Source organism: Streptomyces erythrochromogenes (genome assembly GCF_036170895.1).
GTDB classification, from domain to species: Bacteria; Actinomycetota; Actinomycetes; order Streptomycetales; family Streptomycetaceae; genus Streptomyces; species Streptomyces erythrochromogenes.
The window spans coordinates 2,443,797-2,674,482 of sequence record NZ_CP108036.1 but is presented as its reverse complement, the minus strand read 5'-3'; the positions used below and the strand labels follow the sequence as shown (position 1 = coordinate 2,674,482).

The window sequence follows — 230,686 nt, the reverse complement described above, 5'->3', positions numbered from 1 at the left end:
TGGCAGTAGTAAGCGCAGTGACTGACAGTCGCTGCCGGACATCCGCGGGTGCGATTCCCTCACGACCCACACCGCTTCGGTCGGTCACTCAGTGTGGAGGACCATCCATCATGGCAAAGGCGCTTCTCGGTTACGTCGGCGGTTCCGACCCGCGACTCCTCGCCGAGATGCGACGGCTTCAGCAGCGCGTCCAGGACCTCGAGTCCGAGCTCGTACGGATTCAGTCCGAAAATGACGCGCTGAACGCGGCCGCCGCTCAGCACGACGGAGACTCGCTGCTGGACAGCATCGACATCGACGTACCCCAGGCGGAGCCTGCGCTCACCTGATCCGCGCTCACTCGTCGCTCGAATCCAGCCCCGCATGATCTGCAAGGGACGCTCCGGCGTCCCTTCTTTCTTTGGACTCCGCATCAGGGACCACAGGGCCAGGTGGGGGGCCCGATGCCTTTGACGTCAGTCGTGCCCTGCACCTTCATGGGTGAAACCGAACGTGAAAGGTAGAGTCCGGCGGCGTGCACCTCAAGTCCCTGACCCTGCGTGGCTTCAAGTCCTTCGCCTCCGCCACCACCCTGCGCTTCGAACCCGGCATCACCTGCGTCGTGGGTCCGAACGGCTCGGGCAAGTCCAACGTCGTCGACGCGCTGTCCTGGGTCATGGGCGAACAAGGGGCCAAGTCCCTGCGGGGCGGGAAGATGGAGGACGTCATCTTCGCCGGGACCACCGGCCGTCCGCCGCTCGGGCGCGCCGAGGTCTCCCTGACGATCGACAACTCCGACGGCGCGCTGCCCATCGACTACGCCGAAGTCACCATCACCCGGATCATGTTCCGCGGCGGCAGCAGCGAGTACCAGATCAACGGTGACACCTGCCGTCTGCTCGACATCCAGGAGCTGCTCTCCGACTCCGGCATCGGCCGCGAGATGCACGTCATCGTCGGGCAGGGCCAGCTGGACTCCGTCCTGCACGCCGACCCCATGGGCCGCCGCGCCTTCATCGAGGAGGCGGCCGGCGTACTGAAGCACCGCAAGCGCAAGGAGAAGGCGCTGCGGAAGCTCGACGCGATGCAGGCCAACCTCGCCCGCGTACAGGACCTCGGCGACGAGCTGCGCAGACAGCTCAAGCCCCTGGGGCGCCAGGCGGCCGTCGCCCGGCGGGCGGCCGTGATCCAGGCCGACCTGCGCGACGCGCGGCTGCGCCTGCTCGCCGACGACCTGGTCGCCCTGCGGCGCGCGCTCGACGCGGAGATCGCGGACGAGGCCGCCCTCAAGGAGCGCAAGGAGGCCGCCGAGGCCCAGCTCGCGGGAGCGCTGCGGCGCGAGGCCGAGTTGGAGGAGGCGGTGCGGGAACTCACCCCGAGGCTCCAGCGGGCACAGCAGACCTGGTACGACCTGTCGCAGCTCGCCGAACGGGTACGGGGCACCGCGTCCCTGGCGGACGCGCGGGTCAAGAGCGCCACGGCGCCCGTCGAGGAGGAGCGCAGGGGACGCGACCCCGAGGACATGGAGCGGGAGGCCGAGCGGATCCGCGAGCAGGAGGCGGAGCTGATGGCCGCCCTGGAGGCGGCCTCGCGGGCCCTGGAGGACACCACCGGGCACCGCGCGGAGCTGGAGCGGGAGCTGGCCGAGGAGGAACGCCGGCTGCGGGACGCCGCGCGGGCCATCGCCGACCGGCGAGAGGGGCTGGCCCGGCTGACCGGGCGGCTCGGCGCCGCCCGCTCCCGGGCCGGGGCGGCCCAGGCCGAGATCGACCGGCTCGCCCTGGCGCGGGACGAGGCGCAGAGCCGGGCCGAGGACGCGCAGGCGGAGTACGAGGCGCTGGCGGAGGAGGTCGGCGGGCTCGACGACCCGTCGGCGGAGGCGGACCACGAGGCGGCGCGGGCACAGCTGGGGGAGGCCGAGGCCGCGCTCGGCGCCGCGCGGGAGGCGCTGGCGACGGCGGAGCGCTCGCGGGCGGCGGTGTCGGCCCGCCGGGACGCGCTGGCGCTGGGGCTGCGCCGCAAGGACGGTACGGGGGCGCTGCTCGCGGCCCGCGAGAGGCTGGCCGGTGTGCTCGGGCCGGCGGCGGAGCGGCTGTCGGTGACCCCCGGCTACGAAGCCGCCGTGGCCGCTGCGCTCGGCTCGGCGGCGGACGCGCTGGCGGTGGCCTCCCCGTCGGCGGCGGCCGGGGCGATCCGCCACCTGCGCGACGCGGACGCGGGCCGCGCCACGCTCCTGATCGCCCCGCCGACCGCCCTCCCGGGCGGGGGCGCGGGCCGTGGGGCACCCCTGCCGGGCCAGGGCTCCGGACCGGACGCCGCATCCGAGGACCACGCCCCGGACGCGGGCGCATCGGCTGCGCTGCCGGGTCGGGGTGCGGCGCCCGGGCCCGCGGCTCCAGCCGCCGACACCCTCCCCGGTGCGGGCAGCGCGGCACGCCTGCCGGGTCGGGGTTCCGAGCTCGGAGCTGCTCCGGCCCACCCGGCGGCGGGGCCGGTGTCCGCGCCGGACGCCGCCGCCGAGGGGCCTTCGGCGGACGCGGGCGGATCGGCTGCGGCGGACGAGGCGCAGCCGGGCCCGGGGAGTTCTGCGTCCGCGGCCGTGGCCGCGCCGGATGCTTTCCCGACCGCCCGGATCGCGTACCGAGGGGGATCGGCGGCCCTGGCGGGCGAAGCCCTCGCCGGCCGGACCGCGGCATCGGTGCCTGTCGTGGATCCCGCCCGCCCGGCTCGGAGCGGGCCCGGCGCCGTTGCGGTGGGTGCGGGCCTGGCCGCCGGGAGCGCGGGGTCCGCAGCTGCTGCCTCGGCCGGGCCGGGTGAGGCCTCGGGAACCGTCCCCCGACCGGCCGCCGGACCGGACGGGCCGGTGCCCCTCGTGGCGCTGGTGTCCGGGGACGAGGAGGTGCGGCGGGCGTTGGCCTGGGTGCTGCGCGACCACGTCGTCGTCGGCACGCTCGACGAGGCCGAGGCGCTCGTCGCGCAGCGCCCCGACGCCGTGGCCGTGACCGTCGAGGGCGACGTCCTCGGTGCGCACCTCGCGCAGGGCGGATCCGCCGGGGCGCCCAGCCTGATCGAGGTGCAGGCTGCCGTCGACGAGGCCGCGGCGGAGCTGACCCGGTTGGGCGTGCGGTGCGAGGAGCTCGCCGCCGTGCAGGTCGCCGCGCAGTCCCGGCGGCAGGACGCGGCCGCCCTGGTGGAGGAGCTCGCCGAACGGCGGCGCGCCGCGGAGCAGGCCCGGGCCGGGGTCGCCCAGCAGCTCGGACGGCTCGCCGGGCAGGCGAAGGGCGCCGCCGGCGAGGCGGAGCGCGGCGCGGCCGCCGCGGCCAAGGCCCAGGACGCCCTGGAACAGGCGCTGGCCGAGGTCGAGGAGTGCGCGGAGCGGCTCGCCGTCGCAGAGGAGATGCCGGTGGAGGAGGAGCCGGACAGCTCCCGCCGGGACCGGCTCGCGGCCGACGGGGCCAACGCCCGCCAGACCGAGATGGAGGCCCGGCTCCAGCTGCGCACCCACGAGGAGCGGGTCAAGGGGCTGGCCGGACGGGCCGATTCCCTCGACCGGGCGGCCCGGGCGGAACGCGAGGCCCGGACCCGTGCCGAACGCCGCCGCGCGCGCCGGCGCCACGAGGCGGACGTGGCGAGCGCGGTGGCCGACGGGGCCCGCCAGCTCCTCGCCCATGTGGAGGTCTCCCTCCGCAGGGCCGACGAGGAGCGCGCCCTGGCCGAGCGGGCCAAGGGGCTGCGCGAGCGCGAGCTCGCCGACGCGCGCACGGCCGGCCGCGACCTGAAGGGCGAGCTCGACAAGCTGACCGATTCCGTTCACCGCGGCGAGGTGCTCGGTGCCGAGCAGCGGTTGCGCATCGAGGCCCTGGAGGCCAAGGCGCTGGAGGAGTTCGGCATGGAGCCCCGCGCGCTCGTCGCCGAGTACGGCCCGGACCAGCCGGTGCCCCCGTCCCCGCCGGCCGACGGCGAGGAGCTCCCGCAGGACCCCGAGCACCCCCGAAACCGGCCGGGGGCCTTCGTCCGGGCGCAGCAGGAGAAGCGGTTCAAGGCGGCCGAACGGGCGTACCAGCAGCTCGGCAAGGTCAATCCGCTGGCCCTGGAGGAGTTCGCGGCGCTGGAAGAGCGCCACAAGTTCCTCAGCGAGCAGCTGGAGGATCTCCGCAAGACCCGAGCCGATCTCCTTCAAGTGGTGAAGGAGGTCGACGAGCGCGTCGAGCAGGTGTTCACCGAGGCCTACCGGGACACGGCCCGTGAATTCGAGGGGGTGTTCTCGCGCTTGTTCCCGGGCGGCGAGGGCAGGTTGGTCCTGACCGACCCGGACAACATGCTGACAACCGGGGTGGACGTGGAGGCCCGCCCCCCGGGCAAGAAGGTCAAGCGCCTGTCGTTGCTCTCCGGCGGCGAGCGCTCCCTGACGGCCGTGGCACTGCTGGTGTCGATCTTCAAGGCGCGCCCCAGCCCGTTCTACGTGATGGACGAGGTCGAGGCCGCGCTCGACGACACCAACCTGCAGCGGCTCATCCGGATCATGGAGGAACTCCAGGAGAGTTCACAGCTGATCGTGATCACCCACCAAAAGCGGACGATGGAGGTCGCGGACGCGCTCTACGGCGTCTCCATGCAGGGCGACGGGGTCTCCAAGGTCATCAGCCAGCGGCTGCGCTGACGAGCATTTAGTTCAAGAAGTGAATTCATGGGGACCGCTCTGTGCTTCACGGGAAGTTCATCCCGGGTATTGACTTCAGAAACTGAACGCATAGGCTCGCTCCGCTGTCCCCCGCCTTCGGGTGGTGCCCGATCTTGAACTGTGCGCCACTGTAAGGACGGACGAAACCCCCACGGAGCACACCTTGACCAGCAGCACTGCGCAGAGCCCGGCGTCCGGCGGCGGGTCCTCGCCCCGTCCCGACCACCTCGGCCACGTCATCTTCATCACCGCGGCCGCTGCCATGGGCGGCTTCCTCTTCGGGTACGACAGCTCCGTCATCAACGGCGCCGTCGTCGCGATCCGCGAGCGCTTCGACGTGGGCCCGGAGGCGCTCGCCCAGGTGATCGCCGCCGCGCTGATCGGCTGCGCCATCGGCGCCGCCACCGCGGGGCGGCTCGCTGACCGGATCGGCCGAATCCGGTGCATGCAGATCGCGGCCGTCCTCTTCACCGCCAGCGCCATCGGTTCGGCCCTGCCGTTCGCCCTCTGGGACCTCGCCATGTGGCGCGTGATCGGCGGCTTCGGCATCGGCATGGCCTCGGTCATCGGCCCCGCCTACATCGCAGAGGTCTCCCCGCCCGCCTATCGAGGCCGGCTCGCCTCCTTCCAGCAGGCCGCCATCGTCATCGGCATCGCCGTCTCCCAGCTCGTCAACTGGGGCATCCTCAACCTCGCGGACGGCGACCAGCGCGGCGAGATCGGCGGCCTGGAGGCCTGGCAGTGGATGCTGGGCGTCATGGTCGTCCCGGCCGTGCTCTACGGGCTGCTCTCCTTCGTCATCCCGGAGTCCCCGCGCTTCCTGGTCTCCGTCGGCCGTACCGACGAGGCCAAGAAGGTGCTGGCCGAGGTCGAGGGTTCCAAGATCGACCTGGACGGGCGCGTCCGCGAGATCGAGCACGCGATGCACTCCGAGCACAAGTCCACCTTCAAGGACCTGCTCGGCGGCCGCTTCGCCTTCCTGCCCATCGTCTGGATCGGCATCGGCCTCTCGGTCTTCCAGCAGCTCGTCGGCATCAACGTGATCTTCTACTACAGCTCCTCGCTGTGGCAGTCCGTCGGCATCGACCCGAGCAGCTCGTTCCTCTACTCCTTCACCACGTCGATCATCAACATCATCGGTACCGTGATCGCGATGATCTTCGTCGACCGGATCGGTCGCAAGCCGCTCGCCCTCATCGGCTCGGCGGGCATGGCCGTCTCCCTCGGCCTGTGCGCGTGGGCGTTCTCCTTCACCTCCGGCACCGGCGACGACATCACCATGCCCGACGCGCAGGCCACGGTGGCCCTGGTCGCCGCGCACGCCTTCGTGCTCTTCTTCGCCCTGTCCTGGGGCGTGGTGGTCTGGGTGCTGCTCGGCGAGATGTTCCCCAACCGCATCCGTGCCGCGGCGCTCGGCGTCGCCGCCTCGGCCCAGTGGATCGCCAACTGGGTCATCACCGTCTCGTTCCCGTCCCTCGCGGACTGGAGCCTGTCCGGCGCGTACGTGATCTACACCGTCTTCGCACTGCTCTCGATCCCGTTCGTCCTCAAGTGGGTGCCGGAGACCAAGGGCAAGGCGCTGGAGGAGATGGGGTAACCATCCCCGCCACCACCCCTTCTCCTCGGTACTGCCCCGGCTCAGCCCTTGAGCCGGGGCAGTACCTGTTCGCACAGCAGGTGCAGGCTGCGCCAGCCCTCGTCCAGCGGCATACCGCCGCACAGCGGGTGCAGCACCAGGTTCCCCGCCTCACCCGCGCCCCGGCCGTACGCGACCGCCTCGTCCGGGGTCAGGACCCGGTAGACGCCCTCCGCGCGCAGCTCCGCCACCGAGCGCGCGGACGACCGTACGGCGCTGCGGATGTCCTTGGACTGCCAGGACGCGTACATGCCCGCCTCGTGCAGGAAGTGCTCGCCGTGCTCGGCCCACACGCGGTCCGGGTCCTCGGCGATGTGCAGCAGCGGGGTCTCGGCCGCCGGCATCATGCAGAAGCCCTCCGTGCCGTACTCCGCCAGCCGTGCCGTGTAGTACGCCTCCAGCTCCGGCAGGTGCGCGCTGGGGAAGAAGGGCAGCCCGAGGCGGGCGGCGCGCCGCGCGGCGGCCTGCGAGCTGCCGCCCACCAGGAGCAGCGGGTGCGGCCGGGTGAAGGGCGCCGGGGTGACCCGTACCGTGCGGCCGCGGAACTCGAACGGCTCGCCGGTCCACGCCTTCAGCAGGGTCTCCAGCAGCTCGTCCTGGAGCCGGCCGCGCCGGCCCCACTCCACGCCGTGCTGCTCGTACTCCTCGGGCCGGTAGCCGATCCCGGCGACGGTGACCAGGCGCCCGCCGCTCAGCAGGTCGAGGACGGCGATGTCCTCGGCGACCTTCAGCGGGTCGTAGAGCGGGCCGATGATCGCCGAGACGGTGACCGCGATCCGGCGGGTCGCGCCGAAGACCGCGCCCGCGAAGGCGAAGGGGGAGGGCAGCCAGTTGTTGTCCGTGCCGTGGTGCTCCTCGGTCTGGACGGTGTCGATCCCGCGGTCGTCCGCGTAGCGGGCCATCTCCAGGGCCGCCTTGTAGCGGGCGGAGAGTGACTCGGGGGTGCCGTCGGGGTCGACGAGATTGAACCGGGCCACGGTGATGGGCATGGAGAAGTCCCCCTTCGCCGGATGGGGTGGGCTGGCGAAGGGGGACGTTAGCTGACGTGGCGTCAGTTGGACAGGGATCCGGCGAGCTCGGGCTCCTGCTCCGGCGCGGGGTCCGGACCGGCGGGCGCCGTGCGGGGCAGTACGGCGTACAGCGCGCCGGAGGTCACGATGCCGGCCACCCAGCCGAGGCCGTTCTGCCCGATCCAGGTGGTGGCGAGCGGCCCGCTGAACCAGTCCACCTTGGTGAACAGCAGACCCACCACCAGGGCGATCGCCCACGCCGTCATGGCCTGCCAGGCAAAGCCGCCCTTGTACCAGTAGGCACTGGTCCGCGTGGTGTCCAGCAGCGCGGGCCCGTCGTAGTCCGTGCGCCGCAGCATGTCCACGCCGAAGACGCCGATCCACGCCGAGAAGGCCACGGCCAGCAGGGTCAGGAAGGAGATGAACGAGCCGAAGAAGCTGGTCGCGACCACCATCAGCAGGAAGCCGAAGACCAGGCTGATGACCGCGTTGACGCTGACCGCCCAGGCACGCGGAACCTTGATGCCGAGGGTCTGCGCGGTGAAGCCGGCCGAGTACATGGACATCGAGTTGATCAGCAGCATGCCGACGAGCGCGATCAGCAGGTACGGGACCGCGATCCAGGTGGGCAGCAGCTCGCCGATGAAGGACACCGGGTCCTGGGCGGTGGCCAGGTCCGGGGTGCCGACGGCCATGACCGCGCCCATCAGGACCATCGGGAGCACGACGATGCCGGCGCCGCCGATCGTCGCGCCGACCATGCCCTTGGAGGAGGCGGTGCGCGGCAGGTAGCGGGTGAAGTCGGGGCCCGAGGGCACCCAGCTGATGCCGCCGGCCGCGATGGTGCCGATGCCCGCGACCATCATCGCGGTGGAGCCGGCCGGCTTGCCGAAGACGGCCGACCAGTCCGTGGTGAAGAGCAGGTAGCCGAGGACGAGCACGCTGAAGGCGCCGAAGAGGTACGTGGACCACTTCGAGCACGCCCGCAGGGCGCTGATGCCGAGGCCCGAGACCACGAAGGTGCAGCCCACGAAGAACAGCAGGGTGACCACGATGAGGGTGGTGTTGCTCTTGATCCCGAAGAGCAGGTCCAGCACGGTCAGCACGGCGTAGGCGCCGCTGACCGCGTTGATGGTCTCCCAGCCCCAGCGGGCCACCCAGATCAGGGAGCCGGGGAAGAGGTTGCCGCGCTGCCCGAAGACGGCCCGCGAGAGGGCCATGCCGGGAGCCCCGCCGCGCTTGCCCGCGATCGATATCAGGCCGACGATCCCGTACGACACGACCGGTGCGGCCACGGCGACGACGAGCACCTGCCAGATGTTGAGCTTGTTGAAGATCACCAAACCGGCGCCCATGGTCAGCAGCAGCACGCTGATGTTGGCGGCGACCCAGGTGGGGACCAGTTCGCGGACCCGGCCGCCGCGCTCGCCGTCCGGGACGGGCTCCAGGCCGCGGGTCTCTATCGCGGTTTCGTTTCCGCCGTCGGCGGGCTCGGCAGGCATGCGTCTGCTCCCTGGGAGGTGTGAGAGGAAGTCGCCCATCATCGTAGATGTGCCGCTAAAACAACAAACAGAGGCTTACGTCCCGGTCCGAACGCCCGGGTTCCCGGCTCCCAGGTGGCCGTGGCCGATACTGGTGGGGTTATGGACATCCTCATCCTTGCTGTAGTCATCGCCCTGGTCGCGGTCGGCGCGATCAGCGGGCTCGTGGTCAGCAGCCGCAAGAAGAAGCAGCTGCCGCCCCCGGCACCGCCGAGCACGCCGACCATCACTGCCCCGCCTGCCGAGCCGCAGGTGGGGGAGGACGCCGTAGAGACGGCGGAAGAGCCGCGCCGCACGATCGAGGAGGTCGGACTCCCGGAGGCCGAGGCTCCCGTCGAGGCGCCGGCAGCCGAGCCGGAGGTTCCGGCGGCGCCCGAGATCGAGGTGCCCGAGCCCACCGCCGGCCGCCTGGTCCGGCTGCGCGCCCGCCTCGCCCGGTCGCAGAACTCCCTCGGCAAGGGGCTGCTCACGCTGCTCTCGCGCGAGCACCTCGACGAGGACACCTGGGAGGAGATCGAGGAGACCCTCCTCGTCGCCGACGTAGGCGTCGTGCCCACCCAGGAGCTCGTCGAGCGGCTCCGCTCGCGGGTCAAGGTCCTCGGCACCCGCACCCCGGCGGACCTGCGCGCCCTGCTCAAGGAAGAGCTGCTGACCCTGGTCGGCACCGACTTCGACCGCGCCGTGAAGACGGAGAGCGGCGAGGACACCCCCGGTGTGATCATGGTCGTCGGCGTCAACGGCACCGGCAAGACCACCACCACCGGCAAGCTGGCCCGGGTGCTCGTCGCCGACGGCCGCAGCGTGGTGCTCGGCGCGGCCGACACCTTCCGCGCCGCCGCCGCGGACCAGCTGCAGACCTGGGGCGACCGCGTAGGCGCCCGTACCGTGCGCGGCCCCGAGGGCGGCGACCCGGCGTCGATCGCCTACGACGCGGTCAAGGAGGGCATCGCCGAGGGCGCCGACGTCGTGCTCATCGACACCGCCGGCCGGCTGCACACCAAGACCGGCCTCATGGACGAGCTCGGCAAGGTCAAGCGCGTCGTGGAGAAGCACGGCCCGCTGGACGAGATCCTGCTGGTCCTGGACGCCACCACCGGGCAGAACGGCCTGACCCAGGCGCGCGTCTTCGCCGAGGTCGTGGACATCACCGGCATCGTGCTGACCAAGCTCGACGGCACCGCCAAGGGCGGCATCGTCGTCGCTGTCCAGCGCGAGCTGGGCGTCCCGGTCAAGCTCGTCGGTCTGGGCGAGGGCGCGGACGACCTGGCGCCGTTCGAGCCCGAGGCCTTCGTGGACGCCCTGATCGGCGACTGAGCACGGCTCCCGCGCACATACCGGTGCCCCCGCCTTCCGTGAGGAACGCGGGGGCACCGGTGCGTACGGGACCCCTCAGCGGCGGAACCGGTGACAGATGTACGCCAGGGTCCCCAGCAGCAGCCGCGCCTGCGGCGGGCCGCCGGCCGAGTCGAGGGCGGGCGGGCGCAGCCAGCACACCTGGCCGAGCCCGGCCCGGTCGGAGGGCGGGGCCGTCACGAAAGCCCCCGGGCCCAGGGCGCGCAGGTCCAGGTCGGCGTCGTCCCAGCCCATCCGGTACAGCAGCTGCGGCAGCTCCGCCGCCGCACCGGGGGCCACGAAGAACTGCGCCCGGCCGTCCGCGGTGACGATGACCGGGCCGAGCGGCAGGCCCATCCGCTCCAGCCGCACCAGCGCGCGCCGCCCCGCCTCCTCGGAGACCTCGATGACGTCGAAGGCGCGGCCCACCGGTAGCAGGACCGCGGCGCCGGGGTAGTCCCCCCAGGCCTCGGTGACCTCGTCCAGCGTGGCGCCGGCCGGGACGGTGGGCGCGAAGGCCAGCGGATGCGCTCCGGGCAGGGCGCACCGGCCGTCACCGCAGGAGCAGTCGCGGGAGGGCGCCGCGGCGCGCGCCCCGGGGACCACGTCCCAGCCCCACAGCCCGGTGTACTCCGCCACCGTCGTGCACTCCGAGGTCCGGCCGCGGCGCCGGGTACCGGAACGGAACTCCTTGGTGCCGCGGCTGCCGCCGATCGTGAAGCCCATGCCCATGCCCATGCCCCCTCCAACGGGTCGGACGCGCCGGTGGTTACGACGCCTGTGGTGAGGACGCCGGCGGAGCCCGCCGCCGGGGGAGTGCCCGACACTGCCCGCCCGGCGCACTCCTCGCCGCGCGCGCCCCGAGCGCACTCCAGTCCAACCGGTCCGTTTCACCTTCGTGTCAAGTGAATCGCGCCTGGCCGGTGGCGAGTTCATTCGAAGGGGTGGCGAATGGTGGCGTTTCTGGAAACGACCTCGCCGCAGGGGTGATCGTAGGATTACTTTCGGTACACGAACCCTGAGGCGGGCCCCGTGCGTGGGTATGCCGGAGGCAATGCGTGAAGGACCTGTGAAGGTCCGTGGTGGCGCTCGGCGTCCCGGCCAGGGTTTCGTAAGGAAGAGGCTGAGCGGATGGGGGCGTTCCAGTGAGCGGCAATGGCGCAAGCGGAACGATGGACGATGCTGCTGCGCGCAACGAACAGCTGACGTCGTGGTTCGTCCGCAGCGGATGGTCGAAGGGCGAGCTCGCCCGGCAGGTCAACCGCAGGGCCCGGCAGATGGGCGCCCACCACATCAGCACGGACACCTCCCGGGTGCGCCGCTGGCTGGACGGCGAACAGCCCCGCGAGCCCGTTCCGCGCATCCTGTCCGAGCTGTTCTCCGAGCGCTTCGGATCTGTCGTCGCCATCGAACAGCTCGGCCTGCGCACCGCCCACCAGACCCCCTCCGTCTCCGGGGTCGACCTGCCCTGGGCCGGCCCGCAGACCGTCGAACTGCTCGGCGAGTTCTCCCGCAGCGACCTGATGCTGGCCCGCCGCGGCTTCCTCGGGACCTCCCTCGCGCTCTCCGCCGGCCCCGCCCTCATCGAGCCCATGCAGCGCTGGCTCGTCCCGGCCCCGGCCGCCGACCCGGGACCGCGCGGGGCGGGGCCGACGGGGGCCCTCGGCGGCCACCGCCCGCCCCGGCTCTCCGAACCGGAGCTCGACCTCCTCGACGCCACCACCGTCATGTTCCGCCAGTGGGACGCCCAGTGCGGCGGGGGCCTGCGCCGCAAGGCCGTCGTGGGGCAGCTCCACGAGGTCACCGACCTGCTCCAGGAGAACCACCCCGCCCCGGTCATGAAGCGGCTCTTCAAGGTCGCCGCGGAACTGGCCGAACTGGCCGGCTGGATGAGCTACGACATCGGCCTGCACCCCACCGCGCAGAAGTACTTCGTCCTCGCGCTGCATGCCGCCAAGGAGGCCGGGGACAAGCCGCTCGGCTCGTACATCCTCTCCGGGATGAGCCGCCAGATGATCCACCTGGGCCGGCCCGAGGACGCCCTCGAACTCATCCACCTCGCGCAGTACGGCAGCCGCGACTGCGCCGGCCCGCGCACCCAGGCCATGCTGTATGCGATGGAGGCCCGCGCCTACGCCAACATGGGCCAGCCCAGCCGCTGCAAGCGGGCCGTGCGGATGGCCGAGGACACCTTCGGCGACGTCGGCTTCGCGGGCGAGCCGGAACCCGACTGGATCCGCTTCTTCTCCGAGGCCGAGCTCAACGGCGAGAACTCCCACTCGTACCGGGACCTGGCCTATGTCGCCGGCCGCAGCCCCATGTACGCCTCCCTCGCCGAACCCGTCATGGAACGGGCCGTCGAGCTCTTCGAGAAGGACCAGGAGCACCAGCGCTCCTACGCCCTCAACCTCATCGGCATGGCCACCGTCCACCTGCTCCAGCGCGAGCCCGAGCAGGCCGCCACCCTCGTCGACCGGGCCCTCGACGTGGCGGGAAAGGTGCGCTCCGAACGGGTGAACACCCGCCTCCGCAAGACCGTCGACAGCGCCGCCCGTGAATACGGCGACGTCGCCGAGGTGGTCCGGCTCACCGACCACCTCGCCTCACGGCTCCCCGAAGCCGCGGAGGCCGTCTGACGGCCCCGGCGGCCACCCCCAGGCTCCGGCCGCGGCAGTCACCCCGTGAAGCCCGATCAGGCTCCCCCAGCCAGGACGTCCGGGTCACTGCCGCGGCCGGTTCCCCCTTTGCGCCTGAACCGGCGCCGCTCTCGCGGAGGGGGTCGCTCGCCGTCGTGGTCGCCCAATTGATGGTTGCCGTGTTCATCGCCGCGTAACAGCACGGACCTCTTCGTCACGGCCGCGAAACATCGGGCGGCGCCGCCGGAAACCGGCCTGCGCGAATCTCATGGCCAATAACCGGCCAGTTCCTTCTGCCGCCGCTCAGGTTTTCACGATCGCCCGCACGCGAACGTACCGACGACGAGGAGACGCCGATGGCATCAGCCATCACGACCCTCGCTGCAGACGCCCCGACGCTGTCTGCCGCGAACACCGGGTTCATGCTCATCTGCTCCGCCCTGGTCATGCTGATGACCCCGGGACTCGCCTTCTTCTACGGAGGCATGGTCCGCGTCAAGAGCAGTCTCAACATGCTGATGATGAGCTTCATCAGCCTCGGGATCGTCACGATCCTCTGGGTCCTCTACGGCTTCAGCCTCGCCTTCGGCACCGACTCCGGCTCCCTCATCGGCTGGAACTCCGACTACGTGGGCCTGAGCGGCATCGGGATCACCGAGCTCTGGGACGGCTACACCATCCCGGTCTACGTCTTCGCCGTCTTCCAGCTGATGTTCGCCGTCATCACCCCGGCCCTGATCAGCGGCGCCCTCGCCGACCGCGTGAAGTTCAGCGCCTGGATCCTGTTCACCGCGCTCTGGGTCACCGTCGTCTACTTCCCCGTCGCCCACTGGGTCTGGGGCGCAGGCGGCTGGCTCTTCGAGATGGGCGTCATCGACTTCGCCGGCGGCACCGCCGTCCACATCAACGCGGGCGCCGCCGCCCTCGGAGTGATCCTGGTCATCGGCAAGCGCGTCGGCTTCAAGAAGGACCCGATGCGCCCGCACAGCCTCCCCCTCGTGATGCTGGGCGCCGGTCTCCTCTGGTTCGGCTGGTTCGGATTCAACGCGGGCTCCTGGCTCGGCAACGACGACGGCGTCGGCGCGGTCATGTTCGTCAACACGCAGGTCGCCACCGCCGCCGCCATGCTGGCCTGGCTCGCCTACGAGAAGCTGCGCCACGGCTCCTTCACCACCCTCGGCGCCGCCTCCGGCGCGGTCGCCGGCCTCGTCGCCATCACCCCCGCGGGCGGTGCCGTCAGCCCGCTCGGCGCGATCGCCGTCGGCGCCATCGCCGGTGTGCTGTGCGCCATGGCGGTGGGCCTCAAGTACAAGTTCGGCTACGACGACTCCCTCGACGTCGTCGGCGTCCACCTCGTCGGCGGTGTCGCCGGCTCCCTGCTCGTCGGCCTCTTCGCCACCGGCGGGGTCCAGTCCGACGTCGCCGGCCTCTTCTACGGCGGCGGCCTGGAGCAGCTCGGCAAGCAGGCCGTCGGGGTCTTCTCCGTCCTCGCCTACTCTCTGGTGGCATCCGCAGTGCTCGCCTTCCTCCTCGACAAGACCATCGGGATGCGGGTCTCCGAGGACGACGAGGTCGCCGGCATCGACCAGATCGAACACGCCGAGACCGCATACGACTTCAGCGGAGCCGGTGGCGGAGCCGCCGCGCGGAGCACCGCCGCCCCCACCCCCTCCGCCGCGAGCAAGAAGGTTGACGCATGAAGCTGATCACCGCGATCGTCAAGCCGCACAAGCTGGACGAGATCAAGGAAGCACTCCAGGCCTTCGGAGTGCAGGGCCTCACGGTCAGCGAGGCCAGCGGCTACGGTCGCCAGCGCGGCCACACCGAGGTCTACCGGGGCGCCGAGTACCAGGTCGACCTCGTCCCCAAGATCCGCATCGAGGTGCTGGTCGAGGACTCCGACGCCGAAGAGCTCATCCGGGTCGTCGTCAGCGCGGCGTCCACCGGCAAGATCGGCGACGGCAAGGTGTGGAGCGTCCCCGTGGACTCGGTCGTCCGGGTCCGCACCGGCGAGCGCGGCGCTGACGCGCTCTAGCGACGGGAGCTCCCGGGTGACGAGCGTCGAAGACACCACCGACCACACGGCCGACTCGGGACCCAGCGGATACGCCGCGGCCCGGCTGCGACTCCTCCAGGAGGAGTCGCGGTCCGGGCCCTCGCGGCGTTCCGCCCTGGCCGGGCTGACCGACGAATGGCTGAACGCCCTGTTCACCACCGCCGCACGGGAGACGGGCGTCCGAGGCGCCACCCTCGTGGCCGTCGGCGGCTACGGCAGGGCCGAACTCTCCCCCCGCAGCGACCTCGACCTCCTGCTGCTGCACGACGGCAAGGCCGAGCCCCGGGCGCTCGGCGCGCTGGCCGACCGCCTCTGGTACCCGGTCTGGGACCTCGGCGTCGCCCTCGACCACTCGGTGCGCACCCCCGGCGAGGCCCGCAGGACGGCCGCCGAGGACCTGAAGGTCCACCTGGGCCTGCTGGACGCCCGGACGGTCGCGGGCGACGCCGGGCTCCTCGCCGGCCTGCGGACCTCCGTACTGGCCGACTGGCGCAACCAGGCGCCGAAACGGCTCCCGGAGCTGCACTCCCTGTGCCGCGAGCGGGCCGAGCGGGCCGGGGAACTCCGCTTCCTGCTCGAACCCGACCTCAAGGAGGCCCGCGGCGGCCTCCGGGACGCCACCGCACTGCGCGCGGTCGCCGCCTCCTGGCTGGCGGACGCCCCGCGCGAGGGCCTCGCCGAAGCCCGGCGCCGGCTCCTGGACGCGCGCGACGCCCTCCACCTGGTCACCGGCCGGGCCACCGACCGGCTCTCGCTCCAGGAGCAGGACCAGGTCGCCGCGCAGCTCGGACTGCTCGACGCCGACGCCCTGCTGCGCGAGGTGTACGAGGCCGCGCGCGTGGTCGCGTACGCCGGAGACGTGACCTGGCGCGAGGTCGGGCGGGTCCTGCGGGCCCGCGCCGCCCGGCCCCGGCTGCGCGGGCTGCTGGGCGGCCGCGGCGCCCCCGCCGCCGCCCGGGCACCCCTGGCCGAAGGCGTCGTGGAGTCCGACGGGGAGGCCGTCCTGGCCCTGGCCGCCCGCCCGGACCGCGACGCCGTCCTGGCCCTGCGGCTGGCCGCGGCGGCCGCGCAGGCAGGGCTCCCCGTGTCGCCGCACGCCGTACGCCGGCTCGCGCAGCAGGGGAAGGCGCTGCCGGTGCCCTGGCCGGCCGAGGCCCGGGAACAGCTGCTCACGCTCCTGGGCGCGGGGGAGCCGACCGTGGCCGTCTGGGAGGCCATGGAGGCGGAAGGGCTGATCACCCGGCTGCTCCCCGACTGGGAGCGCGTGCGCTGCCGCCCGCAGCGCAACCCCGTCCACACCTGGACGGTGGACCGGCACCTGATCGAGACGGCCGTGCGGGCCGCGGCCCTCACCCGCCGGGTGGGCCGCCCCGACCTGCTGCTGATGGCCGCGCTCCTGCACGACATCGGCAAGGGCTGGCCAGGCGACCACTCGGTGGCCGGGGAGACCATCGCCCGGGACGTCGCCGCACGCGTGGGCTTCGACGCCCGGGACGTCGCCGTGCTGGGCGCGCTCGTACGGCACCACCTGCTGCTGATCGACACCGCGACCCGGCGCGACCTGGACGACCCGGCCACCGTCCGCTCGGTCGCCGAGGCCGTCGGGTCGGTGGGCACGCTGGAGATACTGCACGCCCTGACCGAGGCGGACGCCCTGGCCACCGGGCCGGCCGCGTGGAGCACCTGGCGCGGCTCGCTCGTGGCGGACCTCGTCGCGCGCGTCGCCGCCGTGCTGCGCGGCGCGGCCCCCGCCGAGCGGGAACCGGAGATCCCCAGCGCCGAGCAGGAACGCCTGGCGGTGGAGGCCCTGCGCACCCGCGAGCCGGTGCTGGCGCTCCACGCCCGCCAGGAGGAGGACGCGGTCGGCGTGGAACTCGTGGTGGCGGTGCCCGACCAGCCGGGGGTCCTCCCCGCCGCGGCCGGGGTGCTGGCCCTGCACCGGCTCACCGTACGGGCCGCGGACCTGCGCTCCGTGGAGCTGCCGGACCGCCTCGGCGAGGTCCTGGTGCTGCGGTGGCGGGTGGCGGCCGAGTACGGGGCGCTGCCCGAGGCCGCCCGGCTGCGCACCGACCTGGTGCGCGCCCTGGACGGCTCGCTGGACGTCCCGGCGAAGCTGGCCGACCGCGAGGCGGCCTACCCGCGCCGGCGCGGGGTCGTCCCGCCGCCGCCCCGGGTCACCGTCGTCCCGGACGTCTCCTCGCTGGCCACGGTGCTGGAGGTGCGGGCGCCCGACGCCGTCGGCCTGCTGCACCGGATCGGCCGGGCCCTGGAGTCGGCGGGCGTCAGGGTGCGCAGCGCCCACGTCTCCACGCTGGGCGCCAACGCGGTGGACACGCTGTACGTGACCACCCCCGAGGGCAAGCCGCTGGATCCCGCGCAGGCGACCGCCCTGGCGGCCTCGGTGGCGGCCGCCCTGTCGTGACGCGGCGGGGGTCCGCAATACCTCCCGGACCCCCGCCGTACGAGGGAAACCCGCCCGCCGGGCCGGACGGACGGCGCGGGCGGATACCCTGGGGGACGACCACAACGCCCCCGACCCGAGGAATCGCGACCACCGTGTTCGATACGCTCTCCGACCGCTTGGCGAATACCTTCAAGGGCCTGCGCGGCAAAGGCCGGCTGTCCGAGGCTGACATCGACGCAGCGGCCCGGGAAATCCGTATCGCCCTCCTCGAAGCCGACGTCGCCCTCCCGGTCGTCCGCTCCTTCATCGCGAACGTCAAGGAACGCGCGCGCGGCGAAGAGGTCAGCAAGGCCCTGAACCCGGGCCAGCAGGTCCTGAAGATCGTCAACGACGAGCTCGTCACCATCCTGGGCGGCGAGACCCGGCGGCTGCGCTTCGCCAAGACCGCCCCCACCGTGATCATGCTCGCCGGCCTCCAGGGTGCCGGTAAGACCACCCTCGCCGGAAAGCTCGGCCTCTGGCTGAAGGGGCAGGGCCACACCCCGCTCCTCGTCGCGTGCGACCTCCAGCGCCCGAACGCCGTCAACCAGCTCTCCGTCGTCGCCGACCGCGCGGGCGTGGCCTTCTACGGCCCCCAGCCGGGCAACGGCGTCGGCGACCCGGTCCAGGTCGCGAAGGACTCCGTCGAGTACGCGCGCACCAAGCAGTTCGACATCGTCATCGTCGACACCGCCGGCCGCCTCGGCATCGACGCCGAGCTGATGCAGCAGGCCGCGGACATCCGCGACGCCGTCAGCCCCGACGAGATCCTCTTCGTCGTCGACGCCATGATCGGCCAGGACGCGGTCAACACCGCCGAGGCCTTCCGCGACGGCGTCGGCTTCGACGGCGTGGTGCTCTCCAAGCTCGACGGCGACGCCCGAGGCGGTGCCGCGCTCTCCATCGCGCACGTCACCGGCAAGCAGATCATGTTCGCCTCGAACGGCGAGAAGCTCGACGAGTTCGACGCCTTCCACCCCGACCGCATGGCGGGCCGGATCCTCGACATGGGTGACATGCTCACCCTCATCGAGCAGGCCGAGAAGACCTTCTCGCAGGCCGAGGCCGAGAAGATGGCGGCCAAGCTCGCCAAGGGCCCCAAGGAGTTCACGCTCGACGACTTCCTGGCCCAGATGGAGCAGGTCCGCAAGATGGGCTCCATCTCCAAGCTGCTCGGCATGCTGCCCGGCATGGGGCAGATCAAGGACCAGATCAACAACATCGACGAGCGCGACGTCGACCGCACCGCCGCGATCATCAAGTCGATGACCCCGGCCGAGCGCCAGGACCCGACGATCATCAACGGCTCGCGCCGCGCCCGTATCGCCAAGGGCTCCGGCACCGAGGTCAGCGCCGTCAAGTCGCTGGTCGAGCGGTTCTTCGACGCCCGCAAGATGATGTCGCGCATGGCCCAGGGCGGCGGCATGCCCGGCATGCCGGGCATCCCCGGGATGGGCGGCGGCCCCGGCCGGCAGAAGAAGCAGGTCAAGCAGGCCAAGGGCAAGCGCAAGAGCGGCAACCCCATGAAGCGCAAGGAAGAGGAGGCCGCCGCCGCGGCCCGCCGCGAGCAGGGCCCGCAGGCGATCGACCCGGCGGCCGCGTCCAACCCGTTCGGCCTTCCCGCCGGCGGTCAGGACGGTCAGGACTTCGACCTTCCGGACGAGTTCAAGAAGTTCATGAAGTAGTAGGCGCAGCAGTACGCGGTCAGCCGCGACGAGGGCCCCGACCAGGGTGCGAGCAGCAGCTCGCACGGTCGGGGCCCTTCCGTCTCCACCCGGGCGGGAGGGCGATTCGTCCCTTATCGTCGGCCGGGAGGATGGACGGCAGAAGGAGGCGCCCCGTGCCCAGCCCCACCCCCGTACCTCCCCGGGACCGGGCCGACACGCCCTGGCGCTCGGAGGGCGCACCGGCCGCCCCACCCCCCAGGAAGCGGATGCCGGGCGGCTGGCGGGGTCTGATCCTCGCCGCCCTGATCGTCTTCCTGGTCGCCAACCTCGTGCTGTCCTTCTTCAACGAGGGCGATGAGCCGACGATCTCGTACACCGAGTTCAGCAAGCAGGTCGCGAACGGCAACGTCTCCAAGATCTACTCCAAGGGCGACGCGATCCAGGGCGAGCTCAAGGCCGGGCAGCCGCTGCCCGACGGCGGCAAGGGGGACTACACCAAGTTCGTCACGCAGCGCCCGGCCTTCGCCGACGACGCGCTGTGGGCCGAGCTCACCAAGCAGAACGTCAACGTGACCGCCTCCCCGGTCGTCGTGCAGCGCAGCTTCCTCGCCAACCTGCTGCTCTCCCTCGCCCCGATGCTCCTGCTGGTCCTGCTGTGGGTCGTCATCGCCCGCCGGATGGGCGGGGCGGCGGGCGCCGGCATGGGGGCGCTGGGACGCAAGGCGCCGCCCCGGCCGGTGGAGCTGCAGGCGGGAGCCGAGCGCACCACCTTCGAGGACGTCGCCGGCATCGACGAGGTCGAGGGAGAGCTGGGCGACGTCGTCGACTTCCTCAAGAACCCGCAGCAGTACCGCAGGATGGGCGCCCGCATGCCCGGCGGGGTCCTGCTGTCCGGCCCGCCCGGCACCGGCAAGACCCTGCTCGCGCGGGCGGTCGCGGGCGAGGCCGGGGTGCCGTTCTTCTCCGCCTCCGCCTCCGAGTTCATCGAGATGATCGTCGGGGTCGGAGCCTCCCGGGTGCGGGAACTGTTCGCCGAGGCGCGCAAGGTGGCCCCCGCCATCATCTTCATCGACGAGATCGACACCATCGGCCGGGCGCGCGGCGGCGGCGCCGGCATGGGCGGCCACGACGAACGCGAACAGACCCTGAACCAGATCCTCACCGAGATGGACGGCTTCTCCGGCTCCGAGGGCGTGGTCGTCCTCGCCGCCACCAACCGCGCGGACGTGCTGGACCCGGCGCTGATCCGCCCCGGCCGCTTCGACCGGATGGTGGTCGTCCCCCCGCCCGACCGGGTCGGACGCGAGGCCATCCTGCGCATCCACACCCGCGACATCCCGCTCGCCGAGGACGTCGACCTGCGCCAGGTCGCCCGTACCACCCCCGGCATGACCGGGGCCGAGCTCGCCAACCTCGCCAACGAGGCCGCGCTGCTCGCCGTCAAACGGCAGCAGACGCAGGTCACCCAGTCCGACCTGTCGGACGCCCTGGAGAAGGTGCAACTGGGCGCCGAGCGGCCGCTGGTCATGCCGGAGGAGGAGCGTCGGCGCACCGCCTACCACGAGAGCGGCCACGCCCTGCTGGGCATGCTCCAGCCGGGAGCCGACCCCGTACGCAAGATCACGATCGTGCCCCGCGGGCGCGCCCTCGGCGTCACCCTCTCGACCCCGGACGCGGACCGGTACGCGTACACCGAGCAGTACCTGCGCGGACGCATCATCGGCGCGCTCGGCGGCATGGCGGCCGAGCAGGTCGTCTACGAAGTCATCACCACGGGCGCGGAGAACGACCTGGAACAGGTCACCAACATCGTCCGCGGCATGGTCGGCCGCTGGGGCATGAGCGAGCGGATCGGCCGGCTGACCGCGATCCCCGCCGACGGGCAGAGCCCCTACGGCCTGTCCGCCGCGCCCGCCACGCTCGACGCGGTGGACCACGAGATGCGCCGGATCGTGGACGAGTGCTACGTGGAGGCCTGCCGCCTGCTGCGCGAGCACCGGCCGCAACTGGACGACCTGGCGCAGGCCCTCCTCGCCAACGAGACCCTCGACGAACCGGCCGCCTACGCCGCCGCGGGCATCCCCCGGCTGACGAAGGCCCACGGCACGGACTGACGGCCGGCCGTTACGCCACCCGGGCGATCACGTACCGGAAGATGTTCGGCAGCCACACGGCGCCGTCGGATCGCTCGAACGGGTGAAGCGCCTCGGCGAGCTCCTTCTCCGCGAGCGCGGCATCGGACGCGCCGTCGTAGAGCCCGGTCGACAGCAGCCCGCGCACCGCGCTGTCCACGTCCGCGTAGCCGAAGGGGCAGAACACCCGCCCCGACCCGTCCGGCCGCAGCCCCGCCCGCTCCACGACCGCGTCCAGGTCCCCGGGAGCCGGGCCGCCGCCCAGCACCGAGGGCACCGTGCAGCGCTCGGCGGGACCCCAGTCGGCCAGCACCACGGCGCCGCCGCGTCTGACGGCCGGCAGGGCCGAGGCCAGGGCCGCCGGAGCGGGGGAGAAGGCCAGCAGGGCGTCGTAGGGGCGGGGCGCCGAGGACGCCGGCGGCGGCGCCGCCAGCACTTCCAGCAGCCGCTCACGGGCCAGCGCCCGCCGGGCCGGATCCGCCTCCACGCCCGTGGCCACGGCTCCCCTCGCGGCCGCCAGCAGCAGGGCCAGGCCGGCCCCGCAGTCGAGGCCCAGCAGCCGGTCACCCGGCCCGACCTCCAGCCGGTCGTAGACCGCCTCGTACAGCGGTACCAGCATCCGTTCCTGGATCTCCGCCCAGTCCCGGGCGACGAGCGTCGCGGTCGGCGTCGGTGTCATCGAAAGAGCGCTCCTGATTCCTTGTCGCCCCCCAGCCCCCGTTGCCAGAGAACTCCCCATTCGCCCCCGCGTCCAGAGGAGCGCGGCACCCGATTCACGCATCCTGTGCCGGGCGCCGTACGATTCGCGGCATGGCAAAGGCACCCGTTCTCACCCCGCAGGCGGAGGATTTCCCCCGCTGGTACCAGGATCTGATCAACAAGGCCGAGCTGGCCGACAACGGTCCGGTCCGCGGCACCATGGTCATCCGACCGTACGGCTACGGCCTGTGGGAGCGGATGCAGCAGGAGATGGACGCCCGCATCAAGGACCAGGGCGCCCAGAACGCGTACTTCCCCCTCTTCATCCCGCAGTCGTACCTGACGAAGGAAGCCGAGCACGTCGAGGGCTTCGCCCCCGAGCTCGCGGTCGTCACGCACGGCGGCGGCAAGGAGCTGGAGGAGCCGGTCGTCGTCCGGCCCACGTCCGAGACGATCATCAACGACTACTTCTCCAAGTGGGTCCAGAGCTACCGGGACCTGCCCCTGCTGATCAACCAGTGGGCCAACGTGGTCCGCTGGGAGATGCGCCCCCGCGTCTTCCTCCGCACGAGCGAATTCCTCTGGCAGGAGGGCCACACGGCCCACGCCACCTACGAGGACGCCCGCGAGTACGCCGCCCGCATCCACCGTGACGTCTACGGCGACTTCATGACGAACGTGCTCGGCATCGACGTCGTGCTCGGCCGCAAGACCGCCAAGGAGCGCTTCGCCGGCGCCATCAACACCCTCACCCTCGAGGGCATGATGGGCGACGGCAAGGCCCTGCAGATGGGCACCAGCCACGAGCTCGGCACCAACTTCGCCAAGGCCTTCAACACCCAGTACCTGTCGAAGGAAGGCAAGCAGGAACTCGTCTGGCAGACCTCGTGGGGCGTCTCGACCCGCATGGTCGGCGGTCTGATCATGTCCCACGGCGACGACAACGGCCTGCGCGTGCCGCCGCGTCTGGCCCACGTCCAGGTCGTCGTCATGGCGATCAAGGGCGACGAGGCCGTGGCCAAGGTCCGTGAGCTGGGCGACCGGCTGAAGGCCGCCGGCATCCGCGTGCACGTCGACGACCGCGTCGACACCCCCTTCGGCCGCCGCGCCGTGGACTGGGAGCTCAAGGGCGTGCCGGTCCGCATCGAGATCGGCCCCCGCGACCTGGAGGCCGGGACCGCGATGCTGGCCCGCCGGATCCCGGGCGGGAAGACCCCGGTGCAGATCGACGCGCTCGTCGACCTGCTGCCCAAGGTGCTGGACGAGGACCAGGCGCAGCTGCTGCGCGAGTCCCGCGAGCGCCGCGAGGCCCGTACGTCCGACGTCGCGACCATCGAGGAGGCCGCCGAGGCCGCCGTCGCCGGCGGCTGGGCGCGGATCCCGTGGGCCGACCTCGGTCCGGAGGGCGAGGCGAAGCTGGCCGAGCAGGCCGTCTCCGTGCGCTGCCTGGTGGCCGAGGACGGGTCCGTTCCGGATGCCGACGACGCTCCCGGTACCCTCGCGATCGTGGCGCGCTCGTACTGATCTCGCCGCCGAAGGCTTCCGGGCCCCGGCGTGCGGCTGGTGCCGCGCGCCGGGGCCGGTGCTTTTTGGTCGACGTTACGTACCGACTCCTCCTGAGTTCGGCGCACCCGTCCTCGTCGGGACGCATGAGGCTGAACTGACTGGTACGTGCAAAAAATTTGGAATGGCCCGGAATCGGAACACCCGGGCACCTCGGCTCGTTGTCACGACGTGAGCACGACACCACCTGTTCTCGCCGCAGAGCTGGCGCAGGCGTGGGCCGACATTCAGCGGTACCACCCCGAGCTGCCCGACCTTGCCGCGCCCGAGTCCCTGATCGGAGAGTCCTCGTCCGCCTGCGGCGCCGAGCTCTCCTTCGAGCGACTGCTGCACGAGGCAGTCCACGGCATCGCGGCCGCCCGCGGTGTCCGCGACACCTCGCGCGCAGGCCGCTACCACAACCGCAGATTCCTCGCGATCGCCGAGGAGATGGGGCTGGACCACTCCGACGAGCCGCACGCCAGCAGCGGCTTCTCGCTGGTCACCCTCAATCCCGAGGCGAAGCGGCGCTACCGTCCCACCATGGAGCGGCTGCAGCGCGCGCTGAAGGCGCACACGGCCGCCACCGCCGCCGACACCAAGCGCAGCTTCCGCGGGCCGGCCGCCCGGCACGGCTCCTCGGGCGGCGGCGTGCGCGTCAAGGCGGTCTGCGACTGCGGGCGCAACGTACGGGTCGTCCCCTCCGTGCTCGCCCAGGCGCCGATCGTGTGCGGGGGCTGCATGAAGCCCTTCCGCATCCCCGAAGTCGCCATCGCGGCGGCCTCCTGACGCTGCGGGCGGCCGGCGCGCGGCGCCGGGCGTGACGTGCGGGCTCGTCCGACCGGAGCGATCCTCCCCGTCGGCCGAGCGCGCCGCAGGCGTATGGCACAATGGCTAGCTGTACTCGACAGTCGCATAGGACCCCTCTCTCCTCCGGCTGACGCGTCCATCGGGCACCCGAGTACCGCAACCCCACGTGGCATCTCATGTGCCCAACCACGTCAAGTTCAGGAGACACCACTCCAGTGGCAGTCAAGATCAAGCTCAAGCGCCTCGGTAAGATCCGCTCTCCCCACTACCGCATCGTCGTCGCCGACGCCCGCACCCGTCGGGACGGCCGCGCGATCGAGGAGATCGGCATCTACCAGCCGACCTACAACCCCTCGCGCATCGAGGTCAACGGCGAGCGCGCCCAGTACTGGCTCTCCGTCGGCGCCCAGCCGACCGAGGCCGTTCTCGCCATCCTGAAGCTCACCGGTGACTGGCAGGCGCACAAGGGCCTTCCGGCCCCCGCGCCGCTGCTGCAGCCGGCCACGAAGGAAGACAAGCGTCGCTCCTTCGACGAGTTCGCCAAGGCCCTCGAGGGCATCGGCGAGGGCAAGGGCGAGGCCATCACGCAGAAGAAGAAGGCCGACAAGAAGGCGGACGAGGCTGACGCCGCCGCCGAGTCGACCGAGGCCTGAGCATGCTCGAGGAGGCTCTTGAGCACCTCGTAAAGGGCATTGTGGACAACCCCGACGAAGTGCAGGTCGCCTCGCGCAACCTGCGCCGCGGGCAGGTGCTCGAGGTCCGGGTCCACCCCGACGACCTCGGCAAGGTGATCGGCCGCAACGGCCGCACCGCACGTGCTCTGCGCACCGTCGTGGGCGCCATCGGCGGCCGGGGGATCCGCGTCGACCTCGTCGACGTGGACCAGGTCCGCTGAGCAGTTGAATCACCGGCACGGGCCGGGGAGGGCATACGTGCCCGCCCCGGCCCGTCGTCGTCTGAACAGGAGAGGCACAGACAGTGGAGCTGGTAGTCGCGCGGATCGGCCGCGCCCACGGCATCAAGGGTGAGGTCACCGTCGAGGTGCGCACGGACGAGCCGGAACTGCGGCTCAGCCCCGGCGCCGTGCTGCGCACCGAACCGGCTTCGGCTGGCCCGCTGACCATCGAGACGGGCCGGGTGCACAGCGGCCGGCTGATGCTGCGCTTCGCCGGCGTCAAGGACCGCACCGGCGCGGAGGGACTCCGCAACATCCTCCTCATCGCCGACGTGGACCCGGCGGAGCTGCCCGAGGAGGAGGACGAGTACTACGACCACCAGCTGATGGACCTGGACGTGGTGCTCGAGGACGGCACCGAGATCGGCCGGATCACCGAGATCTCCCACCTGCCCTCGCAGGACCTCTTCATCGTCGAGCGCCCCGACGGCACCGAGGTGATGATCCCCTTCGTCGAGGAGATCGTCGCCGAGATCGACCTGGAGGAGCAGCGCTGCGTCATCACCCCGCCGCCCGGGCTGATCGACGACCGCGCCGAAGTCGCCTCCGCCCGTGACGCCGAGGCCGCGAACTCCGAGGGCGACGCCTGATGCGGCTCGACGTCGTCACGATCTTCCCCGAGTACCTGGAACCGCTGAACGTCTCGCTCGTCGGCAAGGCGCGCGCCCGCGGCCAGCTCGACGTGCACGTCCACGACCTGCGGGACTGGACCCACGACCGGCACAACACGGTCGACGACACCCCGTACGGCGGCGGCCCCGGCATGGTCATGAAGACCGAGCCGTGGGGCGAGGCGCTGGACGAGGCGCTGGCCGACGGCTACGAGGCGGGCGCGCACGGCCCCGTCATGGTGGTCCCCACGCCCAGCGGCCGTCCGTTCACCCAGGAGCTGGCCGTCGAGCTCTCCGGACGGCCGTGGCTGATCTTCACGCCCGCCCGCTACGAGGGCATCGACCGCCGCGTCATGGACGAGTACGCCACGCGCATGCCGGTGTACGAGGTCTCCATCGGCGACTACGTCCTGGCCGGCGGCGAGGCGGCCGTCCTGGTCGTCACCGAGGCCGTGGCGCGGCTGCTGCCCGGGGTGCTCGGCAACGCCGAGTCGCACCGGGACGACTCCTTCGCGCCCGGCGAGATGGCGAACCTGCTGGAGGGTCCCGTCTACACCAAGCCGCCGGTGTGGCGCGGCCGGGACATCCCCGACGTGCTGCTCAGCGGCCACCACGGCAAGATCGCCCGGTGGCGCCGGGACGAGGCCTTCCGCCGGACCGCGAGCAACCGCCCCGACCTGATCGAGCGCTGCGAGGCTTCGGCCTTCGACAAGAAGGACCGCGAGATGCTCTCGATCCTCGGCTGGCACCCGTCGCCGGACGGCCGATTTTGGCGCAGGCCGCAGGCCGTGGAAGAATAGGCGGCTGCTGTGTGCTCGCCGGACGCCCCTGCCACAGGGGGACCGTCGGCCGCCGAGCGGCACGGCTCCCGAATTCTCTACGGAAACCCGCACTGGCGACCTGTGGCGTCATGCGAAGAAAGCAGACGAAGAACATGTCTCACCTGCTCGATGGCGTCAACGCCGCCGCGCTCCGCTCGGACGTCCCGGCCTTCCGCCCGGGTGACACGATCAACGTGCACGTCCGCGTGATCGAGGGCAACCGCTCCCGTATCCAGCAGTTCAAGGGTGTCGTCATCCGCCGCCAGGGCGCCGGTGTCTCCGAGACCTTCACCGTTCGCAAGGTCTCCTTCAGCGTCGGTGTGGAGCGTACTTTCCCGGTCCACTCCCCGATCTTCGAGAAGATCGAGCTCGTCACCCGCGGTGACGTGCGCCGTGCGAAGCTGTACTACCTCCGTGAGCTCCGCGGCAAGGCTGCGAAGATCAAGGAGAAGCGCGACAAGTAAGGTCGTCTCCGGTGTCCGGCGGCGGCCGGATAGGCTCGCCCCCGATGGACACCGAAGCACCTCACACGCAGCGCGGTCACTCTTCCCCCCGCGAGGGGCGAGGGTGGCCGCGTTCTGCGTTCTCCCGGACGGCCCCCGGGGCACCCCCCGAGGGATCCGACGCGGACCGGTCCTCCGGGCGGCAGTTCACCTGGCGCCGGGCGGGGGCGCTCGGTGTGATCTGCACGGTCTTCCTGCTGCTGCTCAGCAATTTCGTCGTCCAGCCCTTCCTGATCCCGAGCCACTCCATGGAGCCGACGTTCCGGGTGGGGGACCGGGTCCTGGTCAACAAGCTGGCGTACCGTTTCGGCGATCAGCCGCGCCGCGGGGACCTGGTGGTCTTCGACGGAACGGGCTCCTTCGTACGGGAACGCGCGGGCGGCGGCCCGGTCGGCGACCTGGTGCACGGCGCCGCCTCGGCGCTCGGGCTCGCGGAGCCCTCCGACACCGACTTCGTGAAGCGGGTGGTGGGCGTGGGTGGTGACGACGTGGTCTGTTGCGACGCCGGCGGACGGGTGTCGGTCAACGGCGTGCCGCTGGACGAGCCGTACCTGTATCCCGGGGACGCCCCCTCGAAGGTGCCCTTCCGGATCGTCGTGCCGCTGGGGACCCTGTGGGTGGTGGGCGATCATCGTTCCCAGTCCCGGGACTCACGGGACCACCTCGGGGAACCGGGCGGGGGGATGGTGCCGGTGGAGAAGGTGATCGGGCGGGCCGACTGGATCGGCTGGCCGGTTTCGCGCTGGGGCGCCGTCGGCGGCGGCCATGGGTAGCCGGGGACGGCCGAGGGGCCGCCGGGATCGGGAGCCCGGACCGGAGCCGCGCGCGAGGACGCGGAGCCGACCGGACTGGCTCGATGACGAGCCCGAGCCGGAGCCGCGCGGAAGGCCGCGGGGCCGACGCGCGCCCGAGCGGGCGCCGGAGCCGGAGCCGGTCGTGGAGGTGGGCGGCCGGGCCGAACGGCGCCGGCTGGCCCGCAGGGTCAAGCGCCGCCGCCGCACGCGCCGGGCGGGCGAACTGCCGCTGCTCGTGGTGGTGGCGCTGTGCATAGCCCTGCTCCTCAAGACCTTCCTGGTGCAGGCCTTCTTCATTCCGTCGGGTTCGATGGAGCAGACCATCCGGATCGGCGACCGGGTCCTCGTGGACAAGCTGACCCCGTGGTTCGGCTCCAAGGTCGAGCGCGGCGACATCGTCGTGTTCAAGGACCCCGGTGGCTGGCTCAAGGGCGAGGCGGCCCGGCCCGCCCCGGACCCCGTCGTGATCAAGCAGATCAAGCAGACCCTGACCTTCATCGGCCTGCTGCCCTCGTCCGACGAACAGGACCTGATCAAGCGAGTCATCGGCGTCGGCGGCGACACCGTCAAGTGCTGCGACGCCCGGGGCCGGGTCACGGTCAACGGCTCGCCGCTCGACGAGCCGTACGTCAAGCCGGGCAACACCCCCTCGGACATCCCCTTCGAGGTGCAGGTGCCCGCCGGAAGGCTCTTCGTCATGGGCGACCACCGAGCGAATTCGGCCGATTCCCGCTTCCATCTCGACGAGGCCTTCGAGGGCACCATCGACGAGAACGGGGTCGTGGGGGAGGCCGTGGTGATCGCCTGGCCCTTCGGACACTGGACCCGTCTGGAGCAGCCCGCGACCTTCCGCATGGTGCCCGATCAGGCACGCCGCGAGGGACGCGGCCGCAGGCGACGCCGTACGGGCACGCCGTTCGCATAGTGTGTCCTCGGTCTCCCGAGCCTTAGGGAACTCCCGCTCGTTAAGGGAGGGGAGGGCCCGTGTCCGGTTCGGCGCGGGCGGCGAACGTGAGTGAGGAGTGGATGTGGGGGACGTGGCGGTAGGCGCACGGTCCGGACGCGACGAGGGCGAGGAGCGGCCGGACGACGCCGTCGCGCACGAGACCGAGGAGGACGGCGCGCTGGAGAAGCCGCACCGCTCCTTCTGGAAGGAGCTCCCGCTCCTCATCGGCATCGCGCTGCTGCTGGCCCTGCTGATCAAGACCTTCCTGGTCCAGGCGTTCTCGATCCCCTCCGACTCGATGCAGGACACCCTGCAGCGCGGGGACCGGGTGCTGGTCGACAAGCTGACGCCGTGGTTCGGCTCCGAGCCGGAGCGCGGCGAGGTCGTGGTCTTCCACGACCCGGCGAACTGGCTCTCGGGCGAGCCCACGCCGGAGCCGAACATCGCCCAGAAGGCCCTCAGCTGGATCGGCCTGATGCCGTCCGCCGAGGAGAAGGACCTGATCAAGCGGACCATCGCCATCGGCGGTGACACGGTCGAATGCAAGAAGGGGGGACCGGTCGTCGTCAACGGCAAGGCGCTCGACGAGCCGTACATCTACCCCGGCAACACCGCTTGCGACGACGCCCCGTTCGGCCCGCTCAAGGTGCCCGAGGGCAAGATCTGGGTGATGGGCGACCACCGGCAGAACTCCCAGGACTCCCGCTACCACATGCAGGACTCCACCGGGGGCTTCGTGCCGGTCGACAAGGTCGTCGGGCGGGCCGTCGTGATCGCGTGGCCGGTCACCCGCTGGTCCACCCTGCCGATCCCGGACACCTTCGACCAGCCGGGCATCGGCAACCAGGCCGCTGCCACCGCGCTGGGCCTCGGGGCCGCCGGACTGGCGCCCGTCGGGCTCGGCCCGGCCGCGCTGGGGCTCGCCGGAGCGGTCCCGCTCGTGATGTGGCGCCGCCGGAAGCTGACCAGCGGTCGTACCGACGGGTAGGGTGCCGCCCAGGTCGACGATCCCGATGTGGGGGCGCTGGAATGGGCGGAACAGAAGCGATACGCAGGGGCAAGGATGGCCGCGGCGGTCTCGGCAACGTGTTGTCGGGCATCGTCGTGGCCATCGGCTTTGCGCTCTTCCTCGGCGGCTTCGTGTGGGGGGCGCTCGTCTACCAGCCCTACACGGTCCCGACCGACTCGATGATGCCGACCGTGCGCCCGGGCGACCGGGTGCTGGCACAGCGCATCGACGGCGGTGAGGTGCGCCGCGGGGACGTGGTCATCTTTACTGATTCCATGTGGAGCGATCTGCCCATGGTCAAGCGGGTCGTCGGCATCGGCGGCGACACCGTGAAGTGCTGCGGCGCCGACGGCGAGCTGACCGTGAACGGCAGCCCGCTGGACGAGCCCTACGCCGACACCAGCCGGCCGGACTCGGGCCTCGCCATGCCGCCCGGGCAGGCCCCGCCCCCCGGGACCCCCTTCGAGGTGACGGTCCCCGAGGGGAACCTCTTCCTGCTGGGCGACCGGCGCGCCGCCTCGCTGGACTCGCGGGCCCACCTCCAGGAGGCCGGGCAGGGCACGGTGTCCCGGTCTGCCGTCAGCGCCCGCGTCGACGCCCTGGCCTGGCCGTCCGTGGCGATGCTGGAGCGCCCGAAGACGTACGCGGCCCTGCCCGGCGGGACCTCCGGGCACGGGCCGCTGCGGCTCCAGGTTGCGGCCGTGGCCGTCGGAGCTGCCCTGGTGGTGCTGGGGGCCGCGTACGGGCCGCTCGTGCGGATCCTGGGGCGCGGGCGGCGGGAGCGGGCCGGTGTCGCCTGAACCGGCGGTCGACCGCGGCCCCCGACAGGTGTCCCGGGTGGTCCTGCTGGACCCGGCGGACCGGATCCTGCTGCTGCACGGCTTCGAACCGGCCGACCCCTCGGACGAGTGGTGGTTCACCCCGGGCGGCGGACTCGAGGGCACGGAGACCCGGGAGCAGGCCGCGCTGCGCGAGCTGGCGGAGGAGACCGGGATCACCGAGGTGGAGCTGGGGCCGGTGCTGTGGCACCGCTACTGCTCCTTCCCCTTCGACGGCCGGCGCTGGGAGCAGGACGAGTGGTACTTCCTGGCCCGGACCAGCCAGACCACGACCTGGATGGGCGGTCTGACCGAGCTGGAGCGGCGCAGCGTCACCGGAGCCAGGTGGTGGACCTCCGAGGAACTTCTCGCAGCACGTGAGACGGTGTACCCGACCAGACTCGCCGGGCTGCTCCGCACGCTGCTCGACGAGGGTCCTCCGGGTGCGCCGGTGGTCCTGGCCCCGGAAATCGTTTAGGGGCGCACGGCGCTGGCGCACAATAGGGGGACGCACGGCTGAAGGGGAACATGCCATGAGTGCCGAGGACCTCGAAAAGTACGAGACCGAGATGGAGCTGAAGCTCTATCGGGAGTACCGCGACGTCGTCGGGCTGTTCAAGTATGTGATCGAGACCGAACGCCGTTTCTACCTCACCAACGACTACGAGATGCAGGTGCACTCGGTTCAGGGCGAGGTGTTCTTCGAGGTCTCGATGGCCGATGCCTGGGTCTGGGACATGTACCGGCCGGCCCGCTTCGTGAAGCAGGTCCGGGTGCTGACCTTCAAGGACGTGAACATCGAGGAGCTCAACAAGAGCGACCTCGAACTGCCCGGGAGCTGAGCCGCCTCACCCGGGAGGGTGACGGGTCCGTCCACAGCGGCCGGGTTTTCCACCAAGATCCACGAGGTGGGCGGGGACGCGGGACCGTCGGTGCCGGAGGTGGTGCCCGATGGACGCGAAGAGCGCGGCACGGCAGGCGATGGGGCGGTACGGCGAGGAGCTCGCGGCACGACGGCTGATCGAGGCCGGGATGACCGTGATCGCACGGAACTGGCGGTGCCGCGGCGGGGAGATCGACATCGTCGCGCGCGACGGGGACGCCCTCGTCGTGTGCGAGGTCAAGACCCGGCGCACGGGTGGCTTCGAGCATCCGATGGCCGCCGTGCGGACCGCGAAGGCGGACCGGCTGCGGAGGCTCGCCGGGCGGTGGCTCGCCGACCACGGCGGACCACCGCCGGGCGGGGTCCGCATCGACCTCGTCGGAGTCCTGCTGCCGCGGCGCGGCGCGCCCCTGGTGGAACACGTCAGGGGGGTGGCGTGATGGGGTTCGCGCGGGCCTGCTCCGTGGCCCTGGTCGGCGTCGACGGCGTGGTGGTCGAGGTCCAGGCCGACCTTGAGCCCGGAGTCGCGGCCTTCACCCTGGTGGGGCTGCCGGACAAGACCCTCGTCGAGAGCCGGGACCGGGTGCGTGCGGCCGTGGTCAACTCCGGAGCGGCCTGGCCGCAGAAGAAGCTCACGGTCGGGCTGAGCCCGGCCTCCGTGCCGAAGTCCGGCGCCGGATTCGACCTGGCCGTCGCGGCGGCCGTGCTCGGGGCGGCCGAGGTGGTCGACCCGGCGGTCATCGCCGACCTCGTGCTGATCGGCGAGCTGGGGCTGGACGGGCGCGTGCGCCCGGTCCGGGGCATCCTGCCGGCCGTCCTCGCCGCGGCCGAGGCCGGCTACCGGCAGGTGGTCGTGCCGCAGCAGTGCGCCGCCGAGGCCGCGCTGGTGCCGGACGTCTCGGTGCTCGGCGTGCGCAGCCTGCGCCAGCTGATCGCCGTCCTGACCGACGGGGAGGTGCCCGAGGAGGATCACGGGGACCCGCCGGGCCGCCCGGACCCGATGCTGGCCGGACTGCTCGTCCCCGGGGCGGGCCTGGGCACCGGGCTCGCCCCGGGCCGCCCCGGCGGGGACTGCGCAGACTTCCCCGACCTCGCCGATGTGACGGGGCAGCACACGGCCCGCCGCGCCCTCGAAGTGGCGGCCGCCGGAGGGCACCACCTTTTCCTGAGCGGGCCGCCCGGGGCCGGCAAGACCATGCTGGCCGAGCGGCTGCCCTGGATCCTGCCGCCGCTCACCCGACAGGACTCCGTGGAGGTCACGGCGGTCCACTCGGTCGCGGGAATCCTGCCGCCCGGCGAGCCGCTCGTCTCGCGGCCGCCGTACTGCGCCCCGCACCACTCGGCGACCATGCAGTCCCTGGTGGGCGGCGGGACCGGGGTGCCCCGGCCCGGAGCGGTCTCCCTCGCCCACCGCGGGGTGCTCTTTCTGGACGAGGCCGCGGAGTTCCACAGCCGGGCGCTGGACGCGCTGCGCCAGCCCCTCGAATCGGGGCACGTGGTCATCGCCCGCGCGGCCGGAGTGGTACGCCTGCCCGCCAGGTTCCTGATGGTGCTCGCCGCGAATCCCTGCCCGTGCGGGCGGCACACCCTGCACGGGGCGGGATGCGAATGCCCGCCCTCGGTGGTCCGGCGTTACCAGGCCCGGCTGTCGGGGCCGTTGCTCGACCGGGTCGACCTGAGGGTGGAGGTCGAGCCCGTGACGCGCAGCGACCTGCTGGGGCAGGGGGGTCGGGGGGAGTCCAGCGAGGTGGTCGCCGACCGGGTGAGGGAGGCCCGGGAACGTGCCGCGGGCCGACTCACCGGCACCCCTTGGCGGCTCAACTCGGAAGTTTCGGGACAGGAGTTGAGGACCCGTTGGCAGGCGGCCCCGGGGGCACTGGCGCAGGCCGAGCGGGAGCTGGAGCGGGGGCTGCTCACCGCGCGCGGGCTGGACCGGGTCCTGCGGGTCGCCTGGACCGTCGCCGACCTGCGGGGGCGGGACCGCCCCGAGGCCCTCGACGTGGCCGTGGCGCTGGAGCTGCGGACCGGCATCGCCCGCGGGGCCATGTCATTGACGGGGGCCGGGACATGACCGGCGCGGGGGAGGAGGAACTGCTGGCCCGGGCGGCCCTGACACGGGTCCTGGAGCCCGGTGACGCGCACGGCGGGCGCTGGATCCGGGAGCACGGTGCCACGGGGCTGCTCCGGCTGCTGACCGGCCCGGAGGCGGAGCGGCAGTCTCCGCCCGGGGTGGGACCGGAGCGGCTCGCCGCGTACCGCAGACGCGCGGCGCTGGCCGACCCCCGTCGGGACCTGGAGCTCGCCGCCGGCGCGGGAGTCCGGTTCGTGTTCCCGGGTTCGGCGGAGTGGCCGACGCAGCTGGACGACCTCGGGGACGAACGCCCCGTCGGGCTCTGGCTGCGGGGCCGGCCGAACCTGCGTACCTGGGCGCTGCGTTCGGTCGCCGTGGTCGGGGCCAGGGCCTGCACTCCGTACGGCGCGCACATGGCGCAGACGCTGGCCGCCGGTCTCGCCGAACGGGGCTGGGTCGTCGTCTCCGGTGCGGCCTTCGGCATCGACGGCGCCGCCCATCGCGGGGCCCTCGCCTCCGGCGGCGCGACTGCGGCGGTGCTCGCCTGCGGGGTGGACGTCGCCTATCCCCGCGGGCACGCCGGGCTGCTCGGCCGGATCGCCGGCCAGGGTCTGGTCGTTGGGGAGTTGCCGCCCGGCAGCCATCCGACGCCCAGCCGCTTCGTCCTGCGCAACCGGGTCATCGCCGCCCTCACCCGCGGCACCGTCGTCGTGGAGGCCGCCCACCGCAGCGGCTCCCTGGTGACCGCCCGGCGGGCCCAGCGGCTCGGGCGGTTCACGATGGGCGTCCCCGGGCCCGCCACCAGCGGACTCTCGACAGGCGTGCACGAACTGCTGAGGGGAGGCGAGGCCCAGCTGGTCACCGACGCCGCAGAGGTGGTCGAACTCGTCGGCCGCATGGGGGAGCTGGCGCCCGAGCGGCGCGGCCCGGTGCTCGCCCGGGACCTGCTGGACCGGGACACGGCCCGCGTGCTCGAAGCCCTACCGGCCGGGCGCCCGGTGACCGCGGCCGAGCTGGCACTTGCCGCCGGCATCGGCACCGATGAAGTCATCGGCAGACTGTACGAACTTCACTCTCTGGGGTTCGTCGAACGGCAGGGCGACGGCTGGCAGTTGAGCGGAGGTACGGCTGGAGAGGGCATGCAAACCCGGGTTCCCCGGCGAGGCGGTCGTTGACCTGGGGACTTCCGGTGAAAGAGTGAAACCGATGAGAGACGCGGTCCTCCCGGTGGCAGTCGCCGGGACCGTGCGCGAGGCGCCGGTCCCGGGTCGCCCGCGCGAGCCGGGACGCCCCTCGGCCCCCGCGCCATCCCGTACTCTTCGCGCACCGCGACACTTCCGTCACGCTACGCTCCCAAGGAATCCGGCTCCGGCAAAGGCGACGCATGCCCCAGCACACCTCAGGGTCCGACCGCGCTGCGGTGCCCCCCGCTGCCCGCGGCAGCGTGCGGGCCACCGCGCCCTCGTCCCTGGAGGCGCTGTGGCGCTCGTACAAGGACTCGGGTGACGAACGGCTGCGGGAGCAGCTGATCCTGCACTACTCGCCCCTGGTGAAGTACGTGGCCGGACGCGTCAGCGTGGGCCTGCCGCCCAATGTGGAGCAGGCCGACTTCGTCTCCTCCGGGGTCTTCGGGCTGATCGACGCCATCGAGAAGTTCGACATCGACCGCTCGATCAAGTTCGAGACGTACGCGATCACCCGGATCCGCGGCGCCATGATCGACGAACTGCGGGCGCTGGACTGGATCCCCCGCTCGGTCCGGCAGAAGGCCCGGGCCGTGGAGCGGGCCTACGCCACGCTGGAGGCCCAGCTGCGGCGCACCCCGACGGAGAGCGAGGTCGCCGGGGAGATGGGGATCGGTGTGGAGGACCTCCACACCGTCTTCAGCCAGTTGTCGCTGGCGAACGTGGTCGCCCTGGAGGAGCTGCTGCACGTCGGCGGGGAGGGCGGCGACCGCCTCTCGCTGATGGACACCCTGGAGGACCATGCCGCCGACAACCCGGTGGAGGTGGCGGAGGACCGCGAACTGCGGCGCCTGCTGGCACGGGCCATCAACACGCTGCCCGAACGGGAGAAGACCGTGGTGACCCTGTACTACTACGAGGGACTCACCCTGGCCGAGATCGGCAACGTGCTGGGCGTCACCGAGAGCCGGGTCAGCCAGATCCACACCAAGTCCGTGCTGCAACTGCGCGCAAAGTTGGCAGATGTGGGGCGGTGAGCTTGCGGTACCTCCGTAGAGTGGATGTGTGCCCAGGATTCGAGCGGCCTCCGTGGCCGAGCACCGGTCGATGCAGCGCGGCGCCCTCTTGGACGCCGCGCGTTCCCTGCTGTCCGAAGGCGGTACGGAGGCGCTGACCTTCCCCGCCCTGGCGGAGCGGACCGGACTCGCCCGGTCCTCCGTGTACGAGTACTTCCGCTCCCGCGCGGCCGTGGTCGAAGAGCTGTGCGCCGTGGACTTCCCCGTGTGGGCCGCCGAGATCGAGGCGGCGATGGAACGGGCGGATGCGCCGGAGGCGAAGGTCGAGGCCTACGTGCGCAGCCAGCTGGCCCTGGTGGGGGACCGTCGGCACCGGGCGGTCGTGGCGATCTCGGCCAGCGAGCTGGACGCCGGAGCCCGGGAGAAGATCCGCGCCGCGCACGGCGGGCTGATCGCGATGATCGTCGAGGCGCTGGCCGCCCTCGGGCAGGACCAGCCGAGGCTGGCCGCGATGCTGCTCCAGGGGGTCGTGGACGCGGCCGTGCGCCGCATCGAGCTCGGCGCCGCGGAGGATCCCGAGGTCATCACGGAGACGGCCCTGGCCATCGCCCTGCGGGGGGTCCGGGGCTGAGCCCCGCCGCGGGCGGCGGACACCCCCGCCTCACCTGGCGCCCGCTGCCGCCGTCGGGACCGTGCCCGGATCCGTGCCGGGCCCCGGCAGCAGGCGCGGGGTGGGCCGGGCCAGGAGCGTCAGCGGGTTGAGGTACGCCTCCCCCGACAGCAGGCCCCAGTGCAGGCACGGCTCCGGACAGTGGGACCCCTCCGTGAGCACCGCGACCACCTGCCCCGCCGTGACCTCCTCACCCTCCGCGACCAGCGGCCGGACCGGTTCGTACGTCGTGCGCAGACCGTTCGGCAGGGCGAGCGAGAGGACCCCGCGGCCCGCGACCGGCCCGGCGTGGTGGACCCGGCCGGCGGCGACCGCCCGTAGCTCCGCGCCCACCGGCGCGGCCAGGTCCACCCCGCGGTGGCCGGCCGCGTACGGGGTCGGGGGCGGTTCCCACCAGCGCACCACCGACAGCGGCGGGGGCAGCGGGCGGACCGCAGCCGGGACGGCCGACTGGGACAGGGACAGGGCCAGGAGCAGGCTGAGCAGCAGTGTCGTCATGCACCGCAGCGTCCCGCGGTCCCCCGCGGCGGCGGGCCGGGCTGTGGACGGTCCGGGCACTGTGGACAACGGCGTCACCCGGCATACCGCCGGGTCCCGTACACTTCTTGTGGCGATCCGGGTCACCGGGTCGACTTCGCACGCCCCGGCACCAGCCCGAAACGGCCAGGTGACAGCGTCTCTCGGTCCCCTTCATGGGGGCAGGGCGCGGTGGGGCGTCAGGAACCAAACCGAGAAACCAAGGAGATGGCCATGGCCGTCGTCACGATGCGGGAGCTGCTGGAAAGCGGCGTCCACTTCGGTCACCAGACCCGTCGTTGGAACCCGAAGATGAAGCGCTTCATCTTCACGGAGCGCAACGGCATCTACATCATCGACCTGCTGCAGTCGCTGTCGTACATCGACCGCGCCTACGAGTTCGTGAAGGAGACCGTCGCGCACGGTGGCTCCATCATGTTCGTCGGTACCAAGAAGCAGGCCCAGGAGGCCATCGCCGAGCAGGCGACGCGCGTTGGTATGCCGTACGTCAACCAGCGCTGGCTGGGTGGCATGCTCACCAACTTCTCCACCGTCTACAAGCGCCTCCAGCGTCTGAAGGAGCTTGAGGCGATCGACTTCGAGGACGTCGCCGCCTCGGGTCTCACCAAGAAGGAGCTCCTGGTCCTCTCCCGCGAGAAGGCCAAGCTGGAGAAGACCCTCGGTGGTATCCGCGAGATGTCGAAGGTTCCCAGCGCCGTCTGGATCGTCGACACCAAGAAGGAGCACATCGCCGTCGGTGAGGCGCGCAAGCTGCACATCCCGGTCGTCGCGATCCTCGACACCAACTGCGACCCCGACGAGGTCGACTACAAGATCCCGGGCAACGACGACGCGATCCGTTCCGTCACCCTGCTCACCCGCGTGATCGCCGACGCCGTCGCCGAGGGCCTCATCGCCCGCTCCGGCGCTGCGACCGGCGACTCGAAGCCGGGCGAGAAGGCCGCCGCCGAGCCGCTCGCCGAGTGGGAGCGCGACCTGCTCGAGGGTGACAAGAAGGCTGACGAGGCCCCGGCCGCCGACGCCGCCGCCGAGGCTGCTCCGGCCGCCGAGGCCGCCGAGGCCCCGGCCGCGGAGGCTCCGGCCGCCGACGCCGAGCAGGCCTGACCCACTGAGAGCGTCCGGCGTTCACGCGCCGGGCACTCACAGCACGGACGATGACGGCGGGGGAGCCGCGCCACGAGCGCGGCGCCTCCGCCGTTCACCCGTAGATCTACGACTTCGAGAGAGAATCACAGACTCATGGCGAACTACACCGCCGCTGACGTCAAGAAGCTCCGCGAGCTCACCGGCGCCGGCATGCTGGACTGCAAGAACGCGCTCGTGGACGCCGACGGTGACGTCGACAAGGCCCAGGAAGCCCTCCGCATCAAGGGTCAGAAGGGCGTCGCCAAGCGCGAGGGCCGTTCTGCCGAGAACGGTGCCGTCGTCTCCCTCATCGCCGACGACAACACCTCCGGTGTCATCGTCGAGCTGAAGTGCGAGACCGACTTCGTCGCCAAGGGCGAGAAGTTCCTGGCCGTCGCCAACCAGCTGGCCGCGCACGTCGCCGCCACCTCCCCGGCCGACATCGAGGCGCTGCTCGCGTCCGAGATCGAGCCCGGCAAGACCGTCACCGCTTTCGTCGACGAGGCCAACGCCAACCTCGGCGAGAAGATCGTCCTGGACCGCTTCGCGCAGTTCACCGGCGGCTACGTGACCGCGTACATGCACCGCACGATGCCCGACCTGCCGTTCCAGATCGGCGTCCTGGTCGAGCTCGACAAGGAGAACGCCGAGGTCGCCCGCGGCGTCGCGCAGCACATCGCCGCGTTCGCGCCGCAGTGGCTGTCCGCCGAGGACGTCCCGGCCGACAAGGTCGAGTCCGAGCGCCGCATCGCCGAAGAGGTCACCCGCGCGGAGGGCAAGCCCGAGGCTGCCATCGCGAAGATCGTCGAGGGTCGCGTCAACGGCTTCTTCAAGGACGCCACGCTGCTCGGCCAGGCCTACGCCCTGGACAACAAGAAGTCCGTCCAGAAGGTTCTGGACGAGGCCGGTGTCACCCTGAAGCGCTTCACCCGCATCAAGGTCGGCATCTGAGTCCGTCCGTACGCGACGGACACCGGACCCCGGTAGGGTCTGAAGCAGTCGTCCGCGCTTGCGCGAGGCGACCGCAGATCTGACGAGGAGGCCATTGCCGTAGAGGGAACCGCAAGGACCCACCGGCAATGGCCTTCTTCGTATGTGCACGAGGAGATCTCCATGAATCAGGGCGTGGACCCCCACACCGCTTCCGACAACAAGAGCGACCAGTTCAAGAAGGGCCGCCGCTTCATGCTGAAGCTGTCGGGCGAGGCCTTCTCCGGTGGCGGAGGACTGGGTGTCGATCCCGACGTCGTCCACGCCATCGCCCGTGAGATCGCCGCGGTGGTCCGCGACGGCGCGGAGATCGCCGTCGTGATCGGCGGCGGCAACTTCTTCCGAGGCGCCGAGCTCCAGCAGCGCGGCATGGACCGGGCTCGGTCCGACTACATGGGCATGCTCGGAACGGTCATGAACTGCCTCGCGCTCCAGGACTTCCTGGAGAAGGAGGGCATCGACTCCCGCGTGCAGACCGCCATCACCATGGGCCAGGTCGCGGAGCCGTACATCCCGCTGCGCGCCGTGCGCCACCTGGAGAAGGGCCGCGTCGTCATCTTCGGCGCCGGCATGGGCATGCCCTACTTCTCCACCGACACCACGGCCGCCCAGCGCGCCCTGGAGATCGACGCCGAAGCCCTCCTCATGGGCAAGAACGGTGTCGACGGGGTCTACGACTCCGACCCGAAGAAGAACCCGGACGCGGTGAAGTTCGACGCGCTGGAGTACGGCGAGGTGCTCTCGCGCGACCTCAAGGTCGCCGACGCCACCGCGATCACCCTCTGCCGCGACAACAAGCTGCCGATCCTCGTCTTCGAGCTGCTCGCCGAGGGCAATATCGCCCGCGCCGTCAAGGGTGAGAAGATCGGCACGCTCGTCAGCGACCAGGAAACCCGGGTCTGAGCAGTTCGCTGCCGGTCCGGGTGGCCCCGACCGGCCCGCCCGCCCGCCTGAACCATCCATTCAAGACATGCAGGAGCACGTGGTGATCGAAGAAATCCTCCTCGAGGCCGAGGAGAAGATGGAGAAGGCCGTCGTCGTCGCGAAGGAGGACTTCGCCGCGATCCGCACCGGCCGTGCGCACCCGGCGATGTTCAACAAGATCGTCGCCGACTACTACGGCGCCATCACGCCCATCAACCAGCTCGCCTCCTTCGCGGTTCCCGAGCCGCGCATGGCCATCGTGACGCCGTTCGACGCGTCCGCGCTGCGCAACATCGAGCAGGCCATCCGCGACTCCGACCTCGGGGTCAACCCGAGCAACGACGGCCGCATCATCCGGGTGACCTTCCCCGAGCTGACCGGGGAGCGCCGCAAGGAGTACATCAAGGTCGCCAAGAACAAGGCCGAGGACTCCAAGGTCTCCATCCGCTCCGTCCGCCGCAAGGCCAAGGACGCCCTCGACAAGCTCGTCAAGGACAAGGAGGCGGGCGAGGACGAGGTCCGTCGCGCGGAGAAGGAGCTCGACGACACCACCGCGAAGTACGTCGCGCAGGTGGACGAGCTCCTCAAGCACAAGGAAGCCGAGCTCCTCGAAGTCTGATGAACGACTCTTCCTGGCAGCCGGAGCCGGTTCCGGCGGGTCCCGCATACGATGCGCAGGTGGGCCCGCACACTCGGCCCATGCCCATCGTGCCCGATGCCGCCGGCCGTGACTTCGACGACCGGGAAGCACGCGATCGGGGGGCCGCCTCGGACGGCGGCTCCCCCTTCCGCGCCGATACGCCGCCGCAGGAGCCCATGCCCAGCCCCCCGCCTCCGCATGCCGAGCACCCGCAGGACTCCTCCCCCCCGCCGCAGAAGAAGCGGGCGGGGCGGGACCTGCGTGCCGCGATAGGGGTGGGCGTCGGTCTCGGCGCGGTGATCTTCGCATCGCTCCTGATCGTCAAGGCGGTCTTCGTCGGCGTCATCGTCGTCGCCGTCGTCGTCGGCCTGTGGGAGCTCACCTCCCGTCTGCAGGAGAAGAAGGGCATCAAGGCCCCTCTGGTCCCGCTCGCGGTCGGTGGCGCGGCCATGGTCATCGCCGGATACGTCCGGGGGGCCGAGGGCGCCTGGGTGGCCATGGCGCTGACCGTGCTGGCCGTCCTGGTGTGGCGGATGACCGAACCGCCCGAGGACTACCTCAAGGACGTCACGGCGGGTGCCTTCGCGGCCTTCTACGTGCCCTTCCTGGCCACCTTCGTCGCGATGCTGCTCACCGCCGACGACGGGCCGCAGCGCGTGATCACCTTCCTGCTCCTGACCGTGGTCAGCGACACCGGGGCCTACGCCGTGGGCTGGCGCTTCGGGAAGACCAAGCTCGCGCCGCGCATCAGCCCCGGAAAGACCCGCGAGGGGCTGTTCGGCGCGGTGGCCTTCGCCATGGTCGCCGGCGCGCTCTGCATGGAGTTCCTGATCGACGGCGGCGCCTGGTGGCAGGGCCTGCTGCTCGGCCTCGCGGTCGCGGTCAGCGCCACCCTGGGCGACCTGGGCGAGTCGATGATCAAGAGGGACCTGGGCATCAAGGACATGGGCACCCTGCTGCCGGGGCACGGCGGCATCATGGACCGGCTGGACTCGCTCCTGCCCACTGCGCCGGTGGTGTGGCTGCTGCTGGCCGCTTTCGTCGGCACCGGCTGACCGGTCCCGGTCGGGTTATCCTGGAGGGCGCGCCGCGTGTACGCGGCGCGCCCTTTCCGTCCAGCGGCCGAGCCGCGGACCGGCCCTGCACGCGCGGGGTGACCCCCACCTCGTCGTACTGAGGAGTACCGCATGGCCCCCCGTCCCGCTCCGGGTGAGCTCACCTTCGTCGCTCCTCGCGGGGTCAAGAAGCCGCCCCGGCACCTCGCCGACATGACCCCGGCCGAGCGCCGCGAAGCGGTCGCCGCGATCGGCGAGAAGCCCTTCCGTGCCAAGCAGCTCTCCCAGCACTACTTCGCCCGCTACGCGCACGACCCGGCCGAGTGGACGGACATCCCCGCGGGCTCCCGCGAGAAGCTCCAGCAGGAGCTCCTTCCGGACCTGATGAACGTCCTCCGGCACATCAGCTGCGACGACGACACCACCCGCAAGACCCTGTGGAAGCTGCACGACGGCACGCTGGTGGAGTCCGTGCTGATGCGCTACCCCGACCGGGTCACCATGTGCATCTCCTCGCAGGCCGGCTGCGGCATGAACTGCCCGTTCTGCGCCACGGGCCAGGCGGGCCTGGACCGCAACCTCTCCACCGCCGAGATCGTGCACCAGATCGTCGACGGCATGCGCGCGCTGCGCGACGGCGAGGTCCCCGGCGGCCCCGCCCGGCTGTCGAACATCGTCTTCATGGGCATGGGCGAGCCCCTGGCCAACTACAACCGCGTCGTCGGAGCCATCCGCCGGCTCACGGACCCGGAGCCCGACGGCCTGGGCCTGTCCCAGCGCGGCATCACCGTCTCCACGGTCGGCCTGGTCCCGGCCATGCTGCGGTTCGCCGACGAGGGCTTCAAGTGCCGCCTCGCCGTCTCGCTGCACGCGCCGGACGACGAGCTGCGCGACACCCTGGTCCCGGTGAACACCCGCTGGAAGGTCCGCGAGGTCCTCGACGCCGCCTGGGAGTACGCCGAGAAGTCCGGCCGCCGGATCTCGATCGAGTACGCCCTGATCCGCGACATCAACGACCAGGCCTGGCGCGGTGACCTGCTGGGCCGGCTGCTCAAGGGCAAGCGCGTACACGTCAACCTGATCCCGCTGAACCCGACGCCCGGCTCCAAGTGGACCGCCTCGCGGCCCGAGGACGAGAAGGCCTTCGTGGAGGCCATCGCGCGGCACGGCGTGCCCGTGACCGTACGGGACACCCGGGGCCAGGAGATCGACGGCGCGTGCGGCCAGCTGGCCGCTTCGGAGCGCTAGCGTCCGGTTCTGGCCGGTCACATTCGGCCACGGGGTACCCTGTGGCCGAACCAATTGCATATTCCGACAGGGGAGCGCCACAGCGCTGAGAGTGCGGTATCCGTCATCCGCAGACCCTCTGAACCTCGCCCCGGTCATTCGGGGTAGGAAGTTCGGTCACCACTCAAGCTGTTGCGCCCTGCCCGGCGTCCGCTCCCACAGAGCGCCGGGCAGGGCCGCGTCTTCTCCTGGTCATCCCAGGAGGAATCACCAGTGAGCACCACCAAGAAGATCGCGGGCGCCGCGCTCGCGGCCGCGCTGGGCGTCACCACGCTCAGCGCCTGCGGCGGCGACGCCAAGGACAAGCCCGCGGGCACGAGCGACGCCCCCAAGTCCAAGACCGTCACGCTCGTCTCCCACGACTCCTTCAACGTGACCGAAGCGGTCCTCAAGGAGTTCGAGCAGCAGAGCGGCTACTCCGTCAAGGTGCTGAAGTCCGGTGACGCCGGCGCCGCCCTGAACCAGGAGATCCTCACCAAGGGCTCCCCGCGCGGCGACGTCTTCTTCGGCGTCGACAACACCCTGCTCTCGCGCGCCCTCGACAACGGCATCTTCACCCCGTACGAGGCCAAGGGCCTGGCCGACGTGAAGCCCGAGTACGTGCTCGACAAGGAGCACCGGGTCACCCCGATCGACTCCGGCGACATCTGTGTCAACTACGACAAGGCGTACTTCGCCGACAAGAAGATCGCCCCGCCGCAGACGCTGGACGACCTCACCAAGCCGGAGTACAAGAACCTGCTGGTGGTCGAGAACGCCGCGACCTCCTCTCCCGGCCTCGGCTTCATGCTCGCCTCCGTCGGCAAGTACGGCGAGGAGGGCTGGAAGGACTACTGGAGCAAGCTGAAGGCCAACGGCGTCGAGGTCGTCGACGGCTGGGAGCAGGCCTACAACGAGCGCTTCTCCGGCTCCGCGGGCGGCAAGAAGGCCAAGGGCGACCGCCCGCTCGTCGTCTCCTACGCCTCCAGCCCGCCGGTCGAGGTGCTGTACGGCGAGCCGCAGCCGGCCGAGGCCCCGACGGGCGTCGCCACCGGCACCTGCTTCCGCCAGATCGAGTTCGCGGGTCTGCTGAAGGGCGCGAAGAACGAGGAGGGCGGCAAGGCCCTCGTCGACTTCCTGATCAGCAAGAAGTTCCAGGAGGACATGCCCCTCCAGATGTTCGTGAATCCCGTGACCAAGGACGCCGCGCTGCCGGAGCTGTTCACCAAGCACGGTGTGGTGGTCGAGAAGCCGGAGAACGTCACTCCGGAGACCATCGCCAAGAACCGTGAGCAGTGGGTCAAGGCATGGACCGCCCTCGTCGTGAAGTAGGCGGTACGAAGGAGCCGGGCGCGGCGTCCCAGGACGCCGCCCCGGTCCCCGGACCGGGGCGGGTACCCGGACAGGGCGAGAGCGGGCGGGCCACCGCCGTCCGCCTGGCCCTGATGGCCGTCCCCCTCGTCTTCTTCGGGCTGTTCTTCGCCTACCCCGTCGCGGCGATCGTCGGCCGCGGCCTCAAGACCGACACCGGATGGCAGTTCGGCCGGATCGGCGAGGTGCTGTCCCGGCCCGACATCGCCGACGTGCTGTGGTTCACCACCTGGCAGGCGCTCGCCTCCACCGTGCTCACGCTGCTGATCGCACTCCCCGGCGCGTACGTCTTCGCGCGCTTCGAGTTCCCGGGCAAGCAGCTGCTGCGGGCGGTGGTGACCGTGCCCTTCGTGCTCCCGACCGTGGTCGTGGGCACCGCCTTCCTCGCACTGCTCGGGCGCGGCGGACTGCTGGACGAAACGGCGGGCGTCCGCCTCGACACCACCGTCTGGGCGATCCTGCTCGCACACGTCTTCTTCAACTACGCCGTCATCGTCCGCACGGTCGGCGGCCTGTGGGCGCAGCTCGACCCGCGCCAGGAGGAGGCCGCCCGGGTGCTGGGCGCCGGCCGGTTCGCCGCCTGGCGGCGGGTGACGCTGCCCGCGCTGGCCCCGGCCGTCGCCGCGGCCTCCCTGATGGTGTTCCTCTTCACCTTCAGCTCCTTCGGCGTCGTCCTCATCCTGGGCGGACCCGCCTACTCCACGCTGGAGGTGGAGGTCTACCGGCAGACCGCGCAGCTCCTTGACCTGTCGACGGCAGCCGTGCTGACGATGGTGCAGTTCGCCGCGATCGGCGCGATCCTCGCCCTGCACGCCTGGACCGTGCGCCGGCGCGAGACCGCACTGCGCCTCGTCGACCCGGGCCGCACCGCGCACCGGCCGCGCGGATGGGCGCAGCGCACCCTGCTGGGCGGGGTCCTGCTGACCATCGGGCTGCTCATCGTGGCGCCCTTGGCCGTGCTGGTCGAGCGGTCCTTCGACACCCCCGGCGGCTACGGAATCGGCTTCTACCGGGCCCTGCAGGACGCCGGCGCCGGTGGCGGGACCTTCCTGGTGCCACCGCTGGAGGCGATCTGGAACTCCCTGCAGTACGCGCTCGCCGCCACCGCGATCGCCCTGGTCATCGGGGGACTCGCGGCCGCGGCACTGACCCGGCGCGGGGGCCGCTTCGTACGCGGCTTCGACGCGATGCTGATGCTCCCGCTGGGGGTGTCCGCCGTGACAGTCGGCTTCGGATTCCTGATCACCCTGGACGAGCCGCCGCTGGACCTGCGGACCTCGTGGATCCTCGTGCCGCTGGCGCAGGCCCTGGTGGGCGTGCCCTTCGTCGTACGGACCATGCTGCCGGTCCTGCGCGCGGTGGACGGGCGGCTGCGGGAGGCCGCCGCCGTGCTCGGCGCGTCACCGCTGCGCGCCTGGCGGGAGGTGGACCTCCCACTGGTGCGGAGGGCGCTGCTGATCGCGGCCGGGTTCGCCTTCGCCGTGTCGCTGGGGGAGTTCGGCGCGACCGTCTTCATCGCGCGGCCGGACCAGCCGACCCTGCCGGTGGCCGTGGCGCGGCTGCTGGGGCGGGCCGGCGAGCTGAACTACGGGCAGGCGATGGCCCTGAGCACGATCCTGATGCTGGTGTGCGCGGTGTCCCTGCTGGTGCTGGAGCGACTGCGACCCGACAAGACCTCCGGAGAGTTCTGATGACGCTGCTTCAGCTGGAAGGGGTGTCGGTCCGCTTCGGCGAGCGCGCGGTCGTCGACTCCGTGGACCTGGCGGTGGCCGAGCACGAGACCGTGTGCGTACTGGGCCCGAGCGGCAGCGGGAAGTCCACGCTGCTGCGTGTCGTCGCCGGGCTCCAACAGGTGTCCGGGGGACGGGTGCTGCTGGACGGGGCCGACCAGGCCGCCGTACCCGTACACCGGCGGGGCGTGGGCCTGATGTTCCAGGACCACCAGCTCTTCCCGCACCGCGACGTCGGAGCGAACGTCTCCTTCGGCCTGCGGATGCGCGGCGGCGGGCACGGCCCGGGGCGCGGATCGCACGCCGGCCGGGTCGCGGAGCTGCTCGAACTCGTCGGCCTCCCCGGGTCCCAGGGCCGCGCCGTGGCCTCCCTGTCCGGCGGCGAGCAGCAGCGGGTGGCGCTGGCCCGGGCGCTGGCGCCCTCGCCGCGGCTGCTGATGCTCGACGAGCCGCTCGGGCAGCTGGACCGGGGGCTGCGGGAGCGGCTCGTGGTCGAGCTGCGGGGGCTGTTCTCGCGGCTGGGGACGACGGTCCTGGCCGTCACGCACGACCAGGGGGAGGCCTTCGCCCTGGCCGACCGGGTCGTGGTGATGCGGGACGGCCGGATCGCGCAGGCCGGGACCCCGCTGGAGGTGTGGCAGCGGCCCGCCTCGGAGTTCGTGGCGCGCTTCCTCGGCTTCGAGAACGTGGTCCCGGCGACGGTGGCGGGCTCGTTCGCCGCGACCGCATGGGGCAAGGTACCGGTCCCCGCAGGCTCCCCCGATGGGGAGCAGCGGCTGCTGGTCCGACCGGCGGGAGTCGTGCTCTGCGAGGCCGGCCTGCCCTGCGAGGTGGTGTCCCGGACCTTCCGCGGCACGCACGTCGCCCTGCTGCTGCGACCCGGGAGCGGCCCGGTACTGGAGGCGGAGTGCGGCCTGGCGGGGGCACCGGCCGTCGGCGACCGGGTCGCCGTGGCCTTCACCCCCGCCGAGGTCGTGGTCCTCCCGCCGGGGGACCGCTGAGCACTCCTCAGGCGGCCTTCGGCAGGACGCCGTCGCAGGCGATCTGCAGGTGCCGCGGGCCGCGCAGCACCGCGTTCTGACGGTACGGCGGCGGATCCTCCAGCAGGCGGGGGTTCTCCAGCCGGCGGGCCAGTTCGCTCAGCGCCAGCTGGGCCTCCTGCCGGGCCAGCGGCGCTCCGAAGCAGCTGTGGATGCCGCTGCCGAGCCCGAGGTGCTGGATGTCCTTGCGGTCCGGGTCGAAGCGGTCGGGGTTCTCGAACCGCTTGGGGTCGCGGTTCCCGGAGGCCAGGATCAGCCACAGGGACGCGCCCTTGGGGATGTTGACCCCCGCGACCTCGATGTCGGAGAGGGTGGTGCGCTGCGGCAGCAACTGCACCGGCGGCTCGTACCGCAGCAGCTCCTCCACGATCGGGACGGACAGCCCGGGGTCCTCGCGCAGCCGCTGGAGGACGTCCGGGTGGCGCAGCAGCGTCAGCATCCCGTTGGTGATCAGGTTGACCGTGGTCTCGTGGCCGGCGATCAGCAGCAGCGCGGAGGTGCTGAGCGCCTCCATCGTCGTCATCGCGCCGTCCGGGCCGTCCGCGGTCGCCAGCTGGGACAGCATGTCGTTGCCGGGGTTCTTGCGCCGCTCCTCGATCAGCCCGGCCAGGTACATGCCCAGCTCCATGCGGGCGTCCGTGGTGCCCTTGCCGCGCTGGGCGGGGTCACCGTCCGGGTCGGGGTCCAGGCTGGCGGCGAGGGTCTCCGCCCAGACGTGGAAGCGCGGTTCGTCCTCGTGGGGCACCCCGAGCAGCCGGCAGATCACCGTCACCGGGAACGGGTACGCGAACTGGTCGACCAGGTCGACCCGGTCCAGGTTCCCGCTGGTGGCGATGTTGTCGATGAGCCCGCCGACGAGGCCGTGGAGCTCGTCGCGCATGTCGTGCACCCGGTGCGGGGCGTGCGGAGGACCGAACGGCCGGTTCGTCATCCGCCGCAGGCGGTCGTGGTCCGGCGGGTCGAGCTTGAGGAAGGAGGGTGGCAGGGCCGTCCCCTCGTCGTCGGCCGACTGCCCCAGCGGATCGTCACCGGTCGACTTCAGGTTGCGTGCGTCGGAGCTGATCCGGGGGTCGTGCAGCAGGCTCTGGATCTCGTAGTACGTGCTCACGACGTACGGGCCGTTCCCATCGTGGGACACCGGGTTCTTGCGGAGCTCCTCGTACAGCGGATACGGGTCGGCCCGGTTCGCGTAGTCGATGATCTCCCGCAGGAGGGCTTGGGTCATGACGGGTCCTCGTGATCCTCGGGGGCGGTCGCGGCGCGGTCAGCGCCCGGGGGTGAAGGTCATCTTCCGGTCGGCCGGCGAGTAGCCGCTGAGGGTGATGGTCGGGCCGTGGGTCGGGACCGAGGGGTCGGGGAAGTCCGCCGGCACCGGCTTGTTCCCCTCCGGCCTGCGGTCCACCGTGGAGTACGGCGGCGGGAACGGCGCGGTGCTCTCGATCTGGTGCTCGTAGAACGGCAGCCACCGGCAGTTGTCGAAGGTGACGGCCGCGATCACCCGCCCCTGGTAGCCGTAGACGGCCGCGAACCGGCGCTCGGCCAGCGAGCCCTGGGTGATGAGGATCTCGGTGCCCATCGGCGGCACCCCGACCGACTTGATGTTCACGCCGAACTGCGAGGACCAGAAGGCCGGTACCCACAGGTGGGGACGGCGGTCCGCGCTCTCGCTGAGCATGTTGTGCGCGGCCGTGTCGGCCTGCGCGACGGCGTTGCCCCAGTGCTCCAGGGACAGGAACTGGTAGCCGAACAGCGCGTGCGGGGAACGTGCCACGTCACCCGCCACGTAGATGTCGTCGGTGACGATGCCCCGGACGTCGAAGGCCCGGCAGCCCGCGTCGCAGGCGATGCCCCGGGGGCCGGCGCCGAGTCCGGAACCGGCGAGCCACTCGGTGTTGCGCTGCGCGCCGAGGGAGACGACCACCACGTCGGCCTCGATCGTGGAGCCGTCGGACAGGTGGGCGGCGCGGACCCGGCCCGAGGGGTCGCCCTCCAGGGCGGTGACCATGACGCCGGTGCGCAGGTCGACCTCGTGCTCCCGGTGCATCTCGGCCGCCACCTCGCCGATCACCCCGCCGAGCGCGCCGACGAGCGGGGCGTCGCCCCGTTCGGCGACGGTCACGTTCAGGCCGCGTTCCCGGCAGGCGGAGGCGATCTCGGACCCGGTGAACCCGGCTCCGATGACGAGCACCCGGCGGGGGTTGTCGGCGAGGGCGCGCTGCAGTCCCTCGCCGTCGTCGCGGGTGCGCAGGACGAAGACCCCTTGGAGGGAGCCCTCCTCCTCGTTGGGCCAGGGCCGGGCGCGGACGCCGGTGGCGATCAGCAGCCGGTCGTACTCGACCTCGTCGCCGTTGCCGAGCCGGACCCGGCGGGCGGCCATGTCCAGGCCCGTCGCGGGGACTCCGAGGCGCCAGTCGGCGTCGATCACCCGGCGGCGGGGGAGCGCTGTGTGGTCCGCTACCGCGTGGCCCAGCAGGACCTGCTTGGACAGCGGGGGCCGGTCGTACGGCTCGTAGGGTTCGTCGCCGATCATCGTGAGCGAACCGGTGAACCCCTTCTCCCGCATGGTCTCGGCAGCCCGCAGACCCGCGAGCGAAGCGCCGACGATGACGATGCGGCCTTCGCGCTTGAGGTACTCCAGGGCCCCGTCGCGGGTGCGCTCACCGGTCACCGCGCGCCTCCGGAACCGGCGCCGGCCGCGGTAGCGGCCTCCTGGGACACCATGTCCGCCATGTCCTCGTCTGTGACTTCGAGGAGGATCGCGCCCACCGGGCAGGCTGCCACGGCGCGGACGACGTTCTCGTGCTGCTCGGCGGCCGCTTCCGGGTTGTACAGGAGCGACTCGTCGCCGTGCATGGCGAAGACGTCGGGAGCGAGGAAGGCGCACTGTGCGTATCCCTGGCAGCGGTTGAGGTCGACGACAAGCCTCATGACGGATCTGCCTTTCCCTCGGCTGTTGATCCCCGTCGCCCCCGGGGTACCCCCGGATCCTCCCCTTGTCCACCAGCATGCACGCGGTACCGGGAGGCCGCCTGCCGGAGCCACGGACCACCAGGTCAGGAGGGGTTCAGGGCGGGCCGGAGCCGTCCGTGGGCGCGGCCGTGCGCCGGACCCGCAGGATGTAGAGGCTGATCACCAGGGCCCACGCCGGGAACAGCAGCTCGGACCAGGGCACGCCGGCGCCCACCACGATCAGGACCAGGCCGACGAGCGTGCCCAGCATGGCCAGCGGCTTGGGGAAGACGCCGAGCATCCGCCCGATCATCGAGGTCGCGAGGACGAAGACCGCCGCCATGCGCATCGCGTACGTCGCGAGCAGGGCGTAGGCGTAGTGGCGGCCGAAGTCGGAGGGAGTCTCCTCGTTCAGCACGGTGCCCGCCGCCGCCGCGGCGGCGAACAGGGTGGCCACGAAGACGAAGCCGCTGCCGAGGAACACGGTGGCGACGAACCGGTCCTCGGCCTCGCCGGTGTGCGCGCGGAGGGCGCCCATGAACCAGAGGAAGAAGATGCCGGCGAAGGGAACGATCTGCAGGGCCAGCTGGACCGCCCAGCGGCGGTCCGGGTCGATGGTCGCGTCGGCGGCGTCACCGGCCGGAACGGAGATCCGCATCAGGACGATCGCCGCACCGAGGAGCAGGGCGAAGGCGACTCCGGCCATACCGGCCGCGCGCGGTGTCTGCAGCCGATCGGTCGTGGGCTCCATGAACCCCTCGCTCTCTCCCCCCGGTCCAGCAAGCGACAGCCGTCGCCGCGCCACCACCGGGGTCGGCCGACCGGGTGAGGGAGCGGTACGGGGCCGCCCGGGCCGGCCGGGCGGTCAGCCGACCGGCTCCGGTACGGCCGCAGGGGCCTCCTCCTCGGCGCCCTCGTGCTTGCCGTACCAGGCCACCGCCACCGCGCCGGTCACGGCCATGACGAAGCCGAGGACCGCCAGCCAGGCCAGGCCGGGGCGCGAGGCGTCGCCGAGCCAGAGCACTCCGATCGCGCCGGGGAGCACCGTCTCGCCGACGACGAGGGCCGCGGTCGCTCCGTTCACCGAGCCGATCTGCAGGGCGACGGTGTGCAGGTACATGCCGCCGATGCCGGCCAGCAGGATGGCGTAGAGGGCCGGGTCGGTGAGGAGGGCGCCGAGGTCGAACGGGTCGACGCCGTTGAGGATCCGTACGCCGACGCCGAGCGCGCCGAAGCCCAGGCCGGACAGCAGACCCGCCAGGATCGCGGCCCCGCCGCCGAGGAGGCGGACGGCCACCGTGCCGCCCACCATCAGCAGCGCGGTGATTCCCAGCAGCCACCAGTGCGTGGACATCGGCGCATGGTGGCCGCCCTCGTGGCCCGCCGCCGTCGCCAGCAGCACCAGCGCGGTGCAGACGACACCGATCGAGGCCCATTCCTTGCGGGTCAGCCGGATGCCGAGCATCTTCACGCTCAGCACGGCCGTGATGACCAGGTTGGCGCTGATCACCGTCTGGGAGAGGAAGAGCGGGAGGAGGCGGGCGGCCAGGGCGCCGAGCCCGAAGCCGACGAAGTCCAGGATCGTGCCGACGATGAACTCCCACGTCATCGCCGCCTTCGCGGTGGACGAGAGGTTGGGGCCGCCGTGGGCGGTCACCCCGGCCGCCGCCGGGTTCATCCGGGCGGCGCGGCGCGATCCGACGGCTTGCAGCACGGATCCCGTGCCGTAGCAGATGGATGCCGCGACAGCGGTCAGCAGGCCTATGAGCACCGATGGCTCCGTTCACGTCTGGCAGGTTTTGCGGTACCTCTGCCAGACGTTGGAATCGGCCCGGAAGTTGCCTCCGGAGCTCAGCTCATCGAAGCGAGTACGCCGGGGACCTCGTCCACCGAGTCGACGAGCGCGATCCGCGACTCCATCGCCCGGCCCCGGGCCAGTGCCCGCAGCAGGGGCCATGCCGGGAGGTGCTCGGTCCAGTGGGTGCGGCCGACCAGGACCATCGGCGCCGGCTCGCCCCGGGACCCGTAGTAGTTCGGCGTCGCGCTGTCGAATATCTCCTGCACGGTGCCGGCCGCGCCGGGCAGGAACACCACGCCCGCGGTGGACCGGGCCAGCAGCCCGTCCTCCCGGGTGGCGTTCGCGAAGTACTTGGCGATGTGCGCCGCGAAGGCGTTCGGCGGCTCGTGACCGTAGAACCAGGTGGGGATGCCCACCGAGTCGCCGCCGCCGGGCCAGCGGTCCCGTACGGCGAAGGCCGCGCCCGCCCAGTCGGACACCGACGGCTCGAAGGAGGGGGCCTTGGCCAGCAGTTCGAGGGCCTCGTCGAGGGCCTCGTCCGGGGCCGGCGCCAGGTAGGCGCCGAGGTTGGCGGCCTCCATCGCGCCGGGGCCGCCGCCCGTGGCCACGGTCAGCCCGGACCGTGTCAGCGCCCGGCCGAGCTCCGCGGCACCGCGGTAGTCCGCGCAGCCCCGGGACATGGCGTGGCCGCCCATCACGCCCACCACGCGGGCGGCGAGGAGGTGCTCGTCGAGGGCGTCGGAGATCGCGTCGTCGTGGACGGAGCGCAGCATCGAGGACAAGACGTCGCCGTCGGTTCCGGTCTCCTGGAACCAGGCGTACGTCTCGGCGTCCGGGGTGGCCTCGTAGCCGCCGGGCAGCCCCTCGAAGAGCTCCTCCGGCGTGTAGAGCAGGCCCCGGTACGGGTTGAAGGGCAGGTCGGGAACGGGCGGGAAGACCAGCGCGCCGTCCGCACGGACCTTCGCCGAGGCGTCGGGCTCCATCGCGCAGCCCAGGAAGACGGCCGCCGAGGTGTCGGCGGCCAGCAGCGCGAAGGTCCGCTCCAGCAGGTTGACCGACTGGATCCGGTAGCCGCTGAGCGAGCCGCGTGCCACGACCTGGTCGAATTCGGCGAGCGTCTCGATCTCGATGTCTGCGTTGACCATTCGGCCCACCCTAAGGGCTGTACGCCTCAGCGGGTCAGTGCCAGCGACGTCAGCTGTGCCACACCCCAGCTGAGGGGTACGCACACGGCCACGAGCGCGGTGGCCCGCAGACCCGCCGCCGTACGCAGGACCCTTGCGGGAGCGGCCAGATCGAGCAGGGCCTTGCGTCCGGCGGTCTCGGTCCGGCGGGTCTCCATCGCGGATGTGAGAAGGGTCGCGGCGGCGCACAGGGCCACCAGGGCGACGGCCGGCCAGGCCAGCGGACCGAGCGGTACGTGCAGCCCGCCGCGGTCCCGCAGGGCGAGGGCCGTCAGGGCCCCCGCGGCGACGGAGCACAGCACGCCCAGCGGCGGCCCGATCCGGGAGGCCTGCTCCTGGAGGGACCGCCCGGCCAGCAGCCGCAGCGCACCGGGGCGCACGGCCTGGACCAGGCTTCCGCAGGCGTAGGCCAGACCGGGTCCGGCGAGGGCGAGCCCGACCGCGGTCAGCGTCCAGCCGGCGAGGACCCCGCCGCCGTCCCGGCCGGCGTAGGCCTCGGTGGCGAACCCGCAGGCGGTCAGCGCGATGCCCCAGGGCAGGGCGGTCTGCGGAGCCAGCGGCCGGTGCGGACGCAGCGCGAGGGCGGTGGCGGCCGAGGCGGTCAGGGGTACGAGGGCCAGCAGGGTCAGGGCGGCCGCCACGGGCAGCGGCTGCTCGGCGTGCAGGAGCCGGGAGCCGGAGCCGTCGAACGGCAGGCCGGCGAGGTCCCCGCGGAGGTGGAGGAAGAGCGCCAGGGCCAGGGCACTGCCCAGGGCGCAGGCGACGGCCGTGGAGATCGCGGCGGCCAGGGCCAGGCGTACGGGTCCCAGCCCGGCGGCGTCCAACCCCTCGCGGGGCCGGGTGGCGGGGTCGGCCCGGGCGACGGCTACGGCGAAGTGGACCGTCGCGGCCAGCGGGACCAGGGCCCACAGCAGGCGAGGGAACGATCCGGCGGGCCGGGCCACGGCTCCGGCGAGTACGTACAGCAGCAGGAAGCCGGTCCCGGCGGAGGCGGCGGCGACGAGCAGCCGCCGCAGCTGGACGAGGGGCCGGGAGCCGCGGGCTAGGCGGAGAGCGAGCACGCGGCCTGGCCCTCCGGGGTGTCGGGGACCGGGGATGCGGCGGCGTTCACCGCGAGGCGGCCGTCGACCAGGTTCAGACGGCGGTCCGCGACGGCCGCGGTGGCCTCGTCGTCGGTGGCCAGCAGCACGGTGATCTCGTGGGAGCGGGCCGCGGTGGTCAGCGTCCGCAGCAGCAGGGCCCGGTCGGCCCGGTGCAGCGGGGCGGTGGGCTCGTCGGCGTAGATCACCGAGGGGACGTTGACCAGGGCTCGGGCCAGGGCGACCCGCTGGCACTCGGCGCGGGTCAGGGAGGCGGGGCGCTTGCGGGCGAAGGCGCCGATGTCGAGGCGGTCGAGCCATTCGCAGGCGGCGTGCTTGGCGCTGCGGTGGGAGGCCCCGGAGAGCAGCAGGGGCAGGGCGGCGTTCTCCCAGACCTTCAGCTCGGGCAGCAGCTGGGGTTCGCTGCCGAGCCAGCCGAAGCGGTCGCGGCGCAGCCGCTCGCGGGACAGGTCTCCCATGGTGTGCACGGGGACGCTGTTGAACCAGACCTCGCCCTCGGAGGGGCGCAGCTGCCCGGACAGACAGCGCAGCAGAGTGGTCTTGCCGCTGCCGCGCGGGCCGGTCAGGGCCACGATCTCGCCCGGGCGGACCCCGAGGGAGACACCGACGAGGGCGGGGGCTCCGTCGTGCGCGTAGTGAAGGGACCGCGCCCAGAGCACGTCGTTGTCCGGCGGGGCATTCTCCGGTGGGGCCACCATGGCGTACACCTCCGTCCGAGGGAACGAAACGGAGCCCTTCCGGTCACTGGCGCCGCAATGAGATGTAAAGAGATGAACCTCTTGGATGCCGACAGCACACGGCCCGAACCCCCGCGTTCTCACTCGAACGGAGGATCCGGGCCGTGTGTTCGGACTATTGCAGCCTCGGACTATTTACAGCCCGGTCACAGCTTGGTCCAGGCCTCGGTGAGCACCGAGCGCAGGATCCCCTCGATCTCGTCGAAGGTGCCCTGGTCCGCGGTCAGCGGCGGCGCCAGCTGGATGACCGGGTCGCCCCGGTCGTCGGCCCGGCAGTACAGGCCGTTCTCGAAGAGGGCCTTGGAGAGGAAGCCGTAGAGCACGCGCTCGGTCTCCTCGTCCGTGAAGGACTCCTTCGTGACCTTGTCCTTGACGAGCTCGATGCCGTAGAAGTAGCCGTTGCCGCGGACGTCGCCGACGATCGGCAGGTCGTGCAGCTTCTGCAGCGTCTGGAGGAAGGCGCCCTCGTTGTCCAGCACGTGCTGGTTGAGGCCTTCCTTGTCGAAGATGTCGAGGTTGGCCAGGGCCACCGCGGACGACACCGGGTGTCCGCCGAAGGTGTAGCCGTGCAGGAAGGTGTTGTCGCCCTTGTAGAACGGCTCGGCGAGGCGGTCCGAGACGATGCAGGCGCCGATCGGGGAGTAGCCCGAGGTCATGCCCTTGGCGCAGGTGATCATGTCCGGCACGTAGCCGAACTTGTCACAGGCGAACATCGTGCCGAGGCGGCCGAAGGCGCAGATCGTCTCGTCGGAGACGAGGAGCACGTCGTACTCGTCGCAGATCTCGCGGACCCGCTGGAAGTAGCCGGGCGGCGGAGGGAAGCAGCCGCCGGCGTTCTGCACCGGCTCCAGGAAGACGGCGGCGACGGTGTCGGCGCCCTCGAAGAGGATCTGCTGCTCGATCTGGTCGGCGCACCAGCGGCCGAAGGCCTCGGGGTCGTCGCCGTAGATCGGGGCGCGGTAGATGTTGGTGTTCGGCACCTTGTGCGCGCCGGGCACCAGCGGCTCGAACGGAGCCTTGAGGGCCGGCAGACCCGTGATCGACAGGGCGCCCTGCGGGGTGCCGTGGTAGGCGACCGCACGCGAGATGACCTTGTACTTGGTGGGCTTGCCCTGCAGCTTGAAGTACTGCTTGGCGAGCTTCCAGGCGGTCTCGACGGCCTCGCCGCCGCCGGTGGTGAAGAAGACCTTGTTCAGGTCGCCCGGGGCGTAGTTCGCCAGGCGCTCGGCGAGCTCGACTGCCATCGGGTGGGCGTAGGACCACACGGGGAAGAAGGCCAGCTGCTGCGCCTGCTTGTAGGCGACCTCGGCCAGCTCCTTGCGGCCGTGACCGGCGTTGACCACGAACAGTCCGGCGAGACCGTCCAGGTAGCGCTTGCCCTTGTCGTCGAAGATGTAGGTGCCCTCACCACGGACGATGGTGGGGACGGGGGAGTTCTCGTAGGACGACATGCGGGTGAAGTGCATCCACAAGTGGTCGTACGCGGTCTTGGACAGGTCCTGGGTCACGGTTATCGGGTTCCCCACATGTAGGTCTGCTTCTTCAGCTTCAGGTAAACGAAGCTTTCGGTAGACCGCACGCCGGGGAGCGTGCGGATCTTCTTGTTGATCGTTTCCAGCAGGTGGTCGTCGTCCTCGCAGACGATCTCCACCATCAGGTCGAACGAGCCGGCGGTCATCACCACGTATTCGCACTCGGCCATCGCGGTCAGCGCGTCGGCCACCGGGTCGAGGTCGCCCTCGACGTTGATGCCGACCATCGCCTGGCGCCGCAGGCCCACGGTGAGCGGGTCGGTGACGGCGACGATCTGCATGACGCCCTGGTCGAGCAGCTTCTGCACGCGTTGGCGTACGGCAGCCTCGGACAGGCCGACGGCCTTGCCGATCGATGCATAGGGACGGCGACCGTCCTCCTGCAGTTGCTCGATGATCGCCAGGGACACAGCATCGACCGAAGGGGACGGTTGTCTGTTCCTGGAATCTGCGCTTCGACTGACCACGACCTCACTGTGCACGAGGGTCGTCTGTTCCGCAAGACGGAATCGATGAAATCCGTTGTTTGAAGACTCTGATCTCACTGATTTCGTAGGTGGTGGCGTCCGGGTCTGTCGAAAGCCTCCGCCGAGGGGCTAGGCTTTGGTAAACGTCTCAATCGTTGGACATGTGATCAGGAGTGTGGCTGTAGTGACCACCGAACTGCGTCGTCTGCGCAACTACATCGGCGGGGAGTTCAAGGACGCCGCCGACGGGCGGACCACCGAGGTGGTCAACCCGGCCACCGGCGAGGTGTACGCGACCGCCCCGCTCTCGGGCCAGGCCGATGTCGATGCCGCCATGGCCGCTGCCGCGGCCGCGTTCCCGGGCTGGCGCGACACCACCCCCGCCGAGCGCCAGAAGGCGCTGCTGAAGATCGCGGACGCCTTCGAGGCGCGCGCGGACGAGCTCGTCGCCGCCGAGTCGGAGAACACCGGCAAGCCGCTGGGCCTCACGGCCAGCGAGGAGCTGCCGCCGATGGTGGACCAGATCCGCTTCTTCGCGGGTGCGGCCCGCCTGCTCGAGGGCCGCTCGGCCGGCGAGTACATGGACGGGATGACCTCGATCATCCGCCGCGAGCCGGTCGGCGTCTGTGCCCAGGTCGCGCCGTGGAACTACCCGATGATGATGGCCGTGTGGAAGTTCGCCCCGGCCATCGCCGCGGGCAACACCGTGGTGCTCAAGCCCTCGGACACCACCCCGGCCTCCACCGTGCTGATGGCGGAGATCATCGACTCGGTGCTGCCCAAGGGCGTCTTCAACGTCATCTGCGGCGACCGTGAGACCGGCAAGGCCATGGTCGAGCACTCCACCCCGGCGATGGCCTCCATCACCGGCTCGGTGCGCGCGGGCATGCAGGTCGCCGAGAGCGCCTCCAAGGACGTCAAGCGCGTCCACCTGGAGCTCGGCGGCAAGGCCCCGGTCGTCGTCTTCGAGGACGCCGACATCCCGAAGGCCGTCGAGGACATCGCGGTCGCCGGCTACTTCAACGCCGGCCAGGACTGCACCGCCGCCACCCGCGTGCTCGTGCACGAGTCGATCCACGACGAGTTCGTGGCCGCGCTCGCCAAGGCCGCCGCCGACACGAAGACCGGCGCGCCGGACGACGAGGACGTGCTGTACGGCCCGCTGAACAACCCGAACCAGCTCAAGCAGGTCGCGGGCTTCATCGAGCGCCTCCCCGCCCACGCCAAGGTCGAGGCGGGTGGCCACCAGGTCGGCGAGAAGGGCTACTTCTACGCCCCGACCGTGGTTTCCGGCCTCAAGCAGGACGACGAGATCATCCAGAACGAGGTCTTCGGCCCCGTCATCACCGTCCAGTCCTTCACGGACGAGTCCCAGGCCCTGGAGTACGCGAACGGCGTCGAGTTCGCCCTCGCCTCCTCCGTGTGGACCAAGGACCACGGCCGCGCGATGCGGATGTCCAAGAACCTCGACTTCGGCTGCGTGTGGATCAACACCCACATCCCGCTCGTCGCCGAGATGCCGCACGGCGGCTTCAAGAAGTCCGGTTACGGCAAGGACCTCTCCGCCTACGGCTTCGAGGACTACACCCGCATCAAGCACGTGATGACCTCGCTCGACGGCTGATCGGCCGCATCGATCACAGCAGGGCGTTGAAGGGGCGGGCAGTAGACAACATGTCTATTGCCCGCCCTTCGGCGTTCGCGGAGGCTGTGCCCATGCCTCAACTCGCCTTCTCCCGCCGTGCCGCGCTCGCCGGACTCGGTGCCGCGGGCCTGTCGGCCGCCCTCGCCGGATGCGGTGTTCCCCCCGCCTACGTGCCGGAGGAAGGGCGGGTGGGACCCGACCGCTCGGAGCGCGACCGCAGCATCGCCTTCTCCAACTGGCCGCTCTACATCGACACCGACGAGGAGGACGAGGAGCGCCGTCCGACTCTGGAGGCCTTCTCCGAGCGGACCGGCATCGAGGTCCGCTACACCGAGGAGATCAACGACAACGACGAGTTCTTCGGCAAGGTCAGCCCGGCCCTGATGAACCGCCAGGAGACCGGCCACGACCTGGTCGTGGTGAGCGACTGGATGGCCGCCCGCTTCGTCCATCTGGGCTGGGCCCAGGAGATGGACCGGTCGGCGCAGCCGAACGTGACCCGTCACCTGGACCCGCAGCTGCGTTCCCCCGCCTTCGACGAGGGCCGGCTGCACACCGTGCCCTGGCAGTCCGGCATCACCGGCATCGCCTACAACCGCAAGGCCCTGGGCCGGGAGATCAGATCCGTCCAGGACCTGTGGCACCTCGACCTGGCGGGCAAGGTCACGCTCTTCTCCGGGCTCGACGAATCCTTCGGCCTGCTGATGCAGGGCAACGGGGTCGACGTCACGCGCTGGACCGAATCCGACTTCCACCGGATGTGCGACCACGTCGAGAGCATGGTGAAGAAGAAGCACGTCCGCCGCTTCACCGGCAACGACTACACCTCCGATCTCAGCAGGGGCGACGTCCTCGCCTGCCAGGCCTACTCCGGCGACGCCATCCAGCTCCAGGCCGACAACCCGGACATCGAGTTCGTGGTCCCCGAGGAAGGGGGCGAACTCTGGGCCGAGAGCCTGCTCGTCCCCAACCTGGCCCGGCACAAGGCCAATGCCGAGGCCCTGGTCGACCACTACTACGACCCGGAGGTGGCCGCGGAGCTCGCCGCCTCCGTCAACTACGTCTGCCCCGTCCCGGCGGCCCGGGAGGTGCTGGCGGGCTCCGACGACAAGGAGACCGCCGAACTCGCCGAGAACCCGCTGATCTTCCCCGACGACGAGATGCGCAGGCGGCTCGCCGTGGCCCGGGACATCTCCTCGGCCGAGCGCCGCTCCCTCGCCAGGCGGTGGAACGCGATCGTCGGACTCTGATCACGGTCCGGACACGGAACTGAACATGTTCAATCCTTTGGCTGAACGCGTTCAGAAATGGGCGTAGGCTTCCTTCCATGAGCGAGAGAAGCGCCCTTGAGCGGCGGATCCGTGCCTGGTTGATCGTCTTCGTCGTCTGCCTCGTGCTCAGCGGTCTCACGGCCTTCCCCCTGGTCAGCGAGGTCCGCTGGGGCAACGCACTCGTCGACAACATATGGCTGCGACGCGTGGGCGAGGGACTGGACCGGGCCGATGCCGACTATCCCTTCCTCCTGTACGGGACCGACTGGCTCGCCTTCGCCCACCTCGTGATCGCCGTCTTCTTCTACGGCGTGTACCGCGACCCCGTCCGCAACATCTGGATCGTCGAAGCCGGCATGATCGCCTGCGTCGGAGTGATCCCCCTGGCCCTGATCTGCGGCCCGATCCGCGGCATCCCCTTCTGGTGGAGCGTCATCGACATGGCCTTCGGCGTCTTCGGGGTGATCCCCCTCCTGATCCTGCGCCGCATGATCAAACGCCTGGAGACCGCCGCTACTTCGTGAAGGCCGCCATGATGACGCCGAGGGCCACCGGGTTCATGTCCCGGCCCTTGGCGTCCGTGGCGTTCACCGAGTAGGCCAGGGTGCGAGAGAGGTCGCGGGTCGCGCCGATCGCGGAGTTGTAGCCGTGCCGCCCACCCGTCTTGCCCCAGGCCGCCGTGCCGTCCGGCAGGACGGTCCTGGACAGCCCGGCCGTCATCGCCGCCGGCTCGCCGCTCGCGAAGTCCTTCACGTCCGGCACCGTGAACATCTCCTCCAGCCGGTCCTTCGGCACCACCCGCCCGCTGAACAGGGCCACGGTGAACCGCTCCAGGTCCGCCGTCGTCGAGATGATGTCGCCCGCCGCCCACCGGTCCGAGGAGTTCCACTCGGTCACGTCACGCAGCTCGCGCGAGCCGTCCGCCTTCGGTATCGCCTGGTACCCCCGGTTGTGCGGGCCTTGGATCCTCGTCTCCGTCCGCCCCGGGAACGACGTCCGGTGCAGGCCCAGCGGCCCCAGGATCCGGGCGCCGACCGCGTCCTCGTAGCGCATGCCCGTCACCTTCTCGATCAGCACACCGAGCACCGTGTAGTTGATGTTCAGATAGTGCTGGGCCGAGCCGGGCGCGAACTCCCGCTCCTTCGCGACCGCGTTCGCCACCTGCGCCCGCGGATCGGTCACGTCGAACCGGTGCTCCCACTGCGCCTCGAAGGAGTCGCCCGGCCCGTCGGCCGCCGGAATGCCACTGGTGTGGTTGAGCAACTGCCGTACGGTGACGGCCCCGTAGCGGTCGGGGACGACGCCGGGCAGGTGGCGCCGGACCGGCCCGTCGAGATCCACCCGGCCCTCCGACGCCAGCTGGAGGACGACCGCCGCCGTGAAGACCTTGGTCACGGACCCCGCCCGGAAGCGGCCCTGCTCGACGGCATCGCGCCCCGTACGGATGTCCGCCGTCCCCGAACTGCCCTGCCAACAGCCAGCCGTGCCGCCCACCCGGACCAGTGCGGCCGTCGCGTCCTTGTGCCGCGGACCGAGCCCGGCGATCGCCGCCTCCAGCGCGGCCGCGTTCGGCGGTGTCGAAACCAGCGGCGCGATCCTCTCCGCGGCGGCGGGTGCCGGCGCCGGAGCCGGCACCGACGCGGCGTGGGCGACGGCCGGACCCGAAGCGATCCCGATGACCAGTGCGGCTGCGATCAGCGTGCGCATCTTCGCGTTCATGACGGTGTGCTCCCCCTGAGACCACTCGGAGCCCTCCGCCCCGATGACCTCAATGCTCCAGCTCACAAGGGGTTTGCGGATCACCAATGAGAGGGGTCTTCACCGGTACGACAACTCACCGGCGCGAGGGAGGCGACACGCCGTCCCCTCACTCCCCGGAGGGAGCACCCGCCGCGATCAGACCCGTCTCGTACGCGCAGATCACCGCCTGGATCCGGTCCCGCAGCCCCAGCTTCGCCAGCACGTTGCCCACATGCGACTTCACCGTGTGCTCGCTCACCACCAGCGCCGCCGCGATCTCCGCGTTCGACATCCCCCGCCCCAGGTGCAGCAGCGTCTCCCGTTCCCGCGCCGTCAGCACCTCCAGCCGCTCCGCCGGAAGCGCGGGCGCCCGCACCGTCGCCGCCGTGTACTCCTCGATCAGCCGGCGCGCCACCGAGGGCGCCAGCAGGGACTCGCCCGCCGCCACCACCCGGACCGCGTGGACCAGGTCGTCGCGCCGCACGTCCTTCAGCAGGAACCCGCTCGCCCCGGCATGCAGGGCCTCGTACACGTACTCGTCCGAGTCGAAGGTCGTCAGCATCACCGTCCGGCACGCACTGCGCGCCGAGATCGACCGGCACGCCCCGATCCCGTCCAGGACCGGCATCCGGACGTCCAGCAGCGCCACGTCCGGTGCCAGCAGCTCCACGGCCGCGACCGCCGCCGCACCGTCCCCGACCTCCGCCACCACCTCGACGTCCTCCTGGGCGTCGAGGATCATCGCGAACCCGCTGCGCACCAGCTCCTGGTCGTCGGCCACCACCACACGGATCGTCAACTCCCCACCTCCAGCGGCGAGATTACAAGGACCGCCCGCACCTCGAAGCCGAGGCCGTCGCGCCGCGGCCCGCACCGCGCCGTCCCGCCGTGGGCCGCCGCCCGCTCCCGAATGCCGATCAGCCCGTGCCCGCCGCGACCGCCGCCGCTGCTTCCGCCACCGCCAGCGCCACCGCCGCGACCGCCAGCGCCCGTCGGCCCCCGCCCGTCGTCCGTCACGGTGACCGCCAGCTCCCGGGCCCCGTGGTGCAGCCGTACGCTCACCCGCCGGGCCCGCGCGTGCTTCACCACGTTCGTCAGGGCCTCCTGCACGATCCGGTACACGGCCGTGTCCACCGCCGACGGCAGGCCCCTGACCTCGCCCGTCTCCTCGTACGCGATCTCCGGGCCGCCCCGGCGCACCCGGTCCAGCAGCGCCGGGAGCGCCGCCACCCCCGGCTGCGGCTCGCGTGGCGCCGGGCCGTCCGCCTCGCGGAGCACCCCCAGCATCGTCCGCAGCTGCGCCATCGCCTCCCGGCCCGTCTCCGAGATCGCCTCGAAGGCCGCCTCGGCCCGCTCCGGTGCCCGCCGCACCGCCACCGGCCCGGCCTCCGCCTGCACGATCATGATGCTGACGGCGTGCGAGAGGATGTCGTGCATCTCCCGCGCTATCCGGGCCCGTTCCCGGGCCACGGCCTGCTCCGCCTCGATCCGGTTGGCCCGCTCCAACTGCGCCGCCCGGTCCTCGACGGCCGCGGTGTAGGCCTGCCGGGTGTACTGGAGCCGGCCCAGCGCGTAGGCGGCGCCCGCGCAGAACAGGGTGAAGGACAGCTCCCTCGCCGTGCCCGTCTCCAGCCCCACGGACGCGGCGACGACCACCATCGAGCCCGCCCCGGCCGAAGCCCGCACCCGGCCGGGACAGTGCAGGGCCACCGTGTAGAAGGCCATCAGTCCGGCGTAGGGGAGCGGCTGCCCGGGCCCGTCCATCGTCACCCGGTAGACACCGCCGATCAGCAGGATCGCCACCAGGACCAGCACGGGCCGGCGCCGCCGCCACACCAGCGGCACCACTCCCAGCGTGGTGACCGCGTACGAGGCCCAGGTCACCGGAGGCAGCCCGGGCTCCCGCGGCAGCACGAACGGCATCGTGACGGCCAGCTGCACCAGGACGGTCAGGCCCAGGTCCACGACCCACGGGCGGGCCCCGCGCAGCCGCCGGACCCGCCGGCCCAGCGCGGGTATCACCGGCCGAACTCGGCCCGCACGGCCGTCAGCACGTCCACCCGGTTCGTGGTGATCGCGTCGACCCCCGCCGCGATGAGCCCCTTCATCGTCCGCTTGGTGTCGGCGGTCCAGGCCGACACCAACAGGCCGTCGCGGTGCAGCGCGTCGGCCAGCTCCCGGCTCACCAGCCCGAAGCGGTAGTTGAGCCAGCGCGGCGCCACCGCGTCGATCAGGACCCGCCGGGGCGGTGACAGCGTGGTCCAGGTCAGCGCGATCTCCGCGCCGGGGTCGGCGGCGCGGAGCGCCAGCATCGAGTCCGGTCCCGCGCAGTAGAACGTACGCTCGCGGGCGCCGCACTCCCGGACCAGGCCCACGACGGAGCTGACCGCCTCCGGCGTGGCGCCCGGGAGGTCGAGCATCAGCCGGCCCGCCCCGGCCGACATCAGCGCGTCGCGCAGCGTCGGAACGGCTCCCGCCGTCAGCTCCTTGAGCTGAGCCGCGGAGATCTCGTCGAGCCGCACGTCGTGGTTCCACAGCCGCTGGAGCGACGCGTCGTGGAGGAGGACCGGCACCCCGTCACGGGTCAGCCGTACGTCGACCTCGACCGCGTCCGCCCCGCGGGCGAAGGCGGAGCGGATCGAGGGCAGGGTGTTCTCACGGACACGGTAGGGATCGCCGCGGTGGCCGACGGCAGTCAGGGTGCGCATGGCCCCATTCTCGGGGGGACTTCAGCGCGCGAGCCATTGCGTCGTGTACGTGTCGATCTCCGCGTTGAGCTTCGCCTTGCCGTCCGGGTCCAGGAAGGAGGCCTCGACGGCGTTCTTGGCGAGCTGCGCGAGCCCCCGCTCGTCGAGGTCGAGGAGGCGGGCGGCCACCGCGTACTCGTTGTTGAGGTCGGAGCCGAACATCGGCGGGTCGTCGCTGTTGATGGTGACGAGCACGCCCGCCGCGACCATCTCCTTGACCGGGTGCCGGTCGAGGTCGGTCACCGCGCGGGTGGCGATGTTCGAGGTCGGGCAGACCTCCAGCGCGATGCGGTGCTCGGCGAGGTACGCGAGCAGCTCCGGGTCCTTGACGGAGCTCGTGCCGTGGCCGATGCGCTCGGCGCCCAGGTCGCGGACGGCGTCCCAGACGGTCTCCGGGCCGGTGGTCTCGCCCGCGTGCGGGACGCTGTGCAGGCCGGCGGCGCGGGCCGCGTCGAAGTACGGCTTGAACTGCGGGCGAGGGACGCCGATCTCGGGGCCGCCCAGGCCGAAGGAGACCAGGCCCTCGGGGCGCAGGTCGACGGCGAGCCGTGCGGTCTCGGCCGCGGCCTCCAGGCCGGCCTCGCCGGGGATGTCGAAGCACCAGCGCAGGATGACGCCGAGTTCCTTCTCGGCGGCCTTGCGGGCGTCCTCGATGGCCTCCATGAAGGCCTTCTCGTCGATGCCGCGGCGGGTGGAGGAGTACGGGGTGATGGTCAGCTCGGCGTATCGGATGTTCTGCCGGGCCATGTCACGGGCGACCTCGAAGGTCAGCAGCCGCACGTCCTCGGGGGTGCGCACGAGGTCGACGACCGACAGGTAGACCTCGATGAAGTGGGCGAAGTCGGTGAAGGTGAAGTAGTCGGCGAGGGCCTCGGGATCGGTGGGCACCTTCGAGTCCGGGTGCCGGGAGGCGAGCTCGGCCACGATGCGCGGGGAGGCGGAGCCGACGTGGTGGACGTGGAGTTCGGCCTTGGGCAGCCCCGCGATGAAGGGGTGCAGGTCGGTCATGGGCGTGCCTCCGGAGGGACGCGGGTCGGGCAGGTCGCCTTCATCGTAGGCACGGCCGTGACTGTCGGTCGCAGCGCTTAGCATGGCCGTACGAGAGAGGGGGGCTCCGTATGAACGACAGCAGTCCCGAGCCGCGGGATCCGTGGGCGCCGCCGGAGCGGCCGCCGGTGGACCTGGGCAAACCACAGGGGGACCGCGGCATGCCGGGCGTGTCGGGCCCGCCGTCCGTGCACGACCAGCCGACGCTCGCCGGGATGCCGGGCGAGCAGACGGCCCCCGCCGCGCCGGGCCCCGCCGCGGCCCCGCCGCCGGCGGCCGGTCCGGCCTCGGCGGTGTACGGCTATCCGGCGGCCCAGCCCGGCTACGGGTACCCCGGCGACGCGGGGTACCCCGGGTATCCCGGGTACCCCGCCCAGCAGGGATACCCGTTCCCCGGCGCGTACCAGCCGTACGGGCGCCGGCCCAGCAACGGCTTCGGCGTCACCGCGCTCGTCCTCGGCATCCTCGCGGTCGTCGGCTGCATCACCAGCTTCATAGCGGTCGCGCTCGGGATCGGGGCCGTCGTCTTCGGCGCCCTGGGCAAGGGCAAGGCCAACCGCGGCGAGGCCGACAACGGCGGGGTGGCCCTGGCCGGCATCATCCTGGGCGCGATCGGCATCGCCCTCGGCCTGCTGATGCTGTTCGCCATGTTCGCCCCGTTCCTCGACGGAGGATGGGACGACGGCCCGAACCACGAGAGCCCGTATTCGGACTCACGGCTTCACGAACGGGTCTGAAGCCACGGCCAGTCGGCGTCCCGGCCGCCCTCGATCAGCGACACCATCCGGAAGGCCGCGTCCGTGAGCCCGCCGAAGGTGTGCCGGTTCGCGGAACCGGAGGGCGCGTGCCCCACCCGGTAGCCGGCCAGGTTCCAGGTGTAGACGGGCACGTCGGACGGCACGTGCTCGGTCGGATCCCCGCTGTAGCCGTACGAGGCGGCCTGCTCGTCCGTCACGATCAGCACCCGGTCGTGGTCCCGGTAGTGCTTCTTCACGGCCTCGGCCGTGTAGGTGCCGCCGAGGTCCCCGAACCGTTCGAGCACCTTCAGCACGGACTCGCCCCGGGTGTGGGGGACCTCCTGGCTGGTCGTGCCGAACTGCACGAGGTCGGCGTGCTCGGCCCGCAGCGCCAGGGCCGCCCCGAAGACGGCCGCGGCGTCGGCCCGGTTGAGCCGGGAGCGGTCCGACAGCCGGGACCACATGGACCCGGACCGGTCGACGAGGACCAGCGTGCGGCCGGGCAGCGCCGGTACGTTGGCCAGCGAGTGGCCGAGCGCCTGCTCCAGCGGGTACGCCCAGCGCAGCGAGGGCGCGTGCTGGTAGGCGGCCAGGTAGCGGAAGGGGAACTGCCGCGACCGGGCGACGACCTCCGGGTCGGAGATCTTCGCGGCGACCTGCGCGGCCACCGCGTCCGAGACCCCGGCCTCGTCGAAGTTGCACAGGTTGCGCAGCAGCGCCATCGCGCCCATGGACGGGATGACCGCCTCCCAGGCGGCCGCGTCCAGCGGCCCCTGCAGCCAGCCGGCCAGCGCCTCCCAGGTCATGCCCGCCGCCGCGAGCCGCTCCGCCCCGTCCGGGGCGACGACGACGCCGCGCCGCTCGGAGACCGGCAGCTCCATCAGCGCCCGGTGCGCGGCGAGGGTGCGGTTGCCCGCCGGTACCTGCGCGCTCTGGGGGTTGTGCCTGCGGTCCAGGGCGTAGCGGAACAGCTCGCCCTGCCACGGCTTGTCCGGGTCGGGGGAGGCGTGCACGAGGTTGAGGACGTCGCCGAAGCGGTAGGCCTTGGAGTCGGTGTCGTACTTCAGCAGCGAGGTGCCGGAGTAGAGCCGGCGCACGGCGTCGGCGATCCCGCGCTTTACGGGCTTGGGCACGGCCCGCCCGTACGCGGCCGTCCAGTAGGCGAGCAGTTCACCGGGCTCGTCGGCGCGCCGCAGCACGGAGTCCACGACCAGGCGGTTCGAAGGGCCGTCGGTGACGCCCGCGTCGAGCCGTGCCTTCACGTACTCCGCGGCGCCGACGAGCGAGGCGGTGCGCATGTTCGCGTCTCCGCGCAGCCAGCCCAGCAGGCCGGCCGTCCACGCGGGATCCTCGACGGCGAGGGTGCGCACGAGCGCGGTGAAGCGGTCGTCGCGCGCCTGACCGCCCTCGTAAGCGGTGCGCTGCGTCACGAAGTTGGCGACGGCCAGCAGGAACAGTTCGGAGCGCGGATCGCGCAGGCGGCCCGGGCCGCCCTCGGCGGTGCGGGCGGCTCCTGTGGAGCGCACCGGCGAAGTGGGCGCGGCGGGCGCCGGCTTGACGAGCGCGCGCAGGTTGAAGCGAGCCATGAGAATCCCCCCGAATTCGATGGAAGCGGGGGAGGCACCCGGTGGGGGATGGCCGAGATCGGGAGTCGGCGGCGGACTTTATGCCCGGCGAGCTTTCTCACTGCTCCACCGGCCCGTTCCCTCGCGGGTGACGAGCCGGGTGGGATTCGAACCCACGACCTCCGGGTTGGCAGAAGTAGCCGTCGCCTGCGCACCGGGCATCCCCCACGCGGGCCTCCCGAGATCAAGGTGGCGGCGGCCTGGGTTTCTTTGCAAAAGAAGGAGCCGCTGCCCGCGCACCGGGAGGTGCGTGACGTAGGTGTCCAGAGGACAAGGTCGGCGAAACCACGTGGTGCTCTACCAACTGAGCTACACCGGCCCGAAAGCCGGTGACGGGACTCGAACCCGCGGCCGCCCGATTTGGAGTCGAAGTAGGTCTCGCCTTCGCACCTGGACAAGGAACACGTTAGGCGGCGGTCTTCAGGCTCCGCCAGTCAATTACGGCCGAGCCCGGCGCGGACCCTCGCCGCCGTCGGCAGCGCCGGCGCTCGGTCAGGCGGCGCTTTCGCGCAGCTGCCTGCGGGCCTCCATCAGGGCGAAACCCAGCAGGTTCAGCCCGCGCCAGCGGGCGGGGTCCAGGGCGCGCTCGTCGTCGGCCGCCAGTCCGATGCCCCAGATCCGGTCCATCGGGCTCGCCTCCACCAGCACGCGCTCCCCGGTGCCGAGCAGGTAGGCGCGCAGCGCCGGGTCGGAGCCGAACTTGTGCACGCTGCCCGCCACGACCAGGGCGAACCGCTCCCGCTCCCACGTCGCGTTGTCGAAGCCGCGCACGAGCCGACCGACCTTCTTAGCCTCGGCCGGGCTCTTCGCCTCCACCGCGGCGCGCTCGGCCTCGGGGTCCCCGAACAGCCGGGCCTTGCCGGCCATCATCCAGTGCTCGGCCGTGGCATAGCGGACGTCACCGACAGTGAAGGCGGACGGCCACCACTGGCTCAGGCAGCTCGGACCGAGCCTGCCGTCCGGCTGCGGTCGGTGCCCCCAGAACGGCAGGTACTTCATCCGCTCACCGCGGCTGACCTGCTTGATCAGGTCGTCGATCATCTCCATGCACGCGAGTCTGACACCCGCCACTGACACTTCGTACGGGATTTCCGGCGTGCCTCGACACATGGTCGACCGATTCCGTCGCGTAATCAAAAGGCAACAACGGAATCACTTGGCCGAGGGCATCACCTCTGCCAGGATCGGCACTCAATTCGAGCTGTAGCTCGAACTGTAGCTACGGAGAGCGTGAGAGCGTGATGGGCAACCGCTTCCAGGTCAAGGACCGCTTCGCAGACGGCGCGCAGTACATCGACGGACAGCTCCGGGTCGGGACCTCCGGACGGTCACACACCGTGGTCGACCCGGCCACCGGCGAGGAGGTCCTGACCTACGAGCTGGCGAGCACCGCGGACGTCGACGAGGCCGTCGCCGCCGCCAAACGCGCCTTCCCGGCCTGGTCCGGCGCCACCCCCGGCGAGCGTTCGGACGCCCTGCACCGGCTGGCCGCGGTACTGGCCGAGCAGGCCGAGGACTTCGCGTACGCCGAGTCCCTCCAGTGCGGCAAGCCGATCAAGCTGTCGACCGAGTTCGACGTGCCGGGGACCATCGACAACACCGCGTTCTTCGCGGGCGCCGCCCGGCACCTCCAGGGGCAGGCCGCCGCCGAGTACTCGGGCGACCACACCTCGTACGTGCGCCGCGAGGCGATCGGCGTGGTCGGCTCCATCGCCCCCTGGAACTATCCGCTCCAGATGGCCGCCTGGAAGATCCTCCCGGCGATCGCGGCGGGCAACACCATCGTGCTCAAGCCCGCCGAGCTCACCCCGCTGACCTCCCTGATGTTCGCCCAGGCGGCCAAGGACGCGGGCCTGCCCGACGGCGTGATCAACATCGTGACCGGCGCCGGCCGCGACGCGGGCGAGCACCTGGTGGGCCACCCCGACGTGGTGATGACCTCCTTCACCGGCTCCACGGCCGTCGGCAAGCGGGTCGCGGAGATCGCCACCGCCACCGTGAAGCGCCTGCACCTGGAGCTCGGCGGCAAGGCCCCCTTCCTCGTCTTCGACGACGCCGACCTGGAGGCCGCCGCGCACGGCGCCGTCGCCGCCTCCCTGATCAACACCGGCCAGGACTGCACCGCCGCCACCCGCGCCTACGTCCAGCGCCCCCTGCACGACGCCTTCGTCGCCCGGGTCGCCGAGCTGATGGAGACCGTCCGCCTCGGCGACCCCTTCGCGCCCGGCACCGACCTGGGCCCGCTGGTATCGCACGCCCAGCGCGACCGCGTCGCCGGCTTCGTCGAGCGCGCCCGCGGCTACGCCACCGTCGTCACCGGCGGCGAGGTCCCGGGCGGCGAGCTCGCCGACGGCGCGTACTACCGGCCCACCCTCATCAGCGGGGCCGCCCAGGACAGCGAGGTGGTCCAGTCGGAGATCTTCGGCCCCGTCCTCGTGGTCCTGCCCTTCGACAGCGACGACGAGGGCATCGCGCTGGCCAACGACACCCCGTACGGACTCGCCGCCTCCGCCTGGAGCCGCGACGTCTACCGGGCGGGCCGTGCCACCCGCGAGATCAAGGCGGGCTGCGTGTGGGTCAACGACCACATTCCGATCATCAGCGAGATGCCCCACGGGGGCTACAAGGCCAGCGGCTTCGGAAAGGACATGTCCGCCTACTCCTTCGAGGAGTACACGCAGGTCAAGCACGTGATGTACGACAACACCGCGGTGCCCGCGAAGGACTGGCACCGCACGATCTTCGGGGACCGATAGCCGACCACCGCCCGACCAGCGGTACACCTCCCGAAAGGCCACAGCGCATGGAGCAGTTCGAGCCCGACCGCCTCTCCGCGGCGCAATTCGCCGCGATGCGGCGCAGCCTCACCAGCGGGCGCGGCGCCCTCACCCGCCGCTCGCTGCTGCGCGCCTCCGGAGTCGGAGCGCTCACCCTCGGAGGCCTGTCCACCCTCGCCGGGTGCGGAATCCCGCCCGCCAAGCGCGAGGGCGGCGCGGCCGCGGCCTCCGACGACCACTCGGACCGCGAGAAGGAGATCAACTTCTCCAACTGGACCGAGTACATGGACACCAGCGAGGACGAGAAGTCCCGTCCCACGCTGGAGGAGTTCGCCAAGCGGACCGGGATCAAGGTCAAGTACACCGAGGACATCAACGACAACGTCGAGTTCTTCGGCAAGATCAAACCGCAGCTCGCGGCCGGCCAGGACACCGGCCGCGACCTGATCGTCGTCACCGACTGGCTCGCCGCGCGCATCATCCGCCTCGGCTGGGCCCAGAAGCTCGACCCCTCGCACCTGCCGCACGCCTACGCCAACCTGTCCCCGCAGTTCCGCAGCCCCGACTGGGACCCGGGCCGCGCGTACAGCTACCCCTGGACCGGCATCTCCACCGTCATCGCCTACAACGAGAAGGCGACGGACGGCAAGAAGGTCGACTCCGTCACCCAGATGCTCGACGACCCCTCCCTCAAGGGCCGGGTCGGCTTCCTGACGGAGATGCGCGACAGCGTCGGCATGACCATGCTCGACCAGGGCAAGAACCCCTCCTCCTTCACGGACGCGGACTTCGACGAGGCGATAGGCCGGCTCCAGAAGGGCGTGGACAAGAACCAGATCCGGCGCTTCACGGGCAACGACTACACCTCCGACCTCGACAAGGGCGACCTCGCGGCCTGCCTCGCCTGGGCGGGCGACGTCATCCAGCTCCAGGCCGGCAACCCGGACATCAAGTTCGCCATCCCCGCCGCCGGCTACATCACCTCCAGCGACAACCTGCTGGTCCCCGTCAAGGCCCGGCACAAGGCCAACGCGGAGCGGCTCATCGACTACTACTACGAGCTTCCGGTCGCCGCGCAGCTCGCCGCGTACATCAGCTACGTGTGCCCCGTCGAGGGCGTGGGCGACGAGCTCGCCAAGATCGATCCCGAGCTCGCGGAGAACACCCTGATCGTCCCGGACAAGGCGATGACCGCCAAGTCCCACGCCTTCCGCTCCCTCACCGGCGAGGAAGAGACGGCGTACGAGGAGAAGTTCGCCAAGCTCATCGGCGCCTAGGCGGTGTCCGCCCGCCGCGTCGCCCGCCGCACCGGCGGCCGCCCCGCGGCGATCTTCTCCCCTTGACCTCTTCGGCCACCCAACCCCGGGACCCCTCCATGACTGACAAGACCGAAGGCGGCGACGTCCGCCTCTCCGGGATCAGCAAGCACTACGGCACCTTCACCGCCGTGCACCCGCTGGACCTCACCGTTCCCCAGGGCTCCTTCTTCGCCCTGCTCGGCGCCTCCGGCTGCGGCAAGACCACCACCCTGCGCATGATCGCGGGACTGGAGGAGCCCTCCACCGGCACGGTCCACCTCGGTGACCGCGAGGTCACCGACCTGCCGCCCTACAAGCGCCCGGTCAACACGGTCTTCCAGAGCTACGCGCTCTTCCCGCACCTGAGCATCTTCGAGAACATCGCCTTCGGCCTGCGCCGCCGCGGCATCAAGTCGGTCAAGAAGCAGGTCGACGAGATGCTGGAGCTGGTCCAGCTCGGCCAGTTCGCCCAGCGCAAGCCGCACCAGCTCTCCGGCGGCCAGCAGCAGCGCGTCGCCGTCGCCCGCGCCCTGATCAACCACCCGCAGGTGCTGCTCCTCGACGAGCCCCTGGGCGCCCTCGACCTCAAGCTGCGCCGCCAGATGCAGCTGGAGCTCAAGCGGATCCAGACCGAGGTCGGCATCACCTTCGTGCACGTCACGCACGACCAGGAGGAGGCCATGACCATGGCCGACACGGTCGCCGTGATGAACGGCGGCCGCGTCGAGCAGCTGGGCGCGCCCGCCGAGCTCTACGAGAACCCGCGGACCACCTTCGTCGCCAACTTCCTCGGCACCTCCAACCTCATCGAGGCCTCCGTGGAGTCCGCCGGATCCGACGTCGTCGTCTCGGCCTCCGGCACCACCCTGCGGCTGCCCGCCGCCCGATGTTCGACCACCCCCCGCGCCGGCGGAAAGCTGCTGGTCGGCGTGCGTCCGGAGAAGGTGTCCCTGGTCCCGGCCGAGGAGGAGAACGCCATCGCGACGGGCCGGAACAAGATCACCGGCCGCATAGCCGCCTCCTCCTTCATCGGAGTCTCCACGCAGTTCGTCGTCGACAGCCCCGTCTGCCCCGAGCTCGAGGTCTACGTCCAGAACATCGAGCGCGACGGCCGGCTGGTCCCGGGCGCCGAGGTGGTCCTGCACTGGAACCCGGAGCACACCTTCGGCCTCGACGCCGACCAGGACATCGACGCGGGCATCGAGACGGTCGAGGAGAGCGCGTGACCGCCACCGCCGCGCCGCCCCAGGCGCCCGCCCCCGCCGGACCCCCGGTCCACAAGCCGTCCGTGCGCAAGCGGCTGGTCCCGTACTGGCTGCTGCTCCCCGGCATCCTGTGGCTGCTGGTCTTCTTCGTGCTGCCGATGGTCTACCAGGCCTCCACCTCGGTGCAGACCGGCTCCCTCGAAGAGGGCTTCGAGGTCACCTGGCACTTCCGGACGTACTGGGACGCCTTCACCGAGTACCTGCCGCAGTTCCTGCGCTCCCTGCTGTACGCCGGCACCGCCACCGCGCTGTGCCTGCTGCTCGGGTACCCGCTGGCCTACCTGATCGCCTTCAAGGCGGGCCGCTGGCGCAACCTGCTCCTGGTGCTGGTCATCGCCCCGTTCTTCACCAGCTTCCTGATCCGCACGCTGGCCTGGAAGACGATCCTGGCCGACGGCGGACCGGTGGTCGCCGGCCTCAACGCGATCGGCTTCCTCGACGTCACCAGCTGGCTCGGCATGACCGAGGGGGACCGGGTGCTGGCCACGCCGCTCGCGGTCGTCTGCGGCCTGACGTACAACTTTCTCCCCTTCATGATCCTGCCGCTGTACTCCTCGCTGGAGCGCATCGACACCCGCCTCCACGAGGCGGCCGGGGACCTGTACGCCCGCCCCTCCACGGTCTTCCGGAAGGTCACCTTCCCGCTCTCCATGCCGGGCGTGGTCTCCGGGACCCTGCTCACCTTCATCCCGGCGAGCGGCGACTACGTGAACGCCGAGCTGCTCGGCTCCACGGACACCCGGATGATCGGCAACGTCATCCAGTCGCAGTACCTGCGGATCCTCGACTACCCGACGGCGGCCGCGCTGTCCTTCATTCTCATGGCGATCGTGCTGATCATGGTCACCATCTACATCCGCCGAGCGGGGACGGAGGACCTGGTCTGATGCGCACTCCCCTCGCCTGGCTGCGGCGCAATCTGGTCGTGATCGCGGGCCTCGGCACGCTCGCGTACATGATCCTGCCGAACGTCGTCGTCACCGTCTTCTCCTTCAACAACCCCTCCGGGCGCTTCAACTACGCCTGGCAGGAGTTCTCGCTCGACGCGTGGAAGGACCCCTGCGGCGTCGCCGACATGTGCGGCTCCCTCGGCCTCTCGCTCCAGATCGCCCTGTGGTCGACGCTCGCGGCGACCGCCCTGGGCACGGCGATAGCCTTCGCGCTGGTGCGCTACCGGTTCCGGGCGCGCGGCGCGGTCAACTCGCTGATCTTCCTGCCCATGGCCATGCCCGAGATCGTGATGGCGGCCTCGCTGCTGGCGCTCTTCCTCAACATGGGCATCCAGCTGGGCTTCTGGACGATCCTGATCGCCCACATCATGTTCTGCCTCAGCTTCGTCGTCGCCGCCGTCAAGGCCCGCGTCCTGTCCATGGACCCGCGGCTGGAGGAGGCCGCCCGGGACCTCTACGCCGGCCCGGTGCAGACCTTCGTACGGGTCACGCTGCCGATCGCGGCACCCGGTATCGCGGCGGGCGCGCTGCTCTCCTTCGCGCTCTCCTTCGACGACTTCATCATCACCAACTTCAACTCGGGCAACACCGTCACCTTCCCCATGTTCGTGTGGGGATCGGCGCAGCGCGGTACGCCCGTGCAGATCAACGTCATCGGCACGGCGATGTTCGTCATCGCGGTGCTGGTGGTCCTCGCCGGCCAGATGGTCGGCAACCGCCGCAAGAAGGCACAACCGAAGTAATCAGTTCCGTAGGGAGTTGGAAGCCATGGCCCCAGTCGCCATGCGTAGTGTTGCGAAATCCCTTTCCGAAGCGAAGCCGGTCTCGTACTGGCTGGACGACCCCGGCAAGCCCGCCCCGCAGCCGGCGCTCACCTCCGACGAGCGCTGCGACCTGCTGGTGATCGGCGGCGGCTACAGCGGCCTGTGGACCGCGCTGCTCGCCAAGGAGCGCGACCCCGGGCGGGACGTCGTACTGATCGAGAGCAAGGAGGCGGGCTGGGCCGCCTCCGGCCGCAACGGCGGCTTCTGCGCCGCCTCCCTCACCCACGGCCTGGGCAACGGCATCGCCCGCTGGCCCGGTGAGCTGGCGAAGCTGGAGGAGCTGGGCGCCCGCAACCTCGACGCCATCGAGGAGGCCGTCGCCCGCTACGGCATCGACTGCGACTTCGAGCGGACCGGCGAGATCGACGTCGCCACCGAACCGCACCAGGTCGAGGAACTGCGCGAACTCCACGAGGAGGCGCTCCGCCTGGGCCTGGCCGACGGCTCCGAATGGCTCGACCGCGATGCCGTGCGCGCCGAGGTCGACTCCCCGACCTTCCTCGCCGGCCTCTGGGACCGCGACGGCGTCGCCATGCTCAACCCGGCGAAGCTGGCCTGGGGCCTCAAGCAGGCGTGCCTGGACCTCGGGGTGCGCATCTACGAGAACACCCGCGGCCTGAAGCTCGCCCCGGCGGGGCGCGGGATGACCGTGCAGACCCCCTACGGCACGATCCTCGCCCGCCGGGTCGCCCTGGGCACCAACATCTTCCCGTCGCTGGTCCGGCGGATCCGCCCCTTCACCGTCCCGGTCTACGACTACGCCCTGATGAGCGAGCCGCTGGACGAGGCGCAGCTGGCCGCGATCGGCTGGAAGAACCGGCAGGGCCTGGGCGACAGCGCCAACCAGTTCCACTACTTCCGGATCACCAAGGACCACCGGATCCTGTGGGGCGGCTACGACGCGATCTACCCCTACCGCGGCAAGCTCGACTCCGAGTACGACCACCGCCCCGAGACCTACCTCCGGCTCGCCGAGCACTTCTTCACGGCGTTCCCCCAGCTGGAGGGGCTGAAGTTCAGCCACGCGTGGGGCGGTGCGATCGACACCTGCTCGCGCTTCTCCGCCTTCTTCGGAACGGCGCACTCCGGCAAGGTGGCGTACGCGGCCGGCTACACCGGCCTCGGGGTGGGTGCCACCCGCTTCGGCGCGGACGTGATGCTCGACCTGCTCGACGGGCTCTCCACCGAGCGCACGCAGCTGAAGATGGTGAAGTCCAAGCCGATGCCGTTCCCGCCCGAGCCGTTCGCCTGGACCGGGATCGCGCTCACCAAGTGGTCGCTGGCCCGCGCGGACGCCCGGGGCGGGCACCGCAACCTGTGGCTGAAGGCGATGGACAAGCTCGGCCTCGGCTTCGACAGCTGAGCCGCCCCGCGCCCCGCGCCCGCAGCCCGGTCGCCGTGTGACCTGATTCACCACCACGGAGTAAGGGAACCCGCGTCATAGCCGGGCCCGGCCCCGCTCTCTGCGGGTGAGGACACCTCACCTACAGGGAACGGAGGCCGGGCGATGACGACCCCGGGGGAGAAGACCGCGGTGGACTGGCTGGTGTCGGCGGCGCCGGACCCCGACGCCTGCCGGCGGGCATGGGAGCACGATCCCCTCGGAGTCGCCCTGCTGCCCGCGGGACGGCTCTGGGACGTGCTGATCCTGCCGGGGGAGCTGGGGCAGGCCACCCTCGACGTGCTGGATCCGCTCGTCGGCCGGCCCGGCCCGGTGCTCGCCGACTTCGGCGCATCGCGGCTGGGCTTCTTCGTGCCGCCGGGCACCGCCTCCCACTGGGTCGGCACGGGCGTACGGGGGGCCGGGCGCGGGGCGTGGATCGTGGTCCCGTACCCGGGCCGGGCGACGGGGGGAGTGCGCTGGACGGTGCTCCCGGACGGGAAGGGGACCCTCACGGACCCGGTCCTGCTGGAGCTCGCCATGCACGAGGCGGCCGCACGGGTGGTGGTGGGGGAGGCCCGGAACCCTTGACAAGAGGATTGGTCTGGACCATGTTGGGCGCCGCTGTTCCCGTTCCGACAGCCTGGCTCCATCCCCCCATGTTCCGGAGGCAGTTGTGCGCAGAGCCTGGTCCCTCCTCACGGCCGCCGCCCTCGCGGCGGCCGGCTTCCTCGCCGCGGGCCCGCCGGCCGCGGCCGCGGACGCCGACCTCGTCCGCAACGGCGGCTTCGAAGCCGGACTCGACGGCTGGAACTGCTCGGCCGGCAGCGGCACGGCCGTCACCACCCCCGTCCACGGCGGCACCTCGGCCCTCCGCGCCACCCCGGCCGGCCAGGACAACGCCCGCTGCTCCCAGACCGTCACCGTCAAGCCCGACTCCACGTACACGCTCGGCGCCTGGGTGCAGGGCGCGTACGTCTACCTCGGCGCGAGCGGCACCGGCACCACCGACGTATCGGCCTGGACGCAGAGCCCGGGCGCCTGGAAGCAGCTGACGACCACCTTCCGCACGGGCCCGTCCACCACCTCGGTGGCCGTCTACACCCACGGCTGGTACGGCCAACCCGCCCACGTCACCGACGACGTCACCCTGGTCGGCCCCGACCCCGGCGGCCCCGGCCAGCCCCAGCCCCCGGCCGCCCCCACCGGCCTGACCGCCTCGGCGACCTCGTCCAGCTCGGTCCTGCTGTCCTGGACGGCGGTGGCGGGCGCCACCTCGTACACCGTCCACCGGGACGGCGCAGCGCCCCTGACGGTCGCCTCCGCCTCGGCCGCGGTGAGCGGCCTCGCCGCCTCCACCACCTACACCTTCCGGGTCGGCGCGGCGAACGCGGCGGGGGAGTCCCCGCAGAGCGCCCCCGTCTCCGTGACGACGGGCAGCGGCGGGGGCGGGGGCGGCGGACTCCCCGCGCACGCGCTCGTCGGCTACCTGCACACGAGCTTCGCCAACGGCTCCGGCTACGTCCGCATGGCCGACGTGCCCGCCTCCTGGGACGTCATCAACCTCGCCTTCGGCGAACCGACCTCGGTGACCTCGGGCGACATCCGCTTCCGTCTCTGCCCGGTCGCGGAATGCCCGAACGCCGAATCGCCGGCCGAGTTCAAGGCGGCCGTCAAGGCGAAGCAGGCCGTCGGCAAGAAGGTGCTGATCTCCATCGGGGGCCAGAACGGCCAGGTCCAGCTCCCCACCACCGCCGCCCGCGACACCTTCGTCTCCTCCGTCGCCAGGATCATCGACGAGTACGGGCTCGACGGCCTGGACATCGACTTCGAGGGCCACTCCCTCTCCCTGGCCACCGGCGACACGGACTTCCGCAACCCCACCACCCCGGGCATCGTCCACCTGATCTCCGCGGTGAAGGCCCTGAAGGCCCGCTACGGCCCCGGCTTCGTCCTGACCATGGCCCCGGAGACCTTCTTCGTCCAGCTGGGGTACCAGTTCTACGGCTCCGGCCCCTGGGGCGGCCAGGACCCGCGCGCCGGCGCGTACCTCCCGGTCATCCACGCCCTGCGCGACGACCTCACCCTGCTCCACGTCCAGGACTACAACTCCGGCCCGATCATGGGCCTCGACAACCAGTACCACTCCATGGGCGGCGCGGACTTCCACATCGCCATGACCGACATGCTGCTCACCGGCTTCCCGGTCGCCGGCAACACCGCCCGCGTCTTCCCGGCCCTGCGCCCCGACCAGGTCGCGATCGGACTGCCCGCCACCACCAACGCGGGCAACGGCCACACCTCGCCGGCCGAGGTGGCCAAGGCCCTGAACTGCCTGACGAAGAAGACCGACTGCGGGACCTACCAGACCCACGGCACCTGGCCCGGCCTGCGCGGCCTGATGACCTGGTCGATCAACTGGGACCGCTTCGGGGGCTGGGAGTTCAGCCGGAACTTCGACGCGTACTACGGCAGGACCGCCTGACCGCCAGCAGCAGCGGCGCACACATCAGCAGGCTGGCCAGCACGTCCAGCGGCCAGTGGAACCCCCGCAGCACCAGCCCGACGGCCGTCGCCCCCGTGAGCACGAGGGCGGCGGCCGCCGGCCACACCCGGCCCGCGTACGGCCGCAGGAGCAGGGCCGCGCCCGCGTACGCCACGAAGGCCGTCGCGGTGTGACCCGAGGGGAAATAGCCGGCGGCCCAAGGCTCCAGGGGGCCGGGGCGGGCCGTCCACTCCTTCAGCGGGACGACGAGGGCCGGCACCAGGGCCATCGCCGCCACCGCGGCCGCGGCGCCGCGGCGGTTGCCGCGCCGGACGGCGTACACGGCGGCGAGGAGCAGCACGGGCAGTGCGACCGGGACGTTCCCGAGGTCGGAGAGGGCTTCGGTGACCGCGTCGGGGACGGTGCGCACGAGGGCGCCGCTGAGCCGTGCGTCCCAGGACAGCAGCGGGCCCTGCACCAGGACCTGCCAGGTGATCAGGGCGAAGAGGAGCGCGCAGAGCGCGGAGGCGGCGAACTCGCCGAGAAGGGTGGCCGGCCGTCCCGGAACAGGGGGGATGGTTCCGGGACGGCCGCCCGGACCGGGTTGCCGCACGCCCCGGGGGGTTTGGGGCGGTCGGCCGTCCGATCGGTGAGGAGTGTGCGCGAACGCATGCCCGGTACGGCGCTGGGGAAGCCCGGTACCGGTATCGCCCCCGGTTTCCCGGGAGCGGGCTGTTTCACTCATCTGCAGAAACCGTACGGCAGCGGAAGGGGGACCGACAGCAGGAACGCGCTCCCGCCATCGGCCCCCCACAGCTTCTTCACAGCGCCCGCCCGTTACCGCCGGTACACGGGGCGTGCGCTGCGCTCGGACGTTCTAGGCGTTCGAGCAGGCGGTCGTACGACCGGGCTCAGATGTCCGTGCCGATGGCCGCGAACGCGGCCTCGATCAGGTCCAGGCCCTCGTTCAGCAGGTGCTCGCCGATGACGATCGGCGGGAGGAAGCGGAGCACGTTGCCGTAGGTGCCGCAGGTGAGGACGAGCAGGCCCTCGGCGTGGCAGGCCTTGGCGAGCGCGCCGGCCGCCTCCGGGAACGGGGTCTTGGAGACCGGGTCCTTGACCAGCTCGATCGCGATCATGGCGCCGCGGCCGCGGATGTCGCCGATGATCTCGTACTTCTCCTGCATGGCCGACAGGCGGGCCTTCATGATGGACTCGATCTTCTTCGCCTTGGCGTTGAGGTCGAGCTCCTTCATGGTCTCGATGGAGCCGAGCGCACCGGCGCACGCCACCGGGTTGCCGCCGTAGGTGCCGCCCAGGCCGCCCGCGTGGGCGGCGTCCATGATCTCGGCGCGGCCGGTCACGGCGGCGAGCGGCAGACCGCCCGCGATGCCCTTGGCGGTGGTGATCAGGTCCGGGACGATGCCCTCGTCCTCGCACGCGAACCACTGGCCGGTGCGGCAGAAGCCGGACTGGATCTCGTCGGCGACGAAGACGATGCCGTTCTTGTTGGCGAACTTCACGATCTCCGGGAGGAAGCCCTTGGCCGGCTCGATGAAGCCGCCCTCGCCGAGGACCGGCTCGATGATGATCGCGGCGACGTTCTCGGCGCCGATCTGCTTGCTGATCTGGTCGATCGCCTGGGCGGCGGCCTCGGGGCCGCAGTTCTCGGCACCGGTGGGCCAGCGGTAGCCGTAGGCGACCGGGACGCGGTAGACCTCGGGGGCGAACGGACCGAAGCCGTGCTTGTACGGCATGTTCTTCGCGGTCAGCGCCATCGTCAGGTTCGTGCGGCCGTGGTAGCCGTGGTCGAAGACGACGACGGCCTGGCGCTTGGTGTACGAACGGGCGATCTTGACGGCGTTCTCGACGGCCTCGGCGCCGGAGTTGAACAGGGCCGACTTCTTGGCGTGGTCGCCCGGGGTCAGCTCGGCGAGGGCCTCGCAGACCTCGACGTAGCCCTCGTACGGGGTGACCATGAAACAGGTGTGGGTGAAGTCGGCGAGCTGCGCGGAGGCGCGGCGCACGACGGCCTCGGCGGACGCGCCGACCGAGGTCACGGCGATGCCGGAGCCGAAGTCGATCAGCTGGTTGCCGTCGACGTCCTCGATGATGCCGCCACCCGCACGGGCCGTGAAGACGGGCAGCACGGACCCCACGCCACCGGCCACGGTCTGCAGGCGGCGGGCCTGCAGCTCCTGCGACTTGGGGCCGGGGATCGCGGTGACGATCTTGCGCTCCTGCGGGACAGCAGTCATAGAGGGCTCCTGGGGGGTGTTTTCGGACGCACTTGTGTCTTTGTCCGCAGGCTAGGCCCGGGAGCGGGGGTCCTGCATGCTCCGTTCGGTAGTGATCTCAGCGTGTCCTTGTCCGCGGCGGCCATAGGAAGGACGCGCGGAGGGTCTGCGGAGGGCACGGCGCACCGGAGTGCGGGTACGGGCCCACGAGGGGCGGCGGCCAACTACATTGAGCGACGCAGCGCAGGCACGGTCAGGGGGCAGGGGTTTCATGGACACCGACGGCACGCACGAGACGCGCCCGACCCGCGCCGGGCACATTCCGAGACCGGCCGCCCCTCCGAAGCCGTCCCACGCGCCGACGGCCGGGCCGACGCTGGGGGACTGGCTGCGTGTGCCGCGCTCCTCGGACGGGCCGGGCGTCTGGACGTACGGGCACGTGCCGCGAGCCGCCGAGGAGCCCGAGGTGACCCCCACCCGCCAGTTGGTCAGCGGGGCCCTGATCGCCCTGCTGGCAGGGCTGCTGCTGTGGTCCCTGCTGTGGAACGGCTACCTCGGCGGGTTCTGGCTCTGGCCCCTCTACATGTTCACGCCCGACTCCTGGGCAGGGACCCTGCCGTCCGTCGTGGCCTCGTACGTCTGGTACACCATCGTCGCCACCATCCTGATCGTCGGCTTCGGGCGCCTCGGCCGGTGGCCCGAGCTGCTGCGCCGGCTGCTCCGCAGCCGGGCCGTGCGGCCCCTGCACTCCGCCGAACCGGCCCGCCCGGAGCCGGGCGGCGAGGACGATCCCGTGCGGTGGCCGCAGTTGCGGGGGGCCGGGCTTTCGGAGGTGGCCGATCGGCTCGAGGGGGAGGCCGGGGGCGGGCGGATGAACGACGTGGACTACGCCCGCATCCGCCGGGCCTGGGACTCCGTGCGCGTCGACCCCTCCCGCATGCGGGCCTTCGCCGACTCCGTCCGCGACAAGGGCGCCGGGGCCTGCGTGCACCCCTCCGGGGACCGGGACCTGCCCGTGCGGGCCGCCCGGCACGACCTGCTGGCCCGGCAGGTGCTGCTCGGCACCGTCGAGGACGGCGTCCGCAACCCGTACGCCCGCCGCGGCACCTCCCTCGCGCTCGACCCCGACGTCCTCGGCACCTCCCTGCTCGCCGTCGGCCCCTCCGGCACAGGCAAGACCCAGCGCCTGGTACGGCCCGTCGTGGAGTCCCTCGCCCTCCAGGCGCTCGCCGGCCAGGCCGCCGTCGTCGCCGTCGGCGCGGCCGGGGCCCAGCTCGGGCCGGACGCCGCCTACGACGTCGTGGTCCGCATCGGCGACCCCGCCTCCGTCTACGACCTCGACCTCTACGGCGGGGCCTCCGACCCCGACGAGGCCGCGACCCTGCTCGCGGAGGCCTTCGTCGGAGACGTCCCCGGGATCGACGTACGCCGGGCCGCCACGGCCCTCGCCCAGCTCCTCGGGCCGTTCCGGACGGCGTACGGCCGCTTCCCCGCCGTGCCCGAGCTGCGCGAGCTGCTCGACCAGGTCCCGGCCGCCTTCGACGCCCTGCGCCGCGAGCTCGCCGCCGACGGCGCACAGCACGCGATGCTGCGCGAGCTCGACGCCCGCACCCGCCAGCACGGGGCGCACGGCGACCCCGGGCCGGCCCTCGCCGACCGGGTGGCCCTGCTGGACCGGCCCGCCTTCGCCGGGTTCTTCGACACCACCGGCCAGGGCCGGCCGTTCTCGCTGCGTGCCCTGGAGCACCCGATCCGGGTCCGTGTCGACCTCCCCGAACGGGGGCACGCCGACGCCTCCCGGATGCTGGCCCGGCTGCTGCTCGCCCAGTTCAACGCCGCCGCGGCCGCCCGCGCCGACCGCTCCCTCTTCGCCTTCCTCGCCTTCGACGACGCCTCGCACACCCTGACCCCCGAGACCGTGCGCGGCGTCCAGCGGCTGCGCTCGGCGCACGCGGGCGTACTGCTCACCCTGCGCTCACTGGACGACGTACCGGAGGGGCTGCGCACGCCCCTGCTCGGGGCGGTCGGCTGCCGGATGGCCTTCTCCGGGGTCACCACCTGGGACGGCAAGGCCTTCGCCGAGGCCTGGGGCACCGAGTGGGTGGAGACGCGCGACGTCACCCACCGCACGGTCTTCGCCGACCAGCCGCTGACCCGGGCGATCCACGCCTTCCGCAAGCTCGTCACCGGCAAGGCGGTCACCACGGACGCGGTGACCGTGCGGCAGGTGGAGCGGGAGCGGTGGTCCGCCTCGGACCTGGCGCACGCCGTGCCGCCGGGGCACGCCGTGCTCTCGCTCACCTCCGTGAAGGGGGAGCGGGCGGCCCCGCTGCTGGTCCGACTGGCCGGAACGGCCTGACCCGCCCCCCCGACCCGTACGAGGTGGCAGAATCGAGGGGAGTCGTTCGTACGACACGGCGAAAAGCGTCGACGGCTCCTCTGCTGCTCTTCTCCCGCCGTGTGCTCCGCCCCCGGCGGGCCGCGCACAGCCGAGTACCCCGCCGTCCCCTCCCGCTAAGGCCCCTGGTAACCGATGCCGCTGACCCTCGCCTCACTCGTCCAGCACTCGGCGCTCAAGCTCAGCGTCCGGGCGGGGGAGAGCCGCCTGGACACCCCCGTGCGCTGGGCCCACGTCAGCGAGCTCGCCGACCCCGTCCCCTATATGGAGGGCGGCGAACTGCTCCTGATCACCGCGATGAAGCTGGACGCCGACGACCCGCAGGAGATGCGCGCCTACGTACGCCGCCTCGCCGCGGCCGGAGTGGTCGGCATCGGCTTCGCGATCGGCGTCAACTACGAGGCGGTCCCCGACGCGCTCGTCGAAGCGGCGCGCACCGAGGACATGCCGCTGCTGGAGGTGCCGCGCCGGACGCCCTTCCTCGCCATCAGCAAGGCAGTCTCCGCCGCCCTCGCGGCCGACCAGTACCGGGCGGTGACCGCTGGCTTCGAGGCGCAGCGCGAACTGACCCGCGCCGCGCTCTCCGCCGACGGCCCCGCCGAGCTGCTCGCCAAGCTCGCGGCGCACGTGCACGGCTGGGCGGCGCTCTACGACACCTCCGGCGCGGTCGTCGCGGCCGCCCCCGACTGGGCCGCGCGCCGCGCCGCCCGGCTCACCCCCGACGTGGAGCGGCTGCGGGAGCGGCCCGCGCCCGCGAGCGCCGTGGTCGGAGGCTCCGAGGACCGCGTCGAGCTCCAGTCCCTGGGTACCGGCCGGCGGGCGCGGGGCGCGCTCGCCGTCGGCACCGGGGCCCCGCTGGGCACGGCCGAGCGGTACGCCGTCCACTCCGCGGTCGCGCTGCTGACGCTGACCACCGAGCGGTCGCGGTCGCTGCACGACGCCGAGTCCCGGCTGGGGGCGGCCGTGCTGCGGATGCTGCTGGCGGACGAGCCGGACCACGCCCGGGCCGTGGCCGGCGACCTGTACGGGTCCTTGCTGGACGCGCCGTTCCGGCTGGTCGTGGCCGAGCCGGCGCTGGCGGGCACGGCGCAGCCGGAGGGCCTGGCGCTGCTGGCCGACGCGGTGGAGTCCGCAGCCGCCCGCACCGGGGAGGCGCTGCTCGTGGTCCCGGAGCCCGGGCGGCTCGTGGTCCTCGCCTCCGACGCCGGCTCGGCCGTACAGGCGTGCACCGGGCACGCGGAGGCCCTGGAGGCCCGGCGCGGCCGCGACGCGGCCGGCCCGGAGCCCGACGAGCTGGTGATCGGGCTGTCCGCGCCCGCCGGGCCCGGCGGCGTCGCGGCGGCCCTCAAGCAGGCCGACCAGGCCCTCGCCGTGGCCCGTCGGCGCGGGCGCCCGATGGTGGAGCACGAGGAGATGGCGGCGGGCTCGGTCCTGCCGCTGCTGGCCGACGACGCGGTACGGGCCTTCGCGGACGGCACCCTGCGCGCGCTGCGGGAACACGACGCGACGGGACGCGGGGACCTGGTGGCCTCGCTCCAGGCCTGGCTCTCCCGCCACGGCCAGTGGGACGCGGCCGCCGCCGACCTCGGCGTGCACCGGCACACCCTGCGCTACCGGATGAAGCGGGTCGAGGAGATCCTCGGCCGCTCCCTGGAGGACCCGGACGTCCGCATGGAACTGTGGCTCGCGCTCAAGGCCACCTCCGCCCCCACCTAGGCCGGCCCGCCGGCGCGGGCGACAGTGACAAACCGGCGCGACCCCGACGGCAGGTACTACACCCCGGATAAACGCCGAATCCCCCGCGGAGTCCTACGGTGGAGGGGTCAGGACCCACCGCACACATTCGAAGGGCCGGGATTCGCATGACTTCCACCCACGCCTTCTGGCTCGCCGGCCGCCAGGCCACCGGCGAGGACAGCTTCGACGTCCACTCCCCGTGGGACGGCCGACTGGTCGCCGCCGTCAGCGTGCCCACCGACGAGCAGGTCGAAGAGGCCGTGGCCGCGGCGTACGCCGTGACGGCGGAGTTCTCCGCGACCCCCGCCCACGTACGGGCCGCCGCCCTGGACCACGTCTCCAAGCGGCTCGTCGAGCGCACCGAGGAGATCGCCCAGCTGATCTCCGCCGAGAACGGCAAGCCCATCAAGTGGGCCCGCGGTGAGGTCGGCCGTGCGGTGTCCGTGTTCCGCTTCGCCGCGGAGGAGGCCCGCCGCTTCAACGGCGGCGAGGCCCAGCGTCTGGACACCGACGCCGGCGGCGTCGGCCGTCTCGCGCTGACCCGCCGCTTCGTCAAGGGCCCGGTCCTCGGCATCGCGCCGTTCAACTTCCCGCTGAACCTGTGCGCCCACAAGGTGGCCCCGGCCATCGCCGTCGGCGCGCCGATCATCCTCAAGCCGGCCCCGGCCACGCCGCTGTCCGGCCTGATCCTGGGTGAGCTGCTCGCCGAGACCGACCTCCCGGCCGGTTCCTGGTCGGTCCTGCCGGTCGCGAACGACAAGATGCCCGCCCTGGTCAAGGACGAGCGCCTCCCCGTCATCTCCTTCACCGGCTCCGACACCGTCGGCTACGCCATCCAGCAGTCGGTGCCCCACAAGCACTGCACCCTGGAACTCGGCGGCAACGCCGCGGCCGTGGTCCTGGACGACTGGTCCTCCGACGCCGACCTCGACTGGGCCGCGACGCGCATCGCGACCTTCTCGAACTACCAGGCCGGCCAGTCCTGCATCTCCGTGCAGCGCGTGATCGCCGACGCCTCCGTCTACGACCGCCTCGTCGAGAAGGTCGTCGCGAAGGTCCAGGCGCAGGTCACCGGCGACCCGAACGACGACGCCACCGACGTCGGCCCGCTCGTCTCCGAGGCCGCCGCCCAGCGCGTCGAGTCCTGGGTCGACGAGGCCGTCTCCGCCGGCGCCAAGCTCCTCACCGGCGGCAAGCGCGAGGGTGCCTCGTACGAGCCCACCGTCCTCGCGAACGTCCCCGAAGGCGTCAAGCTCGCCACCGAGGAGGTCTTCGGCCCGGTCCTGACCCTGCTGCGGGTCGAGAACACCGACGAGGCCTTCGCCGCGGTGAACGAGTCGAAGTTCGGTCTGCAGACCGGCGTCTTCACCCGCAACGTCCAGACCGCGTTCCGCGCCCACCGCGAGCTCGAGGTCGGCGGCGTGATCATCGGCGACGCGCCGTCCTACCGCGCCGACCAGATGCCGTACGGCGGCGTCAAGCAGTCCGGTGTGGGCCGCGAGGGCGTCCGCTACGCGATGGACGACTACACGTACGAGCGAGTCCTGGTCCTGACCGGCCTCGACATCTGATCTCGTACGGCCCAAGAGCCGACGGCCGGAGCCTACTGTGCGGGGGCTCCGGCCGTCCCCCTTTTCCGGGTCCGTCCGACCCCCGGGTCCGGTCCCCGGGCCCGGCTCCCGATTCCCCCGACTGGACCGTCCCGGCTTTTCCGGTGGAGCCGGACGGGGTACGACTCACAGGTAGCACCGGCCAGTAGGCCGGTACCACCGACTCCGGCGGCGAGGTGAGTCCCCGCATGTCCGCAACACAGCCCGCACAGCCCAAGGTGACCGAGCGCGAGGCACGACAGGTCGCGGAAGCGGCCCGGGAACAGGACTGGCGCAAACCCAGTTTCGCCAAGGAACTCTTCCTGGGACGGTTCCGGCTGGACCTGATCCATCCCCATCCGCTCCCCACCGACGAGGACGTCCGCCGGGGCGAGGCCTTCCTCGCCCGGCTGCGCGAGTTCTGCGAGACCCGCATCGACGGCGCCCTCATCGAGCGCGAGGCCAAGATCCCCGACGAGACCGTCCGCGGGCTCAAGGAACTCGGCGCCCTCGGCATGAAGATCGACCCCAAGTACGGGGGCCTCGGCCTCACCCAGGTCTACTACAACAAGGCGCTCGCCCTCGTCGGCTCGGTCAGCCCGGCCATCGGTGCCCTGCTCTCCGCGCACCAGTCGATCGGTGTGCCCCAGCCCCTGAAGATGTTCGGCACACAGGCACAGAAGGACGCCTACCTGCCGCGCTGCGCCACCACCGCCATCAGCGCCTTCCTGCTCACCGAACCCGACGTGGGCTCCGACCCGGCGCGCCTGGCCACCACCGCGGTCCCGGACGGCGACGACGCCTACGTCCTCGACGGCGTGAAGCTGTGGACCACCAACGGGGTCGTCGCGGACCTGCTCGTGGTCATGGCCCGGGTGCCGAAGTCGGAGAACCACCGCGGCGGGATCACCGCCTTCGTCGTCGAGGCCGACTCGCCCGGCATCACCGTCGAGCACCGCAACGCCTTCATGGGCCTGCGCGGCCTGGAGAACGGCGTCACCCGCTTCCACCAGGTGCGGGTCCCCGCGGACCAGCGCATCGGCGCCGAGGGCGCAGGCCTCAAGATCGCCCTCACCACGCTCAACACCGGCCGGCTCTCCCTGCCCGCCATGTGCGTCGGCGCCGGCAAGTGGTGCCTGAAGATCGCCCGCGAGTGGTCCGGCGTGCGCGAGCAGTGGGGCCGGCCGGTCGCGAAGCACGAGGCGGTCGGCGCCAAGATCTCCTTCATCGCCGCCACCACCTTCGCCCTCGAAGCGGTCGTGGACCTCGCCTCCCAGATGGCCGACGAGGACCGCAACGACATCCGCATCGAGGCCGCCCTCGCCAAGCTCTACGGCTCCGAGATGGCCTGCCTGATGGCCGACGAACTCGTCCAGATCCGCGGCGGACGCGGCTTCGAGACCGCCGAGTCCCTGGCCGCCCGCGGCGAGCGCGCCGTCCCCGCCGAGCAGATGCTCCGCGACCTGCGCATCAACCGGATCTTCGAGGGCTCGACGGAGATCATGCACCTGCTGATCGCCCGCGAGGCCGTCGACGCCCACCTGTCGGTGGCCGGCGACCTCATCGACCCCGAGAAGGCACTCGGCGACAAGGCCAGGGCCGGCGCCCGCGCCGCCGGGTTCTACGCCCGCTGGCTGCCCAAACTGGCCACCGGCCCCGGCCACGTCCCCGGCACCTACCGGGCCTTCCACCCCGGCGGCCACCCCGACCTCTCCACCCACCTGCGCTACGTGGAGCGCAGCGCCCGCAAACTCGCCCGGTCCACCTTCTACGCCATGTCCCGCTGGCAGGGCCGCATGGAGACCAAGCAGGGCTTCCTCGGCCGGATCGTCGACATCGGCGCCGAGCTCTTCGCGATGAGCGCGGCCTGCGTCCGGGCCGAGCACCTGCGCGCCTCGGGCGAGCACGGCCGCGAGGCGTACCAGCTCGCCGACGCCTTCTGCGAGCAGTCCCGGCTGCGCGTCGAGGAGCTCTTCGGCCGGCTCTGGTCCAATACCGACGACCTCGACCGCAAGGTGGTCGCCGGCGTCCTGTCCGGGACCTACGCCTGGCTGGAGGAGGGAGTCCTCGACCCCTCGGGCGACGGCCCCTGGATCGCGGACGCCGCCCCCGGCCCCTCGAACCGGAAAAACGTGCACCGGCCCATCCGCTGACCTGCGATCATCGCCGCACGTCGGACAGACGTACGAGGATGAGTACGCGTGCGGACCCGGCACGCGCACGAGCACAGCACGAGGCGGACGAGAACGATGTCGACGGCCGAGCAGGACCGCACCAGCCGACGGCTGGCCTGGTGCGTGGCGCACCTGCTGCGCCACGCACCGGACCATGTCGTCGTCGACATGAGCCGCCGGCTCGACCGGCCGGCCCTGAAGTACCTCTGCAGGGACGAATGGCTGGCGGCCTCCACCGTCACCCTGCTGCTGCGCCACGGCGGCGCCGCCGACCGCGGCTACATCGCCCGCAACCCCCGCGTCGTCGGCCGGCCGCTGCCCGGCCTGCCCGGGCCCGCCCGCTACGCCCGCCGCCGCACCCCGCCCGAGCTCCTGCCCGTGCTCCGCGCCGAGCTCGGCCGGGACCCCGCCGCGCAGCCCCTCACCGCCGCCGAGCTGGCCGGCCTGCTGCGCCGGCACGGCAGGCGCGGACCGCGGGTCCCCCTGGACATCCTGGCGCTGCCCCACGAGGCCGATCCCGGGCCGCTGCTCGCCGAGCACGCCCGCAGCCCCCTGCCCGCCGGATCCGTCGAGGCCCTGCTGCTCGCCGCCGACCTGCCCCGCGAGACCGTCTGCGGGCTGCTCGCCACCGCCGCGGCGCCGGCGGACGGCCGCTCCTGGCACCGGCCCGCCGTCCGCGCCGTCCGGATGGGCCGGCTCACGCACGAGGAACTCGTCGCCCACGTCGCCCCCGCCCGCCACACCCTGCTCCTCGGCCACCTCCCCGGCCGCCGCTCCCTGCGCTGGACCCTGCCCGAGCAGGCCGGCATGCAGACCGCCGTGATGCGGGCCCTGCGCTCCCTGGGGGACGACCCCAGGCTGTGGGCGGAGCTGCTGCGGCACGCCCCCGGGCACCCCGGCCCGCTGCCCGCACTCGTGGCGGGCGTCGTCGAGGGGACCCTGCCCGCACCGGACGGCGTACAGGAGCCGGACCCCGAGCTCGCCCGGGCCGTGCGCCACCTGGCCCCGAGCGCCGCCGAGCCCTCCGGGGACGTGGAGCGCGAACTGGCCCTCGCGAGCCTCGCCGTGCCCATGGAGAGCGTCGAGGAGGACATCCGCTGGGTGCGCGACTGCCTCGACCGCGGCCTGCTCACCGGCATCGACGTGATCCGCCACAAGCTGCCGGCCTGCTGGGCCCTCGACGAGGACCACTGGCTCGGCGACGTGGACCACCCCGACCGGCACGACCACCCGGGCGCCGTCCTGGCCGCCCACGCCGAGGCGTACCGGCTGCTCACCGCCGCCCTCGGAGAGGACCCGGAGGCCTGGTGGCGCACCGCCCGCACGCTCCCCGACTTCGCCGGAACGCTCCCGCACCTCCTCCTGCGGGTCACGGAAGGGGGCTCCGTGTCGGGCCGCCCCTGACTTGCGGCAACAATGGGGGCATGAGCGACCGTCCAGCCCCCCTCGCCGACCCGCACCTCCTCTTCGACCCCGCGGCCGGCCGCCGGGACATCGTGATCCTCGGGTCCACCGGCTCCATCGGCACCCAGGCCATCGACCTCGCCCTGCGCAACCCGGACCGGTTCCGGGTCACCGCCCTGTCCGCCGCAGGCGGCCGGGTGGCGCTGCTGGCCGAGCAGGCCCGGCTGCTGCGGGTCGAGAAGGTGGCCGTCGCCCGCGAAGACGTCGTACCGGCCCTGAAAGAGGCGCTGAGCGCCCAGTTCGGCCCGGGCGAGACGCTGCCCGAGATCCTGGCCGGGCCGGACGCCGCGACCGAGCTCGCCGCCTCCGCGTGCCACACCGTCCTCAACGGCATCACCGGCTCCATCGGCCTCGCGCCGACCCTCGCCGCCCTGCGGGCGGGCCGCACTCTGGCCCTGGCCAACAAGGAGTCGCTGATCGTCGGCGGCCCGCTGGTCAAGGCCCTTGCGAAGCCCGGCCAGATCATCCCCGTGGACTCCGAGCACGCGGCGCTCTTCCAGGCGCTCGCCGCCGGTACCCGCGCCGACGTCCGCAAGCTCGTGGTGACCGCCTCCGGCGGCCCCTTCCGCGGCCGCACCCGCGCCGAGCTGGCCAAGGTCACCGTCGAGGACGCGCTCGCCCACCCCACCTGGGCCATGGGCCCGGTGATCACCGTCAACTCGGCGACGCTGGTCAACAAGGGACTCGAGGTCATCGAGGCGCACCTGCTCTACGACATCCCGTTCGAGCAGATCGAGGTCGTGGTCCACCCGCAGTCGTACGTGCACTCGATGGTGGAGTTCACCGACGGCTCCACGCTCGCCCAGGCCACCCCGCCGGACATGCGCGGCCCCATCGCGATCGGCCTGGGCTGGCCCCAGCGGGTCCCGGACGCGGCCCCCGCCTTCGACTGGACCAAGGCCTCCACCTGGGAGTTCTTCCCGCTGGACACCGAAGCCTTCCCCGCCGTGGGCATCGCCCGGCACGTGGGCGGCCTCGGCGGCACCGCCCCGGCCGTGTTCAACGCGGCGAACGAGGAGTGCGTCGAGGCGTTCCTGGCCGGTCGGCTGCCGTTCACAGCAATCATGGATACGGTCTCTGCCGTGGTCGATGAGCACGGGACACCGCAGTCGGGAACCTCCCTGACCGTCCAGGACGTCCTTGAAGCAGAGGCCTGGGCCAGGGCCCGGGCGCGGGAGATGGCGGCTCGGGCCGCCGCGGAGGCGCGCGCATGACACTTCTGATGACGGTGCTCGGAATCGTGATCTTCGCGGTCGGCCTGCTGGTCTCCATCGCGTGGCACGAGCTGGGGCACCTCTCCACGGCCAAGCTGTTCGGCATTCGGGTGCCGCAGTACATGGTGGGCTTCGGCCCGACCATCTGGTCGCGGAGGAAGGGCGAGACCGAGTACGGGATCAAGGCCATCCCCATGGGCGGCTACATCCGCATGATCGGGATGTTCCCGCCCGGCGAGGACGGCAAGGTCACCGCCCGGTCCACCTCGCCGTTCCGGTCGATGATCGAGGACGCGCGCTCGGCGGCGTACGAGGAGCTCCAGCCCGGCGACGGGACCCGGCTCTTCTACACGCGCAAGCCGTGGAAGCGCGTGATCGTGATGTTCGCCGGCCCGTTCATGAACCTGGTCCTCGCCGTGGCGATCTTCCTCACCACCCTGATGACCTTCGGGCTGAACACCCAGACCACCTCGGTCGCCACCGTCTCGGACTGCGTCATCCAGCAGAGCGAGAAGCGCGACAAGTGCCAGCCCGGCGACCCGGCCGCACCCGCCAGGGCCGCGGGCCTCAAGGCGGGCGACAAGATCGTCGCCTTCAACGGCCGCCGGGTCGACGACTGGTCCGCCCTCCAGAAGGACATCCGCGCCACCGTCGGACCCGCCACGATCACCGTCGTCCGCGCGGGCGAGCGCCTCGACCTCAAGGCGAACCTGATCGAGAACAAGGTCGCCAAGACCGACGGCAGCGGCAAGTACGTCAAGGACGAGTACGTCACCGCGGGCTTCCTCGGCTTCGCACCCGCCTCCGGCTACGTGCCGCAGTCCTTCGGACAGTCCGCCGAGCGCATGGGCGAGATGATGGAGGCCGGCGTGCAGTCGCTGGTCGCCCTGCCGTCCAAGGTCCCGGACCTGTGGAACGCGGCCTTCAACGGGGCCGAGCGCAAGCAGGACAGCCCGATGGGCGTCGTCGGCGCGGCGCGCGTCAGCGGTGAGATCTTCACCCTCGACATCCCCGCCCAGCACCAGCTGGTGTTCTTCCTGAACCTGCTGGCCGGCTTCAACCTCTCGCTGTTCCTCTTCAACATGCTGCCGCTGCTCCCGCTCGACGGCGGGCACATCGCCGGCGCCCTGTGGGAGTCGCTCCGGCGGGGCGTGGCACGGATCTTCCGCCGCCCCGACCCCGGCCCGTTCGACGTGGCGAAGCTGATGCCCGTCGCGTACGTGGTCGCGGGCCTGTTCATCTGCTTCACCCTGCTGGTGATGGTGGCCGACGTGGTGAACCCGATCAAGATCACCTAGTTTGCGGGGGGCGTACCCCAGTCGTACCGGAGCCGGGCACGGATCGTGCCCGGCTCCCTACGTTCGGGTGGCGCACCCCCTCGGATGCACGGCCCGCCCCTTGATTGGCGTAATCTCGAAGCCTGGAGCCCGCCGATCTCGGGACCTTGATCCACACCTTGGGGTTGCACAGCAGATGACTGCCATCTCTCTCGGAATGCCGGCCGTGCCGACGAAGCTTGCCGACCGCAGGGTCAGCCGCAAGATCCAGGTCGGCAAGGTGGCCGTCGGCGGCGACTCACAGATCTCCGTGCAGTCGATGACCACCACCAGGACCTCCGACATCGGGGCGACGCTCCAGCAGATCGCCGAGCTCACCGCCTCCGGCTGCGACATCGTCCGCGTGGCGTGCCCGACGCAGGACGACGCCGACGCGCTGGCCGTGATCGCCAAGAAGTCGCAGATCCCGGTCATCGCCGACATCCACTTCCAGCCGAAGTACGTGTTCGCCGCGATCGACGCGGGCTGCGCCGCGGTCCGCGTGAACCCGGGCAACATCAAGCAGTTCGACGACAAGGTCAAGGAGATCGCGAAGGCCGCGAACGAGACCCGCACGCCGATCCGCATCGGTGTGAACGCCGGCTCCCTCGACGCCCGCCTGCTGAAGAAGTACGGCAAGGCCACCCCCGAGGCGCTGGTCGAGTCCGCGCTGTGGGAGGCCTCCCTCTTCGAGGAGCACGGCTTCGGCGACATCAAGATCTCGGTCAAGCACAACGACCCGGTCGTCATGGTCAACGCCTACCGTCAGCTCGCCGCCGCCTGCGACTACCCCCTGCACCTGGGCGTCACCGAGGCCGGCCCCGCCTTCCAGGGCACCATCAAGTCCGCGGTCGCCTTCGGCGCCCTGCTCTCCGAGGGCATCGGCGACACCATCCGCGTCTCCCTCTCCGCCCCGCCGGCGGAGGAGGTCAAGGTCGGCATCCAGATCCTGGAGTCGCTGAACCTCAAGCCGCGCCGCCTGGAGATCGTCTCCTGCCCGTCCTGCGGCCGCGCCCAGGTCGACGTCTACAAGCTGGCCGAGGAGGTCACGGCGGGCCTGGAGGGCATGGAGGTCCCGCTGCGCGTGGCGGTCATGGGCTGCGTCGTCAACGGCCCCGGCGAGGCCCGTGAGGCCGACCTCGGTGTCGCCTCCGGCAACGGCAAGGGCCAGATCTTCGTGAAGGGCGAGGTCATCAAGACCGTCCCCGAGTCGAAGATCGTCGAGACCCTCATCGAAGAGGCGATGAAGATCGCGGCGCAGATGGAGGCCGACGGCGTCATGAGCGGCGAGCCGACCGTCGCCATCGGAGTCTGAGCCACCCGGCCGCCGCCGCCCGGGCCCCGGCCCCGTTCCCGCAGTTCGGGAGCGGGGCCGGGGCCTTTTCGTGACCTGCGGACGCGGCATCGTCCGGCGCTGCCGGGTACAGTGCGGAGATCAGCAGACTTGCATGGTGAGGCCCCCAGTGTTGACGCAGACCACCACCCGGGTCCTTGAGCCCAGTGATCTCGACGCCGCGCTCGACATCCTCGGACGCGAGCCGGTCGAGAACGCCTTCGTCACCTCCCGGGTCCAGGTCGCCGGACTCGACCCCTGGCGCCTGGGGGGCGAGATGTGGGGCTGGTACGCCGACGGCGAGCTCCGTTCGCTCTGCTACGCCGGGGCCAACCTCGTCCCCGTCTGCGCCGAGCCCGACGCCGTCCGGGCCTTCGCCGACCGGGCCCGCCGCACCGGCCGCCGGTGCTCCTCCATCGTCGGCCCCGCCGACGCCACCCGGCTGCTGTGGCAGCTCCTGGAGCCCAGCTGGGGCCCGGCCCGCGAGGTCCGCGCCCACCAGCCCCTCATGGTCATCGAGCGTCCGTCCACCACGGTCGAGCCGGATCCGCAGGTCCGCCGGATCCGCAAGAACGAGATGGACCTGATCATGCCCGCCTGCGTGGCCATGTTCACCGAGGAGGTCGGCGTCTCGCCGATGGCCGGCGACGGCGGCCTGCTCTACCAGGCCCGCGTCGCCGAACTCGTCGCCGGCGGCCGCTCCTTCGCCCGCGTCGAGGACGACAAGATCGTCTTCAAGGCGGAGATCGGCGCCGCCACCTCCCGCGCCTGCCAGATCCAGGGCGTCTGGGTGGCCCCCGAGTTCCGCGGCCGCGGACACTCGGAGACCGGGATGGCCGCCGTCGTCGAGTACGCGCTGCGCGACGTGGCGCCCGTGGTCAGCCTCTACGTGAACGACTTCAACACCGCCGCGCGGGCCGCGTACCGCCGGGTGGGCTTCCGCGAGGTCGGCGCGTTCATGAGCGTGCTGTTCTGAACCGGCAGGAGGCGGGGCCGCGGCATTCCGGCACACCCTTACCGCGAAGTAAGGTCACCGCATGCTGCCTTCCGGTGTCCGTATCGGCCCCCTCGACCTCGCCGCCCGGGTGGACGAAGCCCTGCGCGTGCAGGCCGTCGCCTTCGGCCTCAGCGAGGAGGAGGTCGGCATCCGGCGCTACATCGTCCAGCGCCACATGACCTGCAAGGGCGCCCGCGCCCTCGGGGCCTTCGCCGAGGACGGCGCGCTCACCGGATTCGTGTACGGGATGCCGAACGACCGCACGCACTGGTGGTCCACCATCGTCGAGCCCTACCTGCGGGCCGGCGGCCACGAGCACTGGCTCGACGGCTCCTTCGTCATCACCGAACTCCACGTACACCCCGGTTTCCAGGGCCACGGCGTCGGACGCTCCCTGATCACCACCCTCACCGACGCCGCCGCCGAGCCCCGCTCGATCCTCTCCGCCATCGACACCGAGAGCCCCGCCCGCGGCCTCTACCGGGCCCTCGGCTACGTCGACCTCGCCCGCCAGGTGCACTTCCCGAGCGCGAGCCTCCCGTACGCCGTCATGGGCGCCACACTGCCGCTGACCAGGCCCTGAAATGGGTTAACGGGCTCCGGCGGGCCCCCGGTAACCTCCCGGCATGTCCACACATCACGTACAGCGCATGTCCCGCCTCATGGCCAAGACCCTCCGCGAGGACCCGGCCGACGCCGAAACCCTCAGCCACCGGCTCCTGGTCCGCGCCGGATACGTCCGGCGCAGCTCGGCCGGGGTGTGGACGTGGCTCCCGCTCGGCAAGCGGGTCCTGGACAACGTCAGCCGCGTCGTCCGCGAGGAGATGGACGCCATCGGCGCCCAGGAGGTGCTGCTCCCGGCCCTGCTGCCCAAGGAGCCGTACGAGGTCAGCGGACGCTGGTCGGAATACGGCGACCTGCTGTTCCGGCTCAGGGACCGCAAGGGCGCGGACTACCTGCTCGGCCCCACCCACGAGGAGATCTTCACCCTGGTGGTGAAGGACCAGTGCACCTCGTACAAGGACCTGCCGGTCATGCTGTACCAGATCCAGACCAAGTACCGCGACGAGGCGCGGCCCCGGTCGGGCGTGCTGCGCGGCCGCGAGTTCCAGATGAAGGACTCGTACTCCTTCGACGTGTCCGACGAAGGACTGGAGGAGTCCTACCGGCTCCACCGCGAGGCCTACGTCCGCATCTTCGAGCGGCTGGGCCTCGACCACCGGATCGTGTCCGCGGTGTCGGGCGCGATGGGCGGCTCGGCGTCCGAGGAGTTCCTGGCCCCGGCCGAGGCGGGCGAGGACACCTTCGTGGACTGCCCCTCCTGCGACTACGCGGCCAACACGGAGGCCGTGACCTTCGCGCTGGCCCCCGTGGCCGCGGAGCACCCGCCGCTGGAGGAGGTGGACACCCCCGACACCCCGACGATCGAGACGCTCGCCGCGCACCTGGGGGTCCCCGCCTCGGCGACGCTGAAGAACCTCCTGGTGAAGGTCGACGGCGAGATCGTGGCCGTGGGCGTGCCCGGGGACCGGGAGGTGGACCTCGGCAAGCTGGGCGAGCACCTGGCCCCCGCGGTCGTCGAGCTCGTCACGGCCGAGGACTTCACGGACCGGCCCGACCTCGTCCGCGGGTACGTGGGCCCGCAGGGCCTGGAGAAGGTCCGATACCTGGCCGACCCGCGGGTCGCACCGGGCACCGCCTGGGTGACGGGCGCCAACAAGCCCGACACGCACGCCCGCAACGTGGTCTGCGGCCGCGACTTCGAGGTGGACCGGTACCTGGACGTCGTCGTCGTGGAGCCGGGCGACCCCTGCCCCTCCTGCGGGGCCGGGCTCCGCCTCGACCGCGCGATCGAGATCGGCCACATCTTCCAGCTCGGCCGCAAGTACGCGGACGCCTTCGGGCTGGACGTGCTGGGCCGCGAGGGCAAGCCGGTGCGGGTCACGATGGGCTCCTACGGCATCGGCGTCTCCCGCGCGGTGGCGGCCCTGGCCGAACAGACCGCGGACGAGCGCGGGCTGTGCTGGCCGGCGGCGGTGGCGCCGGCCGACGTCCACGTGGTGGCGGCGGGCAAGGCGGTGCCGCTGGCTCTGGCGGAGGAGGCGGCCGCGGCCCTGGCGGGCTCCGGCCTCCGGGTCCTGCTGGACGACCGCCCGGGCCTCTCCCCGGGCGTGAAGCTCACGGACGCGGAGCTGATCGGCGTGCCGTGGATCCTCGTGGCCGGCCGGCGCTCCGCGGAGTCGGTGGTCGAGCTCCAGGACCGCGCGTCCGGCACCCGCGAGGAACTCCCCCTGGCCGAGGCCCTCGCCCGTCTGACGCCGTAACCCCGGCGACGGCCGGGCTGCCGCGAATCGGCGAATCGGCGCAGCGGCGTTAGGGAGGGGCGGGGGAGGAGGCTGCGCACAGCGGCTACTCCCGCAGCCCCTTCCGCTGCTGCTCCGGCGCGGGCGCGTCCAGCATCAGCCCGTCCGCCGGCCCGCCGAGCGCGTCCGGAGCCGGGGCTGCGTCGAGCGCATCCGCATCCGCATCCGCATCCGCATCCGCGACCTCGGCCGGCCCGGGGCCTTCGGAAGCCGGGCCGGCCGGGGCCGGTTCCTCCCGCGCCGGCGCCGCCCCCGGCTGCGGGACCGCGCGTTCCAGGAAACGCAGCAGTTCCACCGGGAACGGCAGCACCAGCGTGGAGTTCTTCTCGGCGGCGACCGCGACGATCGTGTGCAGCAGGCGCAGCTGGAGGGCGGCCGGCTGTTCCGACATGACCTCCGCCGCCTCGGCCAGCTTGTGCGAGGCCTGCAGCTCCGCGTCCGCGTTGATCACGCGGGCCCGCCGTTCGCGGTCGGCCTCCGCCTGCCGGGCCATCGACCGCTTCATGGTCTCGGGCAGGGACACGTCCTTGATCTCGACCCGGTCGATCTGCACCCCCCAGCCCACCGCCGGACTGTCGATCATCAGCTCCAGGCCCTGGTTGAGCATCTCCCGGTTGGAGAGCAGGTCGTCCAGGTCGGACTTTCCGATGATCGACCTCAGCGAGGTCTGCGCCATCTGGGAGACGGCGAAGCGGTAGTCCTCCACCGCCACGATGGCGTTCGCCGGGTCGACGACCTTGAAGTACACGACCGCGTCCACCCGCACCGTGACGTTGTCCCGGGTGATGCCCTCCTGTGCGGGCACCGGCAGCGTCACGATCTGCATGTTCACCTTGCGCAGCCGGTCGATCACCGGAACGATCACCGTGAAGCCGGGAGGCCGTATCTCCTCCCGCAGCCTGCCGAAGCGGAAGACCAGGCCCCGCTCGTACTGCTTCACCACGCGGGCCGCGGCGCCCAGGTAGACGGCGGCACCCACGCCTGCGGCAAGCACCGCTGTCAGCAGTTCCTCGACCATGACGGCCCCCTGCCGGACATACCTTCCTACCTACGGTATGCCCCACTCGGTTCCGGGGCGATCAGGCCGGACACCCCCTACAGCCAGGAGGCGAACTCCAGCAGGAGTTCCGCGTCCCGGCGGCGCCCGGCGGCCAGGGCGCGGTTGCCCGACTCCACCGCCCGGAAGAGGGTCCAGCCCCGCAGCCGTTCGCGGTCCACGTCCAGCGCGTCCGCCAGCTTGTTCACCCGGCGCCGGGCGCCCGCGGCTCCCGCCGAGGAGGCCACCTGGTCCTCCAGCCGGTCCCGGACCAGCCGCGCCAGGTCGTACGCCCGCTCGCCGACCAGCGGGTCGGGTCCCACCGTCAGCCACGGCGCCCGCTCGCCCGCCAGGACCTTGCCCTGCCGGAAGTTCCCGTGCAGCAGCAGTTCCTCCGGCGGGGCCGCCACCAGCTCCTCCCGCAGCGCCAGGGCGGTGTCGGCGAGGGCCCGGGCCTCCGCCGGGGCCGCCCGCAGGGCCTGCGACTGCCGCGCGGTGCGCTCGGCCGCCGTTTCCCACCCGTGCCCGGCCGGCGGCGCCACCCACAGCCGGCGCAGCGTGCCGCTCGCCTCCAGCAGTGCCTTCGCCTCCGGCAGGGACCGCAGCGACACCTCCGCGTGCAGCCGCTCCAGCAGCAGGGCCCCGTCCTCCTCGTGGTGCCGGGTGTCGAGGACCCGTACGGCGCCGAAACCGCCCCAGTGCGCCAGCGCGGCGAGCTCCAGGTCGGGCCGGGCGTGCGGGGGCGCCAGTTTCAGAGCGGCCGGGGTCCCGTCCGCGTAGGCGACGAGGACGACCAGACTGCTGCGGCCGCCCGGGGCCTGCACCCGCTGGGCCCGTACGCCCCGCCGGGAGAGCGCGGCCTCGGTGAGCTCGGGCAACTGCCCCAGCCAGTCCGCGTCCTGCTCCGTCTCCGGCATCTCGCCGAGCGCCCGTACAAGCCGCTGCGGCGGTTCGAAAGCCATGCGTGCGTGGTCCCTTTCAGCTGGTGAGGGCTCGCTATGCGCGTTCCGTGAGCCCAGGGAAGGCTACGCCGACACCGCGCCAGCGTGCCGCGCGCACCGCTGCGGCGCTCAGCGCGTCGGCCGCCTCGCGGCGCAGCGGGCCCTCCGCCGCCCGCACCAGATCGGAGTACGCACCCGCCACCCGGTCCTCGATCACCGCGGCCAGCCGCTCGGCGTCGGCGGGGCTGCGCACCTCGAACGGCAGGGCGTAGGCGGCCTCCGAGGGCCGGGGTGCGCCGCCCAGTTCGCGCACGGTCCGGGCCAGCGCGTCGCGCCGCGCGAGGTGGCTGCCGTACCCCTCCCGGGCCTCCGTGGCACGGGCGCCGGTGGTCCGCGCGCCGATCACCCCGTATCCGTATGCGGCCGCGTGCTCGGCGGCGAGGGCCGCCTGGGCGGCCTCCAGGGCCCGGCCGGCGGGGGAGGGTTCGGGCTTCACGGCTTGGCTCCGGGGGTCGAGGTCAGCAGGTGGACGTGCACGGCGCCGCAGGCGGCCACCGAGGCCAGCATCCGGGCCAGCTCTCCCGGCGCCCCGGCCAGGTCGATGGTCCGGGCCTCGGACAGGCTCCGCTCGGCGTCGGCGAGCGCGGTCAGGGCTTCGGCGGGCTTCGCGGGCACCGGCTCGCCGCTCGCCGCGGGCGCGGCGGCCCCCGTACCGCCGGACGGCGACGCAGCGGGGGACGGCGAGCCCGACGCGGTGGGGGAGAGGGCGGCCGTGTGCGCGGCGACGGCGGCGCGCAGCGGAGCGAGCCGCGCGGCCAGGTCCGGATGGGCGGCGGCCGTGGCGTCGTAACGTTCCAGCAGCCTGGCGCTGTCACGAACGGCTGCTTCGCGCATCCGCCGTTCGAGTGAAATCGCCGGGTCGGCGTCCGCCGAGCGGCCGTCGGTGCACCCGGTCAGCAGCGCGGCGCCGGCCGCACCGGCGGCACCGGCGAGCAGGCTCCTGCGCGAAGGTCTGGAAGGCGGAGTCCAGGGCACGGCGACGTCCTCGTGGTGTGGGGCGGGGCAGGGTGTGATCACGGTACCCGGGGCCCTGGTCGCAGGGCGGACGGCAACACCCTCCGACACCGGATACCCTTTGACCTGACACACGACGGAAACCACAACAGCACACGCGGCCGAGGAGTCACCCGGATGAGCACCACCCAGAGCGACAGGCTGCGCGGACTGCTGGAGCCGCTCGTCGCCGCCAAGGGCCTGGACCTCGAAGAGATCGAGCTGTCGCGGGCGGGCAAGCGCCGGATGCTGCGGGTCATCGTGGACTCCGACGAGGGCGTGGAGCTGGACGCGTGTGCCGAGCTGAGCCGTGAGGTCTCCGACAAGCTCGACGAATCCGACGTGATGGGCGAGGACGAGTACGTCCTGGAGGTGAGCTCCCCGGGCGCCGACCGCCCGCTGACCGAGCACCGCCACTACGTACGGGCCATCGGCCGCCTCGTGAAGTTCCAGCTGTCCGCCGAGGACGCGAAGGGTGCCGGGGAACTGGTCGCCCGCATCCTCGACGTGGACGACGAGGGCATGGACCTCGAAGTACCGGGCGTGAAGGGCCGCAAGGCGACCGCCCGCCGCATCGCATTCACCGACATCGCCAAGGCGCGTGTCGAGATCGAGTTCAACCGCAAGGACAAGAAGGAAGAGGAGGCGTAGCCATGGACATCGACATGAGTGCCCTGCGGGGTCTGGTCCGGGAGAAGGAGATCTCCTTCGACCTGCTCGTCGAGGCGATCGAGTCGGCCCTCCTCATCGCGTACCACCGGACCGAGGGGAGCTTCCGCCGCGCCCGCGTCGTGCTGGACCGCACCAACGGTCACGTGGTCGTGTGGGCGACGGAAGACCCGAGGGATCTCGAAGAGGGCCAGGAGCCCAAGGAGTTCGACGACACGCCGTCGGACTTCGGCCGGATCGCCGCGACGACGGCCAAGCAGGTGATCCTCCAGCGTCTGCGCGACGCCGAGGACGACCTGACCTTCGGCGAGTTCGCCGGCCGTGAGGGCGACGTCATCACCGGCGTCGTGCAGCAGGGCAAGGACCCCAAGAACGTCCTCGTCGACATCGGCAAGCTGGAGGCCATCCTGCCGGTGCAGGAGCAGGTCCCCGGCGAGGAGTACCCGCACGGTCTGCGCCTGAAGGCGTACGTCGTGCGCGTGGCGAAGGGCGTCCGCGGCCCGTCCGTGACCCTCTCGCGCACCCACCCGAACCTGGTGAAGAAGCTGTTCTCGCTGGAGGTCCCGGAGATCGCCGACGGCAGCGTCGAGATCTCGGCGATCGCCCGTGAGGCCGGTCACCGCACCAAGATCGCCGTCCGGTCCACCCGCTCGGGCCTGAACCCCAAGGGCGCGTGCATCGGCCCGATGGGCAGCCGTGTGCGCAACGTCATGGCCGAACTGCACGGCGAGAAGATCGACATCGTCGACTGGTCGGACGACCCGGCGGAGATGGTCGCGAACGCGCTGTCACCCGCCCGGGTGAGCAGGGTCGAGGTCGTCGACTGGGACTCCCGTTCCGCCCGCGTGACCGTGCCCGACTACCAGCTGTCGCTGGCCATCGGCAAGGAGGGCCAGAACGCCCGCCTCGCCGCGCGGCTCACCGGCTGGCGCATCGACATCCGTCCCGACACCGAGGTGTCCCCGGACGCGGACCAGGACCGGGACCGGGACCGGGGCGGGGAATAAACCGGTACCGGTCGGGGCTGTCCCGACGGTAGACAGGGTCCAATCGGCCGCTGCCCAGGCAGCGGATCAAGACAACACAGCAGCCGTTCGATCTTTCCCTCGACACTTGTCGGGGGAGAGGTCGGTGCGGGGAGGTAGACTTAGGCGTGTCTGGCCGGACGCAAGCCCGCGCATGCCCCGAACGCACCTGTGTGGGGTGTCGGGAGCGAGCGGCCAAGAGCGATCTGCTGCGGATCGTGGCGATCGAGGACGAATGCGTCCCCGATCCTCGCGGTACGCTGCCCGGCCGGGGTGCGTACGTGCACCCTGCCGTGGTCTGCCTCGACCAGGCGGTCCGCCGCCGCGCGTTCCCCCGGGCCCTACGGTCCGCCGGAGCGCTCGACACGGCGAACCTGCGCAATGCCGTGGCCGGGAAAGCCGGGACCACAGCGTAAAGAAGTAGTACGGCACGGATACCCCGTGCGGTCAGGTACCTCGCGAGTTGGAAGTAGGTCGAGATTGCGATGAGCACTCGATGAGTACGCGATGAGTACGCCCATGAAGTAGCGACGGTCCGGCGTAACCCGGACCTAAAAGGAGCGAAGTGGCTAAGGTCCGGGTATACGAACTCGCCAAGGAGTTCGGGGTGGAGAGCAAGGTCGTCATGGCCAAGCTCCAAGAACTCGGTGAATTCGTCCGTTCGGCGTCCTCGACGATCGAGGCGCCGGTTGTACGCAAGTTGACTGACGCACTGCAGGGGCCCGGCGGCAACGCCGGCAAGTCCGCTGCAAAGCCCGGCGCGCCCCGCAAGGCCGCGCCCGCCAAGCCCGCAGCGCCGTCCCCGGCCGCTGCGGCACGTCCTGCTGCCCCGAAGCCCGGCGCACCGGCCCCCAAGCCGGCCGCTGCCGAGGCCCCGGCCGCAGCCCCCGTGACGCCGGCCGCCTCCGGCCCGCGTCCCGGCCCCAAGGCTCCGGCCGCCCCGAAGCCCGCTCCGGCGGCGCCCGTGGCGACCGAGTTCTCCGCGCCCCCGGCGGCTCCGGCCGCCCCGGCGCGTCCCGCCGCGGCCCCCGGCCCCCGTCCGGCGCAGCAGCGTCCGGCCGGCCCGGGTCAGGGCGGTGCCCGTCCCGGCGCCCCGCGTCCGGCCGGTGCCACCCCCGGTGCCCCGGCGCGCCCCGCAGGCACCCCCGGTGCCCAGGCACCGCGTCCGCAGGGCGCCCGTCCGGCCGGTCCCCGTCCGGGCAACAACCCGTTCACCTCTGGTGGCTCCACCGGCATGGCGCGCCCCCAGGCGCCCCGTCCGGCCGGCGCTCCGCGTCCCGGTGCCCCCGGCGCCGGCGGCGGCCAGGGTGCTCCCCGTCCGCAGGGCGGCCCCGGCGGCGCTCCGCGTCCGCAGGGTCCCGGCGGCGCCCGTCCGACCCCGGGCGGCATGCCCCGTCCGCAGGGCGGCGCCCCGCGTCCCGGTGGTGCTCCCGGCGGCAACCGTCCCAACCCGGGCATGATGCCGCAGCGTCCCGCTGCCGGTGGTCCCGGTCCCCGTCCCGGCGGCGGCCCCGGTGGCCGTGGTCCCGGTGCGGGCGGTCCCCGTCCCGGTGGCGCCGGTCGTCCCGGCGGCGGCGGCTTCGCCGGCCGTCCGGCCGGTCCCGGCTCGCGTCCCGCGGGCGGCGGCGGCTTCGGCGGTCCCCGTCCGGGTGGCGGCGGCTTCGGCGGCGGCCCGGCCGGCGCCGGTGGCGGCGGTCGTCCCGGCTTCGGTGGCCGTCCCGGCGGTCCCGGTGCCCGTGGCGGTACGCAGGGTGCCTTCGGCCGTCCCGGCGGTCCGGCCCGTCGGGGCCGCAAGTCGAAGCGTCAGAGGCGCCAGGAGTACGAGGCCATGCAGGCCCCGTCCGTCGGCGGCGTGATGCTGCCCCGCGGCAACGGCGAGACCGTTCGCCTGTCGCGCGGTGCGTCCCTCACCGACTTCGCCGAGAAGATCAACGCCAACCCGGCGTCGCTGGTCGCGGTCATGATGAACCTCGGCGAGATGGTCACTGCCACGCAGTCCGTCTCCGACGAGACCCTCCAGCTCCTCGCGGGCGAGATGAACTACCAGGTTCAGATCGTCAGCCCGGAGGAGGAGGACCGCGAGCTCCTCGAGACCTTCGACATCGAGTTCGGCGAGGACGAGGGCGGCGAGGAGTACCTGCTGCCGCGTCCGCCGGTCGTGACCGTCATGGGTCACGTCGACCACGGTAAGACCCGACTGCTCGACGCCATCCGCAAGACGAACGTCGTCGCGGGCGAGGCCGGCGGCATCACGCAGCACATCGGTGCGTACCAGGTCTCCACCGAGGTCAACGACGAAGAGCGTCGCATCACCTTCATCGACACCCCCGGTCACGAGGCGTTCACCGCCATGCGTGCCCGTGGTGCCAAGTCGACCGACATCGCGATCCTCGTGGTCGCGGCCAACGACGGCGTCATGCCGCAGACGATCGAGGCGCTCAACCACGCCAAGGCCGCCGGCGTCCCGATCGTCGTCGCGGTCAACAAGATCGACGTCGAGGGTGCGGACCCGACCAAGGTGCGCGGTCAGCTCACCGAGTTCGGTCTGGTCGCCGAGGAGTACGGCGGCGACACGATGTTCGTCGACATCTCCGCCAAGCAGGGTCTGCACATCGACTCCCTGCTCGAGGCCGTCGTCCTCACCGCCGACGCCTCGCTCGACCTGCGCGCCAACCCGGAGCAGGACGCTCAGGGTATTGCGATCGAGTCCCACCTCGACCGCGGCCGCGGTGCCGTCGCCACCGTCCTCGTCCAGCGCGGTACCCTCCGCGTCGGCGACACGATGGTCGTGGGCGACGCCTACGGCCGAGTGCGCGCCATGCTCGACGACAAGGGCAACAACGTCGAGGAAGCGGGTCCGTCGACCCCCGTCCTGGTCCTGGGTCTCACCAACGTCCCCGGCGCCGGCGACAACTTCCTCGTCGTCGACGAGGACCGCACGGCCCGCCAGATCGCCGAGAAGCGTGCTGCGCGCGAGCGCAACGCCAACTTCGCCAAGCGCGTCCGTCGCGTGTCCCTCGAGGACCTCGACTCCGTGCTCAAGGCCGGTCTGGTCCAGGAACTCAACCTCATCATCAAGGGCGACGCGTCCGGTGCGGTCGAGGCTCTCGAGTCCTCGCTGCTCCAGCTCGACGTCGGTGAAGAGGTCGACATCCGGGTCCTGCACCGCGGTGTGGGTGCGGTCACCGAGTCCGACATCGCCCTGGCGATGGGCTCCGACGCCATCGTCATCGGCTACAACGTCCGTGCTGCCGGCCGCGCCGCGCAGATGGCGGACCGCGAGGGCGTCGACGTCCGCTACTACTCGGTGATCTACCAGGCCATCGAGGAGATCGAGGCGGCCCTGAAGGGTCTCCTCAAGCCGGAGTACGAAGAGGTCGAGCTCGGTACGGCGGAGGTCCGCGAGATCTTCCGCTCGTCCAAGCTGGGCAACATCGCCGGTGTCCTCATCCGGTCCGGCGAGGTCAAGCGCAACACCAAGGCGCGCCTGCTGCGCGATGGCAAGGTCATCGCGGAGAACCTCACCATCTCCGGTCTGCGCCGCTTCAAGGACGACGTCACCGAGATCCGCGAAGGCTTCGAGGGCGGTATCAACCTCGGCTCCTTCAACGACATCAAGATCGACGACGTCATCGCGACGTACGAGATGCGCGAGAAGCCCCGCGCGTAAGCGCGAGGCGGTTCGCACCGTGTCGTAACTCGTAACACCGGGGCCGGTCGGCGGAATATCCGTCGATCGGCCCCGGCCGTTGCGTGTACGGTTCTGGTGACCCGGCCGCGCGAGCGCCGGGTGATCCTGCCGGGCGACGGCCCGGCAGGCCACCGAACCCGCACCGGCGGGATATCCGGAACTGCATGTACGTGGGGACTCTGTCCTTCGACCTGCTCCTCGGCGACGTCCACTCGCTGAAGGAGAAACGCTCCGTCGTCCGGCCCATCGTCGCCGAGCTCCAGCGAAAGTTCTCCGTGAGCGCGGCCGAGGTGGGCGACCAGGATCTGCACCGCCGGGCCCGCATAGGGGTCGCGCTGGTGAGTGGGGACGCGGGGTTCCTCTCGGACGTACTGGACCGCTGCGAGCGGCTGGTCGCGGCACGTCCGGAAGTGGAGCTGCTGTCGGTACGACGGCGCTTCCACGGTGATGAAGACTGATTGCTTGTCTGCAAGAAAAGAAGGAGACGGACCAGTGGCCGACAATGCGCGGGCGAAGAAGCTGGCGGACCTCATCCGGGAGGTGGTGGCGGAGAAGCTGCAGCGCGGTGTCAAGGACCCCCGCCTCGGTACGCACGTGACCATCACGGACACCCGGGTCACCGGCGACCTGCGGGAGGCCACGGTCTTCTACACGGTCTACGGCGACGACGAGGACCGCGCCAGTGCGGCGGCGGGCCTGGAGAGCGCCAAGGGCGTTCTGCGCTCCGCGGTGGGCCGGGCGGCGGGGACCAAGTTCACGCCCACCCTGACCTTCGTCGCGGACGCCCTCCCGGAGAACGCCAAGACCATCGAGGACCTCCTGGAGAAGGCACGCACCTCCGACGCCCAGGTGCGCGAGGTGTCCTCCGGTGCCCAGTACGCCGGCGACGCCGACCCGTACAAGAAGCCCGGCGAGGACGACGACGAGGACGCAGCCGCGGAATGAGCACCAACGCAGGTCAGACTCCCCCAGCCACCGCTGGGAGGGGCCCCCGGGACGGGCTTGTCATCGTCGACAAGCCGTCCGGCTTCACCTCGCACGACGTGGTCGCCAAGATGCGGGGGATCGCCAAGACCCGCCGCGTCGGCCACGCCGGCACGCTCGACCCGATGGCGACGGGCGTGCTGGTCCTGGGCGTGGAGAAGGCCACCAAGCTCCTGGGTCACCTCGCGCTCACGGAGAAGGAGTACCTCGGCACGATCCGCCTGGGCCAGAACACCCTGACGGACGACGCCGAGGGCGAGATCACCTCCTCCACGGACGCCACCGGGGTCACCCGGGACGCCGTGGACGCGGGCGTCGCCAAGCTGTCGGGCGACATCATGCAGGTCCCGTCCAAGGTCAGCGCCATCAAGATCAAGGGCGTCCGCTCCTACAAGCGGGCCCGCGACGGCGAGGACTTCGAGATCCCGGCCCGACCGGTGACCATCTCGTCGTTCCAGGTGTACGACATGCGGGAGGCGGAGGCCGAGGACGGCACCAAGGTCGTCGACCTCGTCGTCTCCGTCGTCTGCTCCAGCGGTACGTACATCCGCGCCCTCGCCCGCGACCTCGGCGCCGACCTCGGCGTCGGCGGGCACCTGACCGCGCTGCGCCGCACGCGGGTGGGCCCGTACAAGATCGACCGCGCGCGGACCCTGGACCAGCTCCAGGAGGAGCTGACCGTCATGCCGATCGGCGAGGCGGCCGCCGCGGCCTTCCCGCGCTGGGACCTGGACGCCCGGCGGGCCTCGCTGCTCGCCAACGGCGTGCGGATCGACATGCCGGAGGAGTACGAGGACGGCCGTACCGTCGCGGTCTTCGGGCCGCAGGGCCAGCTCCTCGGGCTCGTCGAGAGCAAGAACGGGAAGGCGAAGTCCCTCGCGGTCTTCGTCTGATCGTTGACGTGGAGCGGTGAGCGCACATGTCGTGCTGCTCACCGCTCCACGACCCCCCTCGGGTAGGTCTCTATCCACCCGGACGCCGCTATTCACCCGTCCGAGCAGGCGCTCGGAGTGAATGGAGGGAGCGTAAGGGGGCGCGTTCGCCACGTGTGCTTTTCGTGCTGATCTTCACCTGCCTACCGTCGTGAGCACGGGGCGTTGCGGGGGAGTGGTGCGGCCATGGCGGAACTCGTCAAAATCTGCGATCCGGCCGGGCGGGAGCGCGGCAGCGGGTTCGTCGCGGACGACCGCGGGACGGTCGTCACCGGTCACGAGGCCGTCGACGGCCTGACCCGGCTCGTGCTGCACGCCTCCGGGCGGACCTGGCCGGCCGAGGCGGCCGACGTGACCGAGCTGCCCGGCCTGGCGCTGGCCCTCATCCGCACGGACGGACTCGGGGTGCGGCCGCTGCCGGTGACGCAGCGCGAGGCGATCGATCCGGGGACCTACGTACGGCTGCCCGCGCGGGGCTGGCGGCAGGCGCGGGTGCTGGGGGGCGCGCAGGTCGCGTACCGGGCGGCCGGCGGGCTGTACGCGGTGCCCGCGGGGGCCGCGGTGGAGCTGGCGATCGGCACGGACGGCCGCGACGCGCTCGCGCAGGGCGGGGAGGCCTGCGGGGGGCCGGTCCTCGACGCCGCCACCGGGGCGGTCCTCGCGGTACTGGGCACCGCTCTGCGCGCGGAGCACCGCTCCGGCGGCTTCGCGGTGGCCCTGCGGGCGGCGGCCGACTCCGATCCGCAGGGCCCCCTCGCCGCGCTGCTCGCACGCAACGCGGCGACCGTGCCGGCCCGGGGCGCCGACCTGAACCTCGCCGGAGCGCTGCAACTGACCGCCTCGTGCGCCGCCCTCCCTCCGGACCGACCGGTGGAGCGACCCGGCATCGCCGCCGAACTGGAGGCCTTCGCGGCCGGGGACCGCCAGGTGCTCGGCCTCGTCGGCAACCCGGGCACCGGCCGCACGACGGAACTGGCGGCCCTGGCCGCCCGCCGGGCCCGCGGCGCCCGCCCCGCGCCGACGCTGTGGCTGCGCGGGACGGACCTCCGCGCCGACGACACTTCGCTGGCGGACGCGGCGACCCGAGCCCTGACGGCGGCATCCCGCCTCGCCGACCGGACCGCAGACGGCGTCGCCCCCCGGCCCGGGCGGACACCGCAATCCGGCCCGCACCCGACTGGGGGCGTGCCCGGAGCTGTGCCGTGGGCCGCCGCCCCGGACGGCCCGCGCCCGGGTTCCGGTGGGGACGGGCCCGGAGATGCGTCCTGGGCCGCCGCCCCCGACCTCCGGTCCGGGCGTACCCCGGAGGCGGGCCCATGCGCGGGTTCGGACCGGGCCGCCGACGGCCCGCGCACGGGTTCCGGTGGGGACGGGTGTGTGTCGGGGCTATCCCCGCAGGGCGCCGAACGCACCGCCGCCACACGGTCCGCCCCCGAGTCCCGTTCGGCGGCCGAGGAGACGCCCCGGCGCGCGCCCGGCCCCGCCGCAACCCCGCCCGACGGGTTGCCCGGTGAGCCGCTGCCCGGCTTCGGCGGGACCGTGCCGGACGGGTGGCGCGGTGAGGCGGTGCCCGGCCCGTGCGGGGCCACATCGGTCGAGGGGCGCGGCCAAGCGGTGCCCGGCTTCGGTGGAACCACGTCCGACGGGCGGCCGGGTGGGTCCGTCACGGGCTCCCGTGGGTCCGTGCCCGACGGGCGTGGCCGGGCGGAGCGCGGCTTCGGCGGGACCGTGCCGGACGGGTGGCGCGGTGAGGCGGTGCCCGGCCCGTGCGGGGCCACATCGGTCGAGGGGCGCAGTCAGGTGGTGCCCGGTCCGCGAGGGACTCCGCCCGGGGAGCGGCGCAGCCCGCAGGCCTTCGGCGCCCGCCGGTCCGCGCCCGACGGCTCGCGCGGCCGGCCGGAGCCCGCTGACCCGGCGGGAGCCGCAGCGCACCTCGCCCTCGTCGTCGCCCGCGCCGGCCGCCCCCTCCTCATCGTCCTGGACGCCCCCGAGGAGATGCCGCCGGAGCTCGCCCACCGCCTCGGACCGTGGACCGAGGCCACCACCGCCTGGCTGCGCGGCACCGGGGCCCGGCTGGTGGTCGCCGCCCGCCCCGAGTACTGGGAGCGGGCCGGCGCCCTCCACCCGCCCGAGGCGCTGCACATCCCGGCCCGCGCGGCCCCCCGGCTGCCGCCCGCCCTTCCGCTCGCGGACCTCACCGCCGCCGAGGCGGAGAGCGCCCGGGCCCGCCTCGGCATCCCCGCCGACGCCGTCCGCGAGGCCGACGCCCGGCACCCGCTCACCCTGCACCTGCTCGCCGGGATCCGCGCCGCCGGGGTCACCGCCGGCCGCCCCGGCCGCGACGAGGTCTTCGGCGCCCACCTCGACCTGCTGTGCCTGCGCATCGCGGTCCGCATCGCCGCCGGAGGCGCATCGGTGCACGGCCCCGGCGTCCGGCGGCTCGCCGCCCGCGTCGCCGGCCGCCTGCACGAGGCCGCCCGGCGCTGCCTGGGACCCGGGCAGGGCCAGCTGGACCGGGCCTCCTTCGAGGAGCTGTTCCCGTGGCGCACCGGCTGGGCCTCCGCCGTCCTCACCGAGGGGCTGCTGGTGCCCGCCGGGTCCGGCTACCGCCTCGCCCACGAGGAGCTGTCCGACTGGATCCAGGCCGGCCACCTCGACGTCCCGACGGCCCTCGGCGTCCTCGTCCACGGTCCCGCCAGGCCCGGGCGGCCCGTGCCCCGGCACCGGATCGGGCCCGTCCTGGAAGCCCTGCGCCGGCTCCCCCCGGACCGGCTCCGCGAGGAACTGACCCGGCTGGTCGACGCCCTGAACGCCTTCGCCGAAGCCCCGGCGGGGGCCGCCGACGCCGCCCGCTCCGACCGCGTCTGGTGGGCCGCCCGGCTGCTGCGCGAGACCCTGCTGCGCCTCCCCGACGCGCACCCCCACCTCCCCGTCCTGCACGCCCTCGCCGAGCACGTGGCCCGGGTCGGCCCGGGCGAGTTCGGCGGCTGGTTCTGGAACCGGGTCCGGCTGGCCGAGCCCGACCGCCTCGACCTGCTGCGCCGCCTGCTCCCCGCGGACCCCGCCGAGGCGGTCCCCGGCGACCGCTACCTCGACGCCGTGGCCCGCCGACTGGCCCGGGACCCCCGGCGGATCCAGCCGCTGCTGTGCGCCTGGTTCGCCGACGACCGGCGGCTGCGCGGCCGCCCCGGGGCCACCGTCGCCACCGCCGCGCAGGCCCTGCTGCACACCCACCGCCGCCTCGCCCCGGACGACCTCGCCGAGGCGCTCGTCACCGCCGCGCACCCCCGCGCCGACGAGCTGCTCGCCGTACTCGCCGAGGAGGAGCCCTCCGCCCTGTGCCGGGCCGTGGACCGCTGGGCACACGACGAACGCCCCTCGCGCAGGGTCGCGGCCGCCGCCTACGGTCTCGCCACCGCCCCGCACGTACGCGCCCCCGCCGACCGGGAGCTGCTGCGCCGTGCCGCCCGGGCACTGCTCGACCGTCCCGCCGACGTCACCCTGCACGGCAGCGCCCTGGCCGTCCTGCTGCGCGACCCGCAAGTGCGCGCCCGCCACCTCCCCGAAGCCCTCGCGTCCTTCCGCGACCCCGAGCCCGGCTCCCGGCTGCCCGCCGAGGCGCTGGTGGCCGTCCTGCCCGTACTGCCGGACCAGGACGAGGTGTTCGCCGCCCTGCGGGACCGCGCCGACGGGGAGGTGCTGCGCGCCCTGGCAGCGCTGAACACGCCGGGGCTGGCCCGGCGCGCGGCCGAGCTCGTACGGGAGCACCTCGCGCGCAGCCCCGGGGACGCGCCGCACGCCGCGGCGTTCGTGGACCGGCGGCTGGAGCAGGGGCCCGCCGCCGGCCCCGCGCTGCGCCGGCTCGTACTGGACCTGCTGCGGACCGCGCCGACGGGGGTGCGGGCCGAGCTCGCCGCCGTACTGGGCGCGCCGGGCGGGGAGCCCTCGTACGCGCTGCGCGGCGAGCTGGCCGGCGTACTGCTGCGCGAGGAGAGGGACCCGCGGGTGCTGGACGCGTTCCTCGGGGCGGTCGCGGCGGGTGCCGCGGCGCGTCCGGAGGACCGTACGCGGGAGCTGCTGCGCCGTACCGGGCGGCAGCTGTTGCGGGCCCCCGGCGGGCCGGCGATCTTCGAGCGGCGCACGGTGGAGCTGGCCCGGGCCCAGCCGGCCTTCGGGGCGCTCGTGGCCCGCTGGCTGGCGCAGGCGGCCACGGAGGCCGCGGCCCTGCTGGGGCCCAGCGCCCGGCAGACGGTGGAGACCCTCGGCAGGGCCGCCGCGGATGTGACATGAGGATGCGCGACGGCGGCCCGCCGGGCCCGTCCGGCCCGGATGCCGATGCGTGGCACCGGCCCCCGGCATGGCAGTCTTAGACCTGCAATCGGCAATCAGTTCAAGGACCAACCGGGTTCGGGCGAGGAGCGGTCACAGTGCAGCGGTGGCGTGGCTTGGAGGACATCCCCCAGGACTGGGGACGCAGCGTCGTCACCATCGGCTCCTACGACGGCGTGCACCGGGGACATCAGCTGATCATCGGACGGGCCGTGGCCACGGCGCGCGAGCTCGGCGTCCCGTCCGTCGTCGTCACCTTCGACCCGCACCCGAGCGAGGTCGTCCGTCCCGGCAGCCACCCGCCGATCCTGGCGCCCTACGACCGGCGCGCCGAGCTGATGGCCGGACTGGGCGTGGACGCGCTGCTGATCCTGCCGTTCACCGCCGACTTCTCGCAGCTGTCCCCGGCCGACTTCATCGTGAAGGTGCTCGTCGACAAGCTGCACGCCCTCGCCGTCATCGAGGGCCCGAACTTCCGCTTCGGCCACCGGGCCGCCGGGAACGTCGACTTCCTGCGCGAGCTGGGATCGACGTACGACTACCGGGTCGAGGTCGTGGACCTCGTGGAGCGCGGCGAGGCGGGCGGCGGCGTGCCGTTCTCCTCGACGCTGGCGCGCCGGCTGGTCGCCGAGGGCGACATGGACGGTGCGGCCGAGGTCCTGGGGCGTCCGCACCGGGTCGAGGGCGTGGTGGTGCGCGGAGCGCAGCGCGGGCGTGAACTCGGCTACCCGACGGCGAACGTGGAGACGCAGCCGCACACCGCGATCCCGGCGGACGGGGTCTACGCGGGCTGGCTGACGGCGGACGGCGAGCGGATGCCCGCGGCGATCTCGGTGGGGACGAACGTGCAGTTCGACGCGACCGAGCGGACGGTGGAGGCGTATGCGATCGACCGCGTCGGGCTCGACCTGTACGGCAAGCACGTGGCCGTCGACTTCCTCGCGTACGTGCGGGGGATGGCGAAGTTCGAGTCGCTGGACGGGCTGCTGGAGGCGATCGCCGACGACGTGAAGCGGGCGCGGGTGCTGACCGACGCGTACGACATGAAGCGCTGACGCGGGAACGGGCGAGGGCCCGTACCGTCCCGGAATCCGATGCGATCCGGGGTGGTACGGGCCCTTCCTGTTGTGCGTGCTCGGCGCGGCCGTCAGCCGAGGCGGGGGTCGCGCGGCGGCTGCTGCGGCTGCTGCGGCGGGGCGGCCGGGGGCTGCTGCCAGGGCTGGCCGGGCTGCGGCTGCTGCGGGTAGGGCTGGCCGTAGGGGCCCGGCTGCTGCGGCGGCTGCTGGTACGGGGGCCGGCCCTGGGGCTGACCGTACGGCTGGGGCGGCGGCTGCGGCTGGTGGTGCTGAGGCTGCGGCTGCTGCGGGTGGGGCTGATGCGGCTGCTGCGGTGCTCCCCAGTGGTTCTGCGGGGCCTGCTGCTGGGCCCGGAGGAAGTCCTCGGCCACGAGGGCGGAGAGGTTGAAGTACGCCTCGCGGGTCTTGGGCCGCATCATGTCGAGGTCCACCTCGGCGCCGGCCGCGAGGTGCTCGTCGAAGGGCACCACGACGACACCGCGGCAGCGGGTCTCGAAGTGCTGCACGATGTCCTCGATCTTGATCATCTTGGCCGTCTCGCGGACCCCCGAGATGACGGTGAGGGAGCGGGAGACCAGGTCCGCGTACCCGTGCGCGGAGAGCCAGTCGAGGGTGGTGCTGGCGCTGCTGGCGCCGTCCACGGACGGGGTCGAGATGATGATCAGCTGATCGGCCAGGTCCAGGACGCCGCGCATGGCGGAGTAGAGGAGGCCGGTGCCCGAGTCGGTGAGGATGATCGGGTACTGGCGGCCCAGCGTCTCGATGACGCGGCGGTAGTCCTCGTCGTTGAAGGTCGTGGAGACCGCCGGGTCCACGTCGTTGGCGATGATCTCCAGCCCGGAGGGCGCCTGCGAAGTGAAGCGGCGGATGTCCATGTACGAGTTCAGGTACGGGATCGCCTGGACCAGGTCCCGGATCGTCGCGCCCGTCTCGCGGCGGACACGGCGGCCGAGCGTGCCGGCGTCGGGGTTCGCGTCGATGGCCAGGATCTTGTCCTGGCGCTCGGTGGCGAGGGTGGCGCCCAGCGCGGTGGTGGTCGTGGTCTTGCCGACGCCGCCCTTGAGGCTGATGACGGCGATGCGGTAGCAGGACATGACCGGGGTGCGGATCAGCTCCAGCTTGCGGCGGCGCTCCGCTTCGGCCGCCTTGCCGCCGAAGCGGAACAGGCCGCCGCCGCCCGCGCCGTTGTTGTTGCTCTTGGGCTTCTGCTTGTTGCGCAGCAGCCGGTCCGAGGACAGCTCGACGGCGGCGGTGTAGCCGAGCGGCGCGCCTGCGCCGGCGGGGCCGGCCGCGTACCGCGGGTCGTGCGGCTGCGGCTGGGGTTGCGGCGGCTGCTGACCGGGGCCGACGGGCCACTGCCCGGCGGTGCGGGGGTCGTACTGCGGCTGCGGCTGCGGCTGAGGGGGCTGGGGCTGCTGCGGCGCGGGTGCGGGCGCCGGCGGCGGGAAGCCGTAGGAGCCCTGCGTCGCGAACGAGGGCGGCAGCGGCGGCAGTTCACCGGCGGGCCCCCCGACGGCGTTCTCTCCGGCGGCCGCGGGCGTCCCCCCGGCCGAGGGGGCGGGGTACGGCGGGACCTCGTCCACGGCAGCCGGCGGCACCGGGGCCGCGAACGGCGCGGGCACGGCGTCGGCCGGCTCCGGGGCGGCCTCCTCGGCCGGGGCCGAGAACGACGGGAACGGCTCCGGGGCTTCGGGCGCCGGGGGCACGGCGTCGAACGGGGAGGGCTCGGGCGGGGCCGCCGCGAAGGGCGCCGGGGCTTCGGGCACCGCAGGCGCAGCCTCGGCCGGGGCCGGGACCGGGGCCGGAGCGGAGTACGGCAGCTCGGGCGCCTGCACCGGAGCAGGGACCTCGGGCGCCGCAGGTGCGGGCTCGGCCGGAGCCGCGACCGGGGCCGGAGCCGGGTACGGCAGCTCGGGTGCCTGGATCGGTGCCCGGGCCGGTGCCGGAGCCTCGGGTGCCGCAGGTGCGGGCTCGGCCGGAGCCGCGACCGGGGCGGAGGCGGCGTGCGGCGGTTCGGGCGCCTGGATGGGTCCCGGAGCGGAGTACGGGAGTTCAGGTGCCACGATCGGCTCGGAAGCCGCGTACGGCAGCTCGGGAGCCACGATCGGCTCGGGAGCCGCGTACGGCGGCTCGGCCGCCGGGGCCGGAGCGTGCGCCGGAGGGGTCGCGTCGGCCGGGCCGGCGAGCGGGAACGGCGGAGGCGTACCCGTACCGTCGGCCGGGGTCCGCGGGGCCGGCGGAGCGATCCGCATCGTTGACGGCGACTCCAGGTCCGACGGGCGGTGCGGCTCGAAGCCGCTCCCCTCGGGAAGCCCCGGTACCTGCGCGTCCGCGGCCGGCGGCGCACTCTGCGTGTACCAGGCCGGCGGTGTGTAGTCGATGGTGAACTCGCCCGTCATCTCGGGCTCCGCGTCGGACTGATCGTCCGTCGGGACGTCCCACGTCCCGCCGCGCCTCTCGTTCCGATCGCCGCTCACTGGTCCTCCTGGTATGTCGAACACTGCTCCGGCGCCCACCCACGCCGCGCCGGCGTCCAGCCTAATCGGGGGGCGTCGCCCCTGTCCGCCGCGTCCCGTTCCACGGGGAGGGCGGGCGGCCCGCCCGGGGCGCGCGCCCCGTCAGTCGATGCGGCGTGCCGGGCCCAGCAGGCCGGTCTCCGCCTCGGTCCCCTGGGTCATCACGAACTGCCGGTCCCGCGGGGTGCACCACAGGGTCACCCCGTCGCCCAGGGTCGGCAGGGAGGCCACGGCCTGGCGCGGCAGCCGCATCAGGCGGCCGATCTGCTCCGCCTCGTCCGGGGACACCCGCTGCACGCCCACCAGCGACGCCTGCTGGAGCAACCGCGGCGCCGTCGGGCTCAGGTACGGCAGCAGGGTCAGCACCGACTGCCACGGCCCGGCCACCACGCGACCGCGCGGCGGCCGCATCCCGCAGTCGCGGACCACCAGCACCGGGCTGCCCGCGGACGCGCCCTGCGGCGGGATCCGTCCCACCTCGTGCAGGGTCACGCACTGCTGCCCGCCGCCGGCGGCCTGCGCCAGCCCGGACCACACCTGCCCGCGCCCGGTCTCCACCGCGACGCGCGCACCGGTGGCAGCCGCGCGCAGCGCCAGCACCTGCGCCGTCCACAGACCGCCGATCAGCGTCACCTCGTAGGGCGTCGGCCGGTTGATGCCGAGCACCGCCGACCGCCCCTCGGCGTCCACGCCGATGACGACCCCGTCGTCCCCGACGGGCACCGCCAGCGCATCCAGGTCCGCCGCGGGCACCACGTGCCGGACCCGCCGCGGGCCGACCAGCCCGAAACCGCCCCTCATCGCGCGCCTCCCAGCGGCAGCGAAGCCAACAGCCCCGGCACCTGTTCGCGGTCGAGCCGGACCAGCCCGGCCTTCACGCCCCGCGCGGTCCTCTCCAACTCCCGCCGTGCGGCGATCAGTTCCTCGTCGCTGCGCCCTGTCACCCGTACGTGTCCGGTCAGGGTCACGCCCTGCCGCTCCGCCGGGGCCATCGTCAGGCTGAAGTTCGTGGCGAGCGCCGGCAGGGAGGTCAGCAGCGCCACGAACTGCGGCAGCGCCGCCGCCCCGGCGCCGCCCAGCTGCGGCCAGCGGCCTATCCAGTACGTCGTGTGCCGGCGGTCGTCGCAGCGCCAGATCCGCGAGGTCTCCTCGGTGCGCCGCCCGGTGCCGGCCGACCGGCCGGCCTGGGTGATCGCCATCGGGTTCGCGCACGAGGAGGTGGCCATCGCCGCCGTCAGTTCCTGCTCGGTCAGCACGGTGGCCTTGAACCCGGCCCCGGCCAGCCGGCTCGCCAGCTGGTCCGCGGCCCGCACCACGCACCGCTGCGCGCCCGCAAGGCCGCCGCCGCGGGCGGTGACCGCCTCGGGGCACAGTTCCGGGTCGAGCTTGAGCGCGATCCACGTCAGCCGCACCGCGGGCGTGCCCGTACGGGCCTGCAGCGGCGCGTAGTTGCGCGTGGCCATCGACTGGGCCGGCAGGTGCGGGGCCGGCGCCGGCTGCGTGTGCTGCACCAGCTGCGCGGACTCCAGCCGGATGCCGTCCACTTCGAGGATGTCCCGTACGACGCCGAGCGGCAGCGGCCGCGCCGCCCGGTCGGGCCGCAGCGCGGTGACGTCCGTGTCCACCTGCACCACCGCGGTCAGGAAGGTCCCGTCGCCGATCATCCCGACCGGACGCCTGTCGCGGTCGCTGAACGTCAGGGTGCGCAGGGCCGGATCGGCCTCGACCAGCGGCGCCAGCCCCGGCTCGGTGCCCGCGGGCACGGCGAAGGACGCGGCCCTGCGGCGGCGTGCGCGCAGTGCGAGCGCACTGCCGATCCACTCCGGAAGGGAACGCTGGTGGCGGCGTACGACCGCGAGCACCACCAGCACCAGCGCGAACGCGCCGACGGGGACCAGGAGCAGGGGCTCGACCACCCACGCCACGAGCAGTCCGGCCGCCGCGACCTGGAGCAGTACGAGTTGTTGCAGTCGGAACGGACCGAAGCGGCCGGGGCTCGACTTGGGGTGCGGCGTCACCCCGCCGCGTGCGGGTGCGGGCGCGCCGGTCTGCGGCTCCGTCGCCGTGGCCATCACTCGCGCACTTCCCCTCTCACGGGCCGGACCTCACGGGTTCCGGCGCTGCGCGACACCCGTCGCGGGGCCCCGGAACCTCCCCAATCCACCCCAACAAGCCCTGATTGCCCCGGTGTGGAAGGCCCTGAGCGGCTGCCTCACCCTACCCGGACCCTGCATACCGTCCGTCAAGAGGCATAGTAGGTGCCCGGTCCGACTATCGAGGCCCGGGGACCGTACCCACCGGCCGGGCCGTGCGGGGAGAAGCAGACGGTCATGGCATCACGACGTGATGAGCTCAACGCGTACACCTTTGCGAAGCGGCGGACGGTGGCCGCGTTCCTCCAGCCCTCCGCCACGGGGACCGAGGAAGGGGCGCCCCGGCCCCTGCGCGCGGTCCTGCCGGGAGTGATCGTCGGAGCCCTCGTGCTCGCCGGGTTCGGCGCCTGGGGCATGTTCAAGCCGACCGCTCCCAAGGGCTGGGACGAGCCCGGAACGAGGGTCATCGTCGGCAAGGACTCGACGACCCGCTACGTGGTCCTGACGACGAAGGTGGGCGGCAAGGACCAGACGCGTCTGCACCCGGTGCTGAACCTCGCCTCCGCCCGACTCCTGCTGGACCCGCAGAAGTTCAAGGTGGTGCAGGTCGAGGACAAGGTCCTGGACGCGGGCAGGCCGCCGCGCGGCCCCATCATCGGCATCCCGTACGCCCCCGACCGGCTCCCCTCCAAGCCCGAGGCCGGCAAGGCCAAGCGCTGGGCGGTATGCCAGCAGCCCGGCGGCAACGGCCGCGGCGTGCAGACCGCCACCTTCGTCCTCGCGGACCGCGAGGCGTCCGTGACGGACGACGCGCGCAGGCTCACCGACACCCAGTCGCTGTACGTGGAGAGCACCGGCCCGGGCAAGGAGCGGTACCTGGTCGACGCGACCGGCACGAAGTACAGGTTCCCCGAGGGCACCCCGGCCGCCGGAACGATGACGAATGCCCTGGTCGGCACCGGAGCCACCCCGCAGCAGGTCGGCCCGGAATGGCTCGGCACCCTCAACTCCGGCGACGACCTGGCCTTCCCGCCCATCCCCGGGAAGGCCGGGGCCGGCGCCGACGTCAAGGGCCTGACCACCGCCGACAACAAGGTCGGCATGGTGCTCAAGGCCCAGACCGGCTCCGGCGCCCAGCACTACGTGGTCCTCCCCGGCAAGGTCGCACCCGTCTCCGACTTCGTCGCCTGGCTGCTGATCTCGGCGCCGGCGACCGACGGCCTCAACATGCACGGCAAGGCCCGTGAGGTCGACCTCCAGTCCCTCGACCCGGACGCCACCCCCTTCGCCGGCGACGTCAAGTGGCCGCAGAAGAAGACCGAGCGGATCAACCGGACGACGCCGCCCGCCGGCACCCAGGCGAGCGGCTCCAACAACCGCGACACCGTCTGCAACGTCCTGCGCTCGGTCGACGGCCAGGGCAACCAGACGCTGAGCACCTGGGCCGGCACCGGCTACCCCGTCGACATCACCGCCAGCGGCACGAGCGCGTACGTCACCCCCGGCTCCGGCCTGCTCTACACCCAGGTGCAGGGCAAGCAGACCACGGCCGGCGGTTCCCTCTTCCTGGTCACCGACACCGGCCTGCGGTACGCCGTCCAGGCCAACGGCGACAGCGACTCCGAGCAGTCCGAGATCGGTGCCCCCGACCAGTCCAAGGCGGGCGGGGACGGCCGCCCCGAGGCCAGCCAGGCGCAGGTCAGGCTCGGCTACGGCGGCGTCACCCCGGCCATGGTGCCCATCGCCTGGTCGGAGTTCCTCTCCAAGGGCCCCCGACTGGACACCAACTCCGCCCGCCAGCCACAGGGTTCGTGAGGAAGCCGCCGATGCCCCAGAACCGCAAGCCCCGGCGCGTGCTCCTCACGGCCGCCTTCGCCCTCGCCCTGGCCGCCGGCGGTGGTGCGGCGGGTACGACGGGGGCCGCCTCCGCGGCCTGGACCCCCCCGGCCGGGACCCCCGCGCCGCACCCTCCGTACGCGCTGCGCCTCGACGGCGCGGGGGAGTGCACCTTCCCCATGAAGAAGCAGATCGAGGACCGCCCCTGGGCCCTCCAGCGGCTCCTCCTCGACGAGCTCTGGGCGCAAACCAAGGGCAAGGACAAGAGCGGCGCGAGCGTCCGGGTGGCCGTCATCGACACCGGTGTGGACCGGGCGAACCCGCAGCTCAGCGGCGCTCTCGACGTCGGCGCGGGGAAGGACTTCGTCGACCCCAAGGGCGGTGACGGCACGACCGACACCGTCGGCCACGGCACCAAGGTCGCCGGGCTGATCGCGGCCCGCCCCCAGGCCGGAACGGGCTTCGTCGGCCTGGCCCCGGAAGCCACGATCATCCCCATCCGGCAGAACGACGGGCAGGGCAAGGGCAACGCCCTCTCCCTGAGCCAGGCGATCGACCACGCGGTCGCCAAGGGCGCCCGGGTCATCAACATCTCGCAGGACACCGACGTCCAGCTGTCCGCGGACTCCGAGCTCGGCAAGTCCGTCCAGAAGGCCGTCGCCGCCGACATCGTGGTCGTGGCCTCGGCGGGCAACGACGGCATGAGCGGCCAGAAGCGCAAGACCTATCCGGCCGCCTTCCCCGGCGTCCTCGCCGTGGGCGCCTCGGACCGCAACAACGAGCGCGCCGCCTTCTCCCAGCCCGGCGACTTCATCGGGGTCGCCGCTCCCGGAGTGGACATGGTCTCCACCGTCCCGGGCTTCGGCCAGTGCATCGACAACGGCACCAGCTTCTCCGCGCCCTACGTCGCCGGGGTCGCCGCCCTGCTGCGCGCCGAGCACGGCGACTGGTCCGCGCAGCAGATCGTCTGGCAGATCCAGAACACGGCCGAGCGTGCCGTCAACGGCCGTGACGACTACGTCGGTTGGGGGGTCATCGACCCCGTCCGCGCCCTCAGCCAGGACCAGCAGGCCCCGAAGGCCCCCGTACCGGACCCGGGCCCGCCCCCGGCGACGGCACCGCAGGCCGCACCCCTCCGGCTCACCGAAACCGCCCAGGAGCGACAGGAGCGTTACGGCACCTACGCTCTCGGTATCGGCGCCGTTCTGATCGCCGTCATCGCGGGCACGGCGACGGTCATCAGGGACGCGCACAGCCGTCGACGCCGTTTGCAGTGAACAGTCACAGTTCGTCCACGCAAGCGGCCCACCGGTGTTGGGGCCGCTCCGTGAACTGACTAGAGTGGCACCAGGCTTCACGAGTGTGATCGGGGGATCGCGTGAAGCGGAGGGGGATGGTCCGGAGCGCGTGACTCACATCCGCGCCGGACACGCCCGCCCCGCTGCGCAATCCGCCGGTGCTGCCGGCGAATTGAGAAGTGAGGAGCTTCGATGAGCACGAACACCTTCGGACTTGCAGACGATCCGGTCGTCCAGGCGAAGAACAAGATCCAGGAGACGGGAACCGCCGTCTCCAAGCAGGCCCGCGAGCTGGCCGACATCATCGCCACCGTGAGCGCCGGCTGGACCGGTGTGGGCGCCTCGGGCTTCATCACGGCCCAGACGACGCTCAACGACAGCCACGACGAGATCCGCCGGCTCCTCGGCGTCCTGCACAACGCCGTGGCGCAGACCAAGAACCTCAGCAACGCGCAGGACGAGGAGGTGCGGGCCGCGTTCAAGAACGCCGTCCAGCCGCCGTCCGGCTCCGGCCCGCGTTCGGGCCTCGACGGCATCTGATCGACGCCCCCTCATCCATTCGGCCGCAGCGAGAAGGAGAAGAACATGACGGCGAACGACGGGACCCGGGTCCGGTACGAGACCGTTCAGCAGATGGCGGACCGCATCCGGGTCGTCTCCGGGAACATCCTCAAGGACCTGGCCGAGATGGAGCAGGCCGTGAAGGTCGTCACGGACACCTGGGACGGTGAGGCGCACCAGGAGTACCTCAACCTCCAGAAGAAGTACAAGGCCAAGGCCGACACCATGCACGCGGAGCTCGAGAAGGTCGCCAAGCTCATCGAGCGCGGCAAGGACGACTACCGGGCCACCGACAAGCGGGCCTCGACCCTCTTCACCGAGGCCTACTGAGACCTGCGTCGACCCCGGGTCCCGACACGCCGAAGGGGCGCTCCCGTACGGGGAGCGCCCCTTCGGCGCGTCCTGCGGCCCCTCAGGGCTGGTGGCGGTCCAGGTCGAACTCGCCGTCCCTGGCGCCGAGCACGAAGGCCTCCCACTCGGCGGCCGTGTAGCGCAGCACCGTCTCCCGGTCCAGCGAGGAGCGCATCGCCACCGCCCCGTCGGGAAGCCGCGCGATCTCCACCCTCTCCTCGTCCGGGCTGGTCCCCGGAGGCCCTTCCCACTCCACACCGCTGATGTCGAGCGCGTACAGCTCGTCCTTCTCCTGCTGGGTGCCCATGGGCGGCCTTTCCCTCGGTGGCGCGGTCTTCCCCGCCGATTATCGGGGAGGCGCCGCCGGCCGGGACGGGTTTCCCACCGATCCGGCCGGCGCCCGACACCCCCCGGAGCTCACATGCCGCCCGGCATCCGGCCGAGCTGGACCAGCGACGTGCCCCGCCGCCGGGAGGCGAAGTAGCCCCGGCCCGGCGGCATCGGACGCGGCCGGACGGTGCCGACCAGATCGCCCTCCGCCGGATCGCCGGACAGGACGACGCCCTGCGCGCCCAGCTCCTTGATCCGCTGCATGAACGACTCGTACATCGAGCGGGACGCGCCGGCCGAGCTGCGCGCGATGATGAAGCGCACGCCCGTGTCGCGGGCGAACGGCAGGTACTCCACCAGCGGCGCCAGCGGATTGCCCTGGCTCGTGGCCACCAGGTCGAAGTCGTCGATGATGATGAACACGTCCGGGCCCGTCCACCAGCTGCGGTCGCGCAGCTGCTGCGGAGTGACGTCCGCCGGAGGCTGCCGCCGGGAGAACACCCCGCCCAGCGCCTCCATGTGCATCTGGAGGGAGCTCGCCATCGGCGCGTACTCCAGCAGGTGCTCCTCCGGCAGTGCCCCGAGCAGCGTCCGCCGGTAGTCGCCCACCACCAGGCGCGCCTGGTCCGGGGTGTACCGCTCCGCGATCTGCTTGGCGATGAGCCGCAGCAGGTTCGTCTTGCCCGACTCGCTCTCGCCGAAGACCAGCAGGAAGGGGTCGGTCTCGAAGTCGACGAACACCGGCTCCAGATCGGTCTCGTCGATGCCGATCGCGATCCCGCGCCCGGGGAACTCCCCGCCCTTGGGCAGCTGGTCGGAGTGGAGCAGCCGCGGCAGCAGCCGCACGCCCGGAGCCGCCGGCCCCGCCCAGTTCTGCCGGACCGCCTCCACGAAGGCCGCCGTGGCCTCCGACAGGTCACCGGCCTCGTGCGAGCCGTCGACCCGCGGGAGCGCGCCCAGGAAGTGAAGCTTCTCCGCCACCTGGCCGCGGCCCGGCATCCCCGTGGGGACGTTCGCCGCGACCTTCCGGTCGAACTCCGAGTCCATGGTGTCGCCGAGCCGCAGCTCCAGCCGGCTGAGCATCTGGTCCTTCAGCGCCGCCCGGACCTCCATGTACCGGCCCGCGGTGATCACCACGTGGATGCCGTAGCCCAGACCGCGCGCGGCGATGTCCGTGACGACCTGCTCCAGGACCTCGTACTCGCCGCGGAAGTTGCCCCAGCCGTCGACGATCAGGAACACGTCGCCCCACGGCTCGTGCGGCAGATCCCCCGCCGCGCGCCGGCGCCGGTAGGTGGCGATCGAGTCGATGCCGTTCGAGCGGAAGAACTCCTCGCGGCGGTTGAGGACGCCCCCCACCTCCGCGACCGTGCGCCGCACCCGCTCCGGGTCCAGACGCGAGGCGATACCGCCCACGTGCGGCAGGTCGGAGACCGCCGACAGGCTGCCACCGCCGAAGTCCAGCCCGTAGAACTGCACCTCGCGCGGGGTGTGCGTCAGCGCGAAGGAGGAGATCAGCGTCCGCATCAGCGTCGACTTGCCCGACTGGGGACCGCCGACCACCATCATGTGGCCCGCCGCGCCGGAGAAGTCCCGGTACAGCACCTCGCGCCGCTGCTCGAACGGCTTGTCGATCAGGCCGAGCGGTACGACCAGCCCGCCGGGCCGCGTGTAGCCCTCCGCGTGCAGCCCGCGCTCCGCGCTCGGCGCCAGCGCCGGAAGCAGCTGGTCCAGCGGCGGAGCCTGGTCGAGCGGCGGCAGCCACACCTGGTGCGCCGGCACCCCCTGCCCCTCCAGCCGGCTCACGATCACGTCCAGCACGGTGTCCGCGAGCGCGTCGTCCTCGCGCGCCGACTGCGCCGCCAGGTACGCCGGGTCCGGGGCCGCGTACACCACCGGCACCGGCGCCGCCGTGAACAGCGCGGGCCGCCGCTCCACCGGGAACCGCCCCACCGAGAGGTCCGGCCCGCCCGAGCGGTAGGTGCCCGACACGTACGCCGCCTTGAAGCGCACCATCTCGTCCGTACCGAACTTCAGATAGCCCGAACCGGGCACCGACGGCAGGTGGTAGGCGTCCGGCACGCCGATCGCCGTCCGAGACTCCGCCGCCGAGAAGGTCCGCAGACCGATCCGGTACGACAGGTACGTGTCCAGGCCGCGCAGCTTGCCCTCCTCCAGGCGCTGCGACGCCAGCAGCAGGTGCACGCCCAGCGACCGGCCGATGCGGCCGATCTGGATGAACATGTCGATGAAGTCGGGCTTCGCCGTCAGCAGTTCGCTGAACTCGTCGATGACCAGCACCAGCGAAGCCAGCGGCTCCAGCGGGGCGCCGGCCGCACGGGCCTTCTCGTAGTCGTGGATGTTCGCGTAGTTGCCCGCCGAACGCAGCAGCTCCTGACGGCGCTGCAGCTCGCCGCGGATCGAGTCGCCCATGCGGTCCACGAGCGTCAGGTCGTCCGCCAGGTTCGTGATGACCGCCGCGACGTGCGGCATCTGGCCCATGCCCGTGAAGGTCGCACCGCCCTTGAAGTCGGCGAGCACGAAGTTCAGCGTCTCCGAGGTGTGCGTGACCGCCAGACCCAGCACCAGCGTGCGCAGCAGCTCCGACTTGCCCGAACCGGTCGCACCCACGCACAGGCCGTGCGGGCCCATGCCCTCCTGCGCGGCCTCCTTCAGGTCCAGCATGACCGGGCCGCCGTCCTCGCCGACGCCGATCGGCACGCGCAGCCGTTCACCGGCCGACCGCGGCCGCCAGGTCCGCGCCACGTCGACCGCGGCCGCGTCGCCCAGGTTCAGCAGGTCCGTGAAGTCCAGGTTCGCCAGCAGCGGCTCGTCGTCGTCCCCGCCACCCGTGCGCAGCGGCGCCAGCTGCCGCGCGAGGGCCTCCGCCGCGGGCAGCGACAGGGTGTCCGGGACACCCTCGTACGCGACCCCGCCGCCCGACTCCAGGCGCAGCCGGCCCGGACGCACCACGACCGACAGACCACCGCGCGGCTCGTCCAGCTCGCCCGCGACCACCTCGATGATGGTGACGCCTTGCAGGCCCTCGGCCGCCGCGAACACCGAGTCCGGGGGCACCATGCCGCCGTCCAGCACCACCACCAGGTGCGGCTGGTCCAGTACGGGGGACACGTCGCGGCTGAACCGCGGCCGCCCCTCCAGCCGGGACGCCAGCATCCCCTCCAGCTCGGCGAGGTCGTCGCCGAACAGCCGCTTCGTACCGGCGCCGTCGACCTGCCCCGGGAGCTGCGTGTGCGGCAGCCACTTCGTCCAGTCCCACGCGGGCACCGCACCGGGCGCGGCCACCACGGCCACCATCAGGTCCTCGGGGGAGTGCAGCGTCGCCAGCTGCGCGACCAGCGCCCGCGCCGCGCCGCGCGCCGACTCCGGCTCCCCGGACACCGCCACGTGGTAGAAGGCGCGCATCGACACCGCCATCGGCAGCCCGTCCAGCGAGGAGTGCACCTTCAGGAAGCGCTGCATCGCACCCGCCGTCAGCGGCTCCAGCTCGTCCACCGGCGCCGTCTCGGGCGCTACCAGCGGGGTCGCCAGACGCTGTGCACCCAGCCCCAGCCGGGCCTGGCCGAAGTCCGGATCGCCGACCCGCCGCTCCCACAGCCGCGAACCGTCCGCCACCACCGACCACAACTGCTCGGGAGAGGGGTGCAGGTACAGCTGTGCGTCGCGCTGCGCCCGGGCGGTCCGCCGCACCTGACGGCGCGTCTGGGCGAGGTACTTGAGGTAGTCCCGGCGCACATCGGCCATTTGCCCCTGCGTACCGCGCCGGTAGCGCACCAGCTGCGCCACGACCATGCCCACCGTCGACGCCAGCATCAGCACACCCATGATGCGCATGAACGGGGCCGCGCCCGGCATGAAGAAGAAGACGACGGAGGAGCCCATGCCGAGCATCGGCAGGAGCTGCATCAGCATGCCCTCCTGCTGCCCGCGCGGAAGTTCGGGAGGAGCCTCCAGCCTCAGCTCCTCCGAAGGAACCTCGGGCGGCAGGGACCGCGGCGGGCGTTTGACGACGATCTGGCTCACCGGAGCATCAATCCCTCGAAAACGGACGGGACGTCGCAACCGGCGCCCCCAAGTCCCGGGCGCGCAAGGGGTATCCCCAGCGCGACGGTGATCCTACTTGCCGACTGTCTCTCATAAGCCCGGTAGGGTGTCGCGCGCAGCATGCGCATCCGCGAATCGAGCACGGGCGCGGACACCGACCGAGGGGGTCACGCAGGTGAGTACGGCCGGCACGACGGGTTTCTGCAGGGTCACCGTCGTGGCCCCCGACAGCCGCATCGACGTCGCCCTCCCCGAGGACATCGCCGTCGCAGACGTCTACCCCGAGCTGCTGCGCCTCACCGGCCAGACCCAGCCCGTCGGCGCCCCGACCGGCTTCCACCTCGTACGCCGTTCCGGGACCGTCCTCGACGGCGCCCGCACCCTCGCCGCCCAGCAGGTCCTCGACGGCGAGGTGCTCAGCCTGCGCCCCTTCGCCGAGTCCCTGCCGCCGGCCGTCTTCGACGACGTCTCCGACGCCGTCGCCTCCGCCGTCGTCCGCGACCGGCACCGCTGGAGCGACGACATGCTGCGCGGCGCGGGCCTCGCCGGCTCCGCCGTGCTGCTCGTCATGCTGGGCTTCGTCCTCTGGTACGCCGACCCCGTCCGGCACGACATGCACGGCCTGCCCGGGATCATCGCGGGCGCCGTCGGCATCCTGCTCACCGCCGTGGCCGGGGTGCGCGCCCGCGTCTACCGGGACCGCCTCTCCGCCGTCGCCCTCGGCCTCGGCGCCCTCCCGCACCTGCTGATCGCCGGATCCGGGATCATCGGCCCCGCCGTCGGCGACGGCCCCGGCCGGCTCCAGTTCCTCCTCGGCTGCGTCTGCGCCCTCGTCGCCTCCGTCGCCCTGGTCGCGCTCACCCCCAGCGGCGACGCCCCCTTCGTCGCGGCCACCTTCGTCGCCGCCACCGGCACCCTCGCCACCTTCGCCGCGATCGCCACCGAGGCCTCCGCGACCTACACCGCCGCCGTCTGCGCGCCCGTCGCGATCGGCCTCGTCGCCTTCCTGCCCGGCCTCTCCGCGCGCTTCGCCCGCCTGCCCATCGGCTACGCCGCGCCGCAGAGCGCCACCGAGGACTACGAGACCCCGGACCGCTACGAGACCGAGCCGTACGGTGACCAGGCCGGCGCGGACCAGAACGAGCAGGGCGCCCCGCTCGACGCCGAGGCGATCGCCGCCCAGGCCCGCCGCGGCCACGAGATGCTGCTCGGCCTGGTCGGCGGCTGCGCCGCGGTCGCCGTCGGCGCCGCCGCGGTCCTCGGCTTCTCCGACAACACCTGGGGCCGCCTCCTGGCCCTGGCCACCGGGCTCGCCATGCTGCTGCGCGCCCGCCTCTTCCGCTACACCTCCCAGGTGGTGTGCGCCCTGACCGCCGGACTCGCCGCCGTCGCGCTGCTGATCCTGGGCCTGTCCCTGCACCCGCCGCAGGCCCTGCTCGAAGCCCTCGCCGTGGAGCAGGACCGCAGCGGCCTGGACCTCCGTACGATCTGGCTCACCGCCGCCGTCGCCGCCGGCGCGGCCCTCCTCGCGGGAATTGCGCTTGTCATCCCCCGCAAGGGCCTGTCACCCTTCTGGGGAAGGCTGCTCGACCTCACCGAGGCGGCGGTCCTGCTCAGCCTGGTGCCCCTGGCCCTGGCCGTGCTCGACGTCTACGCCCGGGCCCGCGCTCTCACCAGCTGAGACGGGGCGGAGCGGCAGCCTGGTACGCTGTGTGACGGCCGTTTGTGTACGCGTCCCCCGGATCCCTTCGAAGGGTCTGTGGACTGCGCTCAGCGGACCCCGCCTCCCGAGTAACGGAAGCTCCCCAGAGACTCAGACCTGGGGCACTCGGTGGCAACGAAGACCTAAACGAGGAGTACGCGTGCCGCTCGACGCCGCTACGAAGAAGCAGATCATCACCGAGTTCGGTGCCAAGGAGGGCGACACCGGCTCCCCCGAGGTCCAGGTTGCGATGCTCTCCCGCCGCATCTCGGACCTGACCGAGCACCTCAAGACCCACAAGCACGACCACCACTCCCGTCGTGGTCTGCTGATCCTGGTCGGCCAGCGTCGCCGCCTGCTGCAGTACCTGGCCAAGAAGGACATCCAGCGCTTCCGTACGCTGGTCGAGCGCCTCGGCATCCGCCGCGGTGCGGCCGGCGCCAAGTAAGACGCCGTGAAGGGAGCGGTTCCCACATCCGGGGGCCGCTCCCTTTGCTGTACGTGCGGTACGGACCGGTCCCTTTGTAGTCTGGAACGGACGCACGTGTACGTCCGACGACGAGACGTGCACAACTGAAGAGGAGGAGCGCCCTCCCACGCCGCCGGTCCTCGGTAGTGGCACCCGGAATGCCCCCGAGGGCAACGAACCGGATGCTTCGATCGAAGACCGGCCCGCACGCCAGGAGCGCTTCTCCGCAACCGTCCACCGCCACACGGGCGGCGGACGGAGACGACGAAAATGGAGAAAACGCTAGTGGAGAACGAGACCCACTACGCCGAGGCCGTCATTGACAACGGTTCCTTCGGCACCCGCACCATCCGCTTCGAGACGGGCCGTCTGGCCCGCCAGGCCGCCGGCTCCGCCGTTGCCTACCTGGACGACGACACGATGGTGCTGTCCGCCACCACCGCGTCGAAGAAGCCCAAGGACCAGCTCGACTTCTTCCCCCTGACGGTGGACGTCGAGGAGCGGCAGTACGCGGCCGGCAAGATCCCCGGCTCCTTCTTCCGCCGTGAGGGCCGGCCCTCCGAGGACGCGATCCTCACCTGCCGCCTGATCGACCGCCCGCTGCGCCCGTCCTTCAAGAAGGGCCTGCGCAACGAGATCCAGGTCGTCGCCACCGTCATGGCGCTCAACCCGGACCACCTGTACGACGTCATCGCGATCAACGCCGCGTCCGCGTCCACCCAGCTCGCCGGCCTGCCCTTCTCCGGTCCGATCGGCGGCGTCCGCGTCGCGCTGATCCGCGGCCAGTGGGTGGCGTTCCCGACGCACACCGAGCTCGAGGACGCCGTCTTCGACATGGTCGTCGCGGGTCGCACCCTCGAGGACGGCGACGTCGCGATCATGATGGTCGAGGCCGAGGCCACCGAGAAGACCATCGCCCTCGTCAAGGGCGGCGCCGAGGCGCCGACCGAGGAGATCGTCGCCGCCGGTCTGGACGCCGCGAAGCCGTTCATCAAGGTCCTCTGCAAGGCCCAGGCGGACCTGGCGGCCAAGGCCGCCAAGCCCGAGGGCGAGTTCCCGGTCTTCCTGGACTACCAGGACGACGTGTACGAGGCCCTCGCGGCCGCCGTCAAGGGCGAGCTCTCCCAGGCGCTGACCATCGCGGGCAAGCAGGACCGCGAGGCCGAGCTGGACCGCGTCAAGGAGCTCGCCGCCGACAAGCTCCTCCCGGCCTTCGAAGGCCGCGAGAAGGAGATCTCGGCCGCGTACCGCAGCCTGACCAAGGCCCTGGTGCGCGAGCGCGTCATCAAGGACAAGGTCCGCATCGACGGCCGCGGGATCACGGACATCCGTACCCTCGCCGCCGAGGTCGAGGCCATCCCGCGCGTGCACGGCTCGGCGCTGTTCGAGCGTGGCGAGACCCAGATCCTGGGCGTCACCACCCTCAACATGCTCCGCATGGAGCAGCAGCTGGACACCCTCTCCCCGGTGACCCGCAAGCGCTACATGCACAACTACAACTTCCCGCCGTACTCCGTCGGCGAGACCGGCCGCGTCGGTTCGCCGAAGCGCCGCGAGATCGGCCACGGCGCGCTCGCCGAGCGCGCGATCGTGCCGGTCCTCCCGACCCGCGAGGAGTTCCCCTACGCGATCCGCCAGGTGTCCGAGGCCCTCGGCTCCAACGGTTCGACGTCCATGGGCTCGGTCTGCGCCTCCACCATGTCGCTGCTGAACGCCGGTGTGCCCCTCAAGGCCCCCGTCGCCGGTATCGCCATGGGCCTGATCTCCCAGGAGATCGACGGCAAGACGCACTACGTCGCCCTCACCGACATCCTCGGTGCGGAGGACGCCTTCGGCGACATGGACTTCAAGGTCGCCGGCACCAAGGAGTTCGTCACCGCGCTCCAGCTGGACACCAAGCTCGACGGCATCCCGGCCTCCGTCCTGGCCGCCGCCCTCAAGCAGGCCCGCGACGCCCGCCTCCACATCCTCGACGTGATGATGGAAGCGATCGACACGCCGGACGCCATGTCCCCGTTCGCCCCGCGGATCATCACCGTCAAGATCCCGGTGGACAAGATCGGTGAGGTCATCGGCCCCAAGGGCAAGATGATCAACCAGATCCAGGAGGACACCGGCGCCGAGATCACGATCGAGGACGACGGCACCATCTACATCGGTGCCTCCGACGGCCCGGCCGCCGAGGCCGCCCGCGCCACGATCAACTCGATCGCCAACCCGACCATGCCGGAGGTCGGCGAGCGCTACCTGGGTACGGTCGTCAAGACCACCACCTTCGGTGCCTTCGTCTCCCTCATGCCCGGCAAGGACGGCCTGCTGCACATCTCGCAGATCCGCAAGCTCGCCGGTGGCAAGCGCGTGGAGAACGTCGAGGACGTGCTCGCGGTCGGCACCAAGGTCCAGGTGGAGATCGCCGAGATCGACCAGCGCGGCAAGCTCTCCCTGATCCCCGTGATCGACGGCGAGGCCGCCGGTGACGACGCTGACAAGGACGACTCCGACAAGTGACGTCGCGTAGTTCCCGTGTGACGGCCCGCCCCTCCTCGGAGGGGCGGGCCGTCGCCCGTACCCAAACCCTGCTCAAGGGCAGCAACGGCATCGGCACCGTCCGCCGCACCGTCCTGCCCGGCGGACTGCGCGTCGTCACCGAGACGCTGCCCTCCGTCCGCTCCGCCACCTTCGGCATCTGGGCGCACGTCGGCTCCCGGGACGAGACGCCCACGCTGAACGGCGCCACGCACTACCTGGAGCACCTCCTCTTCAAGGGCACGCGACAGCGCAGCGCCCTCGACATCTCCTCCGCGATCGACGCGGTCGGCGGCGAGATGAACGCCTTCACGGCGAAGGAGTACACCTGCTACTACGCACGGGTGCTCGACACCGACCTGCCGCTCGCCATCGACGTGGTCTGCGACATGCTCACCGGCTCGCTGATCCGCGAGGAGGACGTCGACGCCGAGCGCGGGGTCATCCTCGAAGAGATCGCGATGACCGAGGACGACCCGGGCGACATGGTCCACGACCTGTTCGCCCAGACCATGTACGGCGACACCCCGCTGGGCCGCCCCGTCCTCGGCACGGTCGACACGATCAACGCCCTCGGCGCCGACCGGATCCGCCGCTTCTACAAGAAGCACTACGACCCAACCCACCTGGTCGTGGCCGCCGCGGGCAACGTCGACCACAACAAGGTCGTACGCCAGGTCCGCGCCGCCTTCGAGAAGGCCGGCGCCCTCACCCGCACCGACGCCGAGCCGATCGGCCCGCGCACCGGTACCCGGCGCATCCGCACCTCCGGCCGCGTCGACCTGGTGAGCCGCAAGACCGAGCAGGCCCACGTGGTCCTCGGCATGCCCGGCCTCGCCCGGACGGACGAGCGCCGCTGGGCCCTGGGCGTGCTGAACACCGCCCTCGGCGGCGGCATGTCCTCCCGCCTCTTCCAAGAGGTCCGCGAGAAGCGCGGCCTCGCCTACAGCGTGTACTCGTACACCTCGGGCTTCGCCGACACGGGCCTCTTCGGCGTGTACGCGGGCTGCCGGCCCAACCAGGTGCACGACGTGCTCCGGATCTGCCGCGACGAGCTCGACAAGGTCGCGACGGAAGGCCTCGCGGACGACGAGATCAAGCGGGCCATCGGCCAGCTCTCCGGATCCACCGTCCTCGGCCTGGAGGACACCGGCGCGCTCATGAACCGCATCGGCAAGAGCGAGCTGTGCTGGGGCGACCAGATGTCGGTCGACGACATGCTCGCCCAGATCGCCGCGGTGACCCCGGACGACGTCCGCTCGGTCGCACAGGATGTACTGGCCCAGCGGCCCTCGCTGGCGGTGGTCGGCCCGCTGAAGGAGAAGCAGGCCGCCCGCCTCGACGAGGTCGTCGCCTAGTTCCGTACGTAGGTAAGGAAGTGACTATGAGCAAGCTGCGCGTGGCAGTCCTCGGCGCCCAGGGCCGCATCGGCTCCGAGGCCGTCAAGGCGGTCGAGGCCGCGGAGGACATGGAGCTGGTCGCGGCGCTCGGCCGGGGCGACGAGCTGGAGACGCTGGCCGAGGCCGGCGCCCAGGTAGCGGTCGAGCTGACCACCCCCGCCTCGGTGATGGAGAACCTCGAGTTCCTCGTCCGCCACGGCATCCACGGCGTGGTCGGCACCACCGGCTGGACCGAGGACCGCCTCGCCCAGCTGGACGCGTGGCTCGCCGCTTCCCCGAAGACCGGTGTGCTCATCGCACCGAACTTCTCCATCGGCGCGGTCCTCACCATGAAGTTCGCCGCCCAGGCCGCCCGCTACTTCGAGTCCGTCGAGGTCGTCGAGCTGCACCACCCCAACAAGGTCGACGCCCCCTCCGGCACCGCGACCCGGACCGCGCAGCTCATCGCGGCCGCCCGCGCCGAGGCCGGCCTCGGCGCGCAGCCCGACGCCACCGCCACCGCGCTCGACGGCGCGCGCGGCGCCGACGTCGACGGCGTCCCGGTCCACGCCATCCGCCTGCGCGGCCTGCTCGCGCACCAGGAGGTACTCCTCGGCGGCGAGGGCGAAACCCTGACCATCCGTCACGACTCCCTGCACCACAGCAGCTTCATGCCGGGCATCCTGCTCGGCGCGCGCCGCGTGACGCAGACCCCGGGCCTCACGTTCGGCCTGGAAAACTTCCTCGACCTGGGCTGACCGGACTGATTCACGATGCGCGCGAAGATCACGTACTTCATCACGGCCGCCGTCCTGGTCGTCTACTTCGTCCTGGTCGGCAGCCGGGGCCTGCTGCTGATCCAGCAGGGCACCTGGCTCACCGTCACCTTCGGGGTGGCCGTGCTGATCCTGCCGCTCATCGGCATCTGGTTCCTCTGGAAGAACACGCAGTTCGTCACCAGGGCCAACCAGCTCGCCGGTGAGCTGGAGGCCGAGGGCGGACTGCCCGTGGACGAGCTGGAGCGCGACCAGTACGGCCGGATCCTGCGGGACTCGGCCGACGAGGTCTTCGCACGCCGCAAGGCCGAGACCGAGGACGCGCCGGGGGACTGGCGCAGCTGGTTCCGGCTCGCCGTCGCCTACCACGACGCCCGGGACACCCCGCGGGCGCGCAAGGCCATGCAGCGGGCGATCGCCCTGCACGACAAGAAGCCCGTACAGGTCTGACGCCTGTACGGGCCCCTCGTGGTGCGTCCCGTCGTACCCCGGGACCCGGGTGTCAGGCGGGCACGGGCCGGTACTCCTCGGCCCAGGCCTCGATCGTGTCCGCGGCCCGGTCGAAGGCCTCGGACCGCGACAGGAAGTCGGCGTTGTGGTCGGTCAGCAGCACCGGCCGCTCCTCGGCGCCCCGGGCAGCCACCGTCAGCGCCTGCCCCTGCACGGTCCTCGGCAGCCCGAGCCAGCGCACCGGCTGCTGCACCGTGCGGATCTCGGTGACCTCGTTCCACGCGATCGTCCGGGTCACGAAGAAGCCGACCCTGCGCAGACCCGTAGGGCTGACCCACACGCCGACGCGCAGCATCTGCAGCGCCGACGCGAGGACGGCGAGGGCGGCGACCAGGCAGACGCCCGCCCCGGCCCAGCCCCCGCCGGCGAAGGCGACGATCATGGTGGCCAGGAGCATGAAGGCGGACAGCAGGAGCAGCGTCGCGGAGATGGCCACGCGCCAGGGGCCGGGCCGGTAGGGCCGCCGCCAGCGGTCTTCGTCGGCGTGGGCCAGGACCTCGTCGACGTCGTCATCCGCATCGGATACGCCGTCGGCCGTCAGGAAGGGCAGGGGCACGGCTGGACCTCACTCACATGCACGTTCGGTTGGGCTGTGCCCGTGAGGCTACCGCCCCTCGGACGCGGTCGACTGCTGCGACTTCTCCGGGGCCTTGTTCGGCTGCAGCGCCGGTATGCCGAAGAGCAGTGAGCCGGCGAGCCCCGCGACCACGGTCAGTCCGACCAGACTACGGGCGGCCAACTGGGCCTTGCCCAGCCGCACGCGCGGCGGTGGAGTGACGTTGCTACGGAAACGGTCGGCCTCGGCGACGAAGGCGAACGGAACGGGTTCGCGCCGGCGAAACATGAGAGCGAATCTCCTCGGGCTCGATGCGGGTGCGTTCTGTTCTGTAGGACGTACGGGCCGCCCAATCGGTGCCGGATTTCAGGACATTCACCAAAATTCATGGCTGTGCGTCAGCTGTGCGGATGCCCCGGCGGCAGCTGAGCATGCGCGGGGACCCGCGAGGGGCGCCGTAGAGTGGGCCCGCCCCAGGACGCACGTTTGGAAGGACCCCCGGTGAGCGAGACCGCCGCTTCAGATCTGAAACCCAGCTTCCGCAGCGACGTGACGGTGGAGCTGGTGAAGCACTCCGCCGCCGACTCCGACGTGCTGTGGGCGGCCCGCGTCTCCACGGCCGGCGAGCAGTCCCTGGAAGAGCTCCAGAAGGACCCGGAGCGCTCCAAGGGCCTCATCAACTACCTGATGCGGGACCGCCACGGCAGCCCCTTCGAGCACAACTCGATGACCTTCTTCATCAGCGCCCCGATCTTCGTCTTCCGGGAGTTCATGCGTCACCGCGTGGGCTGGTCCTACAACGAGGAGTCGGGCCGCTACAGGGAGCTCGAGCCGGTCTTCTACGTCCCGGACGCCGAGCGCAAGCTCGTCCAGGAGGGCCGCCCCGGCAAGTACGTCTTCGTCGAGGGCACCCAGGCGCAGCAGGAGCTGACCGCCCGCGTCATGGAGGACTCGTACGTACAGGCGTACGAGGCGTACCAGGAGATGCTGGCCGCGGGTGTGGCCCGGGAGGTCGCCCGTTCGGTCCTGCCGGTCGGCCTCTTCTCCTCGATGTACGCCACCTGCAACGCGCGCTCGCTGATGCACTTCCTGGGCCTGCGCACGCAGCACGAGCTCGCGACGGTCCCGTCCTTCCCGCAGCGGGAGATCGAGATGGTCGGCGAGAAGATGGAGCAGCACTGGGCCACGCTCATGCCGCTGACCTACGCGGCGTACAACAGCAACGGACGCGTTGCCCCGTAAGGGCCGATACACCCGTGGCGTACAGATGTACGGAGTCAAGTCCTAAGTGTCCGTATTGCGACGTTTCGTAAACTTCATCTAGGCTGATCAAACGGACCCGGCACTGCTTGAACCCCCGAGCAGGCAGTGCCGGCGTCCAACACCCCGTTGACGTCCCCCGAGGGGACACCGCGAGCATGGCAGCGAGTAGCGTGTTACCCATGGCTCCGATCTCGACTCCGCAGACCCCCTTCGGGCGGGTCCTCACCGCCATGATCACGCCGTTTACGGCGGATGGCGCACTCGACCTCGACGGCGCGCAGCAGCTCGCCGTCCACCTGGTGGACGCAGGCAACGACGGCCTGATCATCAACGGCACCACCGGTGAGTCGCCCACCACCACCGACGCGGAGAAAAACGACCTCGTACGAGCCGTCCTCGAAGCCGTCGGAGACCGCGCCCACGTGGTCGCCGGCATCGGCACCAACGACACCCGCCACACCCTGGAGCTGGCCCGCCAGGCCGAGCGCACCGGCGCCCACGGCCTGCTCGCGGTCACCCCGTACTACAGCAAGCCGCCGCAGGAGGGCCTCTTCCGGCACTTCACGGCGATCGCCGACGCGACCGAGCTGCCGGTCATGCTGTACGACATCCCCGGCCGCAGCGGTGTCCCGATCGAGACCGAAACCCTGGTCCGGCTGGCGGAGCACCCCCGTATCGTGGCCAACAAGGACGCCAAGGGCGACCTCGGCCGCGCCAGCTGGGCGATCGCCCGCAGTGGCCTGGCCTGGTACTCCGGCGACGACATGCTGAACCTGCCGCTCCTGTCGGTCGGCGCCGTCGGTTTCGTCTCCGTCGTCGGCCACGTGGTCACCCCCGACCTGCGCGCGATGCTGGAGGCCCACCTCGCCGGCGACGTCCAGAAGGCCGCCGAGATCCACCAGAAGCTGCTGCCCGTCTACACCGGCATGTTCCGCACGCAGGGTGTGATGACCACCAAGGGCGCACTGAACCTCCAGGGCCTGCCCGCCGGCCCGCTGCGGCTCCCGCTGATCGAACTGAGCGACGAAGAGACGGCTCAGCTCAAGATCGATCTTGCCGCGGGCGGGGTACAGCTCTGACAACAGACTTCACAACTGAACAAGCACCACCGAACAAATACAGAGCAGACAACAGCAAGTGCACGAATGACATGCGCGCCACGTGCCTTCCGGGTACGTGGCGCGCGTGGTGAAGGAGACACTTTTGAGCCATCCGCATCCGGAACTCGGTCCGCCGCCGAAGCTGCCCAAGGGCGGCCTCAGGGTCACCCCCCTGGGTGGCCTCGGTGAGATCGGCCGAAACATGACCGTCTTCGAGTACGACGGCCGCCTGCTGATCGTCGACTGCGGCGTCCTGTTCCCCGAGGAGGAGCAGCCGGGCATCGACCTGATCCTGCCGGACTTCTCGTCCATCCGGGACCGCCTCGACGACATCGAGGGCATCGTCCTCACGCACGGCCACGAGGACCACATCGGCGCCGTTCCGTACCTCCTGCGGGAGAAGCCGGACATCCCGCTGATCGGCTCCAAGCTGACGCTGGCCCTCATCGAGGCCAAGCTGCAGGAGCACCGCATCCGCCCCTACACCCTCGAGGTGAAGGAGGGGGAGCGCGAGGGCCTCGGCCCCTTCGACTGCGAGTTCATCGCGGTCAACCACTCCATCCCGGACGCGCTGGCCGTCGCGATCCGTACCGGCGCCGGCCTGGTCGTCGCCACCGGCGACTTCAAGATGGACCAGCTCCCGCTGGACAAGCGCCTCACGGACCTGCACGCCTTCGCGCGCCTGAGCGAGGAGGGCATCGACCTCCTGCTGTCCGACTCGACGAACGCCGAGGTCCCGGGCTTCGTCCCGCCGGAGCGCGAGATCTCCACGGTGCTGCGGAACGTCTTCGCCAACGCCCACCACCGGATCATCGTGGCCAGCTTCGCCAGCCACGTGCACCGCATCCAGCAGATCCTCGACGCCGCCCACGAGTACGGCCGCCGGGTCGCCTTCGTCGGCCGCTCGATGGTCCGCAACATGGGCATCGCCCGCGACCTGGGCTACCTCCGCGTCCCGGCCGGTCTCGTCGTGGACGTGAAGACGCTCGACGACCTGCCGGCCGAGGAGGTCGTGCTGGTCTGCACCGGTTCGCAGGGCGAGCCGATGGCCGCGCTGTCCCGTATGGCGAACCGCGACCACCAGATCCGGATCGTCCCCGGCGACACCGTGATCCTGGCGTCGTCCCTGATCCCGGGCAACGAGAACGCGGTCTACCGCGTGATCAACGGCCTGACCCGCTGGGGCGCCAACGTCGTGCACAAGGGCAACGCCAAGGTGCACGTCTCGGGCCACGCCTCGGCCGGCGAGCTGCTGTACTTCTACAACATCTGCAAGCCGCGGAACCTGATGCCGGTCCACGGCGAATGGCGGCACCTGCGGGCCAACGCCGAGCTCGGTGCCATGACGGGCGTCCCCAAGGACCGGATCGTCATCGCCGAGGACGGCGTGGTCGTCGACCTGATCGACGGCAAGGCCCGGATCTCCGGAAAGGTGCAGGCCGGCTACGTCTACGTGGACGGCCTCTCGGTCGGCGACGTCACCGAGTCCTCGCTCAAGGACCGCCGGATCCTCGGCGACGAGGGCATCATCTCGGTCTACGTCGTGGTGGACAGCACCACCGGCAAGGTGGTCAGCGGCCCGAACATCCAGGCCCGCGGGTCCGGTATCGACGACGGGGCCTTCGGTCCGGTCGTCGCGAAGATCGAGGAAGCCATCGCCCGCGCCGCGGCCGACGGCGTCGCCGAGCCGCACCAGATCCAGCAGCTCATCCGCCGCACGATGGGCAAGTGGGTCTCGGACAGCTACCGCCGGCGCCCGATGATCCTCCCGGTCGTCGTCGAGGTCTGATCAGGCCCTCGCCGTAGCGCCGTCACCGGAGCGGGGCAACCGGATTTGCATCCGGGGGCCCCGCTCCAGTACGTTTGCGTCTCCACCCCGCAAGACACCCCGGCACACAAGTGTGTCCGGGCCGAGTCGTGCGGGCGGGTGGGAAATCAGACCCGGGGAGACCTGATAAAGTCTGGTCCGCCCGAAAGGGAAAGGCCCTCCAACGGCCACCGAATTCAAATCCGAACCGGTAACGGCAAGGAAATGGTCTGGTAAGGTTGGAGCCGCTGGAAAGGGAAACGCGAAAGCGAAAACCTGGAAAGCGCCGAGGAAGTCGGACACGAAAGAGTCTGATAGAGTCGGAAACGCAAGACAGCAGAACGAAAGCCCGGAGGAAAGCCCGCGAGGGTGAGTACAAAGGAAGCGTCCGTTCCTTGAGAACTCAACAGCGTGCCAAAAATCAACGCCAGAAGTTGATACCCCGTCCACTTCGGTGGATGAGGTTCCTTTGAAAAAGACCTGTCGGGCCTTCGGGCACTGGCAGGCAACCAAACACAGCGAGGACGTTGTGGTCAGTCGGTCTTATTCCGACCAAGACTGGCCCGCTCTTTCGTGCGTGTGCACCCGATTACGGGTAAACATTCATGGAGAGTTTGATCCTGGCTCAGGACGAACGCTGGCGGCGTGCTTAACACATGCAAGTCGAACGATGAAGCCCTTCGGGGTGGATTAGTGGCGAACGGGTGAGTAACACGTGGGCAATCTGCCCTTCACTCTGGGACAAGCCCTGGAAACGGGGTCTAATACCGGATACGACTGCGGAAGGCATCTTCTGCGGTGGAAAGCTCCGGCGGTGAAGGATGAGCCCGCGGCCTATCAGCTTGTTGGTGGGGTAATGGCCTACCAAGGCGACGACGGGTAGCCGGCCTGAGAGGGCGACCGGCCACACTGGGACTGAGACACGGCCCAGACTCCTACGGGAGGCAGCAGTGGGGAATATTGCACAATGGGCGAAAGCCTGATGCAGCGACGCCGCGTGAGGGATGACGGCCTTCGGGTTGTAAACCTCTTTCAGCAGGGAAGAAGCGAAAGTGACGGTACCTGCAGAAGAAGCGCCGGCTAACTACGTGCCAGCAGCCGCGGTAATACGTAGGGCGCAAGCGTTGTCCGGAATTATTGGGCGTAAAGAGCTCGTAGGCGGCTTGTCACGTCGGATGTGAAAGCCCGAGGCTTAACCTCGGGTCTGCATTCGATACGGGCTAGCTAGAGTGTGGTAGGGGAGATCGGAATTCCTGGTGTAGCGGTGAAATGCGCAGATATCAGGAGGAACACCGGTGGCGAAGGCGGATCTCTGGGCCATTACTGACGCTGAGGAGCGAAAGCGTGGGGAGCGAACAGGATTAGATACCCTGGTAGTCCACGCCGTAAACGTTGGGAACTAGGTGTTGGCGACATTCCACGTCGTCGGTGCCGCAGCTAACGCATTAAGTTCCCCGCCTGGGGAGTACGGCCGCAAGGCTAAAACTCAAAGGAATTGACGGGGGCCCGCACAAGCGGCGGAGCATGTGGCTTAATTCGACGCAACGCGAAGAACCTTACCAAGGCTTGACATATACCGGAAAGCATTAGAGATAGTGCCCCCCTTGTGGTCGGTATACAGGTGGTGCATGGCTGTCGTCAGCTCGTGTCGTGAGATGTTGGGTTAAGTCCCGCAACGAGCGCAACCCTTGTCCTGTGTTGCCAGCATGCCCTTCGGGGTGATGGGGACTCACAGGAGACCGCCGGGGTCAACTCGGAGGAAGGTGGGGACGACGTCAAGTCATCATGCCCCTTATGTCTTGGGCTGCACACGTGCTACAATGGCCGGTACAATGAGCTGCGATACCGTGAGGTGGAGCGAATCTCAAAAAGCCGGTCTCAGTTCGGATTGGGGTCTGCAACTCGACCCCATGAAGTCGGAGTCGCTAGTAATCGCAGATCAGCATTGCTGCGGTGAATACGTTCCCGGGCCTTGTACACACCGCCCGTCACGTCACGAAAGTCGGTAACACCCGAAGCCGGTGGCCCAACCCTTGTGGAGGGAGCTGTCGAAGGTGGGACTGGCGATTGGGACGAAGTCGTAACAAGGTAGCCGTACCGGAAGGTGCGGCTGGATCACCTCCTTTCTAAGGAGCACAGTACCGATTGCAGACAAACGTTCTGCACGGTCAGCTCATGGGTGGAACGTTGATTAGTTGGCACGGTTTCTGAAACCTCCTGTAAGTACTGCTTCGGCGTGGAACACAGTGAGAGTCGACGGGATCGTGCTTGGCACGTTGTTGGGTCCTGAAGGTACGGCCGTATGGTCATGTCTTCAGTGCCGGCCCCAGTGAACTCACTAGCTTGTCTGGTGGGGTGATGGGTGGCTGGTCGTTGTTTGAGAACTACACAGTGGACGCGAGCATCTGTGGCCAAGTTTTTAAGGGCGCACGGTGGATGCCTTGGCACCAGGAACCGATGAAGGACGTGAGAGGCCGCGATAGGCCCCGGGGAGCTGCCAACTGAGCTTTGATCCGGGGGTGTCCGAATGGGGAAACCCGGCAGTCGTCATGGGCTGTCACCCACTGCTGAACACATAGGCAGTGTGGAGGGAACGAGGGGAAGTGAAACATCTCAGTACCCTCAGGAAGAGAAAACAACCGTGATTCCGGGAGTAGTGGCGAGCGAAACCGGATGAGGCCAAACCGTATGCGTGTGATACCCGGCAGGGGTTGCGCATGCGGGGTTGTGGGAATGAGCTTGATCGGTCTGCCGGCCGGTCGGCGAGTCAGAAACCGTTGATGTAGTCGAAGGACATGCGAAAGGTCCGGCGTAGAGGGTAAGACCCCCGTAGACGAAACATCAGCGGCTTGCTTGCTCATCTCCCAAGTAGCACGGGGCCCGAGAAATCCCGTGTGAATCTGGCGGGACCACCCGCTAAGCCTAAATATTCCCTGGTGACCGATAGCGGATAGTACCGTGAGGGAATGGTGAAAAGTACCGCGGGAGCGGAGTGAAATAGTACCTGAAACCGTGTGCCTACAAGCCGTGGGAGCGTCGCTCATTGGGTTTACCCAATGGGTCGTGACTGCGTGCCTTTTGAAGAATGAGCCTGCGAGTTAGCGGTGTGTAGCGAGGTTAACCCGTGTGGGGAAGCCGTAGCGAAAGCGAGTCCGAATAGGGCGATTGAGTTGCACGCTCTAGACCCGAAGCGGAGTGATCTAGCCATGGGCAGGTTGAAGCGGAGGTAAGACTTCGTGGAGGACCGAACCCACCAGGGTTGAAAACCTGGGGGATGACCTGTGGTTAGGGGTGAAAGGCCAATCAAACTCCGTGATAGCTGGTTCTCCCCGAAATGCATTTAGGTGCAGCGTCGTGTGTTTCTTGCCGGAGGTAGAGCACTGGATAGGCGATGGGCCCTACCGGGTTACTGACCTTAGCCAAACTCCGAATGCCGGTAAGTGAGAGCACGGCAGTGAGACTGTGGGGGATAAGCTCCATGGTCGAGAGGGAAACAGCCCAGAGCATCGACTAAGGCCCCTAAGCGTACGCTAAGTGGGAAAGGATGTGGAGTCGCAGAGACAACCAGGAGGTTGGCTTAGAAGCAGCCACCCTTGAAAGAGTGCGTAATAGCTCACTGGTCAAGTGATTCCGCGCCGACAATGTAGCGGGGCTCAAGCGTACCGCCGAAGTCGTGTCATTGCAGCAATAGGGCCAACGCCCGCTGTGATGGGTAGGGGAGCGTCGTGTGCCGGGTGAAGCAGCAGCGGAAGCTAGTTGTGGACGGTTCACGAGTGAGAATGCAGGCATGAGTAGCGATACACACGTGAGAAACGTGTGCGCCGATTGACTAAGGGTTCCTGGGTCAAGCTGATCTGCCCAGGGTAAGTCGGGACCTAAGGCGAGGCCGACAGGCGTAGTCGATGGACAACCGGTTGATATTCCGGTACCCGCTTTGAAACGCCCAATATCGAATCAGGCGATGCTAAGTCCGTGAAGCCGTTCCGGACCCTTCGGGGAAAGGAAAGTGGTGGAGCCGACGAACCAGACTTGTAGTAGGTAAGCGATGGGGTGACGCAGGAAGGTAGTCCAGCCCGGGCGGTGGTTGTCCCGGGGTAAGGGTGTAGGCCGAGGGGTAGGCAAATCCGTCCCTCGTTAAGGCTGAGACCTGATGCCGAGCCGATTGTGGTGAAGTGGATGATCCTATGCTGTCGAGAAAAGCCTCTAGCGAGTTTCATGGCGGCCCGTACCCTAAACCGACTCAGGTGGTCAGGTAGAGAATACCGAGGCGTTCGGGTGAACTATGGTTAAGGAACTCGGCAAAATGCCCCCGTAACTTCGGGAGAAGGGGGGCCATCACTGGTGATCGGATTTACTCCGTGAGCTGGGGGTGGCCGCAGAGACCAGCGAGAAGCGACTGTTTACTAAAAACACAGGTCCGTGCGAAGCCGTAAGGCGATGTATACGGACTGACGCCTGCCCGGTGCTGGAACGTTAAGGGGACCGGTTAGTGCACTTTCGGGTGTGCGAAGCTGAGAACTTAAGCGCCAGTAAACGGCGGTGGTAACTATAACCATCCTAAGGTAGCGAAATTCCTTGTCGGGTAAGTTCCGACCTGCACGAATGGCGTAACGACTTCTCGACTGTCTCAACCATAGGCCCGGTGAAATTGCACTACGAGTAAAGATGCTCGTTTCGCGCAGCAGGACGGAAAGACCCCGGGACCTTTACTACAGTTTGATATTGGTGTTCGGTTCGGCTTGTGTAGGATAGGTGGGAGACTTTGAAGCATCAACGCCAGTTGGTGTGGAGTCGCCGTTGAAATACCACTCTGGTCGTGCTGGATGTCTAACCTCGGTCCGTGATCCGGATCAGGGACAGTGTCTGATGGGTAGTTTAACTGGGGCGGTTGCCTCCCAAAGGGTAACGGAGGCGCCCAAAGGTTCCCTCAGCCTGGTTGGCAATCAGGTGTTGAGTGTAAGTGCACAAGGGAGCTTGACTGTGAGACCGACGGGTCGAGCAGGGACGAAAGTCGGGACTAGTGATCCGGCGGTGGCTTGTGGAAGCGCCGTCGCTCAACGGATAAAAGGTACCCCGGGGATAACAGGCTGATCTTCCCCAAGAGTCCATATCGACGGGATGGTTTGGCACCTCGATGTCGGCTCGTCGCATCCTGGGGCTGGAGTCGGTCCCAAGGGTTGGGCTGTTCGCCCATTAAAGCGGTACGCGAGCTGGGTTTAGAACGTCGTGAGACAGTTCGGTCCCTATCCGCTGTGCGCGTAGGAATATTGAGAAGGGCTGTCCCTAGTACGAGAGGACCGGGACGGACGAACCTCTGGTGTGCCAGTTGTCCTGCCAAGGGCATGGCTGGTTGGCTACGTTCGGGAGGGATAACCGCTGAAAGCATCTAAGCGGGAAGCCTGCTTCAAGATGAGTATTCCCACCTCCTTGAGAGGGTAAGGCTCCCAGTAGACGACTGGGTTGATAGGCCAGATGTGGAAGCCCGGTAACGGGTGAAGCTGACTGGTACTAATAGGCCGAGGGCTTGTCCTCAGTTGCTCGCGTCCACTGTGTTAGTTCTGAAATAACGAACAGCTGTGATTATGCCAGCGTTCAAATTTCATAGTGTTTCGGTGGTCATAGCGTTAGGGAAACGCCCGGTTACATTCCGAACCCGGAAGCTAAGCCTTTCAGCGCCGATGGTACTGCAGGGGGGACCCTGTGGGAGAGTAGGACGCCGCCGAACAACCCGCCCTTTTAGCTCAGTCGGTAGAGCGTCTCCATGGTAAGGAGAAGGTCAACGGTTCGATTCCGTTAAAGGGCTCCAAATAGAAAGGCCCCCGCCATCAGGCGGGGGCCTTTTTGCGTTGGCGGGGTCAGTAGTAGCCCTTCGCACCGTCCAGCAGTTCACGGATCGCGTCCAGGTGGCCGGCGTGGCGGGCGGTCTCCTCGATCATGTGGAGCAGGACCCAGCGCACCGAAGCGGCGCCGGCCTTGAACTCCGTGTTCCGGCCCGTGTCGTCCAGGGAGAGCGAGGCCAGGATCTCGTTCGACACCGCGCACTGGCGGTCGTACTCCTCCAGGAGCCGCCCGAGGGGTATCCCCTCGGCCTGCATGTCCGCGTCCTTCACGTCCCCGAACTGGGGGTTGGTGTCGGAGGGCCGGTCCAGCAGCATCACCTCGAACCAGCAGTGCTCGACCCAGCGCATGTGGGAGACGAGACCCGCGGCCGTCATCAGCGGGGAGGACGGCAGAACCGGCCGGTGGGCGTCCTCGTCGGAGAGGCCCTCGCACTTCCAATGGATGATCGAGCGGTGCATGTCGAGCCAGCCCAGGAGCTGAGTGCGTTCGTCGGCGGTGTAGTCAGGGCGAGTGCGGGGAGTCGGCATGGGCGCCGAGGCTAGCCCAGACCGTCGCCGCGCGCACCGCGATTAATCGCCCGCCCGCGGGTGGGGTACCCGGAACGCCAGGATCGCCATGTCGTCCGAGGCGGGCTCCGCCGCGAACCGCTCCACCGCACGCAGGACACGTGAGGCGACCGCGCCGGCGGTCAGGCCCGTGCAGGTCGTGAGGACCTCCGTGAGGCCGTCGTCGCCCAGCATCCGGCTGCCCTCGCGCCGCTCGGTCACGCCGTCCGTGACGCACAGCAGGACGTCGCCCGGGTCGAGGGTGAGGGTCTGCTCGTACAGTTCCAGGTCCTCGATCACACCCAGCAGCGGCTGAGGTTCCGCGGCCGCGTCGACCTGGCCGTTCGGGCGCAGGCGCAGCGGGAGCGGGTGGCCCGCGCAGACGACCTTCATCAGGGCGCCGCCGTCCGGCTGCGGGTGGAGCTCGCCGTAGAGGAGCGTGAGGAAGCGGCTGCGCGCCCCCTCGTCGAGGATGGCCGCGTTGAGGCGTTCGAGGACGGCCGGGCCGCCGAGGCCCTCACGGGCCAGCAGGCGCAGCGCGTGCCGGGCCAGGCCCGTCACGGCGGCCGCCTCCGGGCCGGTGCCGCAGACGTCGCCGATGGCGAAGCCGTACGCGCCGTCGCGGATCGGGAAGACGTCGTAGAAGTCGCCGCCCACCTCGTTGCCCTCGCCGGCCGCGCGGTAGATGACCTCGACCTCCATGCCGGGGATGGCGGGGGAGCCGGGCGGCAGCAGGCTGCGCTGCAAGGAGCGGCTGATCGCGGTGCGCTCGGAGTACAGGCGGGCGTTGTCCAGCGCGAGGGCGGCCCGGCGGGAGAGGTCCTCGGCGAGTTCGAGGATCTCCTGGCGGAAGTGTTCCTCCCGGGGCTTGCCCAGGGTGAGCATCCCGATGACGCGGTTGCGGGCGAGGAGGGGCAGGACCACCGTCTCGCCGCCGACCGCCACGGTGGCTTCGGGCCACGGGCGGGCGCCGGCCTCGCGGACCGGTTCGGGCGGGCTGACCCGCGACAGCAGGGCCTTCAGGCCGTCGATGCGGTCCTCGTCCTCGTGGAGGACGTAACTGAGGTACGGGTCCGAGGACTGGTCGGCGATGGTGTAGACGGCGCACCAGGTGGCGAGGGTCGGGACGGTCATCTGGGCCATGAGGGCCAGGGTCTGGTCCCGGTCCAGGGTGCCCGCCAGCAGGTCGGAGGCCTCGACGAGGAAGGACAGAGAGCCGCGGCGCAGCCGCTCCAGTTCGCCGAGGCGGGCGGACTCCACCGCCAGGGCGATGCGGTCGGCGGCGAACTGGAGGTGGAGCGCCTCCTCGTTCGAGTAGCGGCCGGGGCTCTCGGCGGCGACGCCCAGGGAGCCGGTGAGCCGGCCCTCGACCTTGAGGGGGACGGTGACGGCGGAGCGCATGCCGGTGGCGTCCAGGAGCGGAACGGCCCCGGGGACGGCGACGAGGTCGTCGTGGACGGCGGGCATGCGGGCGGAGCCGTAGCGGTTGGTGCCGGCCTCGACGGGGACGCGGGCGAAGCGCTGGCGGGTGGAGGGCAGGCCGGTGGTGGCGCGGACCTCCAGCTCGGTCTCGTCGTCGGTGGCGAGCAGCAGGAAGGCGGCGTCGGCGTCCAGGAGGTCGCGGGCCCGCTCGACGGTGCGCTGGAGCAGGCCGTCGAGGTCGTCGGGGGCGGGCGAGCCGATGAAGACCTCGAACGGGTCGGCGGCGCGGGGCTCGGCGAAGTGGCCGCCGTCGGTGGAGGGCACCCGTACGGGGCTCTGGAGGAGGGCGCGCTCGTCGTCGTGGACGAGGAGGCAGACGGTGGACGGTTCGCCGTGGGCGTCGCGGACCCGCAGGTGCGAGGCGTAGACGGGGATGACTCGGCCGTCGGCTCCGCGGACGCCGTAGCTGCCCTCCCAGCGGGACAGGCGCAGGGCCTCGGCGATGCCGGTTCCGGTGCCCGGGGTCTGCGGCCAGGCGGCGAGCTCGGCGAGCGGGCGGCCCACCGCCTTCTCGGCGGGGTGGCCGAAGATGTGCTCGGCGTCCTCGTTCCAGGCGGAGACGGCGTCGGCCGAGTCGACCTGGAGGACGGCGACGCGGACCCGGCTGTCGGCGAGGGGGAGCATCCGGTCGGGGACGACGGGGCCCGCGGAGCGGGTACCGACCGGCCGGTCTGGCAGATCGAGGCGGAACCAGACGTGTTTGTGTGTGGCGGTGTACTCGACGCCCCAGCGGGTGGCCAGGGCCGCGCAGAGCATCAGGCCGCGGCCGTTCTCGCGGTCGGGGTCGGCGTACGGGCGCTCGCCGGGGTGCCGCAGCGGCAGTTCGCGCTCCGGATAGCGGTCGGCCACCTCGACCCGGACGCCGTCCTCGGTGCGCAGGCACAGGACCTCCGCCCTGGTTCCGGCGTGGACCACGGCATTGGTGACGAGCTCGCTGGTGAGGACCACCGCGTCGTCGACGATGTCCGCGAAGCCCCAGCCCTGCAGGGTGTCGCGGACGAACGCGCGAGCGGCGGCGACCGAGCGCCCGAGGGGATCGAAGCTGGCAGCCGCCCGTGCCGTGATCACGAATCTCCTTCGACGCGGTTGGACATCGGTTGCCAGGTTACTTACCTTCGCGGACGGCATGGTGCCGTCGTCCGGGAATCCACTCGCAGGGTACGGCGGGTGTGCGATGGTGCCGAAGTGTTATGGCCGGGTTCGGCCAGGGTGAAACACTGGGCAGGCTTGCAGAGCCGGCTTGTGATGAGTCAGGTGTCCGGTGGAACAGTGGTCGACCCTTTCGGGAGGGACACGGTGGAGTCTGGCGCAGTGGTGCGGCGTACGGGGACGCGGCCGAAGGGCGGGCGGTCCCGGCGCGGCGGCACGACAGAGGTGGATACCGCCGCTCTGAACCGGCTGCTCACGGCCCTGGTGTCGATGCGGGACGGTAACTTCCGCAAGCGGTTGACGGTGTCCGGCGAAGGCGTGATGGCGGAGATCGCCGCCGTCTACAACGAGGTCGCCGACCGCAATCTCCACCTGACCGGGGAGCTGTCCCGGGTGAGGCGGATGGTGGGCCGTGAGGGGAAGCTGAGCGAACGGCTGGAAACGGGTGCCTGCGAGGGCTCCTGGGCGGCCGCGATCGACGCCTCGAACCAGCTGGTCGACGATCTGGCCCGGCCGGTGTCCGAGGTGGGACGGGTGCTGTCGGCGGTGGCCGAGGGCGACCTGGACCAGCGCATGGACCTGCGGACGCAGGCGGCCGACGGGGCCGGGCATCCGCTGCGCGGCGAGTTCCTGAAGGTCGGCCGTACCGTGAACAACCTGGTCGACCAGCTGTCCGCGTTCACCGACGAGGTGACGCGCGTGGCGCTGGAGGTGGGTACCGAGGGCAAGCTCGGCGGCCAGGCCCAGGTGCGCGGAATGTCCGGATCCTGGAAGGACTTGACCGACTCCGTCAACACCATGGCGTACCGGCTCACCGCGCAGGTGCGTGACATCGCTCTCGTGACGACGGCGGTCGCGAAGGGCGACCTGTCGCGCAAGGTCACCGTGCACGTGGCCGGCGAGATGCTCCAGCTGAAGAACACCGTGAACACGATGGTGGACCAGCTGTCGTCCTTCTCCTCCGAGGTGACGAGGGTCGCACGCGAGGTGGGTACGGAGGGCGAGCTGGGCGGCCAGGCCAAGGTGCCCGGCGTCGCCGGCGTGTGGAAGGACCTGACCGACTCCGTCAACACGATGGCCGGGAACCTGACGGCCCAGGTGCGCGGGATCGCGCAGGTGACGACGGCGGTCGCCAACGGCGACCTGTCGCAGAAGGTGCGGGTCAGCGCGCGCGGCGAGGTCGCGCAGCTGGCCGAAACGATCAACCAGATGACGGAGACGCTGCGGACCTTCGCGGACGAGGTCACGCGCGTGGCCAGCGAGGTCGGCGCCAAGGGCCTGCTCGGCGGTCAGGCGCAGGTGCCCGGGGCGGCGGGGACGTGGAAGGACCTCACCGACTCGGTGAACACGGTCTTCCGCAACCTCACCACCCAGGTGCGGGACATCGCGCAGGTGACCACGGCGGTGGCCAACGGCGACCTGTCGCAGAAGGTCACGGTGGACGTCGCCGGCGAGATGCTGGAACTGAAGAACACCGTCAACACGATGGTCGACCAACTCCAGTCCTTCGGTGCGGAAGTGACGCGAGTGGCCCGCGAGGTCGGCGTCGAGGGAGAGCTGGGCGGTCAGGCGCAGGTGCCGGGGGCCGCCGGTACCTGGAAGGACCTCACCGACTCGGTGAACACCGCCTTCCGCAACCTCACCGGGCAGGTCCGCAACATCGCCCAGGTGACCACGGCGGTGGCCAACGGCGACCTGTCGCAGAAGGTCACGGTGGACGTCTCCGGCGAGATGCTCCAGCTGAAGAACACCGTGAACACGATGGTCGACCAGCTGTCGTCCTTCGCGGACCAGGTCACGCGGATGGCGCGGGACGTGGGTACGGAGGGCCGCCTCGGCGGCCAGGCCAGGGTCGAGGGGGTCTCGGGCACCTGGAAGGAGCTCACCGACTCCGTCAACTTCATGGCCGGGAACCTGACCTCGCAGGTGCGCCAGATCGCGCAGGTGACCACGGCGGTGGCGCGCGGCGACCTGTCGCAGAAGATCGACGTGGACGCCCGGGGCGAGATCCTGGAGCTGAAGAACACCATCAACACGATGGTCGACCAGCTCTCCGCCTTCGCGGAGCAGGTGACCCGGGTGGCCCGGGACGTCGGTACGGAGGGCCGCCTCGGCGGCCAGGCGCAGGTGCCCGGCGTGGCCGGTGTCTGGCGCGACCTGACGGACTCGGTGAACGGCATGGCCGGGAACCTGACCTCGCAGGTGCGCAACATCGCCCAGGTCGCCACGGCGGTGGCGCGCGGCGACCTGTCGCAGAAGATCGACGTGGACGCCCGGGGCGAGATCCTGGAGCTGAAGAACACCCTCAACACGATGGTCGACCAGCTCTCGAACTTCGCCGAGCAGGTGACCCGGGTGGCCCGGGAGGTGGGTACCGAGGGCATCCTCGGCGGTCAGGCCGAGGTCAAGGGTGTCTCCGGCACCTGGAAGGACCTCACCCAGTCCGTCAACTTCATGGCGAACAACCTGACCTCGCAGGTGCGCAACATCGCCGAGGTCACGACGGCGGTCGCCATGGGCGACCTCTCCAAGAAGATCACCGTCGACGCCAAGGGCGAGATCCTCGAACTCGTCACGACCGTCAACACGATGGTGGACCAGCTGTCCTCCTTCGCGGAGCAGGTGACGCGGGTGGCCCGCGAGGTGGGTACCGAGGGCATCCTCGGCGGCCAGGCCCGGGTCCGCGGGGTCACCGGCATCTGGAAGGACCTCAGCGACAACGTCAACACGATGGCCGGGAACCTGACGGCCCAGGTGCGCGGGATCGCGCAGGTCTCGGCGGCCGTCGCCAACGGCGACCTGACGAAGAAGGTCACGGTCGAGGCGCGCGGCGAGGTCGCGCAGCTCGCCGACACCGTCAACACGATGGTGAAGACCCTGTCGTCCTTCGCCGACGAGGTGACGCGGGTGGCCCGCGAGGTGGGCACGGAGGGCCGTCTCGGCGGGCAGGCGCACGTGCCGGGGGTCTCGGGGACGTGGAAGGACCTCACCGACTCGGTGAACTTCATGGCCTCCAACCTCACCGGCCAGGTGCGGCAGATCGCCATGGTCACGACCGCCATCGCCAAGGGCGACATGACCAAGAAGATCGACATCGATGCCCGGGGCGAGATCCTGGAGCTCAAGACGACCATCAACACGATGGTCGACCAGCTGTCCTCCTTCGCCGACCAGGTGACGCGGGTGGCCCGCGAGGTGGGCACCGAGGGCATCCTGGGCGGCCAGGCCCGGGTCCGGGACGTCGACGGCACCTGGCGGGACCTGACCGAGTCCGTGAACGAGATGGCCGGCAACCTCACCCGGCAGGTGCGCGCGATCGCGGCCGTGGCGACCGCGGTGACCCGCGGCGACCTCAGCCTGAAGGTCGACGTGGACGCGGCGGGCGAGATCCAGGTCCTCCAGGACAACATCAACACGATGATCGTCAACCTGCGCGACACCACCTTGGCCAACAAGGAGCAGGACTGGCTCAAGGGCAACCTGGCCCGGATCTCCGCCCTGATGCAGGGCCGCCGCGACCTCGACGACGTCGCCTCGCTGATCATGAGCGAGCTGACGCCGGTGGTCTCCGCGCAGCACGGCGCCTTCTTCCTGGCGGTGCCGGCCGGCGGCACCACCGAGATCGGGACGGAAGGGGGCGCGGACGGCTCGTACGAGCTGCGGATGCGCGGGAGCTACGCGTACGCGGGCGGGCAGATGCCCATCTCCTTCCGGCCGGGGGAGGGGCTGATCGGGGCGGTCGCCGAGGAGAAGCGGACGATCCTCGTCGAGAACACCCCGCCCGGCTACCTGAAGATCTCCTCGGGCCTGGGCGAGGCCCCGCCGGCGCACGTGATCGTGCTGCCGGTGCTCTTCGAGGGCAAGGTGCTCGGCGTCATCGAGCTGGCCTCCTTCACGCCCTTCACGCAGATCCAGAAGGACTTCCTCAGCCAGATCGCCGAGATGATCGGTACGAGCGTCAACACCATCAGCGTCAACTCCAAGACGGAGATGCTGCTGAAGCAGTCGCAGGAGATGACCGAGCAGCTGCGGGAGCGTTCCGACGAGCTGGAGAACCGGCAGAAGGCCCTCCAGGCCGCCAATGCGGAGCTGGAGGAGAAGGCCGAACTGCTGGCCCAGCAGAACCGGGACATCGAGGTGAAGAACACCGAGATCGAGGAGGCCCGGCAGGTCCTGGAGGAGCGCGCCGAGCAGCTCGCGGTCTCGATGCGCTACAAGTCCGAGTTCCTGGCGAACATGTCGCACGAGCTGCGCACCCCGCTCAACTCGCTGCTGATCCTGGCCAAGCTGCTCGCCGACAACGCGGACGAGAACCTGTCGCCGAAGCAGGTGGAGTTCGCCGAGACCATCCACGGGGCGGGTTCGGACCTGCTCCAGCTGATCAACGACATCCTCGACCTGTCGAAGGTCGAGGCCGGGAAGATGGACGTCTCGCCGACCCGGATCGCGCTGGTGCAGCTCGTGGACTACGTGGAGGCGACCTTCCGGCCGCTGACGGCGGAGAAGGGCCTGGACTTCTCGGTGCGGGTCTCCCCGGAGCTGCCGGCCACTCTGCACACCGACGAGCAGCGGCTGCTGCAGGTGCTGCGCAACCTGCTGTCGAACGCGGTGAAGTTCACCGACACCGGCGCGGTGGAGCTGGTGATCCGGCCCGCCGGCGCCGATGTGCCCACCGCGATCCGCGAGCAGCTGCTGGAGGCCGGTTCGCTGCGGGAGGCGGACGCGGACCTGATCGCCTTCTCGGTCACCGACACCGGCATCGGGATCGCGGCGAGCAAGATGCTGGTGATCTTCGAGGCCTTCAAGCAGGCGGACGGGACCACGAGCCGCAAGTACGGCGGCACCGGGCTGGGCCTGTCCATCAGCCGGGAGATCGCCCGGCTGCTGGGCGGGGAGATCCACGCGGCGAGCGAGCCGGGCCGCGGCTCCACCTTCACGCTGTACCTGCCGCTGCACCCGAGCGAGCTGCCGCCGCAGGGGTACGCGCCGCCCACGCCGGGAGGCGCCCGCGGCGAGCTGTACCGCCGGTCCCTCGACGGGGCGCGGCCCGGGCTGCCGGTGCTGCCGGCCGGGCCGACGGCCGCACCGGCGGCGGCGCAGCCCCAGCAGCCCGTGCGGTCCGCGCCGTCGGCCGCCGGAGCGGGACAGGGCGGCGGGGCCGCGCTGTTCCGCCGGCGCCGCAAGGCGCTGAGCGACCTGGAGCCGCGTACGGCGGTGCCGGGGCAGCCGAGCGCGGCGGGGGCGGAGGACGCCTGGGACACCGCGGAGGAGGAGCTTCCGACGGTGGCGCGGACGTACGACTTCCGCGGCGAGCGGGTGCTCATCGTGGATGACGACGTCCGCAACGTCTTCGCGCTCACCAGCGTGCTGGAACAGCACGGGCTGGCGGTGCTGTACGCGGAGAACGGGCGCGAGGGCATCGAGGTCCTGGAGCAGCACGACGACGTGAAGGTCGTGCTGATGGACATCATGATGCCCGAGATGGACGGGTACGCCACGACCTCGGCGATCCGGCGGATGCCGCAGTTCGCCGGCCTGCCGATCATCGCGCTGACGGCCAAGGCGATGAAGGGGGACCGGGAGAAGGCGATCGACTCCGGCGCTTCCGACTATGTGACCAAGCCGGTCGACCCGGACTACCTGTTGTCGGTCATGGAGCAGTGGATGCGGGGCAAGTGACAGGAGGGAGAGCGGAAGGGAACCGACCGCTGACACACTGTGGCCGTAGCGGTGTGGAAGGGCGGTAAACGGGGAACCTTCTGCTCTCCCACCGCGTTTCTGCTTCGTGCACAGTGACATCTTGGTGACAGGGTGTGGCGATCTCGGGACTGGGGCTACGATGACCGGCACAAGGACGGACGGCGCACGGGTGTCGTCCTCTGGGGCGGGGCCCGGCGCACAAGCCGGTGCCAGGAGCCGGGGAGGCCCCATGCCGGGGCGAGGAGGACAGGGCATGGTGCAGAAGGCCAAGATCCTCCTGGTCGACGACCGGCCGGAGAATCTGCTGGCGTTGGAGGCCATCCTCTCCGCGCTCGATCAGACACTGGTCCGGGCGTCGTCGGGGGAGGAGGCGCTCAAAGCGCTGCTCACGGACGATTTCGCGGTCATCCTGCTGGATGTGCAGATGCCGGGTATGGACGGGTTCGAGACGGCCGCGCACATCAAGCGGCGGGAACGGACCCGGGACATCCCGATCATCTTCCTCACCGCGATCAACCACGGTCCGCACCACACCTTCCGCGGTTACGCGGCGGGTGCGGTCGACTACATCTCCAAGCCCTTCGACCCGTGGGTGCTGCGGGCGAAGGTCTCCGTCTTCGTGGAGCTGTACACGAAGAACTGCCAACTGCGGGAGCAGGCCGCCCTGCTGAGGCTCCAGCTGGAGGGCGGCGGCTCGAACGGCGTGGACGCCGGCAAGGAGACGGCGGGCCTGCTGGCCGAGCTCTCCGCGCGGCTCGCGGCGGTCGAGGAGCAGGCCGAAGCGCTGACCAAGCAGCTCGGCGAGGATTCGGCCGACGCCGGGGTCGTGGCGACCGCGGCCCATCTGGAACGCAAACTCACCGGACTGCGGCGGGCGCTCGACGCCCTGGAGCCCGGCAGCGCCGGAGGGGCTCCGGCACTTCCCTCGCAGAACTGACCGCGCACGCGTCCGGCTTGGCGGAGCGTCAAAGTGCCTACCCCGGCCACGACACGAACGGGTGAAGGGGTGGGCACGCGTGTCCACCGGCGCGCGCACCGGTAACCTCGGGCCCATGGCCTCAAGTACGTCCGGCAAGGGTTCCCCGAGCGCTGCGGGCACCGCGAAGGGCCGCACCGGCCGTACGACGGCGCCCGCCAAGAAGGCGGCCCCCGCACGCAAGCCCCCGGCGAAGAAGGCCGCGGCCGCCAGGCGCGCCCCGGCCAGGAAGGCGGCGGCGAAGCCCGTGCCGTCCCCGACGAGCGGCGTGCTGCGACTGGTGCGGGCCCTGTGGCTGGGCTGCGCGCACGCGGTCGGCGCGGTCTTCCGCGGGATCGGCCAGGGGGCCAGGAACCTCGACCCCGCCCACCGCAAGGACGGCGTCGCGCTGCTGCTCCTCGCCCTCGCGCTGATCGTCGCCGCCGGTACCTGGTCGAACCTGAGCGGTCCCGTCGGGGACCTGGTGACCATGCTGATCACCGGCCTCTTCGGACGGCTGGACCTGCTCGTGCCGATACTGCTCGGCGTCATGGCGGTACGTTTCATCCGCCACCCCGAACAGACCGACGCCAACGGCCGGATCGGCATCGGGCTGTCCGCCCTCGTCATCGGCGTCCTCGGCCTGGTCCACATCGCCTGCGGAGCACCCGGCCGTGACGAGGGCACCACCGCCATGCAGAACGCCGGCGGGCTCATCGGCTGGGGCGCCTCCAAGCCGCTGATCTTCACCATGGGCGCGCCGCTGGCCGTGCCCATGCTGGTGCTGCTGACGATCTTCGGGCTGCTCGTGGTCACCGCGACCCCGGTCAACGCGATCCCGCAGCGGCTGCGCCGACTGGGCATCCGGCTCGGCATCATCGCCCCGAACGAGTACGACGAGGGCTACGGGGAGGCCGACGCAGGCCCCGCCGTCCGGCACGACCCGGACCGGTGGCGGGCCCGCTCGGGGGCCGGCGACCCCGCGGACGCCGCCGAGGAGGAGGCGCTGGCCCGGCGGCGCCGGCCGCGCAAGGCCGCAGCCCGGCCGGCGATCGACCGGGAGATGGACGCCGTCGACGTGGCCGCGGCGGCCGCCGCCGCGCTGGACGGGGCGGTCTACGGCGGAATGCCGCCCTCCCCGCTCGTCGCCGACCTCACGCAGGGGATCGCCGCCGAGCGGGACGGCGTCGAGGCCACCGCTCCGGTGCCGACCGCCCGCGGTGAGCGCTCCGCCCGGCCCGCCTCACCCGCGGCCGCCGCGGAGCCCGCCGAGCAGCCGCACGCCACCACCGCCGCTGCCTCCGGGACGCTGGCGGTGCCGGACCTGACGAAGGCCCCGCCGGAGGCCCAGCCGCTGCCGCCCCGCGCCGAGCAGCTCCAGCTGCGCGGGGACATCACGTACTCCCTGCCCTCGCTGGACCTGCTGGAGAAGGGCGGGCCCGGCAAGACCCGCAGCGCCGCCAACGACGCCGTGGTCGCCTCCCTGCGCAACGTGTTCACGGAGTTCAAGGTGGACGCCGACGTCACCGGCTTCACCCGGGGCCCGACGGTCACCCGCTACGAGGTCACCCTCGGCGCGGCCGTGAAGGTCGAGCGGATCACGGCCCTGACCAAGAACATCGCCTACGCCGTGGCCAGCCCCGACGTGCGGATCATCAGCCCGATCCCGGGCAAGTCCGCCGTCGGCATCGAGATCCCCAACACCGACCGCGAGATGGTCAACCTGGGCGACGTCCTGCGCCTCGCGGACGCGGCCGAGGACGACCACCCGATGCTGGTCGCGCTCGGCAAGGACGTCGAGGGCGGCTACGTCATGGCCAACCTCGCCAAGATGCCGCACGTGCTGGTCGCCGGAGCCACCGGCTCCGGCAAGTCCTCCTGCATCAACTGCCTGATCACCTCGATCATGGTCCGGGCCACCCCGGAGGACGTCCGGATGGTCCTCGTCGACCCCAAGCGGGTCGAGCTGACGGCGTACGAGGGCATCCCGCACCTGATCACGCCGATCATCACCAACCCCAAGCGGGCCGCCGAGGCGCTCCAGTGGGTCGTGCGCGAGATGGACCTGCGCTACGACGACCTGGCGGCCTTCGGCTACCGGCACATCGACGACTTCAACCAGGCCATCCGGGACGGGAAGATCAAACTCCCGCCGGGCAGCGAGCGGGAGCTCAGCCCCTACCCGTACCTGCTGGTGATCGTCGACGAGCTGGCCGACCTGATGATGGTGGCCCCGCGCGACGTCGAGGACTCGATCGTCCGCATCACCCAGCTGGCCCGCGCCGCCGGCATCCACCTGGTGCTCGCCACCCAGCGGCCCTCGGTGGACGTGGTCACCGGCCTGATCAAGGCGAACGTGCCCTCACGCCTCGCCTTCGCCACCTCCTCCCTCGCCGACAGCCGGGTCATCCTCGACCAGCCCGGCGCCGAGAAGCTCATCGGCAAGGGCGACGGGCTGTTCCTGCCGATGGGCGCGAACAAGCCCGTCCGCCTCCAGGGCGCCTTCGTCACCGAGGACGAGATCGCCGGGATCGTCCAGCACTGCAAGGACCAGATGGCGCCGGTCTTCCGGGACGACGTCACCGTCGGGCAGAAGCAGAAGAAGGAGATCGACGAGGACATCGGCGACGACCTGGACCTGCTGTGCCAGGCGGCGGAGCTCGTCGTCACCACGCAGTTCGGCTCCACCTCGATGCTCCAGCGCAAGCTGCGGGTGGGCTTCGCGAAGGCCGGGCGGCTCATGGACCTCATGGAGTCGCGGGGCATCGTCGGCCCGAGCGAGGGTTCGAAGGCGCGCGACGTCCTGCTGAAGGCCGACGAGCTGGACGGGGTGCTCGCGGTCATCCGCGGCGAGACGCATTCGTAGTGAAATCGCGGGCAACCGTTTCCCTTGGGCCCGCGTCAAGTTGAACGGAGGGGCGGCGCCGCGCACGACTCGCGTACGGCGTCGGGCCGCCACGCCGAAGGGGACCTCCCGTCGCCATTCGTATGGCGTAGGAAGGGCACCCTCCGGTTGCTCCACCCTTTCGTCACCCCCCTAGACTGGACTTCCAGCAGGTGGCTACACGCTCGAAAGGCGCCCTTGTGTCCATCGGCAACTCCAACTCCCCCGAAGAAGAGCGGCCTTCGACCGACGACCGGTCCGAGGACCGTCTCGTCGAACGTTCCGTCGAAGAGCCGTCCATCGGGACGGCCCTCAAGAAGGCCCGGATCGCCGCCGGGCTCACAGTCGACGAGGTCAGTTCCATCACCCGCGTGCGCATCCCGATCGTGCACGCGATCGAAGAGGACGACTTCACGCGGTGCGGCGGCGACGTCTACGCCCGCGGCCACATCCGTACGCTCGCCCGCGCCGTCCACCTCGACCCGGCACCCCTGGTCGAGAGCTACGACGCGGCCCACGGCGGCCGGCCGGCACCCACCCCCGCCGCGCCGATGTTCGAAGCCGAGCGGATCCGCCCCGAGCGGCAGCGGCCCAACTGGACCGCGGCCATGGTCGCCGCCATCGTCGCCGTGATCGGCTTCGTCGGCTTCACCGCCTTCAGCGGCGACGCCGAGAAGGAAAAGCGCCCGGTGGCGGAAGGATCCGCCTCCCCCAAGCCCGCACCCAAGCAGACCGGCGGCAAGCCGGCCGCGCAGCCCTCCCAGGTCCCGCCGGCCGCCAAGCCGGAGCCCTCGGACAGTGCCATCGCCGCCGCACCCAAGGATCTCGTCACCGTCGTCCTGACGGCCGACACGGGCGAGAGCTGGATCTCCGCGAAGGACTCCACGGGCCGGCTCCTCTTCGACGGCACCCTCGTCCAGGGCGAGTCGAAGACCTTCACGGACAAGGAGTCCGTCGACCTCGTGCTCGGCGACGCCGGGGTCGTGAAGCTCTTCGTGAACGGCAAGGAGATCAAGGACGACTTCCAGCCGGGTCAGGTGGAACGCCTCACATACACCAAGGAAGACCCCTCCCAGGGCCAGCCGCAGGCGGGCTGACCGAGGGGCCGCCCGTAGGCGGACGGCGTCAACCAAGATCCCCGGGGTGCTGCGCGCACCCCGGGGATCTTGGTGTGCGGGGACTTGCGGCTGGGGCCCGCGCCGGGACGAAGTAGTCTTGAGTCCATGCCCGAACGCCGTACCGTCGCCCTTGTCACTCTTGGCTGCGCCCGTAACGAGGTGGACTCGGAGGAGCTCGCAGGCCGCTTGGCGGCGGATGGCTGGGAGCTCGTCGAGGACGCCGCCGACGCGGACGTAGCCGTCGTCAACACCTGTGGCTTCGTCGAAGCCGCCAAGAAGGACTCCGTAGACGCCCTGCTGGAAGCCAACGATCTCAAGGATCACGGCAAGACCCAGGCCGTCGTCGCCGTCGGCTGCATGGCCGAGCGCTACGGCAAGGAGCTCGCCGAGGCCCTTCCCGAGGCCGACGGGGTCCTCGGCTTCGACGACTACGCCGACATCTCCAACCGCCTCCAGCTCATCCTCAGCGGCGGCAGTGTCGAAGCCCACACCCCGCGCGACCGCCGCCAGCTGCTGCCGATCAGCCCCGCCGCCCGCCAGTCCGCCGACGTCGCCCTCCCCGGGCACGCCCAGGCGCCCGCCGAGGAGCCCGCCGAGGCCCCCGCGGACCTGCCCGAAGGTGTCGCGCCCGCCTCCGGTCCGCGCGCCCCGCTGCGCCGCCGTCTGGACAACAGCCCGGTGGCCTCGGTCAAGCTGGCCTCCGGCTGCGACCGGCGCTGCTCGTTCTGCGCCATCCCGTCCTTCCGCGGGTCCTTCATCTCCCGCCGCCCCGCCGACGTGCTGGGCGAGACCCGCTGGCTCGCCGAGCAGGGCGTCAAGGAGATCATGCTGGTCTCCGAGAACAACACCTCGTACGGCAAGGACCTCGGCGACATCCGCCTGCTGGAGACCCTGCTGCCCGAGCTCGCCGCCGTCGACGGCATCGAGCGCGTCCGGGTCAGCTACCTCCAGCCCGCCGAGATGCGCCCGGGCCTGATCGACGTGCTGACCTCGACCCCCAAGGTCGTGCCGTACTTCGACCTGTCCTTCCAGCACTCCGCCCCCGACGTGCTGCGCGCCATGCGCCGCTTCGGTGACACCGACCGCTTCCTGGAGCTGCTGGACACCATCCGCTCCAAGGCCCCGCAGGCCGGTGTCCGCTCGAACTTCATCGTCGGCTTCCCCGGCGAGACGGAAGCCGACTTCGCCGAGCTGGAGCGTTTCCTCACCCACGCCCGCCTCGACGCGATCGGCGTCTTCGGCTACTCCGACGAGGACGGCACCGAGGCCGTCACCTACGAGAACAAGCTGGACGAGGACACGATCGCCGAGCGCCTGGCGCACATGCAGCGGCTCGCCGAGGAGCTCACCGCCCAGCGTGCGGAGGAGCGGATCGGCGAGACCCTGGAAGTGCTCGTGGAGACGGTCGTCCCGTTCGACGAGGCCGAGGAGGGCGAGGGTGCCTACGGGCGCGCCGCGCACCAGGCTCCCGAAACCGACGGCCAGGTCGTCTTCACCGACGGCACGGGCCTGGTCCCCGGGCGTATCGTCACGGCGAAGGTCGTCGGCACCCTGGGAGTGGACCTGGTGGCCGAGCCCCTGGGCCTGGACTTTGAGGAGGCGGCCGGATGACCGGTGTCCCGGCATCTGCGGCGGGCGGGACCGGCCGCCGGCCCGTACCCGGCGCGAAGCTGGGGGCCGCGGCGGTCAATCAGGCCAGCCTGTGGAACATCGCCAACATCCTGACGATGATCCGGCTCGTGCTGGTGCCGGGGTTCGTCCTGCTGCTGCTCGCCGACGGCGGCTACGACCCGGCCTGGCGGGCCTGGGCCTGGGCGGCGTTCGCCGTCGCCATGATCACGGACATCTTCGACGGGCACCTGGCCCGGACGTACAACCTGGTCACGGACTTCGGCAAGATCGCCGACCCCATCGCCGACAAGGCGATCATGGGGTCGGCGCTGATCTGCCTCTCCTGGCTGGGCGACCTCCCGTGGTGGGTGACCGGGTTGATCCTCGGACGGGAGCTCGGGATCACGCTGCTGCGCTTCTGGGTCATCCGCTACGGCGTGATTCCGGCCAGCCGCGGCGGCAAGCTGAAGACGCTGGCCCAGGGCACGGCCGTGGGCATGTACGTCCTCGCACTGACCGGTGCGCTGGCGACGATGCGCTTCTGGGTGATGGCGATCGCGGTCGTGCTGACCGTCGTCACCGGTTTGGACTACATCCGCCAGGCGATCGTGCTCCGACGCCAGGGTCTCGCCGCGGAGCGGGCCGCGCGGTGACCGATGGGGCGGGGGATGCTCCGGTGGCGCAGGGGCGCGCCGGAGCGACCGGGGGGCGCACGCTCGCCGCGTACGCGCTCCAGCTGCTCGCGGAGAGTGACCAGACGGTGGCTGTCGCGGAATCCCTGACCGGCGGCATGGTCGCTGCCGAGATCACGGCCGTCCCCGGCGCCTCCCGGTCGTTCCGCGGGTCGGTCACGGCGTACGCGACGGAGATCAAGCACCGGGTCCTGGGAGTGGACGCGGGCCTGCTGGAAGCCGAAGGCGCGGTGAACGCCCAGGTCGCGGCGGAGATGGCGGCCGGTGTGCGCCGGGTGATGGGCGCGTCGTGGGGGATCGCGACGACCGGGGTGGCCGGCCCCGACCCGCAGGACGGGCAGCCGGTGGGCACGGTTTTCGTCGCCGTGGACGGTCCGGGGGGCAGGAAAACGGTCCGTCTGAGGTTGAACGGCTCCCGCGCGGAAATTCGTAGGGAGAGTGCACGGACAGTGCTCGAGCTTCTCGCGGACGAACTCCGCGAGAATGCGCGGGGGCAGGATACGGAACAGAACGGGGGGATTTGATGTTTGCAGCCCTGAGTGAACACGACATCGCTCCCCGCACGGCCGCGGCGCGAGGCGGTACGGTGGGGCGTGAAGGATGCGGCTACACGGTCAGAGGAGGGAGCCACCGATGATTCTGCTCCGTCGCCTGCTGGGTGACGTGCTGCGTCGGCAGCGCCAGCGCCAGGGCCGTACTCTGCGCGAAGTCTCCTCGTCGGCCCGAGTTTCGCTCGGCTATCTCTCCGAGGTGGAGCGGGGGCAGAAGGAGGCATCCTCCGAGCTGCTCTCCGCGATCTGCGACGCGTTGGACGTACGGATGTCCGAGCTGATGCGCGAAGTCAGTGATGAACTGTCGCTCGCTGAGCTGGCACAGTCGGCCGCGGCAAGCGAACCGGTCACCGTACCGGTCCGTCCGATGCTCAATTCGGTCTCGATGGCTTCGGTCGCGGGCCCGGAACGGGTGACCATCAAGGCGCCTGCGGAAGCGGTGAATGTCGTAGCCGCGTGAGCGAGCACGTGCGTGTTTGAGCTTGGCCGGAGCCCCGGCCGGTGCGTGGAGCACCGGTCGGGGCTCCCGGCCGTTCTGGGTGCGGGTGCGAGGGGTGTGCGAGACGATGGGGCGGTCCGGGTCCCGGCCCCCTGGAGGTGGCAGTGCGGACGTCGCTGCGCATACCCGCGGTGTCGCGCCCACCCCTGCTGTCGGCCCTCGCCCTGACGCTGGGGGCCCTGTGGTGGTGGGCCGTGCTGCGGCTGGTACTGGCGCCCGCCGAGACGGGTGCCGTGGAGGGCGCGGTGGCGGTGGGCGGCTGGGGGCTCGGGCTGCTGCCGGTGCACTGCGTGCCGGCGCCGTTGCGCAGGGCGCGGCTGCGGGCCGGCCGGGACGCCCTTGACGGCTGCGATGCGGATCCCGGCGGAGACGGAGCCGGGGTGGCCGGAGCGGCCGGCGCGGCTACCAGGGCATCGAAACCCCGCCGTTCGGACGCAGGATCTGGCCCGTCATGAAGGACGAGGCGTCCGAGGCCAGGTAGAGCACCGCCTGGGCGATGTCCTCCGGCTCGCCGACCCGGCGCAGGGGGGACATGCGGACCATGGCCGCCTCGGTCTGTTCCTGGACCTCGGGGCTGTGGCGGCCGGTCATCGGGGTGCGGATCCAACCGGGGGCGACGGCGTTGACCCGTATGCCGTGCGGGCCTGTCTCGGTGGCGAGGGTCTTCGTGAGCTGGATGACGGCCGCCTTGGCGGCGCTGTAGCAGAGCAGGCCGGGCTGGGCGGCGTCCACGGCGCCGGAGGCCATGGTGACGATGGATCCGGGGCGGCCCGCCGCGATCATGGAGCGGGCGGCCTCCTGGCAGGTGCGCAGGACTCCCTTGAAATTGACGTCCAGGACCCGGTCGAGGTCCTCGTCGGACGTCTCCAGGACGCTGCTGGTGTGCATGATTCCGGCGATGGCGGCGGCGATGTCGAGCGGGCCGGCCGCGGAGACGGCGGCCCGGATCGAGGCCCGGTCGGTGACGTCGAGGGGGTGGACGCTGGCGCCGCCGACCCCGGCTCCGGCGGCCAGGGCGGCCGTCTCTGCCAGCCCCTGTTCGTCGCGGTCGGCGCAGTGCACGTGGGCGCCGGCCGAGGCGAGGAGGACGGCGGTGGCGCGGCCGATGCCGCTGGCGGCTCCGGTGACCAGTGCGGTGCGGCCGGTGAGGTCGTACGCGGCTGTGGGTGTGGGCATGCCGGGACGGTACGACCGGATCTGACGGGTAGTCAATCATTGCGTCCGGTCGGCAGGGTGGTCAGGGCGTGGGCCCCGGCTGGCAGCGGGGGCACCAGTAGGTGGGGCGGCCGTCCTGGGGGGCCTCGCGGACGGGCGTGCCGCAGCGCAGGCAGGGCCGGTGGGCGCGGCCGTAGACGAAGAGCTCCTGGCCGGGGCGGTGGATGCCGGTGGTGTTGCGGTGCCCGGGCCGGTCTCCGGTGTTCGCGGACAGCAGGCGGTGGGCGGCGGCGGCCAGCCGCGGCAGCTTGGCCTCGGGGAGCCCGCCGACCGGGGTCCAGGGGGTGACCTGGGCCAGGAAGCAGAGCTCGGCCTTGTAGATGTTGCCGATCCCGGCGAGGTTGCGCTGGTCGAGCAGGGCCTCGCCGAGGGGCCGCTCCGGGACGGCGAGGAGGTTGGCGGCGGCGCGGCCGGGATCCCAGTCCGGCCCGAGGATGTCGGGGCCGAGGTGCCCCACGGCGCGGTCCTCCTCGGCGGTCCGGATCAGCTCCAGGACGGGGAGGCGGTAGCCGACGGCCGTGTGCCCGGCCGTGCCGAGGAGGCAGCGGATCTCGTGGGCGGGGCCGCCGCGCCACTTCTCGCCGGCGGCGAAGACGTGCCAGGCTCCGTCCATGCGGAGGTGGCTGTGCAGGGTGAGGCCGCCTTCGAAGCGGGCGAGGAGGTGTTTGCCGCGCGGGGTGACGTCGAGGGTGACGCGGCCGGTGAGGTCCGCGGTGGCGAAGCGGGGGACGCGCAGGTCGCTGAGGGTCAGTTCACGGCCTGCGAGGACCGCGTGCAGACGGGTCGCCGCACGCCGGATGCTGTCGCCTTCGGGCATGTCCCCATTCTCGCCCGCCGCCGATGGTTCCGGGGCAGACGGGGCGCGGGGAGCGGGGCGCCCCGAGGGCGTCCCTGGGGGCGTCGCGTGCGGCGCGCGCCCGACCGTGCGCATCCGCGGCGGAACGCGATGGCGGGCTCCGCCGGGGTCGGCACCCCGCGCCGGTGGTCGCGCCGGCCGGGGCCTGCGCAACCGGCCGGAGGGGGCCGTCACGCCCTGAGCGGGAGCAGGGCGCGGGTGAGGACGGTCAGGATCTCGTCGCGGGTCGCGGGTCGCGGGTCGCGGGTCGCGGGTCGGGGGGCGTTCATCGCGTGCAGGCGGAGGCCGGTCATCAGCGGGGCCGCCGTCGCGGTGGCCGTCGGTCCGAGCAGCGGCGCCAGGGCCTCGGCAGTGGTCCGGGGGCAGGCTCGCCGCCTCCCGCAGCCCGGGCGGCGCAGGGCGGCGGCGTGCAGCCGGTACTCGACGACCATGGCGGTGCGGCCCTCGCCCGGGCAGGACATGACGCCGTCCGCCAGTGCTCCGACAGCCTCTTGCCCGGCCCAGTGGCGCACGAAGGCGGCGAAGCGTTGCGCCGCACGCTCCGGGCCGGCCCGGCTCAGCGCCTCGCGGTCGGCGAAGTGGTAGGTGGTGGAGGAGAGCGACACGTCGGCCCGCTCGGTGATGGCCCGGTGGGTCAGGGCCTCCGGCCCTCGCTCCGCGATCGGTTCCTCGGCCACCTCGGCGATGCGCTCCCGCCGGTTCGCGTCGTGTCGGCGGGTCCTGCGGGCTTTCTCGGTCACTGTGGTCAGGCTCCTTCCGGGTGCGGCTGGATGCGTAGGCGGGAGGGGAGGGCACGCATCAGCGAGAACGGAGCACCACCATGAAGATCGCAGTCCTCGGGACCGGCGCGGGCGGCCGCGCGCACGCCGCCAAGCTGCTCAGCCTCGGGCACGAGGTGTACGTCGGTACCCGTGACTCCCAGGTCACCCTGGGCCGCACCGAGCCGGACTTCATGGGCGTCGAACCCTTCGGTCAGTGGCTCGCCGACTACCCCGGCATCGAACTGCGGAACTTCGGCGACGCCGCCGCGGCCGCCGACTTCGTCATCAACGGGATCGACGGGGCCAGCGCGGTCGGCGTGCTCACCGGCATCGCCGGACACCTGGCGGGCAAGACCCTGATGGACTACGCCGTCCCGTTCGTCTACAACCCCGAGCAGGCTCACCCCTGGCCGACCCCGTGGGGCGTGATGCCCGCCCTGGACCCGGTCGACCACGACAGCCTGGGGGAGCGGATCCAGCGCGCGCTGCCGCAGGCCAAGGTGGTCAAGGCGGGCGTCACCCAGGAGCAGGAGACCGTGGTCGACCCGCGGGCCGTGGCGGGCGGCGACCACACCATGTTCATCGCGGGCGAGCACGCCGACGCGAAGGCGCAGGTCACCGAGCTGCTGCGGTCCTACGGCTGGCAGGACGTCCTCGACCTCGGCCCGTTGGTGAGCTCCCGCGGCATGGAGATGTACGCCCACATGCACAGCGCCATCCAGTTCGCGCTCGGCGGGGCCCGCTTCGGCGTCAAGGTGATGCGCTGACGCGCTGATGTGCCGACCGTGATGCCGCTGGTCACTGCCGCAGGCGCAGCCCCCGGGGCGTGGCGTGGAACCCGGCCGATTCGAGCGGGGGTCCGAGGGGTGAGGTGAGTGCGGCCTCGGCGTTGATCCGCTCCACCGTCAGCGCCGGCAGGGTGCCCGCCCGGCAGCCGGCGGCGAGGGCGGCGACCGCGGCCGTCAGCCGGGGGTCCTCCGGGCCGGGCCAGGCCAGCAGGGTCTTGCCGCCGCGCTCCAGGTACAGGGTGAGCTCCCCGTCGACCAGGACCACCAGGGAGCCCGCCTTGCGGCCCGGCTTGTGCGTGGCGCCGGCCGGGGGCTCGGGCCAGGGCAGGGCCGCGCCATAGGCGTTCGCCGGGTCGGCGGCGGCCAGCACCACCGCCGCCAGCGGGGGAGGCGTCCGCTCGGCGGCCCGGAGCCGGTCCACCGCGCCGTCCATCGCGAACTGGGCCGCGCCCAGCCCCTCGACCACATAGCCCCGACGGGCCTGGCCGCTGTCCTCGAAGGCGGACAGGACGCGGTAGACCGCGCTGAAGCCCCCCTCCACGCCCTCCGCGGCGACCGCGCCGCGGGTCACCACCCCGTGCCGGTCCAGCAGCGTGCGGGCCAGCGCGTGGGCGCGGTGGGTCGGGTCGGGCGCCGGGGACGGCAGCAGCGACCAGCGGCCGGAGACCGTGGGCGGGCCCGTACGGGACGCGGTCGCGCTGAGCGTGCCGTAGCGGCCGCGCGGGACGGTGCGCCGGGCCCGGTGGGCCGTGGAGCCCGCCGTGCGGCCCGAGCCGAGCAGCGAGCGCAGTGGGGCGAGGGTGTCGTTGGTGAGCCGGCCCGACCAGGCCAGGTCCCACACGGCCTCGGACAGGGCGATGTCCGACACCTCGGGGAACTCGGCGCGCACCGCCTGCGAGATCTGCCGGAAGAACAGGCCGTACCCGCCGGAGAGGGCCGTCAGGACCGCCTGCTGGAGCGGGCTCGGCTCCAGGGGGTGCGGCGGCGGCAGGAGCAGCGGGGCGGCGTCCGCCAGGTAGAGCGACACCCAGCCGTCCTTGCCCGGGAGGGCTCCGGCCCCCGCCCAGACCACCTCGCCGGTGGTGGTCAGCTCGTCCAGCAGGCCGGGGGAGTAGCCGGCCACCCGCGACGGCAGGATCAGCCGCTCCAGCGCGGAGGCCGGCACCGGGGCGCCCTGGAGCTGCTCGACCGCCCGGGCCAGGCCGTCGAGGCCGCGCAGGGCCCCGCCCAGGTGCTGCCACTGGGGCAGGAAGGTGGCCAGCGACGTCGGCGGGACCGGCTCCAGCTCCTGGCGCAGCGCGGCGAGGGAGCGGCGGCGGAGCCTGCGCAGCACCGTCGCGTCGCACCACTCCTGGCCGATGCCCGCCGGGTGGAACTCGCCCTGCACCACCCGCCCCGCCGCCGCGAGACGGTTCAGGGCGCCCTCGGTCACCGCCGCGCCCAGGCCGAAGGCGGCGGCCACGGCGGCCGTGGTGAACGGCCCGTGGGTGCGGGCGTACCGGGCCAGCAGATCCCCCAGCGGATCCTTGACCGGCTCGGTGAACGCCTCCGGGACCCCCACGGGCAGCGCGGTGCCCAGCGCGTCCCGCAGCCGGCCCGCGTCCTCGATCGCCGCCCAGTGTTCCGCGCCGCCGATCCGGACCCGGATGGCGCGGCGGGCGGCGGCGAGCTCGCCGGCCCAGGCCGGATCCGCCCCGCGCGCCGTCAGCTGGTCCTGCGTCAGCGGGCCCAGCAGGCGCAGCAGGTCGGCAACCGACTCGGCGTCCTTGGCCCGCCGGTCCTCGGTGAGCCATTGGAGCTCCCGCTCCAGCTCCTCCAGCACCTGCGCGTCGAGGAGCTCGCGAAGCTCCGCCTGGCCGAGCAGCTCGGCCAGCAGCCGCGAGTCCAGCGACAGCGCGGCCGCCCTGCGCTCGGCCAGCGGGGAGTCGCCCTCGTAGAGGAACTGGGCGACGTAGCCGAAGAGGAGGGAACGGGCGAACGGGGACGGCTCCGGGGTGGTGACCTCGACCAGCCGGACCCGGCGCGCCTCGATGTCGCCCATCAGCTCGGTCAGGCCGGGCACGTCGAAGACGTCCTGGAGGCATTCGCGCACGGCTTCGAGCACGATCGGGAAGGAGCCGAACTCCGACGCCACCTGGAGCAGTTGCGAGGCGCGCTGGCGCTGCTGCCACAGCGGGGTGCGGCGGCCCGGACTGCGGCGCGGCAGCAGCAGGGCGCGGGCCGCGCACTCGCGGAACCGGGAGGCGAACAGCGCGGAGCCGCCCACCTGGTCGGTGACGATCTGGTTGACGTCCCCGTGGTCGAAGGCGACGTCGGCCGCGCCCAGCGGCGCCTGCTCGTCGTCGAACTCGAAGGCGGGCGGCCCCGAGGGGTCGTGGTCCAGGAGGTCCATGGACAGCAGGTCCGCGTCCGGGAGGCGGAGCACGATGCCGTCGTCGGCGTGCATCACCTGTGCGTCCATGCCGTACTTCTCGGCGAGGCGGGCGCTCAGCGCCAGCGCCCACGGGGCGTGCACCTGCGCGCCGAACGGCGAATGGACCACGACCCGCCAGTCGCCCAGCTCGTCGCGGAACCGCTCCACCACGATGGTCCGGTCGTCCGGGACGTGGCCGCAGGCCTCGCGCTGCTCGGCGAGGTACGCCAGCACGTTCTCCGCGGCCCAGGCATCCAGGCCGGCCGCCACCAGCCGCAGCCGGGCGTCCTCCTCGGAGAGGGCGCCGAGCTCGCGCAGGAACGCGCCGACCGCGCGGCCCAGTTCCAGCGGGCGGCCGAGCTGGTCGCCCTTCCAGAACGGCAGCCTGCCCGGCACCCCGGGGGCGGGGGTGACCAGGACCCGGTCGCGGGTGATGTCCTCGATGCGCCAGGAGGTGGTGCCCAGCGTGAAGACGTCCCCGACACGGGACTCGTAGACCATCTCCTCGTCGAGCTCGCCGACCCGCCCGCCGCCCTTCTTCGGGTCCGAGCCGGCCAGGAAGACCCCGAACAGCCCGCGGTCCGGGATGGTGCCGCCGGAGGTGACCGCGAGGCGCTGGGCCCCCGGCCGGCCCGTGACCGTCCCCGCCACCCGGTCCCAGACCACGCGCGGCCGCAGCTCGGCGAACGCGTCCGACGGATAACGGCCGGCCAGCATGTCGAGCACCGCCGTGAACGCCGACTCCGGAAGCGCCGCGAACGGCGCCGCCCGCCGCACCAGCGCCAGGAGGTCGTCCAGCTGCCAGGTGTCCATCGCGACCATGGCGACCAACTGCTGCGCCAGGACGTCGAGGGGGTTGGAGGGGATGCGCAGGGACTCGATCTCCCCCGTCCGCATCCGCTCGGTGACCACGGCCGCCTGGACCAGGTCCCCCCGGTACTTGGGGAAGACCACCCCGGTGGAGACCGCGCCCACCTGGTGCCCGGCCCGGCCCACCCGCTGGAGCCCGGACGCCACCGAGGGCGGGGACTCCACCTGCACGACCAGGTCCACCGCGCCCATGTCGATGCCCAGTTCCAGGCTGGAGGTGGCGACCACGGCCGGCAGCCGGCCCGCCTTCAGGTCCTCCTCCACCAGCGCCCGCTGCTCCTTGGACACCGAGCCGTGGTGCGCCCGCGCCAGCAGCGGCGGGGCTCCCAGGGCCGCGCCCGACTGGGCCATGACGTCGGCCGGCGACGCGTGCTCGGGCAGCTTCTCGCCGACGGCCCGCTCGTACGCGATCTCGTTGAGCCGGTTGCACAGCCGCTCGGCGAGGCGGCGGGAGTTGGCGAACACGATCGTCGAGCGGTGCGCCTGCACCAGGTCCGCGATCCGCTCCTCCACATGCGGCCAGATCGACGGCCGGTCCCCGCCCTCCCGGCCCTCCGTCGCGGGGGAGCCGCCCAACTCGCCCATGTCCTGCACCGGGACGACCACCGACAGGTCGAACTCCTTCGCCGACGGCGGCTGGACGATCTCGACCTTGCCGCGCGGCGCGAGGTATCTGGCCACCTCGTCCACCGGGCGGACCGTCGCCGACAGCCCGATCCGGCGCGCCGGGCGCGGCAGCAGCTCGTCCAGCCGCTCCAGGGACACGGCGAGGTGCGCGCCGCGCTTGGTCCCGGCGACCGCGTGCACCTCGTCCACGATCACCGTCTCGATCCCGGTCAGCGCCTCGCGCGCCGCCGAGGTCAGCATCAGGAACAGCGACTCGGGGGTGGTGATGAGGATGTCCGGCGGCCGCGTGGCCAGCGCCCGCCGCTCGGCCGCCGGGGTGTCGCCGGAGCGGATCCCCACCCGGATGTCCGGCTCCGGCAGCCCGAGGCGGACGGACTCCTGCCGGATCCCGGTCAGCGGGCTGCGCAGGTTGCGCTCGACGTCGACGGCCAGGGCCTTCAGCGGTGACACGTACAGGACCCGGCAGCGCTTCTTCGACTCGGCGGGCGGCGGGGTCGAGGCGAGCCGGTCGAGGGCGGCGAGGAACGCGGCCAGGGTCTTCCCGGAGCCGGTGGGCGCCACCACCAGCACGTCCGAGCCCTCCCCGATGGCCCGCCAGGCACCCTCCTGCGCGCTCGTGGGCGTGACGAAAGCCCCCGTGAACCACGAGCGGGTCGCGGGGGAGAACGAGTCGAGCGCAGCGCCTGCCATGCCCCCATCGTGCACCCGGCCACTGACAACGCCCCGGACCTGGGCAAACGCGCGTCGGCCAGGGGCGCAGAATGGGGGGATGGGGACGGAAGACGGCCACCGGGAGTGGGCACGGCACTGGCAGTACCCGGAGCTGCCCGGGCTGGACCTGCTGCGCGCCCACTACGTACGCCACACCTTCCCGCGCCACGCGCACGACGGCTACGTCATCGCGGCCGTCACCGGCGGCATCGAGGAGGTCGGCCTCCCCGGCCACATCGTGCGCGCCGGACCGGGCAGCGTGGTCCTGATCAACCCCGAGGTGCCCCACACGGCGCGCGCCGGTGCGCCCGAGGGCTGGGCGTACGCCACCCTCTACCCCTCCAGCGCCCTGATCGCCGAGGTCGCCGCCGAGGTCGGCACCCTGCGCGGCACCCCCGGCTTCACCGCCGACATCGTCGCCGACCCGCAGGCCTCGCGCACGATCACCGAGGTGCACCGGGCCGCCGAGGCCGGGAACGCGCTGGCCGCCGACACCCTGCTGCGGGGTGTGGTCGCCCGGATGCTGACCCGGTACGCCGGACCGCTGCCCGCCCGTACGGTCCGCGGCACGGGCGGCGCCGAGGCGGCCGCGGCCCGGGCCGTACTGGAGGAGCGCCTCGCCGACCCGCCGTCGCTGGAACAGCTCGCCGCGGAGCTGGGCACGAGCCCGTTCGCCCTGCTGCGGGCCTTCCGGGAGCGGTACGGGATGCCGCCGCACACCTGGCTGACCGACGCCAGGGTCCGGCGGGCGCGCCGGCTGCTCGACGCGGGCACCCCGCCGGCGGAGGCGGCCCTGGCCGTCGGCTTCACCGACCAGCCCCACCTGAACCGGCACTTCACCCGCATCGTGGGGGTCCCACCGGGCGCGTACCGGCGGGAGCGGGCCGTCTAGGCTGCCGATCATGGACACCGGGGGAGTGCTGGCACGCTACGACGAGCAGGTACGGGGGCGGGTGCCCGCATACCCGCCGCCCGGCGCGGTGATCGAGCGAGACGGCCCCTTCGTCCGTACGCACTACGGCACCCACGGGACGGTGGAGCACGGGCCGCTGCCGCAGCCTCCCGGTGGCGGGACCGTACGCGGCAGCTGGAGGCCTTCGCCGCACGTGGCGAGCCAGTGCACTGGAAGGCGTACGGGCACGATCCCGACGGCCAGGGCGAGGCGCTCGCCGCCGCCGGCTTCACGGCCGGGCCCGAGCGGTCGCTGCTGGGGGCGGCCTTCGACCGGCTCGAACCGCCCGGGCGGGCCGGACCGCGGACGGGCGTGCACTCCCTGAACAGCGGCGGCCGCGAGAACCCGTGGTGGGAGCGGCGCGCACGCTCGCCGCGGCTTCCGGCCCGCACGCCTCGACGCTCGCCGACTTCGAGGCCGACGGCGGATGCCGGTACGGCCAACGCGACGCCGCCGTGCTGCTGGAGCGCGGCGAGGTGGTCGCCGCCGGCTGGGCGGAAGTCGCCGCGGGCACGGACTTCCTCCTGATCGGCGGCCTGACCGGGCCGCACGCGGAGTTCCCCGGGGCGTGGCGCGCCATGGTCGAGCCGCCGGAGCACTACCACCGGCACCTGCACCGTCCCGTGCCGTACTGCGTGGCCGAGGCGGCGGGAGAGCTGCGCACGGGCCTGATCGCCGCGGGATTCGCCGAGCTGAGCACCGTACGCACCTACGCGTGGGACCCGCCGGGCACGCCGCCGGCGGACAGGCCGGTCGGCCTGATCGACCCGGGGGCCGAGGACCGGCTGTGGGACCGGCTGGAGCGTGAGTTCGCCTTCGATCCGCACATCGCGAAGTTGCCCGGATTCGCCGCATCCACCCCCTGCGCCACCTGGCGGCTGAGGAGCACGCTCACCGACGAACCGGACCTGATCGTGAGGCCCGCCCTGGTGGCGAACACCCGTCCCGGCGGCCGTCTGGTCTGGCTCGACTGGCAGCACACCGGCTACACCTTCGACCCCCACCGGGTCGGCTTTCCCGGCGCACCGGACTGGCCCGGAGAGGTCTGTCCGAACGGGGACTACTACCTCTACCTCCACCCCGACCTGACGTTCGGGACCTTCGGACACCCCTGGGAGGAGACACTGACCGTCTTCGGAGCCCCGTTGCTCGCGGCCGTCGAGGGGCAGCTGACCGCGCTGCTCGGGGATCCGGTGCGGCGGCGGGACTGACACCGCGCGCAAGAACGTACAAGACCATCCGGCCCGGCCCCGCGTACTTTCGGGGTGTGGGAGAGAAGCAGCTGGTCACAGAGCCAGAGATACGAGAGACAGCGGCGTCCGGTGGGCGGCCGCGGGCCGCGGTCGTCAGGGACGCGCTCGGCGTCGGTGTCGCGGTCGGGCTGTCCGGGTTCGCCTTCGGTGTGACGGCGGCCGGAGCCGGCATCAGCACCCTCCAGGCCTGTGTGCTGAGCCTCCTCGTGTTCACCGGGGCCTCGCAGTTCGCCCTGGTCGGAGCATTGGCCGCCGGAGGCAATCCGTTCACCGCCGCCGCCGGGGCCTTCTTCCTCGGCACCCGGAACGCCTTCTACGGGCTGCGCCTGTCGGAGCTGCTCCGGCTGCCGCGCGCCGTACGGCCCCTCGCCGCGCACTGGGTGATCGACGAGACCACCGCCGTGGCGCTGGCCCAGCCCGACCGCAAGTCGGCCCGGCTCGGCTTCACCGTCACCGGGCTCACCCTCTACGTGCTGTGGAACGTCACCACCCTGCTCGGCGCGCTCGGTGCCGAGGCCATCGGCGACACCCGGGCCTGGGGACTGGATGCCGCCGGACCCGCCGTGTTCCTGGCCCTGCTCGCGCCGATGCTGAAGACGGCCACCGAGCGGGCGGTCGCCGCCCTCGCGCTCGTCCTCGGGCTGGGCTTCCTGCCCGTGCTGCCCGCCGGGGTGCCCGTGCTGATCGCGGCCCTGGCCGCCCCCGTCGTGCTGTGGATGAAGGGACGCCGCTCGTGAACGTCTGGATCGCCATCGGGCTCACCGTCGTCGGCTGCTACGCCGTGAAGTACGCGGGACTGCTCGTTCCCGCCGGGGCCCTGGAGCGGCCCCTGGTGCGCCGCCTGGCCGCGCTGCTGCCGGTCGCGCTGCTGGCCGCGCTCACGGCCCAGCAGACCTTCAGCACCGGGTCCGCGCTCGTCGTCGACGCCCGCGCCGCCGGGCTGGCCGCCGCCGGGCTCGCGCTGCTGCTGCGGGCCCCGTTCCTGGTCGTGGTCGCGGCCGCCGTCGCCGTCACCGCGGGGGTACGGGCCCTGGGCGGCTGACCCGTGCAGGCAGGCGCCCGTACGCCCGCAGGGTCAGCAGCGCCTCCAGCGTCGCGATCGGCCGCCGCTCCAGGGAACTGCCCGGCGCCCAGGCCTCGCGCCGGACCGGCCAGCCGCCGTCCTGCTGCTGCGCGTCGGCCAGGAAGTCCAGCGAGCGGCGCATCTCCTCGTCCGTGAACCAGCCGCGGGCCAGCGACTCGGGCCGCCGCGCGAAGTCGTGCGGGAACAGCTGTTCGCCAGGTGCGTAGCCCGGAGCCGGCGGGAACTCCGCCCGCCGGCGCGGATCGAGCACGGCGAGCCGCTGCTCGCGCACCAGCCGCCCCAGCCGGTCCGCGGCCGTCGCCGCGCGCGCCCGGTCGGGGACGCCGTCGAGGAAGGCCACGGCGCTCTGGACCTCGTACGGGTGCGTGCGGTGCAGGTTCTCGACCCGGTCCCAGCAGAAGTCCGTGGCCCGGAAGAGCCAGGCGTGCCAGACGCGGTTGCGGTGCAGCAGGCCGACGACCGGACCGGTGGTCAGCAGCTCGCCCGGCGCGTCGTCGTGCATCGGGTGGTACGGGGCCCCGGGGTAGTCGTGCGGGGCCGGGAAGACCACCGGAAGCGCGCCCTCCGCAGTGGAGACGCCCGTCAGGTGGCGGCAGAGCCGCTCGATGCGCTGCCCGGCGCAGCGGCCCAGGCTGTCCAGCACCCGCAGCGCGTGCGCGGTGTGCAGGGGCTGGCTCAGGGGGCCGCGCAGATCCGGATCGAGGGCGTGGCCGTAGCCGCCGTCGGGGTTGAGGTACGAACCGAGGGCGGTGTCCACCGGGTCGGCGTCCCCGCCGAGGAAGTGGAACGCGAACCGCCGCTGTTCCAGCACGCGGGCCGTGAGCCAGATGAACCGCTCGGCGCGGGCCAGGGCGGGCTGCGGGTCCGACGGGGGCCGCGGGGCGGGCGGGGCGGGCGGGGTGTGCGCGGGGGCCTGCGGGGGGCGCGGGGATCGCGGGGATGGCGCGTTCTGCGGGGAAGCTTCGTCTCCGGGCATGCGTGCAACGTAGGACGCGGTGACGCGGGGGTGCCGGGCGAACACCGTCGGTGCACTCTCCCGGGGCGGGATACTGGGGGCATGCGGTTGACGATTTTCTGGGAGCGGATGGCCGAGCACTTCGGTGCCGGCTATGCCGACTCCTTCGCGCGGGACCACGTCATGGCGGAGCTGGGTGGCCTGACCGTCCACCAGGCGCTGGATGCGGGCTGGGAGACCAAGGACGTGTGGCGCGCGGTGTGTTCGGCCATGGACGTGCCAGCCTCGCTGCGCTGACGCGCGCCGGGCCGCCGCGCGGCGCCGCGCCGTGCCGGAAGAGCGGGCGGGCAGCGCTTTTTCGCGGCACGGGCCGTCGGTGGGACAGACTTGGCGGCGTGGGAGCCACCGAAGAGACGACCGACCAGCCCGCAGCCGTCCAGGGCGCGCTGCCGCCGCCCCGGGCGGCCGACCCGGGTGCGGCCCCCGCCGCACCGGCCGCTTCCGGCCCGGAGCCGGAGCCGGAGCCGGAGCCCGACCCGGGCGCGGCGGGCACGGGGGCGGCCTGGCCCGCCGATCCCGCCTCGCCGCAGGGTCCCGCCGGCCCCGGCAGGCCACCGGTCGACGCTCCGCCGGCCGGGGGCGACGAGCGCATGCCGCGCTGGCTGCCGCGCGCGGTGGTCCTCGTACTGGGCCTCGTCGCCTGCTTCCAGCTCGGCAGCTGGGCCTTCCACCAGCTGATCGGGCTGCTCGTCAACATCCTGATCGCGTTCTTCCTCGCGCTCGCGATCGAGCCCGCGGTCGCCAGGATGGCGGCCGGCGGCATGCGCCGGGGGCTCGCCACCTTCCTGATGTTCACGGCGGTGTTCGTCGTGTCCGTGGGGTTCCTCGCGCTGCTCGGCTCCCTGCTCGCCGGACAGATCGTGGCCATGGTGGAGGGCTTCCCGGGCTACATCGACTCGGTGATCAACTTCATCAACTCCACCTTCCACACCGATCTGTCCCGGCTGGAGATCCAGGAGAGCGTGCTGCGCTCCGACTGGCTGCGCAAGTACGTGCAGAACAGCGCGTCCGGCGTGCTCGACGTGTCCGCCACGGTGCTCGGCGGGCTCTTCAAGCTGCTGACGATCGGGCTGTTCTCCTTCTACTTCGCCGCCGACGGACCGCGGCTGCGGCGCGCGCTGTGCTCCGTGCTGCCGCCCGCGAAGCAGGCCGAGGTGCTGCGCGCCTGGGAGATCGCCGTCGCCAAGACGGGCGGCTACATCTACTCCCGCGGACTGATGGCGCTGATCTCGGGTGTCGCGACCTACGTCGTGCTGGCGGTCCTCGGAGTGCCGTACGCGCCCGCGCTCGCCGTGTGGGTGGGGCTGGTCTCGCAGTTCATCCCCACCATCGGCACCTATCTCGCGGGCGCGCTGCCGGTCCTGCTCGCCTTCACCGTCAACCCCTGGTACGCGCTGTACGTCCTCGTGTTCGTCGTGGTCTACCAGCAGTTCGAGAACTACATGCTCCAGCCGAAGCTGACCTCGAAGACCGTCGACATCCATCCGGCGGTGGCCTTCGGATCGGTCATCGCGGGCACCGCCCTGCTGGGCGCGGTCGGGGCGCTGATCGCGATCCCGGCCGTCGCCACGCTGCAGGCCTTCCTCGGCGCGTACGTCAAGCGCTACGAGCTGACGCGGGACGCGGACTCCTCTACTTCCCGTCCGCGTCGCCGAGTACGGCTGCCAAGGCTTCGTTGACGGTCGCCTCGGCGGCGGCCTTGTCCAGGCCGAGGCCGCTCAGCAGGCCCTCGCCGTTCTCCAGCTCCAGGAGCGCGAGCAGGATGTGCTCGGTGCCGACGAAGTCGTGGCCCAGGCGCAGGGCCTCACGGAAGGTCAGCTCCAGGGCCTTCTTCGCCGAGGCGTCGAAGGGGACGAGGGCGGGCAGCTCGTCCTGGGCGGGCGGGAGTGCGGCGGCCGCGGCGGCCCGTACGTCGTCCGGCGAGACCTCCTGGGCGCGCAGGACGAGCCCCGCGAGGCCGTCGGCCTCGGCCACCAGGCCCAGGACCAGGTGCTCGGTGCGGATCTCGGTGTTGCCGGCGGCGCGGGCCTCGTTCTGCGCGGTCACGACCACGTTGCGGGCGCGGGGGGTGAAGCGGCCGAAGCCCGCGTTCGGGTCGAGGGCGCCGGTGCCCTCCTTGTCCGCCTTGGGGACGAAGCGCTTCTGGGCCGCCTGGCGGGTGACGCCCATGCTGCGGCCGATGTCGGTCCAGGAGGCGCCGGAGCGGCGGGCCTGGTCGACGAAGTGGCCGATGAGGTGGTCCGCGACGTCCCCGAGGGCCTCCGCGGCGACGACGGCGCCACTGAGCTGCTCCAGAGGATCGGTGTGGACCTTGTTGATGGCCTCGATCAGGTCGTCGAGGCGTACCGGATTGGTCATGCGAACGGGTTCCACCGAAGGGTTCGTCATAGGTGCAACCCTAGGTTGACAGTTGAGAGGGTGTCAACCTTGGGTTGTCAGTCGATGGCGGCCTCCCGTGCCGCCGGTGCCATGCTGGGAACACGGACTCGGAGGATGCGATGGGCTTCTACGCCGAACGGATCGTTCCGCGGATCGTCGACCTCGCGTGCGGGGCGCGGACGACCCGGCCGCTCAGGCGGCGCGTCTGCGCCGGCCTGGCCGGGGAGGTGGTCGAGATCGGTTTCGGCTCCGGCCACAACGTCCCCTTCTACCCGCCGGGCGTCACCGGCGTGGCCGCGATCGAGCCCTCCGACCTGGGGTGGAGGCTCGCCGCCGACCGCGTACGGGCCTCGCGGGTCCCGGTGCGGCGGGCCGGCCCGGACGGCCGGTCGCTGCCATTCGAGGACGGCACCTTCGACGCCGCCCTGTCCACATGGACGCTGTGCACCATCCCGGATCCCCTGGCGGCCCTGCGCGAGGTGCGGCGCGTGCTCAGGCCCGGGGGCGGCCTGCACTTCGTCGAGCACGGCCTGGCGCCGGAGGGGGACCCGCGGGTGCGCCGCGCACAGCGGCGGATCGAGCCGCTGCACAAGCGGTTCTGCGGCGGGTGCCACCTCACCCGGCCGACCGTCGAGCTGCTGACCGCCGCCGGCTTCACGGTCACGGAACTCGACGTCTTCTACCAGGAGGGCGCACCGAAGCCCTTCGCTGCGGCGTCGCTCGGCGTCGCGCTCTCGCCCGGGCCCGGCGAATGACGGCTCTGCGGGTGCTCAGTAGGTGACGGTGATCCGCCGGGCCGGTCCGTCCACGCGGATCCGCCCGCCCACGGGGATCACGAGCTGCGGGTCGGTGTGGCCGAGGTCCACGTCGAAGACCGCCATGGTGTCGGGGGCGTACTCCCGCAGCGCGCGCAGGACGGCCGCGCGCTGCTCCTCGCGGTACCGCTCCTTCCGTCCGGCGTCGAACGGGTTCTCGAACGACCAGCTCTTCGCCCTGGCCATCAGCAGCGCGGGGAACTGCCGCAGCAGGCCGCGCTCGCCCATGTTCCGGAGCATCCGGTAGACCTCTTCCGCGCGCGGCATCTCCTCGGAGGTCTCCAGGAAGAGCACGTCGCCGGCGTACGCCTCGGCGGGCAGCACCGCGCGGTCGGCCGCCATCATCCAGGCGAGGATCTCCAGGTTGCCGCCCCAGCCGGCGCCCTCGACCACGCGGTCGTCGTTGTGCCAGGTCCAGCCGTAGGAGCGTTCCATCGGCGGCTCGGACTCGAAGGTGTGCGGGTCCTCCCAGGGGAGGTTGACGTCCCCGTACTCGCCGGACCGGTTGAGCTCGTACGGGCCCGAGGTGAACAGCGCCGCCCGGAGCGAGTCGGCGGTGGCCGGGTGCATGGCGCCGGGCCGGCCGAGCTCGACCATCACCGAGGCGCCGTGGTAGCCGACGATGCCCAGGTTCCGCAGGAACAGCAGGAGGTTGGTGTTGTCGCTGTAGCCGATGAACGGCTTGGGGTTGGCGCGCAGGAGGTCGCCGTCGAGGTGGGGGAGGACGGTGATCTGGTCGTCGCCGCCGATGCTGGCGATCACCGCCTTGATGTCGGGGTCCGCGAAGGCGGCGTGGATGTCCGCGGCCCGCTCCTCGGGCGTCGCGCCCGTCCTCCGCGTGGTCGGGTACTCCACGGGCTCCAGCCCGAAGTCGTCACGCAGCCTGCGCAGCCCCAGTTCGTAGGGGAGCGGGAAGACGCCGGGCAGTCCGGCCGAGGGGGACAGGACCGCGATCCGGTCCCCCGGACGGGGCTTGGGCGGATACAGGAATTCGATCATGTGGCGATCGTATGAGCCCGCACCCGCACGCCGGTGAATTGATCGGCGGGCGGGGCGCTCACGGCGGATCCGCGGTCAGGGGGGCGCGCAGGCGGACGGCGAGGGCCGCGATGTCGTCGTCGAGGCGGCCCCTGCTGTAGCGCAGGAGGTCGCGGTGGAGGGTCGCGAGCAGTTCCTGGGGCGGTGTCGGGGGCTGTCGGCCCATCCAGGCGGCCAGTGGGAAGAACTCGCCGTCGCGGGCGCGTGCCTCGGCGATCCCGTCGGTGTAGAGCAGCAGCAGGTCGTCGGGGGCGAAGTCGAAGCTGTCGATGCTGTACCGGTCGCCGATCAGGTCCGCGAGGCTGAGCAGCGGCGACGGGGTGACCGACTCGAGGGTGCGGAGCTTGCCGCGGTTCAGGAGCAGTGGCGGGGGATGTCCGCAGTTGAGGATGTCGATGCGTCTGCCCTCGTGCGGGATCTGGACGAGCAGGGCGGTGGCGAAGCGCTCCATCGGCCCCTCGGGGGGGAAGGCGGCGTTGTAGCGGGTGCTGCTGGCGTCCAGCCGGCGCGCGACCTCGACCAGGTCCGTCTCGCCGTAGGCGGCCTCCCGGAAGGCGTTGACGATCGCCGCGGCGGCCCCCACCGCGGGCAGGCCCTTGCCGCGCACGTCGCCGATGAGCAGCCTGACCCCGTGCGGGGTGTCGACCACCTCGTAGAAGTCCCCGCCGATGCTCGCCTCCGCCGCGGCCGCGAGGTACAGGGACTCGATCTCGAGCCGGCCGAGGAGGTGGGGCATGGGGCTCAGGACCACCTGCTGCGCCGCGTCGGCGACGAGCCGTACCTGGAAGAGCGTGCGCTCCCTTTGGAGCCGTACGTGGCTCCCGTACGCGGCCGCCACGGTGACCGCGATGATCCCCGCGGCCGTCCACCACGTTCCGAGGTCCGGGAAGACGAAGCTGAGGCCGATCATCAGGATGAGGCAGACGGTCCCGAGCAGGACGGTGGGGAGCACCGGCCACATGGCGGCGGCGAGGGCCGGCGCCGCGGGCAGGAGGCGGCTGAAGGCCATCTCCGGCGGAGTGTTGTATGCCAGGCTGGCGATGACGATGGTCAGGATGACCGGCGACAGCCGCACAAGCCTTCCCGGGCCGGGGCGCCTACGAAGTCGCGGCCGTCCAGACTCGATCACACTTCATAGGATATCTACGTAATGGGGGCATAGCGCTCTGGGCGTGGCGAGCTTGACAGGGAAATCGAACATCCATTCTGATGAGTTATCCACAGCCGAACCGGTCGTGGAGGCGCATTGTCAGTGGCAGGCATTAGCGTCAATGGCGTGAAGCGATCGACTCAAGCAAACCGGGTGGAACCCATGGCAGGCACCGACCGCGAGAAGGCTCTCGACGCCGCGCTCGCACAGATTGAACGGCAATTCGGCAAGGGTGCGGTCATGCGCCTCGGGGACAAGCCGAACGACCCCATCGACGTCATCCCCACCGGGTCGACCGCGCTGGACATCGCCCTCGGTGTCGGCGGGCTGCCCCGCGGCCGCGTGGTCGAGGTGTACGGCCCGGAGTCCTCCGGCAAGACGACCCTGACCCTGCACGCCGTGGCCAACGCGCAGAAGGCCGGCGGCACCGTCGCCTTCGTGGACGCCGAGCACGCGCTCGACCCCGAGTACGCGAAGGCCCTCGGCGTCGACACCGACAACCTCATCCTGTCGCAGCCGGACACCGGTGAGCAGGCGCTGGAGATCGTGGACATGCTCGTCCGCTCCGGTGCCCTCGACCTGATCGTCATCGACTCCGTGGCGGCCCTCGTGCCGCGCGCCGAGATCGAGGGCGAGATGGGCGACTCGCACGTGGGTCTGCAGGCCCGTCTGATGAGCCAGGCGCTCCGGAAGATCACCGGTGCGCTCAACCAGTCCAAGACCACCGCGATCTTCATCAACCAGCTCCGCGAGAAGATCGGCGTGATGTTCGGCTCGCCGGAGACCACGACCGGTGGCCGCGCGCTGAAGTTCTACGCCTCGGTGCGCATCGACATCCGCCGCATCGAGACCCTGAAGGACGGCACCGAGGCGGTCGGCAACCGCACCCGCTGCAAGGTCGTGAAGAACAAGGTCGCGCCGCCGTTCAAGCAGGCCGAGTTCGACATCCTCTACGGCCAGGGCATCAGCCGCGAGGGCGGCCTGATCGACATGGGTGTGGAGCACGGCTTCATCCGCAAGGCGGGTGCCTGGTACACGTACGAGGGCGACCAGCTCGGCCAGGGCAAGGAGAACGCCCGCAACTTCCTCAAGGACAACCCGGATCTCGCGAACGAGATCGAGCGGAAGATCAAGGAGAAGCTGGGCGTGGGCGTCCGCAAGGACAGCGGCGACGAGGCGGCCGCTGCCGCTGCTGCCGCACCCGCCGATGCCGCGGCAGTGCCCGCACCGGCGTCGAAGGCCAAGACGACGGCCAAGGCCGCCGTGGCCAAGAGCTGACCCGTGCGCGAGCAGGAAGGGGGCGGCGGGAGCCGAGGAGGCCGTGAGGGCCGCCAGGAGCTGCCGCCCCAGAGCCCCGAGGAGCAGGCGCGGGCGATCTGTCTGCGCCTGCTCACGGGGAGCCCGCGCACCCGGCGGCAGCTCGCGGACGCCCTGCACAAGCGGGGCATCCCCGACGAGGTGTCGCAGGAGGTCCTCTCCCGGTACGAGGAGGTGGGCCTGATCGACGACGCGGCCTTCGCCGGAGCCTGGGTGGAGTCCCGCCACCGGGGCCGGGGCCTGGCCCGCCGGGCGCTCGCCCAGGAGCTCCGGACCAAGGGGGTGCACGCCACCCTCGTGGAGGAGGCCCTGGGACAGCTGGACTCCGACCAGGAGGAGCAGACCGCCCGAGAGCTCGTGGAGCGCAAGCTCCGCTCCACCCGGGGCCTGGAGCGCGACAAGCGGATCCGGCGCCTGGCCGGGATGCTCGCCCGCAAGGGATACCCGGAGGGCATGGCCCTGAGAGTGGTCCGCCGCGCCCTGGAGGCGGAGGGCGAGGAAGCCGATGACCTCGGATATCCGGGGGAGTGAGCCGCAGGACCCGGGGTGGGGGCAGCCCGATGCAGCACGATGGATGTCAGGGTGTGCGTCGTGGATGAACTGGTGGAGCGTGTCGACGATCAAGACCGTGTGCTGGGGGTAGTGGTCAGTCGCCGGCAGGCCGTCCAGGAGGGCTGGCTGCACCGGGTCGCTGTGACGGTGTGCCGTGATGAGCGTGGGCGGATCCTCGTTCACCGCCGGTCGGAGCAGTTGTGGCGCTTCCCCGGGCTCTACGAGGTCGTGGTCGGTGGTGCCGTGGACGTCGGTGAGTCCTATGAGCAGGCCGCTTCACGGGAGCTGGCTGAAGAGCTGGGTATTCGTGTGCTGCCGCGCCTGCTGTTCACGTTCCTCAACCGCAGCGGTTTGAGCCCTCACTGGCTCGGCGTGCACGAAGTCGTGGTGTCGGATGTGGATGCCGTGGTCCCCGACCCCGATGAGGTCGCCCGGCACAGCTGGCTGACCGAGTTGGAGCTGCGGTCGGCCCTGCTGGAGTGGTGCTTCACCCCGGACAGTCACGAAGCCATCAACCGGTACCTCACGTTCCGGACCGCGCAATCCTGACCTTGCCAGCCCTGGCTCGCTCCCTCTTCCGGGAGGCGAAGGCGGTTGAGTGCGAGGCACCCTGCCCGTACGGGCCGCCGCCGCGCTGCTCGCCGGTCCGCTGTGGCCGGCCGGCCCGAGCGGCCACCCGGCCACCGCCGACCTGCGCGGCAACGCCACCCGGACGGCCTCCGCCGTCACCCCGCTCGCGCTGCTGATCGGCATGACCTGCACCGTGTGCTCGTGGCGGCGGAGCCCGGGTCGGGTGTGCGCCGGGAGCAGCCGGCCGCCGCCGGGTGGCGCTGCGGGTCGCCCCGGTGGGGGTCGCCACGGCGAAGGGATAGGGAGTGTCCTGGCACCGTGCCCGGGGCCCGCACCGCTCAGGTGGTACGGGCCCCGGGGTGATCAGCGGTGCGGCGGCGCTGCACCGGGAACGACGGGGAGTCCGGCCGACTTCCACGCCTGGAAGCCACCGGTCAGGTCGGTCGCGCGGTGCAGGCCCAGGGCGTGCAGCGAGGCCGCGGCGAGACTGGATGCGTAGCCCTCGTTGCAGATCACCACCACCTGGAGGTCGTGGCCCGTGGCCTCGGGGGCGCGGTGGCTCCCCGTCGGGTCCAGGCGCCACTCCAACTCGTTGCGCTCGACCACCAGCGCCCCCGGGATCAGCCCGTCCCGCTCCCGCAGGGCCTGGTAGCGGATGTCCACCAGGAGGGCCCCGGCCGACGAGGCCGCGTAGGCCTCCTGGGCGTCGACGCGCCTGTATCCGGCCCGGACGCGCTCCAACAACTCGTCGATACCTACCGGGGCGCCCGGGTCCGCCTGGCCGCTCACTGCCAGTCCGCCGGACGCTCGACGTGCTCCAGGTGCAGCACGGGACCGCTGCGGCTGTACCGGCGGATCAGCGGCAGCGGCGGGTAGTAGGCGTGCACCGAGACCGCGTGCTCGTCCGGGGACTCGTTGAGGACCTCGTGCACGTGGTGACGTCCGAAGGCCCGCCCGCCGCCCGCCGCGAGCGTGCGGCTGCGGTCGACGCCGGGCGCCAGCTCCAGCGACCGCCAGCCCTCCGAGGGCAGGCGTACGGCCAGCGAGCGCTCCGTGAGCCGGCCGCGGGCGGTGGCGAACGCGCCGAGCGATTCGGCGTGGTCGTGCCAGCCGGTGCCGGTGCCCGGAGGCCAGCCGATCAGCCAGGCCTCGCTGCCGCCGGGCCCGTCGAGGCGGATCCAGGTGCGGCCCTCGGGATCGAGCGGCAGCGAGGCCGTGATCTCGGGGTCTGCCGCGGTGCGGAGGACGAAGTCGAGGAGCTCGGTGGCCGTGGGGCCCCCGGCCCGCACGGGCTCAGGGGTGTACGCGGGTGCGGGTACAGACATGGAAGGTGACCGTTCCTGGGTTCGCGGAAATGCGCGCAGGCCGGTGGGACGGCACGGGGCGCGCGGAGGAAGGGCGAATCAACAGGAAGGGCGACACACGCAGCCCGCGTAGCGGAGCAGGTCCATATGGACCCTCCGCCACAGGCGTACGTCGTTGCCGGTCATTTCGCGAGTCAACCACGCGGGCCCGCGCACGGTCAATCGATCACCACGGTCGGCGTCGGCGTCGGCGTCGTCGAGGGCGCGGGCACCCGGGACGCGGGAGCGCCGGCCCGGACGGCGTCCGCCGCCTCGTACAGCTCCGCCGGGCGGACCCCCGCGAAGGTCGCCGCCAGATGTCCGTCCGGCCGCACCAGCAGCACGGTGTGCGCCGGGGCGCCCGGGTAGCTGTCGGCGACCAGCAGGTCGGTGCGGACCGGCAGGGCGCTCACCGCGGCGGCCAGCCGGGGCATCAGCCCGGCGCCCAGCCAGTGGCGCCGGTCCCACACCCCGGTGCCCGGGGCCACCAGGACCACCAGCAGCCGGCCCTGACCCATCAGGTCGCGCAGCGGCACGGTCGCCCCGTCCGGCGCGGTGACCGGGACGTTCGCCACCGGACCGCCCGGTTCCGTGGCCGTCGGCACCTCGCGTACGGCGATGGGCGGGGCGTACGTCGGCTCCGCGCCCAGCGGCCCCCGGCCCAGGTGGCCGTCGGTGAGCAGGGACTCGGCGGAACGCGAGGCCCCGGGGAGGTAGTTGCGCAGGCCGCCTCCGGACCGCAGGGTCGGCATCGCCTGGTCGGCCGCGCGCAGCCGGGAGGCCACCGCGGTGCGCCGTTCGCCCTCATAGCTGTCGAGCAGCGCCTCGGAGGCGCCCTGGTGCCAGGCCAGGGAGAGCTTCCACGCCAGGTTCTCGGCGTCCCGGAGCCCCTCCTCCACCCCTTGGGTGCCGAGCGCGCCCAGCAGGTGCGCGGCGTCGCCGGCGAGGAAGGCCCGCCCGTCGCGCCAGCGCCGGGCCAGCCGGTGGTGCAGGGTGTGCACGCCGGTGTCGAGCAGGTCGTACGGGGGAGTCGTGCCGCCGCACCACTGCGCGAGGGTGTCGCGGATCAGGGTGACCAGCGCGTCGGGAGTCACCAGCTCGCCGCGGGCCGGGAGCAGCCAGTCCAGCCGCCAGACCCCGTCGGGCAGCGGCCGCGAGGTGACCTCGTGCGGCGCGCTGCGGTGCAGCAGGGCCTCGCCGGGCCAGGGCAGTTCGGTGCGCAGCGCGGCCACGGCGTGGCGCTCGACGGCGGTTCGGCCCGGGAAGCGGATGCCGAGCAGCTTGCGCACGGTGGAGCGGGCTCCGTCGCAGCCGACCACGTAACTCCCGCGCCACCAGGTGGTCTCGGCGCCCACGGTGTGCGCGGTGACGCCCCGATCGTCCTGTTCCAGGGAGTCCAGTCTGCTGTCCCGGACCAGCTGGACGAGGGGGTGCGCGGCGGCGGAGTCCCGCAGTCCGCGCGCCAGCGCGTGCTGTGGGACGTGCAGGGGGGCCGGTTCGTCCTCGAAGGTGATCCGGTGGGCGTCCCGGCCGCGCCGCATGGTGCGCCAGGCCGCGAAGTACGCCCCCTCGTCGCGCAGCGTCGTACAGCGCAGCCGGTGCGCCATGGCCGCGGTGTCCGCGTGCAGGACGACCGTACGGGCGGGCCGGACCTCCTCCTTGGCGGGCCGCTCGTCGAGCACGACGGAGGGCACGCCCGCGCCCGCGAGGGCGAGGGCCAGGGACAGCCCGACGGGCCCCGCGCCGACGACGATCACCGGGTCCATGGCGCGGCTCCCGATGTCCGGTATGTGATCACAGAAGGTATGCAACCCATTGGAGGTGTCTGCGTCAAGTGACACCCGAGGGCGCAACGCAGTGTGGTGCGGCGGATGAGTTCCGCCGCACCACACTGGATGCGCATTACGACTGACCGTACGTCAGACCTCAGGGGGTCGTCGGCCGGGGTGCCGTCAGGCTCCGGCCGCGGTGTTGGCCCCGGGGACCGGGTCGTCGACCTCTTCCGCGCCGAGCACCGCGCCGGTGCTCTTCTTCGATGCCCGCAGCCGCTTCTCCAGCCAGGAGGCCAGAGTGGTCAGGGCGAAGTTCACCACGATGTAGATCAGGGCGATCACGAACATGGTCGCGATGGTGTTGCTGTAGTTCGCCGCGATCTGCCGGTTCATGGAGAGCAGTTCCGCGAAGCCGAGCAGGGCGCCGCCGAGCGCGGTGTCCTTGAGGATCACGACGAGCTGGCTGACCAGGGCCGGCAGCATGGCCGTGACGGCCTGCGGCAGCAGCACGTGGGTCATGGTCTGGCCCTTGCGCAGGCCGATCGCCTTCGCGGCCTCGGCCTGTCCCTTCGGGAGGGAGAGCACGCCCGCCCGGACGATCTCGGCGATGACGGCCGAGTTGTAGAGGACCAGGCCCGTGACCACGGCCCAGAACGGCCGGGTGTCGGAGGGGACGTCCATGAGCTGGGGTGCGTACAGCGCGTTGCTGAACAGCATCAGCATCAGCACCGGGATGGCGCGGAAGAACTCCACCCACGCCCCGACCGCGGCCCGCACCCCGGCGTGGTCGGACAGCCGGCCGATGCCCAGCGCGGCACCGAGCGGGAGGGCGATCACCATGGCGAGCGCGCCGGCCTTGAGGGTCTCCATCAGGCCGGGGATCAGGTACGTGGTCCAGATCTGCCCGTCGGTGACGAAGGGGGTCCACTTGTCGGCGTCGAGCTGGCCCTTCTCGCCCATGAGGGACAGCGCCCACCACAGGACGAGCCCGAACAGGACGACGAAGATCCCGCTGTAGATCCAGTTGCGCACCTTGGCCTTGGGGCCCGGGGTGTCGTACAGCACGGAGCTCATCGCTTCACCGCCACTCGCTTGGCCACCCAGCCCAGCAGCAGGCCGGTGGGCAGGGTCAGAAGGACGAAACCGAGGGCGAAGACCGCGAAGACGGCGAAGACCGCCTGGGCCTCGTTCTCCAGCATTTCCTTCATCAGCAGCGCCGCCTCGGCCACGCCGATGGTCGCCGCCACCGTGGTGTTCTTGGTGAGCGCGATCAGTACGTTGGCGAGCGGTGCGACGACCGCCCGGAAGGCCTGGGGGAGCACGATCAGGGTGAGCACCTGGAAGAAGCTCAGCCCCAGCGCGCGGGCCGCCTCGGCCTGGCCGACGGGCACGGTGTTGATGCCGGAGCGCAAGGCCTCGCAGACGAAGGTTCCGGTGTAGGCGACCAGTCCGAGGACCGCGAGCCGGAAGCCGGTCTCCTTGAACGTTTCGCCGCCCAGGTTGATGCCGAGGGTCTGGCTCAGGCCCAGTGAGCAGCCGATGATCAGCAAGGTCAGCGGCGTGTTGCGCACCAGGTTGACGTACGCGGTGCCGAAGCCGCGGAGCAGCGGGACCGGGCTGACCCGCATCCCCGCCAGGACGGTGCCCCAGATCAGGGACCCGACCGCCGAGTAGAGGGTGAGCTGAACCGTCACCCAGAAGGCTCCGAGCACGTCGTACTGCCCGGAATCAAGAAAATCGAACACGATGCCCTGCGCTCTCCCCAGGATGGCCGGTGAGGTGCGCCGCCGCCCGCGGCAGGCGGGCGGCGACGCCCCTCACCGATGAATCAGCTGCCTTCGGTGATCTGCGGGGCAGGCTCGTTCTTGTAGTTGGCCGGGCCGAGGTTCTTGTCCACGGCCTTCTGCCAGCTGCCGTCCTCGACCATCTTCTTGAGCGCGGCGTTGATCTTGGTCTGGAGCTCCTTGTCGCCCTTCTTCAGACCGATCCCGTAGTTCTCGTTGCTCATGCTCAGGCCGACGAGCTTGAACTTGCCCTTGTTCTTCTCCTGCGCCGCGTAACCCGCCAGGATCGAGTTGTCCGTGGTCAGGGCGTCGACGGCCTTGTTCTCCAGGCCGGTGAGGCACTCGGAGTAGCCTCCCTGCTCCAGCAGGTCGGCCTCGGGGGCCAGGTTCTTCTTGACGTTCTGCGCCGAGGTGGAGCCGGTGACCGAGCAGAGCTTCTTCTTGTTCAGGTCCTCGACCTTGGTGATGCTCGTGTCGTCGGCGCGGACCAGCAGGTCCTGGTGCGCGAGGAAGTACGGGCCGGCGAAGTCGACCCGCTCCTTGCGCTTGTCGTTGATCGAGTAGGTCGCGACGATGAACTTGACGTCGCCGTTGGAGATCAGGTTCTCGCGCTCGGCGCTGACGGCCTGCTTGAACTCGATCTGGTCGGGCTGGTAGCCGAGCTCCTTGGCGACGTAGGTCGCCACGTCGACGTCGAAGCCCGTGAACTTGCCGTCCGGGGTCTTCAGGCCGAGACCGGGCTGGTCGAACTTGATACCGACGACGATCTTGTCCTTGGCGCCACCGGAGGCACCGCCGTCACTGGCGGCGTCCTTCTTGCTGCCGCCACACGCGGTCGCGGTCAGGGACAGGGCTACGGCGACGGCCGCGGCCGCAGCGGCCTTGGAGATCTTCATGGTGAACTTCCCTCGGATGAGACGTTGTTGAACGACGAGCGACGCTTACGGCGCACGCACGGCCGACAGGAACCGTTCCGGCAGTGATCCGCATACGGATGACTACCAGACGTAAACCTCAGTGGTGCAGGATCTTCGACAGGAAGTCCTTCGCCCGATCACTGCGCGGGTTGCTGAAGAACTGCTCGGGGGTGGCCTCTTCGACGATCTTTCCGTCGGCCATGAAGACGACCCGGTTCGCCGCGGAGCGGGCGAAGCCCATCTCGTGCGTGACGACGACCATGGTCATCCCCTCACGGGCGAGCTGCTGCATGACCTCCAGCACCTCGTTGATCATCTCCGGGTCGAGGGCCGAGGTGGGCTCGTCGAAGAGCATCACCTTCGGCTCCATCGCCAGAGCCCGGGCGATCGCCACGCGCTGCTGCTGGCCGCCGGAGAGCTGCGCCGGGTACTTGTCGGCCTGTGTGCCGACGCCCACCCGCTCCAGCAGGGACACCGCCTTCGCGTGGGCCGTGGCCTGGTCGATCCCGCGGACCTTGAGCTGGCCCAGCATGACGTTCTCCAGCACCGTCTTGTGCGCGAAGAGGTTGAACGACTGGAACACCATGCCGACGTCGGCACGCAGACGGGCGAGCTCCTTGCCCTCGGAGGGCAGCTCCTTGCCGTCGAGCGTGATGGTGCCCGAGTCGATGGTCTCCAGACGGTTGATGGTCCGGCACAGCGTGGACTTGCCCGATCCCGAAGGACCGATCACCACGACCACCTCGCCGCGGGCAATGCTCAGATCGATGTCCTGAAGCACGTGCAGCGCGCCGAAGTGCTTGTTGACGTTGCTCAGCACGACCAGGTCGTCCGCGGTACCGGCCGCGTCCTGAACGTCCTTGGTCACTGATACTCCGCTCATCGGCTTCTAGCTCCGTCCTCCTCGGTTGGGAGGACAGTAGTGACGTCCCGCGCACAACGTCATCACATCTGAGGGAGAATTGAGCATAACGATCCGGCCTCTTCCGGATACGCTCCGTGCGCGGCACCGGCGTGGTCGATCATGTGCGCGTACCGGGTGCATAACGGAAGGCGCGCCGCGGCGGAACCCTCTTGACGTGGGACTCCGCATGGGCGTGGATGCAGGGTGGCCTTTTCTGCGGCCATGCGCGCGGCACTGACCAGCCGCGGAGTCGAGAGAGAAGAGGAGAGGGGGACGACATGAGGCTGCTGCTCGTCGAGGACGACGACCACGTCGCCGCCGCCCTGTCCGCGATCCTCGCCCGGCACGGCTTCCAGGTCACCCACGCCCGCAACGGCGAAGAGGCCCTCCAGGCGCTGCTGCCCGCCGGCGCCCCGCCGTTCGGCGTGGTCCTGCTCGACCTCGGCCTGCCCGACCAGGACGGCTACGAGGTGTGCGGCAGGATCCGCAAGCGCACCGCCACGCCCGTCATCATGGTCACCGCGCGGGCCGACGTACGCTCCCGCATCCACGGCCTGAACATGGGAGCCGACGACTACGTCGTCAAGCCCTACGACACCGGCGAGCTCCTCGCCCGCATCCACGCCGTCGCCCGGCGCACCGGAGCCTCCGAGGAGGCGGCCGCCACCGGAACCGGTGCTCCCACCGTCGTCCGCCTCGGCCCCGTCAGCATCGAGCTGCCCACCCGCCGGGTCAGCGTGGACGGCACCGACGTACCCCTCACCCGCAAGGAGTTCGACCTGCTGGCCCTGCTCGCGCAGCGGCCCGGCGTCGTATTCCGCCGCGAACAGATCATCAGCGAGGTGTGGCGCACCAGCTGGGAGGGGACCGGGCGCACCCTGGAGGTCCACGTCGCCTCGCTGCGCTCCAAGCTGCGCATGCCCGCCCTGATCGAGACCGTCCGAGGGGTGGGCTACCGGCTCGTCGCCCCGACCGCCCCCTAGGGAACTCCTGCCGTGCGCGCACGTCTGCTCCCGCTGCTCGTCATCCTGATGGCGGGGACGCTCCTCGCGCTCGGCTTCCCGCTCGCGGTGTCCCTCGCCGCCGGGCAGCAGCAGCGGGTCGTGGTCGACCGCATCGACGACAGCGCCCGCTTCGCCGCCCTCGCCCAGTTCGTCATCGACGCCCAGGGCTCCGGTTCCACCGGCGCCGCCGAGCGCCGGGACCTGCTCCAGCTCGAACTCGCTCGCTACCAGGAGCTGTACGGCATCCGCGTCGGGGTCTTCCTCCGCGACGACAACGCCCTGGCACGCTCCCCGGGCTGGTGGCAGCTCCCGCGGTCCGGTGAGGGCCACAAAGCCCTCCAAGAGGCGCTCGCCGGGCGGCGCAGCCACGACCCGCCGCAGGTGTGGCCCTGGCAGACCGACGGAAGGCTGCTCGTCGTCTCCCCGGTCGTCCTCGACGGCGACGTGGTCGCGGTCGTCGCCACCGAATCGCCGACCGACCTCATGCGCGGCCGGATCCTGAAGGGCTGGCTGCTCATCGCCGGCGGCCTCGCCGCCGCCATGCTCGTCGCCTTCGGCGCCGCCCTGCGGCTCACCAGCTGGGTGCTTAAGCCCGTGCAGACCCTGGACGCCGCCGCCCACGGCATCGCCACCGGGCGGATGAACTCCCGTGTCGCGGCCGCCAGCGGCCCGCCGGAACTCCAGCGCCTGGCCCACTCGTTCAACGAGATGGCCGACAACGTCGAAGAGGCACTGGAGCAGCAGCGGGCGTTCGTCGCCGACGCCTCGCACCAGCTGCGCAACCCGCTCGCGGCGCTGCTCCTGCGCATCGAGCTGCTGGCCCTCGAACTGCCCGAGGGCAACGAGGAGATCGCCTCCGTACGGACCGAGGGCAAGCGCCTGACCCAGGTCCTGGACGATCTCCTCGACCTCGCGCTGGCCGAGCACGCCTCCGCCGAGATCAGCCTCACCGACATCGGCGCGCTGGCGGCGGAACGGGTCGCCGCCTGGCGGCCGTACGCCGAGGAGAAGGGCGTACGGCTCACCGAGACGGGCCGGACCGCCGTCACCGGCTGGGCCGATCCCATCGCCCTGTCCAGCGCGCTCGACGCCGTCATAGACAACGCCCTCAAGTTCACGCCCGCCGGCGAGGCGGTCGAGGTGTCGGTCTCGGCCGAGGGCCGCTCGGTCCGCGTGGTCGTCGCCGACCGCGGCCCCGGCCTCACCGAGGACGAGCTGCAGCGCATCGGCGACCGGTTCTGGCGCAGCGGCCGCCACCAGAACATCAAGGGCTCCGGGCTCGGCCTGTCGATCTCCCGGACCCTGCTCGCCGCGGGCGGCGGGACCCTCTCCTACGAGACGAACCCGCCGCACGGGCTGCGGGTGACCGTGGCCGTCCCGCGCACCGGCCCCGAGGCCCCCTGACCCTGACCCCTGCCGGGTTACGGCTCCCAGGGCAGGACCGCGCGGGCCGGCGCGGACGCCGCGTACAGCTCGTCGACGGCCCGTACCTCGAAGACGGCCGCCCGCTCCCGGCCCGCGCGCGGGACCTCGGGCAGGTAGAGGGCGGTGCCGCAGGTCCCGCCGAGGAAGCGGCGGACGCCGCCGGGGAGCACCCGGTGAACCTCGTGGTGGCGCGGCCGCCCGCCCGCACCGGCCGCCGCCCGCCAGGACAGGCGGAGCCAGGCCCTGCCGTCCTGGCGGGCCGCGGCGTCCACGGCCGCCGCGGTGGGCGGGGCCGGACGCCGGCTGCGGGTGCCGTCGTGCACCGACAGGGCGCCGAGCCGCCACACCACCGGCTTCCCCGCGGGCGCGGTGATCCGTACGGCCAGGGCGTACGCGGTCCTGCCCGCCAGCGGTGCGAGCGCGGCCCGTGCCGTACGCCAGCCCGCCCCGGCGTCCGCGCTGCCGGCCCGCAGCCAGGTGTACGGGACCGGCCCGCCCGGGGCGGACGGCTCGCGGGTGGCCACGCCGACCTCGACCGTGACCGGACCCGACCCGGTCGCGTGCACCAGTTCCACGACGCTCGCTCGGGTCAGCGGCAGCCGCGTGGAGTGCAGGCCGACGGCGACCGGAGCCGTCAGGACGCCCGAGACCAGCAGGCTGGAGCCGCCGCGCCAGGCGTCCGCGAAGTCCAGGGTGACGGACGGACGCCTTCCGGCGGTGTCCACCACCCAGCGGCGGCCCGGCAGCCGGTCCTGGAGCCCGAGGTGGTTCCAGGGGGTGTCGGAGGCGGTCCGGCCGTTCTCGTACCAGCGCAGTCCGTGTCCGGTGTTGAAGGAGCAGGCGAAGGGGAGCCCGGTGACGGTGGACCGGTCGGCGACCGCCGTCGCGGGAGCCCGCCAGGAGCTCTCGGGGGCGGGCCGGGCCGGGTCCAGGGACTCGCCCGTCCAGAACCGGTCGTCCGCGTGGTGGAAGGCGCCGGGGGAGCGGTCGGTGAGGTGGTTGCGGGTCCACTCGGGCCGGTAGAAGCCGTAGCTGACGACGTGGTCGCGTGTCCGCGGGACGATCGCGTCCCAGCGGACGTCGGCGTTCCAGCCCCGCGACTCCGTGTCCACGGCCGCCCACAGCTCGTGGCGGGAGCGGCCCAGCCGGTCGGCGAGCGCGCCCGAGGCGGCCAGCGTCTGCGGGGTCCAGCGGAAGTCCACGAACAGCGTGTCCGCGACCTTCCCGGCCCGGTCCTCGTAGAACTCCTGGTTGAGGGCGTTCAGGGCGCCCTGCCAGCCGACCCGGCCCGTGCTGTTCATGGCGTCGTACCAGGTGATCCGCAGGCCGTGCGGCTCGCCCGCCGCCCGCAGGGCCCGGAGGAACTCCCGCGTCCGGGTGGCGAGGGCGCTGTCGCCTCCGTCGGTCTCGGCGTTGACGAACCAGCCGTCGAAGCCGTACGCGCGCGCCACCCGGACGAGCTGCTCCGCGATCGGGAAGCGGCCGAGGGAGTCGCGCTGCACCAGGTCGCGGGTCCACTGCAGGTCGCCGCCGTAGGCCACGGGCGGCAGGAACACGTTGCCCAGCACCCGGACCCCGTTGCGGTGGGCGGCGTCGACGACCGGTGCGTTCGGGGCCAGGACGATCCCCTCGCCGGCGGAGCCGCCCCAGAAGACCAGCTCGTCGATGTACGCCCAGTGCGTGAGCGCGTAGTAGTCGGCGGTGGGGGAGCCCTGCGAGGGGTTCCCGGCGGTCGGCGCGAAGGACACGAGGGAGGCGATCCGGGCCTGGCCGGCGCGGGCGGTCCCGTTGGCCGGGACAGGGGTGAACCGCTCGGCGAGCGGCACGGTCGCGGTGTTGTGGGCCAGATCGGGGTCGTCCTCGGGGGTCCACCGGCTGAGCGAGCGCCACACGATCCCGGGGCCCGGGGCACCCGCCGGGAGGGAGTCCGGGAACCAGTAGGAGGCGTACGGGGCCAGGCCGCCCGGGTCGGGCTCGGGCACGGGCGCCGTCGGCCCGGCGGGGGCCGCGGCCCGCGCGCGGCCGGCCACGCCCAGCAGCGCGGCGGCGCCGGCCCCGGCGGCCAGCACTCTGCGCCGGGTCGGGCGTAACGGGACGGGCGGCGTACGGGGATCGACGCCGTGGTCGGTCTCGGACATGCGGGGCTCCTCACGAGGGGTCGGGGTCCGGGCCTGTCGGTTCGGGGCGGGCAGGCCCGGGCGAGTGGGTCCGCGTCACAGCACGTCGCGTACGCGCAGCACCTCGGTGATGCCGCGCGCCGCCAGATGGGCCGGGTCCTCGGCACGCTCCGCCCGCACCACGGCGGGGCGCGCCCCCCGGGCCGTCAGCACGGTCCAGGCGTCGAAGAAGGCGCCGCCGGGGGCGCACACGGAACGACCGGGGGCGCGCTCCGCCACGCCCACGCCCACGTCCACGGCGAGCGCGGTGGAGCGCGGAGCGGGCCGGTGCGCGCGTCCGCGCCACTCCTTGGCGATCCGGGCGAGGGCGGCGCCGACCGGCTTGGTCCTGCCGTCGTTGGTGAGCAGGCCGAGGCCGTACTCCAGCTCAGGGAAGTCGGCGAGCTCCCGGGACACGTCGTGCGAGCACCACCAGGTCACGCCCCACAGGTCCGGGCAGTCCAGCGCGTTCACGACCGTGGCCTCGGTGAACCGAGCCGCCTCCTCCGGCCCGATCAGCGGCGCCGGGGCGCCGGCCTCCTGGAGCCACACCGGCCGGTGCGGGTCCGGAGCCCAGGCCTTGGAGAGCTCGATGAGGTACGCGGCGTGGTGCTCGGTCGCCGTCCCGCGCGCGCCGTGCCGCTGCGCGGTGCCGTCGAACACCCAGGAGTGGACGGCGGTCGCCCCGCCCAGCCCGGCGGCCTGGGCGGGCGTGAAGGGGTGGTCGTCCCGGTACCAGACGGCGTCGTACTCGGCGTGCAGGTGGAGCCGGCCGGGCGCCCCCCGCTCGCAGGCGGCGAGCATCCGCTCCAGCCAGTGGGCGGCCTGCGCCGGGGTGATGCGGTCGGGGTCGGGGTGCGGGGCACCGGAGAACTGGTTGATCTCGTTGCCGACGGTCATGCCCAGGAAGTTCGGCCGGTCGGCGAGGGCCGCGGCGAGCGTACGCAGGTACTCCTCCTGCCCGGCGACGACGTCGGGGTCGGTGAAGATGTTGCGCCGGTGCCAGGTCCGGGTCCAGGCGGGCAGGAAGTCGAAGCTCGACAAGTGCCCTTGCAGACCGTCGACGTTGACGTCGAGCCCGCGGTCGGCGGCCGCGTCCGCGAGCGCGACGAGCTGCTCGACGGCACGTGGTCGGATCAGCGTGCGGTTCGGCTGGAAGACCGGCCACAGCGGGAACACCCGGACGTGGTCCAGCCCGAGCGCGGCGATCGCGTCGAGATCGGCCCTGACCGCGTCGAGGTCGAAGTCGAGCCAGTGGTGGAACCAGCCCTGGGCCGGCGTGTAGTTGGCACCGAAGCGGAGCGCGTGATCCTGCACGAGGCGTCCTGGGGTTCTGGAGTCTGCACGAATTCACCGGACGGCCCACAAACTGCCGGTGCGGATGCGGAAAGTCAACAGGGCCTCAAGGTGACCTACTTATGCGCTTCAGTCCAGTCGGGGCAAGGGGTCTGTTCTGAACTGCCGTAGCGACTAATGCGGTTTAGCTCTGGTGAAGATCAGGGAAGTGTGCAGAAATGGACAGCGGATTTCCGGTCATGGCGGCCGGCCGCTGCGGCCCTTCGCGCCTGCCGGGACCCTCACCGGGTGCGGTGGCCGGGGCTGTCCGCCGCGGCCGGATCGCGTACGGTCCGGCCAGTGCGTCCGCAGTCCCAGTCCGCAGTCCGCAACCCGTACCGCCCGAAGGATGGATGAGGCAGGCCATGGTCCGCAGACCCACGATCAAGGACATCGCCAGACGGGCCGGAGTGTCGGAGAGCGCCGTCTCCTTCGCGCTCAACGACCGGCCGGGCGTCTCGAAGGACACCCGGGCCCGGATCCGCTTCGTCGCCGAGGAACTCGGCTGGCAGGCCAACAGCGCCGCCCGCGCCCTGTCCGGCGAACGCTCCGGAGCCGTCGGGCTCGTCCTGGCCCGCCCCGCGCACACCCTCGGCGTCGAGTCCTTCTTCCTGCAGCTCGTCTCGGGCATCCAGGAGGTCCTCGCCGCGGCCCGGACCGCCCTGCTGTTCCAGGTCGTCGAGGACGTGGACGCCGAATGCGCGGTCTACCGCCGCTGGTGGGCCGAACGGCGGGTGGACGGCGTGCTCGTCGTCGACCCGCGTACGGGGGACCCCCGCCCCGCGCTCCTGGCGGAGCTGGGCCTGCCCGCGGTCACCATCGGCGAGCCCGGCCCCCCGGCCGAGCCCGCGCGGGTCCCCGGGCCCGCGAAGGTCCCCGGATCCTCGGCGGTCCCCGCCCCTGCGCCCGTCTCCTCGGTCCGGGCCGACGACGCGGGTGCGATGGCCCAGGTCCTGGAACACCTCCACGGGCTGGGCCACCGCCGGATCGTCCACATCGCGGGGCTCCCCGGCCTCGCGCACACGGTCCGCAGGATGGAGTCCCTGCGGGCCGAGGCCGAGCGCCGCGGCCTCGGCCCCGACCACGTGCGCTCGGTGGTCACCGACTACTCCGACGCCGAGGGCGCGGCCGCCACCCGCCGGGTCCTCGCCCAGCCGCAGGCCCCGACCGCGCTCGTCTACGACAACGACGTGATGGCCGTCGCCGGCAGCGCGGTCGCCGCCGAGCTGGGCATCCCCGTGCCGGACCGGCTGTCGATCGTCGCCTGGGACGACTCCGCGCTGTGCCGGGTCACCCACCCCCGCCTCACCGCCCTCGTCCGCGACACGGCCGGCTTCGGAAGGCTGGCCGCCGAGGAACTCCTGTCCGTACTCGCCGGGGGTCCGCCCGGGGTCCGCGAGAGCGAGCGACCGAGGCTGGAGCCCCGCGACAGCACGGCGCCGCCCCCGGCGCATACTGATTCCTGACCCCTTCCTGGAGCCGCCACCGTGATCACGCCCACCACCCCGTCACCCACACAGCGCGCCGCCGCAGCGGCCGCCGGACCGACGGTGGCGATCGACATCGGCGGCACGAAGATCGCCGGGGCGCTGGTGCAGCCCGACGGCACGATGACGGCCACCACCCGTCGCCCCACCCCGCGCGGAGTGGACGCCGAAGGCGTCATGGCGGCGGTCGCCGAGGTCGTCGCCGACCTGTCCGGGTCACCGCTGTGGTCTTCCGCGGTCCGCTGCGGGATCGGCAGCGCCGGCCCGGTGGACACCTCCCGGGGCACGGTCAGCCCGGTCAACATCGGGGCGTGGCGGGACTTCCCCGTCCAGGAGCGGATCGCGGCGGAGCTCGCGGCGCGCGGGGCCGAACTGCCGACCGTACTGGCCGGTGACGGGGTGGCGATGACCGCGGCCGAGCACTGGCTGGGGGCGGCCCGCGGCTACGCGAACGCCCTGTGCATGGTGGTCTCCACGGGCGTCGGCGGCGGCCTGATCCTGAACAACCAGCTTCACCCCGGTCCCACCGGCAACGCGGGCCACATCGGCCACATCAGCGTGGCCTTCGACGGCGAGCCGTGCGTCTGCGGCGGCCGCGGCTGCGTCGAGTCGATCGCCTCCGGCACGGCGATCGCCCGCTGGGCCCGTGAGCAGGGCTGGACCCCGTCGGCGGGCTCCGGACCGGGCGGTTCCGGCGGCCCGGACGGCGCCGACGGCCCGGGCACCGCGCGCGACGCCACGGCGGCGGGCGTGGCCGCGGCCGCCGCGCAGGGGGACCCGATCGCACTGGCCGCCTTCGACCGCGCCGGCCGCGCCCTGGCCGCCGCCATCGCGGCCAGCGCCACCCTCGTGGAAACGGACATCGCGGTCCTCGGAGGCGGAGTGGCCGCCGCGGGGGACACCCTCTTCGGCCCGATCCGCACCCACCTCGCGCAGTACGCCACGCTCTCCTTCGTCCAGGAGCTCCAGGTGGTGCCGGCGACCCTGGGCACCCACGCGGGCCTGATCGGCGCGGCCGCGGCGGCGACGATGCTGCTGCCCCCGTCCGCGTCCTCGGAGCCCTCGTCCGCGCCCGCCCCCACCGCGTGAGCGTCAGGGCTTGACGGACCGGTAGTACCGGCCGGCTCCCTCGTGGAGCTCCAGGGGATCGGTGTAGATCGCCGTGCGCAGGTCCACCAGCTGCGCCGCGTGCACCGCGCGCCCGACCTTGTCGCGGCTGGCGATCACCGTCCGGGTCAGCTGCTCGGTCAGCCCGGGGTCGGTCTTGGCCGTGGTCACCAGCAGGTTCGGCACGGCCAGGGTGGTCACGGCGCTGGTGTTGCGCGTCCGGCTGTACGCGTCCTGCGGCATGACGGCCGTCCGGTAGTAGCGCGCCGGGCTGCCGCTCTCCTGGAGCTCCTCCACCAGGTCGCCGAGCTGCACGAGCCGGATGTCGAAGCGCTCGGACAGCTCCTTCACCGCGTTCGTCGGCAGGCCGCCCGACCAGAAGAAGGCGTCGATCCGGCCCGCCTCCAGCTCGGTCGGCATGGTGTCGATGCCGATGGACACCGGCGTGATGTCCAGAATGGGGTCGATGCCGGCCGCGGTGAGCAACCGCTCCGTGACGAGCCGCACCCCGGAACCGGGCTGGCCGATCGCCACCCGCTTGCCCCGCAGGTCCCGCGCCGACTGCACCGGGGACCCGGCCGGCACCACCAGCTGCACGTAGTCGTCGTAGAGCCGCGCGCATCCGCGCAGCAGGTCCGCGCCGGGCTTCCCGTCGAGCCGGTACTTGGCGACCGCGTCCGCCGTGGCCACGGTGAAGTCCGCCTCACCGGTGGCCAGCCGCTTCAGGTTCTCCTGCGAGCCCTCGCTGGTCATCAGCGTGACGTCCACCCCGGGCATGTCCTGCCAGAGCGCCTGCTGCAGGAGCTGTCCGTACCGGTGGTAGACACCGGTCCGCGCGCCCGTGCTGAAGGTCAGCTCGCCCTCCGGCCGCGACTCCCCGAAGGGCTTCAGCCACCACGTGAGGACGCCGAGCACGGCGAGTACGGCCACCAGGACCCGCAGGGCGTGGCGCCTGCTGATCCGGGGCGGTACGAGAGGCATGGGCGCGATCCTGCCACCCGGCCGCCGTCCTGTCACGGCGCGGGCCGACCGCGGACCCCGCCCCCGACCGCCGCCGACGCCCCTGACCTGCGGCTCGTCCGGTTCGGCCGGCTCCCGCCCGGTGACCGGGCGCACGGCGACCGGAGGGCTCCCGTCCACCGCCTACCCTTGTTGCATGACCAGCAGCGACCGGAGCCAGGCAGTGGACGAGAAGCGAAGCTACGAGGTGCGCACCTACGGGTGCCAGATGAACGTGCACGACTCGGAGCGGCTCTCCGGTCTGCTGGAGGACGCCGGCTACGTCCGCGCGCCCGAGGGCTCCGACGGCGACGCCGACGTCGTGGTCTTCAACACCTGCGCGGTCCGCGAGAACGCCGACAACAAGCTGTACGGCAACCTCGGCCGGCTCGCCCCGATGAAGACGAAGCGCCCCGGCATGCAGATCGCCGTCGGCGGCTGCCTCGCCCAGAAGGACCGCGACACGATCGTCAAGAAGGCCCCCTGGGTCGACGTCGTCTTCGGTACGCACAACATCGGCAAGCTCCCCGTGCTGCTGGAGCGCGCCCGCATCCAGGAGGAGGCGCAGGTCGAGATCGCCGAGTCGCTGGAGGCCTTCCCCTCCACGCTCCCGACCCGCCGCGAATCCGCGTACGCCGCATGGGTCTCGATCTCCGTCGGCTGCAACAACACCTGCACCTTCTGCATCGTCCCGGCGCTGCGCGGCAAGGAGGAGGACCGCCGGCCCGGCGACATCCTCGCCGAGGTCGAGGCCCTGGTCGCCGAGGGCGTCTCGGAGATCACCCTGCTCGGCCAGAACGTGAACGCGTACGGCTCCGACCTGGGCGACCGCGAGGCCTTCAGCAAGCTGCTGCGCGCCTGCGGCGAGATCGAGGGCCTGGAGCGGGTCCGCTTCACCTCCCCGCACCCGCGCGACTTCACGGACGACGTGATCGCGGCCATGGCCGAGACCCCGAACGTGATGCCGCAGCTGCACATGCCGATGCAGTCCGGCTCGGACCCGATCCTGAAGGCGATGCGCCGCTCGTACCGCCAGGAGCGCTTCCTGGGCATCATCGAGAAGGTCCGTGCCGCGATCCCGCACGCCGCGATCTCCACCGACATCATCGTGGGCTTCCCCGGTGAGACGGAGGAGGACTTCCAGCAGACGATGCACGCGGTGCGCGAGGCCCGCTTCGCGAACGCCTTCACCTTCCAGTACTCCAAGCGGCCCGGCACCCCGGCTGCCGACATGGACGGGCAGATCCCCAAGGAGGTCGTGCAGGAGCGGTACATGCGCCTGGTCGCCCTCCAGGAGGAGATCTCCTGGGACGAGAACAAGAAGCAGGTCGGCCGCACGCTGGAGGTCATGGTCGCGGAGGGCGAGGGCCGCAAGGACGGCGCCACGCACCGCCTGTCCGGCCGCGCCCCCGACAACCGCCTGGTCCACTTCACGAAGCCGGAGGCGGAGGTCCGCCCGGGCGACGTGGTCACCGTGGACATCACCTACGCCGCCCCGCACCACCTGCTGGCCGAGGGTCCGACCCTGACCGTGCGCCGCACCCGCGCCGGCGACGCCTGGGAGAAGCGCAACGCCGCCCCGGCCGAGCCTGCGGGCGTCATGCTGGGCATCCCGACGCTGGGCGTTCCGGCACCCCTGCCGGCCGTCGCCTCCGGCTGCTCGGTGCCCGCCTCCTCCTGAGGCTGCGCCCGCCTCCTGCCTCGCGCCGCCGCCCCTGCCTCGCGCCCGCCGCCGCCTCCTGCGGCTGCGGGGCGGCGGTCCGGCTAGGCTGCGGATCATGCTCGTAGCCGCCGCCGTCTGCCCCGCCCCGCCGCTGCTCGTGCCGGAGGTCGCCGCGGGCGCCGCCGCCGAACTCGGCGACGCCCGCACCGCCTGCTCCGACGCGCTCGCGGTGCTCGCCGCCTCCCGGCCCGATCTGCTGGTCGTGGTCGCAGCCGCCGCCGAGGGCGGCGGATACGACCAGGGCACCCCCGGCAGCTTCGCCGGCTTCGGCGTGGACCTGACCGTCACCCTGGGCCCCGACCTGGGCGAACCGCCGAGCGGCCACGCCACCGGAGCCACCCTCCCGGCTTCCCTCGCGGTGGCCGGCTGGCTGCTCGGGCAGGCCCGCTGGGCAGCCGCCCCCGTCGCGGGTGTGGCCGTCGCCGAGGACCTGCCCCCGAGTGGCTGCGGCCTCCTCGGCGCGGACCTGGGCCGTTCCGCCGATCGCGTGGCCATGCTGGTCCTCGGGGACGGCAGCGCCTGCCGCACCCTCAAGGCCCCCGGCTACCTGGACGAGCGCGCCGCCGGCTTCGACGCCGCCGCCGCACGCGCGCTGGGCGCCGCCGACGCGGCAGCGCTCGCAGCGATCGACGCCGGGCTCGCGGCCGAGCTCCAGGCCGCCGGCCGGGCCCCCTGGCAGGTGCTGGCCGGCGCCGCCGAGGGCGCGGACCTCGCCGGACGGCTGCTGTACGAGGACGCCCCGTACGGCGTCGGGTACTTCGTCGCCACTTGGTCGTAGCGCCGGCAGCGCCGGCAGGCCTGTGGGCCGCCCGCGCGGGCGGCCCACAGGCCCGGTAAGGGCCTCCGGGCGCCGCCGCGGGCGGCACACGGGCCCGGGAACGCCGAAGGGGCGCGGAACCGGCATGAGCTGGTTCCGCGCCCCTTCCGTGACCGCGTCAGGGGGCCGCCGGCGGCGTCGGCCCGCCGGGGGCGTCCTTGTGCGCGATCTTCCCCAGGGCGTCCTTCGCCTTGCCCGTCCCGCTCGTGATCTGGCCGCTGTACTTGCCCTTGGTCTTGGAGTCCACGGCCTTGGCGACCTTGTCCAGACCCTCGCTGATCCTGCCCTCGTGCTGGTGCGCGAGATCGCCGACCTTGCCCTTCGCCGGAGCGAGCTTGGCCTTCAGATTGTCCAGCAGGCCCATGGGTCACCTTCCGTTGGCGTTCGCTACGTACGGGCGCCCTCGCCGGCCTCGCTGTCCGCGGCCACCTCCGCCGACTGCTGCTTCGGAATCTCCACGGCTTCCACCGGCTCGCTCTCCGCAACAGCAGGCTCGGCCTCCTCGGCCACACCGGACTCCGCCGCCGGAGCCGGGGCCGCGACCTCCTCGGTCACGGCCTCGTCCTTACGACGAAAAAACCGATCAAAAACGCCCATGTCTACTCCCGTAACGTTACTCGTGTGAGTGAAGTTCCGCGGTGACCGAACCGGCCTGCGCCCGGCGTGCGCACGGCGCACACCCGGCCGGAACCTCGCCAGGGCAACGACCCCGCTCCCACCCCGTCACGTAGCTCGATCGGGTACATGCCCAGGCGTTTGCGAGACTGGGGCAGTGAGGAAAGCAGCCCCCGCCCCGCGGGTCATCGCCGTCGTCGGTCCCACCGCGGCCGGAAAGTCCGACCTGGGCGTAGCCCTGGCCCGCCGGTTCGACGGCGAAGTCGTCAACGCCGACTCCATGCAGCTGTACCGGGGGATGGACATCGGCACCGCCAAGCTGACGACCGAGGAGCGCGGCGGTGTCCCGCACCACCTCCTCGACATCTGGGACGTCACCGACACCGCCAACGTCGCCGAGTACCAGCGGCTGGCCCGCCTGGAGATCGACAAACTGCTCGCCGAGGGCCGCACCCCCGTCCTCGTCGGCGGATCCGGCCTGTACGTCCGGGGAGCCCTGGACGTCATGGAGTTCCCCGGCACCGACCCCGAGGTCCGCGCCCGGCTGGAGGAAGAGGTCACGCTCCGCGGCCCCGGCGCCCTGCACGCCCGCCTCGCCGCCGCCGACCCGGAGGCCGCCCGGGCCATCCTGCCGAGCAACGGCCGGCGCATCGTCCGCGCGCTGGAGGTCATCGAGATCACCGGCAAGCCGTTCACCGCGAACCTGCCCGGCCACGAGTCCGTCTACGACACCGTCCAGATCGGCGTCGACGTGGCCCGGCCCGAGCTCGACGAGCGGATCGCGCTGCGCGTCGACCGGATGTGGGAGGACGGGCTGGTGGACGAGGTCCGCGCGCTGGAGGCCCGCGGGCTGCGCGACGGGATCACCGCCTCCAGGGCACTGGGCTACCAGCAGGTGCTGGCCGCGCTCGCCGGCGAGTGCACCGAGGACGAGGCCAGGGCGGAGACCGTTCGGGCGACCAAGCGGTTCGCCCGCCGCCAGGACTCCTGGTTCCGCCGCGATCCGCGCGTCCACTGGCTCAGCGGGGCCGCCGCAGACCGGGCGGAACTCCCCGGACTCGCCGAGTCGTTGGTCGAACGAGCGGTTACAGCCTGATCACGTGATGGCATCGGGACGCCCCGGGCGCCCGTAGCGGGGCTGAGGGCGTGCCATCATCAAACTCCAGCGGGTGCGATCACCTGCGATGCATGGCGGCGTACTGAGTCCGAGTGGGGAGGGCGCGTGGCGATGGAGGCCGGCCCTCGCGACACCGGGCGGGACGACACCCGGCGGGAAGCGGACCCGATGCTTCTCGGCGGGACGGACGGGACCGCGGGACTCGGGCTGCCCGCCGACCCCGCGCGGCTGAGCCCCGACGGCCCCGACGCCCCGGACACCGCCGAGGCCGAGGCGGCCGCCGGACCCGAGTTCGAGGTCGAACTGCGACCGCAGCGCCGCCTGCGCGTCTGGCAGATCGCCCCCATCGTGATGCTCGCCGCCGCCGGTTCGCTGATGTTCGCCTTCCCCCTCGCCTTCGAGTTCGGCGACGGCGGAGCCGTGGTCGCCATGCTCGGCTTCCTCATCAGCTGCTGCGCCGGAGGCTGGGGGATGATGGCCGCCCGCCGGGTCGGCTACACCTGGCCCGGCCTCCCGGCCAGGGGGAGCGGCCGCCGCCCCGACTGGCGCATGGCCGCGCTGTACGCCGTGGTCGCACTGGTCGTCGTAGGTCTCGCCGTGTACCGGGTCGCCCGGCTCCGCTGACCGCCGCCGGGCCCGTCACCGCTGACCTCCACCACGCCCCGTGACGGCCCCGGACGCCCTGGTGGCCGACTCTGCTGCCGAGTGATCGCCGCCGGGCCGCCCGGCGCCTCTGAGCAGGGGCTCGGTACCATGGGCGGGTGACGCAGACCACCCTCTCCTTCCTCAAGGGCCACGGCACCGAGAACGACTTCGTGATCGTTCCGGACCCGGACAACGCCATCGAGCTGCCCGCGTCCGCCGTCGCGAAGCTCTGCGACCGGCGCGCCGGCATCGGCGGCGACGGGGTCCTCCACGTCGTCCGGTCCGCCGCGCACCCCGAGGCGGCGCACCTGGCCGACGAGGCGGAGTGGTTCATGGACTACCGCAACAGCGACGGCTCCGTCGCCGAGATGTGCGGCAACGGCGTGCGCGTCTTCGCCCGCTACCTCCAGTACGCCGGCCACGTCGAGCCGGGGGACCTCGCCGTCGCCACCCGCGGCGGCATCAAGCGCGTGCACCTCGACAAGGGGGGCGACGTCACCGTCTCCATGGGCCGTGCCGCGTTCCCCGAGGGCGAGGTCACCGTCAGCGTCGGACCGCGCAGCTGGCCCGCCCGCAACGTGAACATGGGGAACCCGCACGCGGTCGCGTTCGTCGAAAGCCTCGACGACGCAGGGAACCTGTTCACCGCCCCGCCGTTCAGCCCGGCGTCCGCCTACCCGACGGGTGTCAATGTCGAGTTCGTCGTCGACCGCGGCCCCCGGCACGTCGCCATGCGCGTCCACGAGCGCGGCTCCGGCGAGACCCGCTCCTGCGGCACCGGCGCCTGCGCCGTAGCCGTGGCCGCCATCCGCCGCGACGGCGCGGACCCCGCCGCCACCGGCGAACCGGCCACGTACACCGTCGACCTCCCCGGCGGAACGCTCGTCATCACCGAACACCCCGACGGGCAGATCGACATGACCGGACCGGCCGTCATCGTGGCCGCCGGTGAGTTCGACGAAGCCTGGCTCACCGAAACGGCTTTCTCCTGAAGCTTCCCTCTAATGGGTGATCCGTTTCACGCTGTGCGAGAGGTGGACTGCGCCACGTGGTGGGGTCGGTAACATCAGGCACCGGCCCTGAGGGCTCACCCCATGCCCACCACCGCCGGTCGAAGCCGCCGGAGGTGCCCATGAGTGCAGAGGCCACGAACCCCGAAGCACACCCCGAAGCGCGCCCTGAGCTCCGCAGACGGGGCCGGAGCAGGCTCGATCTGCGCCGGCTCGGGCGCGCTGCACTGCTCGGGCCGACGTCCCGGGACCGGCTCCCGGACGCGATCGGCCACGTCGCAGAGGCCCACCGCGCCCATCATCCGGACGCCGATATGTCCATTCTGCGACGCGCTTACCTCCTCGCGGAGAGCTCCCACCGCGGCCAGATGCGAAAAAGTGGTGAGCCGTACATCACACATCCGCTCGCCGTAACCCTGATCCTCGCCGAACTGGGCGCCGAAACCACCACCTTGACGGCCTCTCTGCTCCACGACACCGTCGAGGACACGGACGTGACCCTCGATCAGGTCCGCGCCGAGTTCGGCGACGAGGTCTGCTTCATCGTCGACGGCGTCACCAAGGTCGAGAAGATCGACTACGGCGCCGCCGCCGAACCGGAGACCTTCCGCAAGATGCTGGTCGCCACCGGCAACGACGTCCGCGTGATGTCCATCAAACTCGCCGACCGGCTGCACAACATGCGCACCCTGGGCGTGATGCGTCCCGAGAAACAGGCCCGCATCGCCAAGGTCACCCGCGACGTCCTGATCCCGCTGGCCGAACGGCTCGGCGTACAGGCCCTCAAGACCGAACTGGAAGACCTCGTCTTCGCGATCCTGCACCCCGAGGAGTACGAGGGCACACGCGCCCTCATCGCGGCCCACGCCGGCGAACGCGACCCGCTGCCCGGCATCGCCGACTCGGTGCGCACCGTCCTGCGAGAGGCGGGCATCGGCGCCGAAGTGCAGGTCCGGCCGCGGCACTTCGTCTCCGTGCACCGGATCGCCCGCTCGCGGGGCGAGCTGCGCGGCTCCGACTTCGGCCGCATCCTCGTGCTCGTCGGCGAGAACGCCGACTGCTACGCCGTCCTGGGGGAGCTGCACACCTGCTTCACCCCGGTCGTCTCGGAGTTCAAGGACTTCATCGCCACCCCGAAGTTCAACCTCTACCAGTCCCTCCACACCGCCGTGGCCACTCCCGAGGGTTACGTGGCCGAGGTCATCGTGCGCACCCGGCAGATGCACCGCGTCGCCGAGGCCGGCGTGGTGGCGCTCGGCAACCCGTACGCCACCGCCACACCGGACGCCGCCCCCGACCCGGACGAGGAGCGGGTGGACCCCACCCGGCCCGGCTGGCTGTCCAGGCTGCTCGACTGGCAGCAGTCCGCCCCCGACCCCGACACCTTCTGGACCGTGCTCCGCGCCGAGCTGGCGCAGGACCGGGAGATCACCGTGTTCCGGGCCGACGGGGGCACGCTGGGCCTCCCGGCCGGGGCCAGCTGTATCGACGCCGCCTACGCGCAGCACGGCGAGGCGGCCCACGGCTGTATCGGCGCCCGCGTGAACGGGCGCCTCACCTCCCTGTCCTCGTCGCTGTCCGACGGGGACACAGTCCAGCTCCTGCTCGCGCAGGACGCCTCCTCCGGCCCCTCCGCCGAGTGGCTGGACCACGCCCGGACGCCCGCCGCCCGCATCGCCATCAGCAGGTGGCTGGAGTCCCATCCGGACCGCGCCATGGCCACCACGACGGCCGCGCGGGCGCCGCTGTCGGTCGTCGGAGTCCGGGGCGGCGGGGCCAACGCCGTGGCCGACCTGCCCGACGCCACCGTCCGGCTGGCCGGGTGCTGCACCCCGGTCCCGCCGGACGCCGTCGCCGGCTTCCTGGTACGCGGCGGCGCGGTCACCGTGCACCGCATCCAGTGCGCGGCCGTGGCGCAGATGCGCGCCGTGGGCCGCACCTCCGTCGCCGTGCACTGGCGGGCCACGGCGGACTGCCGGGTGACCCTGCTCGCTGAATCGTTCGGCCGCCCGCACCTGCTGGCCGACCTGACCGAGGCCATCGCCCGCGAGGGCGTCGAGGTGGTCTCCGCCACCGTCGAACCCCCGGTCGAGGGGCGGGTCCGGCACACCTACACCCTCCAGCTGCCCGACGCGGCCGGGCTCCCCGCGCTGATGCGCGCCATGCGGGACGTGCCGGGCGTCTACGACGTCAGCCGCGCGTAGGGGGTGCCTCACCGCTCGGGCCGGACACCCCCTAGGCCCGTACGGCGCCGGAAGGTCCCGTTCGGGTGGACCCGACGCGCGCCGCACGCGGCGCCGCGGCGGACGCTGGTAAGCGGTGGTGGATGCAGCTTTCCTCCCCCCGCCTGCGCGCCGCCCTGCTCGCCGCGGCCTCCCTCACCCTCGTCGCCGCGGTACTGCCCCCGCCGAAGCCCCTGGGCATCGGCGACCGGCTCTTCCCCGAGCTCGGCAACCCCGGCTACGACGTGCTCGCGTACGACCTGTCCTTCACCTACAAGGACAACCTGACCCCGCTCGACGCGGTCACCGTCATCGACGCCCGGGCGCTGGAGCCGCTGGAGCGCATCAACCTGGACTTCACCCACGGCAAGGTGGCGTCCGCCGAGGTCAACGGGGAGCCCGCACGGTTCGAGAGCGTGGGGGAAGACCTCGTACTGACCCCGCCGCGCGCGGTGGCGGAAGGCGGCGCGCTGCGCATCACGGTCCGGCACACCAGCGACCCGCGCGGCCGCGGGGACGGCGGCTGGGTGCCCACCGAGGACGGTCTGGCCATGGCCAACCAGGCCGACGCCGCCCACCGCGTGTTCCCCTGCAACGACCACCCCGCCGACAAGGCCGTCTTCACCTTCCGGATCACCGCCCCCGCCGGGCTCACGGCCGTCGCCAACGGGCTCCAGGCGGCCCCTGCCCGGCGTACGGGCCCCTCCACGACGTGGACGTACCGGACCCGGCACCCGATGGCCACCGAGCTGGCCCAGGTGTCCGTGGGCCGCTCCGCCGTCGTGCACGGGACGGGACCGCACGGGCTTCCGCTGCGCGACGTGGTGCCCGCCGCCGACCGGCAGCGGCTCGACCCCTGGCTGAAGAAGACCGCCGGCCACATCGAGTGGATGGAGGAGCGCGTCGGCCGCTACCCCTTCGAGAACTACGGAGTGCTGATCGCGCGGGCCACGACCGGCTTCGAGCTGGAGACGCAGACCCTCTCGCTCTTCGAGAGCAGCCTGTTCTCCGGCGAGGGCTACCCCGAGTGGTACGTCGAGGCGGTGATGGTCCACGAGCTCGCCCACCAGTGGTTCGGCGACAGCGTCAGCCCGCGCACCTGGTCCGACCTGTGGCTCAACGAGGGACACGCCACCTGGTACGAGGCCCTGTACGCCGACGGGCTCGGCAAGTACTCCCTGGAGCGGCGCATGCGCGAGGCGTACCAGCGCTCCGACCAGTGGCGGGCGGCGGGCGGCCCCCCGGCGGCTCCGAAGGCGGCCGCGCCCGGCGAGAAGATCGGGCTGTTCCGGCCGGTGGTCTACGACGGCGCCGCGCTGATCCTGTACGCGCTGCGGCAGGAGATCGGCGCCCCGGCCTTCGAGCGGATCGAACGGCGCTGGGTCACGCAGTACCGGGACGGGATCGCGGGCACGGCGGACTTCGTGCGCCTGGCCTCCCAGGAGGCGGGCCGCGACCTGGAGGCCTTCCTGGAGCCGTGGCTGTACGGGACGAAGACCCCGCCGATGCCGGGACACCCGGAGTGGAGCGCCCCGGCGGCGGCGGACAGGGCCGCGCCGGGCAAGGCGGCCCCGGGCAGGGCCGTGCCCGGCGGGAAAAGGGTGTGACCGCCGAGGAACGGGCATGTCACCATCGACGGGTCCGTTCGGGGAATCCCCGGGCGGTGTGACACGTTGGACGTGACAGCTACCGTGTCCCCGCCAGGCGTGACACTGCTATTCGAATCGACGTAAGGATCCAATGACCTCCTCTTCTTCCCCTTCCCAGGACGCGCAGGACGCACGGGACGTGCGTGACTCGCAGAGCTTCACCGAGAGCCTTCGGGCCGATGCCCTGATGGAAGAGGACGTCGCCTGGAGCCACGAGATCGACGGAGAGCGGGACGGCGACCAGTTCGACCGCTCCGAGCGCGCGGCCCTGCGCCGCGTGGCCGGCCTCTCCACCGAGCTCGAAGACGTCACCGAGGTCGAGTACCGACAGCTCCGTCTGGAGCGCGTCGTGCTCGTCGGTGTCTGGACCTCCGGCACGGTGCAGGACGCGGACAACTCCCTCGCGGAGCTCGCCGCCCTCGCCGAGACGGCGGGTGCTCTCGTACTGGACGGTGTGATCCAGCGCCGCGACAAGCCCGACCCGGCCACCTTCATCGGTTCCGGCAAGGCCCGCGAGCTGCGTGACATCGTCATGGAGAGCGGCGCCGACACCGTCGTCTGCGACGGTGAGCTCAGCCCCGGTCAGCTCATCGCCCTCGAAGACGTCGTCAAGGTCAAGGTGGTCGACCGGACCGCCCTGATCCTCGACATCTTCGCCCAGCACGCCAAGTCCCGAGAGGGCAAGGCGCAGGTCGCGCTCGCGCAGATGCAGTACATGCTGCCGCGACTGCGCGGCTGGGGTCAGTCGCTGTCCCGGCAGATGGGTGGCGGCGGCGGTGGCGGCATGGCCACCCGAGGCCCCGGTGAGACCAAGATCGAGACCGACCGGCGACGGATCCGCGAGAAGATGGCGAAGATGCGCCGGGAGATCGCGGAGATGAAGACCGGCCGCGACATCAAGCGGCAGGAACGGCGCCGCAACAAGGTGCCCTCGGTCGCCATCGCCGGTTACACCAACGCGGGCAAGTCCTCGCTGCTCAACCGCCTCACGGGCGCGGGCGTGCTGGTGGAGAATGCACTGTTCGCCACCCTCGACCCGACCGTGCGCCGGGCCGAAACGCCGAGCGGCCGGGTCTACACCCTGGCCGACACGGTCGGATTCGTCCGGCACCTGCCCCACCACCTCGTCGAGGCGTTCCGCTCCACGATGGAGGAGGTCGGCGACTCCGACCTGATCCTGCACATTGTCGACGGTTCGCACCCGGCGCCGGAGGAGCAGCTGGCGGCGGTGCGCGAGGTGATCCGCGAGGTCGGTGCGGTGAACGTGCCCGAGATCGTGGTGATCAACAAGGCCGACGCCGCGGACCCGCTCGTCCTGCAGCGGCTGCTGCGGATCGAGCGGCACTCGATCGCCGTCTCGGCGCGGACGGGCATGGGCATCGAGGAACTCCTCGCGCTCATCGACTCCGAGCTGCCGCGGCCCGAGGTCGAGGTGGAGGCCCTGGTGCCGTACACGCGCGGCTCGCTGGTCGCCAAGGCACACGCCGAGGGCGAGGTGATCTCCGAGGAGCACACCGCGGAGGGCACCCTGCTCAAGGCACGCGTCCACCAGGAGCTGGCGGCGGACCTGGCGCCGTACGCGCTGGCGAAGCAGTAGCCGGACCGGCGCGCCGGCCACCTGCCGGTGACGGCCTGAGGGCCATGCCGGTCCGACGGGTGAGGGCCCCCTGCGGTACGCAGGGGGCCCTCAGTCGTTCGCTCCCCAGAGATCCAGAGATCCAGAGATCCAGAGATCCGGAGATCCGGAGATCCGGAGATCCGGAGATCCGGGGAGCCGGGGTTCGGGAGTCCGGGGCGTGGGCTACTTGAACTTGCCGCTGACGGCGTCGAAGATGCCCTTCGCCTCCGGGCCGAGCCGAGGTCCGGCCAGCCAGCCCGCCTTGGCCGGGCCGATCGAGGTGTTCGACACCAGCGCCGGCTTGCCGTTGGCGCCCGTCGCGACCCAGCCGCCGCCGGAGGCGCCGCCGGTCATGGTGCAGCCGATGCGGTACATCACCGGCTCGTTCGCCTTCAGGGTCAGCCGTCCCGGCCGGTCCGTGCACTGGAAGGCCTTCTGGCCGTCGAACGGGGCCGCCGCCGGGTAACCCGTCGCCGTGAGGCTCGCGACCTTCGGCACGGCGGGCGCGTTGAACTCCACCGGGAGTGCCGAACCGACCGTCTCTTCAAGGGACTTGCCGCTGCCCTTCTCGGGCGTCACGTGCAGCACGGCGAAGTCGTACGGAGCACCCGCGCCGCCGGTCGGACCGCCGGTCGCGATCCACTGGTCGGAGGTCTGCGCCCAGTCGCTCCACCACACGCCGAACGGGGCAACCTGCTCGCGGGGCGCGCCCTTGAGCTGCGCCGACGGCTTGCCCGCGTTGTTGTAGGAGGGGACGAAGGCGATGTTGCGGTACCAGCCGCCGGCCTTGCCCGCGTGCACGCAGTGGCCCGCGGTCCAGACCAGGTTGGACTTGCCGGGGTGCGCGGGGTCCTTGACCACGGTCGCCGAGCAGACCATCGAGCCCTCGGGACCGTCGAAGAAGACCTTGCCGGACTCCGGAACGCTCCGGTGGTAGGGCGCGTTGGCTTGCTTGGCCGCCACGGGCGCCGGGGTCGGGTCGGTGACGCCCTGGTCCTTGCCCGCGTCCGGGTCGACGGACGGACGCTGCGGCTGCTCGGCGTCGCGCATGCGGTCCGGGTCCCAGAGGTCCTCGATGATCGGGTTTATGTAGTCGCCCGCCTCGCGGAGCCAGTCCTCCTGCTTCCAGTTCTTCCACTCACCCCCCTTCCACTTCTCCACGTCGATGCCGCGTTCCTTGAGCTTCTCCTTGAGCTGGTCCGGGATCTTGATCCCGTCCGTGTTCGGCAGGCTCGCCGCCACGGTCGGCTTGGCGTCGGCGCCGGCCTCCCCGTCGCCGGGGCCGCAGGCAGCGGCGGTCAGCACGAGGGCGGCCGCGCACAGCGTCGCGGTGACCGGTCGGTTCGGTCGCATGTCGTTCGTCCCCCTGGAGGTTCGAGGCGTGGAGTGGAGCCCCCCACTATGCCGCTGCCGCCTTGGACGACCTAGCCCGGGTCAATGGTTCCTGATGCTCACTTCTTGACAAGGATCTTGCGTCCACCCGTGATCCGCCGCCGTCACCGTCGTTGGTACGTACGGGGGATGGGGGAGCGTTGGTGTTCGAAGGGCAATCCGTAAGCGCAGTCGGTGCGGGAGGAGCGACACTCGTGGCTTTCAGCGAGCCGGTCGGGGCGGCGGCCGCGACACAGACCCCGCCGCAAGCGAAGCCCCAAGTGCCGCCGCAGGGCAGCCGCGCAGCAGGTCACGACGGCATCCTGCGCAGGCAGGCGCAGCGGGAGTCCGCCGCCCGGACCTACGCCCGCTCCCTGCCCATCGTCCCGGTGCGGGCCCGCGGGCTGACCATCGAGGGCGCCGACGGCCGCCGCTACCTCGACTGCCTCTCCGGCGCCGGCACCCTCGCGCTCGGACACAACCACCCGGTGGTGCTGGAGGCCGTCCGCGGTGTCCTGGACTCGGGGGCGCCCCTCCACGTGCTGGACCTCGCGACACCGGTCAAGGACGCCTTCACCACGGAGCTGTTCGCCAACCTGCCGCCGGCGCTGGCCGCCGACGCGCGCATCCAGTTCTGCGGGCCCGCCGGCACGGACGCCGTGGAAGCCGCCCTCAAACTGGTCCGCACCGCGACCGGGCGATCCGGACTGCTCGCCTTCACCGGGGCCTACCACGGCATGAGCGCCGGCGCCCTGGACGCCTCGGGAGGTGCTCCCGAGGTCCGGGTGACACGGCTTCCCTACCCGCAGGACTTCCGCTGCCCGTTCGGCGTCGGGGGCGCCGAGGGAGCCGAACTCGCCTCCCGCTGGACGGAGAACCTCCTCGACGACCCCAAGGGAGGTGTCCCCCTGCCGGCCGGTCTGATCGTCGAACCGGTGCAGGGCGAGGGCGGGGTCAACCCCGCCCCGGACGGCTGGCTGCGCCGCATGCGCGAGATCACCGCGGCCAGGGGGATCCCCCTCATCGCCGACGAGGTCCAGACGGGAGTCGGCCGGACCGGAGCCTTCTGGGGCGTCGACCACGCCGGGGTGGTGCCCGACGTGATGGTGCTGTCCAAGGCGATCGGCGGCAGCCTGCCCCTCGCGGTGATCGTGTACCGGTCGGCCCTGGACGTATGGACCCCCGGTGCCCACGCCGGCACCTTCCGCGGCAACCAGCTCGCCATGGCTGCCGGTACCGCCACGCTCGCCTTCGTCCGCGAGAACCGGCTCGCGGAACGCGCCGCCGTGCTCGGCGATCGGATGCTGGCGGCCCTGCGCGGGCTGGCCTCCGGCCACCCCTGCATCGGGGACGTCCGGGGCCGCGGCCTCATGATCGGCCTCGAACTCGTCGACCCCGACACCGGGGCCGCAGCACCGGCCCTCGCCGCGGCCGTCCGCCAGGAGTGCCTGGAACGCGGTCTGATCGTCGAACTCGGCGGCCGCCACGGCGCCGTGGTCCGCCTGCTCCCACCGCTGACCCTGACCGACGAGCAGGCCGCGGCGGTCCTCGACCGCCTGGCCGACGCCATCCCGGCCGCCGCCCGCCGGACCCGCTGACCCGCACCCCGAGGACCCGCGATGCCAGACCCGCACCAGTCCACCCCGACCACCCCCGTCACCCCGGCCGCACCGCTCCGCCCCAACCCCCTCCCGGACAACCCGGCTCCCGCCACCTCCCTGCCCGCAGCCGCCCCGGAAGGGCCGGACCACCCGCAGCCCCTGCCCGACCCGGCCCGCACGGCGGACCCGCGCCCCGAGACCGAAGCCGCCGCCCCGGCCCGGCCGTCGCCGGTGCCCGAGCCCGCACCCACGGCGGCCGCCGAACCCGTACCGGACCGTGCCCGGCCGCAGCTGCCCCCGATGCCCGCACCGGCCACCGGCGCACCGGCATCGCCCGCCGACACCACGCCCCGTAGCGCGGAGCACGCACAGGCCGCCGACCCGGCGCCCGGCGAGGCCGAACCGCAGGCACCCTCGGCCGACCAGACCCCCGGGCACCGCTCCGCCGCCGGCGCCCATACCGACGGGAGCACGGCCGAGCACCCCCTGCCGCAAGAGGCCACCCCCGGCGAGCCGTCCCCGCAGCCCTCCGCAGCCTGCGCCGGGGCGACCGCCACCGTGCCCCGTCAGAAAGACGGCACGCCCAGAGCCCGCACCGGCTGGCCGGGCTTCATCCGACCGGAGCCGATCGCCGGACCCGACCCCCTGGACCACCCCGACCCGGCCCTCGCCGCCGAGGCCGCGGCCGTCGAGAACCTGCTCCGGTGCTGGGTCCGCGAATCCGGACTCCACCGGCCCGACGGCCCCACGGGGAGCCCGCTGCGCATCCCCCTTCCCGCATCCGGCACCGCCGTGCTGGTCGCTGTCCGCCACTGGTCCCACACCGGCTGGCACCGCTTCGGCCCGGCCCGCTTCGAAGGCACCGCCGCCACCGCGCCGTGCCTGGACGCCGTCACCCTTGCCGCGCTCATCGCCCGCGAGGGTGCGAGCGACGGCCGCGGCAGCGCCGACCTCGTCGGCCGGGTCGCCGACTCGGTGCGCCGTACCACCGAGTTCATCGCCGACCGGCGCGAGCGCCCCACCGCCCCGGCCCCCGCCTGCGCGGACCGCTTCCTCACCGCCGAACAGTCACTCCTCCTCGGCCACCCCCTCCAGCCCGACCCGAAGAGCCGCGAAGGACTCTCCGAGACCGAGGTCCGTCGCTACTCACCCGAACTCCACGGCTCCTTCCCCCTGCACTGGTTCGCGGTCGCGCCGTCCGTGCTCGCCACCGAATCCGCCTGGACCGAGCGCGGCCGCCCCGTCACCGCACCACAACTGCTCGGCCGGCTCGCCCCCGGACTTCCGCTGCCCGTCGGCACCACCCCCCTTCCCCTGCACCCCTGGCAGGCCCGCGACCTCCTCCACCGACCTTCCGTCGCCGCCCTCCGCGACGCCGGACTCCTGCACGACCTGGGCCCGCACGGCGAGGCCTGGTACCCGACCTCCTCCGTCCGCACCGTCCACCGGCCGGGCGCCCCCGCGATGCTCAAGCTCTCGCTGGGCCTGCGCATCACCAACTCCCGCCGTGAGAACCTCCGCAAGGAACTCCACCGCGGCGTCGAGGTCCACCGGCTGCTCCGCACCGGCCTCACCGAGCAGTGGCAGGCAGCCCACCCCGGATTCGACATCGTCCGCGACCCGGCCTGGGTAGCCGTGGACGCCCCGGACGGCACCCCCGTTCCCGGCCTCGACGCCCTGCTCCGTCACAACCCCTTCCGCTCGGGCGACGACGCCGTCTGCATCGCCGCGCTCACCTCTCCCCGCCCGTGGCCCGGCCGGACCACCATGAGCTCCCGTCTTGCCGAGATCGTCTCCGGCCTCGCCTCCGCCACCGGACACAGCACCTCGGCCGTCGCCGCCGAGTGGTTCCTGCGCTACCTCGACCACGTGGTCCTGCCGGTCCTCGCCTTCGACGCCCTCGCCGGCATCGCCCTCGAAGCGCACCAGCAGAACACCCTGGTCCTCCTCGACCCGGCCGGGTGGCCGACCGGCGGCCGCTACCGCGACAACCAGGGCTACTACTTCCGCGAATCCCGCCGCGCCGAACTGGAGCAGCGGCTCCCCGGAATCGGCGGCCGCAGCGACACCTTCGTCTCCGACTCCGTCACCGACGAACGCTTCGCCTACTACCTCGGCGTCAACAACGTGCTCGGCCTGATCGGTGCCTTCGGGTCCCAGCGCCTCGCCGACGAACGCGTCCTCCTTGCCGCCTTCCGACGCTTCCTCGCCAAGGCCGCGGGCCTCGGCCCGCTCCCCACCCGCCTGCTCGACTCGCCCACCCTGCGCTGCAAAGCGAACCTGCTCACCCGGCTGGGCGGCCTCGACGAGCTCGTCGGCCCCGTCGACACCCAGTCCGTCTACGTCACCATCACCAACCCCCTTCACGATTGACGCGTCGGCGCCCGACGCGGAGGAGAGCCCCCGATGCGCCTCACGGACACCGCCGTCGATACCGCCGCACCCGGTCTCGACGCCCATGACGCCTTCGACGCCCTCGGCGTCGTCCGGCACACCGCCGCACCACGCCTCAACGCCGACCTGCTGCCCCTGCTCGCCGAGGCCGACCTGCTCGATTCGCCGGCCACCTGGGGCAGCGTCACCACCCGGGCCGGAGCCTTCCGCCTCGAACCCGTACGGCCGGGCCGAGACCTGGAACTCCTCACCGGCTGGATGAACGACCCCGAGGTTGCCGCCTACTGGGAGCTCGCCGGCCCCGCCGCCGTCACCGCAGCCCACCTGCGGTCCCAGCTCGACGGTGACGGCCGGAGCATCCCCTGCCTCGGCCTCCTCGACGGGACGCCGATGAGCTACTGGGAGATCTACCGGGCCGACCTCGACCCGCTCTCCCGCCACTACCGGGCGCGCCCCCACGACACGGGTATCCACCTGCTCATCGGAGACGGCACGAACCGCGGCCGCGGGCTGGGCACGGCCCTGCTCCGCGCCGTCGCCGACCTGGTCCTCGGCAACCGCCCCCGCTGCACACGCGTCGTCGCGGAACCGGACATCCGCAACACCCCCTCCGTATCGGCCTTCCTCAGCTCAGGCTTCCGCTGCCATGCGGAAATCGACCTTCCCGAGAAGCGCGCCGCCCTGATGGTCCGGGAGCGGGCGCTGCGCAATCTCCTCTGATCGCCGCCCCTTACGCCCCGACCGTCGTCGTCGCTTCGCACCTCTCCCTTCGAAAACTCTGCGTCGCACAGCAAAGTTCCCGATCTTCGAGGAGTCTCGTGCCGAACTTCCCAGCAGCCGCCGACCCGACGGAGCCGGTCCTGCCGCCGTCGCCCCAGCACCCCTGCACGCCGCCCGAACTCACGCTCCCGACCTGGGAATTCGCCGCGCGCCGGCTCCTCGCCAAGATGCTCGCCGAATTCGCCTACGAGGAGATCATCCGCCCGGTCCCCGCCCCGGCCGCCGCCGGCGACGCCTGGACCCTGACCCTCGACGACGGCAGTAGCCTGGGCTTCCGGGCCCGCCGCCGCTCCTACGGCAGCTGGCACGTCACGCCGGACACCATCACCCTCACACCGCCCCCACCCGCACCGGCCGCCCCGGCCTCCTTCGGGGACCCGTACGCCTTCCTCGTCCGCGCCCGCACCCTGCTCGGACTCGACGGAGCCACCCTCGGGCACCTCGTTCGCGAGCTCAGCGCCACCCTGGCCGCCGACGCGCGGATCGACCACACCGCCCTCACCGCCGACGTCCTCGCCGACCTCGACTACGCGGCCCTCGAAGGCCACCAGACCGGCCACCCCTGGCTCGTCCTCAACAAGGGCCGCATCGGACTGTCCGCCTCCGACACCGCCGCCTGGGCCCCCGAAGCCCGCAACCGCCAGCGGCTGCCCTGGCTCGCCGCCCACACCTCGCTCGCCGCCTACCGGGGCACCTCAGGCCTGGAGGATCCCGCCCGCCTCTACTCCGCCGAGCTCGACCCCGTCACCCGCGCGGCCTTCGACCAGACCCTCCGCGACCGCGGCCTCGATCCGCTGCGCTACCTCTACTTCCCCGTGCACCCCTGGCAGTGGGACGAGGTCGTCGTCCCCCTCTTCGCCCCGGCGCTCGCCTCCGGCGACCTCGTCCCGCTCCCCGCCGATCCGGACGTCCGCCTGCCCCAGCAGTCGATCCGTACCTTCCTCAACCTCAGCCGTCCCGACCGGCACAGCGTCAAGCTCCCGCTCTCCGTCTTCAACACCATGGTCTGGCGCGGACTGCCCTCCGACCTCGCCCTCGCGGCCCCCGCCGTCACCGCCTGGATCCACTCCCTCCGCGACGCCGATCCCTTCCTGCGGGACGAGTGCCAGGTGATCCTGCTCGGCGAGGTCGCCTCCGTCACCGTCCGCCACCCCGTGTACGACCGGCTCCCCGAGGTCCCGTACCAGTACAAGGAGCTCCTCGGCGCGATCTGGCGCGAACCCCTCACCGGCCTTCTCGCGCCGGGGGAACGCGCCCGCACGCTCGCCTCACTGCTCCACACCGACCCCCGCGGACGGTCCTTCACCGCCGAGCTCGTCGCCCGCTCCGGCCTGACCCCCGCCGTCTGGCTGCAGCGGCTCTTCGCCGCCGTCCTGCCCCCGCTGCTCCACTTCCTCTACCGCTACGGCACCGTCTTCTCCCCACACGGCGAGAACGCCGTCGTGATCTTCGACGAGCACGACGTACCGGTCCGGCTCGCGATCAAGGACTTCGTGGACGACATCAACATCAGTGACGAGCCGCTGCCCGAGCTGGCCTCCCTGCCCGACGAGGTCCGCGCCGTCCTGCTCACCGAGCCCGCCGACTTCCTGCCGCAGTTCATCCATTCCGGGCTCTTCATCGGAGTCTTCCGCTACCTGTCGGCCCTGTGCGAGGACCGCCTCGGCGTCGCGGAGGGCGATTTCTGGTCGCTCGCCCGGGCCGAGATCCTGCGTCACCAGGCCCGCTTCCCGGAGCTCAAGGACCGCTACGAGCTCTTCGACCTGCTCGGCGAGCGCATCGCGAGGCTGTGTCTGAACAGGAACCGGCTGTACGAGGACGGCTACCGCGACCGCCCCGACCGCCCGCACGCCGTGCAGTACGGCACCGTGCCCAACCCCCTCCACCGGCCATGAATCCCCGTCGGTGTGCGCCCGCTGTCAGCGGGGCCCCGTAGGGTTGGCAGTGCTATGACGAAGCCCTCCCTCCCCGACCTGCTGCACGCCGCCGTCTCCGCCGTCGGCGGCACGGAGCGCCCCGGCCAGGTGGCCATGGCCGAAGCGGTCGCCGAAGCGATCGACGACAACTCCCACCGGCTCATCCAGGCGGGTACCGGCACCGGCAAGTCCCTCGGCTACCTGGTGCCGGCCCTCGCCCACGGCGAGCGCGTGGTCGTGGCCACCGCGACCCTCGCCCTCCAGCGGCAGCTCGTCGAGCGTGACCTGCCCCGGACGGTGGACGCGCTGCATCCGCAGCTGCGCCGCCGGCCGCAGTTCGCCATGCTCAAGGGCCGGTCGAACTACCTGTGCCTGCACCGCCTGCACGAGGGTGCTCCGCAGGACGAGGAGGACGGCCTCTTCGACCAGTTCGAGGCGGCCGCACCTACCAGCAAGCTCGGCCAGGACCTGCTGCGCCTGCGGGACTGGGCCGACGAGACGGAGACCGGCGACCGCGACGACCTGACACCGGGTGTGTCGGACAAGGCCTGGTCGCAGATCTCCGTCTCCTCCCGCGAATGCCTGGGCGCGACGAAGTGCGCGTACGGAGCCGAGTGCTTCGCCGAGGCGGCACGCGAGCGGGCCAAGCTCGCGGACGTGGTCGTCACCAACCACGCGCTGCTCGCCATCGACGCCATCGAGGGCGCGCCGGTGCTGCCGCAGCACGAGGTGCTGATCGTGGACGAGGCCCACGAGCTGGTCTCCAGGGTGACCGGGGTCGCCACCGGCGAACTCACTCCCGGCCAGGTCAACCGAGCCGTGAAGCGCTCTGCCAAGCTGGTCGACGAGAAGATCGCGGACGCGTTGCAGACCGCCTCCGAGTCCTTCGAGCGCGTCATGGAGCTGGCGCTCCCCGGCCGCCTGGAGCAGATTCCCGAGGACCTCGGCTACGCCCTGATGTCCCTGCGGGACGCCGCGCGCAATGTGATCTCGGCGATCGGCGCCACCCGCGACAAGTCCGTCCACGACGAGGACGCGGTCCGCAAGCAGGCCCTGGCGGCAGTGGAGAACATCCACACGGTGGCGGAGCGGATCACGAACGGCTCCGAATACGACGTCGTCTGGTACGAGCGCCACGACCGCTTCGGCGCCACCCTCCGCGTCGCCCCGCTGTCGGTGTCCGGCCTGCTGCGCGAGAAGCTCTTCGAGGACCGTTCGGTGGTCCTGACCTCCGCCACCCTGAAGATCGGCGGCGACTTCAACGGGGTCGCGGCCTCCCTGGGACTGTCCCCGGAGGGAGTCGAGGGCGACGACGTGCCGCTGTGGAAGGGCCTGGACGTCGGCTCTCCCTTCGACTACCCGAAGCAGGGCATCCTCTACGTCGCCAAGCACCTGGCCACGCCGGGCCGTGAAGGCACCCGCGGCGACATGATGGACGAGCTCGCCGAGCTGATCGAGGCGTCGGGTGGTCGCACCCTCGGGCTGTTCTCCTCCATGCGCGGCGCCAAGGCGGCCGCCGAGGAGCTGCGCGGCCGGCTCGACAACCCGATCCTGCTCCAGGGCGAGGAGACGCTCGGCGAGCTGATCAAGAACTTCGCCGCCGACCCGAAGACCTGTCTGTTCGGGACGCTGTCGCTGTGGCAGGGCGTGGACGTGCCCGGCCCCAGCTGCCAGCTGGTGGTCATGGACCGGATCCCCTTCCCGCGCCCCGACGACCCGCTGATGAGCGCCCGCCAGAAGTCGGTGGAGGAGCACGGGGGCAACGGCTTCATGGCCGTCGCCGCCACGCACGCCGCCCTGCTGATGGCCCAGGGCGCGGGCCGGCTCGTACGGGCTTCGGGTGACCGGGGTGTCGTCGCGGTCCTGGATCCCCGCCTGGCGACGGCCCGGTACGGGAGCTTCCTGCGGGCCACGCTGCCGGACTTCTGGTACACGACGGACCGCAACCAGGTCCGCCGCTCACTCGCAGCGATCGACGCGACGGCGAAAGCCGACGGCAAGTAAAGAAGAGAAGAAGACAAAACAACCCCCGGGACCGGCGCAGTGGGTCCCGGGGGCTGGCTAGGGAGCGGCGGGGTCAGACCCGGCGCAGGACCGCGACGACCTTGCCGAGGATGGTCGCCTCGTCACCGGGGATCGGCTGGTAGGCGGCGTTGTGCGGGAGGAGCCAGACGTGGCCGTCCTCGCGCTTGAAGCGCTTGACGGTGGCCTCGCCGTCCAGCATCGCGGCGACGATGTCGCCGTTCTCGGCGACGGGCTGGCGGCGGACCGTGACCCAGTCGCCGTCGCAGATGGCGGCCTCGATCATCGAGTCGCCGACGACCTTGAGGACGAAGAGCTCACCGTCGCCGACGAGCTGGCGGGGGAGCGGGAACACGTCCTCGACCGACTCCTCGGCGAGGATCGGGCCGCCGGCCGCGATCCGGCCGACCAGGGGAACGTAGGAGGCGGCGGGCTTGCCGGTGGTGTCCGTGGGCTGCGAGCTGGGCTGGTCCGAGCCGCGCACCTCGTAGGCCCGGGGCCGGTGCGGGTCGCGACGCAGGAAGCCCTTGCGCTCCAGGGCCATCAGCTGGTGCGCCACCGACGACGTGCTGGACAGGCCGACCGCCTGGCCGATCTCCCGCATCGACGGCGGGTAACCCCGGCGCTGCACGGAGTCGCGGATGACCTCGATGACCCTCCGCTGCCGGTCCGTGAGCCCGGAGCTGTCGGCGCGGATGCCTGGAGGTCGACCTGGCAGCGAGCGTGCGGGGCGCACTGCGGCGTCCGCGTCCGGGTTCAGGTTTGCGTCGTTCATGGCATGCACCGGCTCGAGTCGGTTCTGGGAGCGGTTCTGGGCAGTGATGGCGGCACTGTCTGCGGTGGTGGTCACGTCGGCCCCTCTCGAAATGTTCTCCCTAGCTGGACAACGGTAGTTGCTTTCGAAAGGTTGCGCCAAACACACGTTCGAGTGAAAAATCGCAGATCACCCTGCGTGGGTAAAACGTGGGGTGTATGGGCGATCGGATCGGCGAACGCGGGTTCGGCTCGGCCTCCGCTGCTTACGGTACCCTTCCCGGTCGGGTAGCCGCCGTTCGGCCCTGCGCCCAGTGTGGCACCGAGAGGCCCTGTATCCGGCTATCGGACGCCGCGACACGCAGAGGCGTCCAAATCCACCGCAACCCAAGATCTAGTGGTTGGATGAGCGCGGCCACCCAGAAGTTGTGGTCCCTGGGTCCGCTGAGGCTCCCGGGATCGCATATGCTGGTGGTGCTCCGCGAGCCCCCGACAGAGTCCGTCTCCGTCGTTCAGGGGCCCTGTGGGGTGATTCAGTCGTGCCGAGAAGGAGGGTGAGGGAACCATGCACTGCCCCTTCTGCAGGCACCCCGACAGCCGCGTCGTCGACAGCCGCACCACGGACGACGGCACGTCGATCCGCCGGCGCCGTCAGTGCCCCGACTGCTCCCGTCGTTTCACGACGGTGGAGACGGCCTCGCTGATGGTGATCAAGCGCAGCGGGGTGACCGAGCCCTTCAGCCGTACCAAGGTCATCTCCGGCGTGCGCAAGGCGTGCCAGGGGCGGCCGGTCACCGAGGACGCCCTCGCCAAGCTCGGCCAGCGGGTCGAGGAGGCGGTGCGCGCCACCGGAAGCGCCGAGCTGACCACCCACGACGTGGGTCTGGCCATACTCGGCCCGTTGCAGGAGCTCGACCTGGTCGCGTACCTGCGGTTCGCGTCCGTCTACAAAGCGTTCGACACCCTCGAAGACTTCGAGACCGCCATCGCGGAACTGCGCGAGCCGCGGCCTCACCCTGAAGAGTGCGAGCACGGCGGGACCGCTCCGGTCCCCGTGCCCGCCTCCGCCGCCGACTGACCGGGCTGCCCGCGGAACGGTGCTCGCGCACCGGGTCGCGGCCGGTCGGCCGTGCGAAGAGACGTAGATACAGAGACACAGCACTGTGCCGCGGAATATCGCTGGCACTTTAGGGCGTTTTTGCCCGCATATGGGAGGCAGCGGCATGACAGAGACGGCGAGCAGCTCGGCACGTGGTTCCCGCGCCAAGGGGACCAAGGCTGCCAAGGGCGGCCTGCGTATCGAGCGCATCCACACCACCCCCGGCGTGCACCCTTACGACGAGGTGAACTGGGAACGCCGTGACGTCGTCATGACCAACTGGCGCGACGGCTCGGTCAACTTCGAGCAGCGCGGCGTCGAATTCCCCGACTTCTGGTCGGTGAACGCGGTCAACATCGTCACCAGCAAGTACTTCCGCGGCGCGGTCGGCAGCCCGCAGCGCGAGACCGGTCTGAAGCAGCTGATCGACCGGATCGTGAAGACGTACACGAAGGCCGGCGAGGACTTCGACTACTTCTCGTCGCCCGCCGACGTGGAGATCTTCGAGCACGAGCTGACCTACGCCCTCCTGCACCAGATCTTCAGCTTCAACTCCCCGGTGTGGTTCAACGTCGGCACGCCCCAGCCGCAGCAGGTCTCCGCCTGCTTCATCCTGGCCGTCGACGACTCCATGGAGTCGATCCTCGACTGGTACAAGGAAGAGGGCATGATCTTCAAGGGCGGCTCCGGCGCCGGCCTGAACCTCTCCCGCATCCGCTCCTCCAAGGAGCTCCTCTCCTCCGGCGGCAACGCCTCCGGTCCGGTCTCCTTCATGCGCGGCGCCGACGCGTCCGCGGGAACGATCAAGTCGGGCGGCGCCACCCGCCGCGCGGCCAAGATGGTCGTCCTGGACGTGGACCACCCGGACGTCGAGGCCTTCATCGAGACCAAGGTGAAGGAGGAGGAGAAGATCCGCGCCCTGCGCGACGCGGGCTTCGACATGGACCTGGGCGGCGACGACATCACGTCCGTCCAGTACCAGAACGCCAACAACTCCGTCCGCGTGAACGACGAGTTCATGACGGCCGTCGAGAACGGCACCGAGTTCGGCCTGCGCGCCCGCATGACCGGCGAGATCATCGAGAAGGTCGACGCCAAGGCGCTCTTCCGCAAGCTCGCCGAGGCCGCGTGGGCCTGCGCCGACCCGGGCATCCAGTACGACGGTGTGATCAACAACTGGCACACCTGCCCCGAGTCCGGCCGCATCACCGCGTCCAACCCCTGCAGCGAGTACATGCACCTGGACAACACGTCCTGCAACCTCGCCTCGCTCAACCTGATGAAGTTCCTGAACGACGACGGCAAGGGCAACCAGTCCTTCGACGCCGAGCGCTTCGCCAAGGTCGTCGAGCTCGTCATCACCGCGATGGACATCTCCATCTGCTTCGCGGACTTCCCGACGCAGAAGATCGGCGAGAACACCCGCGCCTTCCGCCAGCTCGGCATCGGCTACGCCAACCTCGGCGCCCTGCTGATGGCCACCGGCCACGCGTACGACTCGGACGGCGGCCGCACCCTCGCCGCCTCGATCACCTCGCTGATGACCGGTACCGCGTACAAGCGCTCCGCCGAACTGGCCGCCATCGTCGGCCCGTACGACGGCTACGCCCGCAACGCCGAGGCGCACAAGCGCGTCATGAAGCAGCACGCCGACGCCAACGCCGTCGCGCCGCGCACCGAGGACCTGGACAACTCGATCTGGGCCGCGGCCACCGAGGCCTGGCAGGACGTCCTGCGCCTCGGCGAGAAGAACGGCTTCCGCAACTCCCAGGCCTCCGTCCTCGCGCCGACCGGCACCATCGGTCTCGCGATGTCCTGCGACACCACCGGCGTCGAGCCGGACCTGGCCCTGGTCAAGTTCAAGAAGCTCGTCGGCGGCGGCTCGATGCAGATCGTCAACGGCACCGTTCCGCAGGCCCTGCGCCGTCTGGGATACCAGGAGGAGCAGATCGAGGCGATCGTCGCCCACATCGCCGAGCACGGCGTGGTCGTCGACGCCCCGGGCCTGAAGACCGAGCACTACGAGGTCTTCGACTGCGCCATGGGCGAGCGCTCCATCTCCGCGATGGGCCACGTCCGCATGATGGCCGCGATCCAGCCCTGGATCTCCGGCGCGATCTCGAAGACGGTCAACATGCCGGAGTCGGCGACCGTCGAGGAGATCGAGGAGATCTACTTCGAGGCGTGGAAGCTCGGCGTCAAGGCGCTCGCGATCTACCGCGACAACTGCAAGGTCGGCCAGCCCCTCTCCGCCAAGAAGAAGGAAGAGGAGAAGGAGGAGGCCACCGCCAAGACGGAGGAGACCATCCGCGCCGCCGTCGAGAAGGTCATCGAGTACCGCCCCGTCCGCAAGCGCCTCCCGAAGGGCCGCCCGGGCATCACCACCTCCTTCACGGTGGGCGGCGCCGAGGGCTACATGACCGCGAACTCCTACCCGGACGACGGCCTGGGCGAGGTCTTCCTGAAGATGTCCAAGCAGGGCTCGACCCTCGCGGGCATGATGGACGCCTTCTCGATCGCCGTCTCGGTCGGCCTCCAGTACGGCGTGCCGCTGGAGACCTACGTCTCGAAGTTCACGAACATGCGCTTCGAGCCGGCCGGCATGACGGACGACCCGGACGTGCGGATGGCGCAGTCGATCGTCGACTACATCTTCCGCCGCCTGGCGCTGGACTTCCTGCCCTTCGAGACCCGCTCGGCCCTCGGCATCCACACCGCCGACGAGCGTCAGCGCCACCTGGAGACCGGCTCCTACGAGCCGCTCGAGGAGGAGCTCGACACCGAGTCGCTGGCCCAGTCGGCCCCGCTCGCCGCGGTGCCGTCCGCCCCGAAGCCGGCGCCGGTCGCCGTCCCGGCCCCGGAGCGGAAGGCCGCCCACAGCAGCGCCGAACTGGTCGAGATGCAGCTCGGTGTCTCCGCGGACGCCCCGCTCTGCTTCTCCTGCGGTACGAAGATGCAGCGCGCCGGCTCCTGCTACATCTGCGAGGGCTGCGGCTCCACCAGCGGCTGCAGCTGACCGTAAGCCCTCATCGGGCGTGAATTAGCTGTTCAGGTGGGGTGTCGGCGATCATGCCGACACCCCACCGTCGCGTTCTGATCATCGCGTCGGTCGTCAGTGGGGGATGCGGCGGGCGGGGCGGGTGACGAGGTCCTCGCGGAACTCCGCGATCCGGGAGTGGACCTGGCGCATCAGGTGGGTGTCCTCGATACGGTCCAGGTAGAGGCAGCGCGCGGCCAGCCCCGGCAGGTCGAAGGCGAAGCACAGGGACATCAGCGGGTTCACGAAGAGTTCGCTGCCCTGGGTGCGGGTGGTGAACCGGACATCGCCGAAGGAGCCCCGCACGGCCGCGGCGATCGAGCCGTTGACGATGCTGGGCCGCTCCGGCGTGTTGTCCTGGGCGTGCGCCACCGCGTCGAGGAAGAGTGCGCCTTCGCGGGTGGCGCGCGGTATGGAGAACGCGCCGAGGTAGGCGCCCTCGCGCTCCAGCGCGGCTATGTTCTCCAGCACCAGCGCGTGGCTGACCCCGTGGTACGCGTCCACGCCGAAGCCGACCGACACGACGAGGCGCTCCGGTACGTCGTCCAGCGCGGCCAGCGCCGCGACGCTGGTCATGTCCTCCTCGGGGGTGCCGAGGCCCGCTTCGTCACCCCGCATCAGGATGTCGGTGCCGCCATCGACCAGGACGATCGCGTCGATGCGGTGGAGGTCGACCAGGGCGCGGTAGGCGGCGCGCAGCGGTTGCACCCCGGTCTGGGGAAAGGCGTACACCGTGGAGGGGTAGCCGTGCGTCTCCAGCCATTGGGCCAGTGTCCGCTCGGGGAAATAGGCCTGGTGGGGCGCGCTCTGCGCGGTGACGGCGGCCACGTCGGGGGCCGCCCAGTCCTCCAGGGGCAGTCCCGCGAGATGACTGAACGAGAGGTTCGCCAGATGGACCTCCTTGCCCTGGTGCATGAGGGAGAGGGCGACGGGCAGGCCGGCGTAGATGTCGAAACCGCCGCCCGCGCCCGCAACGAGGATGCGTTCGGCATCGGCGAGGCGGGCGAAGAGCGGGTTGGTGTGCAAGGCGGTCATGGCGATCATTGTGCGGGGCGCGGACGTGCCCCCGCCCGGGTATTCCGGGCCGTGCGACGCCGGAAGGCAGTGGGGGAACAGGGGAGATGGGGCTCATGTGGAGCGGCGACGAGCTGGACCTGGACGCCTATCTGGAGCGGATCGGCCTTCGAGAGGATTCCGGGGCGGTGGGGGAACTCCTGCCGGACCTCCCGACGTTGTACGCAGTGCACCGGGCCCATACCGCCGCCATCACCTTCGAGAGCCTGGACGTCCTGCTCGGCCGCCCCGTCGCGCTGGACGTCAAGTCGATCGAGGACAAGCTCGTGCACGGCCGCCGCGGCGGCTACTGCTACGAACAGAACTCGCTGCTGGCCGCCGCCCTGGAGCGGATCGGCTTCGAGGTCACCGGGCGCGGTGCCCGCAATCGCACCCGCGGGGACTCCCTGCTGGCCGTGACCCACGCCGTCCTCGTCGTCACGGTCGACGGTGAGGAGTGGCTGTGCGACGCCGGGTTCGGCCACCAGGGGCCCCGCGAGCCGGTTCCGCTGGGGCGCCCCGGCGCCGAAGTGGAGCAGGGGAAGTGGACGTACCGCATCCGTGAGGAGGCGGACGGGGTGCTCGCGCTGTGCCTGCTGCGCGGAGAGAGCTGGCGGGACCTGTACGCCTTCTCCCCGCAGCGCTACCACCCGGTCGACTACGTCGTCCTCAACCACTACAGCTCCGCTCACCCCCGCTCCTCCTTCGTCGGGCGGGTCATCGTCCAGCGCCCGGGCGACGACGTCCGCCGGGCGCTCGTCGGGCGGGAACTGACCACGCTGCACCCCGACGGGACGACCGAGCAGCGGCTCGTGGGCCCGGAGGAGCTCCTGACCGTGCTCGACCAGGAGTTCGGTGTTCGGCTGCCCGATCGGGACGCTGCGGAACTGGTGGGGATGTACCTCGCCGAGGACTGACCGGGGCCGCGCCTGGCCCGTACGATGGCGCAGTGCTGGTCAAGTGGATTCGCTGCACGGTGACGGACCGACGCGGGTTCGAGCGGGGGCAGCGAAAATGGGCGGGGCTGCCGGGCGAGCCGGGTTTCCGGGGGCAGGGCGGCGGCTGGAGCAGAGGCCGGCAGGGGGTGGCGCATGTCTTCGCGTTCTGGGAGAGCCGGTCCTTCTACGACTCCTTCATGGCGCGCTCGCACGACAGACTGGCCGCCGCGCAGCACGGCACCTACACCGATCTGCGGGTCACCCTCTTCGACCACCGCTTCGACGTGAAGACCGGCTTCGAGCCGCGCTTCACCGATGCCGACGTCGTCCGGGTGGCGCACACCCGTGTCCGGGAGGGCCGGGTCGACCACTTCGCCCTCATGCAGGAGAAGGTGTGGAACCCGGCCATGGCGGGCTCGCCCGGGATGGTCCGGGGCCTCTTCGGCGAGGCCCCGGGCCGGGAGTTCCTGGTGCTCTCCATGTGGCACGCCGCCGCCGAGCACGGCAAGTACCGGCAGGAGCGGGTCGAGCGGCTGTCCCTGCGCGCCCAGATCCAGGCGGACGTCGAAGCGCTCACCGGTGACGTCGTCGACCTCGAACCGTCCTGGACGGTATGACCGTATGACGAGCGCCAGGCCGACCGGCGTGCCCGGTCGGTCGGCCCGGCGGTGGCCGAATAGGGTCATGGGATGGTTCGACCACGGCGCATCGTCCTTGTCCGCCACGGGGAATCGGAGGGGAACGCCGACGACACGGTGTACGAGAGGGAACCCGACCACGCCCTGCGGCTGACCCGGAACGGCCGCGAGCAGGCCGCGGCGTCCGGCGTCCGGCTGCGCGAGATCTTCGGCAACGAGACGATCAGCGCGTACGTCTCGCCCTACCGGAGGACCCTCCAGACCTTCCGGGAGCTCGGGCTCGACCCCAGGCGGGTCCGGATGCGCGAGGAGCCGCGGCTGCGCGAGCAGGACTGGGGCAACTGGCAGGACCGGGCGGACGTACAGCTCCAGAAGGCGTACCGGGACGCGTACGGACACTTCTTCTACCGCTTCGCGCAGGGCGAGTCGGGCGCCGACGTGTACGACCGGGTCGGATCCTTCCTGGAAAGCCTCTACCGCAGCTTCGAGGCGCCGGACCATCCCCAGAACGTGCTGCTGGTGACGCACGGGCTGACGATGCGGCTGTTCTGCATGCGCTGGTTCCACTGGTCGGTGGCCGAGTTCGAGTCCCTGTCCAATCCGGGGAACGGCGATTTCCGGATGCTCCTGCTGGGACCCGATGGCCGGTACCGGCTGGACCGCCCGTTTGAGCGGTGGACCACACCTGAGCCTTACGACCTGGACGGCTAGAGTGACCCGCGATGACGCCTGACTCCACTCCCGAACGGCGCTACGCACGCGCCATGGCCAGCCTCCGCGGGCTGGCGCTGGGTGATGCCCTCGGCTCCCAGTACTTCGTCCCCGTGAACTACCCGCTGCTCAAGCGGCGCGAACTGCCGTCCGGCACCGAGACGTGGCAGTGGACCGACGACACCGAGATGGCCTGCTCGGTGGTGGCCGTGCTGGCCGGGCACGGGCGGATCGACCAGGACGCGCTCGCGAGCTCCTTCGCCCACCACCACGACTTCGACCGGGGCTACGGGCCCGCAGTGAACCGGATGCTGCGTCTGGTGCGGGAGGGCGAGGACTGGCGCACGCTGGCCGCCGAGCTGTTCAACGGGCAGGGCTCGTGGGGCAACGGCGCCGCCATGCGGATCGCGCCGCTGGGCGCCTGGTACGCCGACGACCCGGAGCAGGCCACTCACCAGGCGGAGATCTCCGCCTACACGACCCACCAGCACCGCGAGGCCGTGTGCGGGGCGATGGCCGTCGCCGCGGCGGCCGCGCTGGCCGCCGGTACGGACGCCCCGCCGAAGGCGGCCGACCTGCTGGACGGGGTGATCGCCCTCGTGCCGCGCAGTGCCGTGGGCGCCGGGCTGCGGCGCGCCCGGGACATGCTGGACTACGGCGACGCGACCACCGTCGCCGCCGTGCTGGGCTGCGGACGGCGCACGAGCGCGCACGACACCGTGCCGTTCGCCCTGTGGTCGGCGGCGCGGGCACTGGACGATTACGAGCGGGCGTTCTGGACCACCGCGCAGGTGGGTGGGGACGTCGACACGACCTGCGCGATCGTCGGCGGAGTACTGGGCGCGCGCGGCGACGCGGTGCTGCCGGCCGAGTGGCTGGCGCGCACCGAAGCCCTGCCGGCCTGGCTGCCGGAGACGGCGGCGTAGTCCCCCGCGGCGGACCCGTGCCCGGCGGGCTGCGCGGGTGAGAGCCCGCGTTCCGATTGTCACGGTCCTGCCACAGCACGCTTTTGATCCTGTTCAAAACCTCCTGTGGTCGGCCTACTCTGTCCACATCGCCGCCCCAACCTGTACGCCGGGGCGGCCGACAGGGGAGGGGACCCGATGTCAGAGAACACCGGCGGGGCGGACGAAGCCCGGCGCGAGGCGGCGGCAAGCGCAGAGCCCGCGACAGGGGATTCGTCCACACGCCCGGCCCAGGCCGGCAATCCGCCCGCCGACGCGGCCGGGCCCCGGCCGGGTGCACACGCCGGCCGGCCCGCCTGGCAGCCGCACCACCACCCGCAGCAACCGCGCCCCTGGGGGGCGCCGCCCCCGAGGCCGACCGCGAAACCCTCCTGGGCCACGCTGGTGCGCCCCGCCGAGGCCGCCCCCGTCCGGACCGCGACCCTGGTCGCCGTCTTCGCATCCGGCCTCGCCGCCGCGCTCCTCCTGGCCGACGGCATGGGCCCCGGCCTGCTCCTCGCGGTGGTGCCCGCCGTCGTCGCCGCGTACGTCGCCGCCCGCGTGGCCGGCCGTACGGCCCGGCCCTGGACGCTGGCCTGGGTGATCGGCTGCCTCGCACTCCTCGCGATACCCGCCCTGCGCGACTCCGCCTGGCCGTCCACGCTCGCGATCCTGGCCGCCCTGCTGCTGGGTGCGCTCGCCCTCCACGGCAGCCGCACCTGGCCCGGAGTCTTCCTCAGCCCGCTCGGCTTCATCGACTCCACCGTGTCCGGCGTCGCCTGGGTCCTGAAGGGGCTGCGCTCGCGCGGCAGCGTCGGCAAGGACCGCTGGCTCCCCGTCGCCAAGGCGGCCGGCGTGGCCGTGGCCCTGCTCGTCCTCTTCGGCGCGCTGTTCGCCTCCGCGGACGCTGCCTTCGCCGATCTCCTGGGCGGTTTGATACCCGACGTGTCGGTCGAGGACGGGCCGATCCGGTTCATGCTCTTCGTCCTCGGTGCGGTGATCGCGATCGCGGCTGCCCGCACCGCGGCCGCCCCACTGCGCTGGGACCGGATCCGGACGGCCCCGGGCAAACCGCGCTCCCGGGTCGAATGGGCCCTTCCGCTCATCGTGCTCAACCTGCTCTTCGCCGGATTCAACGCCGTGCAGCTGGCCGTCCTCTTCGGCGGCTACGACAAGGTCCTGGAGAGCACCGGCCTCACCTACGCCGAATACGCCCGCCAGGGATTCTGGCAACTGCTCTGGGCCACCCTGCTCACCCTCGCGGTGATCGCGCTCGCCCTGCGCTGGGCTCCGCGCTCCGGGGCGGGCGACCGGCGCTTCGTCCGGATCGTCCTCGGAGTCCTGTGCGCGCTGACGCTCGTCGTGGTCGCGGCCGCGCTGCGCCGCATGGACCTCTACGTGGACGCGTACGGGCTGACCAGGCTGCGGGTCTCGGTGGCCGCGATGGAGCTGTGGCTCGGGCTGGTCATCGTACTGATCATGGCGGCCGGCGTGTTCGGCGCGCGGTGGCTGCCGCGGGCGGTCGCGGGCAGCGCCGCCGCCGCGGTCCTGGCCTTCGGCCTGCTGTCGCCGGACGGGATGGTCGCCGAACGGAACGTGGCCCGCTTCGAGAAGGACCAGAAGATCGACCTGGCCTACTTCCAGTCCTTGTCGGCGGATGCCGTCCCCGCCCTGGACCGGCTGCCCGAGCCCCAGCGGTCCTGCGCCCTGCGCGGGATCAACGACGACATGTCCCGGGCCGGCGACGTCCCCTGGTACGCGCTGAGCATGGGCGAGTACCGCGCCCGGCAGATCCTGCGCGAGCGCCCGGTGACGGCGTCGTACGAGGTCTGCTCACGGCTCGGAACCTTCGGCAGCAGGGCCGAGTACTAGTCGCGCACCGGTGCACCGGGGCACTGGGGCACTGGGGGCATCGGTCGACCCGGCCGGACGTGGGGCACCGCCTCCCCGCGTCCGGCCCGGTGCGTGCGGGAACCGTTCAGGCGGCCGGACCGGCCTTCGCGGCGGCG

The 230,686-nt window shown here is 71.9% G+C and carries 186 protein-coding genes, 1 tRNA gene, 3 rRNA genes and 1 pseudogene (1 of these 191 running past the window's edge); 129 read left to right on the top strand and 62 right to left on the bottom strand.

Features of this window, described 5'->3' with window-relative positions:
• Positions 1-110: 110 nt before the first annotated feature.
• The 3 genes from OHA91_RS11790 to OHA91_RS11780 all read left to right on the top strand — a co-directional run bounded on the left by OHA91_RS11790 (position 111) and on the right by OHA91_RS11780 (position 6,257).
• Positions 111-329, top strand: a complete 219-nt coding sequence (locus OHA91_RS11790) for a hypothetical protein (protein ID WP_030032603.1) — start codon at positions 111-113, stop codon at positions 327-329.
• Positions 330-514: 185 nt separating this feature from the next.
• Positions 515-4,639, top strand: coding sequence for an AAA family ATPase (locus OHA91_RS11785; RefSeq protein ID WP_328739216.1), 4,125 nt, complete (start codon positions 515-517; stop codon positions 4,637-4,639).
• Positions 4,640-4,823: 184 nt separating this feature from the next.
• Positions 4,824-6,257, top strand: coding sequence for a sugar porter family MFS transporter (locus OHA91_RS11780; RefSeq protein ID WP_266497191.1), 1,434 nt, complete (start codon positions 4,824-4,826; stop codon positions 6,255-6,257).
• A gap of 41 nt (positions 6,258-6,298) precedes the next feature.
• Here the strand turns inward: OHA91_RS11780 and OHA91_RS11775 are convergent, their stop codons facing one another.
• Positions 6,299-7,285 (bottom strand): LLM class flavin-dependent oxidoreductase, encoded by a 987-nt coding sequence (locus tag OHA91_RS11775; RefSeq protein WP_031148687.1) that lies wholly within the window; start codon positions 7,283-7,285, stop codon positions 6,299-6,301.
• 62 nt (positions 7,286-7,347) lie between these two features.
• Positions 7,348-8,808, bottom strand: coding sequence for a purine-cytosine permease family protein (locus tag OHA91_RS11770; RefSeq protein ID WP_031148689.1), 1,461 nt, complete (start codon positions 8,806-8,808; stop codon positions 7,348-7,350).
• Between the two features lie 141 nt (positions 8,809-8,949).
• On the opposite strand from OHA91_RS11770, the gene ftsY reads away from it, so the two are divergent.
• The gene (gene ftsY, locus OHA91_RS11765) at positions 8,950-10,161 is read left to right on the top strand and encodes a signal recognition particle-docking protein FtsY (protein WP_328739215.1); all 1,212 of its coding nucleotides are present in this window, start codon (positions 8,950-8,952) and stop codon (positions 10,159-10,161) included.
• 75 nt (positions 10,162-10,236) lie between these two features.
• Here ftsY and OHA91_RS11760 read toward each other — a convergent pair whose 3' ends face one another.
• The gene (locus OHA91_RS11760) at positions 10,237-10,905 is read right to left on the bottom strand and encodes a bifunctional DNA primase/polymerase (RefSeq protein WP_328741123.1); all 669 of its coding nucleotides are present in this window, start codon (positions 10,903-10,905) and stop codon (positions 10,237-10,239) included.
• Positions 10,906-11,324: 419 nt separating this feature from the next.
• Between OHA91_RS11760 and nsdA the strand changes: the two genes are divergently transcribed.
• The 6 genes from nsdA (at position 11,325) to ftsH (ending at position 21,095) form a co-directional block, all read left to right on the top strand.
• On the top strand, positions 11,325-12,815 hold the full coding sequence (gene nsdA, locus OHA91_RS11755) for a transcriptional repressor NsdA (protein WP_381627514.1): 1,491 nt from the start codon (positions 11,325-11,327) through the stop codon (positions 12,813-12,815).
• A gap of 356 nt (positions 12,816-13,171) precedes the next feature.
• On the top strand, positions 13,172-14,515 hold the full coding sequence (locus tag OHA91_RS11750) for an ammonium transporter (protein WP_031148697.1): 1,344 nt from the start codon (positions 13,172-13,174) through the stop codon (positions 14,513-14,515).
• A complete protein-coding gene (locus OHA91_RS11745; protein ID WP_030844530.1) occupies positions 14,512-14,850 on the top strand; it encodes a P-II family nitrogen regulator in 339 nt (112 codons plus the stop codon). The genes OHA91_RS11750 and OHA91_RS11745 overlap by 4 nt, the downstream gene beginning before the upstream one ends.
• Before the next feature lie 16 nt (positions 14,851-14,866).
• Entirely contained in the window at positions 14,867-17,293 is a 2,427-nt protein-coding gene (locus tag OHA91_RS11740) for a [protein-PII] uridylyltransferase (RefSeq protein WP_328739214.1), read from the top strand.
• 134 nt (positions 17,294-17,427) lie between these two features.
• Positions 17,428-18,999, top strand: a complete 1,572-nt coding sequence (gene ffh / locus OHA91_RS11735; RefSeq protein ID WP_031148702.1) for a signal recognition particle protein — start codon at positions 17,428-17,430, stop codon at positions 18,997-18,999.
• A 131-nt stretch (positions 19,000-19,130) separates the two neighbouring features.
• Positions 19,131-21,095 carry an ATP-dependent zinc metalloprotease FtsH gene (ftsH, locus tag OHA91_RS11730; protein WP_381627520.1) on the top strand — a complete coding sequence of 655 codons (1,965 nt, stop codon included), beginning with the start codon at positions 19,131-19,133 and terminating at the stop codon, positions 21,093-21,095.
• Between the two features lie 10 nt (positions 21,096-21,105).
• On the opposite strand, the gene OHA91_RS11725 is transcribed toward ftsH, so the two are convergent.
• Positions 21,106-21,792 (bottom strand): hypothetical protein, encoded by a 687-nt coding sequence (locus tag OHA91_RS11725; protein WP_031148706.1) that lies wholly within the window; start codon positions 21,790-21,792, stop codon positions 21,106-21,108.
• Between the two features lie 131 nt (positions 21,793-21,923).
• Here OHA91_RS11725 and proS point away from each other — a divergent pair, with 131 nt between their 5' ends.
• From proS to OHA91_RS11635, 18 genes are all read left to right on the top strand, one after another.
• Complete coding sequence (gene proS, locus OHA91_RS11720; protein WP_031148708.1) at positions 21,924-23,336, top strand: proline--tRNA ligase; 1,413 nt, start codon at positions 21,924-21,926, stop codon at positions 23,334-23,336.
• A gap of 210 nt (positions 23,337-23,546) precedes the next feature.
• Positions 23,547-24,143, top strand: a complete 597-nt coding sequence (locus OHA91_RS11715; RefSeq protein WP_031148710.1) for a hypothetical protein — start codon at positions 23,547-23,549, stop codon at positions 24,141-24,143.
• A 236-nt stretch (positions 24,144-24,379) separates the two neighbouring features.
• On the top strand, positions 24,380-24,817 hold the full coding sequence (gene rpsP / locus OHA91_RS11710; protein WP_031148712.1) for a 30S ribosomal protein S16: 438 nt from the start codon (positions 24,380-24,382) through the stop codon (positions 24,815-24,817).
• Between the two features lie 2 nt (positions 24,818-24,819).
• A complete protein-coding gene (locus OHA91_RS11705) occupies positions 24,820-25,059 on the top strand; it encodes an RNA-binding protein (RefSeq protein ID WP_030011889.1) in 240 nt (79 codons plus the stop codon).
• Between the two features lie 83 nt (positions 25,060-25,142).
• On the top strand, positions 25,143-25,709 hold the full coding sequence (gene rimM, locus OHA91_RS11700) for a ribosome maturation factor RimM (RefSeq protein ID WP_266497172.1): 567 nt from the start codon (positions 25,143-25,145) through the stop codon (positions 25,707-25,709).
• Positions 25,709-26,530, top strand: coding sequence for a tRNA (guanosine(37)-N1)-methyltransferase TrmD (trmD, locus tag OHA91_RS11695; RefSeq protein WP_328739213.1), 822 nt, complete (start codon positions 25,709-25,711; stop codon positions 26,528-26,530). The genes rimM and trmD overlap by 1 nt, the downstream gene beginning before the upstream one ends.
• Positions 26,531-26,664: 134 nt before the next feature.
• Complete coding sequence (gene rplS / locus OHA91_RS11690; RefSeq protein WP_030823745.1) at positions 26,665-27,015, top strand: 50S ribosomal protein L19; 351 nt, start codon at positions 26,665-26,667, stop codon at positions 27,013-27,015.
• 44 nt (positions 27,016-27,059) lie between these two features.
• A complete protein-coding gene (lepB, locus tag OHA91_RS11685; RefSeq protein ID WP_328739212.1) occupies positions 27,060-27,827 on the top strand; it encodes a signal peptidase I in 768 nt (255 codons plus the stop codon).
• 163 nt (positions 27,828-27,990) lie between these two features.
• Positions 27,991-28,773 (top strand): signal peptidase I, encoded by a 783-nt coding sequence (gene lepB, locus OHA91_RS11680; RefSeq protein ID WP_078959191.1) that lies wholly within the window; start codon positions 27,991-27,993, stop codon positions 28,771-28,773.
• A 112-nt stretch (positions 28,774-28,885) separates the two neighbouring features.
• Positions 28,886-29,782 carry a signal peptidase I gene (gene lepB, locus OHA91_RS11675; protein ID WP_031148723.1) on the top strand — a complete coding sequence of 299 codons (897 nt, stop codon included), beginning with the start codon at positions 28,886-28,888 and terminating at the stop codon, positions 29,780-29,782.
• Positions 29,783-29,823: 41 nt separating this feature from the next.
• Positions 29,824-30,603, top strand: a complete 780-nt coding sequence (gene lepB / locus OHA91_RS11670; RefSeq protein WP_031148725.1) for a signal peptidase I — start codon at positions 29,824-29,826, stop codon at positions 30,601-30,603.
• Positions 30,593-31,099: an NUDIX hydrolase gene (locus tag OHA91_RS11665; protein ID WP_031148727.1), complete on the top strand. Its 507-nt coding sequence runs from the start codon at positions 30,593-30,595 to the stop codon at positions 31,097-31,099. The genes lepB (OHA91_RS11670) and OHA91_RS11665 overlap by 11 nt, the downstream gene beginning before the upstream one ends.
• A gap of 55 nt (positions 31,100-31,154) precedes the next feature.
• Positions 31,155-31,463, top strand: coding sequence for a DUF2469 domain-containing protein (locus OHA91_RS11660; RefSeq protein ID WP_005311352.1), 309 nt, complete (start codon positions 31,155-31,157; stop codon positions 31,461-31,463).
• 109 nt (positions 31,464-31,572) lie between these two features.
• Positions 31,573-31,944, top strand: coding sequence for a YraN family protein (locus OHA91_RS11655; protein ID WP_031148728.1), 372 nt, complete (start codon positions 31,573-31,575; stop codon positions 31,942-31,944).
• On the top strand, positions 31,944-33,575 hold the full coding sequence (locus OHA91_RS11650) for a YifB family Mg chelatase-like AAA ATPase (protein WP_328741122.1): 1,632 nt from the start codon (positions 31,944-31,946) through the stop codon (positions 33,573-33,575). Before OHA91_RS11655 ends, OHA91_RS11650 begins: the two co-directional genes overlap by 1 nt.
• Positions 33,572-34,750 (top strand): DNA-processing protein DprA, encoded by a 1,179-nt coding sequence (gene dprA, locus OHA91_RS11645; RefSeq protein WP_037631861.1) that lies wholly within the window; start codon positions 33,572-33,574, stop codon positions 34,748-34,750. Before OHA91_RS11650 ends, dprA begins: the two co-directional genes overlap by 4 nt.
• 209 nt (positions 34,751-34,959) lie before the next feature.
• On the top strand, positions 34,960-35,796 hold the full coding sequence (gene whiG / locus OHA91_RS11640; RefSeq protein ID WP_031148734.1) for an RNA polymerase sigma factor WhiG: 837 nt from the start codon (positions 34,960-34,962) through the stop codon (positions 35,794-35,796).
• Between the two features lie 52 nt (positions 35,797-35,848).
• Entirely contained in the window at positions 35,849-36,406 is a 558-nt protein-coding gene (locus tag OHA91_RS11635; protein ID WP_031148736.1) for a TetR/AcrR family transcriptional regulator, read from the top strand.
• Between the two features lie 30 nt (positions 36,407-36,436).
• Here the strand turns inward: OHA91_RS11635 and OHA91_RS11630 are convergent, their stop codons facing one another.
• Positions 36,437-36,943 (bottom strand): M23 family metallopeptidase, encoded by a 507-nt coding sequence (locus tag OHA91_RS11630; RefSeq protein WP_107064664.1) that lies wholly within the window; start codon positions 36,941-36,943, stop codon positions 36,437-36,439.
• A 252-nt stretch (positions 36,944-37,195) separates the two neighbouring features.
• Between OHA91_RS11630 and rpsB the strand changes: the two genes are divergently transcribed.
• The 9 genes from rpsB to OHA91_RS11585 all read left to right on the top strand — a co-directional run bounded on the left by rpsB (position 37,196) and on the right by OHA91_RS11585 (position 47,084).
• Complete coding sequence (rpsB, locus tag OHA91_RS11625; RefSeq protein ID WP_031148740.1) at positions 37,196-38,086, top strand: 30S ribosomal protein S2; 891 nt, start codon at positions 37,196-37,198, stop codon at positions 38,084-38,086.
• A gap of 135 nt (positions 38,087-38,221) precedes the next feature.
• Positions 38,222-39,058 (top strand): translation elongation factor Ts, encoded by an 837-nt coding sequence (gene tsf / locus OHA91_RS11620; protein ID WP_031148742.1) that lies wholly within the window; start codon positions 38,222-38,224, stop codon positions 39,056-39,058.
• Between the two features lie 162 nt (positions 39,059-39,220).
• Entirely contained in the window at positions 39,221-40,000 is a 780-nt protein-coding gene (gene pyrH, locus OHA91_RS11615) for a UMP kinase (protein ID WP_031148744.1), read from the top strand.
• An 82-nt stretch (positions 40,001-40,082) separates the two neighbouring features.
• On the top strand, positions 40,083-40,640 hold the full coding sequence (frr, locus tag OHA91_RS11610; RefSeq protein ID WP_030028670.1) for a ribosome recycling factor: 558 nt from the start codon (positions 40,083-40,085) through the stop codon (positions 40,638-40,640).
• A complete protein-coding gene (locus OHA91_RS11605; RefSeq protein WP_031148746.1) occupies positions 40,640-41,716 on the top strand; it encodes a phosphatidate cytidylyltransferase in 1,077 nt (358 codons plus the stop codon). The genes frr and OHA91_RS11605 overlap by 1 nt, the downstream gene beginning before the upstream one ends.
• Positions 41,717-41,848: 132 nt before the next feature.
• Positions 41,849-42,964, top strand: coding sequence for a 23S rRNA (adenine(2503)-C(2))-methyltransferase RlmN (gene rlmN, locus OHA91_RS11600; RefSeq protein ID WP_031148748.1), 1,116 nt, complete (start codon positions 41,849-41,851; stop codon positions 42,962-42,964).
• A gap of 252 nt (positions 42,965-43,216) precedes the next feature.
• Positions 43,217-44,314: a thiamine ABC transporter substrate-binding protein gene (locus tag OHA91_RS11595; RefSeq protein ID WP_031148750.1), complete on the top strand. Its 1,098-nt coding sequence runs from the start codon at positions 43,217-43,219 to the stop codon at positions 44,312-44,314.
• Positions 44,315-44,427: 113 nt separating this feature from the next.
• Positions 44,428-46,044, top strand: coding sequence for an ABC transporter permease (locus tag OHA91_RS11590; RefSeq protein ID WP_328741121.1), 1,617 nt, complete (start codon positions 44,428-44,430; stop codon positions 46,042-46,044).
• Complete coding sequence (locus OHA91_RS11585; protein ID WP_031148754.1) at positions 46,044-47,084, top strand: ABC transporter ATP-binding protein; 1,041 nt, start codon at positions 46,044-46,046, stop codon at positions 47,082-47,084. The genes OHA91_RS11590 and OHA91_RS11585 overlap by 1 nt, the downstream gene beginning before the upstream one ends.
• 7 nt (positions 47,085-47,091) lie before the next feature.
• Here the strand turns inward: OHA91_RS11585 and OHA91_RS11580 are convergent, their stop codons facing one another.
• The 10 genes and pseudogenes from OHA91_RS11580 to OHA91_RS11535 form a co-directional block, all read right to left on the bottom strand.
• Positions 47,092-48,348, bottom strand: coding sequence for a cytochrome P450 (locus OHA91_RS11580; RefSeq protein WP_031148756.1), 1,257 nt, complete (start codon positions 48,346-48,348; stop codon positions 47,092-47,094).
• A gap of 39 nt (positions 48,349-48,387) precedes the next feature.
• Complete coding sequence (locus tag OHA91_RS11575) at positions 48,388-49,791, bottom strand: NAD(P)/FAD-dependent oxidoreductase (RefSeq protein ID WP_031148758.1); 1,404 nt, start codon at positions 49,789-49,791, stop codon at positions 48,388-48,390.
• Complete coding sequence (locus OHA91_RS11570; protein WP_031148760.1) at positions 49,788-50,051, bottom strand: ferredoxin; 264 nt, start codon at positions 50,049-50,051, stop codon at positions 49,788-49,790. Before OHA91_RS11570 ends, OHA91_RS11575 begins: the two co-directional genes overlap by 4 nt.
• 136 nt (positions 50,052-50,187) lie before the next feature.
• Positions 50,188-50,823, bottom strand: a complete 636-nt coding sequence (locus OHA91_RS11565) for a hypothetical protein (RefSeq protein WP_031148762.1) — start codon at positions 50,821-50,823, stop codon at positions 50,188-50,190.
• 114 nt (positions 50,824-50,937) lie between these two features.
• Entirely contained in the window at positions 50,938-51,843 is a 906-nt protein-coding gene (locus OHA91_RS11560; protein ID WP_031148764.1) for a DMT family protein, read from the bottom strand.
• 80 nt (positions 51,844-51,923) lie between these two features.
• Entirely contained in the window at positions 51,924-53,015 is a 1,092-nt protein-coding gene (locus OHA91_RS11555; RefSeq protein WP_107064665.1) for an LOG family protein, read from the bottom strand.
• A 26-nt stretch (positions 53,016-53,041) separates the two neighbouring features.
• The gene (locus OHA91_RS11550; protein ID WP_328739211.1) at positions 53,042-54,115 is read right to left on the bottom strand and encodes a hypothetical protein; all 1,074 of its coding nucleotides are present in this window, start codon (positions 54,113-54,115) and stop codon (positions 53,042-53,044) included.
• A pseudogene (locus tag OHA91_RS11545) lies at positions 54,097-54,753 on the bottom strand (ABC transporter ATP-binding protein); the annotation flags it as partial. The pseudogene OHA91_RS11545 and the gene OHA91_RS11550, both read right to left, overlap by 19 nt.
• A 284-nt stretch (positions 54,754-55,037) precedes the next feature.
• Positions 55,038-56,417 carry an aspartate aminotransferase family protein gene (locus OHA91_RS11540; RefSeq protein WP_209441479.1) on the bottom strand — a complete coding sequence of 460 codons (1,380 nt, stop codon included), beginning with the start codon at positions 56,415-56,417 and terminating at the stop codon, positions 55,038-55,040.
• On the bottom strand, positions 56,402-56,905 hold the full coding sequence (locus OHA91_RS11535; RefSeq protein WP_007266859.1) for an Lrp/AsnC family transcriptional regulator: 504 nt from the start codon (positions 56,903-56,905) through the stop codon (positions 56,402-56,404). The genes OHA91_RS11540 and OHA91_RS11535 overlap by 16 nt, the downstream gene beginning before the upstream one ends.
• Before the next feature lie 169 nt (positions 56,906-57,074).
• On the opposite strand from OHA91_RS11535, the gene OHA91_RS11530 reads away from it, so the two are divergent.
• The 3 genes from OHA91_RS11530 (at position 57,075) to OHA91_RS11520 (ending at position 60,330) form a co-directional block, all read left to right on the top strand.
• Positions 57,075-58,514, top strand: a complete 1,440-nt coding sequence (locus OHA91_RS11530) for a gamma-aminobutyraldehyde dehydrogenase (RefSeq protein ID WP_031148774.1) — start codon at positions 57,075-57,077, stop codon at positions 58,512-58,514.
• A 92-nt stretch (positions 58,515-58,606) separates the two neighbouring features.
• Positions 58,607-59,785, top strand: a complete 1,179-nt coding sequence (locus OHA91_RS11525) for a polyamine ABC transporter substrate-binding protein (RefSeq protein ID WP_328739210.1) — start codon at positions 58,607-58,609, stop codon at positions 59,783-59,785.
• A gap of 77 nt (positions 59,786-59,862) precedes the next feature.
• The gene (locus OHA91_RS11520; protein ID WP_031148779.1) at positions 59,863-60,330 is read left to right on the top strand and encodes a hypothetical protein; all 468 of its coding nucleotides are present in this window, start codon (positions 59,863-59,865) and stop codon (positions 60,328-60,330) included.
• Here the strand turns inward: OHA91_RS11520 and OHA91_RS11515 are convergent.
• From OHA91_RS11515 to OHA91_RS11495, 5 genes are all read right to left on the bottom strand, one after another.
• Positions 60,320-61,525 carry a serine hydrolase domain-containing protein gene (locus tag OHA91_RS11515; protein WP_328739209.1) on the bottom strand — a complete coding sequence of 402 codons (1,206 nt, stop codon included), beginning with the start codon at positions 61,523-61,525 and terminating at the stop codon, positions 60,320-60,322. The two genes, OHA91_RS11520 and OHA91_RS11515, sit on opposite strands and share 11 nt — an antisense overlap.
• Before the next feature lie 148 nt (positions 61,526-61,673).
• The gene (locus tag OHA91_RS11510) at positions 61,674-62,345 is read right to left on the bottom strand and encodes a response regulator (RefSeq protein ID WP_031148783.1); all 672 of its coding nucleotides are present in this window, start codon (positions 62,343-62,345) and stop codon (positions 61,674-61,676) included.
• Positions 62,342-63,565, bottom strand: coding sequence for a sensor histidine kinase (locus tag OHA91_RS11505; RefSeq protein ID WP_408059233.1), 1,224 nt, complete (start codon positions 63,563-63,565; stop codon positions 62,342-62,344). The genes OHA91_RS11510 and OHA91_RS11505 overlap by 4 nt, the downstream gene beginning before the upstream one ends.
• Positions 63,565-64,254, bottom strand: coding sequence for a glycerophosphodiester phosphodiesterase (locus tag OHA91_RS11500; protein ID WP_266497120.1), 690 nt, complete (start codon positions 64,252-64,254; stop codon positions 63,565-63,567). The genes OHA91_RS11505 and OHA91_RS11500 overlap by 1 nt, the downstream gene beginning before the upstream one ends.
• A gap of 21 nt (positions 64,255-64,275) precedes the next feature.
• Complete coding sequence (locus OHA91_RS11495) at positions 64,276-65,301, bottom strand: adenosine deaminase (RefSeq protein WP_031148789.1); 1,026 nt, start codon at positions 65,299-65,301, stop codon at positions 64,276-64,278.
• A gap of 110 nt (positions 65,302-65,411) precedes the next feature.
• Between OHA91_RS11495 and OHA91_RS11490 the strand changes: the two genes are divergently transcribed.
• On the top strand, positions 65,412-66,077 hold the full coding sequence (locus OHA91_RS11490) for a DUF4190 domain-containing protein (protein WP_328739208.1): 666 nt from the start codon (positions 65,412-65,414) through the stop codon (positions 66,075-66,077).
• Here the strand turns inward: OHA91_RS11490 and OHA91_RS11485 are convergent.
• Positions 66,062-67,663: a TROVE domain-containing protein gene (locus tag OHA91_RS11485; protein WP_328739207.1), complete on the bottom strand. Its 1,602-nt coding sequence runs from the start codon at positions 67,661-67,663 to the stop codon at positions 66,062-66,064. The genes OHA91_RS11490 and OHA91_RS11485 overlap by 16 nt on opposite strands.
• Before the next feature lie 531 nt (positions 67,664-68,194).
• The gene (locus tag OHA91_RS11480; protein WP_031148795.1) at positions 68,195-68,749 is read right to left on the bottom strand and encodes an NADAR family protein; all 555 of its coding nucleotides are present in this window, start codon (positions 68,747-68,749) and stop codon (positions 68,195-68,197) included.
• A gap of 194 nt (positions 68,750-68,943) precedes the next feature.
• Between OHA91_RS11480 and OHA91_RS11475 the strand changes: the two genes are divergently transcribed.
• From OHA91_RS11475 to OHA91_RS11440, 8 genes are all read left to right on the top strand, one after another.
• A complete protein-coding gene (locus tag OHA91_RS11475; protein WP_031148798.1) occupies positions 68,944-70,458 on the top strand; it encodes a gamma-aminobutyraldehyde dehydrogenase in 1,515 nt (504 codons plus the stop codon).
• 47 nt (positions 70,459-70,505) lie between these two features.
• The gene (locus OHA91_RS11470) at positions 70,506-71,756 is read left to right on the top strand and encodes a polyamine ABC transporter substrate-binding protein (RefSeq protein WP_031148801.1); all 1,251 of its coding nucleotides are present in this window, start codon (positions 70,506-70,508) and stop codon (positions 71,754-71,756) included.
• A 98-nt stretch (positions 71,757-71,854) separates the two neighbouring features.
• Positions 71,855-73,003 (top strand): ABC transporter ATP-binding protein, encoded by a 1,149-nt coding sequence (locus OHA91_RS11465; protein WP_031148803.1) that lies wholly within the window; start codon positions 71,855-71,857, stop codon positions 73,001-73,003.
• Complete coding sequence (locus tag OHA91_RS11460; protein WP_328739206.1) at positions 73,000-73,929, top strand: ABC transporter permease; 930 nt, start codon at positions 73,000-73,002, stop codon at positions 73,927-73,929. Before OHA91_RS11465 ends, OHA91_RS11460 begins: the two co-directional genes overlap by 4 nt.
• A complete protein-coding gene (locus tag OHA91_RS11455; RefSeq protein WP_031148807.1) occupies positions 73,929-74,735 on the top strand; it encodes an ABC transporter permease in 807 nt (268 codons plus the stop codon). The genes OHA91_RS11460 and OHA91_RS11455 overlap by 1 nt, the downstream gene beginning before the upstream one ends.
• A gap of 25 nt (positions 74,736-74,760) precedes the next feature.
• The gene (locus OHA91_RS11450) at positions 74,761-76,179 is read left to right on the top strand and encodes an NAD(P)/FAD-dependent oxidoreductase (RefSeq protein WP_328739205.1); all 1,419 of its coding nucleotides are present in this window, start codon (positions 74,761-74,763) and stop codon (positions 76,177-76,179) included.
• A 144-nt stretch (positions 76,180-76,323) separates the two neighbouring features.
• A complete protein-coding gene (locus OHA91_RS11445) occupies positions 76,324-76,788 on the top strand; it encodes a bifunctional DNA primase/polymerase (protein WP_031148811.1) in 465 nt (154 codons plus the stop codon).
• Between the two features lie 85 nt (positions 76,789-76,873).
• A complete protein-coding gene (locus OHA91_RS11440) occupies positions 76,874-78,682 on the top strand; it encodes a chitinase (RefSeq protein WP_328739204.1) in 1,809 nt (602 codons plus the stop codon).
• Here the strand turns inward: OHA91_RS11440 and OHA91_RS11435 are convergent.
• Together OHA91_RS11435 and gabT are read right to left on the bottom strand one after the other, a co-directional pair.
• Positions 78,642-79,427, bottom strand: a complete 786-nt coding sequence (locus tag OHA91_RS11435) for a phosphatase PAP2 family protein (protein ID WP_328739203.1) — start codon at positions 79,425-79,427, stop codon at positions 78,642-78,644. The two genes, OHA91_RS11440 and OHA91_RS11435, sit on opposite strands and share 41 nt — an antisense overlap.
• A gap of 166 nt (positions 79,428-79,593) precedes the next feature.
• Positions 79,594-80,940, bottom strand: coding sequence for a 4-aminobutyrate--2-oxoglutarate transaminase (gene gabT, locus OHA91_RS11430; protein WP_328739202.1), 1,347 nt, complete (start codon positions 80,938-80,940; stop codon positions 79,594-79,596).
• A gap of 250 nt (positions 80,941-81,190) precedes the next feature.
• Between gabT and OHA91_RS11425 the strand changes: the two genes are divergently transcribed.
• The 11 genes from OHA91_RS11425 (at position 81,191) to OHA91_RS11375 (ending at position 97,465) form a co-directional block, all read left to right on the top strand.
• A complete protein-coding gene (locus OHA91_RS11425; protein WP_266497101.1) occupies positions 81,191-83,278 on the top strand; it encodes an ATP-binding protein in 2,088 nt (695 codons plus the stop codon).
• 174 nt (positions 83,279-83,452) lie between these two features.
• Positions 83,453-85,033 (top strand): PucR family transcriptional regulator, encoded by a 1,581-nt coding sequence (locus OHA91_RS11420; RefSeq protein ID WP_031148821.1) that lies wholly within the window; start codon positions 83,453-83,455, stop codon positions 85,031-85,033.
• Positions 85,034-85,179: 146 nt separating this feature from the next.
• A complete protein-coding gene (locus OHA91_RS11415) occupies positions 85,180-86,625 on the top strand; it encodes an aldehyde dehydrogenase family protein (RefSeq protein WP_031148823.1) in 1,446 nt (481 codons plus the stop codon).
• Positions 86,626-86,852: 227 nt separating this feature from the next.
• Positions 86,853-88,796 (top strand): acyl-CoA dehydrogenase family protein, encoded by a 1,944-nt coding sequence (locus tag OHA91_RS11410; RefSeq protein WP_031148825.1) that lies wholly within the window; start codon positions 86,853-86,855, stop codon positions 88,794-88,796.
• Between the two features lie 96 nt (positions 88,797-88,892).
• Positions 88,893-90,221, top strand: coding sequence for a serine/threonine-protein kinase (locus OHA91_RS11405; protein ID WP_328739201.1), 1,329 nt, complete (start codon positions 88,893-88,895; stop codon positions 90,219-90,221).
• A gap of 20 nt (positions 90,222-90,241) precedes the next feature.
• Positions 90,242-91,495 carry a 1-deoxy-D-xylulose-5-phosphate reductoisomerase gene (dxr, locus tag OHA91_RS11400; protein WP_031148829.1) on the top strand — a complete coding sequence of 418 codons (1,254 nt, stop codon included), beginning with the start codon at positions 90,242-90,244 and terminating at the stop codon, positions 91,493-91,495.
• The gene (locus tag OHA91_RS11395) at positions 91,492-92,793 is read left to right on the top strand and encodes a M50 family metallopeptidase (protein WP_031148831.1); all 1,302 of its coding nucleotides are present in this window, start codon (positions 91,492-91,494) and stop codon (positions 92,791-92,793) included. Before dxr ends, OHA91_RS11395 begins: the two co-directional genes overlap by 4 nt.
• Before the next feature lie 175 nt (positions 92,794-92,968).
• Complete coding sequence (gene ispG, locus OHA91_RS11390) at positions 92,969-94,126, top strand: flavodoxin-dependent (E)-4-hydroxy-3-methylbut-2-enyl-diphosphate synthase (protein ID WP_031148833.1); 1,158 nt, start codon at positions 92,969-92,971, stop codon at positions 94,124-94,126.
• Between the two features lie 133 nt (positions 94,127-94,259).
• Complete coding sequence (locus OHA91_RS11385) at positions 94,260-95,120, top strand: GNAT family N-acetyltransferase (protein ID WP_031148835.1); 861 nt, start codon at positions 94,260-94,262, stop codon at positions 95,118-95,120.
• Between the two features lie 61 nt (positions 95,121-95,181).
• Entirely contained in the window at positions 95,182-95,724 is a 543-nt protein-coding gene (locus tag OHA91_RS11380) for a GNAT family N-acetyltransferase (RefSeq protein ID WP_031148837.1), read from the top strand.
• A gap of 43 nt (positions 95,725-95,767) precedes the next feature.
• On the top strand, positions 95,768-97,465 hold the full coding sequence (locus OHA91_RS11375; protein ID WP_031148839.1) for a proline--tRNA ligase: 1,698 nt from the start codon (positions 95,768-95,770) through the stop codon (positions 97,463-97,465).
• A gap of 85 nt (positions 97,466-97,550) precedes the next feature.
• Here the strand turns inward: OHA91_RS11375 and OHA91_RS11370 are convergent, their stop codons facing one another.
• The 4 genes from OHA91_RS11370 to OHA91_RS11355 form a co-directional block, all read right to left on the bottom strand.
• On the bottom strand, positions 97,551-98,522 hold the full coding sequence (locus OHA91_RS11370) for a slipin family protein (RefSeq protein ID WP_328739200.1): 972 nt from the start codon (positions 98,520-98,522) through the stop codon (positions 97,551-97,553).
• A gap of 77 nt (positions 98,523-98,599) precedes the next feature.
• Positions 98,600-99,502 (bottom strand): aminoglycoside phosphotransferase family protein, encoded by a 903-nt coding sequence (locus OHA91_RS11365; RefSeq protein ID WP_266497087.1) that lies wholly within the window; start codon positions 99,500-99,502, stop codon positions 98,600-98,602.
• Between the two features lie 34 nt (positions 99,503-99,536).
• Complete coding sequence (locus OHA91_RS11360) at positions 99,537-99,977, bottom strand: ferritin-like domain-containing protein (protein ID WP_031148845.1); 441 nt, start codon at positions 99,975-99,977, stop codon at positions 99,537-99,539.
• Positions 99,974-100,516: a hypothetical protein gene (locus OHA91_RS11355; protein ID WP_031148847.1), complete on the bottom strand. Its 543-nt coding sequence runs from the start codon at positions 100,514-100,516 to the stop codon at positions 99,974-99,976. The genes OHA91_RS11360 and OHA91_RS11355 overlap by 4 nt, the downstream gene beginning before the upstream one ends.
• Before the next feature lie 156 nt (positions 100,517-100,672).
• On the opposite strand from OHA91_RS11355, the gene rimP reads away from it, so the two are divergent.
• The 9 genes from rimP to OHA91_RS11310 all read left to right on the top strand — a co-directional run bounded on the left by rimP (position 100,673) and on the right by OHA91_RS11310 (position 113,219).
• Positions 100,673-101,185, top strand: coding sequence for a ribosome maturation factor RimP (gene rimP, locus OHA91_RS11350; RefSeq protein ID WP_031148849.1), 513 nt, complete (start codon positions 100,673-100,675; stop codon positions 101,183-101,185).
• 2 nt (positions 101,186-101,187) lie between these two features.
• On the top strand, positions 101,188-102,210 hold the full coding sequence (nusA, locus tag OHA91_RS11345; protein WP_266497080.1) for a transcription termination factor NusA: 1,023 nt from the start codon (positions 101,188-101,190) through the stop codon (positions 102,208-102,210).
• Between the two features lie 146 nt (positions 102,211-102,356).
• Positions 102,357-102,644: a YlxR family protein gene (locus tag OHA91_RS11340; RefSeq protein ID WP_030844383.1), complete on the top strand. Its 288-nt coding sequence runs from the start codon at positions 102,357-102,359 to the stop codon at positions 102,642-102,644.
• A gap of 149 nt (positions 102,645-102,793) precedes the next feature.
• Positions 102,794-105,898, top strand: coding sequence for a translation initiation factor IF-2 (gene infB / locus OHA91_RS11335; RefSeq protein WP_078959196.1), 3,105 nt, complete (start codon positions 102,794-102,796; stop codon positions 105,896-105,898).
• Positions 105,899-106,083: 185 nt separating this feature from the next.
• Positions 106,084-106,377, top strand: coding sequence for a DUF503 domain-containing protein (locus tag OHA91_RS11330; RefSeq protein WP_030030358.1), 294 nt, complete (start codon positions 106,084-106,086; stop codon positions 106,375-106,377).
• Between the two features lie 34 nt (positions 106,378-106,411).
• Complete coding sequence (gene rbfA / locus OHA91_RS11325; protein WP_031148855.1) at positions 106,412-106,864, top strand: 30S ribosome-binding factor RbfA; 453 nt, start codon at positions 106,412-106,414, stop codon at positions 106,862-106,864.
• Positions 106,861-107,796 carry a tRNA pseudouridine(55) synthase TruB gene (gene truB, locus OHA91_RS11320; RefSeq protein ID WP_031148858.1) on the top strand — a complete coding sequence of 312 codons (936 nt, stop codon included), beginning with the start codon at positions 106,861-106,863 and terminating at the stop codon, positions 107,794-107,796. The genes rbfA and truB overlap by 4 nt, the downstream gene beginning before the upstream one ends.
• Positions 107,797-108,021: 225 nt before the next feature.
• On the top strand, positions 108,022-112,125 hold the full coding sequence (locus OHA91_RS11315) for a hypothetical protein (protein WP_328739199.1): 4,104 nt from the start codon (positions 108,022-108,024) through the stop codon (positions 112,123-112,125).
• A gap of 137 nt (positions 112,126-112,262) precedes the next feature.
• The gene (locus OHA91_RS11310) at positions 112,263-113,219 is read left to right on the top strand and encodes a bifunctional riboflavin kinase/FAD synthetase (protein WP_031148861.1); all 957 of its coding nucleotides are present in this window, start codon (positions 112,263-112,265) and stop codon (positions 113,217-113,219) included.
• Positions 113,220-113,311: 92 nt separating this feature from the next.
• Here OHA91_RS11310 and OHA91_RS11305 read toward each other — a convergent pair whose 3' ends face one another.
• The 3 genes from OHA91_RS11305 to eccE form a co-directional block, all read right to left on the bottom strand.
• Positions 113,312-115,717 carry an SCO5717 family growth-regulating ATPase gene (locus OHA91_RS11305; RefSeq protein WP_328739198.1) on the bottom strand — a complete coding sequence of 802 codons (2,406 nt, stop codon included), beginning with the start codon at positions 115,715-115,717 and terminating at the stop codon, positions 113,312-113,314.
• 141 nt (positions 115,718-115,858) lie between these two features.
• Positions 115,859-116,557 carry a hypothetical protein gene (locus OHA91_RS11300; protein WP_031148865.1) on the bottom strand — a complete coding sequence of 233 codons (699 nt, stop codon included), beginning with the start codon at positions 116,555-116,557 and terminating at the stop codon, positions 115,859-115,861.
• Complete coding sequence (eccE, locus tag OHA91_RS11295; protein WP_031148867.1) at positions 116,554-117,828, bottom strand: type VII secretion protein EccE; 1,275 nt, start codon at positions 117,826-117,828, stop codon at positions 116,554-116,556. Before eccE ends, OHA91_RS11300 begins: the two co-directional genes overlap by 4 nt.
• A gap of 258 nt (positions 117,829-118,086) precedes the next feature.
• Between eccE and eccB the strand changes: the two genes are divergently transcribed.
• From eccB to OHA91_RS11275, 4 genes are all read left to right on the top strand, one after another.
• Complete coding sequence (eccB, locus tag OHA91_RS11290) at positions 118,087-119,664, top strand: type VII secretion protein EccB (RefSeq protein ID WP_031148869.1); 1,578 nt, start codon at positions 118,087-118,089, stop codon at positions 119,662-119,664.
• Between the two features lie 11 nt (positions 119,665-119,675).
• On the top strand, positions 119,676-120,962 hold the full coding sequence (mycP, locus tag OHA91_RS11285) for a type VII secretion-associated serine protease mycosin (RefSeq protein ID WP_266497057.1): 1,287 nt from the start codon (positions 119,676-119,678) through the stop codon (positions 120,960-120,962).
• 213 nt (positions 120,963-121,175) lie between these two features.
• Positions 121,176-121,523, top strand: coding sequence for a WXG100 family type VII secretion target (locus tag OHA91_RS11280; protein ID WP_031148873.1), 348 nt, complete (start codon positions 121,176-121,178; stop codon positions 121,521-121,523).
• 45 nt (positions 121,524-121,568) lie between these two features.
• Complete coding sequence (locus OHA91_RS11275; protein ID WP_031148875.1) at positions 121,569-121,874, top strand: WXG100 family type VII secretion target; 306 nt, start codon at positions 121,569-121,571, stop codon at positions 121,872-121,874.
• Positions 121,875-121,956: 82 nt separating this feature from the next.
• On the opposite strand, the gene OHA91_RS11270 is transcribed toward OHA91_RS11275, so the two are convergent.
• Positions 121,957-122,202 carry a DUF397 domain-containing protein gene (locus OHA91_RS11270; RefSeq protein WP_030767305.1) on the bottom strand — a complete coding sequence of 82 codons (246 nt, stop codon included), beginning with the start codon at positions 122,200-122,202 and terminating at the stop codon, positions 121,957-121,959.
• A 110-nt stretch (positions 122,203-122,312) separates the two neighbouring features.
• Positions 122,313-126,269 (bottom strand): type VII secretion protein EccCa, encoded by a 3,957-nt coding sequence (eccCa, locus tag OHA91_RS11265; protein WP_328739197.1) that lies wholly within the window; start codon positions 126,267-126,269, stop codon positions 122,313-122,315.
• Positions 126,270-126,465: 196 nt separating this feature from the next.
• Between eccCa and eccD the strand changes: the two genes are divergently transcribed.
• The 6 genes from eccD to OHA91_RS11235 all read left to right on the top strand — a co-directional run bounded on the left by eccD (position 126,466) and on the right by OHA91_RS11235 (position 133,592).
• Positions 126,466-127,971 carry a type VII secretion integral membrane protein EccD gene (gene eccD / locus OHA91_RS11260; RefSeq protein WP_031148880.1) on the top strand — a complete coding sequence of 502 codons (1,506 nt, stop codon included), beginning with the start codon at positions 126,466-126,468 and terminating at the stop codon, positions 127,969-127,971.
• Positions 127,972-128,152: 181 nt separating this feature from the next.
• Positions 128,153-128,440, top strand: a complete 288-nt coding sequence (gene rpsO / locus OHA91_RS11255) for a 30S ribosomal protein S15 (protein WP_030011220.1) — start codon at positions 128,153-128,155, stop codon at positions 128,438-128,440.
• Between the two features lie 306 nt (positions 128,441-128,746).
• Positions 128,747-130,969, top strand: a complete 2,223-nt coding sequence (locus OHA91_RS11250; protein WP_031148882.1) for a polyribonucleotide nucleotidyltransferase — start codon at positions 128,747-128,749, stop codon at positions 130,967-130,969.
• A complete protein-coding gene (locus tag OHA91_RS11245) occupies positions 130,966-132,345 on the top strand; it encodes a M16 family metallopeptidase (protein ID WP_031148884.1) in 1,380 nt (459 codons plus the stop codon). Before OHA91_RS11250 ends, OHA91_RS11245 begins: the two co-directional genes overlap by 4 nt.
• A 26-nt stretch (positions 132,346-132,371) precedes the next feature.
• The gene (dapB, locus tag OHA91_RS11240; protein ID WP_031148886.1) at positions 132,372-133,124 is read left to right on the top strand and encodes a 4-hydroxy-tetrahydrodipicolinate reductase; all 753 of its coding nucleotides are present in this window, start codon (positions 132,372-132,374) and stop codon (positions 133,122-133,124) included.
• A gap of 15 nt (positions 133,125-133,139) precedes the next feature.
• The gene (locus OHA91_RS11235) at positions 133,140-133,592 is read left to right on the top strand and encodes a tetratricopeptide repeat protein (protein WP_266497035.1); all 453 of its coding nucleotides are present in this window, start codon (positions 133,140-133,142) and stop codon (positions 133,590-133,592) included.
• A 52-nt stretch (positions 133,593-133,644) separates the two neighbouring features.
• Here the strand turns inward: OHA91_RS11235 and OHA91_RS11230 are convergent, their stop codons facing one another.
• Together OHA91_RS11230 and OHA91_RS11225 are read right to left on the bottom strand one after the other, a co-directional pair.
• Entirely contained in the window at positions 133,645-134,208 is a 564-nt protein-coding gene (locus tag OHA91_RS11230; RefSeq protein WP_328739196.1) for a hypothetical protein, read from the bottom strand.
• Between the two features lie 48 nt (positions 134,209-134,256).
• Positions 134,257-134,496: a hypothetical protein gene (locus tag OHA91_RS11225; protein WP_031148892.1), complete on the bottom strand. Its 240-nt coding sequence runs from the start codon at positions 134,494-134,496 to the stop codon at positions 134,257-134,259.
• 213 nt (positions 134,497-134,709) lie between these two features.
• On the opposite strand from OHA91_RS11225, the gene thyX reads away from it, so the two are divergent.
• From thyX to OHA91_RS11190, 7 genes are all read left to right on the top strand, one after another.
• Positions 134,710-135,450 carry an FAD-dependent thymidylate synthase gene (gene thyX / locus OHA91_RS11220; RefSeq protein WP_031148894.1) on the top strand — a complete coding sequence of 247 codons (741 nt, stop codon included), beginning with the start codon at positions 134,710-134,712 and terminating at the stop codon, positions 135,448-135,450.
• Between the two features lie 200 nt (positions 135,451-135,650).
• Complete coding sequence (gene dapA / locus OHA91_RS11215) at positions 135,651-136,550, top strand: 4-hydroxy-tetrahydrodipicolinate synthase (protein ID WP_031148896.1); 900 nt, start codon at positions 135,651-135,653, stop codon at positions 136,548-136,550.
• Between the two features lie 124 nt (positions 136,551-136,674).
• Positions 136,675-138,360 (top strand): ribonuclease J, encoded by a 1,686-nt coding sequence (locus OHA91_RS11210; RefSeq protein WP_031148898.1) that lies wholly within the window; start codon positions 136,675-136,677, stop codon positions 138,358-138,360.
• A gap of 620 nt (positions 138,361-138,980) precedes the next feature.
• Positions 138,981-140,504, top strand: a 16S ribosomal RNA gene (locus OHA91_RS11205).
• Positions 140,505-140,787: 283 nt separating this feature from the next.
• Positions 140,788-143,910, top strand: a 23S ribosomal RNA gene (locus tag OHA91_RS11200).
• 76 nt (positions 143,911-143,986) lie between these two features.
• Positions 143,987-144,103: ribosomal RNA gene (gene rrf, locus OHA91_RS11195) — 5S ribosomal RNA — on the top strand.
• The 16S, 23S and 5S rRNA genes sit together here with 1 tRNA gene alongside, the layout of an rRNA operon.
• Positions 144,104-144,108: 5 nt before the next feature.
• Positions 144,109-144,184: transfer RNA gene (locus tag OHA91_RS11190), tRNA-Thr, on the top strand.
• A 49-nt stretch (positions 144,185-144,233) separates the two neighbouring features.
• Here OHA91_RS11190 and OHA91_RS11185 read toward each other — a convergent pair.
• Complete coding sequence (locus OHA91_RS11185; protein WP_328739195.1) at positions 144,234-144,746, bottom strand: DinB family protein; 513 nt, start codon at positions 144,744-144,746, stop codon at positions 144,234-144,236.
• 42 nt (positions 144,747-144,788) lie between these two features.
• Positions 144,789-147,374, bottom strand: a complete 2,586-nt coding sequence (locus tag OHA91_RS11180) for a SpoIIE family protein phosphatase (protein ID WP_266492016.1) — start codon at positions 147,372-147,374, stop codon at positions 144,789-144,791.
• Positions 147,375-147,542: 168 nt separating this feature from the next.
• Between OHA91_RS11180 and OHA91_RS11175 the strand changes: the two genes are divergently transcribed.
• From OHA91_RS11175 to OHA91_RS11140, 8 genes are all read left to right on the top strand, one after another.
• On the top strand, positions 147,543-153,074 hold the full coding sequence (locus OHA91_RS11175) for a HAMP domain-containing protein (RefSeq protein WP_266492019.1): 5,532 nt from the start codon (positions 147,543-147,545) through the stop codon (positions 153,072-153,074).
• A 274-nt stretch (positions 153,075-153,348) separates the two neighbouring features.
• Positions 153,349-154,032, top strand: coding sequence for a response regulator (locus OHA91_RS11170; RefSeq protein ID WP_030821150.1), 684 nt, complete (start codon positions 153,349-153,351; stop codon positions 154,030-154,032).
• A 115-nt stretch (positions 154,033-154,147) separates the two neighbouring features.
• Positions 154,148-156,916, top strand: a complete 2,769-nt coding sequence (locus OHA91_RS11165; protein WP_031146331.1) for an FtsK/SpoIIIE family DNA translocase — start codon at positions 154,148-154,150, stop codon at positions 156,914-156,916.
• 218 nt (positions 156,917-157,134) lie between these two features.
• Complete coding sequence (locus OHA91_RS11160) at positions 157,135-158,031, top strand: helix-turn-helix domain-containing protein (protein ID WP_031146333.1); 897 nt, start codon at positions 157,135-157,137, stop codon at positions 158,029-158,031.
• A gap of 126 nt (positions 158,032-158,157) precedes the next feature.
• Positions 158,158-159,663 (top strand): 30S ribosomal protein S12 methylthiotransferase RimO, encoded by a 1,506-nt coding sequence (gene rimO / locus OHA91_RS11155; RefSeq protein WP_328739194.1) that lies wholly within the window; start codon positions 158,158-158,160, stop codon positions 159,661-159,663.
• Positions 159,660-160,316, top strand: a complete 657-nt coding sequence (pgsA, locus tag OHA91_RS11150; RefSeq protein ID WP_031146337.1) for a CDP-diacylglycerol--glycerol-3-phosphate 3-phosphatidyltransferase — start codon at positions 159,660-159,662, stop codon at positions 160,314-160,316. The genes rimO and pgsA overlap by 4 nt, the downstream gene beginning before the upstream one ends.
• A gap of 23 nt (positions 160,317-160,339) precedes the next feature.
• A complete protein-coding gene (locus tag OHA91_RS11145) occupies positions 160,340-160,879 on the top strand; it encodes a CinA family protein (protein WP_381625186.1) in 540 nt (179 codons plus the stop codon).
• Between the two features lie 109 nt (positions 160,880-160,988).
• Complete coding sequence (locus OHA91_RS11140; RefSeq protein ID WP_030664971.1) at positions 160,989-161,366, top strand: helix-turn-helix domain-containing protein; 378 nt, start codon at positions 160,989-160,991, stop codon at positions 161,364-161,366.
• A gap of 441 nt (positions 161,367-161,807) precedes the next feature.
• Here OHA91_RS11140 and OHA91_RS11130 read toward each other — a convergent pair whose 3' ends face one another.
• The 3 genes from OHA91_RS11130 to OHA91_RS11120 form a co-directional block, all read right to left on the bottom strand.
• Positions 161,808-162,581: an SDR family NAD(P)-dependent oxidoreductase gene (locus OHA91_RS11130; protein WP_031146342.1), complete on the bottom strand. Its 774-nt coding sequence runs from the start codon at positions 162,579-162,581 to the stop codon at positions 161,808-161,810.
• Positions 162,582-162,642: 61 nt separating this feature from the next.
• The gene (locus OHA91_RS11125; protein ID WP_031146344.1) at positions 162,643-163,437 is read right to left on the bottom strand and encodes an Fpg/Nei family DNA glycosylase; all 795 of its coding nucleotides are present in this window, start codon (positions 163,435-163,437) and stop codon (positions 162,643-162,645) included.
• Between the two features lie 209 nt (positions 163,438-163,646).
• Entirely contained in the window at positions 163,647-164,216 is a 570-nt protein-coding gene (locus tag OHA91_RS11120) for a TetR/AcrR family transcriptional regulator (RefSeq protein ID WP_328739192.1), read from the bottom strand.
• Between the two features lie 80 nt (positions 164,217-164,296).
• Between OHA91_RS11120 and OHA91_RS11115 the strand changes: the two genes are divergently transcribed.
• Positions 164,297-165,004 carry an NADPH-dependent F420 reductase gene (locus tag OHA91_RS11115; protein ID WP_266492044.1) on the top strand — a complete coding sequence of 236 codons (708 nt, stop codon included), beginning with the start codon at positions 164,297-164,299 and terminating at the stop codon, positions 165,002-165,004.
• A gap of 31 nt (positions 165,005-165,035) precedes the next feature.
• Here the strand turns inward: OHA91_RS11115 and OHA91_RS11110 are convergent, their stop codons facing one another.
• On the bottom strand, positions 165,036-169,625 hold the full coding sequence (locus OHA91_RS11110) for an ATP-dependent helicase (protein WP_031146350.1): 4,590 nt from the start codon (positions 169,623-169,625) through the stop codon (positions 165,036-165,038).
• A gap of 79 nt (positions 169,626-169,704) precedes the next feature.
• On the opposite strand from OHA91_RS11110, the gene OHA91_RS11105 reads away from it, so the two are divergent.
• The 4 genes from OHA91_RS11105 (at position 169,705) to OHA91_RS11090 (ending at position 172,893) form a co-directional block, all read left to right on the top strand.
• A complete protein-coding gene (locus OHA91_RS11105; protein ID WP_266492049.1) occupies positions 169,705-170,538 on the top strand; it encodes an AraC family transcriptional regulator in 834 nt (277 codons plus the stop codon).
• A 410-nt stretch (positions 170,539-170,948) separates the two neighbouring features.
• Positions 170,949-171,809 (top strand): DUF2716 domain-containing protein, encoded by an 861-nt coding sequence (locus OHA91_RS11100; RefSeq protein ID WP_328739191.1) that lies wholly within the window; start codon positions 170,949-170,951, stop codon positions 171,807-171,809.
• Positions 171,810-171,865: 56 nt separating this feature from the next.
• Positions 171,866-172,588, top strand: a complete 723-nt coding sequence (locus OHA91_RS11095; protein WP_308288973.1) for an AzlC family ABC transporter permease — start codon at positions 171,866-171,868, stop codon at positions 172,586-172,588.
• Positions 172,585-172,893, top strand: a complete 309-nt coding sequence (locus tag OHA91_RS11090) for an AzlD domain-containing protein (RefSeq protein WP_030773269.1) — start codon at positions 172,585-172,587, stop codon at positions 172,891-172,893. Before OHA91_RS11095 ends, OHA91_RS11090 begins: the two co-directional genes overlap by 4 nt.
• Here the strand turns inward: OHA91_RS11090 and OHA91_RS11085 are convergent.
• Positions 172,862-173,911 (bottom strand): hypothetical protein, encoded by a 1,050-nt coding sequence (locus OHA91_RS11085; RefSeq protein ID WP_381699637.1) that lies wholly within the window; start codon positions 173,909-173,911, stop codon positions 172,862-172,864. The genes OHA91_RS11090 and OHA91_RS11085 overlap by 32 nt on opposite strands.
• Before the next feature lie 81 nt (positions 173,912-173,992).
• On the opposite strand from OHA91_RS11085, the gene OHA91_RS11080 reads away from it, so the two are divergent.
• Positions 173,993-174,187 (top strand): DUF3046 domain-containing protein, encoded by a 195-nt coding sequence (locus OHA91_RS11080; protein WP_031146362.1) that lies wholly within the window; start codon positions 173,993-173,995, stop codon positions 174,185-174,187.
• Positions 174,188-174,285: 98 nt separating this feature from the next.
• Positions 174,286-175,629 (top strand): AI-2E family transporter, encoded by a 1,344-nt coding sequence (locus OHA91_RS11075; RefSeq protein WP_245239982.1) that lies wholly within the window; start codon positions 174,286-174,288, stop codon positions 175,627-175,629.
• Here OHA91_RS11075 and OHA91_RS11070 read toward each other — a convergent pair.
• A complete protein-coding gene (locus OHA91_RS11070) occupies positions 175,583-176,338 on the bottom strand; it encodes a Clp protease N-terminal domain-containing protein (protein WP_031146366.1) in 756 nt (251 codons plus the stop codon). The genes OHA91_RS11075 and OHA91_RS11070 overlap by 47 nt on opposite strands.
• 110 nt (positions 176,339-176,448) lie before the next feature.
• Between OHA91_RS11070 and OHA91_RS11065 the strand changes: the two genes are divergently transcribed.
• A complete protein-coding gene (locus tag OHA91_RS11065; RefSeq protein ID WP_328739190.1) occupies positions 176,449-177,084 on the top strand; it encodes a class I SAM-dependent methyltransferase in 636 nt (211 codons plus the stop codon).
• Between the two features lie 15 nt (positions 177,085-177,099).
• On the opposite strand, the gene OHA91_RS11060 is transcribed toward OHA91_RS11065, so the two are convergent.
• Positions 177,100-178,143 carry a S66 family peptidase gene (locus tag OHA91_RS11060; protein WP_031146370.1) on the bottom strand — a complete coding sequence of 348 codons (1,044 nt, stop codon included), beginning with the start codon at positions 178,141-178,143 and terminating at the stop codon, positions 177,100-177,102.
• 58 nt (positions 178,144-178,201) lie between these two features.
• The gene (locus OHA91_RS11055) at positions 178,202-179,257 is read right to left on the bottom strand and encodes a PP2C family protein-serine/threonine phosphatase (protein ID WP_328739189.1); all 1,056 of its coding nucleotides are present in this window, start codon (positions 179,255-179,257) and stop codon (positions 178,202-178,204) included.
• Between the two features lie 237 nt (positions 179,258-179,494).
• On the opposite strand from OHA91_RS11055, the gene recA reads away from it, so the two are divergent.
• Genes recA through OHA91_RS11040 form a run of 3 tightly spaced genes read left to right on the top strand, consistent with a single transcriptional unit; the run spans position 179,495 to position 181,750 of the window.
• Positions 179,495-180,610 carry a recombinase RecA gene (recA, locus tag OHA91_RS11050; RefSeq protein WP_031146374.1) on the top strand — a complete coding sequence of 372 codons (1,116 nt, stop codon included), beginning with the start codon at positions 179,495-179,497 and terminating at the stop codon, positions 180,608-180,610.
• Between the two features lie 3 nt (positions 180,611-180,613).
• Positions 180,614-181,180 carry a recombination regulator RecX gene (gene recX, locus OHA91_RS11045; RefSeq protein WP_031146376.1) on the top strand — a complete coding sequence of 189 codons (567 nt, stop codon included), beginning with the start codon at positions 180,614-180,616 and terminating at the stop codon, positions 181,178-181,180.
• A gap of 39 nt (positions 181,181-181,219) precedes the next feature.
• Complete coding sequence (locus OHA91_RS11040; RefSeq protein WP_266492061.1) at positions 181,220-181,750, top strand: NUDIX domain-containing protein; 531 nt, start codon at positions 181,220-181,222, stop codon at positions 181,748-181,750.
• 384 nt (positions 181,751-182,134) lie between these two features.
• On the opposite strand, the gene OHA91_RS11035 is transcribed toward OHA91_RS11040, so the two are convergent.
• From OHA91_RS11035 to OHA91_RS11000, 8 genes are all read right to left on the bottom strand, one after another.
• Positions 182,135-182,560, bottom strand: a complete 426-nt coding sequence (locus OHA91_RS11035; RefSeq protein WP_266492064.1) for a rhodanese-like domain-containing protein — start codon at positions 182,558-182,560, stop codon at positions 182,135-182,137.
• Complete coding sequence (locus OHA91_RS11030; protein WP_031146382.1) at positions 182,557-183,096, bottom strand: cupin domain-containing protein; 540 nt, start codon at positions 183,094-183,096, stop codon at positions 182,557-182,559. Before OHA91_RS11030 ends, OHA91_RS11035 begins: the two co-directional genes overlap by 4 nt.
• Positions 183,097-183,174: 78 nt before the next feature.
• On the bottom strand, positions 183,175-183,261 hold the full coding sequence (locus OHA91_RS11025) for a putative leader peptide (protein WP_311318651.1): 87 nt from the start codon (positions 183,259-183,261) through the stop codon (positions 183,175-183,177).
• A gap of 32 nt (positions 183,262-183,293) precedes the next feature.
• Positions 183,294-184,880 (bottom strand): FAD-dependent monooxygenase, encoded by a 1,587-nt coding sequence (locus OHA91_RS11020; protein ID WP_328739188.1) that lies wholly within the window; start codon positions 184,878-184,880, stop codon positions 183,294-183,296.
• A gap of 186 nt (positions 184,881-185,066) precedes the next feature.
• Positions 185,067-185,960: an amino acid ABC transporter permease gene (locus OHA91_RS11015; RefSeq protein ID WP_031146386.1), complete on the bottom strand. Its 894-nt coding sequence runs from the start codon at positions 185,958-185,960 to the stop codon at positions 185,067-185,069.
• Positions 185,957-186,631 (bottom strand): amino acid ABC transporter permease, encoded by a 675-nt coding sequence (locus OHA91_RS11010; RefSeq protein WP_030961980.1) that lies wholly within the window; start codon positions 186,629-186,631, stop codon positions 185,957-185,959. The genes OHA91_RS11015 and OHA91_RS11010 overlap by 4 nt, the downstream gene beginning before the upstream one ends.
• Positions 186,632-186,714: 83 nt before the next feature.
• Positions 186,715-187,566: a glutamate ABC transporter substrate-binding protein gene (locus OHA91_RS11005; RefSeq protein WP_031146389.1), complete on the bottom strand. Its 852-nt coding sequence runs from the start codon at positions 187,564-187,566 to the stop codon at positions 186,715-186,717.
• 118 nt (positions 187,567-187,684) lie between these two features.
• On the bottom strand, positions 187,685-188,470 hold the full coding sequence (locus OHA91_RS11000; RefSeq protein WP_031146391.1) for an amino acid ABC transporter ATP-binding protein: 786 nt from the start codon (positions 188,468-188,470) through the stop codon (positions 187,685-187,687).
• Positions 188,471-188,769: 299 nt separating this feature from the next.
• Between OHA91_RS11000 and OHA91_RS10995 the strand changes: the two genes are divergently transcribed.
• Positions 188,770-189,474, top strand: coding sequence for a response regulator transcription factor (locus OHA91_RS10995; protein WP_031146393.1), 705 nt, complete (start codon positions 188,770-188,772; stop codon positions 189,472-189,474).
• Positions 189,475-189,486: 12 nt separating this feature from the next.
• On the top strand, positions 189,487-190,899 hold the full coding sequence (locus tag OHA91_RS10990) for a sensor histidine kinase (protein ID WP_328739187.1): 1,413 nt from the start codon (positions 189,487-189,489) through the stop codon (positions 190,897-190,899).
• A gap of 17 nt (positions 190,900-190,916) precedes the next feature.
• Here the strand turns inward: OHA91_RS10990 and OHA91_RS10985 are convergent, their stop codons facing one another.
• Entirely contained in the window at positions 190,917-193,058 is a 2,142-nt protein-coding gene (locus OHA91_RS10985; protein ID WP_328739186.1) for an endo-beta-N-acetylglucosaminidase, read from the bottom strand.
• Positions 193,059-193,133: 75 nt separating this feature from the next.
• The gene (locus tag OHA91_RS10980) at positions 193,134-194,393 is read right to left on the bottom strand and encodes a glycoside hydrolase 5 family protein (protein ID WP_328739185.1); all 1,260 of its coding nucleotides are present in this window, start codon (positions 194,391-194,393) and stop codon (positions 193,134-193,136) included.
• 371 nt (positions 194,394-194,764) lie between these two features.
• Here OHA91_RS10980 and OHA91_RS10975 point away from each other — a divergent pair, with 371 nt between their 5' ends.
• Both OHA91_RS10975 and OHA91_RS10970 read left to right on the top strand, forming a co-directional pair.
• Positions 194,765-195,877: a LacI family DNA-binding transcriptional regulator gene (locus tag OHA91_RS10975; RefSeq protein WP_328739184.1), complete on the top strand. Its 1,113-nt coding sequence runs from the start codon at positions 194,765-194,767 to the stop codon at positions 195,875-195,877.
• 84 nt (positions 195,878-195,961) lie between these two features.
• Positions 195,962-196,987: an ROK family protein gene (locus OHA91_RS10970; protein WP_328741119.1), complete on the top strand. Its 1,026-nt coding sequence runs from the start codon at positions 195,962-195,964 to the stop codon at positions 196,985-196,987.
• A 3-nt stretch (positions 196,988-196,990) separates the two neighbouring features.
• Here OHA91_RS10970 and OHA91_RS10965 read toward each other — a convergent pair whose 3' ends face one another.
• Positions 196,991-197,986, bottom strand: a complete 996-nt coding sequence (locus tag OHA91_RS10965; protein WP_328739183.1) for a TAXI family TRAP transporter solute-binding subunit — start codon at positions 197,984-197,986, stop codon at positions 196,991-196,993.
• A gap of 175 nt (positions 197,987-198,161) precedes the next feature.
• Between OHA91_RS10965 and miaB the strand changes: the two genes are divergently transcribed.
• Both miaB and OHA91_RS10955 read left to right on the top strand, forming a co-directional pair.
• Positions 198,162-199,685: a tRNA (N6-isopentenyl adenosine(37)-C2)-methylthiotransferase MiaB gene (gene miaB, locus OHA91_RS10960; RefSeq protein ID WP_266492088.1), complete on the top strand. Its 1,524-nt coding sequence runs from the start codon at positions 198,162-198,164 to the stop codon at positions 199,683-199,685.
• A 97-nt stretch (positions 199,686-199,782) separates the two neighbouring features.
• Entirely contained in the window at positions 199,783-200,505 is a 723-nt protein-coding gene (locus OHA91_RS10955; protein ID WP_031146413.1) for a class III extradiol ring-cleavage dioxygenase family protein, read from the top strand.
• 157 nt (positions 200,506-200,662) lie between these two features.
• Here the strand turns inward: OHA91_RS10955 and OHA91_RS10950 are convergent, their stop codons facing one another.
• Together OHA91_RS10950 and OHA91_RS10945 are read right to left on the bottom strand one after the other, a co-directional pair.
• The gene (locus OHA91_RS10950) at positions 200,663-200,908 is read right to left on the bottom strand and encodes an antitoxin (protein WP_031146415.1); all 246 of its coding nucleotides are present in this window, start codon (positions 200,906-200,908) and stop codon (positions 200,663-200,665) included.
• Between the two features lie 23 nt (positions 200,909-200,931).
• Positions 200,932-201,099 carry a gliding motility protein gene (locus OHA91_RS10945; RefSeq protein WP_381625255.1) on the bottom strand — a complete coding sequence of 56 codons (168 nt, stop codon included), beginning with the start codon at positions 201,097-201,099 and terminating at the stop codon, positions 200,932-200,934.
• Positions 201,100-201,316: 217 nt separating this feature from the next.
• On the opposite strand from OHA91_RS10945, the gene miaA reads away from it, so the two are divergent.
• From miaA to hflX, 6 genes are all read left to right on the top strand, one after another.
• Positions 201,317-202,255: a tRNA (adenosine(37)-N6)-dimethylallyltransferase MiaA gene (gene miaA / locus OHA91_RS10940; RefSeq protein WP_031146418.1), complete on the top strand. Its 939-nt coding sequence runs from the start codon at positions 201,317-201,319 to the stop codon at positions 202,253-202,255.
• Positions 202,256-202,387: 132 nt separating this feature from the next.
• Entirely contained in the window at positions 202,388-202,900 is a 513-nt protein-coding gene (locus tag OHA91_RS10935) for a hypothetical protein (protein ID WP_031146421.1), read from the top strand.
• 137 nt (positions 202,901-203,037) lie between these two features.
• Positions 203,038-203,913: a diaminopimelate epimerase gene (dapF, locus tag OHA91_RS10930; RefSeq protein ID WP_031146423.1), complete on the top strand. Its 876-nt coding sequence runs from the start codon at positions 203,038-203,040 to the stop codon at positions 203,911-203,913.
• 140 nt (positions 203,914-204,053) lie between these two features.
• Positions 204,054-206,135: a RelA/SpoT family protein gene (locus tag OHA91_RS10925; protein ID WP_031146425.1), complete on the top strand. Its 2,082-nt coding sequence runs from the start codon at positions 204,054-204,056 to the stop codon at positions 206,133-206,135.
• A 122-nt stretch (positions 206,136-206,257) separates the two neighbouring features.
• On the top strand, positions 206,258-207,760 hold the full coding sequence (locus OHA91_RS10920; protein WP_328739182.1) for a M1 family metallopeptidase: 1,503 nt from the start codon (positions 206,258-206,260) through the stop codon (positions 207,758-207,760).
• A 133-nt stretch (positions 207,761-207,893) separates the two neighbouring features.
• A complete protein-coding gene (hflX, locus tag OHA91_RS10915; RefSeq protein WP_031146429.1) occupies positions 207,894-209,399 on the top strand; it encodes a GTPase HflX in 1,506 nt (501 codons plus the stop codon).
• 204 nt (positions 209,400-209,603) lie between these two features.
• Here the strand turns inward: hflX and OHA91_RS10910 are convergent, their stop codons facing one another.
• A complete protein-coding gene (locus OHA91_RS10910) occupies positions 209,604-210,773 on the bottom strand; it encodes a trypsin-like serine peptidase (protein WP_031146431.1) in 1,170 nt (389 codons plus the stop codon).
• Positions 210,774-211,072: 299 nt separating this feature from the next.
• On the opposite strand from OHA91_RS10910, the gene OHA91_RS10905 reads away from it, so the two are divergent.
• From OHA91_RS10905 to OHA91_RS10885, 5 genes are all read left to right on the top strand, one after another.
• Positions 211,073-212,389: a diaminobutyrate--2-oxoglutarate transaminase family protein gene (locus tag OHA91_RS10905; RefSeq protein ID WP_031146433.1), complete on the top strand. Its 1,317-nt coding sequence runs from the start codon at positions 211,073-211,075 to the stop codon at positions 212,387-212,389.
• Positions 212,390-212,410: 21 nt separating this feature from the next.
• Entirely contained in the window at positions 212,411-214,765 is a 2,355-nt protein-coding gene (locus tag OHA91_RS10900) for an IucA/IucC family protein (protein ID WP_245239983.1), read from the top strand.
• Positions 214,766-214,798: 33 nt separating this feature from the next.
• A complete protein-coding gene (locus OHA91_RS10895; protein WP_031146437.1) occupies positions 214,799-215,506 on the top strand; it encodes a GNAT family N-acetyltransferase in 708 nt (235 codons plus the stop codon).
• A 98-nt stretch (positions 215,507-215,604) separates the two neighbouring features.
• Positions 215,605-217,461 carry an IucA/IucC family protein gene (locus OHA91_RS10890; protein WP_031146440.1) on the top strand — a complete coding sequence of 619 codons (1,857 nt, stop codon included), beginning with the start codon at positions 215,605-215,607 and terminating at the stop codon, positions 217,459-217,461.
• 54 nt (positions 217,462-217,515) lie between these two features.
• A complete protein-coding gene (locus OHA91_RS10885) occupies positions 217,516-219,486 on the top strand; it encodes an ATP-dependent DNA helicase (RefSeq protein ID WP_031146442.1) in 1,971 nt (656 codons plus the stop codon).
• 73 nt (positions 219,487-219,559) lie between these two features.
• On the opposite strand, the gene lexA is transcribed toward OHA91_RS10885, so the two are convergent.
• Positions 219,560-220,354, bottom strand: a complete 795-nt coding sequence (lexA, locus tag OHA91_RS10880; RefSeq protein ID WP_030838117.1) for a transcriptional repressor LexA — start codon at positions 220,352-220,354, stop codon at positions 219,560-219,562.
• A 468-nt stretch (positions 220,355-220,822) separates the two neighbouring features.
• Here lexA and nrdR point away from each other — a divergent pair, with 468 nt between their 5' ends.
• Positions 220,823-221,335: a transcriptional regulator NrdR gene (gene nrdR / locus OHA91_RS10875; RefSeq protein ID WP_030838121.1), complete on the top strand. Its 513-nt coding sequence runs from the start codon at positions 220,823-220,825 to the stop codon at positions 221,333-221,335.
• Positions 221,336-221,480: 145 nt separating this feature from the next.
• Entirely contained in the window at positions 221,481-224,372 is a 2,892-nt protein-coding gene (locus OHA91_RS10870; protein WP_328739181.1) for a vitamin B12-dependent ribonucleotide reductase, read from the top strand.
• Between the two features lie 96 nt (positions 224,373-224,468).
• Here OHA91_RS10870 and OHA91_RS10865 read toward each other — a convergent pair whose 3' ends face one another.
• Positions 224,469-225,428 (bottom strand): DUF1152 domain-containing protein, encoded by a 960-nt coding sequence (locus OHA91_RS10865; RefSeq protein ID WP_266492119.1) that lies wholly within the window; start codon positions 225,426-225,428, stop codon positions 224,469-224,471.
• 86 nt (positions 225,429-225,514) lie between these two features.
• Between OHA91_RS10865 and OHA91_RS10860 the strand changes: the two genes are divergently transcribed.
• From OHA91_RS10860 to OHA91_RS10840, 5 genes are all read left to right on the top strand, one after another.
• Positions 225,515-226,363 (top strand): arylamine N-acetyltransferase family protein, encoded by an 849-nt coding sequence (locus tag OHA91_RS10860; protein WP_308288974.1) that lies wholly within the window; start codon positions 225,515-225,517, stop codon positions 226,361-226,363.
• A gap of 32 nt (positions 226,364-226,395) precedes the next feature.
• Positions 226,396-227,001: a YdbC family protein gene (locus OHA91_RS10855; protein WP_063838155.1), complete on the top strand. Its 606-nt coding sequence runs from the start codon at positions 226,396-226,398 to the stop codon at positions 226,999-227,001.
• Between the two features lie 72 nt (positions 227,002-227,073).
• Positions 227,074-227,733 (top strand): histidine phosphatase family protein, encoded by a 660-nt coding sequence (locus OHA91_RS10850; protein WP_031146453.1) that lies wholly within the window; start codon positions 227,074-227,076, stop codon positions 227,731-227,733.
• An 11-nt stretch (positions 227,734-227,744) separates the two neighbouring features.
• Positions 227,745-228,659: an ADP-ribosylglycohydrolase family protein gene (locus tag OHA91_RS10845; RefSeq protein WP_266492128.1), complete on the top strand. Its 915-nt coding sequence runs from the start codon at positions 227,745-227,747 to the stop codon at positions 228,657-228,659.
• A gap of 177 nt (positions 228,660-228,836) precedes the next feature.
• Entirely contained in the window at positions 228,837-230,549 is a 1,713-nt protein-coding gene (locus OHA91_RS10840) for a DUF4153 domain-containing protein (RefSeq protein WP_328739180.1), read from the top strand.
• A gap of 106 nt (positions 230,550-230,655) precedes the next feature.
• Here the strand turns inward: OHA91_RS10840 and OHA91_RS10835 are convergent, their stop codons facing one another.
• Positions 230,656-230,686, bottom strand: partial view of an MFS transporter gene (locus OHA91_RS10835; RefSeq protein ID WP_328739179.1) — the 3' portion only. It continues 1,523 nt past the right edge of the window; 31 of the gene's 1,554 nt are visible here — the last part of the coding sequence; its start codon lies off the right edge, out of view — the gene reads right to left on this strand; its stop codon occupies positions 230,656-230,658.

Excerpts from the sequence above, each read along its gene's own strand:
- OHA91_RS11365 (WP_266497087.1), bottom strand. The coding sequence starts at position 99,502 with ATGGCTTTCGAACCGCCGCAGCGGCTTGTACGGGCGCTCGGCGAGATG.
- OHA91_RS11110 (WP_031146350.1), bottom strand. The coding sequence starts at position 169,625 with ATGGCAGGCGCTGCGCTCGACTCGTTCTCCCCCGCGACCCGCTCGTGG.
- OHA91_RS10955 (WP_031146413.1), top strand. The coding sequence starts at position 199,783 with ATGCTCGTAGCCGCCGCCGTCTGCCCCGCCCCGCCGCTGCTCGTGCCG.
- OHA91_RS11060 (WP_031146370.1), bottom strand. The coding sequence starts at position 178,143 with ATGATCGAATTCCTGTATCCGCCCAAGCCCCGTCCGGGGGACCGGATC.
- miaB (WP_266492088.1), top strand. The coding sequence starts at position 198,162 with ATGACCAGCAGCGACCGGAGCCAGGCAGTGGACGAGAAGCGAAGCTAC.
- OHA91_RS11655 (WP_031148728.1), top strand. The coding sequence starts at position 31,573 with ATGGACGCGAAGAGCGCGGCACGGCAGGCGATGGGGCGGTACGGCGAG.
- OHA91_RS11315 (WP_328739199.1), top strand. The coding sequence starts at position 108,022 with ATGGCGGAACTCGTCAAAATCTGCGATCCGGCCGGGCGGGAGCGCGGC.
- OHA91_RS11590 (WP_328741121.1), top strand. The coding sequence starts at position 44,428 with ATGGCCGTCCCCCTCGTCTTCTTCGGGCTGTTCTTCGCCTACCCCGTC.
- tsf (WP_031148742.1), top strand. The coding sequence starts at position 38,222 with ATGGCGAACTACACCGCCGCTGACGTCAAGAAGCTCCGCGAGCTCACC.
- mycP (WP_266497057.1), top strand. The coding sequence starts at position 119,676 with ATGCCCCAGAACCGCAAGCCCCGGCGCGTGCTCCTCACGGCCGCCTTC.
- OHA91_RS11170 (WP_030821150.1), top strand. The coding sequence starts at position 153,349 with ATGGTGCAGAAGGCCAAGATCCTCCTGGTCGACGACCGGCCGGAGAAT.
- OHA91_RS10995 (WP_031146393.1), top strand. The coding sequence starts at position 188,770 with ATGAGGCTGCTGCTCGTCGAGGACGACGACCACGTCGCCGCCGCCCTG.
- OHA91_RS11490 (WP_328739208.1), top strand. The coding sequence starts at position 65,412 with ATGAACGACAGCAGTCCCGAGCCGCGGGATCCGTGGGCGCCGCCGGAG.
- OHA91_RS11425 (WP_266497101.1), top strand. The coding sequence starts at position 81,191 with ATGGACACCGACGGCACGCACGAGACGCGCCCGACCCGCGCCGGGCAC.
- trmD (WP_328739213.1), top strand. The coding sequence starts at position 25,709 with ATGCGGCTCGACGTCGTCACGATCTTCCCCGAGTACCTGGAACCGCTG.
- OHA91_RS11555 (WP_107064665.1), bottom strand. The coding sequence starts at position 53,015 with ATGGTCAACGCAGACATCGAGATCGAGACGCTCGCCGAATTCGACCAG.
- OHA91_RS11280 (WP_031148873.1), top strand. The coding sequence starts at position 121,176 with ATGAGCACGAACACCTTCGGACTTGCAGACGATCCGGTCGTCCAGGCG.
- OHA91_RS11005 (WP_031146389.1), bottom strand. The coding sequence starts at position 187,566 with ATGAAGATCTCCAAGGCCGCTGCGGCCGCGGCCGTCGCCGTAGCCCTG.
- OHA91_RS11225 (WP_031148892.1), bottom strand. The coding sequence starts at position 134,496 with ATGTTTCGCCGGCGCGAACCCGTTCCGTTCGCCTTCGTCGCCGAGGCC.
- OHA91_RS11705 (WP_030011889.1), top strand. The coding sequence starts at position 24,820 with ATGCTCGAGGAGGCTCTTGAGCACCTCGTAAAGGGCATTGTGGACAAC.
- OHA91_RS11275 (WP_031148875.1), top strand. The coding sequence starts at position 121,569 with ATGACGGCGAACGACGGGACCCGGGTCCGGTACGAGACCGTTCAGCAG.
- OHA91_RS11750 (WP_031148697.1), top strand. The coding sequence starts at position 13,172 with ATGGCATCAGCCATCACGACCCTCGCTGCAGACGCCCCGACGCTGTCT.
- OHA91_RS11025 (WP_311318651.1), bottom strand. The coding sequence starts at position 183,261 with ATGACCGGCAACGACGTACGCCTGTGGCGGAGGGTCCATATGGACCTG.
- nusA (WP_266497080.1), top strand. The coding sequence starts at position 101,188 with ATGGACATCGACATGAGTGCCCTGCGGGGTCTGGTCCGGGAGAAGGAG.
- dapB (WP_031148886.1), top strand. The coding sequence starts at position 132,372 with ATGAGCAAGCTGCGCGTGGCAGTCCTCGGCGCCCAGGGCCGCATCGGC.
- whiG (WP_031148734.1), top strand. The coding sequence starts at position 34,960 with ATGCCCCAGCACACCTCAGGGTCCGACCGCGCTGCGGTGCCCCCCGCT.
- rimP (WP_031148849.1), top strand. The coding sequence starts at position 100,673 with ATGAGCACCACCCAGAGCGACAGGCTGCGCGGACTGCTGGAGCCGCTC.
- OHA91_RS11065 (WP_328739190.1), top strand. The coding sequence starts at position 176,449 with ATGGGCTTCTACGCCGAACGGATCGTTCCGCGGATCGTCGACCTCGCG.
- ftsH (WP_381627520.1), top strand. The coding sequence starts at position 19,131 with ATGGACGGCAGAAGGAGGCGCCCCGTGCCCAGCCCCACCCCCGTACCT.
- OHA91_RS10925 (WP_031146425.1), top strand. The coding sequence starts at position 204,054 with ATGAGTGCAGAGGCCACGAACCCCGAAGCACACCCCGAAGCGCGCCCT.
- OHA91_RS10850 (WP_031146453.1), top strand. The coding sequence starts at position 227,074 with ATGGTTCGACCACGGCGCATCGTCCTTGTCCGCCACGGGGAATCGGAG.
- rimO (WP_328739194.1), top strand. The coding sequence starts at position 158,158 with ATGCCCGAACGCCGTACCGTCGCCCTTGTCACTCTTGGCTGCGCCCGT.
- eccE (WP_031148867.1), bottom strand. The coding sequence starts at position 117,828 with ATGGCCACGGCGACGGAGCCGCAGACCGGCGCGCCCGCACCCGCACGC.
- ispG (WP_031148833.1), top strand. The coding sequence starts at position 92,969 with ATGACTGCCATCTCTCTCGGAATGCCGGCCGTGCCGACGAAGCTTGCC.
- OHA91_RS11745 (WP_030844530.1), top strand. The coding sequence starts at position 14,512 with ATGAAGCTGATCACCGCGATCGTCAAGCCGCACAAGCTGGACGAGATC.
- OHA91_RS11105 (WP_266492049.1), top strand. The coding sequence starts at position 169,705 with ATGGGGACGGAAGACGGCCACCGGGAGTGGGCACGGCACTGGCAGTAC.
- pgsA (WP_031146337.1), top strand. The coding sequence starts at position 159,660 with ATGACCGGTGTCCCGGCATCTGCGGCGGGCGGGACCGGCCGCCGGCCC.
- OHA91_RS10870 (WP_328739181.1), top strand. The coding sequence starts at position 221,481 with ATGACAGAGACGGCGAGCAGCTCGGCACGTGGTTCCCGCGCCAAGGGG.
- OHA91_RS11515 (WP_328739209.1), bottom strand. The coding sequence starts at position 61,525 with ATGAACGCGAAGATGCGCACGCTGATCGCAGCCGCACTGGTCATCGGG.
- OHA91_RS11030 (WP_031146382.1), bottom strand. The coding sequence starts at position 183,096 with ATGTCTGTACCCGCACCCGCGTACACCCCTGAGCCCGTGCGGGCCGGG.
- OHA91_RS11470 (WP_031148801.1), top strand. The coding sequence starts at position 70,506 with ATGGAGCAGTTCGAGCCCGACCGCCTCTCCGCGGCGCAATTCGCCGCG.
- OHA91_RS11040 (WP_266492061.1), top strand. The coding sequence starts at position 181,220 with ATGGATGTCAGGGTGTGCGTCGTGGATGAACTGGTGGAGCGTGTCGAC.
- eccB (WP_031148869.1), top strand. The coding sequence starts at position 118,087 with ATGGCATCACGACGTGATGAGCTCAACGCGTACACCTTTGCGAAGCGG.
- proS (WP_031148708.1), top strand. The coding sequence starts at position 21,924 with ATGGCAAAGGCACCCGTTCTCACCCCGCAGGCGGAGGATTTCCCCCGC.
- OHA91_RS11580 (WP_031148756.1), bottom strand. The coding sequence starts at position 48,348 with ATGACCCAAGCCCTCCTGCGGGAGATCATCGACTACGCGAACCGGGCC.
- OHA91_RS10920 (WP_328739182.1), top strand. The coding sequence starts at position 206,258 with ATGCAGCTTTCCTCCCCCCGCCTGCGCGCCGCCCTGCTCGCCGCGGCC.
- OHA91_RS10845 (WP_266492128.1), top strand. The coding sequence starts at position 227,745 with ATGACGCCTGACTCCACTCCCGAACGGCGCTACGCACGCGCCATGGCC.
- OHA91_RS11395 (WP_031148831.1), top strand. The coding sequence starts at position 91,492 with ATGACACTTCTGATGACGGTGCTCGGAATCGTGATCTTCGCGGTCGGC.
- OHA91_RS11380 (WP_031148837.1), top strand. The coding sequence starts at position 95,182 with ATGCTGCCTTCCGGTGTCCGTATCGGCCCCCTCGACCTCGCCGCCCGG.
- OHA91_RS11480 (WP_031148795.1), bottom strand. The coding sequence starts at position 68,749 with ATGGAGATGATCGACGACCTGATCAAGCAGGTCAGCCGCGGTGAGCGG.
- OHA91_RS11015 (WP_031146386.1), bottom strand. The coding sequence starts at position 185,960 with ATGAGCTCCGTGCTGTACGACACCCCGGGCCCCAAGGCCAAGGTGCGC.
- gabT (WP_328739202.1), bottom strand. The coding sequence starts at position 80,940 with ATGACTGCTGTCCCGCAGGAGCGCAAGATCGTCACCGCGATCCCCGGC.
- OHA91_RS10935 (WP_031146421.1), top strand. The coding sequence starts at position 202,388 with ATGGAGGCCGGCCCTCGCGACACCGGGCGGGACGACACCCGGCGGGAA.
- OHA91_RS11760 (WP_328741123.1), bottom strand. The coding sequence starts at position 10,905 with ATGGGCTTCACGATCGGCGGCAGCCGCGGCACCAAGGAGTTCCGTTCC.
- OHA91_RS10975 (WP_328739184.1), top strand. The coding sequence starts at position 194,765 with ATGAGGCAGGCCATGGTCCGCAGACCCACGATCAAGGACATCGCCAGA.
- dapA (WP_031148896.1), top strand. The coding sequence starts at position 135,651 with ATGGCTCCGATCTCGACTCCGCAGACCCCCTTCGGGCGGGTCCTCACC.
- OHA91_RS11130 (WP_031146342.1), bottom strand. The coding sequence starts at position 162,581 with ATGCCCACACCCACAGCCGCGTACGACCTCACCGGCCGCACCGCACTG.
- OHA91_RS11375 (WP_031148839.1), top strand. The coding sequence starts at position 95,768 with ATGTCCACACATCACGTACAGCGCATGTCCCGCCTCATGGCCAAGACC.
- OHA91_RS11000 (WP_031146391.1), bottom strand. The coding sequence starts at position 188,470 with ATGAGCGGAGTATCAGTGACCAAGGACGTTCAGGACGCGGCCGGTACC.
- OHA91_RS11500 (WP_266497120.1), bottom strand. The coding sequence starts at position 64,254 with ATGCGCACCCTGACTGCCGTCGGCCACCGCGGCGATCCCTACCGTGTC.
- OHA91_RS11450 (WP_328739205.1), top strand. The coding sequence starts at position 74,761 with ATGGCCCCAGTCGCCATGCGTAGTGTTGCGAAATCCCTTTCCGAAGCG.
- OHA91_RS11770 (WP_031148689.1), bottom strand. The coding sequence starts at position 8,808 with ATGCCTGCCGAGCCCGCCGACGGCGGAAACGAAACCGCGATAGAGACC.
- OHA91_RS11455 (WP_031148807.1), top strand. The coding sequence starts at position 73,929 with ATGCGCACTCCCCTCGCCTGGCTGCGGCGCAATCTGGTCGTGATCGCG.
- OHA91_RS11185 (WP_328739195.1), bottom strand. The coding sequence starts at position 144,746 with ATGCCGACTCCCCGCACTCGCCCTGACTACACCGCCGACGAACGCACT.
- pyrH (WP_031148744.1), top strand. The coding sequence starts at position 39,221 with ATGAATCAGGGCGTGGACCCCCACACCGCTTCCGACAACAAGAGCGAC.
- OHA91_RS10865 (WP_266492119.1), bottom strand. The coding sequence starts at position 225,428 with ATGACCGCCTTGCACACCAACCCGCTCTTCGCCCGCCTCGCCGATGCC.
- OHA91_RS11570 (WP_031148760.1), bottom strand. The coding sequence starts at position 50,051 with ATGAGGCTTGTCGTCGACCTCAACCGCTGCCAGGGATACGCACAGTGC.
- OHA91_RS11475 (WP_031148798.1), top strand. The coding sequence starts at position 68,944 with ATGGGCAACCGCTTCCAGGTCAAGGACCGCTTCGCAGACGGCGCGCAG.
- OHA91_RS11370 (WP_328739200.1), bottom strand. The coding sequence starts at position 98,522 with ATGGTCGAGGAACTGCTGACAGCGGTGCTTGCCGCAGGCGTGGGTGCC.
- OHA91_RS11385 (WP_031148835.1), top strand. The coding sequence starts at position 94,260 with ATGGTGAGGCCCCCAGTGTTGACGCAGACCACCACCCGGGTCCTTGAG.
- OHA91_RS11330 (WP_030030358.1), top strand. The coding sequence starts at position 106,084 with ATGTACGTGGGGACTCTGTCCTTCGACCTGCTCCTCGGCGACGTCCAC.
- OHA91_RS11725 (WP_031148706.1), bottom strand. The coding sequence starts at position 21,792 with ATGACACCGACGCCGACCGCGACGCTCGTCGCCCGGGACTGGGCGGAG.
- OHA91_RS10895 (WP_031146437.1), top strand. The coding sequence starts at position 214,799 with ATGCGCCTCACGGACACCGCCGTCGATACCGCCGCACCCGGTCTCGAC.
- lepB (WP_031148725.1), top strand. The coding sequence starts at position 29,824 with ATGGGCGGAACAGAAGCGATACGCAGGGGCAAGGATGGCCGCGGCGGT.
- OHA91_RS11495 (WP_031148789.1), bottom strand. The coding sequence starts at position 65,301 with ATGACCGACCTGCACCCCTTCATCGCGGGGCTGCCCAAGGCCGAACTC.
- OHA91_RS11605 (WP_031148746.1), top strand. The coding sequence starts at position 40,640 with ATGAACGACTCTTCCTGGCAGCCGGAGCCGGTTCCGGCGGGTCCCGCA.
- OHA91_RS11410 (WP_031148825.1), top strand. The coding sequence starts at position 86,853 with ATGTCCGCAACACAGCCCGCACAGCCCAAGGTGACCGAGCGCGAGGCA.
- OHA91_RS11180 (WP_266492016.1), bottom strand. The coding sequence starts at position 147,374 with ATGCCGTCCGCGAAGGTAAGTAACCTGGCAACCGATGTCCAACCGCGT.
- ftsY (WP_328739215.1), top strand. The coding sequence starts at position 8,950 with ATGGACATCCTCATCCTTGCTGTAGTCATCGCCCTGGTCGCGGTCGGC.
- OHA91_RS11140 (WP_030664971.1), top strand. The coding sequence starts at position 160,989 with ATGATTCTGCTCCGTCGCCTGCTGGGTGACGTGCTGCGTCGGCAGCGC.
- OHA91_RS11300 (WP_031148865.1), bottom strand. The coding sequence starts at position 116,557 with ATGAGGGGCGGTTTCGGGCTGGTCGGCCCGCGGCGGGTCCGGCACGTG.
- dprA (WP_037631861.1), top strand. The coding sequence starts at position 33,572 with ATGACCGGCGCGGGGGAGGAGGAACTGCTGGCCCGGGCGGCCCTGACA.
- OHA91_RS11585 (WP_031148754.1), top strand. The coding sequence starts at position 46,044 with ATGACGCTGCTTCAGCTGGAAGGGGTGTCGGTCCGCTTCGGCGAGCGC.
- rlmN (WP_031148748.1), top strand. The coding sequence starts at position 41,849 with ATGGCCCCCCGTCCCGCTCCGGGTGAGCTCACCTTCGTCGCTCCTCGC.
- nrdR (WP_030838121.1), top strand. The coding sequence starts at position 220,823 with ATGCACTGCCCCTTCTGCAGGCACCCCGACAGCCGCGTCGTCGACAGC.
- OHA91_RS10910 (WP_031146431.1), bottom strand. The coding sequence starts at position 210,773 with ATGCGACCGAACCGACCGGTCACCGCGACGCTGTGCGCGGCCGCCCTC.
- rpsB (WP_031148740.1), top strand. The coding sequence starts at position 37,196 with ATGGCCGTCGTCACGATGCGGGAGCTGCTGGAAAGCGGCGTCCACTTC.
- dxr (WP_031148829.1), top strand. The coding sequence starts at position 90,242 with ATGAGCGACCGTCCAGCCCCCCTCGCCGACCCGCACCTCCTCTTCGAC.
- OHA91_RS11420 (WP_031148821.1), top strand. The coding sequence starts at position 83,453 with ATGCCGCTGACCCTCGCCTCACTCGTCCAGCACTCGGCGCTCAAGCTC.
- OHA91_RS11235 (WP_266497035.1), top strand. The coding sequence starts at position 133,140 with ATGCGCGCGAAGATCACGTACTTCATCACGGCCGCCGTCCTGGTCGTC.
- OHA91_RS11775 (WP_031148687.1), bottom strand. The coding sequence starts at position 7,285 with ATGCCCATCACCGTGGCCCGGTTCAATCTCGTCGACCCCGACGGCACC.
- lepB (WP_328739212.1), top strand. The coding sequence starts at position 27,060 with ATGGACACCGAAGCACCTCACACGCAGCGCGGTCACTCTTCCCCCCGC.
- OHA91_RS11445 (WP_031148811.1), top strand. The coding sequence starts at position 76,324 with ATGACGACCCCGGGGGAGAAGACCGCGGTGGACTGGCTGGTGTCGGCG.
- OHA91_RS11525 (WP_328739210.1), top strand. The coding sequence starts at position 58,607 with ATGCCTCAACTCGCCTTCTCCCGCCGTGCCGCGCTCGCCGGACTCGGT.
- OHA91_RS10840 (WP_328739180.1), top strand. The coding sequence starts at position 228,837 with ATGTCAGAGAACACCGGCGGGGCGGACGAAGCCCGGCGCGAGGCGGCG.
- OHA91_RS11630 (WP_107064664.1), bottom strand. The coding sequence starts at position 36,943 with ATGACGACACTGCTGCTCAGCCTGCTCCTGGCCCTGTCCCTGTCCCAG.
- OHA91_RS11125 (WP_031146344.1), bottom strand. The coding sequence starts at position 163,437 with ATGCCCGAAGGCGACAGCATCCGGCGTGCGGCGACCCGTCTGCACGCG.
- OHA91_RS10950 (WP_031146415.1), bottom strand. The coding sequence starts at position 200,908 with ATGGGCCTGCTGGACAATCTGAAGGCCAAGCTCGCTCCGGCGAAGGGC.
- OHA91_RS11660 (WP_005311352.1), top strand. The coding sequence starts at position 31,155 with ATGAGTGCCGAGGACCTCGAAAAGTACGAGACCGAGATGGAGCTGAAG.
- OHA91_RS11115 (WP_266492044.1), top strand. The coding sequence starts at position 164,297 with ATGAAGATCGCAGTCCTCGGGACCGGCGCGGGCGGCCGCGCGCACGCC.
- OHA91_RS10985 (WP_328739186.1), bottom strand. The coding sequence starts at position 193,058 with ATGTCCGAGACCGACCACGGCGTCGATCCCCGTACGCCGCCCGTCCCG.
- OHA91_RS10900 (WP_245239983.1), top strand. The coding sequence starts at position 212,411 with ATGCCAGACCCGCACCAGTCCACCCCGACCACCCCCGTCACCCCGGCC.
- truB (WP_031148858.1), top strand. The coding sequence starts at position 106,861 with ATGAGCACCAACGCAGGTCAGACTCCCCCAGCCACCGCTGGGAGGGGC.
- OHA91_RS10860 (WP_308288974.1), top strand. The coding sequence starts at position 225,515 with ATGGGGCTCATGTGGAGCGGCGACGAGCTGGACCTGGACGCCTATCTG.
- OHA91_RS11520 (WP_031148779.1), top strand. The coding sequence starts at position 59,863 with ATGAGCGAGAGAAGCGCCCTTGAGCGGCGGATCCGTGCCTGGTTGATC.
- OHA91_RS11405 (WP_328739201.1), top strand. The coding sequence starts at position 88,893 with ATGTCGACGGCCGAGCAGGACCGCACCAGCCGACGGCTGGCCTGGTGC.
- OHA91_RS11085 (WP_381699637.1), bottom strand. The coding sequence starts at position 173,911 with ATGCCCGGAGACGAAGCTTCCCCGCAGAACGCGCCATCCCCGCGATCC.
- OHA91_RS11565 (WP_031148762.1), bottom strand. The coding sequence starts at position 50,823 with ATGGAGCCCACGACCGATCGGCTGCAGACACCGCGCGCGGCCGGTATG.
- OHA91_RS11435 (WP_328739203.1), bottom strand. The coding sequence starts at position 79,427 with ATGAGTGAAACAGCCCGCTCCCGGGAAACCGGGGGCGATACCGGTACC.
- OHA91_RS11080 (WP_031146362.1), top strand. The coding sequence starts at position 173,993 with ATGCGGTTGACGATTTTCTGGGAGCGGATGGCCGAGCACTTCGGTGCC.
- OHA91_RS10965 (WP_328739183.1), bottom strand. The coding sequence starts at position 197,986 with ATGCCTCTCGTACCGCCCCGGATCAGCAGGCGCCACGCCCTGCGGGTC.
- recA (WP_031146374.1), top strand. The coding sequence starts at position 179,495 with ATGGCAGGCACCGACCGCGAGAAGGCTCTCGACGCCGCGCTCGCACAG.
- rplS (WP_030823745.1), top strand. The coding sequence starts at position 26,665 with ATGTCTCACCTGCTCGATGGCGTCAACGCCGCCGCGCTCCGCTCGGAC.
- OHA91_RS11790 (WP_030032603.1), top strand. The coding sequence starts at position 111 with ATGGCAAAGGCGCTTCTCGGTTACGTCGGCGGTTCCGACCCGCGACTC.
- OHA91_RS11270 (WP_030767305.1), bottom strand. The coding sequence starts at position 122,202 with ATGGGCACCCAGCAGGAGAAGGACGAGCTGTACGCGCTCGACATCAGC.
- OHA91_RS11020 (WP_328739188.1), bottom strand. The coding sequence starts at position 184,880 with ATGGACCCGGTGATCGTCGTCGGCGCGGGGCCCGTCGGGCTGTCCCTG.
- OHA91_RS11485 (WP_328739207.1), bottom strand. The coding sequence starts at position 67,663 with ATGGCTCGCTTCAACCTGCGCGCGCTCGTCAAGCCGGCGCCCGCCGCG.
- OHA91_RS11070 (WP_031146366.1), bottom strand. The coding sequence starts at position 176,338 with ATGACGAACCCTTCGGTGGAACCCGTTCGCATGACCAATCCGGTACGC.
- OHA91_RS11650 (WP_328741122.1), top strand. The coding sequence starts at position 31,944 with ATGGGGTTCGCGCGGGCCTGCTCCGTGGCCCTGGTCGGCGTCGACGGC.
- OHA91_RS10885 (WP_031146442.1), top strand. The coding sequence starts at position 217,516 with ATGACGAAGCCCTCCCTCCCCGACCTGCTGCACGCCGCCGTCTCCGCC.
- OHA91_RS11165 (WP_031146331.1), top strand. The coding sequence starts at position 154,148 with ATGGCCTCAAGTACGTCCGGCAAGGGTTCCCCGAGCGCTGCGGGCACC.
- OHA91_RS11415 (WP_031148823.1), top strand. The coding sequence starts at position 85,180 with ATGACTTCCACCCACGCCTTCTGGCTCGCCGGCCGCCAGGCCACCGGC.
- OHA91_RS11465 (WP_031148803.1), top strand. The coding sequence starts at position 71,855 with ATGACTGACAAGACCGAAGGCGGCGACGTCCGCCTCTCCGGGATCAGC.
- hflX (WP_031146429.1), top strand. The coding sequence starts at position 207,894 with ATGACCTCCTCTTCTTCCCCTTCCCAGGACGCGCAGGACGCACGGGAC.